Source organism: Pedobacter cryoconitis (assembly GCF_003259615.1).
GTDB lineage: Bacteria > Bacteroidota > Bacteroidia > Sphingobacteriales > Sphingobacteriaceae > Pedobacter > Pedobacter cryoconitis.
Genome location: NZ_QLLR01000005.1, coordinates 42741 through 266417 on the forward strand (window position 1 = coordinate 42741; position 223677 = coordinate 266417).

Genomic DNA, 223677 nt, shown 5'->3' on the forward strand with positions numbered 1-223677 from the left:
AGAAAATAGGAGAAACTTGTTTGGTGGAGAAAATAGGAGAAACTTGTTTGGTGGAGAAAATAGAAGAAACTTTAATAGAAGAAAGACAAAATAGAAGAGACTTAATGGAAGACAGGTAGGAGCTGGGTAAGGAAGGATAGATGAGGAAAACAATCTGACTGATATTTGGTTACGGTATTATGGGATATGATTCTGCTTATAAAAATTCTTCGGTTCCAAATGTTCCTATTTTACGGTGGGTTTCAAGACTTTCTTTTTTGATGGATGAGCAGTTCAGGATTCCGGGGACAAAGTACAGGTTTGGGCTGGATCCGTTGCTGAATTTGATCCCTTTTGCTGGTGATATTGTTGGTTTTGCTGTTTCGGGTGGTTTGGTACTGGCTATGGCCAGTAAGGGGCTCACGAGTAAGATTGTTGTGCTGATGTGTATCAATATTTTATTGGATACGATGATTGGGGCAATTCCAGGGGTTGGACAGGTGTGGGATTTTTTCTTTAAGTCGAATACACGGAATATGCGCTTGATGGAGGAATATTATGAGCAGGGTAAGCATCGGGGGAGTGGAAAGGGTACAATTGTACTGGCGCTGGTTATTTTGTTCTTGATATTTGTTGTTTTGGTTAGTATTTTATGGGTGGTGGCTGCATGGGTCATTAGTAAGTTTTAAGTCTGAATTCGTAGTCTGCGTATTCATAAAATCATTAGTTTTTGTCAACGTATGCTTAGCTATAATCAACAGTTACCGGTTTATTCTTTGAAGCCAGACGGGGTAGGGAATAACAGACATTTTAGGATGTATAATTTTAATGGGACTTTACCTGATCATGAGGATTTTTTAATACCGCACCGAAAGGATCATTATCTGCTGGTGTTCATGAGAAGGGGTGGCAGTAGTTTGTGGGTAGATATGGTTCCTTATGCGCTTAGGGATAATACTATTTATTTTACGGGACCGAATCAAATTATCGTAAAGGATGGTTTTCAGCAGTTGTGGAGCACGGGTATTGCTTTTACGGCTGAGTTTCTGTCTCTTCAGGGAAATATTGCTTTAAGTTTGTTACCGTTGATTCAAAATCCTCAGAATGGACATGAGCTTTTGCTTACGGAAGCTGATATTGTTTTTGTGGAGGATATGCTGGGCAAGATTAATGGGGAGTATCTGATCCCTGGTGAGTGGCAGCAAAGTATGCTGGCTGCTTATATGACAGTATTGATTACTTATTTGAGCCGCTTGTATGTGGAGCAGTTTAAGGATAATGGTGTTTCTTTAGATAAGTTATTATTGAAGAGTTTTCAGCTGAAGATCAATGAGCGCTTCCGGGAGCTGCGCGAGGTGAGTGAGTATGCTTCTTTGCTGAATATTTCTGCGGGGCATTTGAGTGAGGTTGTTAAAAGTCAGAGTGGGAAACCAGCGATTAAACATATACATGAGCGGCAGGCGTTGGAAGCCCGGAGGTTGCTTTTTCATACGAACAGTTCGCTGAAGGAAATTGCCTTTGATCTGGGTTTTTCGGATGCTTCTTATTTCAATCGTTTCTTTAAGAGGGAGTGTAGTGTCACGCCTGCTGAGTATCGGTCTGCTACCCGTAAAATGTACCATGAATACTGATAGATGTGCTACATTCACAGGTCACAGGCGTTATAAATTTGTTATATAATAAAATCGATTATGAAAACAGTATTGATAACGGGAGCAAATAAAAGCATAGGCTTTGAAACGGCAAGACAATTATTAGCGCAAGGGTATTATGTATACCTGGGAAGCAGGGATATTGAAAAGGGTGAGCAGGCAGTTAGCCAGCTGCGTGCTGAGGGCTTAAGTCAGGTAGAGGCTATAGAGATTGATGTAAATCAAATCACGTCAATACAGGCGGCGCGTGAGGCGTTAGGCCAAAAAATCAAAGTTCTGGATGTATTGGTTAATAATGCGGGTATTGGCGGTGCTATGCCGCAAACTCCGCTGGAAACTGATATTACGGTGTTTAGGGAAGTATTTGAAACCAACTTTTTTGGTGTGATAGAAGTGACACAGGCATTTATAGATTTGCTGAAGGAGTCTGAGGAACCAAGAATAGTGAATGTCACCTCAGGTTTAGGTTCAATGGCGCTGCATAATGATCCTGAGTGGAAATATTATAGTGTTAAACCAGCTAGTTATGTAGCTTCTAAAGCTGCCCTCAATGCTTATACAATTGTATTGGCTTATGATCAGCGTTTTACGTCCTTTAAGATCAATGCGGTTGATCCGGGTTATACTGCGACAGATTTTAATCACCATAGTGGCCCAGGAACAGTAGAGGATGCTGCTGCCAGAGTGGTAAAAGCAGCGACGATCGGAGCGGATGGCCCAACAGGCCAGTTCTTCAGTGATGACAATGCGCCTGAAACAGGTGTTAGTCCGTGGTAAAATATTTGTGGTAAAATAAAAAAAAGGGAATAGTACTTTGCTTACCTTGTTCATTCTTCATGAACGCCGGCAGCAAAGTACTATTCCCTTTTTTTTATTTCTTATTTTCTTACTTATCCTTTTTCGAACCACCTCCTCCGAATACCGAGAAGTGTACGTAACGTTTAGGATTAGCTTTCAGATCGATAATCAGATTATCCAGGTTCTTAGAAGCATTATTCAGGTTATCATACATTTTAGTATCATTAACCAATAAACCTAAAGTTCCTTTGCCATCATTAACCTTGCTTACAATCCCCTGAAGGTCTGCTACAGCTTTATTTGCATTGTCAATGGTCTGCTTGAAGTTTGCTGCTGCAACCTGATCAGTGATCTTATTGATATTGTTTAGTATCGCGTTAATCTTTTCGTTGTTATTTTTAAGGTTCCCTGAAATTGACTCTGCATTTGCTAAAATAGCAGCGATTCTTTTACTCTCAGTTCCTACCAATCCATCAACTTTCTTAGAAGTATTCTCTAAAGAAGCCAGTGTACCAGCAATACTGTTGAAACTCTTGTTCACGTTTTTCTGGAAATCAGGATTCAAAATTGAATTTACACTGGTCAGGATAGAATCCATTTTACCGATAATCAATTCTGCTTTCTTCTGTACCGGCTGAACTGTCTCCATCAGGTTCTTCTCTACGTTAGAGTTTAAGGTGTCACCATCCTGAGCGAAATCATTACCTGAACCCAAAGCCATAACAATCGCTTTGCTTCCCAATAAATCTGTACTTTCCAATCTTGCAATGGTTGATTTTGGAATATCATACTTGCCTTTGATCTTTAGCGTAGCCAGAATTGTTCCGTTAGGTTGTAAAACAAGCTTATCTACACGTCCAATCTGGAAACCATTAATTAATACCGGTTTTGATATAGCCAAACCATCAACACGAGAGTACCTGGCATATAATAATGTTTCGCTCGAAAATAATGAGTTACCCTTAAGGAAGTTATATCCGATAATTAATGAGGCGATAGAAAAGGCTGCTAATATGCCTACTTTGGTTTCGTTAGTTATTTTCACTTATAGTATTTTTACTTAATTTACTTCTGTTTCTTGTTTGTAGGTCTTTACAGCTTTGAAGATTGCATTCACAATTTCAGACTGTCCGTTTGCAGAGTTTATATAATCCTCCTCAGCTGGATTCGAAATGAACCCAATCTCCGTTAGTACGGCTGGCATGCCGCATCTTTGTAAGATTAAAATTCCCTGCTCTTTAACACCTCTGTTAAATCTTTTATTGTCGCGGGTATAATTCGTCTGCATTAATCGTGCTAACTTCAGACTTTTATCCCTGTATATGTTTTTAAACAAAGATAGTATAATAAATGTTTCAGGATCCTTTGGATCATAACCATTATAATTTTTTTTATAATCCTTTTCCAGACTAATATCGGCGTTTTCACGCAATGCACCATCTTGCTCATTTAAGCGGTGACTACCAGCTACAAAAGTTTCAGTACCACTGGTAACCTTGTTTTTTACGTACCCGTATTTAGGCGTTCTTTTTCCCCTTCTGGTCGTATATCCTGTCACAACCCGGCGGTCGGGCATCGAATTACAGTGAATAGAAATAAACAAGTCTGCTTTTGCCGCTGTTGCAATTTCTGGTCTGCGGTATAAAGAAATGTCAACATCGGTTTTCCTGGTATAAACGATTTTTACTCCTGGCATATCTTCTTCAAACTTCCGGCCTAATTTCAAGGCAACCTGCAGTGTTACGTTTTTTTCTAATGAATAACTTCCTGCCGCACCTGGTTTATCTCCTCCGTGACCAGCATCAATCACAATGGTCTTTACTTTATATCCCTGAGATAAGGCAGCCTTGGAACCGATCAATAAAAAAATAGCGCATAAGAATATATTCTTTTTCAATCTCATTTAATCTTTTTGTTTAATGGCTTCAGATCTGTTTAATTATAAACTTAAACAGGTATTATTATCCGTTAATTGTAGCTTATTTGCGCACAAAGATAGTATAATATAATTTTTACTACAGAATTGATGCCATGTGTTTGAAATTGTTTTGCAATACCGCTGATGATCTATCTTATTCTTTAACTGTACACCGGGATTTATAGTGCTGATTTTAAATATTTATCGCCTTCAATTTATTGGTAATCCAGCGTTTAGAGGGGTGTTAGGAAATATTTTTAAGCAAAATAGCATTTGCCCCCGGCAATGCTATATTTTTCGCTAATTTTGGACGTTTTGGGTTAAAAGGCTGTTTTAAACATAGCTATTAATTTGTTTAAGCACAATTTTTGGCTGCAAGAGCGTTAAATGTTTCGGGAAGGTAATGGCTTTCTTTGTGACAGTTGAGCTGTTTGTACCAAAAATGGACATTAAACAATTTTAATCTATAAATTTAGACAGACTTTAACTACAGTTGCACTTATTACATTCACACAAGAATTTGAAATTTTTACGAACTATCCTCTTACTGAATTCTATCGCTTTACTGGTATTAGCTGGTCACTCTGCTTTTGCTTTTGAAAGTTTTTCTACGCGGCAGATATTGCAACAGCAGGACACTACCAAAAAAGACATAAATAAAATTAAACCTGCTGCAACTGCCAAACTTCCTTTAGGAATGCAACAGGATACGGCAAAAAAAGATACTTCCAAAGTTAAAATCGGTGGTGCCAAAGGCAATGGTGCCAAAAGTGGCGTTGTCAAAGAAGGGGAATCTAAAATAGAGTATTCGGCGGTAGATTCGACAAAGTATAGCAAGGACAACAGCATCATCTATTTATATGGAAAAGCAAGGGTTATTTATCAATCCTTCGAACTTGATGCAGATTATATCACTTATAATTCTAAGACCAATACTGTTTTTGCAAGCGGAAGAAAAGATTCCAGAGGTAAATATTTAGGTAAACCTATCTTTAAGATGGAAAAACAAGGGTCTTCTATTGCGGATTCACTTTTCTACAATACTAAATCCGGAAAGGGAACTGTTTTTAATACCTTCACTGAACAGGAGGGTGGTTTTTTCTCCGGCGGACAGAGCAAAAGACAGCCTGACAATGAAATTCACGTGAAAGGAATGACCTATAGTACGTGTAATTTGCCGCATCCTCACTTTGGTATCTATATTACAAAGGGTATTGTGACCGATAAACAAATTATTACAGGGCCTGTATATCTTAAAATTGAAGATATACCACTGCCTTTAGGTTTACCGTTTGCCTTTTTTCCAAAACCTAATAAAAGGAGTTCAGGAATTATCATGCCGAACATTGGTGATGATTATACCAGGGGGTTCTTTTTAAGGGACGGGGGATATTATCTGAACCTGAATGATTACTGGGACGCAAAAATGCTGGGAACCATCTATACCAGGGGTTCTTATGGGGTGTCGGTAACTTCAAATTATGTGAAGCGTTATAAATATAATGGAAGTATCAAAGTAGATTATAACAGTAACCGTTATGGTTTGGAAGGTACGCCAGAATATGACCCGAAAAAAGATTATAGTATTCAATGGGTACACTCACAAAATGCAAATGCACATCCGGGAACAAACTTTGGGGCGAGTGTGAATATCAAGACCAGTGGTTATAATTTAAATACTGCCGGCGGAACCAGTTACGATTTCAGACAGATTACTGAAAATGCACTATCTTCCAGTATAAGTTACGGCAGAACATTCGCTGATGGGAAAGTTACTTTCTCTGCAGCAGCAAGACATAACCAGAATACGAGATCTAAAACGGTAGATGTTACTTTACCGGATATTGCATTAGGGGTACAGACTTTTCCGCTTTTTAAGCAAAAGGGCGTAGGGGAACAGAAATGGTATAACAAGATTACTGTGGGTTACTCTATGGTCGCTTCCAACTCTATTTCTACTTCTGATAGTTTGCTTTTCACCAAAAAAGCACTGGACAGATTGAAAAACGGATTCAGTCATACTGTGCCGGTAAGTATTAATTTTACGGCATTTAAATTCTTCAACTTTTCGGCAGGTGGAACTTACTTAGAGAAGTGGCAGTTCCAGTCTATCCGCCAAACTGCAATTCGCGGAACTTTATTAAATGGAGTAGTACAACAGGATCAGATTGTCAGAGATACGGTTCAGGGATTTAATCGTTCGGGTGAATACAGCATCAACATGGGCTTATCTACCAAGATCTATAATACACTGCAATTTAAGAAAATGGGTAATTTAAAGGCTTTGCGTTTAGTGATGACACCGAATGCAAACTTTAGTTACCGCCCGGATTTTTCTGATCCTTCGAAAGGGAATTACAAGACTTTACTATATCAGGATGGTACACCTGTTTATGATACCTTTTATGGAAGAAATAAACGGTATTCTATTCATGAAGGTACATTGTACGGTGGGCCCGGAGAAGGAAGAAATGCCAGTATAAGTTTTGGATTGGATAATACTTTAGAGGCGAAAGTATTATCAAGAAAGGATACCACAGGTACGGGAATGAGAAAAGTTCCGATTATTCAGGGTTTAGGATTTAATGGGTCTTATAACTTCCTGGCACCTGCTTTCAAACTTTCTGAGCTGAGCTTTAGCGGCCGTTCACAGTTCACAGATAAATTCGGGATAACTTATGACGGATCATTTAACCCTTATGCGGTAGGAGATTCAACGCTGAATGGTATAGTCACTAAAAAACTGATTGACAGATATACTGTTCCAAGATTAACAAGATTCAGTGTTTCGTTTGGCTATAGCTTAAATGCAGAGGCTTTCCGCAAGCGTAATGAAAGTCTGGATAAGACTACTAAAAAAGTTCAGCAAAATGGAATGACACCTGAGCAGGCTGCACAACTGGCCGAAGTCAGTAAAGATCCTAATGCTTTTGTCGATTTTAAAATTCCATGGAACTTTACCTTCTCTTATCGCTTTGATTATTCCAGACAAGCTACAGGTTTATTGCCTACAGCAACTAATACGCTAAACTTTAACGGGGATTTTAACGTTACCCCTAAGTGGAAAGTACAGTTTACCTCTGGATATGATTTTAAAAGTGCTGGTTTGTCACCAACATCATTTGCGATATACAGGGATTTACATTGCTGGGATATGAGTATCAACTGGATTCCTATTGGTCCCTACAGAAGTTATAATCTGACAATTAAGGTAAAGGCTTCAATTTTACAGGATTTGAAGCTGAGCAAACAACAAGCTTATTATACACGTTTTTAACGAATTTTTATGTTAGCTGAGATTATTACGATTGGCGATGAAATATTAATCGGCCAGATTGTGGATACGAATTCTGCATGGATGGCCAAACAACTGAATGCTGCGGGCATTAAAGTGAAGCAAATAACCTCGGTGTCTGATGATGCTGAACATATCATAGAAGCCCTGGGTCAGGCAGAGCAAAGAGCCAGGATCATTTTAATTACCGGTGGACTGGGCCCGACCAAGGACGATATTACCAAATATACACTGGCGAAATACTTTAATATGGGGATGCGCCGTGATGCTGGTGTATTGGCGCAGGTGGAAGAGATCTTCAGACGCTTTAACCGTCCGATGATCGAATCGAATATCAAACAAGCGGATGTACCTGATGGTTGTACGGTGATCCCGAATAAAAACGGGACAGCACCGTGTATGTGGTTTGAGCGTGAGGGAACCATCTTTGTTTCTATGCCGGGAGTACCTTTTGAAATGATGTATTTGATGGATGAAGAAATCCTGCCAAGACTTAAAGCAGCTTTTGAACTGCCTTTCATTTATCATAAAACAATCCTGACGGCAAATTTGGGAGAGTCTTTCCTGGCACAGCAGATTGAAGAAATTGAAGATAGTTTGCCTCCATCTATTAAACTTGCTTATTTGCCAAAACTTGGACAGGTGAGATTGAGGTTAAGTACTTCTGGTACTGATGAAGCTCAATTGAAGCAGGAAGTTGAAGTTTATGCGCAGCGGATTATTGCGAAGATCAAGCCTTATATAGTTGCTGAAGATGATATTGCTATTGAGAAAGCTATTCTTGATATAATGGACAAAAAGGGATTGACCCTTTCTACTGCGGAGAGTTGTACAGGCGGATATATTGCGCAGTTAATTACGCAGCATCCGGGTTGTTCATCGGTTTATGCAGGTGGCGCAGTAGTTTATTCTTATGAATTAAAGCAATCTGTGTTAGGGGTAAAGGCAGATACACTGGCAAAATATGGTGCGGTTAGTGAACAAACTGTAAAAGAAATGGCTGCTGGTGCAATTACTCATTTTAATACGGACTATAGTGTAGCAGTAAGTGGTATCGCCGGACCTGATGGCGGAACTGCAGACAAACCAGTTGGAACTGTCTGGATAGCAGTAGCAAACAAGAATGGGGTAGTGGCTAAGTTATTCACTTTTGGAAGCAAAAGAGCACAGAATATTGAGCGTTCAGCTATCGCTGCATTAACAATGATTTTGAATCTGCTGAAAGAAGATAACAATTAACTGCAAAAAAGCCTTACTTTTGCATCCGATAGGAAATACCAAATTTACTGTAAACTAAATGGCACAATACGAATTATTATTACCTAAAATGGGAGAAAGTGTTGCAGAAGCAACCGTCATCAAGTGGTTAAAACAACCTGGTGATATGATCAGTTTGGATGATACCCTGTTAGAAATCGCAACAGATAAAGTGGATTCAGAAGTTCCGTCACCAGTGGCTGGAAAATTAATCCAACAATTATATAAAGAAGATGATGTTGTTCAGGTTGGTGCTGTAATAGCAATAATCGAGACGGATGCTGCTGAAAGTAAAACTGCTGAAAAGGAAGAGAAGCCAGTGGTGGCTGAACAGACCCCTGCAGCTGAGCCAGCGGCTACGATTCCGGGAACAGAACAGTTGAATGATACACCGGTAAGTGCTGCGCAGCATAGCAGCGATACGGATCGTTTTTATTCTCCTTTAGTGAAGAGCATAGCTGCTCAGGAGCAGATCAGTGTGACTGAACTTGATGACATCGCTGGTAGTGGTGCTGATGGCCGTTTAACTAAGGATGATCTGTTAAACTATATTCAGAATGGACGTAAGAGTACAGGAGCTGTATTAGCTAACCGTGCACAAAACCAGCCTGCTGCCGTTAAAGAAACGCCGGTTAATAATACTGCTGCACCAGCACCTGTTGCAAAATCTAATAATGCGCAGCCGGTAGTGAGTATGAGTGGTGCTGATGAAATCATTGAAATGGATCGCATGGGTAAACTCATTGCGGACCACATGGTGATGAGTAAGCAGACTTCTGCACACGTAACTTCATTCGTAGAGGCTGATGTGACGAACATGGTACTGTGGAGAGACAGAGTGAAGAAAAACTTCGAGAAAAGAGAGAACGAAAAGATCACCTTTACACCAATCTTCATTGAAGCGGTAACGAAAGCAATTAAAGATTTCCCAATGATCAATGTTTCTGTTAACGGAACCAAGATCATCAAGAAAAAAGATATAAATATTGGTATGGCAGCTGCTTTACCTAGTGGCAACCTGATTGTTCCTGTGATTAAGAATGCAGATCAGCTGAACCTTGTTGGCCTGACTAAATCAGTAAATGATCTGGCAAACCGTGCAAGGGCTTCTAAACTGAAACCTGATGAAACACAGGGTGGTACTTTTACATTGACTAACGTAGGTTCATTCGGAAATGTAATGGGAACACCTATTATCAATCAACCTCAGGTAGCTATTCTTGCAGTTGGAGCGATTAAAAAGAAACCAGCAGTATTAGAGACTGAATATGGTGATGTAATTGCAATCCGCCATATTATGTTCCTTTCGTTGTCTTATGATCACAGAGTGGTTAATGGTGCGCTTGGTGGTACTTTTGTTCGCCGCGTAGCAGATTACCTGGAGAACTGGGATATTAACAGAGAGATCTAATTCCGGGAAGTGGAAATAATTAAAGGGGTATCCGGTTAACCGGATACCCCTTTGTCGTGAATTACATTTGGTGTTGCGGCGAAAGTGAATATATTTGACTAACCTAAAAAACCATAAAACCATGAGTGATCCGATTAATGCAGCTGTTGTAACTGAAACAGTATCCCATAATGTATATTTTGAAGGCAAAGTTCAGAGCCTTGGTCTGGAAACCGAAAAAGGTAAAGCTACGCTGGGCGTGATGAAGAAAGGAACCTATGTTTTTTCGGCTTCTTCGCCAGAAAAGATGATCGTGATAAAAGGTAGTATGAAAGTAAAGTTAACTGATACTTATCAGGTCTACAGTGCGCAAGAAGAATTCGATGTTGCTGCAGGTACTTCATTTGAGGTGATCTGTGATCAGGATGTAGCTTATTTATGTTATTACGGATAAGTTTGATTACTGTGAACATTTCATTAAGTTTTGCTGAACTCATAAAATTTTAACTTAAATCACTGATCTTTAGTTTATCTATTCATAAATAAACATTAAAAAAAGAACTATGAAAAACTTTAAAATTTTATTCGCGCTGCTAACCTTTGGTTTGCTGTTCTCCTCTTTTACGAAAGACAGCAATTCTTCTTTAGCTTTAGTAAAAACGCTGCAGGCAACAACAGTTAGTGTTGCTGGTGATACTAAAAAAGCTGCAGTAACAGTTCCACAAAAAGCTTATACAGTTGCTGATTATGTGGCGAAAAATGGAAAAGCACCTCAGGGATATGTAGGAGGGACAGTATTCCAGAACCGAGAGGGCTTGTTGCCACAAGGAGTAGCATACAAAGAATATGATGTAAACCCAAAAGTGAACGGACAAAACAGGGGAACAGAAAGAATTATCCTGGGTAACGACGGTAGCCGCTACTATACCAACGATCATTACGCCTCATTTACCTCGTTCTAACAGGTAAACCATCAACAAAAAAGCCTTTCAGAATTAACTGAAAGGCTTTTTTGTTGATTAACACCAGAGAGTTCCCAGGCGGATTTAGTGAACAAGAGCCTCTTCTCCGGCAATCACCTCGATTTGTTTATCTGTGTAGGTAAACCTTCCTGTATGTGCTATAAAAACATCTTTCTGCACCAGTAATTCCTTATTCGCGAGTAGTGATTTCAAGCTTACACTACCAATCACATACTTAAAGTCATTCCTTGAAAACCGTTCTACAATGTTTTCAATCTTCAGTTTTTCAACCGTATATTCATGTGTATATCTCAGGTAAACTTCGATATTCACATTGTCTGTATGGATCAGTCCGTTTTGCTGATGAAACTTTTTGTACTCATATCTGTACCCGTATCTCAACGCTGCGATGTCAGATAAAACTGCCGCGCCAGTTGGATGTCCGCCTGCACCTTTTCCAAAAAAGAATTGCTTGTCTGCAAAAGCAGCCTGTACAGTAACTCCATTGTACTCATTTTCTACGTTAAACAGGAAGTCATCAGATTTGACAAATTTAGGCAGGACATAAGTTACCACTTGTTTAGTACTGATTTTACGGGCGGTAGGCACCAGTTTAATTTTGTAATTCTTTTCTCTTGCATATTGAATATCCTGTTCTGATAAATTCTGGATACCAACATTCAGAATCTTATCCGGATCAATAAATAAGCCATAAGCATGAGCAGTTGCAATCGCCAGCTTAAACTTAGGATCATAGCCGCCAACATCCATAATCGGATCAGTTTCTGCAAAACCAAGATCCTGAGCCTGTTTCAAAGCGACATCATAAGGCATATTCTCATTGAATATTTTAGATAGAATATAGTTCGAAGAGCCATTGAAAATTCCGCTTATGCCATGCAGTAATTCATTGTCATAATATTCTTCCAGATTTCTGATAATTGGGATACTACCACATACTGCGCCTTCATAAAGTAAAGAAGCTCCGTATTTTGCCTGTAGTTCTACTAATTCCTCCAGGTGGTTCGCAATCATTTTTTTATTGGCAGAGACTACATGTTTTCCACTGGTCAATGCTTTTTTTGCAATGGCAAACGCTGCGTCTGCGTCATCTATTAGTTCTACAATCGTGTTAATCTCCGGATTGTTTAAAATCTCATCGTGATCAGTAGTGAATAGTCCGGCATCCAGACTACGTTTCTTATCCGGATTTTTGATGGCTATTTTAATAATTTCCAGGTTTAAATCCTGGCCACGGATGATGTCATGTAGTCCCTGTCCCACAACTCCAAAACCGAATATCCCAATTTTAAGTTTCTTACTCATTTATGCTGTTTTATGCAGTTTAACAATTTTTTTATTGACACTTTCTTTGAGGAAATTGCCGATGATATTAGTTAGTATGTCTGTTTCAATTAAGAAGCCGTCATGTCCATAGGCCGAATTGATGCTATGAAATTCTGCGCCCGGAATATGTTTGGCTAAAAACTCCTGCTCCACTAAAGGAAAGAGGAAGTCATTTTCAATTCCGATCACCAAAGTGTTGGACTTGATAGCTTTTAACGCATCAACAACGCTTTTTCTTCCTCTGCCAACATTGTGGCTATCCATCGCTTTGCTTAAGTACCAATAGCTATAGGCGTTATATCTTTTGCAAAGTTTCTCTCCCTGGTAATTCTGGTAAGAAGAAGCCCGGAAGCCATCTGTTTTGTCATTGACACTTTCCAGTTGTGTCGCATTATAGGCCTCATAAGTCCGGTAAGAAAGCAGGGCGATGCTTCTGGCTGCCTTTAAACCTTTCATTCCGCCGTTAGGCTGTTGTGCATAAAAAGTACGGTCGGTACTGATCGCCAGGCGCTGACTCTCATTGAAAGCGATTCCCCATGGAGAATGATAAGCATTGGTCGCCACAAGAATCAGGTTCTCTATTTTGTTACTCTCCATAATTGCCCATTCACTGGCCTGCTGGCCACCTAAAGAGCCACCGATCAATACGCGTATCTTTTGAATTCCCAAATGTCCGGCAAGCAGCTGATGCCCATGAACCAAATCCCTGATGGTAAACTCAGGAAATGATAAATAATAAGGGTTTCCCGTTACCGGGTTAATGCTCAGTGGGTTTGTACTTCCATAATGTGAACCAATAACAGTTGCACAAATGATAAAATGCTCTTCTGGATTAAATAGGTTCTTCTCTCCAAAAAGGCCTTTCCACCAATCCAGTACATCTGCATTGGCAGTTAACGCGTGACATGCCCAGATCACATTGTCTTTGCTGGCATTTAGCTTTCCAAAAGTCTGATAGCTAATTTGTATCCCGCGCAATTTCTTTCCGTTCTCCAGTTTAAATTGCTTCGGGCAAGTATATAGGTGTGTTGATGACATTTTTATATTCTATCTGGTTTTTAAGCTTAAAGCGATTTTCCCGATGACAACTTTTCAAAAGCTTGTTCGAAGTCGGCTTTGATGTCATCGATATGTTCAATTCCCACAGATACTCTTAGCAATTGAGGTGTAATCCCTGCTGCCGCTTGTTCTGCGTCGCTTAATTGCTGATGTGTAGTTGCTGAAGGTTGAATGATCAGTGTTTTTGCATCACCTACGTTGGCCAGGTGACTAACGAGCTGCAGTTCATTTACAAACTGTACGGCTTGTTCTTTACCGCCATGCAGTTCGAAAGATAATACCGCGCCAAATCCGTTCTTCAGATATTTCTTTGCGTTTTGATGATAAGGGCTGCTCTCTAATCCCGGATAAAAAACTTTATTGACAGCTTCATGGTTTTCCAGCCATGTTGCCAGGGCCAGCGTATTGTCTACATGTCTTTGAACACGTAATGATAAAGTTTCCAGTCCCTGGATTAAAAGGAAAGAGTTGAATGGTGAAATTGCAGGGCCAAAATCTCTTAAGCCTTCTACTCTTGCACGAATGATAAACTGGATATTTCCAAAGTCGCTTCCAATTCCGAATACATCATTAAAGACCAGTCCGTGATAGCCTTCAGAAGGGGAGGTGAATTGCTTGAATTTACCATTTCCCCAGTTATAGGTTCCGCCGTCTATAATTACACCACCAATGCTTGTTCCATGTCCGCCAATCCATTTGGTAGCGGACTGAACTACGATATGTGCACCATGTTCCAGAGGTTTGAATAAATAACCTGCTGCGCCGAATGTATTGTCTACGATTAAAGGAAGGTCATATTTCTGGGCAATCAGGGAAAGCTTTTCAAAATCAGGAATACTGAATGATGGATTGCCAATACTTTCCAGGTAAATTGCTTTGGTGTTGTGATCAATTTTAGCTTCAAAATCTTGTGTGTCGTCAGTTTCAGCAAATCTTACTTCTATACCTAAACGTTTAAAAGCAACTTTAAACTGATTATAGCTGCCTCCATAAAGGTGAGGAGAAGAAACAAAGTTATCGCCGGCTTCCAGGATATTGTTTAAGGCAATAAATTGAGCGGCCTGCCCTGAGGCAACTGCCAGCCCTGCAACACCACCTTCCAGGGCAGCTACACGTTTCTCAAAAACGTCTGTTGTAGGGTTCATTAAGCGGGTATAAATATTACCGAATTCTTTTAGTGCAAATAGATTTGCACCGTGTTCGGCACTTTTAAATCCATAAGAAGTAGTTTGATAAATAGGAACCGCTCTTGAACCTGTTGTTGGGTCAATTTCCTGACCTGCATGAAGTTGTAATGTTTCGAATCTATAATTTGCTGACATGATTTCGCTGATTTAGAATGATAAAATGGATTTTTATAGACAGATACGGGATTTGATAAGATTGCAAAATCCGTATAAGGGATTGCATACCTCTGAAAAGAGGCCTTCCGGTTGAACTAATACTAATTTTACGTGGAAGATTGTTTTTAGCCGATGCAACAACACATACATGCAATAGTTTGCAGATACTGGATTGTGTAAGAAGCAGAGTCGCCTGATTGCGATAGTTGGTGGTTAGTTTTCATTTTGTCTTAATTTATCTTTCCAGAAAGCACTATGCAAACTGGTCAGGAATTGGCACCTTCTCCATTTGGGAGGGTTGCCAGTGGGTCACGGAGCCTGTCTCTCGCCACTTCTTTATAAATCAAACCCAGATTACGGGTTGACTTGAATAGCTTTCACTATATAGTTACAAATGTAGCGTATTTGTGTATACTTCCAAAATAATATTCTGAAAAATAATTAATATGCTGTTTTTAAGTGATTTAAAATGAATTTTCTGAACTGTTTTACAGGCTTTATCAGATCAATGCCTGCTCCAGATCAGCAATCAGATCATCAGCATGTTCCAGGCCGACAGAGATCCGAATTAAATTCTGTGGCGTTTTTGTTTCCGGGCCTTCTACAGAAGCACGGTGCTCAATCAGGCTTTCTACGCCGCCAAGGCTTGTCGCCTGAGCAAATAATTTCACCTTATTAACTACTTTTTTTGCATTTTCAGCGTCGCCCTTAACTAATATAGATAACATGCCTCCAAAACTGCTCATTTGTTTTTTTGCAATTTCATGCTGAGGATGAGAAGGCAGACCTGGATAATATACGGCTTCAATTTTTGGATGTGCAGCAAGGTATTTTGCAAGCGCCATACCATTTTCTGCATGTCCGCGCATTCTATAAGGTAGTGTTTTGATACTTCTTAATAGTAAAAAACAATCAAAAGGAGAGGGTACTGCGCCTCCGATTTGTTGAATATTCCTGATTTTATCCCAGAATTCATTTTTAGCAGCTGTGATCAGGATGCCTCCTAATACATCACTATGGCCTCCGATATATTTAGTAGAAGAGTGCATCACGATGTCTGCGCCTAATAAAATTGGATTCTGGAAACACGGAGAGGCAAATGTACTGTCGCAGGCAAAAATGAGCTGGTGTTTTTTAGCTATTGCTGCAATAGCAGCTAAATCCGTGATTTTTAATAAGGGGTTGGAAGGAGTTTCTACCCATATCATGACAGTGTTGCTTTTAATATAACTTTCCAGGGTAGCTGTGGTTGTCAGGTCAATAAAATCTATGGTCAGAATACCGGCAAAAATAGATTGCAATTGTTTTTTAAATCCCCAGTACATATCATCGGGTGCGATAATATGGCTGCCGGGAGGTAAGGCCTGAAAAAGGGTCATTCCAGCTGTATTCCCAGAAGAAAAGGCACACGCATCTGCACCTTTTTCCAGATCGGTCATTACCTTTTCCAGTGCAGATCGGTTAGGATTGCTGACACGGCTGTACATATGTCCGCCGGGGTATCCGCCTTGCTCGTCTCTGAAAAATGTAGTGGAAAGGCTAATAGGAGGGGTTACATCCCCTGTGGTACTGCGAGTTAAATTTCCGGCGTGTATGGCAATGGTTTCAGTCTGCATAGAATTTAGGTTTTCGGGTTTTTTTGGCAGGATTTATGTAAGCTGTTTTCGAAAATACAAGATATGAAAAGATTATTAGTTATAGCCGCCATTTTATGTAGTTCATTAATGGTTTTACAAGGCTGTTCACCTAAAGGTGCAACTGCTGGCGCTAATTTAAAAAGAGGAAATGTATCTGGAACCTGGGTACTGAATGATGTCACTTTTGATGGTGTTCCTGCAATGAACGTAAAATCTCTTTTTAATGAAGCTTCGTACAAATGTTTCATTGGCAGTACTTGGAAATTAACAAACAGCGGAAACGGAACTTATTTACTTCCTGGAACTGCTGATTGCCCAACAAAAACACAAAGTATTTTCTGGTCAGTAAGTACCGCAGACCAAACTTTCCAGTTTAAGAAATTATATGAAGGTGATAAAGCGAAAAATGTAACAGAAGGTTATAGATTAATCCTTTCGGAAGCAACAGGAGATCGCCTGGTTCTGAAATCACCTGTAGATTATGGAAAAAATCCAGCCTATATCATCCTGAACTTTACAAAAGCAATGAAATAGATTTTCTATCAAACCTCACACCTTTTGAGCTGCCTTTTTTTTAAAAGAGGCAGCTTTTTTTATGCGGTTACTTCTAGCTTTTACATAAAGCTGACAGCTTAAAGGTATTGTTACGCCGTGTTATGTCGATTTTATCTTACTTTTGACCTATAAATCAATCAAAGATGGATACGACTGCAAAGCTTACTTTTATACTGGACAATGCCGATTTATCTCAGGAACTGAGAGGGATAGCATTAAAAGTCCAGCAAAAAGAAAGGATCACTTTCGATGAAGGTGTTTACTTATATGAACATGCTGAACTGGGTTTTTTAGGCGTTTTAGCAAATTATATCAGGGAACAAAAGCATGGGGACAAGACTTACTTCAACCGGAATTTTCATATCGAACCTACTAATGTTTGTATATATACCTGCAATTTCTGTTCTTATTCCCGTTTGATTAAGAATAAAGAAGACGGCTGGGAAATGAGTGTGGACGGGATGATGGATATTCTGAAGAAATATGACAATGAGCCAGTGACTGAAGTACATGTTACAGGCGGGGTAGTGCCAAAGCAGAATCTGGAATTCTATGCGGACTTCTTTAGAAGCGTCAAAGCACACCGTCCTTCACTGCATATTAAAGCATTGACACCAGTTGAGTGTTATTATATATTTAAAAAGGCGAAACTGAGTCATTATGATGGCTTAAAATATTTCAAAGAAGCCGGACTGGATTCAATGCCAGGTGGTGGGGCAGAAATCTTTCATCCTGAAGTCAGGGAAAAGATTGCAAATGATAAATGTACAGCTGAACAATGGCTTGATATTCATGAGCAGGCGCATAAACTGGGTTTAAAAACTAACGCGACTATGTTATATGGTCATATTGAAGAATTTAAGCACCGTGTTGACCATATGGAGCGTTTGCGTCAGTTACAGGATAAAACAGGCGGTTTCCAGGCCTTTATTCCCCTTAAGTTCAGAAATCAGAATAACCAGATGGAACATGTTCCTGAGGTTTCTGTAGTGGAAGATTTAAGAAACTATGCGATCGCACGTATTTACCTTGATAACTTTGATCATATCAAAGCTTATTGGGCAATGATCAGCCGTCAGACTGCCCAGTTATCTTTAAACTTTGGGGTGGACGATATTGATGGTACACTGGATGACACCACAAAGATTTATTCGATGGCAGGTGCTGAAGAGCAGACTCCTGGAATGAGTACACGTGAATTGGCTAACCTGATTAAACAGGTACACCGCCAGCCTATAGAAAGAGATACCTTTTATAATGTAGTGACAGATTATACAGATTTTGTTTTTGAGGAAGATGTTAAGCCTCAGTATTATAAGCTCCCGGTTATTAATTAATGGATAAGGAAATATATATCATCCGTCATGGTGAGACGGATTTGAATAAACAAGGAATTATACAGGGAAGAGGGATAGATAGCAATTTAAATGCTACCGGAAGGGCTCAGGGGGCTGCATTTTATGAGTTATATAAAGACATCCCTTTTGATAAGGTTTATACTTCGGCGCTTAAACGTACTCAGCAAACTGTCCAGCAGTTTATTGATGCGGGTCTTCCCTGGGAAAAACATACGGAACTGGATGAGCTGGCCTGGGGTGAATTCGAGGGACAGCATACCAGTGAACTGGTTATCGGAGCTTTCAAAGACATCACTGAAAAGTGGCAGGCAGGAGATTATGATGCGCATTTTACCGGAGGCGAAAGCCCGGCAGACGTAGCGATAAGATTAAAAGAGATTGTGGAAGTTATCAAATCCAGAACCGATGAAAAGTTAATCCTGGTTTGTATGCACGGGCGTTCTCTGCGCTTGTTAATGTGTTTGTTAACGAACAAACCGCTTTCCGAAATGTACGACTTTCCGCATCAGAACACAGGTCTTTACAGACTTGATTTAACGGGTGATACCTTCACGGTTTTAACCCAGAACAATACCGACCATTTAAACGCATAACATTGAATAAGATCAGAATTTCTGCTGTTGCCTATACCAATACCAAGCCTTTTATTTACGGAATCAATCATTCCGATGTATTAAACCAAATAGATTTAAGTTTAGATATTCCTTCAGATTGTGCCGCCAAATTAATTGATGGTACCGTTGATGTGGGTTTAATTCCTGTGGCAGCAATTCCGCAGGTACCGAATGCAAATATTATCTCTGATTATTGTATCGGGTCTGTAGGTGCTGTAAATTCTGTATTTATATTCAGTAATGTTCCGGTGAATGAAATCCGGACTTTGCGTTTGGATAGTCATTCCAGAACTTCAAATAACCTGGCGAAGGTATTACTGAAATTCCATTTTAAGCAGGAAGTAAGTTATACAACAGATGTTAATGCACAAACTGATGCGATCGTTTTAATTGGTGACCGTACCTTTGGTAAAAAAGACGATTACGCTTTTGCTTATGATATGGGAGAGGAGTGGATGAATTTCACCGGGCTTCCATTTGTATATGCTGCATGGGTAGCAAATAAAGCTATTCCTGAAGACTTTATAAATGAGTTTAATACGGCTTTAAAGCAAGGCCTTGCTGCCAGAAAAGAGTTACTGAAAACACTGCCTGAAAACCCTGTTTTTGATCTGGATGATTACCTGATGAATAAGCTGGATTTTGAACTGACAGACAAGAAAAGAGAAGCATTATCACTGTTTTTATCTTATATAGAACAGTTGTAGGTCATATTAATGGTGATTCTTCCTCCTTATTTTTCAAAAAAAAACCTAAAGCTAATCCTTAGATAGTATATTTACATTTTTGTAACGTAACATATATTTTGGCTAAAGATAAGACGAAAGAAACACCATTAATGCAACAGCACAGTGCGATCAAGGCAAAGTATCCTGGTGCATTATTATTGTTTAGGGTTGGGGATTTTTATGAGACATTTGGCGAGGATGCCATTAAAACTTCCCAGATACTGGGAATTGTTTTAACACGAAGGGCAAACGGAACTGCTGCTTATATAGAGCTTGCTGGTTTTCCTCATCATTCGCTGGATACTTACCTCTCTAAATTGGTCCGCGCAGGTCAGCGGGTGGCGATTTGTGATCAGCTGGAAGATCCTAAAACAACCAAGACTATTGTAAAACGCGGAGTTACTGAACTGGTGACCCCCGGAGTGGCTTATAATGATAATATTCTTAGCCAGAAATCCAATAACTATTTAGGCGCGGTATACTTTGATAAAGCAATGATTGGTGTCTCATTTCTGGATATTTCCACGGGTGAGTTCCATGTTGCGCAAGGTAACGCAGAGTATATAGATAAACTTTTACAAGGCTTTAAGCCGACTGAGGTTATTTTTCAAAAAAGTAAACGTCAGGAATTCTTTGAATTGTTCGGTGATAAGTTTTATACTTTCCCAATGGATGACTGGGCTTTTACCACTGATTATGCCAATGAAACTTTAAACAAACATTTTGAGGTTAGTTCATTAAAGGGGTTTGGTGTAGATAAAATTCAGACTGGTATTATTGCTGCGGGTATTGTATTGCATTACCTGAATGAAACTGAGCACCGGAATTTAAAGCACATTACCGCTATTTCCCGCCTGGAAGAAGATAATTATATGTGGCTGGACCGTTTTACAGTCCGTAATCTTGAACTGGTGAGTTCTGCCAACGAAAATGCAATGACGCTTTTTAATGTGCTGGACCAGACTTCTACGCCAATGGGAGCGAGAATGCTTCACAAATGGATTGTGATGCCGTTAAAGGAAATCAAACCAATTCAGGAGCGTCTGGGTACCGTAGAATTTATGGTGGCACATGAAGGTCTGATTGAAGAATTCTTAACCCATATTAAATTGATTGGTGACCTGGAAAGGCTGATCTCTAAAGTTGGTTTGCAGAAATGCGGCCCAAGAGAGCTGAGCCAGCTTAAAAAGGCTCTGTACCATATTGAAGAAATAAAGGATACGGCTTTAACTTCAGATAATCCATACCTGATTCAGCTTGCTGAGCAGCTGGACCCTTGTGTGAGTATCCGGGAAAAACTACAAAGAGAACTTCAGGAAGATCCTCCCGCTTTGTTAATCAAAGGAAATGTAATTGCTGATGGAATTGATGAAGAGCTGGACAGGCTCCGTCAGATTTCCTCGGGTGGAAAAGACTTCCTGGTAGAAATTCAGAAACGCGAAGCCGCGAAAACTGGTATTCCTTCCCTGAAAATATCATTTAATAACGTTTTTGGTTATTATCTGGAAGTAACACATACGCATAAAGATAAAGTACCTGCAGAATGGAGTCGCAAACAGACGCTCGTGAATGCAGAAAGATATATTACTCCGGAGCTTAAGGAATACGAAGAGCAGATTTTAGGTGCGGAAGATAAAGTACAACAGATCGAAGTAAGGCTTTATGAAGCATTGATGCAGCAGGTTGCTGCTTATATCAGGCCAATTCAGCTGAATGCTTTCCTGGTTGCACAACTTGACGTTTTGTTATGTTTTGCGCAGTTAGCAATCAAAAATCATTACGTTAAGCCGGAAATGAATGTTTCCAAAGTACTCGATATCAAAGGTGGAAGACACCCGGTGATTGAGAAACGCTTACCGGTAGGGGAAGAGTATATTACCAATGATGTTTACCTGGATAATGATACGCAGCAGATTATTATCATTACAGGGCCCAATATGTCGGGTAAGTCTGCGATTTTAAGACAAACTGGTATCATTGTATTAATGGCACAGATGGGCTGTTTTGTTCCTGCTAAAGCTGCTCATATTGGTCTGGTTGATAAAATCTTTACCAGGGTAGGTGCTTCTGATAATCTTTCTTCAGGAGAGAGTACATTCATGGTAGAAATGAATGAAACTGCCAGTATTTTGAATAATATTTCTGACAGAAGTCTAATCTTACTGGATGAAATTGGAAGAGGTACAAGTACTTATGATGGTATTTCTATTGCCTGGGCGATTGCAGAGTTTTTACACACGCATCCTTCGGCAAGGCCTAAAACATTATTTGCTACACATTATCATGAATTGAACGAGCTGGCCGGAACGATGAACCGGATCCGGAATTTCAATGTGTCTATAAAAGAAGTTGGTAACAAGATCATCTTTTTGCGTAAGCTGATTCCTGGCGGAAGTGAGCATAGTTTTGGTATCCATGTGGCTAAAATAGCGGGTATGCCTCCTAAACTGATTAACAGGGCCAATGAGATCCTTAAAAAGCTGGAAATTGACAGGACTGAAGGACAGAGTATCAAAGATAGTTTCAAAAAGGTCCAAAACCAGGCTTACCAGCTGCATATGTTTGCTGTTGATGATCCGGTTCTGGTACAAATAAGAGATATGCTGAACAATCTGGATGTGAATGTACTGACTCCTGTAGAGGCTTTACTGAAACTGGATGAGATTCAGCGATTAATTAAACAATAAAAATAAGGCTTATGACTTTACGCAGTATCCGCGCCTCTCACCTGATCATACTGTTGGCCGCAATGGCTTTTCTTTCTTCCTGTGGAAGCAGAAGATCAACAGTTTATAAAGAAAGCAGAGGTGCCAAAGCTGCTGAAGCCATGGCGAATGTGAAGAGTAAAGACTTGTACCGTTTCATCACGGATTGGACAGGCGTGAGATACAGACTTGGTGGGTTAGATAAAAGAGGAATAGATTGTTCGGGATTTGCCTTACTTTTGAATAAGGAGATTTATGGATTAAACTTACCCAGACGATCTAAAGACCAGGCCGGCGTGATTAAAGAGAAAAATGTTTCACAGCTCAAAGAGGGGGATCTGATCTTTTTCTCTTTCGGGGGCAATGGAATAGACCATGTTGGCGTTTATCTTAATCACGGGTTCTTTGTTCATGCTTCTACTACACGTGGTGTGATTGTAGATGACTTAAGCCTTCCTGCTTACCAGCGTGTGCTGGTCAAAGCGGGACCTGTAAAAGACTAAAAAGACACAATATATAATAGATGGAAGACAAGGGTTACGAAATATCATTTTGGAATAAGTATAAGAAATTCGCTACTACTGAGATATTAATGTATCTTATTATGATAATTGGTATAGGTTTGGGTATTATTTTTCTTATTTAAAAATTATCTTTCCCTGCCAGGAATTTAAACCGTATCATTGACTACACCATCTGACCATTGAAAAATTAAAAAACACTAATGAACCCGACATCACTAAAATAATTATCAGACCCCGAAGGACAATAATTATTTTAATGATCAAAGGCTCCATCTGACAAAAAAAAACATATTAAATAGATGAAATTAAATCTAATCCGTCCTCTTGCTTTTTTTGATTTGGAAACCACAGGAATTAACGTTGGTTCTGATCGTATCGTTGAAATTGCAATTTTAAAAGCTATGCCAGATGGATCTGAGCTGGTAAAAACATTACGTGTCCATCCGGATATGCCAATCCCTTTGCAATCTTCTCTGATTCATGGAATTTACGATAAGGATATTGCTGATGCACCTAAATTTAATGAAGTAGCAGCAGAAATTGCTGAATTTATTGGTGATGCGGATCTTGCAGGTTACAACTCTAACCGTTTTGATATTCCTGTATTACTGGAAGAATTCTTACGTGCAGGTGTAGACTTTGATATGACCGGAAGAAGGTTTGTAGATGTACAAAATGTGTTTCACCAGATGGAACAACGTACTTTGCGTGCGGCTTATAAATTCTATTGTGATCAGGATATTATCAATGCACACTCTGCAGAGGCAGATATTAAAGCTACTTATCATGTTTTGCTTGCACAGCTTGACCGTTATGAGAATGTAGATTTTGAAGATAAACAAGGTAACATCTCTCAGCCGGTCAAAAATGATGTAGACGCGCTTCATGCTTTTACAAACATGAACAAGCCTGTTGATTTTGCAGGCAGAATGGTCTTCAATGAGAATGGAGAAGAGGTGTTTAACTTCGGAAAGCATAAAAACAAAACTGTAGAGCAGGTATTTGATACTGAGCCAAGTTATTATGCCTGGATGAAACAGGGAGATTTTCCTTTATACACTAAAAAGAAACTGGAAGAGATCTGGACACGCTGGAACAAGAAAAAGGAATTGAGCAGAGCAGCAAAAATGCCGGCAACGCCAAGACCAGCAGAATCAGCCGTTCCTGCAAAACCTAAACCTGCGGCGGCACAACCAAGGCCACAACAGGCAGCAGGACAACCAGCGGCTCCACAACCTAAAAAGGAAAAACCAGCGGTAAATGTTACTCCTGACATGCTGGAACAATTAAAAATGAAATTCGGTAAATAAGCCAGCAAAAACCTGCATATGATGAATATGCAGGTTTTTTATAAAAGGGAAAAATAAATATATACTAATGAAACCATGATGATTTTTCAAACCACACAACGAGATGATATAAAATCATGATAGCTTCATAACCGTTAAAAATAAATATATACTAATGAAAAAAATAACAATGCTCAGTCTCTTCAGTATGATAGGTCTGAGCGTTTTTGCGCAACAGGGTTTGCCGGTTCCTGCAGATATTCAGCAAGCTTACAACAAAGGAACAAGGGCTGTGAATGGGAAACCAGGATTAAAATACTGGCAGAATACAGCAGATTACGATTTGAAAGTAGATTTCGATCCTGTGTCAGGATTGCTGAAAGGTACTGTTGATGTAATTTATAAGAATCAAAGTCCTGATACCTTAAAGGAGATCTGGTTTAAATTATATCCAAACTTATACAAAGATGGCAGCCCGCGTGCAAGTAAGGTTGCGGACAGAGATTTGGGTGAAGGTGTGAAAATTGGCTCCTTATCAATTAATGATAAAACAGTTTCGGCTGATGCACTTCAGATCGATGGAACAAATATGCGTACTGCTATTGCTGGATTGGCCCCTGGAAAAAGTATAAAAGTTAAAATTGCTTATCAATATACTTTAAACAGAGGATCTCATAACAGAACTGGTATGGTCGATGAAGGTTCTTATTTTGTAGCTTATTTCTTCCCCCGTATTACTGTTTATGATGATGTAGATGGTTGGAACAAGTATCCTTATCTCGGAGACGCTGAGTTTTACAATGACTTCTGTACGTTTAAAGCCGCAGTAACAGTGCCTAAAAACTACGTCATCTGGGCAACAGGAGATCTGATGAATGCTAAAAGTGTTTTCCAGAAGAAAATTGCTGATAAGCTGGCTTTAGCGGAGCAGGTAGACAGTGTGGTTAATGTAATCAATGAGAATGACCTTGCGACACAGACTATTACTAAAAACCAGGATTTTAATACCTGGAAATTTGAAGCTAAAAATGTAACCGACTTCGTTTTTGCGACCAGTAACCATTATTTGTGGAAGTCAACCAGTTTAGTCGTTGATCCGAAAACCAATAGAAGAACGCGGGTAGATGCGGCATTTAATCCTATTCATAAAGATTATTATGAAGTGATAGATTTTGCACGTAAATCTGTACATGCCATGAGTTATGACTTCCCGAAATGGCCATATCCATATGCACATGAGACTATTTTTGATGGACTTGACCAGATGGAATATCCAATGATGGTAAATGATAATCCTGTTGAAAAACGCGAAAACTCAATTACACTGACTATCCATGAGATTTTTCATACGATGTTCCCTTTTTACATGGGAACAAATGAAACAAAATATGGCTGGATGGACGAAGGTTGGGCAACTATAGGGGAGTGGTTAATTTCGCCGATGATTGACTCTACTATGGTTGATGAGTATGGAATACAGCCAACAGCATTTAATTCTGGTAAAAAAGATGACACGCCAATCATGACCCTTACTCCGGATCTGGTTGGTTCGGGTTCTTTTACCAATTCTTATCCTAAACCTGCTTTAGGTTACCTGTTTGTAAAGGATTATCTGGGTGATGAGTTGTTTACCAAAGCATTGCACAATTATATTGAACAATGGAACGGTAAACATCCAATGCCATTTGATTTCTTTTACAGTATGAACGAAGGATCTGGTAAAAATATGGACTGGTTCTGGAACAGATGGTTCTTTGGAGAAGGAGATATTGATTTGGGTATTACCGGAGCTGACAAAACAGCTGATGGTTATGTTTTCAAGATAGAAAACAAAAGTCTTAAACCACTACCTGTTGATTTGACTTTAACTTATGATGACGGTTCTACGGAAAAAGCACATTGGAATATCGGTGTCTGGGAGAAACCTGAACTGAATATTTCACTTCCTTTCAAAACCAGTAAAAAAATAAAGAAAGCCGTGCTTGGAAGTACTTATGTACCGGATAAGAACGATTACAATAACATACTGTTTGTTAAATAAGCTCTTTTGAGCTCAACAATCCTTAGCTTTCATCAGGAATCTGCCTGATGAAATCAATATTGCGGGTTAAGCCTTTAAACTTAGTCCGCTTTACTGCCGAATTCTTAAAGATCTGTTTAAACACATCTTCGGTAATATCCAGCCAATCTTCTCTTTTCATGTTCAGCAAATTCTCATTAGGTTTGAACTTTGGTTCCGTATGAGGAACTGAAAATCTGTTCCAGGGGCAAACATCCTGACAAATGTCACAGCCAAACATCCAGTTTTCCATTTTATCATCAAAGCTTTTAGGGATTTCTTCTCTGAGTTCAATAGTGAGGTAAGAGATACATTTGGTTGCGTCGATGATAAAAGGGGATAAGATCGCGTCTGTCGGGCAAGCATCTATACATTTGGTACAGGTACCACAGTGATCAGTTGCAAAGGGTTCATCATAAACCAGGTCGAGATCAATAATCAGTTCTGCTAAAAAGAAGAATGAACCACTTTTCTTACTGATAATATTGCTGTTTTTACCAATCCAGCCAATACCCGCACGTTTTGCCCAGGCTCTGTCCAGTACCGGTGCAGAATCCACAAAAGCTCTTCCGCTTACCTCGCCTATGTTTTCTTCAATAAAGCTGAGCAATAAGAATAACTTGTCTTTAATCACCGTATGATAGTCCGCGCCATAGGCATACTTAGAGATCTTCGGCGCATCCGGGTCTGTTTGCCTTTCTTCAGGAAAGTAATTCAGCGTCAGAGAGATTACAGATTTTGCATCATCCACCAGCAGTGTCGGATTCAACCTCTTGTCGAAGTGATTTTCCATATAGCTCATCTGTCCGTGACGATTATCTGTAAGCCATTTTTCCAATCTCGGTGCTTCTTCTTCCAGAAAGCCTGCTTTAGCAATACCGCACTGCATAAAGCCTAGTCTAAGGGCTTCATCCTTGATAAGCTGGCTGTATTTTGCTGGGTTGTTATACATTTCTCTCTGCAAAGGTACACTTCTATAATCTATAAAAAAACCAATCTGCTACGCTATTAAGCATCCGGAAGCTGTTTTTGAGTCATATGACCCTATGAAATGAGCTTTTTTAGCCATAAGTTGGTGCAATAAAAAATATAAAGGAGAAAGCTGAAAATCCTTAAAAGAGTAGGTATTAATTAAAGTTTTTGGTGCTTTTTGATGAATAAAAGTATTATTGATTATGGCTAATTCCTGGTATGCTTATTTAGGGGGGGATGTGACTTTAATATCGAGTTACAGAAAAACAAGTGTAAAACCAAGTTTTAAAAATGGTACTGTGCTGTGTGCTGTTTATTTACCTGTAGGTGGAGATCACCCTGCTTTTATTCCTGGTACTGTACTTGATTATATTGCAGATGCACTGGCTACCGGCCGGGCACAACCTGAGGAGGGTAAAATTCACGTCCGTTTAAGATAAGTTTTACGTTGGAGGGATGCTTTGGAATACAGCATGTCCCTTTGGAGGAAACTTTTGAGTCTTTTCTTTGTTGTACATAGACTAAACTAATTATCTGAAATTAACTTAACACTGTCAATTATGGAAAACACAGAATCTGATTTTAAAGAGAACCCAGAAAACAATCCCAGAGAAATAGAGACTGATTATCCAAAACATCAGGATGACCCTGGACCATCGCCACAGGCCGTAAACGAAGATAATGACAAAGGAGCAGGACCAGTAATTAAATGGGGAGTGCCCATTATTATACTGATCCTGCTCATTTATTGGTTGTTTTTACGGAAATAACAGGCCTGTATCCGAAGCTTGTTTACTATTTAAGTAGTTTAACTTCGTAAAGATCAGTACGGCGGTCTTTTAATATTTTAACAGTACCAAAATGGTGCAATTCATCAAGTAAATGCAGGTCTACGTCTACAACAAGCATCATTTCGGTGTTTGGCGTAGTTTCTGCCTTTACCGCATTGGTAGGAAAGGCAAAATCTGATGGTGTAAATACTGCAGACTGCGCAAACTGTATATCCATATTATTCACTTTCGGAAGATTACCTACGCAACCCGCGATAGCTACATAACATTCATTTTCTATGGCCCTGGCCTGCGCACATCTTCTCACCCTGGTATAACCATTTTGTGTATCAGTCAGGAAAGGAACAAACAGGATTTGCATGCCCTGGTCAGCATAAATTCTGCTTAACTCCGGGAATTCGACATCATAACAGATCAGGATACCGATTTTACCACAATCTGTATCGAATACCTGTATTTTATCGCCCCCAACCATACCATAATATTTTAGTTCGTTTGGCGTGATGTGAATCTTTCTATATTCCTCGGTTTTACCGCTTCTGTGGCACAGATAAGTGGCATTGTACAATTTATTGTTCTCTAAAATCGGCATACTGCCCGAAATAACATTCACATTGTAAGAAACCGCATAACTCTGGATTTTCTCTACGATTTCCGGAGTAAGCTCTGCCAGCTTGCGCATAGCTTCCATTTCCGGTAAATGATTATAAGGTTGTAGTAATGGTGTGTTAAAAAGTTCAGGGAACATGATAAAATCAGACTTGTAACCACTAACAGCGTCTACAAAAAACTCCACCTGTTCGTAAAAGGCATCCATATCCGGGAAAAGCCTCATTTGCCACTGTACTAACCCGATTCTGATTGTTTTAGCGGAACGTGCTGAAGCATCCACACCTTGATAATAGATATTATTCCATTCAATCAATGTGGCGAATTCTTTGGACTCATGGTCACCCGGAAGATAATTCTTTAATACTTTTCTGACGTGAAAATCATTGGAGATCTGGAAAGTAAGCGTAGGATCATAGATTTCTTTGGCCTTAACCTTATCTATATACTGTCTCGGACTTAAAGTATCGGCATGCTCATGGTAACCTGGTATACGGCCACCAGCAATGATACTTTTTAAATTAAGACTTTCACAAAGCTCTTTTCTTGCCTCATACAGCCTGCGGCCTAATCTCAGGCCTCTGTATTCAGGAGAAACAAAGATTTCGATACCATATAATGTATCTCCATTAGGATCATGTGTAGAAAAAGTATAACCACCAGTAATCATCTCATATGTATGTTTATCACCATACTCATCGTAATTTACAATCAATGCCAGTGAACAGGCAACCACTTTATCATCTACAGCGATACAAAGCTGACCTTCAGGAAATAGTTTAAGTAATTTGGCGATGGTTTGTTTACTCCAGATTTGGCCACCAAGGGTATCATATGCCTGTAACATTGACTCCTTAAGGTCGTCATAGTCCTCCAGGGTCAGTTTTCTTGTTTCAATATTCATGTGCGTTATTTTATTATAGCCAGTTATTGCTTATAAATAGTCATCAAAACTTTTGTAAACAATAACTGGCATGAAAGGTATTTAATATGTCTGTTGCTACACATAAATGATGCCTCAAAAATATATTTCTTAAAATAACTTGCCAGACTGTGCCTGATATTGTCTTTTAAGGTGTTTGTAAGCCGCTTCTGTAACTTCTCTTCCGCGGGAAGTACGCATCATATAACCTTCCTGAATCAGGAAAGGTTCATATACTTCTTCTATTGTTCCTTCATCTTCACCAACAGCAGTTGCAATGGTTTTTAAACCAACCGGGCCACCTTTAAATTTATCGATGATGGTGAGCAGAATCTTGTTGTCCATTTCATCCAGGCCATGTTCATCCACATTTAAAGCTGTTAGTGCATATTTGGCTATAGTTGTATCAATTGTGCCGTTTCCTTTGATCTGTGCAAAGTCCCTTGTTCTTCTTAACAAAGCATTTGCAATCCTTGGTGTACCACGGCTGCGTCGTGCAATTTCATAAGCACCTTCTTCTGTAATTGGTGTTTTAAGGATTTCTGAAGAACGCAGTACAATGGTGGTCAGTAATTTAGCGTCATAATAAGCCAGTCTGGAATTAATACCGAACCTGGCCCTTAATGGAGCTGTTAACAAACCCGAACGGGTAGTTGCGCCAACCAGTGTAAATGGATTCAGTGTAATCTGAACAGAACGGGCATTAGGCCCGCTTTCCAGCATAATATCAATTTTAAAGTCTTCCATAGCAGAATACAGATATTCTTCTACCAGTGGGCTTAAACGGTGTATTTCGTCAATAAAAAGGATGTCTCCGGTTTCCAGGTTTGTTAAAAGTCCTGCCAGGTCACCGGGCTTGTCCAGCACCGGGCCAGAAGTCACCTTAATACCAACGCCCATTTCATTGGCGATGATATAAGAAAGCGTGGTTTTTCCCAATCCCGGAGGGCCGTGAAGTAATACATGGTCTAAAGGTTCGCCCCGCAGTTTGGCTGCTTTAACGAAGATCTTCAGGTTCTCCATGATTTTTTCCTGACCGGTAAAATCTTCAAAAGCCTGGGGACGCAAGACTTTCTCTATGTCCCTTTCAATGGGAGACAAGCTTTCTGAAGAGGGATCAAGGTTTTCGTTCATGTGGTAAAGTTAAGATAAAAACTTAGCTGCCGGTTTCGCCTCTTTGACGCCTGCGCTGTAATCATAAAATCCTTCTCCGGATTTTACTCCTTTTTTGCCTGCCATTACCATATTCACTAAAAGCGGACATGGCGCATATTTAGCATTGCCAAATCCTTTATGCAGTACATTCATAATTGCCAGGCAAACATCAAGTCCGATGAAGTCTGCAAGTTGTAGCGGGCCCATTGGATGTGCCATACCTAATTTCATGACGGTATCGATCTCTGAAACACCTGCAACACCTTCAAACAAAGTGTAAATTGCTTCATTGATCATCGGCATTAAAATACGGTTTGCTACAAATCCAGGATAGTCATTTACCTCAACAGGGACTTTACCTAATTTCTCTGATAAATTCATTACCAGGGAAGTAGTTTCATCAGAAGTTGCATAACCTCGAATTACTTCTACCAATTTCATCACAGGTACAGGATTCATAAAGTGCATTCCAATAACCTTTTCACCCCTGGTTGTTACTGAGGCAATGTGGGTAATTGAAATAGAAGAGGTATTGCTGGCTAATATAGCCGCTGGTTTGGCATAAGCATCCAGATCTCTGAAGATCTTTAGCTTAAGATCCAGGTTTTCAGTAGCGGCCTCAACAATAAGATCAGCCTCGGCAACACCCGTTTTTAAATCTGTAAAAGTGTTTATATTGGCTAATGTTTTCGCTTTATCTTCTTCAGTTATTGTTCCTTTAGTAACTTGTCTGTCAAGGTTTTTGCTAACTGTATCTAATCCTTTGTTTAATGCTTCCTGGTTAATGTCAACCAGGTTTACCTGGTAGCCAAATTGTGCAAAAGTATGCGCGATACCATTTCCCATAGTACCAGATCCGATCACTGCTATTTTAGTCATTTTTTATAGTTAAGGTGCTAGTCTGTTAATTGTCCATACGCCATTGACGCTGGTATAAGTAATCCTGTCATGCAAACGGCTTGGACGGCCTTGCCAGAACTCCAGGTGCGCAGGTTTTAATACATAACCTCCCCAGTGTTCGGGACGCGGAACTTCTGTTTCCTGATATGCAGCTGTCAATTCTTTGACGCGTTCTTCCAGAATTTCCCTGTCTGTAATCACTGTGCTCTGTGGTGAAGCACTTGCTCCGATCTGGCTGCCCTTTGGACGGGAGTGAAAATAAGCTGTAGAAACCTCTGCTGCTACCCTGGTTACAGTTCCTTCAATTCTGACTTGTCTTTCCAGTTCCGGCCAGAAAAACTGCAAGGCAGCCTGTGGATTTTCCTGAAGATCTTTACCTTTTTTACTGTTATAATTCGTAAAAAAGACAAAACCATCCTCATCAAATCCCTTTAAAAGGAGAATTCTGGAAGAAGGTTTGCCTGATAAGTCGGCTGTAGCCAAAGTCATTACATTAGGCTCATACAATTTAGCGTCTAACGCGTCTTTGAACCATTTTGCGAATTGCGCAATCGGATTTTTCTCTATATCGGCCTCTGAAAGTTCAGCAGCGCGATAATCTTGTCTTAGGTTTTGAATATTTTCTTTGGTCAACTCCATTTGACAAAAATAGTCTTTAGTTTTTTTAAAATTATAAGTAATTTTCCGAAATGATAAGTCGATTAACACCCTCAGCCGGTAAACTGCTTGTTTCCGAACCGTTTTTAAATGATCCTAATTTCACCCGGTCAGTGGTCTTTCTCACTGAACACAGTGAACTGGGAACACTTGGTTTTGTAATTAACCAGCCAAGTCTGTTGCTGTTAGGTGATTTAATTGAGGACATCGGCGGCCCTGCCTTTCCGGTGTGCTATGGTGGCCCGGTAGCTACAGATACGATTCATTTTATCCACCGTTGTCCTGAAAAGATCTCAGGTGGCGAAGAAATAGCCAAAGGGATCTTCTGGGGAGGGAATTTTGAAAGCTTCAGAGCGCTGATGCGTAAAGGAGAACTCACTAAAGATGATGTGAAAGTTTTTGTCGGCTATTCAGGCTGGGAGGGGCCTCAGCTCAAAGCAGAAATGGAAGAAAATACCTGGATTGTTTCTGATCAGTACGACGCTGATATGATATTCTCTGCCGACGAAGAACAGCTTTGGAAAGAGGTGATCATTCATTTAGGGCCTAAATATGCACATATCAGCAATTTCCCTAAAAACCCTAACCTGAACTAAATACAAAAATAAAGACATAAAAAAATGCCCTGCTAATTACAGCAGGGCATTTTTTGTATAACTTAAGCCTCTAACTCTGCAGCAGATTCTTCAACTTTTTTTCTCAGTTCATCCTTGTATCCCTGCATTTTCACAGCCAGTGAATTATCTGCAGTAGATAAGATCTGTACCGCAAGCAAACCTGCATTTTTTGCCGCATTCAATGCTACTGTGGCTACAGGAATCCCATTTGGCATTTGTAAAATAGATAAAATCGAATCCCAGCCATCAATACTATTAGAGCTCTTTACAGGAACCCCAATCACAGGCAATACCGTGATAGAAGCTACCATGCCCGGTAAATGCGCAGCACCACCAGCACCAGCAATAATAACTTTAATCCCTCTTGAAGCAGCTTCCTTAGCATAGCTGAACATTCTGTCTGGTGTACGGTGTGCCGAAACAACCGTCATTTCAAACTCTACTCCAAATTCCTTTAAAATATCAGCAGCATCGTTCATGATGTTTAAATCAGACTTGCTGCCCATAATTATGCCTACTTGTGCGCTCATTAAGATATTACTTTTAGTGTTTCTTTGATTAAATTTGCCTTTTCAATAGCAGCTTCCCGGTTTTGATCCACAATAGTGATGTGGCCCATTTTGCGGAAAGGCTTTGTATATTTTTTACCGTAAAGGTGTACATAAACACCATCGATAGCCATTATCTTTTCCAGACCCTGGTATTTTGCAACACCATCGTGCCCTTTTTCACCCAATACATTTAACATAACCGCATTGTTGATCGCACGTGTATCGCCTAAAGGCAAATTAAATACCGAACGTAAATGCTGGTCAAACTGCGAGACGTAATTACCCTCTATCGTATGGTGACCACTATTATGGGGTCTTGGTGCTAATTCGTTAACTAAGATCTGCCCATCCCTGGTAATAAACATTTCTACAGCCAGTAAACCTGTGATATTTAAAGCAGCAGCAATATTTTTAGCGATTGTTTCTGCTCTTTCCTGCACATGCTCAGGATAAGTAGAAGGCGAGATCAAAAACTCTACAAGGTTTGCTTCCGCATTGAATTCCATTTCTACCATTGGGAAGGTCTTCACCTCACCATTAGAATTTCTGGATACAATCACTGCGATTTCTTTTTCAAAATCAACAAGCTCCTCAATTAAGCAAGGGCTGTCAAACGCATTGTCCAGATCTGCTATGTTATTAATCCGCATTACACCTTTTCCATCATAACCATCTTTACGCTGTTTAAGCATATATGGGAATGGAAAACTTGAATTCAGCAAATCCTCTTTAGTATTCGCCAGCTGAAAAGGAGCTGTAGGAATATCATTTTCTTTGAAAAACTGCTTCTGAATACCTTTATCCTGAATTAAGCGGATAACCCTGGCTTGTGGAAATACCATTTTGCCTTCTTTTTCCAGCTGCTCTAAAGCCTCGATATTTACTTTTTCAATTTCAATAGTAATTACATCTGCTTTTTTGCCGAATTTGTATACTGTATCAAAATCAGTAATCGATCCACACTCAAAGTAATTTGCCAGATGCTTGCAGGGAGCTTCATGATCAGGGTCTAAAACCAGCGTAGTCAGATTGTAATTAATAGCCTCCTGAATTAACATTCGGCCTAATTGTCCACCACCCAGAATCCCTAATTTTAACTCACTTATTTGTTTTGCCATGTCTATATGAAAATATATGCTTTTACGTCTGTTTAAAATTTATTGGTCAAATTCTATTCAGGTAGAAAAGCCACCAGAATTGTATTTAACTTTGTTTCACTAAAAAATAAGCTGTGAACAATTTCAGGATATAAATTTACACAGACTTTATTTTGCACAAAAATAACAATATAAACGGATTTGATGGAGGCTGATGCTATAATAATTGGGGCGGGCGCATGCGGATTGATGTGTGCTGTCCAAGCCGGATACCTGGGTAAGAAGGTAATTATACTGGAAAAAGGAAGTAAGGCAGGAGCCAAAATATTGATCTCCGGAGGTGGTAGATGCAACTATACCAATATGTTCGCTACCGATGAACAATTCATTTCGGGGAATAAACACTTCAGTAAATCGGCCTTCACACAATGGACGGTTGCGGATACGATTAGTTTTTTTGAAACCTATGGAGTTAATGGTAAGGAAAAAACATTAGGACAATTATTTCCCGACGATAAGAACGCAAAAGATATTGTAGACGTATTTACAATGCTATGTTCAGACTTCGGACAAGAGATAAAATGCAATACAGAGGTAACTGATATTATACAAAATGACGGTTCTTATACGGTCACTTATCAGCAAGCTGGCAAAACATATACTTTAAATACGCCGAAACTGGTCATTGCTACAGGCGGATTACCAATTCCAAAGATGGGGGCAACAGATTTTGCATTGCGTTTTGCCCGTAAAAATGGATTAAAAATTGTTGATACTGCGCCAGCCTTAGTTCCGCTAACCATTACCGGAAAAGAAGAAGACTGGTATGCACAGCTTTCAGGAAATTCAGTTTTCTGTGAAGTCAGCAATGATAAAATCTCTTTTGAGGAGAATATTTTGTTTACCCACTGGGGATTGAGCGGTCCGGCAGTGCTGCAGATCTCCTCTTACTGGCAACCAGGTGAAAGTATCAATATCAATCTGTTACCTCACGAGGATATTACCGCACTGCTTGAAGAAGAAAGGAAATACAATGGAAAGACATTATTGTCTACCTTACTGAACAGGTATTATGCGAAGAAATTTACCGATGCCCTGCATAAATATCTGCCAGTTGATAAACAAGTGGCCGCTTTGACGAAAACTGAACTAGAGTTAATCCACCAAACGATCCACCTGTTTAAAGTGAAGCCAGCGGGCGATAAAGGCTATGACAAAGCAGAAGTAATGCGCGGTGGAATTGATACCGGCGAGTTGTCTTCTAAAACGCTGGAATGTAAAAAAATGCCGGGACTATATTTTGGCGGGGAATGTGTAGATGTTACAGGCTGGCTTGGCGGATATAATTTTCAATGGGCATGGGCTTGTGGCTTTGTGATTGCACAAGGGATATAGTGCATTTTTTATGAACGAAACAGAAGTATTAAAACAATATTGGGGATTTAATTCATTCAGGCCCTTACAGCAGGATATTATCCAGGCTGTATTGGAAGGGAAGGATGTAATGGCGCTGTTACCTACAGGAGGCGGGAAGTCTTTATGTTTCCAGGTCCCTGCACTGGTCAAAGAGGGGATTTGTATTGTCGTTTCCCCGCTCATCGCGCTGATGAAAGATCAGGTAGAAAACCTGAAGGCAAAAGGGATTAACGCAGTAGCCATTTATGCAGGAATGGGCAAAAGAGAAATAGACATTTTGCTGGATAACTGTATCTATGGCCCTATTAAGTTCCTTTACTTGTCACCAGAGCGTTTGTTATCCGATCTGGTAAGAACCAGGATCTCTTATATGAATGTTAACCTGATTGCGATAGATGAAGCCCATTGTATATCGCAGTGGGGCTATGATTTCAGGCCATCTTATATGCAGATCACCGCCTTAAGAGAAATTCATCCGGAAGTCCCTTTTATCGCATTAACAGCAACTGCAACAGCTTTTGTAAGGGGAGATATTGTAGAAAAACTGGCGCTCAGGGAACCACAGGTTTTTGTACAGAGCTTTGCGCGTAAAAACCTGAGTTATGTAGTCTTTGGGCTGGAAGATAAACACAAAAAGCTGATTGACATTGTGACGAATGTGAAGGGCAGCGGCCTGGTTTATGTACGGAACAGGCGCGAAACCTCAGAGATCGCACTATTTTTAAAGAGAAACCATATTGCTGCTGATTTTTATCATGCAGGAATAGAAAAAGACGAGCGTTCCAAAAAGCAAGAAGCCTGGAAACAAAATAAGATCAGGGTCATGGTGGCAACCAATGCCTTTGGAATGGGAATAGACAAGCCTGATGTTCGTTTTGTAGTCCATCTTGATCTCCCTGAAAGCCTGGAAGCTTATTACCAGGAAGCAGGGCGTGGCGGCAGAGACGGTCAAAGAGCTTTTGCAGTCTTATTGGCTAACACTTCAGATCAGCTGGCCTTAAAAGCAAAATACACTGATAATTTCCCGTCCGTAGAAGAAATCAAGAAAACCTATCATTACCTGGGAACCTATTTTCAACTCGCTTATGGAGCAGGAGCGGGGATCAACTTCAGTTTCGACCTGGCAGATTTCTGCAAGCGCTTTAAACTGGGCGTAATTAAGACTATGGGGGCTTTAAAGTTTTTGGAACATGACGGATATATCACGCTGTCGGAAAATATATTTTTGCCTTCCCGTGTGTTATTTACCGCAGGTAACGAAGATGTGTACCGTTTTCAAATTGAGAATTCCGGCTATGATCCCTTGATTAAAACGATATTGAGATCTTATGGCGGAATGTTTGACCATTATGCTAATATTAGTGAAAGTGATATTGCAACGAAACTGAAAGTTTCTTTTAACAGTGTGGTGCGGCAGCTCAATAATCTGCAGGATCAGGGCTTAATCTCCTATCTTCCGCAAACAGATCAGCCTCAAATGCAGTTTATTTTAGCAAGAGTAGACTTATTGCATCTGGATACTGATGTGAAGTATATAGAATTGAGAAAAAAGATACAAGCTGAACAAATTAGTGCAGTATTGGCTTATGCAGATACATTTATTTGCAGAAGTATCCAGTTATTATCTTATTTTGATGAACCAAATGCCGACCAGTGCGGCGTATGTGATGTTTGTTTAGCGCAGAAAAGGAACGAAGACCTTGCAGAACTGGAAGATAAGATCGATTTTGAAATTGCAACGCTGGTTCAGACTGAAGCTCAGACCCTCGATACACTGATTAATCAGACTAAGACGGGTACCGATCAGGACAAGCTAAACCGCATTCGCGAGCTATTGGATGCAGGTAAAATTAAAACAGACGGCAAAAACTATTACCTTTGACAAACCTTGAAAAATTATGATGAAGAAATTATTCCTATTTAGCTTAGCGCTACCGTTGCTTTTTACAGCTTGTAAAACTAAATGCGTAGAAGATTCAGGTCTGCATTCCAGTAAAGAATTTACAGTGAAACCTTACAATGAAATTGTAGTCAGCGGACCTGTTAAATTACTGATGCGTCAGGACAGTAGTTTTAAAGTTAATATACAGGCAGATTCTAATGTCATCGGGCTGATTAAAGCTGAGGTTAACAAAAATGGATTGGTTATTGAACTTGATCCGAAGAAATACTGCGGAAAGGATTCTATTATTGTAAGCGCCGGAATAGGAGAGCTTAAAACACTTGAAGTAAAAGGTGCCAGTCATGTTTATACTTCTTCCCGGATCAATGTAGATGATCTGGATGTTAAATCATCGGGTGCCACAACAATCAACCTGGAATTGAATGCAGGTAAGCTGACTACGACTTCAGATGGTGAAGCACATATCAACCTGATCGGTCAGGCAGGCGTACACCAGGTAAAGAGTAAAGGTGTCATACAAATGAACGCATTTGATTTTATTACAGGTATTTACAACCTTGATGTTGAAGGAGTAGGTAAGCTGAATATCAATGTGCTGAATGAGCTTAAAGCGAAAACCTCGGGCGCTACGACGATCTATTATAAAGGAAATCCTAAAAAAGTAGATGAAAATAAATCTGGCGTTGCCAAGCTGGAAAAAGTAAATTAGTACACCGTACGATCCTAATATTTGTTAATGAAAGTAGAATTATTTATCCCCTGTTTTGTCGATCAGTTATATCCTGAAACAGCTTTTAGTACTGTTAAACTTTTAGAAAAAGCAGGTTGTGAGGTGAGTTACAATCCCGGACAAACCTGCTGCGGACAACCAGCTTATAATGCTGGTTATTGGGAAGAGGCAAAAGAAACCGGTACAAAGTTTTTGAACGACTTTTCAGGTGCTAATTATATTGTAGCGCCTTCTGCTTCTTGTGTAGGGATGGTGAAAAATGGATTTAATGATCTTTTTACCAATTCTAATGTCCATAATAAATGCAGGACACTGCAGGGAAATATTTTTGAACTTTCAGATTTCCTGATTAATGTGCTTAAAAAAGACTATTTCGGTGCAGAGCTGGAAGGTAAAGCTGTTTATCATGATTCATGCAGCGGTTTGAGAGAATGTAAAATCAAAGAAGAGCCTCGTTTACTGCTTGAAAAAGTTCACGGACTGGAAATGATGGAAATGAAAGATACCGACATGTGCTGTGGCTTTGGTGGCACTTTTGCGGTTAAATTTGATGCTATTTCTTCTGCTATGGCAGAACAGAAAGTGAATAACGCCCTTGATCAGGATGCAGATTATATTATTTCTACTGATTTATCATGCCTGATGCACTTGCAGGGTTATATCGATAAAAACAAACTAGCTATCAAAACGATGCATCTTGCAGACGTTCTGGCGAATGGATGGCTTGAATACTAGTTTATTTTAAGCTGCAAACCGCCAGATTTGCAGCTTAAAATAAACTTTACAGCAATTTAGTACATCGTTTCAGCTTTAACTTTTTTTAACATTTAAAATTTATAATTAGCACTGTTTTTGCAGAAGCAGGCTAGATATGAAACAACTATTTATTGTGATCTTCAGCCTGATTGCGTTTTCAATCCGGGTGGATGCACAGCCTGAAAAATCAGGAACAATACTATTTGAAAGTACTTTCGACCCCGCAATACTGACAGCTGCCAACGGTATAAAACTCAGTAGTGAGGCGGCTGCGCGAATGCCCAAAAGCTCAGTGAACAATTTTGAATTGAAATTTGATCAGCTGCACGCCAGTTATAAACAGAAAGATGGCTCACAAAAAGGAGGACGTTATAATGGTCTGGGCGTTTTCGGAGGCGGTTTCAGCAGAGATTATTATTACAATTTCCAGGACCATAAATTGATTCAGGCATTTGCTTTGAATGATACGCTGTTTTTGATGGAAGATAAAATGGGCTTACTGCCGGAAATGAAGTTTGGGACCGGCCAGGTAGTGCCTGTAATTGAATATATTAAAACCGATGAAGTCAAACAGATCCTGGGGTTTACCTGTCACCAGGTGATTGCCAAAACAACCGTTAAACATCAGATAATAGGGGTTGAAAAAGAAATCACTGAAGAAGTTACCCTGTGGTACACAGATGAGTTAGGCTTTAGTTTTTCTCCAAATCCGGTATTGTGGACACAAGGAGCGGTGCTGGCAATTGAAAGTAAAGGGACACACATAGAAGCTAAAAATATTCACTATAAAGACATCAAAGCTGAAGACGTTGATTTACCTGAGAACGGTATACTGATTAGCCAGGAACAGCTGCATATCAAATTAGATTTACGCAGGAAACTAACACGTCTTTCCAGAAATGGTTCATGGAATTGATAACTTTCAACACCTGCTTTTGATTCATCAGAATGAATTATTTTTCGTCAAATAAATCGCAATACTCTTCCTGCTAGTGCATTGCGAAAAATGTTTACAAAGTTTAACTAATTTAATTGGTTTTTCAGTAAATAATCAGTCATAATTATTGCTCTCTTTTCCACCAGTGTTGATAACATTTAGAATCTGTCCAAGCAGAATTTTGCATTTTTGAGCTCCGCTAAAATAGGTCGGCAAGAGGGCTGATTTACATAAAAACCTTCAAAATGAGCACAAAAAGAATAATCAAATTCGAAAAAGAAGATTGCAGTCCATGCAATATGGTTTCAGAATATCTTGATAGAAAAGGTGTTATCTATGAAACTATCAATCCTTTTAACGATCCAGAACTGGCAATGCAGTTCCGTGTACGTTCAGTACCAACAGTAATTTTATTAGAACAGGAACAGGAACTGTCCCGCGTTATAGGTTTTAAGCCAGATGAATTGTCTGTGCTGGTAGCAGTTTAAACTTCAATCAAACACGCAGCTGATGACCTGGATTTATTATGACAGTAAAACCGGTAATGTGGAGCGATTTGTGAACCGTTTGAAGTTACACCGTGACTGGACCATTCAAAAGATAGATGAGGCCTTGCGGCCACTACATGAAGGACACCTGATTACGTATACTACAGGATTCGGAGAAGTTCCGGTTTCTACGTTACGTTTTCTGGATGAAAACAGCAGTATGATAAAATCTGTCTCTTCCAGCGGAAACAAAAACTGGGGACCAAATTACGCGATGGCAGCTACCAGGATCTCGGATCAGTTTAAATTACCCATCCTGATGCAATTTGAGCTTTCAGGAACAATGGCAGATATCCAAAAATTTATAGAAAAAATAGAGGGCTAATGATATGGTAACGAAAAAGTGGATCTTATTAAATAATGAGATCATGATTAAAAATGATGACGAGTTCAGCCTTCATAAAGATAAAGAAGCAGTTCGTTCCTATTTTTTGGATTATGTAAACAAGAACACAGTCTTTTTTTACACTTTAAAAGAGAAAATAGATTACCTGATAGAGCAGGAATATTACGTTGATTTTTATCAATGGTATACTTTTGAACAAATGGAAGAGGTTTATGACCTTGTCTATGCCAAGAAATTCAGGTTCCAGTCTTTCATGAGTGCATTTAAATTCTTTCAGAGTTATGCCTTAAGGGACGACAGCGGGGAGAAATTCCTGGAACGCTATGAAGACCGCGTTGTTGCGGTATCCTTGTTTTTAGCAAGGGGAGACGTTGCTGAAGCTAAATCCTATGCAGAAATGCTGATTAATCAGGAATATCAGCCAGCAACACCAACATTCCTGAACTCAGGCAAAAAACGCTCCGGTGAACTGGTTTCCTGTTTTCTGGATGAAATAGGTGATAACCTGAATGGTATCGGTTATGCGATAGATTCTGCCATGAAATTATCTTCAATTGGTGGCGGTGTATCTTTCAATTTGTCGAAGATCCGTGCCAGAGGTGAGTCTATTAAAGATGTTGAAGGCCGTGCAGGCGGAGTGCTTCCGATTATGAAAATATTGGAAGATACTTTCTCTTATGCCAACCAATTAGGGCAGCGTCCGGGAGCAGGAGCGGTATATCTGAATGTTTTTCATACTGATATTGAAGAATTCCTGGATTGTAAAAAGATCAATGTAGATGAGAAAGTAAGGATTAAATCACTATCTATCGGTGTGGTTGTTCCTGATAAATTCATGGAACTGGCTGAAAAAGATGAAGCCTGTTACCTGTTCCATCCGCATACTGTATTAAAACAATACGGTAAATACCTGGATGAAATGGATATGGATGAAATGTACGAAGAACTCGTAACCAATCCCCTGGTTAAAAAGAAAAAAATCAATGCACGTCACCTGATGGTGAAAATTGCGCAAACTCAAAAAGAAAGTGGTTATCCTTACCTGTTCTTTAAAGGGAATGCAAACAGGGGACATGCCCTGAAAGAGCTTGGAAACGTTAAATTCTCTAACCTGTGTACTGAAATTATGCAGATCTCTGAAGTTTCAGATATTGAGATTTACGGTAAAGAAGATAAAATCCGCTACGGTATTTCCTGTAACCTGGGTTCTTTGAATATTGCAACGGTCATGGACAACAAAAGGATCAAAGAAGCTGTTAAAACGGCTATGAGATCATTGACAGTAGTTTCAGACCTGACCAATATCGCTATGGTGCCTTCTGTACAGAAAGCGAATAAAGAATTACATAGTGTTGGTTTAGGCGCAATGAACTTACATGGGTTCCTGGCTAAAAATTTCATTATGTATGAAAGTAAAGAAGCACTTGATTTCTGTAATGTCTTCTTTATGATGGTTAATTTTTACTCTATTCAGAGCTCAATGGAGATCGCGAAAGAGAAAAATGAGACTTTTGTAGGGTTTGAAGCTTCAGAATATGCAAACGGGAACTACTTCGCTTCTTATGTTGCTCAGGATATTGTTCCTTTAAATGCTAAAATTGCAACTTTATTCCAGGGGATGACTATTCCTTCGGCTGCAGACTGGACTGATTTAATGAACCAGGTGAAGCAGCATGGCCTGTATCACGCTTACAGGCTTGCTATAGCCCCTAATCAATCTACTTCATACATTATGAATGCTACCGCATCAGTAATGCCTGTAGTGGACGTAATTGAGGTTAGAGAGTATGGTGACAGTACTACTTATTATCCTATGCCTTATCTTGATAATGATAACTATTTCTTCTACAAATCAGCTTATGATATGGATCAGAAGAATGTACTGCGGTTAATTTCGGTTATTCAAAAGCATGTGGACCAGGGGATTTCAACTATTCTGCATACCAATACCAAAGATAGTACACGTGATATTGCAAAGTATTATATCTATGCACATAAAATGGGCTTGAAATCCTTGTATTATACCCGTACCCGTAAGGCTTCGATTGACGAATGTGTTTCTTGTTCCGTATAATCAGGTTTTTAATTAATTTATAAGATTTAAATCAGACATCAATGAGTCAATATAAAGCAGTAAACTGGAATACACCGGAAAATGATTATGCCGGCATGTTCTGGGAGCAGAACCTGCGCCAGTTCTGGATAGATACAGAGTATATCCCTTCCAAAGATATAGATAGCTGGAAATCTTTAAGTCCTGAAATCCAGGAAGCTTATAAAAAGGCATTAGGCGGATTAACCCTGCTCGACACTATTCAGAGTCATACCGGGATGCCGAAACTACTTGATCATATCGATGGTTTACAGAATAAAGCGGTGTTATCTTTCATGTGTATGATGGAAGCTATTCATGCGAAATCATACTCTACCATTTTTACTACCGTTAACAGCACCGCAGAAATTAACGAATTGTTTGATTGGGTTGAGAATAATAAGCTCCTTCAATTTAAAGCAGCTACGATTGATAAATATTACCGGAACCTGGACGCAGCAAAAGTGAGCAATGAAGTATTGTTTATGGGACTTGCAGCATCGGTATTATTAGAATCATTCTTGTTCTACAGCGGGTTTTTTATGCCGCTATGGCTTGCCGGACAAGGACAGATGGTAGCAAGTGCCGATATTATCAAAAAGATTGTTGCTGATGAATCCATCCATGGTGTGTTTGTCGGTTTGCTTGCTCAGGATGTATATAAGAAATTACCAAATCCTGAGAAAAGTAAGGCAGAGCTGGTTGACCTCTTAATGGAATTGTATGAAAATGAGTTGAAATATACCGATGAATTATACACTGAAGTTGGCTTGACTGCAGACGTAAAAGAATACGTGCGTTACAATGCAAATAAAGCAATGATGAATCTTGGATTTGAAGAGTTGTTTGAGATAAAAGCAGTTAACTCTATAGTTTTAAATGGATTAAATGGTGAAACTACGCAGCATGACTTCTTCTCAAAGAAATCCACTAACTACGAAAAAAGTACAGAAATTCTTTATCTGAGAGACGAAGATTTTCAAATGGATACAGATCCGGTTTTCTAAAAAAACAGGATAAGCCCAACTCTGCTTCAATGCCCGCTATTTCTATACACGATAGTTGGTTCCTGATGGCAGAGTCGGGCTTTTTTTTGCTTTATATTTTTATAGTTGTATATTTTATTGATTTTCAATGATTTGTATAGTTCTTTATTTAAGCCAGCTTTAATCGGTTAACTACTGATTGTTGCTTATGCAGTGCTAAAATTCTATTCCTGTTTAAATCTATTTACCTTATATTTGCAGGATAGAATAATTAATGCGCTCTTCACTCTTTTTATTTCTTTTTTTTATATCCGCTGCTGCTTATAGCCAGGTAATTACTATTAACAGGAATTTGCCTTATTTAAGCCTTGGTAAGTCTATAAGTTATTTTATTGACACTGATGGCCGTTTAACTATAGATCAGGTTGCAGAGAAGGGTAAAAGAGGTGAGTTCTTAAGATCAAGCGCTGATATTCTTAATTTCGGAAATTCTTCAGCTACCTTCTGGATAAAAGTTTCTTACAGGAACCAAACCCGGCATAAAGCATATCTTGTACTTGATGTATCCAGTATAGAATCTATAGATTTTTATAGCCATAATAATTCAGGTTCATTTACCAGGGTTCACACGGGTAGTCTTGCTCCTGAGAATCCGGAGTTAATAGCTGCTAATAATTATATTTTTACTTTACCTGATTACGATCATGACGCTGTACCACAGGATGTTTATCTGAAATTAAAAACTGACAACATTCTTCTGGTCCCATTGAAAATGTCTGTCTCAGAACGACTGGTAGAGGGGCTGAATTCAACTGAGCGTGTAGAGTCCATCTATATCGGAATTCTCACTGCGCTGTTCTTTTTTAACCTGTTTGTATTTATCCGTTCCAAGGACAAAGCCTATTTTTATTATAGCGTTTATATTCTTTCGCTGTTCATTTATATGGTTTGTTACTTCAGAGGTTACAGTTATTATTTAGGATATGACTTCAGGATATTCGTGAACACCTATCCATATTTGTTTCTTGGGCTTGGGAGTGTTGCCGGCATTGCATTTTCCCGGAGTTTTTTGAATTTAAAGATTTTATTGCCACAGTCCAAACAATTGATCCGGCTGCTGATAGGTTGTTGGATTTTTACGATGATTCTGTGTTTGCTCGGTTATAAGTCCTATTGTTCGATATTGGTGCAGATGCTGACAGCAACTTCTTCTCTGGTGATCTGGTTGTTGGGTGTAGTCGTTTATTACAGGGGATATAAACCGGCTTTGTATTATGTAATTGCCTGGGCGTTCGTTTGTTTAACTTCAGTATGGGTTGTACTGAGCTTGTCTAATGTCTTTACTTATAGTGAAGTATCATTTAGGTTTGCTCCATTGGGATTTATCTTTGAATTGCTTTTATTGTCTCTTGCAATGGGTGACCGGCTGAAAGATCTCACGACTGCGAAACTAGTCATCCAATCTGAAAAGATGAGGATTCAGGAAGAAAATCTATACCTGATCAGTACACAGAACGAGCGATTAGAAAAAATAGTAGAATCAAGGACAAAATCATTACGGAAGATGGTTAAGTCCCTCGAAGAAGCCAATGCAGATAAAAGCAGGCTTTTTTCAATTATAGCACACGATCTTCGAAGCCCTTTTAATAGTTTGATTAGTTTATATGCGCTGAATGATCTGGATCTGTTGTCGTTGGAAGAAGTAAAGATGCTGCTGAATGACAGCCGTAAAAGCTTTGATCATATTCACAATACCCTGAATAACCTTCTGTATTGGGCACAAAGCCAGTTAAAGGGTATCAGTACGGCTCCATCACGTTTTAGTATGCGGGTTTTAACGAATGACCTGATGCTGGTTTATCAACCGCTTATTAAAAAGAAGAATATGACTACGGCGCTTGTTATTACCGATGAAGAAGATGTTTATGCTGATTTAAATCAGATCAGCCTGGTGATGCGTAACCTCATTGACAATGCAATTAAATTCACGCCGCTGAGCGGGCATATCCGTTTGAAAATCTGGGGTAATCAAAACTTCATTTACATTGATGTCAGCAACCCGGTAGCTGGTGTGCTTGATATAACTCAATTGGCTGAAGGTTCAGATTCAGAGCCTTCTTACGGTACGTCTAATGAACGTGGAGTCGGACTCGGGCTGCAATTGTGCCGTGACTTTGTAGAGAAGAATAATGGTCTGCTTAAGGCAAGTAAAGAGGAGGGCTGTGTGGTGCTTCGTTTCAGTTTGCCTAAGTTCAGTGCGGGTATTATCCCGGCTGTAAATCAATAATATCCCCGTTAATTTATTGCCTCTTTTAAAGCTTTTTTCTTAGCTTGGTCTATTCATGAAATCAAGCATTTTTGGTGGGAACAATATTATATTTTGTGGTTTTTAGGTACAGAATATAATATTGTTGATTATTTTAGTGTATTGATATTCTTATATTTAAGATTAATATGATAAAGCTATTGTTTTCTAAACTGAGTTGACTTGAGTAAAAAGAGTCCTAAAAACGTTTAAAAAACAGAATAATATTCTGAATACTATTTGTGTGTTCTGTAGTACAGGTAGTTATGGGTGTAATGTTAACTAATACTCCTGTCTTTTGTAAGCGGCTGAAAAATCAGAGCGCATGGTCTTAAAACGTGCTACTACTGTGGCAATAAATGTCTCATCAAGCAGTTGAAATATTTCATTTGCTCCACCTCCGGTCAGGTCAAGCTCAGATAATTTATAGCTCTGTTCAAAGGTTCCCTGTTCAAATTTTACAATATACTTTTGGTTCATATTGAACAAGGTGATCTTACATTCAGGATGGGGCAGTTCGGCAATTACTCTCATAAGAAGAATTAAATTAGTGTATTAAATCTGACGAAGTTGCAGCTAAAAAGAAACACTAACAAATAATTCAGGTAAATTTTAAAGCAGCGCTGAGAATATTACCAATCCCTTACATCGGTATGCAGGTGATTGTTTAATTTTAGTGCTTGATAAAACACAGTTAAACAATAAAAGAAATTATAAACATACCTGAATAATGGCAGAAGATCTCCTGATTATAAAAACAGAAAGTAAAGAAGAACAATACCAATCATTGATTCCGCAAATTCAAGCCCTGATCACCGGGGAAGATGATCTGATTGCTAACCTTGCGAACATCAGCGCGGCATTAAAAGAACAGTTTGGGTGGCTATGGATTGGATTTTACCTGGTTAAAGGAGAGGAGCTGGTTTTAGGCCCGTTTCAAGGACCTGTAGCTTGTACAAGAATTAAACCTGGTAAGGGTGTGTGTGGCAGATCATGGCAGGAAGCGAAAACATTCATTGTGGAAGATGTAGATAAATTTCCGGGGCATATTGCCTGCAGCTCAGCTTCGAGGTCCGAAATTGTATTACCTATCCTTAAAGACGGTGTTGTATTTGGTGTATTGGACGTTGATAGTGCTGAATTAGCTCAATTTGACGAGGTGGATGAAAAGTACCTGAGCCAGGTAATCAGCTTAATTAACGCCTGAAAGATTGTCATTGAAATGTAACAAAGATTTAATTAGCATAGAATCATTCTAAATAGTATATCTTTGTCCTACCAAAGCAGCAAAATTCATACTGTTCAGTAATATTTATTAAACCCTGGTTACCCGTACAAAAGAGTACGGGTAATACAGGTACAACCCTCCGCATTTAGTAACAGAAAACAGCAAATCTCTATTTATGTCCGATCATCTTAATAAACCCGATTTTAAAGAAATAGCTGGTCAATTAGGATGTCCGAGTGGGGAGAAGGGCATAAAGACCGCTGAAATGATGGCTGTCAATAATGGGCATATGATTGCGCTTACCGTTGAAGCGCTTGCTCCGAAATCTAATGATGTATTGATGGAAATAGGGCCGGGAAATGGATCACATGTTGTTTCGCTCTTAGCAGCTACCAAACATTTACTCTATTATGGAGTTGATATTTCCACATTAATGATCAGTGAAGCTATGAAACTCAATGCAGCTGCTGTATCATCAGGCAGAGCTGATTTTTCATTGTCAGATGGAATGCAGCTAAACTTTGCAGCAGGCTTTTTTACGAAAGTATTTACAATAAATACACTGTATTTCTGGAAAGATCCAAAAGCTTATGCCACTGAAATACGAAGAGTACTTAAGCCAGGCGGACTGTTTAGCTTGACTTTTGCTCCGCGGGAATTTATGGAGAAACTGCCCTTTACAATATATGACTTTCGCTTATACAGCAGAGAAGAGGCTGAAGAACTATTGATCAGTAGTGGTTTTGAGATCAAAGAAGTACATCTTCACAAAGAAATGGTCAGGAGCAATGCTGCCGGTATGGAGGTGGAGCGCGACATCATCATCATCAATGCAGTTAAATCTCTGGATTAATCTATTTTAAAGCAGAGGAGGCTTTTGCGGCCTCCTGCTGAATTTACCTGGTTAATATAGCGCTTCTGTGCTATTGAGAAAAAAAATGTCTCTGGTGCCTTGATGGTGCGTTTTTAGCTAAGTGTTTTCTATATGATCTGGTGAAGTTTTACATATTGCAGCAACATAATCGTTTTGCCATCCTTAATCTCTCCATCAGCCACCATTGCCATTGCCTGATCAATGGAAAGTTCTAAAACTTCTATGTTTTCCTGCTCATGCGCTAATCCGCCGCCTTCATGTATTTTCATATCTTTGGTATAAGCTGCAATAAAGAAATATAAAATTTCTGTCACTGAACCTGGCGACATATACGCTTCAAATATTTTACGGACTTCGGTAATCTTATAACCCGTTTCTTCCTCTGTTTCTCTTTTGATACAATCCTCAGCATTATCTTTATCCAATAGTCCGGCACAAGCTTCAATCAGCAAGCCCGACTCATTTCCATTGATATAAGTCGGCAGCCTGAATTGCCTGGTCAGGATAACAGTTTGCTGTTCTTTATTATACAAAAGAATCGCTGCGCCATTTCCACGATCATAAGCTTCTCTGTCCTGAGTTTGTACCGTACCATCTTTCAATGAATATTGATAAGTTATCTTTTTAAGCGTATACCAGTTATCAGAAAGAACTTCTGTGTTTATTATTTTTACGTTGTCAATCATTATATAGGTCAAATTATAAGCGCAAATTAACCAGAAATAGGCATATTGTATTAATTTTCGGGAAATAATGTTGACAAATTTTACAATTTTTACCGCTACCGGGAAGCTACCATTTTTTTAAACCCAATAACTTTTCACCTAAAGGGGTAAGTTCTGCAACCGGATTTTTCTTTTCGCGTTCCAATGGATCTCCCGGAAAAGCATAACCTTGCATTGCTTCCCTGTTTTTCCAGCTGCCAATTCTCCACTGCTTAAGTTGTTCATTCTCTTCCTGGGCCGGCATCATTGAAATGTATTGAGCAACCCGTACTTGATCTGTACTTGTATTAGCTCTGATTCCATGAGGTTGTGAACTGTTGAAAATGAGTAAGTCTCCTGCTTCCAGTTTAATCTTTTCTAATTTAAATCCTGTCGTATCAGGTTTATAATGATCACGGTCTGCTGGCTGCGTTAATTTCCATGTATCATAAGTGCGGAATAATTCAGGAACACATTGAAAACCGCCCATATTTTCATCTGTCTGATCGGCTAAAGCTAATACACCCTGTACATTTTGAGGTTTTGTTTCCGGGTCATAATCCCAATGAATAAACCCTTTGTACTCAAAACCAGGACGCAATGGGAAATTCAGATTTGCCCTGTCAATAGTCACCCATAATTTCTCCGTTCCCCAGATGTCTGCAAAAGCCTGGTGAACCTTTGGGTACATCCTGTTATCCCATAAAAGCTGGTGGTTATAAATTTCTACCATCCCCGTATTGTTTAATTCTGACATCTGCATTTGTGCATTAGGTTTTTTATACCAGCTGTCCATCGCATTGGGATCTTTTCCTTCATATTCCCACAGATAATCGGCAGTCTTTTTCACCTGATCTTTAGGGACCGCATTTTTAATCACTACATATCCATTTGTGATCCAGAAAGCCCAGTCTTGTTCAGTAAGCAGGCGTAATGTTTTATCCTGACTGCGATCGTTCAAGCGGATTCCACTCGATTTTGCAGTAGAAGGGTTGCCCGGTATATCTTTATGCGCCATTGTATTCTTAGTTTGATTTTCCATTTGATCTCTGATTTGTTACCTCAAAAGTAACCGGACCGGAACAGTTAGTTCTTCTTTGTAATGATCACTATTTGCTCTGTATTGATTTAATTGCTATGTTTAATCATCAAAAGATAGTAGTAGAGCGTTTTTTAAGTAAAATGAATAATATCCGATGAATAAAATACAGCTGGAGAAAATAAACTTTGAGCTGGGGAAGTCTTTCAAATACTTTTCTCCCAGACTAAGAAATACATTTTTCTGGCATTTCCACGCTGAATATGAACTCGTTTATGTAGAAGCTGATGCTGGTATCCGTCATGTCGGATCTCATATCTCAGGCTATACACAAAGTGATCTGGTTTTTATTGGAAAAAACCTTCCGCACCTTAACTTTGATTACAGGCTGAGAAACGATTACCATCAAATTGTCGTGCAGCTCAGAACTGATTTTCTGGGATCGGCTATTGGTATTTCGCCAGAATTTTCGGCAATTGATCTGTTATTTAAGAAAGCAGCCCTGGGTATTGCCTTTCATGGGGAAACTAAAACCATTGCAGTCCAAAAATTAAAAGAACTGTCCGCACTGAATCCCTTTCAGCAATTGATCGGCTTAGTTGAAATCTTTCAGCTCTTAGCGCATGCTAAAGAAATAGAAATATTAAATGATGAACAGATGAGTCTATCTTTCTTTTTAAAAGATAAGATCCGGATGGGGGCCATTTATGAATACATTGATACGAATTATAATCAAAAGCCCGATGTTAACGTCGTTGCTTCAAAAGTGAACCTGACCACTGCTGCATTTTGCAGGTACTTTAAAAAGCAAACCAACATGACTTTTACGGACTTTGTCAATCAATACCGGGTTGATCTGGCCAAGAATCTGCTAATGCAAGATAAAAATGTAACCGAAACCTGTTATGCAGTAGGTTTTGAAAGCTTATCCTATTTTAATAAGCTATTTAATAAAATCGTGGGACAAAACCCATCTGCCTTTAAAAAGAACTGGTTTCAGTCTTTTTCCTCCTGAGCGATCAGCTGTCTCCTGCTAAAGCTACCTTTTGTCAAAACGGTAGCGCAGGTCGTCAATTAGTTTCCCTTAAAAGTTTATAGCATACGTTCTTCGTGAAGATTTATAAATCAAATCACAGCTAAAAAAGAAATATGAAAATTTTACAGTATTGCCTGGTCATTGTTGGATTGGGCCTAAACTTGAAGGCCGGTGCCCAAACCGGGATCTCCGGTACAATTAAGGCAGATTATGTTCCTTTCTCAAATTACATAAGACCAGACAGTGTTAAAACTGGTTCAACCAGTAATTTTAAACGAATGCAGTTAGGGTTCAGCATTCCTCTTTCCGTTAAAATAGATTCCTCAGGCAGGCCAAAAATGTGGGCCGTAAACGTAGCAGGGTCTTATGCACAGCTGGAAAACCGGGACTACGAAACAAAACTGTTTCCTGCAGAACTACTAAACGCACAGGCCGGATTAGTTCATATGAGCCCGATCAGCATTAAAGCAAGTGCAACCATAGGAATAAGCAATAGACTTCTTTTGTTGAATTGAGTTTTCATATTTATATATTTTCAACAAAAAAAGGGAATGCCATTAGCCTTTAAGAAACAATTTGACCAATTGCAACCACGTAATGACAGATGGTTGTTCCTGAAGGGTGTTCAGTAAATGAAAATTACCATTTATTTAGTTCCCCTGTAATGAATCGTTTTACAGAAACCGAGATTTTGGGCCCGTTAATTCATGAAGGTTTTCCGTAATTCTTTCGATTTTCCAGTCCCACCATTTAAGCTCTAAAAGCTCTTCAATCTTTTCATCAGAAAAACGCTTTCTGATTTCTTTGCCAGGATTGCCGCCTACAACAGTATAAGGAGGTACATCTTTGGTAACTGTGGTATTGGTAGCTATAATTGCGCCATCCCCAATATTTACCCCGGGCATAATGGTCGCATTTGAGCCGATCCAAACATCATTTCCAACAATAGTATCTCCCTTAAAAGGCAGCTCCTCCATTTTAGGGGTGACTTTTTCCCAGCCATTGCCAAAAATATTAAATGGATAAGCGGTAATCCCGTCCATTTTATGGTTAGCCCCATTCATGATAAAAGTCACACCCGAAGCGATCATGCAGAATTTACCAATGATCAATTTATCACCGATGAAATCAAAATGATACTTTACATTCCTTTCGAAATTATAAACATCCTTAAAATCATCATAATAAGTGTAATCGCCGACGATAATATTAGGACTGGTGATGATGTTTTTCAAAAAACAGAGTCTGTTATAGTGGCTTATCGGGTATTTCTCGTCTTTATCAGGTCCTTTCATCATGGTGTTTTTTTCTTGCAGCCAAGTTTAACCTGAGCTGCGGAGCGTTTGAAATCATGCTAAATTAATAGAAAAACTAATTAAATAAAAATCCTGACCTTTATCATTTCATAACCCTCTATATAAATCAGATGTTTCCAGATGAAATGTATCAGCATTTGCTAGATAATGCAGCTACCCATGTCAAATTAACTGCTGCAGATACTGCAATGTGCAAGAAGTATTTTGAACCTGTACAATTTGCAAAGAATACTATTATTGAGGAAGAAAACGAGGTCCCAAAGTATATTTATTATGTCGTTTCAGGTTTTGTCAGGCTGTTTCATTACAACGAAGAAGGAGATCAGCTCACTACACATTTAAATTGCCCTCCCGGTTTTATTACTTCTTACACACATTTCAATAAGGGTACCAGGTCTGCTGAGAATGCTGAATGTATTACTGATTGTGAATTATTAAGGATTACTAAAGCTGACCTGGATATTATTTGTGCTCAAAGTTTGGCTTTTAAAGATTACAGCATCCTGGTTTTCCAGATGGCACTGGCTTATAATGAAACCCGCGCCCGTGAATTAGCCAGTTTAACAGCAGAGCAGCGGTATCAAAAATTGATAACTAATTATCCTGCAATTATTCATCATGTCCCTTTGCGCTATATTGCCTCTTTTTTGGGAATGAAACCCGAAAGCCTGAGCCGTATTCGTAAAAAAATCTCTAATAATTGATTAACTAACAAAAGTCAAGTGTAAGCCGCCCGGTCAATGCACAGATTTGTATTCTTAACAGATAAGAATATGATACATCAAAATTTAGCATTAGTTACCGGGGCAAACGGACATCTTGGGAATAACCTGGTGAGATTACTCCTTAATAAAGGAATTCCAGTAAGAGGGTCGGTCAGAAACCTTAAAAATAACAGTGCTTTTGCCGAGCTGGATTGTGAAATGGTACAAGCAGATATTGTAGATAAATCTTCATTAGTCTTGGCTATGCAGGGCGTAAAAGTTGTTTATGCTGTTGGAGCAGCCTTTAAACTATGGGCAAAAGACCCCATTAAAGAAATTTATGAAGTTAACCTTCAGGGAACCAGAAATCTGATTGAAGCAGCAGCTGAAGCAGGAGTGAAGAGAATAGTTTATGTAAGTTCTATCGCAGCCCTGAACTATAAGCAGTTACCGGCAAAAGAAGATAACGGGCAAAATCCAGATCGCAGAGATTGGTATTATAACTCTAAAAATGACGGAGAGAAACTGGCTTTTGAATTGGCAAAGCAGTATGACATAGAGCTGGTTGCAGTATTACCTTCTGCCATGATCGGGAGTACCGCATTTGGGGACCTGAGCGTTTCTTATCAAATCATCAAGCTGATTTTGACTAAAGAAATCCCAATAGAAACCAAAATTTCCCTGAACTGGGTCGATGTAAAAGATGTTGCTGAAGGCTGTTACCTGGCGGCTATTAAAGGCAGGAGCGGGGAACGATATATTCTGGCCAATGAAAAATGTGTTTCCATCAAGCAAACCACTGAGATTGCACAAGAACTTTTTCCGGAATTGCAAATCAAACTCCCTGTTCAGGTACCTAAGCTTGTTTTGTATCTGGCTGCCTGGTTGATGGAAATCGGGAGTAAAATAACCGGGAAAGCTCCTTTGTTAACCACAAAAGATATTGCTATGTTCTCCGGCTTACAACAGGATTTTGACATTTCAAAAGCAAAATCGGAACTCGGCTTTAACCCTAAAAGTCCGGTTCAGGCTGTTAAAGAAGCTATGCTATATCTAAGAGCAAATCATGACAGCCTGATAAAAGTTTAAAATATCAGGTTGGTGAAAATATAGTGCTAGTTTAGATCACCATATTCCAGGTATAAAACCTGGTGTTTTGAAAATTTAAAAGGCTCCTTTGTCTGCTTTCTGGTTCCAATAGGCGTTAACCAGGAAAATGGTTTGCGTAAATCCTTTTCTGGAAATTCTATGGTAATATAAAGATTATCAGTTATAGCCCTTAAACTCTTTTTATCATGAACTTTTACGGCTATATTCTCGTCAAAATCTGGTTTGGCGCTAATTCTGTGAACTAAAAACTGTTCTTGTGCATTGCCAAAAAGCAAATACTGGAGATTTGCAGGTCTGACACATTTTTTATCAAACTGTTTATAATAAATAAGCTGGCCGATGTTGACGGTGATATTTTCCAGGAACTTTTTTCCACCTCTTTCAAAATGACCGCGATAGATATTGGCTTTGAATGTTTTGGTATGGTTAATCATTTCCGGAAGCACGAAAGTTTCAGGTTCAATAGTATAGATCAGCTCCTCAGGATGATTCCTTTTGTCCTGAATATACTTTGCATGATCATCTTTTGATAACTCAAGGATCAATATGATTTGATAATCATGCGGATTATGAAACATAGGAAGGTGAGAGGCATAGATCACTTCACTCCCCATCAGCATCATGCCATGCGTTGATGGCTTATCCGGATAGTGTGCAGATTGCGCAACTGCAAGCGTAGACAGGTAAAGAAACAGCACGGTAAAAATCAACTTCATAAAAGATCAATTTGGTAGCAGGCCGTAAAATTAGCTAAAAATACAATGGGATATTAAACTTAACATCCCATTGTATTTTATTAAAGCTTTTTTTCTGCAGGTATAAAATCCGTTAATACGGCCTCTCTGATCAATGCAGGAGGAAGTAAACCTTGTGACAAAATGAAATCATGAAAACGAAGTGCATTGAACTTTGTTCCCAAAGCATCTTCCGTATCTTTTCTTAAAGCAATCATTTTTGTGAAACCATAAAAATAACTGTTTGCCTGCCCGGGAGCTTTAATGGTATAACGCTCTACCTCTTGTTGCGCCATTGCAGATGATTGTACAACATCTTCCATCAATACCTTTTTAACGTCTTGCGGAGTGATTTTCCCCGATTGCACTTCCGGGTCCAGGAAAGCGCGGGCAGCTCTCAATAATCTATAGTCCAAAGAAACCAGCTGACCTTCAAGAGGCATATAAGGTCTGATCATATATTCCGCATATAAGCCCCATCCTTCAGCATTGGTAGAATTAAAAGCGTATAAACTACGCGCCTGAGAAACTCCTTCTTCTACCATTTTGTCAAATTGTAACTCATGACCCGGGCGCGCTTCATGTGCAATCAATGTCCAGGAAGCGGCTTCAAAGGTGAAATCATCATATTTATCACTCACTTTTTCGCCTGGTGCAGGGGGCATATTCAATGGCAACACAAATACACCACGCTGACCCGTATTATTCAAAAATGGCGGAGGAACCATATGAGGGGCAGGTGAACGTGCTGTTTCAGCAGTGCTTGCCAGGCGAATAATAGCAGGGCGTGAAGGTAAAGTTATCAACTGATGTTCACGGATGATAGTTTCTATATCTTTCAGATGCCTTTCATAAACAGGAATGATAGAATCACCTAATATTTGTTCTTTTTTAAGATTACGGATTACATCGCGATAGTCTGAAGAAGGCCAGTTTCTTTGTTTAGCTACCTGCGCGGCAATAGGTTTCATTTCCTGCTGAATTTCCAGAAAAGCCTGATGTGCAATTTTTGCCAATTGATCAGGCGCAATATCAACGCCGTACTCTTCGAGTTGTAAAGCATATTCCTGACCGGTCAGCCTGAAATCTTTCCTGGCTTTAGGCAGTATTTGCTGACGTGTCCACAGATCGTATTCCGCAACTTGTTTTTTAAGTACAGCATATGGTTTTTCCCATCCTGTAAGCTTGTATTTCTTAAATAATTCTGCGATACCCTCTATAATACTGGCATTGCGTGACAGGGTAATTTCCATTTGCTGCCTTGCAGGATAAATCATGTCCTTACCCTTCATCTGGTGTAAAACACGTTCTTTCAGGATGGAAGTTAATGGCTGATAGCCGGGTGCAAGACCCGCATATTTCTGTAAACGGATAATTGCAGCTGCACGTCTTGGCTCAGGTGTCTGGTCATCCAGTAGAATTTGCAAGCCTTCATAAATAGTGCTGGCAGCATTTAAAAAAGGTATCTTTCTTTGAGTTTCAAAATCCTGATTCTTGAATCCCATTGTTAAGTGTGAGATCAGTATATTCAAATCCTGTTTAACCGGAAGGTTGTTTTCTGTCTTTAAAGCGGCTTTATATTTTGCAGCCAGTAGTTCTCCCTCTTTTCTTTCTGCCAGTTCATTGGCAAGGGTAGGCACAACGATCAGTGTATCATATGCCGATAAACCCTGGGAAGAGCCATATTCAGGTGTATATTTTTTGTCCAGGTTGATGAGTTCTTCTGTGTATTTATTCGATTGAAGCACCCATGTTTTGTCGGGGGATATTTTTGTCTGTGAATTTGCTGCAAAGGGGATTGCAGCAAATAAACATACGCTTAATCCATAAATTAGTGTCTGTGGTTTATTCATATGATAGTGGTAAAAAGAATTTCAACCCATTATCGGAAGAAAATATCACATATAATACAACCAGGCAAAAATTAATTGTTCACCATTTTCATTGCCCCTTCATTATAGCGGTCACCACTCACCGGAAAACGTGTGATAAGCTCGTCGATAGTCTTTAAATCAGTTGCTGATAATTCAATATCAACGGAGCCTGCATTTTCCTCTAAATACTTTCTTTTTTTAGTGCCAGGAATAGGAATAATATCTTCGCCCTGTGCCAGTACCCACGCAAGTGCAAGTTGTGCCGGAGTACAGTTTTTATCCTGTGCTATTGCAGCGAACCCGCTAATCAGTTTGGCATTGTTATCCAGGTTAGCTTGCTGATAACGTGGTAATGATTTCCTGAAGTCATTGTCTGATAGCGAATTTATATCTAATGTGTTAGTCACCAGGCCTCTCGCCAGTGGCGAATAAGGGATCAGCGAGATACCCAATTCTCTGACCGTACTTAGTATTTCACTTTCCACATCCCTGGTCAGTAAGGAATATTCACTTTGTAAAGCTGCTATAGGATGCACTGCATGTGCTTTACGGATAGAAGCCGGAGAAGCCTCACTCAGGCCCAGGTAACGTACCTTTCCTTCTTTTACGAGTTCGGCCATTGCGCCCACAGTTTCTTCAATCGGGATATTAGGATCAACACGGTGTACATAGTATAAATCTATAGTATCTATTTTTAATCTTTTCAGACTTTTTTCTACCGCAATTTTCATCCATGCTGGTGAACCATCAAAATAAGTTCCATTGGTATTGCTGGGACCAGCAATATCATCCTGAAAGCGAAATCCGAATTTGGTGGCAATAAATATCTTATCTCTGTTTGTGGTTAATACTTTGGAAATCAGTTCCTCATTTATTCCATTGCCATATACATCTGCAGTATCCCAGAAGTTTACCCCAAGATCAAGGGCTTTATGTAAAGTAGCAATACTTTCAGTATCATCACCCGGACCGTATGCAAAACTCATTCCCATACAGCCAAGTCCTACGGCCGATAGCTTTTCTTTAGTTGTTCCTAAATTTCTATATTTCATAATGATCAGATTTGATAGTACAAAGTTAACCTGCAGCGCAGGTGCTGAGTTATAGTATTCAAACAGATGGTTATAATAATCAAACTATAAGCTTATGTCGGGGAGAATGTAGTTTGCCGGACCTCGATCGGAGAAATACCAGTATTCTTTTTAAAGAAATTAGTAAAGTAAGCTGGGTATTCAAATCCAAGACCATAGGCAATTTCTGAAATATTCCAGTCTGTATGCTGAAGCAAGGCCCTCGCTTCCCTGGTTATTCTTGCCGCAATATGATCCGTTGTTGTTTTTCCTGTATGCTCTTTTACGGAACGGTTCAGGTGATTCACATGAATAGAAAGGCTCCTTGCATAATCATTTGCAGTTTTTAATTTCAGAGACAGATGGTGGGTGTCAATGGGGAATTGTCTTTCCAGAAGCTCCATAAACAGTGATGTAATCCTTGAAGATGCATTAATGTGTTTCTCGAAACTCTCTGTTGGATTCATTTTCATGGCCTCATGGATAATCAGATGCAGGTAATTTCGCAGTAAACCATATCTGTGTAAATAATCTGAGGTGATTTCTTTGGTCATCTTGATAAACAGCTCTGATATTTCCTTTTGCTGGATTTCATCAATGAAAAATACAGGATTGCTGCCAATACTAAACAAAGGCGAATCTTGTAAAGACTCTTTATATTCTCCTGTTTGTATAAAAGCTTCCGTAAAAAGGCAGAACCAGCCTTCTTGTAAGGTTGATTCTGCTTCCCACGAATATGGAATGATCGGATTGGAAAAGAGCAGGGCTGGCCTGTCTATATAGATCCACTTATCAGCATAATGTATTTTACCTGTACCAATAATTAAAGATACTTTATAAAAATCCCTTCTGCTGTAGGGAGTTATTGGCGAACAATTTGCTCTGGAAAACACGTTAAAATGACCGGCTCCTGCATTATCCAGAGTTAAACCTAATGGATTTGCTGAAGGTACACGGGTATAGAACTCCTGAACACTTTCAATTGACTTCATGATGTAATTTATAAAAATCAAACGGAAATATTCAAAATATCAAATAATATTTATTCCTGACTGGTCAGTAAGCTAAACTTATTGATCTTTTGTTTTTGCAGGATGTCTATAATTTTCTTAATGGCCGGGTATTCTTCTTCAGCGTCTCCTTTGATGCTAATCCGGATTGTGATGCCCTATAATTCTGACTGCTTTTCTGGAATGAAGTGTCCAATTAAAATAACGTTTTAATAATTCAAAAAAAGGTGATTATTTATGTTTTTCACCTAATTGATAGGCTTTAGCGATCCATTCTGCTCTTTGTTTTTCTGCTGCGGTTTTTACGATTCCAATATAAGTGACCTTCACTGGTTGGATCCCACAAAATTCCAGCGTGCTTTTCTTTAATTGATTTACGCTTGAATTTCCATAAAACATCCGGTAATACCAGGCTGGCTGGTCTATGGTCGTAATAATCCGGGCAGTTTTTCCGATGAGTAATTTATCCCACCAAACGGAGTTTTCCCTATATTGATAAGCGATACCGGGCAAAAATAAACGGTCGATAAAGCCTTTCATTATTGCAGGCAGACCTCCCCACCAAACCGGATGGACCCAGACCAGGTGATCTGCTTTTTTTATCTTTTCCAGGCTGTCCAGCAGGTCTGGTTCTAATTCCATCCTTTTCATATAGCCATATTGCAGGTTAGGATTGAAATTCAATTCACCGATATGGATCACTTCTACCTGTGCACCAGATTTTACTGCCCCTTGTTGATAGGCATTTGATAAAGCGTAATTGAGACTTTTTTTATTGGGATGTCCGTTGATGATCAGAATGTTCTTCTTCATTTTGTCCTGTGTTTTTATAATCAGGGCAAAGGTATCGGGCTGTTTATCCTAACTACCGGACATTTGTCTAAAAAACAATCTCTTTTCTTAAGCGGCTCAAATGTCTCGGTGTAATCCCAAGATAGGAGGCGAGGTATTGTAAGGGGATTTGCTGAATATAGGCTGGCTGATTTTCCAGCAGATCCATATACCTCTTTTTTGCTTTCTCTTTTTGGAAGAGGAATAAGCGTTTTTCCAACTCTATATATTGCTGTTCTGCAATTATTTTGAAGAATGTGACCCAGTTTAAACTGGAACCCGATAGTTGATCAATATCGGCCTTTTGTATAATTAATAATTCACAGGGGGCTACAGCTTGTATGTTTTCCAGTGTAGGAAGTGCTGTGATAAATGACGAATAGGCGGTCATTAAGGTGTTGGGGAAAGTGATGCAGTAAGTGATTTCTTCTCCCGATTCAGGGGTGAAAAAGGAGCGTAATATTCCGCTTTTAATAAAGGCGACTTCTTTGCATGACTTGCCTTCAGTAATAAAGAAATCCCCTTTCTGGAGGTTCCTGATTGTACCGAGCTGTTGAAGATCATTGATCTCAGCAGTTGTCAATACTCCGAAATTCTTTAAAAAGTCATTAATCATACGCTATGCGTCTGTTATCCCTGTTGATGAAGGCCGAAAGTAGTAATATTTTGTGTGTTAAGGATAGCGCTAAGATGAAAATCTGAATAATGATTTAAAAAAAATAAAATAGTGTTCGTGAAATAATTACATGATGTTCGTGAAATTACAGGATAGACATCATGACCATTAACCTTTCTAAGAATTGTTTTAGGCTGGCATGACTTGTTAAAACCTGATTTTGTACAGTTTTCTGGCTGATGCCAAGCTTTTCACTGATTTCCCTTGTGGTCATTTCTTCCATGAATTTCATTCTGAATATTTCTCCGCGCTTTTCAGGCTGCATAGCTAACCAAACAGCTATATAGTTTCTGATTTCTTTTTCATTGAGTAAAGAGTCTGCTTCGGAGCCGGAGAGGGCCATATGCTCTAAGGGTTCTTCAAACTGTGGGAGCGTCTGACCTTTTTTATACAGCATATAAACCTGGTAGCGAACGGCCGTGATCAGGTAGGCATAAATATTTATAATACTTTTCCTTTCTTTCTTCGACCATAGGTCTACGAAAACTGATTGAACGAGCTCTTCAACCTGTTCCATATTTCTTAATCTTTTGAAGCTCTCATTGTAGAGTTTCTTCCAATACCTCTCATAAATTTCATCGAAAGCAGCCTTATCGCCTGCAGTCATTGATGCGACTAATTGTGCATCATTCCAAGAGCTGTAAGTGACATGTTTTAGTAACATTAATTTAGCCTTTTTTAGTTGTAAGTGTATGAATCAAAGTTAAATACTTCACTTAATTATGTAAAATAATTTGGGTATTAATTGTGTTTCTTTTTTGCTAAAAGCATTTAAATTTTTCAGGTGGTAACTTGCAGGAGGCTATTTTTTTTATAAAAAATGGGGAGTACTCCTATGGACTCTAAAGATATTCCTTATAGCTCTAAAAGTATTCCGGAGAGCTATAGTAAAGAGCAGTTCAGGGCGTGATTTCGACAGGTAGGAGATAGGGATTTATGACCCTAAAAAAGAGGGGAATATCTTCGTAAATTAGTATATGATTTAAATGTGAAGGACAGTTAAGGGAAAACCGAAAACCTTAAAGAGAGTAGGTGGGGGATTAAAGTTTTTTGATTTCTTTTTGATGGATAAAAGAATCGTTTGTTATGGCAAGAGCATGGTATGCTTATAATGGTGTTGGTGATCCATTTTTAGTTTCCAGTTATAATTTAGCAATTGTTAAACCAGCTTGTATAAATGGTAGTAAAATATGTGCTATTTATGAATTCAATGGAGGGTCAAATCCACAATTACTTTCTACTAATATACGGAAGTATATTGCTAGTCTTCAATTGTCACCGGTAGCGCAACCAGAATCGCCTATAGGGGCTAAGAAATATGTTTATGGTAAAGACTAATTCATAAATTTAACTTTATGAGGATAGATAATTATAAAGTTAAATTTATTTCTTTTGCTAAAAGCATTTAATAATATCAGAAGATTAACCTTTGAAAAATCAGTTATACTCTTTGTAATCAACTACACCTATCCTGGCATTAAAAGACACGTTCGTTCATAATTATTTTATGCCTGTAAGTTTTAAAATTAAAAATAGAACTGATTGAGTCTTCCCAATAAAAAATATAAAAATCACTCTTAATAAACTCTTAAAGCATAAATTTTGCTGTTCTACAAAAACAATGCTTTATCCTCCTGTATTACAATGCTAAAAAAGTGGTAACATGGCCGTAGCACCTTGCTAATCATTGCTTTCTGAATATTGCCTATAATGTCAAATCCAATCAGAAAATCAGCCATTCCTGCATTAAGAAAGAAATTTACCCTTCAAATTTTAAAAATGGCCATTTAATGTGTTTTTGAGCCTGTTAGCTACCTGCTAAAAATATATTTTAAATTTAATTCTATTTTAAAGAGATAAATTTCTTTGATCCAAATAGTTTTTGCTTAAATTAGATTTATACAAGACAAAAGACAATTAGATTTTGAGTAAGTCATAAGGACAAATGCCTTACATCAAAAATATAATCATGCAAGAAACTGAATCATTAATACGAGTAGCCAATAGACAAGCAAGTATACGCAGTCTCTATGATAAGCACGCAAGTACGCTGCTAGGCTATATTTTTGAAATTGTAAAGAACCAAAAACTAGCGGAGGATTACCTGGTGAAAGTATTTTGTGACATTGCACAACATTTTAATGAGATAGACTGGGACGATACCAATAATTGGTGCCAGCTGAAAAGGCTTGCGCAAAATAAATTGAACCAGTTGACCGATTCCGGCAGGATAGCCAGCGATCTTAAAGATCTGGAGCTCCAGGGCCTGGTCAATCCTGAATCTCAGCATCAATATACTGATCACTTCACAGAAGAGCAGCACCATATATTCTATAACGTTTATTATTACGGAAAATCGGTTGAAGCGATTTCAAAAGAGTTAAATAAAACAGAGGAATCAATCAGGAAGACTTTAAAAGAGGCTTTCGCTATAATGAGGAAAAGTTGTGAAAATTAACGAATACATCGAGAGCGGAATACTTGAAGCTTATGTATTAGGTTCCACTTCAGAAGCGGAAACCCAGGAACTGCTACTCCTGAAGGCAAAGCATCCGGAAGTTCAGGAAGCCTTACAATATCTGGAAATGGATATGGAACATATGGCTCAGCAAATGTCTATTCCTCCTCCTCCGGATCTCTGGTTGAAAATTGAGAAGCACCTTGATGAACTGGCAGAATTGCCTGATTATGATGCAATACCAATAAAAAGACCGCCAAACCGTAAAGGAGGGGAACATCGTAAAAGCGGTCAGTTTATTGAGGTAGACGCTTCATCAAGTCATATGCGTGTGCATAAGATATGGAGGTGGCTATTCGTTGGCGTTTTTATCCTTGGAAAAATATTCCTTGGCTTCGCAATTTATTTTTATCTGGAAAACCGTCAGCTAAAGCAAGAAGTCATCAAGTTGAAAAAACAATTGGAAAAGTATGAAAATGCAAAATATAATCAACAGCCCTAATTGTTTAGGCTAAACCCAAAAGACGGCCTGCTAATTTAATATTAGCAGGCCGTTTAATATTTTAACAGGCTGCTGTTGTTAATTACCAGATTTCACTCTGTTTTGCTCACCTTCAGAGCTGTTTGATCTTTCCCTCACCGCCTTCACACCGCTGCTTCCAAAATTATAAGAAAACGTTAACCTGAATATTCTGCTCTCCTGTTTTTGAGAAAGGTTATAATCCTGCAAAGGAATAGCACTTTTAACTACTATCTTTCTTGTATTAAACAGATCACTTGCTGCTAATTTTATAGTCGCTTTTTTGTCGGCAAATGATTTACTGATCCCCAGATCCACACCATAAACAGGCCTGGCTATATAAGTCCCAAAAACCTGTGCAGATTGATAATTTGCTGATAACTCAGCATTCATTGTCGGATTCAGCGTAAAAGTCTGGGTCGTATTCATCATGAACGTTAGCTTTCCATTCTTAAAAGGAGCACCTGACAAATCAGGAGAACTAAAGCGGCTGTAATAAAGCGTAGCGTCATTGTTTGTATTCCACCAGCCTGTAATCGCTACAGGTCTGTTAATATTCATACTCACTGTACTTCTGGCGGCAAGATTTTGCTCGTAAATGAGCAATGTTTTTTTTACCGTATCTGTTAAAAGCGTAGTCGTCATTACATCCTTCGTATGGATGTACCCGAAAGTAACGTTAGTCGTTTTTTTATACCCATAAGAAAGCTCAAATGAATTTGCATATTCCGGCTTCAGCTGAGGATTGCCCTTGGAAAAAGTATACAAATCAGAAAAATATATAAATGGATTTAAGGATTGATAATCAGGTCTGTTGATTCTGCTGCTGTAAGAAAAACCAATTTCATGATCTTTTGATAAACTCTGCTGAATAGATAAGTTTGGGAACAAATCAAGGTAATTCCTTTTAACTACATTTTGAAGCGTAACCGAGTTTCCTTCCGAGTACGTTAGTTCGGCACGTAAACCGAGCTGAATTGTGGTCGACTTAAACTCCCGGTGAAAATTCGCATAAGCGGCGCTGACCTGCTCTTTATAAGTAAACCTGTTGCTTTGTGCAGGGTCGTTAACCCAATTATTACCTGTAAAATCCTCAGACTGGAAATCATTGTCAGTAGTCACGTAACTGCCTTTTACACCTGTCTCCAATTTCATTTTAGGGTTAAAAGGATACACATAATCTACTTTAGCTGCCAGTATTTTTACCCGGGTAGGGGTTATATTTCTAAAAATAAGCGGGGCTTTGGCAATTACACCAGCTGCGTTATAAAAATTATTAGTGTAGGTAACACTATTATCGTTATTAAAACGTGAATAATCCAGATCGGCGTTTAATTCCTGCCCGGAAGTATCCAGTACAGCTTTATAATTAAGATTATAAGTTTGACTGGTGTATTTAATTTTCCCAAGATTTGCGGCGGTCACCGTAGAATCAATTACGCCGGGACGGCTGCCAATTAAAGTATTGATATTATTGTCGGCATTCATATGATTGCTATAACCGCTCATCGCAAATCCGATTATATTTTTATCCCCCAGGTAATAATCAATACCAGCTTTATAACTGTTATTTTTCCGGAGATAGAGATCGCGGCCCTGCTGGTCAAAATAGGTCTTTTCATCAAAAGCAGAAGTGCTGCGGTTAATATTCATGTCTTCATACTCCTTATTGCCAGTAAAATTATAATTACCAAACAGGTTTATATTTTTACTCCGGTGATTTAAAGTAACACCAGCATTAGACTTATAGTAACTACCGTAACCACCACCTGCAGTCAGCGTACCATTTGTACCATAGTTCGTATTCTTTTTCAATTTGATATTAATCATCCCGCCAGTACCTGCAGCATCATATTTTGCCGAAGGATTAGTCATTAACTCAATAGTCTGAATAGCATTTCCATCAGTGGTGCGGAGTAAATTGGTAAGCTGCGTCGTGGATAAATAGGTAAGCTTGCCATCAATCATCACATTGACACCCGGTTTGCCTCTCAAGCTAATATTTCCCTCATTATCTATAGAAAGCCCCGGTGCTTTGGAAAGTATTTCGAGCGCGGTACTGCCAGCAGCTAAAGTACTGTTCGCTACGTTCATGATTAAAACATTACTTTTCCGCTCTATTAAAGGCTTCTGACCAATAATGTTAACTGTATGAAGTTGTTTTGTATCCGGTAAAATTACAATCTGCGGGACATTTAACAATTGCTGTTCAGCACTAATCGTAAAAGGCCCATTGAGCTTTTTCTCATAACCCACCCATTCCACAGTAATAAAATAAGTACCTGGCAGCAGATTCAGAAACTTAAACTCTCCCTTTTCCGTTGTGATTGCTGATTTAACTTGTATGGAGTCTGCTGCACTGAGCAAACTGACTGCGCCGTACATTACTGGCAGGTGCTTTTCGTCAGCTACATGACCAGCGATCTGACCCTTTTCTCCTGTTGTTTGTCCATTAACCAGGGTGATTCTTAAAAAACAAAGGAACATCAGGGTAATTATTTTCTTCATGATACGCGTTAATTGTGATTTTTATCAATTATTTGTATTTCTAAACTATGTGTTTTTGTTTGAAAGAAAACTTATTTAACACTGTTTAACAAAGGTTAACAGAATTTAACGACCTGAAAAGATCATATTTGAAGTAACAGTATAACTTATCCCCCCAATGAATAAAGTAATTCTAACTATAGCACTTGTTTTTTTTAGTATAGAAACGATTTTTGCGCAAAATCTGCGGGAAGCCGGAGGTATTGTAGTTGATGAGCATAAGACAAGTTTACCCTATGTTAGTCTGAAGATCGGCACACAGATAGCGACGATGACAAATGCAGACGGTGAATTTTTATTGAAGTACCCTGCTGGAGCGATGAAAAAGGATTCATTGACGATCTCTTATATGGGATATAAAAATCTTAAACTTCCCTTATCAGGATTACATCAAAGTATGAAAATACAATTAATGCCTTCGGTCGTCAGTTTAAAAGAAATAGTGATCAGGCCAGTTAGTGCCGAATCCATCATTCGTCAGGCTATCAAAAACATTCCTGAAAATTATGATACCCGTCCATTTGAAATGAAAGGGTTTTACAGGGAAGTCGGAAAAGTTGATACAAACTATCTTTCTTTTGCAGAAGCCTCTTTAAATATTCTCAACGGAGGTTATAACCAGAATAACACAAAAGATAAGATTGTAATCAATAAAGAGCGGAACCTTAAAAAATTAGGGGAGAAGGAAATTAATAACCCATTTAATATGGCAATAGATGGAGCTCCCTATGACATCATTTCGAATGATATTGCAAAAAATCCAGCACGTATTTTAGGCAAAAACTATTTTAAGAAATATAAATTTGAACTGGCAGGTTCTATAGCTGTAAACGGTGAAGAAGCCTATTTAATTAACTTTGACCAGCAAGATGACCTTAAAGAGGCCTTATATAAAGGTAAGCTGACGATTTTGAAGAGCAGTTATGCGATCGTCGCTATTGATGTCGCTTTAAGCCCCAAAGGGATCGCTTATGCAAAGGCTGATATTTCATTCATCGCAAAACCTATATTTAGCTTATTAGGCTATAGTTTCCGAAAGCTTAACGAAGAATTCAGTGAGCAGTATGTTAAAATTAATAACTATTGGTATCCTTACTTCTATAAAATTTCTTCTGTACATCATTTAAAAGCGAAATACAAACACTTGGAAGGTAAACTAGCTGTACGTGCAGAATTGTTTATTTCAAAAATTAATTTATCGCCACAAGGTAATTATGAGCACGTGATGTCCAAGGGGTATGTTTTTAAAAATTACGTTACGAGCTATAACGATGACTATTGGGGGGATTATAATTTTATTAAACCAACGAATTCGCTTAAAGAACTTGCAGAAAAACTCAAAGCCAATTGAGTTATTTCATCTTTATTTAAATAGTATACTAGTTTAGTAGATTATGTTTTTATATTTGGTAACGGGATGTATCTATTCATCCTGCTAACGCTCTTTTCCTTTCTGGAATCTGTTTTTGCTGATTGTCTGTTTCTACTTCAAAAACAAACAATAGCCCTTTGAAATGAAAAATCTAAAACCGTTAATTATATAAAACATGGCAGGACAAGTTAAAAACACACAACAAACCGCATTAAATGATGTTGCAGCGCGGCCACTAGCGATCGCAACACGTACTGTACCCCAGGCACCCTGGATTACACCAAGATGGTTACCACACCTGTTAAGCTGGAATCCTGTAGAATCAGGTATTTACAGAGTCAATAAAGTGAAAGAAGGAGAATCTGTAGATGTGGACTGCTCTAACAGAGACGAACGTGTATTACCCAATACCTTTGTTGATTATGTAGAACAACCGCGTGAATATCTTTTAAGTGCTGTAAATACAGTCCTTGATGTACATACAAGGGTTTCCGATTTGTACAGCAAACCTTATAATCAGATCAGCGAGCAGCTAAGACTGACCATTGAAGCCATCAAAGAAAGACAGGAAAGTGAGCTGATCAATAACAAAGAATACGGTCTGTTGCATAGCATTGTTCCTTCGCAGCGAATAGTTACCCGTAGTGGCGCACCAACTCCTGATGATCTGGATGAGCTGATTACCAAAGTTTGGAAAGAACCAGGCTTTTTTCTGCTTCATCCGCTTGCTATTGCTGCATTTGGCCGTGAATGTACCCGCAGAGGCGTTCCACCACCGACGGTGTCTTTATTTGGCTCCCAATTTATTACCTGGAGAGGGATTCCGCTAATTCCTTCCGATAAAGTACCCATTGAAAACAATAAGACTAAGATTCTGCTGATCCGTACAGGGGAGAGCCGTCAGGGAGTCGTTGGACTTTACCAGCCAGACCTTCCGGGTGAACAATCACCAGGGTTATCCGTTCGTTTTATGGGAATCAATGAAAAAGCGATTGCCTCTTACCTGGTTTCTTTATATTGCTCATTAGCTGTTTTAGTAGATGATGCGATCGCGGTACTGGAAGAAGTGGAAATCAATAAATATCACGAATACAAATATTAAGCTATGAGTAATGCAATTAATGATCCGCAAGGATTACCAGATGTGCATGCTTTAGAAAAGCTGGCGAATGCGTATTTTTCTGCATTACCGGGAAACTACAATGCAGGAGATGTACCTTCAGCAGAGCTTCTTCCGCATAGCAATAATCAGATTCAGGAAAACACATTTACCCATTCGCCCTCGGCTATTTACCAGGGCAATGCAATTGACCTTACTGATCCGCAAACAAGTCTGCCGGATTCCAATGGATTAGGACTTGGACATGTTCCAAGATCTACCGCCGGGAGCGGAGGGCCCTCTGGCAACTTTAATACGGCTCAACAGACTAATAATCCGTTCCAGCATAGCTCTCTTTTACCATTTGAAGCAGATCAGCCTTATGAAAAAGAATTGCAGAAGGCATTGTCATCGGTGAGTTCCTACAGTCCTTCGGCTCAGTTACCCTTTAATCCTTCGGGAATTTTAAGCGAGAGCTCTTATTATTTTTCTTCGGGAATTCAATTTGTCACCTCAGCAGATACCCAGAATAGCGGACGTTATGGAAATGGCGTAGTCACCGGGAAATCTCAGCCCGCATTTAATGTAAATCTTGTCAGGAATGATTTTCCTATTCTTTCTGAACAGGTTAATGGTAAACCGTTAATCTGGCTCGATAACGCGGCTACGACTCAAAAACCACGGCAGGTTATTGACCGGCTGAACTATTTCTATGCTCATGAGAACTCTAATATACACCGTGCTGCACATGAACTCGCTGCCCGTTCTACGGATGCTTATGAAGGAGCCAGGCAAAAAGTACAGCGTTTTATCAATGCACGTTCTCCAAATGAGATTGTATTTGTACGCGGAACCACCGAAGCAATTAACCTGGTTGCCAATAGCTGGGGGGACGAATATTTGCAGCAAGGTGATGAAATTATTCTGACACATCTGGAACACCATGCGAATATTGTTCCTTGGCAATTACTCGCTAAAAAGAAAGGATTGAAAATACGGGTTATCCCGGTGGATGATGACGGGCAGGTATTGCTGGATGAATATGCAAAACTCCTTAATCCAAGGACGAAATTGGTTTCCTTTACTTTAGTTTCCAATGCTTTAGGGACGATAACTCCTGCGAAACAGATTGTTGCTATGGCACATGCAGCCGGAGCAAAAGTACTGGCAGACGGAGCGCAGTCAGTTTCTCATATCCGTACAGATGTTCAGGCACTGGATGCAGACTGGTTCGTATTCTCCGGACATAAAGTTTTTGGCCCTACAGGTATTGGAATTTTATATGGTAAAGAAGACTTATTGAATAGCACTCAGCCCTATCAGGGTGGAGGTAATATGATTCAGGATGTCACTTTTGAACATACTCAATTTCACCAGGCTCCTGCACGTTTTGAAGCAGGAACAGGAAATATAGCTGATGCTGTAGGCTTAGGCGCAGCTATTGATTATGTACAGAAAATTGGTATTGATAATATTTACCAATATGAACATTACCTGCTGGAATATGCCAGTCATAAACTGGCACAAATACCAGGACTGAGGCCGGTTGGAACTGCGCCGGATAAAACCAGCGTACTGTCGTTTGTACTCGATGGCTTTACCACTGCCGAAGTTGGTGAAGCATTAAGCCGTGAAGGTATTGCTGTTCGTTCTGGTCACCACTGTGCACAGCCTATTTTAAGAAGATTTGGACTGGAAGCTACAGTCAGGCCTTCCTTAGCATTTTACAATACTTGTGCTGAGGTCGATACGTTAGTTGCCGTAGTTGGCGGATTAAAATCGGCTAAACAGGTTTATTTTCATTAGATTTAATATTTAATTCAAAAAACCGTCTCTAATTATGATTTGAGACGGTTTTTTATGAATACCCTTTGATCATTAATAATTAACTATGAGGAAGAATAATTGGAAAACAACTTTAACAGATGCAGGAAGATGAGCGCTAACTATAGTTTTTTTCCTTTAGCTGCACTTTTATGTTTACTCTCCTGTAAAAATAAAAGTGATCCTAAAGCAACACAAGAACAAGGTATGCAGGTGAAAAAAGTAGCCTTGGTTCAAATGAAATCTTTCCCTGAAAACGGAGCAGCAATGTGCAGGCCAACAGGATTTAAGCGATCGGATAGTTTACTGTTTATGCAAGGTGGTGGAAAGGAATTTCGAAAAACGGTTTTCCATAAAGCAGTTTCAGGAATCAGTGTGCAACCCGGAATGAAGTTTATTAATGGTGGAGAATTCAGTATGGGAGGGGTAAACCCTGTTGGAATGGAAGCAGGAGGTCATGAAGTGATGAATGATGCAAGGCCAGTGCACCGCGTGGTTGTCAATGCTTTTTATATGGATACTGCACCAGTCACTAACCAGCAATTTGCAGAATTTGTGAAAGCAACAGGTTATATTACTGTAGCTGAGAAAAAACCGGAGAAAGAAGAATTTCCTGATGTGGCACCTGAAAATCTGGTAGCTGGCTCACTGGTATTTACACCACCAAAAGAGGCCGTTTCATTAAACAACTATTTGCAATGGTGGTCCTATCTGAAAGGAGCAGACTGGAAACATCCCGAAGGTAGAAACAGTAATCTAAAAGGGAAAGCCAATTATCCGGTTGTACAAGTATGTTGGGAAGATGCTGCTGCTTATGCTAAATGGGCAGGTAAAAGACTCCCTACAGAGGCTGAATGGGAATTTGCTGCAAGAGGAGGTCTTTCCGGTGAACTTTATGCCTGGGGAAACGAGCTGAAACCCGGAGGTAAATGGATGGCTAATATATTTGAAGGAGAGTTCCCCAATAAAGATACCGCTGCAGATGGCTATGCGGGTATAGCGCCTGTAAAAAGTTTTCCATCCAATGGTTATGGTTTATATGATATGGCAGGAAATGTATGGGAGTGGTGTAATGATTGGTACCGTCCTGATTATTATGCTTCTCTGTCTGATCAAATAGCGACAGAAAATCCTTCAGGCCCCGCTGTTTCTTATGATCCCGACGAACCTCAGGCTAAAAAGAAAGTACAGCGTGGAGGCTCATTCTTATGTACAGAACAATATTGTACGCGGTATATGGTAGGAACGAGGGGAAAAGGAGATTACCGGTCTGCTTCTAACCACATCGGTTTTCGCTGTGTAAAGGATGTCAAAACCTTATAAGCTGGCGTTAAATAAAAAATGCTGCTTGTTTATTCAACAAGCAGCATTTTTTATCAATTGGAAATGGTTACCCTTAAGGATTACCAACATTAGTGCCGGCAGGAAGTTTTAAGCCGTCTATACCAGTAACTACTTCCTCTTCTTCATGTTTTCCTTTTTTCTTTTTCTTATTACCACCACGCAGCATTTCCTCCATATACTGATCATATTGAGTCTGCTGTTCACCTTTTAAAATGTTTCTTACATTTTTAGTGGTTTCATTCTGCGTTCTGTAGAATTTAGAAATATCATCTTCAGTATACATGCCTGTTTGTTGTTTTTTGGTCAGGTCAGCCTGTGCTTTGAACAAATCAAGCATATAATTGTAGATTATATTTTTTTGAGTTGGGTTCATTTTAATCTTTTTGTCCATGGCCTCTATACTTTTAGCGGTCATTTCTGATGGAGTAGGTGGTGCCTTCTGCGCTTTAGCGAAAAAAACCATTCCCATAACCATACCCAGAGTCAAAATATATGTTTTCATTGATGTTGTTGTTTTTATTAATCGATGCAATTTATAAAATATTTAGGAAGGAATGCAATGAGATCTTAGAAGCTGTTAATTTTTAGCTGTCAATCATATAAACTTAAGCAGAGTATTAGTTTATTAGCAATAAAATAATAAATTTATAAAGAAATAATTAAATGTTTCACAAATAACCTCTTTCGAAGATGACAATGGCACACGGTAAAGGATTTTGCGTGCTGTTGTTCGTTTTTAGTTCCCCAAATTAAATATCAAATGAGATTAAAAAAATGTTTACTAATTGCTTTCCTCCTTCCTTTCGTAGCTATGGCACAAAAAGGGGGCACAACTACTTACCCTGTAAAAGATCTTCACGTCAAGTGGACCTTTAAAGAACATCAGAACGGTAACAAACAATCACTTTCCCTGCTGACCTTTATCAACAAATCAGGACAGCCCTTTCCCGCTACTAACTGGAACCTTTACTTTAACTCTATGAAGGAAATAGAGGTAAAAACTTCTGATCAGCTGATCATTGAGCAGGTTAATGGTGATCTCTTTCGCATCAGGCCGGGTAAAGGTTTTAAAGCCATCAATAAAGGTGACTCTGTAGTCCTTGATATTGTTGCTCTTGATGAAATTGTCAATTTTGCTGATGCACCGGGAGGTTTGTACATCGTATGGGACAATCAGCCGGATAAAGGTATTAAGATTGATCATTATGACGTAGAACCCGTTGAAAAGTATATCAAAAATGTCGTTTCTCCCTTAGACACCTATAACAGAAACAGCAAATTTACACCAAAAGATAAAAGTACTTTAATTAAACTTCTTCCTACGCCTGTATTTTATGAAGCACATTCCGGGAACTTTTCTGTAAATGCAGCAACTGCAATCAGCAGTGATCCAGCCTTTAAAAAAGAAGCTGATTACCTGTCAAACGAGTTGTTTAACCTGTTTAAGCTCAGACCTGCAGTGACTACCGGCAATGCAAAAGAGAAAAACATTCAACTTGTTAAAACCAATTTACCTGATGATGAGTATCAGCTGGAAATTACCACACAGGCGATCACCGTGTCAGCAGGTAATGCAACTGGTATCTTTTATGGTTTACAATCCTTAAAATCTTTGCTTTTGGCTAACAGTCCGGCTAAAGGTGCAAAAAATGTGCTGGTCAGCAATGTGTCCATTAAAGATGCGCCCCGTTTCAAATACAGAGGGCTAATGCTGGATGTGGCACGTAACTTCCATCCAAAGGAAGAAGTATTGCGTATCCTTGATTTAATGGCGCTTTATAAACTGAATGTGTTTCATTTTCACATCACTGATGATGAAGCATGGAGAATTGCTATTCCAGGGCTTCCGGAATTAACAGAAATAGGGGCTAAAAGAGGTCACTCACTCACGAATGAAAAGTCCCTTCAACCTACTTATAGCTCTGGTCCGGATACTAGTGAAACTTTAAATAAAGCATTTTACAGTACTGCTGATTTCGTAGAGATCTTAAAATATGCTGCAAAAAGACATATAGAAGTAATTCCTGAAATAGAAACGCCGGGTCATGCCAGGGCAGCGATCAAAGCAATGGATGCACGCTACAGCAGATTTATGGCTAAAGGAATGCGCGCTGAAGCTGAGCAATACTTGCTGCGTGATATAAATGATAAATCTGTTTACAGTTCTGCTCAATATTGGAATGATAACATTGTCTGTGTTGCCTTACCTTCTTTATATACATTTCTGAATAAGGTTACTGAATCCTTACAAGATATGTACCGTGAAGCAAATGTTCCTTTAAAAACAATCCATTTTGGTGGCGATGAGGTTCCTCAGGGTGTCTGGGAAAAATCACCATTGTGTCTTGAATTAGTGAAACAGGCAAAAATGAAATCTACAGACGATTTATGGAGCTATTATGTTTCAAAACTTCAGGATATGCTTAAGCCTAAAGGGATTGTACTTTCTGGCTGGGAAGAATTTGGCATGATGAAGACCTATCTGGATGGAAAAAAACTGATGGTTCCAAATCCTTTATTTGCCAATGACCCTGTACAGCTTGATGTCTGGAACAATGTGATTGGTGGCGGGACAGAAGATTTACCTTACCGCTTAGCCAATGGCGGTTATAAAGTCGTGCTTACCTGTTCCAGCAATTTCTACCTGGATATGGCTTATAACCGTTCACTAACTGAGCCAGGTCATTACTGGGCTGGTTTTGTGAATATGGAAAAACTATTTTCTTTTATCCCTTATGACTATTACAAAAATGCAAAAGAGAATAATAAAGGTGAACCGGTTTCCAAATCTGTATTTGTTGGAAAGGACCGTTTAACTGATTATGGTAAATCTAATATCCTGGGTTTAAAAGCTGCCTTATGGACAGAAAAAATCAGAAACACAGAATTACTTGAATTCATGCTGTTACCAAGATTAGTTGGTTTTGCAGAAAGAGCCTGGGCAGCAGATCCGGCATGGGCTTTAGAAAAGGATGCTGTCAAATCTGAGGCTGCTTATGAGGATAGTTATACTGACTTCAAAACCAGGGTAGGTTTGATTGAATTTCCGAAATTAGATGAGGGCGGCTGGAACTACCGTATCCCGCCAGTAGGTGTAAAAGTCACTGATGGAGAGATCGCTGGTAATACAGAGTTCCCTGGTTTTAATATTTACTATACCACCAATGGGAAAGAACCCTCAGCTAAAGATAAATTATACAGTGGGCCAATCAAGGAAAAAGGAACGGTAAAACTCCGGGCTTTCAATGCTAAAGGAAGAGGCGGTAATACAACAACTGTCCAAAACTAATCACGTTTTATTCGAAATGGCCGTACTTTTTAAAGAGGGTACGGCCATTTTTTTATACAATTATTGTAAATTTCTACTAATTCCAGAACAGGATGGCATAAAAATACGTTTGTCTATAAAATAAATGCCCAATGGAAAAATTAGTAAAGAAACAATTAGCGTACTTTAATACCAATACTACAAAAGCTGTAAGCTTCAGAATCGAACAATTAAACAAATTATATCAATTGCTGGTGGGCAATGAAGCCTTACTGGAAGAGGCTATTTATAAAGACTATGGTAAATCTACTTTTGAAACTTTTCAAACGGAATTTGCTACAGTCTATGAAGAAATCAAAATTGCTATCCGGGATCTTGAACAATGGTCGTCCATTAAACCTGTGGCTACCGATGCCAGGAATGCACCTGCTAAAAGTTACCAGATTCCAGAACCATTAGGAGTGAGCCTGGTGATTGGCCCATGGAATTATCCTTATCAGCTTTCCCTGGCACCGGCTGTAGCTGCGATTGCTGCGGGGTGTACCGTGATCCTGAAGCCTAGTGAATTAACTGCGAATTGCAGTGCCATTATGGCTAAACTGATCAATGAGAATTTTGAGGAGCAATATTTCCATGTAGTAGAAGGGGGGATTGCTGAAACAACTGCCTTACTTGATCAGAAATTCGACATTATATTTTTCACCGGAAGTGTGCCTGTAGGTAAGATTGTTTACCAGGCTGCGGCTAAAAACCTGACTCCTGTTGTTCTTGAACTGGGTGGTAAAAGCCCGGTGATTATCATGCCAGACAGCGATCTTGAGGTTACCGTTAAAAGATTGGTTTGGGCAAAATATTTGAATTCCGGCCAGACTTGTATTGCACCTGACTACGTTTATGTGCATGAAAGTATTGAAGAGGAGTTCTTGCAAAAAGTCGCTAAGGAGATTGAAAAGTCCGATTACAAAGTGGAGAATGGCAATTTCGTGAAAATCATTAATACGCGTAATGCAGAGCGGGTATCGGGATTGATTAACGCAGACAAGGTTTATGCTGGTGGTAATTTTAACGTAGATGAACGCTTTATTGAACCTACCGTTTTACGTGGGGTAACCTGGGAAGACAAGGTGATGAAAGACGAGATCTTCGGTCCAATCATGGCTGTTTTAACCTTTAATGAGCTGGATACTGTGATCAAAGAGATCAAAGACAGACCGAAACCTTTGGCGCTTTATGTATTTACGAAGGATGAAAATATTCAGAAAAAGGTGATGGGTGAAATCTCTTTTGGCGGAGGCTGTATCAATGAAGCTATTATGCACATTTCTAATGGAAATCTTCCATTTGGAGGTGTAGGCTCCAGTGGTCTGGGTAATTATCATGGAGAAGCTGGTTTCAGGGCCTTTTCACATTATAAAGGTATACTTGAAAAAGAATTTACACAAGATTCAGATATTAAATATTCTCCGCATACTGAAGAGAAACTGCAAAAAATGAAAGCAGCGGCTAAATAAAAAGAGAATTTATATCGTATATTTAAAAGCCATCAGGAATGTAATTACATTCCTGATGGCTTTTGTCGTAAAGCTCAAAAACTAATTTATCTAATGAACAATCCCAGTCTTAAAATAGCCCTCCTTTTCTTTTCATCCGTAGTATATGGTCAGCTAACCAAAGCACAGGTCCCAGCCGCAAAGGTGGATTCTCTGGTAGAAACTTCCATGAAAAAGTTCAATATCACAGGTGTCTCGATCGGAATTGTAAAGGATGGTCAGGTTATATATACTAAAGGTTATGGCGTTAAATCTATCCTCACCAAAGATAAAGTAGACGAAAATACCCAATTTGCTATCGCCTCTAATACCAAAGCATTTACTACAGCAGCACTTTCGATTTTAGTAGAAGAAAGGAAGCTGTACTGGCATACAAAAGTTAAAGAGCTGTTGCCTGACTTTAAAATGTACAATGATTACGTGACAGAAAATTTTACTATTGAAGATTTACTGACGCACCGGAGTGGTTTAGGTCTGGGGGCAGGCGATCTGATGTTTATCCCTAATGGATCTGACTTCACCATCAAAGATGTACTGTCAGGCTTTCAATATTTCAAACCTAATTCTGCCTTCAGAACGAAATTTGATTACGATAACCTTTTATATTATGTAGCGGGAGAGGTCATTGCCAAAGTTAGCGGAATGAGCTGGGAAAAATTTGTTCAGAGCCGTATCATTAAGCCTTTGGGTATGGAGCATAGTTACGCTTCGCTAGCATTGATGAAGGATAAAAGTAATCTGGCTATGCCACATGCAGCTAATTTTGGAAAGCTCAAACAAATAGAGAATTTCGGGGATCAGATTAATGGAGCTCCGGGTGGTATTTATGCAAATGCAGCTGATCTTTGTAAATGGATGTTAGTACAGCTGAATAAGGGAAAGTATGGTGCGCAATTGGATCAGCAGCTTTTTTCGGAAACCAGCCAGAAGCAAATGTGGACTATTCATACGGCAACGGGATTTTATGAAGATAAGCGTTACAATACCCATTTTGGAGGTTATGGTCTGGGCTGGTTCTTGAATGACATCAAGGGTAATTTTAATGTCTCTCATACCGGAGGGTTGCCTGGTATGCTTTCATCGGTAAGTTTATACCCGGACCTGAACCTTGGGATCGTAGTATTAACTAATACAGATGGCGGAAATTCGTTATTCGCTGCAGTCAGTAAAACCATAGAAGACAGTTATATGGGATTGGATGATAACCATTGGATAGATAAAATTTACGATGAGGTAGAAAGTAATCAAATGCACGAGGATGGAGTCACAGCTGATGTGTGGAAGAAGGTTGCTTCTTCCAGTCAAAAAAAGATTGATCCAGCAAGTTATGTTGGAATTTATAATGATAAGTGGTTCGGTAAGGCAGAAGTTTTTCTCAAAGGCAAACAACTTTGGTTTAAATCTTATCGTTCTCCAAAGTTATCTGGTCCGATGTCCTTTTATAACGCTAGTTCTTTTGCAATCAAATGGGAATACCCGGATCTGAATGCAGATGCTTTCGCAATCTTCAGTCTTGATGAAGAAGGGAAAGCACAAAGCATTAAAATGAGAGGGATTTCTCCAAGTATTGATTTTAGTTATGATTTTCAGGATCTAGACTTTCAAAGACTGTAGATTTACAGTTTCTATCAAACGTAATGCTCTTTTGGCTTGCAGATATAATTCATGGTAGTTTCTGTTGAGTACAATCTCCTTTGTAATCAGTTTAGAGCCCATACCTACTGCACATACACCGGCCTGGAACCATTCTTCCAGGTTTTCTTCTGCTATTTCCACGCCTCCGGTAGGGATGAATAGCTGACCTCTGAATAGCTCCCTGATAGAGGAAATAAAAGCCGGGCCGAGAATATTTGCCGGGAATAATTTAATCACTGCTGCGTTACACTGTTGCGCGGTATAAATTTCTGTTGGGGTCATACAGCCCGGTATCCATAATATATTGTGCTCATCACATAGCCCTGCAACTGCTGGATTCACAATCGGAGAAACAATGAAATCTGCTCCTATAGTAATGAAATCAGCAGCCTCTTTGGCAGATTTGATTGTGCCTATCCCTAAATATAAACCGGGCATTTCTGTAACCTGCAAAGCTTTTAATTGTTTGAAATTGTGAAGCGCATGTTCACCACGGTTCGTATATTCTACAATTCTAATCCCTGCTCTGTATAGCGTCCTAAGGATGTCAATACTTGTTTCGGCACTATCTTCGTAAAATAAAGGAAGTAATTTACCCGCTAAAAGGGTATCAATAATAAGTTGTTTCATAGGAATTTAATAAGTTGTTTCAGAGGAGCTGATTTAAACGTGTGGTGATCTGATCCACATTCATAGCAGTTGAATCACCGGGGGTAAATAATTTATAATAAGCGGCAGCGGTTGCAAATTCGACAATTTCCTGCGCAGCATAGTTTTGATGAAAACCATAAATCAAACCTGCCATATAACAGTCACCACTGCCTACTTTATTGATAACTTTTTTCGCATTATATTCTTGCGAGGTATATAAGTTGTTTGCGGTATACAGCGTGGTGTAGTACTGAATCCCTTCGCCTTTGTCAAATCTGAAAGTATTGGCGACGGCTTCACATGCAGGGAACTGCTGTTGTATAGCCAAAGAGGTTTTCTCTGCCTGCTGCAAACAGAATTCTTTATGTCTGAGTACAAAATCGTCCGCTTTTGGTATGCCAAGCATTAATTCTGCTGCCCAGATATTGCCCATAATCAAGCGGCAATGGATAGCAAGGTCTTTCATTATTGCGACAGGAGGTTTTCCGTATTTCCAGAGTTTTTCGCGGTAATTCAGGTCAAGGGAAATACTGATACCAATCTTTTCAGCCATGTGTAATGCCTCTTTACAGACCCCGGCAATTTCTTCATTGATAGCCGGACAGATTGCAGAGAAATGGAACCAGCCAATTCCCTCAAAAACCTGTTCCCAGTCGATAGTGTTTTTCTTTAGCCCGGCAAAAGAAGAATGTTTGCGGTCATAAATAACCTTTGCATTTTTCATATCAGTACCCATGGCGAGATAATAAAGCCCGATCCTTTCACCTTCATAACGAAAGCGACTTGTGTCTATTCGTTTTTCTTCCAGGTAAGACCTGATCTGATCACTCATTTCATTTTCGGGTAGTGCTGTCAGATAGGCTGAAGGAATATTCCATAAGGCGAGTGCAGTGGCTACATTAAGTTCTGCACCACCTATAAAAGCAGGTACATCATTTGAGTTTAGCCAATTGCCTGAAGGGTCAGGACAAATTCTTAACAATAACTCTCCAAAACACAGGACTTTTTTTAACATGAGTGGCTTTTTTTATTGTTATTTTAGACTATTTTGAATAAACGCCGATCTTCAGTCGGTCTGCCGAAGCAGGGGCGTTGCCAGTCCAGGCAAGATTTAGTTTTCCCAGATCGGTATATTCAGGTTTCAAATGATAGATATGACTTCCTAATACCCGTTGATAAAAAGATTCAACTTTTCCTGATTCGTAGAAATTGCAGTGGTCTACAATAATATTATCCCACCTGTACTCCTGAAAGAAGATTGCTCTGCCTCCCTGTCCGGAATAAGAGAAGTTACTATTGAGGATGGAAACCTGCTGTGCGCCAATAAGTTTTACTGCTGATCCTTGTTCTCTGTTCTCCACCTCATTAAATGTGCAATGGTCAATGTTTACGAACGGGCCTAAAGTACTTTCATCATTCCCGCCCCGATAAATATTAATTGCCGTACCCATAACATTTGTGAAGACACAATTAGTGATCAATGTATATTCTGCATTATAGATTCCTTTATCATCTTTTTCGGCCGAAAGGTCAATTCCGGTACCTGAAAGGTGGTGAAAGATAGAGTTTTTGACGATCAGGCTATCCGCCAGCGTGCTCTTTGAACCTGAAAAGCCACTGTTTGAGCTTTCGTTGAATGCGTAAAACTCACAGTCATCTATGATCAATTTATAGGGTTTGTTCATCGGCTTATCCGTAGACCTTATTCCTGCATCCGCATTGGCAAAACTTTCATAATTACCTTTAAAAGCGATGCCTTTTACGGTCAGCTTACTGCCATTCTCTAAAGTGATAAAGGCTGGCAGTGATTTAAAGGACGCGTTTACAAAAACGGGTCTGTTCTTTAAACCTTTTGTGGCCATTAAAACCAGTGTTTTATCGATGATCAATTCTTCTTTCAAAGGATATAAACCAGCTTCCGTCAATACAATAGTATCGCCTGCCAATGCTTCCTTAAGGGTTGTGGCCAGTAGCGAACTCTGGGAAGCTTTCAATAAAGTGCTTTTTGGTTTTCTCCATGCTTTTTTTGTTTCAGGATGGTACCAGGCAGCACCAGTTTTGTCTGGCGTGATCACCTTTAAGTTTTTTAAGTCAGCACCGTATAACTTGCTATAGGGTAGGGTTATGTCGTTAATTTTATAGGTGTCTGCTTTTATCTTAAGGAAACCATCAGGTAATTTCCCCGGATTTACATCAGCGGAGACACTTTTAGCATAATTAACAACCCCATTCTCAGAAAAGATAATTCCCTGATCATTATTTGCGTCTGTATAGATCTCTTGTCTTGATGAAGCAATCAGGTTCTTTTTAAATTGTACATTTTCCGGTGCTAACGTTCTTTCTGCATCTTTACCAGCACCAAACAGAATATTTGAACAATCCACAAAAGTATTTTGTTCAATCCATGCGTCTTTTACCTGGTAGTATCGGTTGATCTGAGAATTCGGAACGCCATTCAGCACAGAAAGGGGAGCCCTGAAATTGGTTCCCTGTAACTGGTAGAAGACATTATTAAATACCTTCTGACGCGGATTAATTACTCTTACTCCGCCAGTAAACGGTTTGTTATTCCCCATAAAGAAATTGCCTTCTACTACATTATCCGATCCGTGTCTCAATACCAATCCACCTTCACACTCAAAAAAAGTATTAAAACATACCCGGTTCTCACCAGATTTGATGGATACGATTTCTACCTCTCCATTACAACGCTCAAAGAAATTGTGCGCTATCGTAGTTCTTGAAGCCTTTAAGGAATAGCGTGATACCCCAATTCTGATAGTTTCACCTCCATTCGAACCTAATGGCGACCTGCCTTTGAAGTAATTACTGTCAATTAAATGATCATTTTGCTGACTGCGTTCATCATTAAGCTCTGCAATGATCACCGGACCAAGGTTTAACTTATTAACAAAAGTAGAATGATCTACCCGGTTATTCTTTCCATAAAATGTAACCCAGGTATCAGATCTGAACTTTTCCGGCTGACTATAATTTTCAATCACGATACCCGTCACTCTGCAATGATTGCCCAGCAGCGCTTCGCTGGTTCTGAAAGCGACAACTTCTCTTTTAGGTGTATACCCATTTTTGAAATGTAAATCTTTAACCACCAAATATTCACCACTTAATTGCAAATAAGATTGTCCGGTTAAAATGACTCCTCCGGGTGTTTCTGGCCTGATTATTACTGGCTGTGCGGCTGTACCTTTCCCGCTGAGTTGCAAAGCTGCATTTGACCATTCTTTATCTTTTAATAAGATAACATCGCCCGGTCTGGCTTTTGAAACAGCCGCCTTTAATTCCTGAGGGTTGTTAACCAGGATAGTATTGTTAACTAAAATAGAACTTGTGTAACCCTTTAAACTGCAAACAATTAATAAAGATAAGATTAGATTTTTCATAAGCTATTTAGATACGAATATGTCAAACTTAAGTGTTGAAACAGCAACCGGGTTCCCAATAACCACAGCCTTTGCACTTAACAACTGGTTGGTAAAAGTTCCATCAGGTTTCGGTACACGAATCCAAATCAGATAAGCAGTCGTTACATTGAAAACATTCGCCGACTGGTTAGCACTGGCTGCATCAAACTTAGCGGTACTGCTTCCCGGAGCTGTAATTCCTGCAAAGAACTGATCATCCAGTGCAGTAATAGTATTTGCATGATAAGCTGCATAAACTCTGTCAGCGTCTGCAGCTCCCGGAATAAGTACCCTGAACTTCGTCGCTTTAAGACTAGCAGGATCAGGCTCCCAAACCTGTGTATTACACTTGTAATTCTTGGTAATTGTTGTTGCACTCGCCGGACTATATAAACTAAATACCATTGCAGTAGTACAGTAAGTGACAAAATCTACCTTTTGTTCCTGACCGCTAACGTTACAGCTACCCAGTAAACTACCTGCTTCTCCGTTAAAAAAGCTGCTAACTGACGGTGCTGATGCCGTTCCGTGTGCCATCATTGTCAAATCTTTATACAGAACATATGATTTGATAGGAATGTTAATCAAACTCTCAGCTTTTAATCCGAAATTATCCGTAATTATTATTTTGATTTTACCTGCATTCTTGCGGTAGGTATATTGATAACTCAATTCATAAGTTTTTTCATTTTTAGTCAGTTCGATCTGATCTATTTTTTCAAAAACGCCTCTGTAATCATCATAGAACTCAATCAGCTTTAATCCATTTTCAGAACTTGCTTTTCCTTTAATTAAAGTTTTACCTGTTTCATCAGGAAGTACACTTGCCGGAATATCCGAAAGTGCAGGCATAGTTGGGGTGAAAGCAGTCATTTTAATCAATCCCTCAAAAGAAGAATTGTCAATATGTTTAACCATAACCCTGACTCCTGTAACCTTCGTCAGTTTCGCAGCAGAGAAGCTTTTTGTAGGGATAGAGAAATGATAAAGGTTCCTGTTCTCCTGTGCAGGGGTATCACGGTAAATCAAAGAATCTGTTTTGTCGCTTCGCATCAGGTAAAAATAAATCAGCCTGATACCAATTGTAGAATTCAATTTTCCGTTCAGCGCCGTATCGGGGCCAGTCTGTCCGGTTGCCGTATTAAAAGTGAAATCTTTTGCGGTCAGTACATCTGGTGTATTGGCAGCAGTTTTATCCTTTTTGCAGCTGTTCAGCAAGATAAAACCTGCTACTATGATCGCTATTAAATAAAAGTTCTTCATCATTAATATATATTAATAACCAGGGTTTTGAGTGATTTTAAGCTGATCGTTCGCATCCAGCTCGCGCTGTGGGATCGGAAGCAATAACTTTTCCGGTGTCAGGTTAGCTTGCAATTCAGCTAACGTAAATGCTGGTCTGTAACTCTTATAATGCGAATCAAACTCTATAGCAAAGTGATTTTTAATTACTGCAATTGCCTGATCAGTCCTTACCAGATCAAAGAAACGCTGGTTCTCAAAAGCAAATTCTAACCTTCTTTCATTTAATAAAGCAGCCAGAAATTGAGCTTCATTGGTAATTGCATTCGGATTTGCCGAATCAGCAGGATATTTATAGAAACCAGTTTTAAAATCTCCGGAAGTATAATCCGTTGCGCCAGCTCTTGACCTGACTTGATTAATTAACTCCAGGCTCGTGTTTCCAAAACCTAAAGCTTCCGCTTTCATCAATAACACATCAGTATATCGGAGTACCGGAAAATCGTTTTCTGCATCAAACTTTACTAAAACAGGCGAGGTGAACTTTTTCACATAAAGCTTAGCTGAATATTTAGCCATAGTTACTGCCTTACGGCTGTCAATGGCTCCCGAAACAGGGGTTTTATAAGTTACATCCAGATCATTTGTCGGAAAATTATAACCGCTTCCATCACCATTGACCACTGCACTACCACTTGAAGTCGGGGCGAAATTATTGGCCATCAGGTTACCCAGTCCCAATCCGCCAGCTTTAAATCTAACTGCAAACAGGATCTCTTTATTCATTTCATTATTAATAGAGAATACATCTGCAAAAGAAGGCAGCAGTCCGTACCCGCTGGTATTGATTACTTCGTCCAGTAAAGGCAGTGCTTCAGCCCCCCGGTGTAAGGTCAGATAAACTTTCGCTAATAATGCTCTGGCAGCCCAGGTATTCGCTCGGCCTGCGTCCGCGCTGGTAGAAGGAGTAAAGGCCGTTTGAGATAATAAGTTTTTTGCCGCTACAAGATCTGCTTCTATCATTTGATAGCATTCTGCAAGCGGGACTCTGTTGATTTGTTTTGATTGCTCAGGGTCTACCGGATCAGTCACCAGAAATACACCTCCATACAACCTCACCAGGTTAAAATAATGGTAAGCACGTAAAAATAAAGCTTCACCTGCCAGCTGATTCCGCTGTTCCGGAGTCATTTTTGCCGTTCCTTCACCGACAGTAGTTTTTCCTGCCGTATAAACAACCCCTAAGCTTTTCAATACATAATTGATCGACCTGATGTTTTTATAAGTTACCAGCCAGTATTGATAAACTTTATCATGAGAAGAATTCAAAGTGAACATATCCAGGTCATTGAATTCAAAATTGATAGCTGCTGAACTGTTTGCTACCCCTTGCTTAGAATTGTCCGTTCGTAAATCTGTCAGCATCCACTCAAATTCCAATGGTTTTTGCATCCCATTATAACTTCCTGTTAAAGCTGTTTTTGTTTGATCATATGTTTTATAAAAACTATCAACGCCGACATTGGAAATAGGGTCGATGTCGATGACTTTTTTGCAGGATACGATGCTTAAACACAGTACCAGACCTGCGGTTATATAGTGGAGATTTCTCATCTTATGTCTTTTTAAATTAAAAATTAACATCTATACCAAAAGTGAAAGTGCGTGAAATTGGAAAAGCACCACGCTGATAGCCATCTACTAAAGGAGAAGAATATTGCGAGGAAGTCGTCCTTGCTTCCGGGTTTATACCCCGGTAAGAACTTCCCGTCAAGTAGAATAAATTATCAGCAGAGCTATATACCCTGACACTCCTTACGCCCAGTTTCTTAATAATTTTACCAGGGATTGTATACCCCAGAATTACGTTCCTTAAAGCCGCATAAGAGCCGCTTTCAATCACATAATCTGTGAGGAGCCAGTTTTCACCATTGGTATAATATGGCGTTTTTCCATCACCAGGGTGTGCTGCACTAATCCACCTGTTCTGATTGAACTTCTCATTGTATCTTCTGGATTCATTGTAGTTGGCATCCCCGTTGATGATCTTGCCGCCCTGTACTCCCTGGATCATGATATTCAAATCAAAACCCTTATACTTAAATGAATTGTTGATTCCCCAGGTAAAATCCGGGAAGGGACTTCCAATAGTTGTCCGGTCATTCACATCAATTTTACCGTCACCATTCACATCGACAAACTTTAAACCGCCCGGTGCATAATATTTGGATAGGGTAGAAGTCTGTCCTGCGGCTTTAGCTTCATCAATTTGCGCCTGAGAAGTCCAGATGCCATCGGTTTTATAACCAAAGAACTGAATAGCCGGCTGTCCGACAATAGCTGCATAGACTTCGTTCCGTTCACCGTAATTATATTGAAATGGCTCTCCGCCCAATTCCAGTAAACGATTTCTGTTAGCTGAAAAGTTTAGCGCAGTAGACCACTGAAAATGATCAGTTTTGATATTTACTGAATTGAATTCAACTTCAATACCCTGGTTTTTAACCTTACCAGAGTTATCAAAGTATTCAAAAGAGCCGCTGAATGATTGCGTAGATCTTTTGTACAACAACTTATCAGTATTAGAGTTATAATATTCAATGGTCAGACCAAAACGGTCTTTCATAAAGCCAAGGTCTAAACCTGAATTGAATTCAAAAGTACGTTCCCAGGTAATGTTAGGGTTAGCCAGTACATCTGAATTTGGCGATAAACCAAGATTTACAGAACCTGTACCGCTTCCGAAAGAATAATTCCCCGGATATAACAGATTCTGAAAAGCAAAACTCTGGATCTTGTTATTTCCGGTTGCCCCATAACTTGCCCGGAGTTTCATGTTGCTGATCCAGCTAAGATTTTTCATGAAATCTTCTTTTCCAATTCCCCAGCCTGCAGAAATAGCAGGAAACGTACCTTGTTTTTGTCCTCTTGCAAAATAAGAACTACCATCCACCCTGAAACTGGCGGCTAGTAAATATTTGTTTTTATAATCATAAGTTATACGTCCCAGGTAGGAAACCAGTCCGATCTGGTCTTTCAGGGTATTCGTTAAAGCCTGATCAATCTGACCAGCCTGATTTAAAGTTTCGAAAGTCTCTGTAGGGAAATTTCTTCCCACCATATTGGTTTCTTTGATCTTGGTTTGCTGAGTGGTAAAACCTAATAAACCTGTAAAGCTGTGGTTGCCCTTTGTCACATTATAATTCAGGGTATTTTCCAGCAACAGGTCCATATAACTTTTAGTGTAAAGCGTAGCTTCATTTACATCCCCGTCTTTTCTGGCGTTTGATCGGGTGAGGGTTGTATTTTCCTGCTGCGAATAATAACCGCCGACAGAACTTTTGAAGATCAGGTTCGGCAGGAATTTAATGCTGATGTCACCACCGCCCAGCATCCGGTAAGTCTGCTGATCGCGCGTTTCCCGCGCTGCAATTGATAGCGGCGTATTATTACTTGTAGCGAAAGGTTCTACAGGGCCCGCGCTGGTCCAGTTACTGCCATCAGGCATTGTTCCGGAATATTGTAAGCCATTGAAGTGTCTGGCTTGTACAAAATCGCCGGGTAACACACTCGCCCAGGCTGCATTCTGATGAACATAAGCTGCGGTAAAATCATTATGAGTAACTGGCAGGAAAGAACCGAAACGGAAATAATCCGTGAAATTTACGGAAGGCCGCTGGGTCTTCACATAAGAAGGGTTAAAGTTAATACTGAAACTAACTTTTTTACTCAGTGTACCATCCAGTTTAGTTTTCAGATTGAACTTGCTGTTGTCACTATACTTTAATACCGCTTCATCTTTCTGACCGCTCGCTGATACATAATATTTCAAATCTTTTTTACCACCGGAAATGCTCATTTGAATATTGGAAATAGCTGCATTTTGCAAAGCTTCCTGCTGCCAGTCGGTAGGGCCACCACTGATCTCATTCTCAATTACATAAGCTGCTCTTTCCGGGTCTGTGATCAGGTTTTTCATATTGGCCGGAACTGTTGGGTCATCTGCACGCAAAGCCGCCTCAGCATAAAGCATCTTGGTGTAATCTGTAATACTCATGATCGGATTAAGTTTATATGGCTTTTTAAAACCATAATAACTCTTGAAAGTATATCTCGGCTTATCAGAACCTCCGCTTTTTGTTGTGATTAAGATCACCCCGTTAGCCGCTCTGGAACCATAAATAGCACCAGAAGCCGCATCTTTCAGCACTTCAATACTTTCTACATCCTGAGGATCAACAAATGATAACCCATCTGGTACAGGGTAACCGTCTACCACGACCAGTGGCTGTGAACCTGCACTAATGGAACTAAACCCACGCACGCGTACCGTAGGGGCAGCACCCGCTTCAGAGCTGACGTTTTGTATAGTGACCCCTGCAATTTTTCCAATCAGCGCATTGTCTAAACGTGCAGTTGGGATCTCATCCAGATTTTCATTTTTCAACTTGCTGACTGCACCAGTAACGGAAGATTTCTTTTGTGTACCGTAACCGATCACTACTACTTCATTCATCGTATTGGGAATTTCCCTTAAAGTGATCGTAATTGTTTCAGCTTGTTTAACCGCAAAGGCTTGTGGTTCATAGCCCAGGTAATTGATCAATAATAATTTGCCCGGTTCGGCTTTGATTTTAAACTCTCCCTTAGTATCGGTGACCACACCTTTTTTAGTGTCTTTCAGGATAACCGAGGCGCCTGGCAGAGCTTCCCCTTTCTGATCCTTCACAGTACCCTGAATGGATACTTTTGTCTGAGAATAGGCCGGTTTTAAGAATAAAAAACACAACAATATCATGACTAGTAAACTGTTAAAGTAAACTTTTGACTTCATAATAATTTATATTTGGTTATAGGTTGTACCTGCTCCGTAAAATCTCCTTTACCGCAGGAAACAGCTTGTTTTGCTCAGGTCAGCTGCCAGGTTTTTTTAAATACAGGAGGCCGTAGCCTCCTGCAGATTGGTGAATCAGGAGAAATTCAGACCACCATTAATATCAATATTGGTACCCGTTACATAACTGGATTGATCAGACGCTAAATAAACGACCAGATCTGCCACTTCAGTTGCCTTTCCCTCTCTTTTCAATAAAGTAGAGTTAGCTACATTAGTCCGTACTTCGGGTTTAGTGAAAGTATCGTGAAAGGCAGTCGCTATCATTCCTGGTAAAACTGCATTTACCCGGATGTTTTTCGGGCCCAGTTCTTTAGCCAGGGAACGGGTATAGGTCATTACCCCACCTTTAGCCGTCGCATAAGCACTCGCGCCAGGACCACCGCCATCCCGGCCTGCCAAAGAAGACAGGTTGATAATCGATGCGCCTGATCCCATAAAAGGAATAGTCGCTTTACTGACCAGGTAAACACTTTTTAAATTTAAGTCCATTACTGCATCCCAAAAATCCTCGTCCAGCTCCAGCGTAGGTTTTCTCGCTACCATTCCGCCAGCTACGTTAACCAGGATATGGATTTCTTCTCCAAAAGCTTTTCTGGTTTCCTCAATTAACGCGGTAACCTCCGCAGATTTAGTTACATCACCTTTCACAATAATTCCTTCTCCACCTTCCGATTGAATCAGTTTTAATGTTTCTTCTGCATTAGCCAGGTTATCGAAATAATTGATGACTACTTTCGCACCTTCACGGGCAAGCTGGCAGGAAACTGCTCTGCCAATGTCTCTTGAACCACCGGTAACTACGGCTACTTTGTTTTTTAATCTCATATGATTTGTTTATGAATGAATGATTCTTTTTGAGGTAATATATTTAATACAGACCCAGGTTATCGGAACCAGCACTGCGGCCAGTACGAAAAAAGATACATAACTTGTTTTTGTCATTACAGGAACTAACCAGGTGGTTAAAAGTGTGCCTAATACTGCGGCTGTACCACCCATTCCTGCTACCGTCCCTACATTTTTACCATTGAAATAATCACTTGGCAAAGTTTGCAGGTTGCCGATCAGGAACTGAAAACCGAACAGGGTTAAACCTATCAGTACCATCGCTAAACCCGGCTCTGCTTTCAGGTCATCCAGCTTATAGACAATGGCTACTAAAGACAGCAGCATGAACAGACAGCCCACAGCCACCGAATTCTTTCTTGCTTTTACTGCATTTACACCCTTTTTCACTTGCCAGGAAGAATGGTACCCGCCAAGCAGACTGCCGATTGCCGCAAATAAATAGGGGAGCCAGGTGAAAGCGCCAATCTGTTTAATGTCAAAGAGGAATTGCTCTTTCAAAAATGTTGGCAGCCAGGTTACAAACAACCACCATACCGGGTCTATAAAGAACCTGGCCATAATAATACCCCACGTATTTCTAAACTTTAACAACTCCTTCCAGCTGAGTACCGGAGCTTCATCTGCTTGTGTTTGGGCTTCAGTATCTACGTCCAGAATGTAGTTTCTTTCCTTTTCAGTAAGCCATGGGTGTTTATCCGGAGTAGCCTTATTGATAATCAACCATGGAATTACCCAGATCAATCCCAATCCGGCAATGAATACAAAAGTCATTTTCCAGCCGAATACGATATACAAAAAAGCAATCGCCGGAGCCGATATAACCGAGCCTAATGAAGCGCCCGCACCAAAAATGCCCTGTGCAATAGCCCTTTCTTTGACCGGAAACCATTCTGCATTACTTTTTGTGGCACCCGGCCAGTTTCCCGCTTCTGAAAACCCAAGCATAAAACGAAAGATATTGAAGGAAAATAACGACCTGGCGAATGAATGTAAAGCGATCGAAACACTCCAGCCAATAATGGAAATGGTCATACCAAGTCTGGTGCCTACCGCATCCATTAATTTCCCGGTAAAAGTCTGCCCCAGCGCATAGGCAATCATGAAGAATGTGGTGATCAGGGCAAGTGCATTTTTATTGTCTGCTGCTGCAATGCCGAATTCTTTGTAAATATAAGGCCACATAATATTGATGGCACTTCTGTCGATGTAATTGATCACTGTTGCCAGGGAAATCAATGCGATAATGTACCACCTTAGTCCTTTTATCTTCATGAGGTTATATTTGGTTTTCGTTGATTAATCTGCCCAAAGGCAGGGATTATTATAAGCCGAGGCCTTTCAGAAATTCCATGATCTTTGCATTGACCATTGAATTGTCTGCAGGTTGGAACTTACCGTGCAAGCCACCCTTTACAGTGATGAATTCATTCTTCACGCCCAGTTCATCCAGTTTCGCTTTTAAAGCTACCGACTGTTCATAAGGGACAATCGGGTCGGCATCACCATGCACGATAAATACCGGCGGACTTGTCTTTTTAACCTGGAACAGGGGAGAAACAGATTTGGCAAATTCCTGATCCAATGCTTTAGCTCCTAACCAGCTGGTCGCAGATTTACTGGTCTTTAACTTTCCATAACCCCAGTCCCACACATCAGTAATTCCATATTTATCGATGATCGCCGCGACCTTGATATTTTCAGTGCCTTTACAATTGCCATCAAACAAATGCTCATTTTCAAGCAGCCCGCTCATCAATGCAAGATGACCACCAGAGGAAGCACCCATAATGACGATTTTATTCACATCAATATGCAGTTGCTTCGCATGGCTGATTAAATAAATCAGCGCACACCTGGTGTCTTCTACGGCTGCCGGAGCAGTCGCTTTAGCAGTGAGACGGTATTCAATATTGGCCACTGCATATCCCTTTTTGAAAAAGGCACTAAAACCACTTTGAGATTCTTTCGTCCCTTTATTCCAGCCCCCGCCATGAATATTAATGACCAGCGGGGAAGGCGATCCCTGGGCAGGCGGCAGGTATAAATCCAGTTTCCCGTCCCAGTCACCTACGCGGGTATAAACCACATTCAGCTGTTCGCTGAACCCGGCAGGATAACTCACCTTTTTAATTTGTGTTGTGTCTTGTGCCACTGCAGAATGAGTTGTCCATAACAGCCCGGCAATCAGTATAATTCTTTTCATGTTACACCTTATTAAAGCCTATAAAAAATCTTCGCGGTGCGGAGAGAATACATCTATCAATACACCTTCTTCCAGGCAAACGCAGCCGTGCATTTTATGTGGAGGGGCATAAAATCCGTCACCTTTTTTAAGGATCTTTTTCTCTTCGCCAATACTCATTTCAAAGATCCCGCTATCCACATAAGTTACCTGTGAATGGTGATGCTGATGTAATTGCCCGACTGCTTCTGCCTCAAATTTTGCCTTAACCAGCATGATTTGATCATTGTAACCAAAAACCTGTCTTTTAACTCCGTTTCCCAGGTCCTGCCAAGGCGTTTCTTCTTCTATTTGAAATAAATTGCTCTGTAACATATTGATTAGTTTAGTTTGATAAAGTTTTCTTTGTTTTTAAAGTTGATCTGGTATTGATATAATTTCCCTTTCACTTTAAAGGAAACTGAAATCTGTTCCGGTCCGGCAGTGATGATTTTCAAATCACTTACATTACCCGAAGCGCCAGACGTGGTTTCATCTACCGTATTTGTGCTGCCATGTGTTTCAATCACTGTAAAAAACGTTTGTGTTTTACTGCCTTTTGAAGAAAGCATAAAAGCTTTACTCTCCAATAAATTCTGATCCGGATCATTCGCGCCAAGCGTTAGCAATTTCAGGTTTACAGGTGATTGTGCGGCGAAACTAACCGTATAAAAACGTTTATTGTTGAGCACTGTCAGGTAACCTGTCTGTCCAGCAACAGGTTGCTCCGCATTTAACCAAATGTGCTGATAACCATATTGCGTGCCCAAAGCTTTAAGCTGATCCGTGAAAGACTTAATCTGTACAGAAGAATCTGTCAGGTGTCCTTTGTACCAAAAGGGGAGGTCATACTGATGAACCTTATCGGCATCAACTCTGAAAATATCAATGATCAAAGACTTTTGAAGTTCTTCTACTTTAAGCAAAGCAGTGGTTCTGGTCATCTTAACACCCGGATACGCGTTGTTTTCTGCCGCACTGATTACCTTCAGCTGCTGGCCGTCTTTGAAATAAAGAATTTCAGCAGCAGTTTGCTGTGCGCGGTCTGCATTCGCTTTAAAATTGGAAGTTTCATCTACTGTCAGCGTATTGTGTGCAACCGTTTGTTTAGCCCACGATTTATTCTCAGGCAGATAATCACCACCTTTTTTAGATTCTATATTGATGAAACGCGCTGAACCATAATCAGGAAATACCTCGGCATTGTTATCATCGTACAATAAATTCAGCCTGTCAAAATGCCCGTGGCCCATTCCCTGCGAAGTGGCTTTGATCAATACAGCCTGCTGATCCTCATTTGTTCCCGCTCTTAAGATTCCAATGCCGCCATCTTTACCAGTTGCACCATCTGTAATTAACATCGTCTTGTAAACAAAGGGTTTAGTTTTTCCTGCGGCAACATCAGCAGCAATTTTTAACCCGGCATCAGAAATAATCACCTGTCCTTGTTTATTGACCACATCCAGTAATTCTGGCTGCGGCTTAATATCTGCATAAGCAATATCAACACCATAAACAAGCTCGGCAGATTCATAAGTTTTCCCTTTTACCGCATCGTTAAAAGGAAAGAATGTACCGTCCGTATAAGTGAGCTGTAAGGAGGTTTCAATGGCTTTAGCCAGGAGCTGATTGCGGTATTGAAAGATTTTAAGCGCCGGCTGATAGTTGTTAATCGTTTTTGCAAATATCAAAAAAGGAAGCAGCGCATAACGTTGATAATAAGGGCCCTCCGTATAATAACCATCAGGCGAAAACAACTGGTCAATTTGTGCAAGATAACCTGCCTTACCATCCTTAGCTGTCCCTTTCAGAGCCATTTCTACATACTCAGGTTTATGAATCACATAACCAGTCATTCCTACAGCTGCTACAGCCCAGGTGGCATGGTTATGAATTTTATTAAAGGTTTCCGCACAATCTTCGGTGAAAAACTTAAGTTCAGGAATAAACAAACCTTTTTCTATCTCCTCACGTTTTGCAGGTGCAATCGCGTCATAAACCAAATCATAACCTTGTATAGTGTAAACTTGCCAGACAAAATCATTCAGGCTTTGCCAGAAGATCCTACCGCCCTGATGACCTTCTTTCCTCTTCGGGTGAAGCGGCCATTTCTGATATTCAGCAGCATATTTTAATAATATTTCCTCTACATAAGATGCGTATTTTTTGTCTCCGGACATTTGATAAGCAATTCCGCAATTCAGGATATTGAGGTAATTCTTTTTATGCTGTTCATGGGTCGCCCCGCCACCAGCATCTTTAGGTACAGGTACGTTAACAGGCTCTTTAATAGCTTTATCGGCATCTGATTTTATCTTCTTGTAAGACTTTTTAAGCAAGGGATAAGTTAAAGTTCCTTTCCTCAGCGCCTCTATATTCCCTTTGGTCAGCATGATGGAAGGATGCTGCTGCGCATGAGCAGAGAGTCCGAAAATCAGGCAAATCAATCCCATTACCAACTTTTTCAAGTAGTTCGTCATATCATTATGAATAATAAATTTTAAGGCTTATGCCATTTTTCTGAGCGTAGTTTTAAACTTTGTCTTGTATGATTTTTTGTGCGGCAAAGCCAGCTTTACTTAGCTGGAACATATCATTTAAATGTGCTGCGACTGCGTTTTCTGCGGCATCAATATCTTGATCTTCAATTGCTTTTAAGATGGTCCGGTGTTCTTCAATGGCTAGTTTCCCCCTGTTGTCTCCGCAGATTTTATTCTCTACAATACTTTTGATCAGATCGGGAATTAAAATCAGGATCATAGACTCAATAACAGAATTTTTAGAGGCTTTTGCGATCCCGATATGGAAAATCATGTCTTCCTCTACCGCATTCAGATTCGCATTAACTTTAGCTTCATAATCCAGGAGTGCTTCCTTTAAACTTGCCAGGTCTTTTGCTGTTCTTCTTTCCGCAGCCAATTTGACCGCATCCAGTTCCAGGTAATACCTGGCTTCCAGCAGCGCATTAAAATCTTCTTTATTGAATTTGATAATATCGGTGATGATACTGTCCAGTACCTTAATACTCAGGCCTGCTACATAAGTTCCGCTTTGTGGATTTGTCTTTAACAACCCATAGAATTCTAACTTCAGAATGGCTTCACGTACATAACTGCGCCCTACACCGAACTTCTCAGCAAGTATTCTTTCGGCAGGTAAACGGTCACCAGGTTGCAGTTGACCAGAGGTAATCAGCTGTTTAAGCTGTCCGATTATTTTATCTACAGGAGTTTCAAGTTCGATAGACCTGATGGTTTCTATAAATGATTTCATAAGGATATATTTGGTTTACCAATTATTGGTTCACCAAATCTATAAAATATAATCAGTAATCAAAAATTATTTAGGAGTATGTGCTATAGTGTTGATAATCAATGCAAATAATATATTGTTTACGCTAATTTGATTTTTTGAATTTGGTAACTGTCAGGAAAAATGCTGATATTCCATACTATAAATTGATAGTCCACCTAATTAAATATAATGCCTCTTTTATATCATTCATTTTTTCACCTGCTTTTTATTGGTATCATTGCTTTGTTCCCGGTCGTTAATCCAATCGGCTCATCTTTCATTATCAGCCCTTTTTTTACCGGACTCAGCAAAGCCGAAAAAAGAAAGGCAGTCGGAAAAATTACCTTTTATGCCTTTTCAATTTGTACGGTGTCTTTATTTGCAGGGCAGTGGATACTGGAAATATTTGGTATTTCTATTCCTGTTGTGCAATTGGCAGGAGGGATTATGATTTGTAAAATGGGATGGGAGAACCTTTCTTCCGATAAAAAACAAGCAAACCCAACAGCGGGGACAGAAGCTGACTTATCAGGATATAGTAATATTGAAGGTCAGCTGTTTTACCCGATTACTTTTCCGGTAACTACCGGGGCGGGCACTATTTCTGTATTATTTACATTGAGCGCGCACAGCGAATCATCAAACCGGCTTAATTATTTTATGAACACAGCAGCTATTTTATCAGCTATTGTGATCATGTGTATCCTGATTTATATTTTCTATTTGAATACAAAAAATATTATCCGGTATCTGGGCTCCAATGCAGAAGCTATCTTTAACCGTATTTCTGCATTCCTGATCTTCTGTGTGGGTTTGCAAATAGCGATTACAGGAATAAAAAGTTTAATGAAGTAAATTCATGGCTCATGGGGGTATTGTAAAATATTGCGTTTAAGTCATATCGTCTTCAACACAACATAGCAACATGAATTTTTTCATCCTGAATAAATACACCTTTAAAATCACTTTATTCTTTTGCCTGCCCATTTTTATGTTTTCCTGTAAGAAAGAAACGGTAAGGCAGCCAGTTTATGCGCAAAAAGAAGTAACCATCGAATACCGGATAAGCCCTTATAAAAATATCATTACAAACGGAGATATTATTTTTACCGATGAAGCTGGTGTAGTCACTGTTTCAGACAAAAGGACCTTGCCCTTTTCCAGAAAATTCAAAAGAAATATCAAAAGATCAGCAGTATTATCTTTAGGTATTATTGCTCAATATGCCGGATCAGTGAAGATGGAAATCAGGGTAGATGATCAGGTCGTGGCTACACTGATTTCCAGCAGTGTACTGAGTAAAAAAGAAATGATCAGATATACTCTTACACTACCGCAGGAATAATAATTTAAAAAAACTATCCGCCAAGCCTTTTCTGTTCCTCATCTACTCCCGTTGATCTTGTTCTTTCAGATTTAACCGTCATCTTTCCAAATCGATAGGTAAAGGTCAGCCTTACACTGGTTGAGTTTAAAGATTGATAATAATCATAAGTATTTCCTGTTAAATTACTGTATATCCGGCTTTGTTGTGTATGGAAAATATCATTTACACCTAACTTCAGGTTACCTAGCTTATTTGGAAAATTGTAACGTAATCCGGCATCTGCTTTGAACATTGATCTGCGCTTAAAGGAAGCCTCAGATTCAGGTGTATTATACAGTACTGCAGCATCAGCACTAAAGAGCCTGCTCAACGTAAAGTTATTTTGCGCATAAATTTTTGCACTGACTTGTTTGGTATTCATATTTGCCCCTTTTAATTCAGGTGCATTGATAGTATAGTAATACGCCGAAACATTATTATTCATATTCCACCAGGAACTGATAGTGAGCGGGAAATTAAATACCAGGGAAAACAGGTTATTGGAAGATAAATTTAAAAATGTCTGATACACTGATTTTTTATCCTCATTCTGCAAAATCGCGTTGGTAATTACATCCGTTGTATGGCTATAAGCTAAAGCAAGACTGTATTTCTTTTTATAAAGATAACTGGCTTCTAAATTAGTTGAATACTCAGGCTTCAGGTTTGGGTTTCCCTGGTTATAAGTATACTGGTCAATATAAAATATAAAAGGATTTAAGTTCTGATAACCTGGCCTGTTTATTTTTCTGGTATAGGAGAGGTTTAAGCTGTTATCTGCATCAAAATTCTGAGTCAGTAAAAGCGAAGGGAACAGGTTGGTATATTCTTTTTCTGCTATTTGATTTGTAGTGACCGAATTACCTGAAGATGCGGTATGCTCCACACGCAATCCGCCCTGTATGGAAGTTTTGCCAAGCGTAATATTCAGTGTTGTATAGGCCGCACTTATTTTCTCCTCATAAATAAACTGGTTACTCTTGGTTTTATCAAATATCCAGTCTCCTTTAATGTTATTCTCATAAATGTAATTGTTATCACTCTTTACGCCAGAGAATTTAGCACCGGCATTAAATTTGAATATTTTGTTAACCGGAAGCACATAATCTGCTTTGATTGCCTTAATACCAATAGCAGATGGCGCATTATTCCTGTAAACCTGGCCGTTCTTGAGAAAAGTACCATCAGGTAAATAAAATAAATTCGTGGAATTGAACTGCGTCCTCGCATCTAAAGTGGAATAATCTGCATCTATGCTGATTTCCTGTCCTTTGGTATCCAGTACTCCCTTATAATTCAGGTTGTAGGAAAAATTTTTACGTTTCACCAATGCGTCACTCGGAGTTATTAAAACAGAGTCTGTTTGCTGATAAGAGCGGCCTATATCGACATGGCTTAAGCTGTTTTGTACGATATGGACAATAGCTCCTTTAACCAAAAAACCAATCGTATGATTCTTTGCCAGAAAATAATCTGTTCCAATCTTAAAATTCTGAACATTGACCACCGGGTGATCCATGTTTTTTTGATCAAATGATAACGGATTTGCACCTGGGGTTATTCGTTTGATATTAGTGTTCCTCTCTTGTTCAACCCTGTTATAACTATAGGTGCCAAATACATTGTATTTTTTCTTCCGGTAATTCAGGTTAACTGAATTTGTAGTAAGCAGGTATTTATTAAATCCTGCACTGAGTGCTGTATTTCCATTAAATCCTTCTGCTAAACCTTTCTTTGTTTTGATATTAATAATACCCCCGGCACTGTTCGCGTCGTAGGCTGAACCAGGATTATTTATCATTTCCAGGCTTTCTATTTCATTACTCTGCATTGATTTAAGCAGGTCAGCAACATCAGAAGCAGCTAAATAGGTTTGTTTGCCGTCAATAGTAATTAGCACATTGCTCTTGCCTGCAAGGGAGATATTTTCATTCTGGTCTACACTTACTCCAGGGGCTTTAATTAATAATTCCAAAGCATTTAAACCTGCCGCGGATGGGATCGCGTCTACATTTAAAATGATTTTGTCTGCCTTACGTTCCAATATTGGTTTAGAAGCTGTAATTTTAACTTCACCGAGTTTTTTAGCATTCTCTTTTAAAGTTATAGTGGGCACCTGAAATGCAGCGTTACCGGTCAATTGAAAAGCTGCAGTTTTTACCTGGTGATAGCCCACCGTAGAACAGGTAATATAATATTTGTCTGGCGCGGCCTGAAAACTAAAATTACCATCCTGATCAGTCATTGCCGTAGTGACCAGCAAAGAATCTGCGAAAGTATACAAAAGTACGGTTGCAGCTGGAAGCGTTTGCTGGTTATCTCTTACTTTTCCACTAATTTTAGCTGTATACTGCGCGTAGGAACTATTTGAAAAGAGGCAGAGTAAAAAAAGGCAGATAAAAGGTGAGAATGATTTCATGGTTAGCATAGGTTGTCAATCAGGGTAGATTTGAGTTGTAAATATTTATACTTAATTGAAAGTATAAATGGTTCTATAACAAATTTAATATTATAAGTGAATAAACAACTATCACGCAGATTAAATATAGGCCAATAAAAAATGGTTTGCCCTTTAGGGGCAAACCATCGTGATTTTTATATTTCTGAAGATTCTATTTATTTTCCGCCAAGTCTTTTTTGTTCCTCATCAAGACCAGTTGATCTGCTTCTTGCAGATTTTACAGTCATCTTTCCGAAGCGATAAGTAAATGTTAACCTGACACTCGTCGTATTACCATATTGCTCCAGGTTATATATGTTTCCTGGTAATGTACTGAATATCCTTGCTTTTTGTGAATGGAAGATGTCACTGACCCCTAATTTCAGGTTCCCTGTTTTATTGGGAAAGCTATAACGTATTCCCGCATCTGCATTGTACATACTTTTAACTTTAAAAGCACCTTCAATTTGCGGTGTACTGAATCTTAATGCAGCATCTGCACTGATGAGTTTGGTCAGGGTGAAATTGTTTTGTGCATAGAAATTACCACTGAATTGTTTAGAGTTTAAGTCTGCTCCGTTTAAGTCAGGTGCTTTAATCTGCTTGAAGTACCCCAGTACATTGTTATTCATATTCCACCATTTGTTAATTTTTACCGGGAAGGCGAAGGTTAAAGAAACTACTTCTTCTGAAGCAAGGTTCAGGATAGTCTGGTACATCGATTTCTTCACCTCATTTTGCAATAATACTTGTGTAATTACATCCGAAGTGCGGCTGTAATTTAAAGCAAGGCTATATTTCTGTTTGAAAAGGTAGCTGGCTTCCAGGTTATTAGAGTACTCGGGCTTTAAATTCGGATTTCCCTGGTTATAAGTATACTGATCCAGGAAGAATACAAAAGGGTTTAAGTTCTGGTAATTCGGCCTGTTTATTTTTCTGGAATAAGAGAAATTTAAAGTATTATCTGCATCAATATTCCGGCTTAAAGACAGCGAAGGAAATAAATCTGTATATTTTCTTTTAGTAACCAGGTTTGTGGTGATTGAGTTCCCTGTAGAATTGGTATTCTCTGCACGTAACCCTCCTGACAAAGATGTTTTTCCCAGGTTAACATATAACGTTGCATAAGCCGCGCTCACCTTTTCATCATATAAGAATCTGTTACTTTTTGTGTTATCAAAAATCCAGTTTCCCTGAATGTCATTCTCATAAACATAGTTGTTATCACTTTTTACACTGGCCATTTTAGCACCAGCTTCCAACTTGAATATTTTATTGATGGGTAGGGTATAATCTGCTTTTATAGCCTTGATGTCAATGTTAGAAGGGGCAAAGTTTCTGTAAATCTGACCATCTTTAAAGAAACTGCCATTTGGCTGGTAAAAACGGTTAGTGTAGTTTGCATCATTAGTTCCATCAAAGGTAGAATAATCTGCATCTACCGTTATTTCCTGACCTGCAGTATCCAATACGCCTTTATAGTTGATATTATAAGAAAAGTTTTTACGGTTTGATGAATTATAACTTGGCGTTTTCAGGATCGAATCTGTTGCAGCAAATGATTTTCCAATATTTACAATACTTAAACTCTGCTGATTATAATCACTGATATTTCCTTTAACCAAAAATCCAATGGTATGTTTTGGAGATAAAAAGAAGTCGGTCCCTATTTTAAAGTTTTGTGAAGAATAAGCAGAGGTATCTTTGTTTCTCTGGGTAAAAGACAGTGGATCTGTACCCGGGGTTATCCGGTCAATATTAAGTCTTTGAAGAGATTTATTCTTGTAATAACCGTAAGAACCGAATACATTAAAGTATTTTTTGCGATAATTGAGGTTTAATGAACCATTAGGAAGCAGGTATTTATTAAATCCAGCACCTAATGCCAGGTTTCCATTAAAGCCTTCGGTCTGGCTTTTTTTGGTTTTGATGTTAATAATTCCGCCAGTACTGTTTGCATCATATTTGGAACCCGGGTTATTAATAATTTCAATAGTCTCTATTTGGTTGCTCTGCATTGATTTCAGCAGGTTTACAACTTCAGTGGAACTCAGGTAAGTTTGTTTACCATCGATAGTAACCAGCACATTACTTTTTCCGGAAAGCGAAATGTTTTCATTATGATCTACGCTAATTCCCGGAGCTTTTTTCAATACTTCGAGCGCTGTTAAGCCAGCGGCGGACGGTGTGGCATCTACATTAAAAATCAGTTTGTCTGCTCTGCGTTCCAAAACCGGTTTTGCTGCTACAATGCTGACTTCGCTCAGGTTCTTTGTATTCTCTTTCAGTGTAATGGCCGGGATTTGTAAAGCAGCAGGCCCGCTTAACTGAAAAGGGGCTGACTTAACCTTGTTATAACCTATAGAAGAGGAAACGATATAATATTTGCTTGGCGCTGCTGTGAAATTGAATTTTCCATCCTGGTCAGTCATGGCAGTGGTCACCAAAGATGAATCTTTCGCGGTATACAATAAGACAGTTGCAGCAGGTAATGTTTGTTTACCATCCATTACTGTACCATTGATTTTAACAGTTTGCTGGGCAAGTAAGGTAGTAGGAAAGAGGTAAGATAAGAGAAGGAAAGAGGTTAGTAAAATTGATTTCATGTTTCGTTGATTTGTAAATAAGATGCGATAAGGGAGAATAAGTTACATCTACATGAAATTTTTTATGATTTAAAAGGATTTACATGTTTTTACCAAGAATTGAAATAATCTTTTTTGCGTCTTCATTGTCAGGATTTAAGGCGAATGATTTTTTATAATTCAATAATGCCTTCACTTTGTCTCCTTGTTTATAGTACGCTTCTGCTAAACTGTCGAATACATTACCTGATTCAGGAAAAAGTTGTGTATTATGTTCAAAGACAAGGATGGCATCGGTAAATTTGTTTTGGCGTAAAAAGTTGTAACCTATCTCATTCAGTGTGGCTTCTGCATCAAAACTATATTCATCATTGTGCTCTTTTTTCATTTTTTCATAAAATGTAATGACCTCCGGACCATTCATCTTTTCTAGCTGGGCAGCAAATCCGACGGATACAGACTTTTTGATCCTGGTATACGGAGTTCCGTCTAAAATTGCTTGAATAGAGGCGTTAAACGCATATAAATTGTTCTGCTGGTTGTTTGTCATCAGGATAACCGTTCTGCCTTTTGCCACGGTGCTGACTAGTAAGGCCTGGTAATTTCTGGCAGTGCCATCGTGTTGATGGCTGATTATCCGGTTACCGTCCATCATACCGCCGCCTAAACCAGCTTGTTGATTAGGGCCTGCTGCTTCCAGGATCTGTTTAGTGGAGGCCGGGCTGATGAGTTTAAAGTTTGTAATGGCATTGGCCCATTTGTAAAAGTCATCAAGCGTTACTGCTACCCAGCCATTAATGGGGTACGTCAGCTCATCTTCTGCATGGTCATTGTTATAAGCTCTGGCTATGAGTTTATCGGCAGCTAAAGGATCTACAATAGCAGTGCTCATTCCAGCCGGTTTTAATAAATATTCCGCCGTAAATGCTGTAAATGATAAACCTGTAATCTTTTCAATGATCCTTCTTTGCAGAAATATATTGTTGTTGTTATAAGCATACTGGCTGCCGGGTTCGAAATCAAGCTGTGTTGTTTTCCTCAGCTCTTCCATATTATCTGCATTACTTTTCACCAGTTTCCATTTTACATCGGGGATACCGCTCGTATATTGCAATAAATTGAGGATATGGATCTTGGAAGCCCATGCAGGCAGCTCAGGGAGATATTTAGAAACAGGGTCTTCCAGCGCCAATTTTCCCTGTTCTTTCAGGATCATGATACCAACCGCATTAAATTCTTTAGCAATAGAGCCAATATGAAAACGATAGTGTTCGGTTAAACTGGTTTTTCCGGCAGCATCTGTAAAACCAATAGCGTCTTTATAAATTACCTGGTAATTTTCTGCAATCAGTACATTGCCATTAAATAACCCCAGATGGTTTGCCTGATGTAACAGCGAGTCCAGTTGCGCGGTTTTACTGGTTTGTGCATTAGATTTTTGGGTCAACAGGATCAGCAGGCTGATGACAAGGATGTTGATTGCAGATTTTTTGAAAGTATTCATGTGTGGCTGTTTTCTGTAAGACTCCCGGATAGCTGAATTGTTTCAGCAATTGTTGCTATATCTTCAGCTTGATTTGTTGGGTCAGCTAATTTTTGTACAACACAGTTTGTTGGGCAGTTGTGATATAGTACTATACCAGTATCCCTACAGTACATAGCTGAAATACAGGTCATTTTCCTGTTTTCAATAAGAATTACAGTTAAGCTGCTTTAGAAAAAAAGCGGCGGCTAAGCAGGTGCTTATAAAGTAGCAGATTTACCAAGATCAGTGCCATTCCATAAAAGACATCTTCTACAGGGATGGTTAATATTCTGAAACCAATAATCTGGTTACTATCATACCAGACTATAGGTGCATCAAGGCCGGTTCCGGTCAGTAAACCATTGACGATTAAAAAAGGAAACAGCAGTATCGTGTAAATGATATAAAATTTGGGCAGCCAGCCAATCTTCAGCACGTATCTGCTCCAGACAAGTACGGCAGCCAGTAATAAAAATGTTGCTGCCGGATAAATATGACTGCGGTAGCTAATCGACAACAGTATACAAATCAGGATAAGTACCGGGGTCAGGATCTTTTCAACGCGGAGCGGGATCGGTTTTTTAATAAAAAGATCCAGACAATGAAAGGTAAATACGCAGGCATAAGGGATACAAAAGAAGAATAGAATTTCTTCTAAAGGCATATTAGCTACTTTTAAACCAATAAGGTAATCGGGATTAAAACCCCAGACACCAAGACTGGTGAAATATACATCCCAAAGCAGGAAAATAATTCCGGTGAGCACTACCGCAGGAAAAAAAGCTTTCCAGGTTTTGTAGAAATTTAATTTTGGATGGAAAGAATAAATGAAAGGAACACTAATCGTGAAAAAATCAATCAGGAGATACGTGTACTTCATACTTCTGTTTTTTTATTGTTTTCGAAGAAATATTTAAAGGGAACCCATAACATTCCGAAACACTCTCCATGTTCTTTATTGATATGTTTATGGTGCATTTTGTGCGCCCTTCTAATAGCTTTAAAATACCAGTGTTCTGATTTCCTGAATATTTTAAACCGCTGGTGTATGAAAATATCATGGATAAAAAAGTAGGCCGCACCATACAAGGTAATTCCTATACCTATATAAAGGGCAATAGTATTCCCGTAAAAAGAGCCTAAACCCAGGCAGATAATTCCTGGAATGGCAAAAATCAAAAAGAAAAAGTCATTTCTTTCTAAAAAGCCTTCATGATCTTTGTGATGATGATCACTGTGTAAATTCCAGAACAATCCGTGCATGATATATTTGTGCGTAAACCACGCAACGCCTTCCATCCCAATGAAAGTTGCTGCTACAATCAGGGTATTAATTAGCCAGTTACTCATAAATTGAATAGTTGATGATGATACTTTTTAACACGTTCAAAGCAAATTTTTAACCAGATAGTATATTCCTCCGGATTCGTTTTTAGCGCTGTTTCCAAGGCTTCAAGAGTCACATATTTGAAAGCCGCAACTTCCTCAGGATTGAGGACCGGAGTTTGGTCACTACTGCCAAAATAGACATGATCAAATTCGTTTTCTGAAAGACCATCTTCTAAATCGGCCTGATAGATAAAACTAAATCCAAAATCCAATACACAATCCATACCCATTTCTTCCTGCAATCTTCTTTTGGCCCCAATAGCGGTTTCCTCGCCAGGATAGGGATGACTACAGCAAGTATTACTCCATAGACCACCAGAATGGTATTTATCTAATGCCCGTTGCTGTAACAGGAATTCGCCTTTTTGATTGAAAATAAATATCGAAAATGCACGGTGAAGTTCTCCGCGTTCATGGGCTTCCATTTTCTCCATTGCTCCTGTCATTACATCGGCCTGATCTACAAGTATTACGTGATCTTTCATTTTGTTAAGCTGTTACGTTCTTTTTCAGTCAGGTTTTTGGAAGCAAACAAATAGTTAATTACCAACTGTTTGAGTGGCTTGTCCTGTAACTGATCCAGATTCTTTATTAATATCTTTTTGTCTGCTGTAATGTGGTCATTGTAACCAAGAAAAGCAGGAAGGTTAGTTTGAATGGTAAATCTTAAAAACCGGATTTCCATATTTCCGGAGTCAATGGCAACTGCACTTTCAATGAATTCTTTACCCTTTTTAAATCTCCTGTATTTTGAAATAGGGCTGATCGTATATTTAGCCTGCATCATTTCGGCAACCCCTTTATAACAGATCAAAAGCTCACTGGACTGCGCATCTACTTTAGAGAGCAGTTCCAGCAGTTTACCTGCTGCTGCTTTATCTGTTGCTGACTGATAATATAATGCCCGCAATTCTGTAATATCCGGATAGGGTGGGTTTATAGACATCAGCAGAATCAAAAGGGTTAAGGTTTTCATAGCGCATTCATTTTATAGCGAATGATGGAATCACACATTAACCCAAATTTATGGCTGTTCGAAATCCGGATTCTTTCGGACATTACTTTTTCAGCTGTTGCGCCCTTAATCTTATTAAACAATTCTTTATAATAGATATAAGCCAGGTAAACTCCATTTTTGGAAGAAGCTGGAAGTTGTTTAATCCCAGCAAGTGCCTGCTTGAATTCTTCTTCTATTTCCTTTTCAATAATTTGTTTTTCGTGGTTTGAGAAAACAGAAAGATCGATATTTGGGAAATAGGTACGGCTCAGGTTAAAATAATCTGCATTAATATCTCTTAGAAAGTTCACCTTCTGAAATGCTGATCCTAATTTCATTGCTGAACCTTTAAGCTTTTCATATTGTACTTTATCACCTTCTGTAAAAACATTCAGACACATTAAACCCACAACTTCTGCTGAACCCAGGATGTACTGATCATAAAGCTCTGGCGTGTATTTTGTTTTGTCAAGGTCCATAGCCATGCTTTTTAAAAACAATTCAATCAGTTCTTTATCAATGGCATATTCATTAACGACCTGCTGAAAAGAGTTTAATATCGGATTCAGACTGATCTTATGTTCGATAGCCTCATAGCAGTCCTGTCTGAATTTTGCAAGCAGAAAGGGTTTGTCAAAATCATGAAAGCTATCTACAATTTCGTCTGCAAGGCGTACGAATCCATAAATTGAATAAATTGGGTTCCGCAATTTCTTTCCTAAGAAATAGATGCCCAAGGAAAAGCTGGTACTGTAACGTTTGGTTGTGATCTTACTGCACTCTGCAGATAACCGATCAAATATCTCTTTCATAGTTTTTATTAAAGTATTTTATCAGTTGACTGGCAGCTACATGGCCTGAAATAATGGATGGAGGAACGCCTGGGCCTGGTACAGTAAGCTGGCCTGCATAGAACAGGTTTTCCAGCTTTTTGTTTTTTAAAGAAGGCTTTAAGTTGGCGGTTTGCATCAGCGTATTGGCCAGACCATAAGCATTACCTTTATATGCGTTATAATCCAGCTTAAAATCTGCTACACAATAACTGGTTTTATAATCCAGGTGCTTACGGATTTCAACGCCGGTATAGGTTTCCAGGCGGTTCATGATCAGCTCAAAATATTGTTCCCTCAGAGTTGCTGTATCTTCCATATTCGTTGCCAGAGGCATCAGTACAAACAGGTTTTCATGTCCTTCAGGTGCCACTGTATGGTCGGTTCTGGATGGACAGCAGACATAAAATAAGGGTTTAGAAGGCCATTGCGGTTCTTTGTAAATTTCAATGGCATGTTGTTTCAGGTCTTCATCAAAGAATAAGGTATGATGGCCTAAACGTTCTGTTTTCCGAGTTACGCCCAGGTAAAAAATCAGGCAGGAGGGAGCAAGCACACGTTGGTCCCAATATTTCTCCTGATAATTCCTGTAATTTTCGCCAAGCAGCTTTTCTTCTACGTGATGATAATCAGCGGCAGCAATATAGCCGTCATATGCTTTTATTTGTTTGGGAGTACTCAGGTTCAGAATGTGTTTCCCCTCGATTTTTAAGGCAGAAACAGGTTCATCTAAATGAAATTTTACGCCATTCTTTTCTGCGACAGTTTTCATCGCCTCTATTACTTTTCCAAATCCGCCTTTAGGATACCATGTTCCCAGTTTCAGGCCTGCATAGTTCATCAAACTGTATAATGCAGGGGTATCTTCTGGTGTTGCACCCAAAAATAAAACCGGAAATTCCATCAGAGCAATGAGCTTCGGGTGCTTAAAATATTTTTTAACGTGATTGCTGAAAGAGGTGAATACTTGTAATTTAAAGACCCCTTTAATCAGATCCATATCTGCGAATTCCAATAAGGACAGCCCCGGTTTATAAACCAGCTTTTCAATGCCTGTTTTATATTTATAAGCTGCTTCTTCCAAAAATTGCTGAAGCTTTAAAGCACTTCCTGGTTCAATAGTTTCAAAGGTGTCACACAAGGCGCTGAAGTTTGCCGGAATATCCAGAACATCATTTTGTCCGTATACGACTGAAAATCCGGGATCTAAAAGCTCCAGTTCGTAAAAATCTTTGGCTTGGTACCCAAAATCGTTAAAGAATTTTTCAAAGACATCTGGCATCCAGTACCAGCTTGGCCCCATGTCAAAAACATAACCATTTTCGGTTTCCATTTGTCTCGCCCGGCCGCCAACGGTACTGTTTTTCTCATATACATCAACTTCATAGCCATTTTTGGCGAGATAGGCTGCTGCACTGATGCCTGCAAATCCGGCACCTATCACTGCTATTTTTGGTATTGGGCTCGCTGTTTTAATTGGCATTAGAGGCGCTTTTGATAGTTTGTTCAAATTCATTGATAGACTGAAACCAATTTACGTTTTTATCCAGTTTTAGCTCACTGATCAGTTTGCCATTGCCTGCCAGATGGATTCTGGCCTCAGGATAAGTGGTGCTTAATTCACTAATATAATCATTTGCTGTTTCTGGTGGCTGACTGCGTACCATAAATAATAGCAGATGTTTGATTTGCTTGTTTTGCATCGCATCTTTCACAGATTCTAATGGAACTCTGCTACCGAGGTAGATAACTTTTTGCCCGGCTTGTTTAAGAATGTAATTGGCAAACAACAGACCAATATCGTGACCATCAGTTTCCGGCAAAAAAAGGAGCCAGGATGATTTTACCTGGGTAACCGCAGGGAGATCATTAATGGCAGCATAGAGTTTTTGCCTGATGATATTGGATAAAAAATGTTCTTGTGCCGGGCAGATGTCGTCTTTTCTCCACATCAATCCTAATCTCACCAAAAGAGGATAAATTACCTGCTTATAGGTCGTGATCATCCCATTTTCCAGGATACATTGATTGATCAGCTGATCAAATTCTGATTCGTTATAAACCAGGCCGTATTTTAAAAGCTGAGCGGTATAGTATTCAAAATGTGCATCATTTGAAATCGTCTGATCTATTTCTTTTTTGAGGAAATCATTCATCTCCTTTTCAGAGAGGGCGCACACTTGCGATATTTTCAGACCGGTCTGACTGATGCTGACAATATTCAGCAGTCTTTTGAGGTGATCATCATTGTACATGCGCGTATTTCCTGCTGAACGCATAGGGTCCAGCGCATTATACCTCCGTTCCCAGATCCTGATGGTATGGACTTGTACGCCCGATAATTGTTCAAGGTCAGAAATAGAGTAGTTCATTATGTTTGTCTAGATTTATTTTGTTAAATCTAGACAAACATAATGAACTTTCCTTTAATTTTAGCTGAATAAGTAGCAGTTTATAGCCAGGAGTGCTAAAATATATTTAAAGTTAAATGAGTTGATAGGGGTTTGATGTAGTCGCTGCGTCTACAGTGCATGATATGGAAAGCTTTAAAATACTGCCCTTTATTTTTTGCCCTGCTACTTTCTATATTGGTCATCGGTTTGACTTCATGTGTTTTAACTTCTAAATTAACCAGTTTCAACTTTCTTAATTTCTATCATTGCCAGTTTCTGGATGCGTTTTTTTCTTATTATACTTTTATGGGTAATGGGGCAATGTGCATATTCACGATTGTCCTGTTGTTTTTTCTAAAGAGAAAGAAGTTCGCATTGGCATTATTACTGGCATTTTTAAGTTCTGGAATTATTGTTCAGCTTTTAAAGAAGTTGATCAACGAGCCCAGACCACCTCTTTATTTTGAGCAGATCGGTTTCAAATATTCTTATTTCATTACCGGAGTACAGCAAATGCACTCTGGCTCATTTCCTTCCGGTCATTCTGCTTCTGCATTTGCCATGTCTATAGTGATTGCCTTATATTTTAAAAATAAACGAGTTAGTATTTTATGTTTGTTACTGGCTTTATTTGCAGGCTATTCGAGAATTTATCTGGCACATCACTTTTTGCCCGATGTAATGGTTGGCGCATTAATCGGGTCTGTATCCGGGTTACTAACTTATTATTTTATCTGGCAGCCTGCAGGACTGTATACCAAGGTAATTACTGAGTTTAATGGGGTCTTGAAATCATTCTAATATTTAAAAACTTTCCCATCTACCATCACTTCCTGTGTAGCTTCATCGAAAACAGCTTTCTTGCCGGTTCTAACAGCTGCATTGGTCATAATATTAGCAATAGAGTGGTAATAACCCACTTCTACAGGAGCATGAGTCTGTTTACGGGATCTGATACATTCCATCCAGTTCCGCATATGGGCAGAAGTTAACTTATCACCCCCTGTATTTGCGGAAGCTGCTACTTTTTCAGTCACATTGGTTAGTTTCAGTTCAGGCAGCAGGTTTGGCTGCATGTGCATCGCACTTGCGGCATCAGCTTTAAGGCCGCCTTTAGCAGAAACCATATTTGTATTCAGATTCAATTCGCCACCGTTGGAGTAATAGATTTCTGCCGGGTTTTCATCACCGTTGTGCATCCTGGAGGTAAAGACCACCTGAAAGCCATTCTCCGGATTATTTTGTTGGCCGTAATCAAATACTGCTGTGGTGGTATCCCAGTTCCGCCGTCCGTCTTTCCATTGATATATCCCTCCATTGGCCACAACGCTACGCGGATGTTTTAAACCTGTAAACCAGTGTACCGTGTCAATCTGATGTGACATCCATTGTCCGGGCATCCCTGAAGAATAGGGCCAGAACAAACGATATTCCAGGTAGATACGCGGGTCCCATTCTTCAAATGGACGGTTGATTAAAAAGCGTTTCCAGTCTGTATCCTCCTGTTTTAATTTAGCCACTAAATCTGGTCTGCGCCAGCGTCCGGGCTGGTTTACATTCCAGCTCAGTTCTACCATCGTAATATCGCCGAACTTACCGGATTTAATAAATTGTTCGGCAGCTATATAATTATCACCACTTCTGCGCTGCGAACCGATTTGAAGAATCTGCTGAGAACCTTTAACTGCTTTTAAAGCTGCGCGGGCATCGGACATGGTTTCTGCAAAAGGCTTTTCACAATAAACATCACATTTGGCATTGATCGCTTCTATGGCATGAACAGCGTGTTGAAAATCTGCTGTACTTACAATCACAGCATCCAGATCTTTCAATTGATACAATTCATCGTTATTGCGACAGGCTGTAATTTCATGTCCCAATTTGGTTTTTAAAAAGTTTTCGCCCAATCCTCTGCGGTAATTCCAGAGATCAGATACGGCAACAATATCAAAATTCAATTCTTTGTAATGGTTGAGGAAGCTGGGGAAAAGTGAAGTGGCAAAGCGGTCTGAAAAACCGACCACACCAACTCTCACCCGGTCATTCGCACCTATAATATTTCCGTAACTTTTAGCAGATAAGCCCATAGTTCCCATATAGGTTCCCGCGGCAGCAATTGCAGTTTGCTTGATAAATTTTCTTCTTGATGCTAACATAGCTGGCGGGATTTAAAGTTGTTTTAATTTAATACTTCTAAAAAATACCTGATCACCGTGATCCTGTAACAGGATATGACCTTTTGGAGCCATCCCAAAATTTTTCCAGTCTTTATACTTGCTATCGGCTACCAAAGCAAGGAACTCTGCCGATCCTCTCACATATTCCAGGATCTTATAACCATTTAACCAATATTGTATTTTATTATCTGGATAAACTCTGATGAGCCCGCTGTTCCATTCTCCGATTTTCCGCTGTGCATTAGGAATTTTTTTACTGGTGATCAGATCATATAAAGAACCCAGTGTCCTGTTTCCGTTTTTTCCGAGTTTAGCATCCGGATGTCTTTCATCATCCAGTATTTGATATTCTGGGCCGATTGCAGAGCCTTTATTTCCTTCGGTAAGGGTTACAAAATATTTAACACCGCTATTTGCACCTTCAGTTAACTTAAAATCGAATTTCAGTTCAAAGGCACCGTATTCTTTTTCGGTTACAATATCACCGCCATTGGTAGCTTCTGCTCCGTTGGATTTCTGAACGCTTAATTCTCCGTCTTTAATGAGCCAGCCACTTTCAGGGAAAGTCTTTTTATAAGCGCCCCGCCAGCCTTTGGTCGTTTTTCCATCCCACAGCAAACTATAGCCTGCTGCTTTTTCCTGTGAAGAAACGGTATTGGGAACCAGGTTAACCACATAAATATCATCGGCTTTGGATGGTTTCAGCTGCCCGGTCTGTATGCGGATATTACGCCAGTGGATTTGTTTGCCTGGCTGGTCATCTTTATTAATCGCATGTACTTGCAGTGCGATAAAGCCGGCAGGAGTAAGCGCGTCTACTACATTGGCAGTGGGAACGCCGTTAATCCAGGTACGGATAGAGTTTCCAATACATTCGATGCGGTATTTGTTCCACTGGTCATTTTTAAAGGCTTGTTGTCCTTTAGGGTTAATGTCCAGTGGATATAACCAGCCTCTTCTTGCTTCATCGTAAATACCTCCTGAAAACTTACGGTCGGATGGGTCAACTTCTACCTGGTAACCGTGGACTCTTCCATTTTGATAATCAGCAGTGCTTTCGCTCCTGATTTGTACACCAGAATTCATAGAATTATCTACTTTCAGTTCCAGTTCGAGAATAAAGTCACTATAATTTTTTGTGGTGGCCAGAAAGGAATTTGGGGTGTTGGAGACTGTCGTTCCTACGATCTCGCCATTCACTACTTCATATTTGGCCTTTCCGTTAAGTTGTTTCCAGCCTTTGAGATCTTTTCCATTAAAGAGGTTCTGCCATTGCTGATTTTGTGCCTGCAGGGTTGAAGGCAAGCTGACTAATAATAAACCCGCGAGGGTTAACAGGTGCTTTGTTTTCATATTTGGTTAGTAGGTTGATCTTTGGTTTGTCGATTTAGCTAATCTAATATAGTGTAATGATAAGTAAGAGTGAAACTATAAACTACTGTCAACTTATTGATATTTAATTAGGTAAAGGGCAAGTAGTGTATTAAATACACTTTTTTCATCGTTTAGCTTTCTTTTGTAAAAACTTGGTTACGATAAAAGAAAAAGCTGTATTCGAATAGATACACTTGCGTATTTGATTATATACAACTTGTCTATAAAAGGGAACGTTTGCTAAAACAGACGTTTATGGTGACATTGAGGTTGTTTTATAGTACTGATAATGAGGTCGGTAAGAATTTATAATGTTTTTTCTTTTGAGTTTAAGCCTTAATAGCCTCAAAAACACATTTTTTAATTGCTCACAGTTGTATGCGCTTGATTAGTAGTTGTTAATGGCAGAATTTTTGACGTGATCCGGATAGTTAATATTTACAACCCTAAAACAAAAAGTTATGGCTTTCAAAGCAAGATTAAACTTTTCGGGCAAGGAGTACGATGTGCTTCACTGTGCCTATTCTCTAAACCGTGATGTAGATGCAAAAGGAAGACCCTCTTCCGGAGTGTATGGTGGTACAATCGACATTGAGCTCGAATCTACCGAAGACACCTCTGTTATCGAAGCAATGGTAAACAACCAGTACAAACCTTTAGCCGGCACGCTGCTGATCAAAAAATCAGAGGAAGATGCCAAGATGAAGGAAGTTCATTTTGAAGACGGGTATATTGTGAAATATACCGAAGGAATCAACATCACCGGAGATAATCCGATGACCTTGAAGTTCCAGATCTCTGCACGTAAACTAAAAGCAGGGAATGCCGAGCATGTTAATGATTGGCCAAAAGCGTAATTCAAATTCAGGAAGTTTAACATTTAAAAAAAAATTATCATGGCATTTAAAACCAGGTTGACTCTAGGGTCTAAAGAATTCGATGTGCTGCAATGCAGCTATTCATTAAACAGAGATGTGGACGCAAAGGGACGTCCGTCATCAGGAGTTTATGGTGGTACTATCCATTTAGAAATTGAATCTACTGAAGATACTTCAGTGATTGAATCTATGGTGAATAACCAGTATAAGCCTCAGGCAGGAACAATTGTATTTAAAAAGGGTGAAGAAGATGCAAAAATGAAAGAATTGCATTTCGAAGATGGTTACATCATCCAGTACAATGAAGGGATTGCTGTAAATGACAATACTCCAATGACTTTGAGCTTTGTAGTATCTGCACGCAAACTTAAAATTGGTAATGCTGAGCATACCAACGACTGGCCTAAGGCTTAGTCAGTAAATTCTACTGCTTTAGCTGCAGGAAGCCGGGACGGTTTCCTGCAGCTTTTTTTTTGCAATAAATTGTTAACTATTGATTATCATGGTATTAACATTTTAATGTGGCTAAAACCTTAAAATCTCACTTTCTGACTCAGTTTCGGACATATGACACGGTTTAGTCATATTTTGTCGATTAGATACTAAATCGTTATTTCTTAACATTAATTTAATCTTGGAATTGGCAGGATAATCTATTTTTGCGCCTCGAAATATCTAAACAAAACAATAAATTTTACTTCTAACAAAAAACAACAAGTATGAGAAAATCTTTACTCATTTTTTTATTCTCCCTTTTGACTACAGTGGCTGCCTTTGCACAGGTAACTTCAAGTAGTGTATCGGGAAGCGTTAAAGATGCCAAACAAGGGCCGCTTCCAGGTGCATCGATTAAAGCAGTTCACTTACCATCGGGAACATCTTATACAGCAGTCTCTAATAAAGACGGTTTGTTTAATATTCCAGGTATGCGTACTGGTGGACCTTACACTATTGAGGTGAGCTACATTGGCTTCAATAAAAGCACAACTACTGATATTATGCTTCAATTAGGTCAGCCATTTACACTTAAAGCCGTTTTATCTGACGGTGGTGTTCAGTTAGAAGCTGTATCTATCAGAGGTTCAAAACGTATTAGCACTGCAAAATCAGGCGCAAGTACAAACATTAATTCCAAACAACTTTCAACTTTACCATCTTTTTCAAGAAGTATTACTGATTTCACACGTTTAACACCTCAATCAAGCGGAAATAGCTTTGCAGGTCGCGATAGCCGTACAAACAGTATCACTGTAGATGGTGCAAACTTAAATAACACTTTCGGTACTTCTCAGGATTTACTGCCAGGTGGGGGAGCTCAGCCAATCTCTATTGAAGCTTATGATGAGCTTTCGATTAACATTGCACCTTTTGACGTAAAACAGTCTGGTTTTACAGGAGCAGGTGTATATGCAACCACGAAAAGCGGAACAAACACTTTCCACGGTTCCGGATATACTTACTATAAAGATCAATCTTTTAACGGAACAAAAATAGGTGACAACGATATTAGTGCTGCGGTTGCAAAATCAAGTACTAAAACTTACGGATTTACTTTAGGTGGTCCGATTATCAAAAACAAATTATTCTTCTTCACTAACTTTGAAAGAGAAGTATCCAGTAATCCAGGGGTGAGTTTCTCTCCAACAGGTACAGCAGGTAATAAATCGGCTACACCAGTTGCAGATTTAGAAGCTGTTTCGAAATACCTGAAAGAAAACTACGGTTATGAAACCGGAGCTTATGATAACTTCCCTGCCTTCCAGAATAAGAACACTAAGGTCTTATTGAAATTAGACTGGAATATCAACGATAAAAACAAATTAAGCGTTAAATACAGTTATTTACACGCTACTGCTGATCAGATTATCAACTCTACTGGTACACCTAACAGTGGTGCTTATACTTTCACAGGTGCTAATGGCCTGCCTCAGACCCGTGGTAACGGTGGTTTGCCAAATGGTCGTTTCAGTCTGAAGTCTATGGGCTTTGAGAACTCTAACTACGGTTTCCTGAACAAAGTAAGTACAGGTACTGCAGAGTTAAACAGTACAATCAGCCCGAAATTATCTAATCAATTGTTACTTACTTTCAAGAAATATGATAATCCCCGTACTTCTAAAGGTGGTACTTTCCCAACTATTGATATTTTTAATGGTGCTGGTGATAACTATATTTCAGCAGGTTCAGATCCGAACACTAAATACAATGAGATTATTGACAATACAGTTAGTGTATATGATAACATCACTTATTACGCAGGTAAACATACTTTAACTGCTGGTGTAAACTATGAATTCCAAAAAATTGGTAACTCATTCATGCCTGGTGCTGCTGGTTCTTATATCTACAATTCATTAGGTGACTTCTTAAATAACAGAGCTCCAATTCAATTTACCTACAATCAATCTTTGATTCCTGGTGTTGACCAGGTATTCTCTGCGGATCTTAAAGTAGGTACTATCAGTTTATATGCTCAGGATGAGTATAATGTAAATGATAACTTCAAAGTAACTTTCGGCTTACGTGCTGATAAAGGTATGTATATGCAGGACCCAGTGGAAAATCCTCAGATTACAGCTTTACAATTACCTGATGCAAATGGAAAGATGACTAATTACAACACTGGTAAATTTCCAAAATCAAGTATCTTACTTTCTCCAAGAGTTGGTTTCAGAGCAAGTTTACTGGAAGACAAATCGTTGGTGATTCGTGGAGGTATGGGTATCTTTACAGGCCGTATCCCTTATGTATTCTTAACCAATAGCCCAAGTAACAGTGCCATGTATAATTTTGGTGGTGTTGCAACAGCAGATCAGTTAAAGAACATTACTTTAAAAGCTGATCCTTCTGAGTACGCAAGCTTATTCCCGCAAACTGCTGGAACATCAATACAAAACTCTACTGTAGTTATTGATAAAAACTATAAATTCCCTCAGGTATTCAGAGCTGATTTAGCGATTGAAAAAAATCTGGGTAATGGTTTCGCAGCTACTTTTGAAGCTATTTATACCAAAGATATTAATGCAACCAGAATGAGAAATGCGAACCTTAAAACACCAACTGGTGTATTTAATGACGGTGATTTTTCAAGAGTACGTTATGTAGGGACAGGTGCTAATAATGCTGTTGTGGCAGCTGACAGATCTATTTATCCTAACATTGGAACGGTTGTCGTTCTGGAAAACACCAATGAAGGTTACTCTTCTGCTTTAAGTGCACAGTTAACTAAAAACTTCTTCAATGGGTTTAACGCATCGATAGCGTATACTTATACGAAGTCAAAAGAAGCGTTTTCTACGGCAGGTTCTACGGCAGCACAGGTTTGGGCTGCGACTTCTAACGTAGGAACAAGTAATGATATTGAATTGAGAAACTCAGGTAACTATGTTCCTCACCGTATCGTTGCCAGTGCCTCTTATAAATTTAACTACCTGAAACATGGTGCAACTACAATTGGTCTTTTCTACGAAGGTCAGGCGGGAAGCAGCCCATTCAGTTATGTGGTTAACGGAGATTTAAATGGTGATGGTAACGGATCTTCAGATTTGATGTACATTCCAAAAAGAGGTTCAGATGTAAACTTTACTTCTTATACTCAAACTGTTAATGGTATAGGTTATACTTACACTCCTCAGCAACAAGCTGCTGCTTTAGAGCAGTTCATTAATAACTCTCCTTATTTAAGTAAACACAGAGGTGAATATGCAGATAGAAATGCAGCTTTCTCTCCTTGGTATAACCGTATTGATGCAAACATCCTTCAGGATTTCTATATCAATACCGGAAATACAAAACATACTTTACAGTTAAGTGCGGTAGTGATCAACTTGCCTAACTTATTAAATAGAAACTGGGGTATCAAAAAATTCAATACTACGAATAGTCCACTTACTTATACTGGTGTTGATGCTAGTGGAGCGCCGACTTATAACCTTCGTCAGTTTGATGGAAAATTAGTAAATCAGCCTTATCAAAATGCAACTTCAAGTACAACATGGAGTTTGCTGCTAGGTGCTAAATACATTTTTTAATCAGACTTCAATTATTTGATCATAACCCATAAAAATAAATATATACTAATGAAAAAATATATAAGTATCGCTTTAACTTCACTATTGGCACTGACTATGTTTTCCTGCACTAAAAAGGCAGACATAGCAGGTATTGAGCCAAAGTTACCTAATCTGCAATTGAGTAGCTTAGGATACCAGCAAAGCAGTCCTTTTACCCTAACTACAGTTCTGCAATTGAACTTTGGTGCAACGGCAAAAGTTCCTGTAGGGAAATTTATACTAGAAGTATTGGATGGAACTACCGTTGTGAATACGGTAACGTTTCCTTCCTGGTCTGGTAATGATGCGAGTTCAACAGCTAAGGTTGTAAATCATTCGATAAGTTACAGCTTGCAAGATAGCAACTATCCGAATGTTCAGGTTTACAGCGGTTCTATATTGCTTAGCTTAAGCAAACTGAACCTTGCATTTGACAAGACATATTCCGTAAGGGCATCTGCTTATTCAGCAACTGGTGACCTGGTTTCTAAAATAACTCAGTCTGCATTTTTTAAAACTATCCCTGCACCTGTAGTTCCTAAATAATTACAAGCTGTTCACTACAAAAGGCCTGGTAAAACTCAAAAGAGAGTTTGCCAGGCCTTTTTGCATTTATCTATTGTATTTTAGACTAATGACGCACCGCCATCCACAATGATTGTCTGGCCTGTCGCATACTCCTGTTCTATTAAATAGAGATAAGTTTTAGCAAGATCATCAGGATTACCTACTCTTTTAACAGGTAATGAACTTCCAATCTGGTTGAACATTTCCTGCTGCTCCACTAAAGACATACCAGCCCATAGTTCTGTTTTTACCACACCTGGGGAAACAATGTTCACCCTGACTGGCGCGAGTTCTACGGCCATCGCTCTTGCAAAACCTTCCATTGCCGAACAGATACTTGCACCGAGTGACCAGCCTTTACCCGGACGATTACTGGCGATGCCGCTTGTCAATACTATCGATCCTTTAACATAAGGTGAAGCATATTTTACTGCTGAAAATGCTCCCCAATACCTGACCTCGAAGAATTGATGTGCACCAGCTAATGAAGTGTCCTTCAAATCGCCAAGCTGCAGATTTTCACCAGCGGTATAGATGAGGTGGTCGAAAGCACCTATTTGTTCAAAGATATTTTTTACCTGCGTTTCATTGGTAACATCAATTGCATAACCAGTTGCTGTTTCAGGCAATTCTTCCAATGCTTTATTGATCCTTTGCTGATTACTGGAGATAATGATCACTGCCGCATTTTTTGCAGCAGCCGATTTTGCAGTGGCCAGACCAATTCCTGCACTTCCACCTATAATAACAATTTTTTGTCCCTGTAAAGCTTCTTTGCTTGTTGCTATTTGTTCCATTTTTTTAAGGCTATATTTTAATGGTAGCAAAGGTAGCCCTGGTGTTGCTGAGGGGATTTACCAAATGGTAAAAAGCAGTACCTTACCGGATATTCTTCCGGATTCTGCTCAAAGATTGTTGTGTAATGCCTAAATAAGAGGCCACATCACTTAGCGGAACCCTTAAGGCAATATCCGGCTGCTGTAAAATAAATTTCTGATACCTGGTTGTCGCGTCTTCACCCATATAAGAATTACGGACTTTTATTTTTTCCAGCAGGCTTTGCTGGAAAATAGTAGTGGTTAAATCTTTAAAATAGGGGATAGCATCGTATAGATGTAGTAATTTGTCTTTAGACAATACAATTAGTTCTGCATCACAGGCTGCTATAATACTTTCGTTAGCGGGAACACTATCATTGAGGCTATTCAGGATCGTGCAGAACCGGTGCTCTTTCAGAAAAAACTGGGTCACTGGATTTCCCTTGTCACTGAAAGAAACGATTTTAAGGATGCCTTTACAAACAAAGAATAATTCTCTGGCCAGTTTACCTTGCTGTAATAAAACTTCCCCTTCTTTAACTTTACGAAATTGCAGCTGCAGATTAATAAGAGTTTGATCGGACTCACTAATAGCTCTGTATAACCGGAGGAAGTCAAAAATAGGCTGGAAGTTATCATTTTGCATTTACAAATCTATTCAATTGATTCGTTCTATTTTTATTGCTGATAAAGGATATTATCAATTCTTTGTTCCATATCCGGATCATCAGGAAATCTCTGTAAATAGAACTCTTCATAATAAGCTTTAATAATCGCTGCCATTGGCGCAGCAAGTAATGCACCCATCAATCCAAAAGCCGTGGTCATCGCCAGCAGGAGAAAAAGTAAGGATACCGGGTGTATATTCATCGTGGAAGACCTTAGTTTAGGCATCACAAAGTCAGAAATCAGTTCATTCAATAATAAGAAAAATATCAGGCACCAAAATGCCGTGGCAGGGCTTATGGATAACGCAACAAGGGTAGGAGGAATGGCCATGATATAAAAGCCGATTTTGGGAATCAATTCTGAGAAGAAAGCTAACGCAGCCCATACCAGTGCACCAGGAACATTCATGATCGTTAGAAATATATAAACCAGTATGGCCTGAACTACACCGCCGATAAGATTGGATTTCATCCATCCGCCCAGCATTATTGAAGTATGCTGCAGTGCTCTTTCCGCTTTACCACGTTTTTCCGGTTCGAAAACCGACAGGTACATATTGATAATTGGTCTTGGATTCCCGACAAAAAAGATAATCATTGACAAAAAGACAATGAACATAAATATACCGCCAAGTACACTAAATGATATACTGCTGAGGCCGATCACTGTTTTTCCTAACGAAGGTACAGCCTCAGAAATTGACATTCCATCACCCTGAAGCTCTTTATTCAACTCAGGATACTTTCTAAGGATATGTGTAACATGATTAGAAATACTATTAAAATACCCGGGCAGATCACCTACCAGGGTGTCAATCTGTTCGCTGATATGCGGCACGACTAAGAAGCCTAATAGTGTAGAGACTATGAAAATAATCCCAAGCACGATGAGTGATGCCAGCCATCGTTTCATTCCTTTCTTTTCCAGTTTGCTAACAGGCTGATTAATGATCAATCCCAGAACAATTGCAAATATAAAGATTATAAATATGCTCATGATCTGGTATAGAAACCATAACAGCACAACTAAGCCGAATGTATATAAGATAACTGAAGTGATAATTTTGTAAAGATCTTTTGGGTATTGATTAGTCATGAGCGAATAATAGCGTGTTTTTTATAGCGTACACTCTAATTTTAACACCTTAAAAAAAATAATGTTTTGATTAATGTGGAATCTGTTAAACTTATCTGATAAGGAGACATTCAATACATGGCAGGGTTTTTCAGCTTCAGCAAATGAAGAATAATCCTAACTTAGACATTTGATCATGAATCGCAAATCACCTGATCTTAAATCGCAAATAACATAGTATATGAGTTCCAGAGAAGTTTTTTTAGCCGCATGTAACCAGATTAACGAGGGTTTGACAGAATTCGGATTTAAAGCCAGCCAGAAAGGGGCTACGCTAAAAAAGATCAGTAGCAACAAAGAATTTACTTTTGAAATTAGTTTCCAGTCCAGTGCTTTAAACAGCAGCGGTCATGTTAACCTGTTGCCGCATGTGCTGATCACCGCTAAACGCTTAAAAAAATGGCTGAAAGCACAAACCAATGACGTTTACAGCAATGATATTATCTATAGTAATCAATTAGGTTATATTTCACATTTTCAGGATTGGAAATCATGGAATGTTTCAGGACCTGCTCAGGGAAAAACAGTTCCAGAGGTAATCAATACTATAAAAAATTATGTCATTCCTATTTTTAACCACTTTGAAGATATAAATGGAGTGATCCGTTTTTTGATCAATAATGGAACGAAGTTTAACCGCTACATGGATAAAACATTAACTCCATTGGCTTTTATGTTGTGTTTTGCAGAAAAAGAATAGGCTCAGCAGTTTTTTGATCACTATCTTATTGATGCACCCGGTAAACATTTATTATTGAATCTTTACCAGCAACTGGCAACAGGGAAGGCTGTCGATCTGATGCACTCAGAATTTGCAGACGCGTTTGCGCTTAAACTGGCTTTTTTACAAGGATTAAAAATATAATCAAAAAGCAAGCGTTTAAGTGCCCTGTTTTTTTATTTTCTTCTTTTTCTTTCCCCTTTTCAACCAAATGATGAAACCCGTAATCGGTAAACTCGCTGCAATCAGGCTCACTATTGTGGCTGCAACCTTACCGAACAGACCAAAAATCCGGCCGGTATGCAGGTCGTAATTACCTGCTTCAATCCAATCAGCCCGGTTAAAATCCTGGTAGAGTTTGGAGCTGATCAATCGTCCATTCTTTATATCATAGAAAAAGGTATTTCGTTTTCTTGCCCAGTCTGATGGGTAGTTTAACCTTAACCTGAGCTTGCCATCTTTACGGATAGATAAATTGGTCAGTTTAGCGCCTGGATATTGAACGATTGCGTGTCTGTATATCCGCTCATAACGCTCAGGAATAGTTTCAGAAATTACAGGCTGGACAGGTGAGGCTTTTATTCCTTCGGCCAATTTTGACCCGCTTAAAAAACTTACTGCTGTCTTTACTTCCTTAAAACCAAAATAAAGTCCGGACAGCGCACTTACGAGCAAAATTCCAGAAGCATAGAAGCCCAGTACGTTGTGTAAATCGTAATTGACCCTTTTAAAAGAGGCTCCCCATTTAATAGTTACGGCCTGTTTAATCAACCTGATCTGGCCGGGAAACCATAAAATAAGACCAGAAATCAGCATGAGCACAAAAATCACTACAGACCAGCGGATGATAAATTTACCGGTATCTCCTAAAAGTAAAGAGGTATGAATATCTTGAACAGTAACGAGAAAATCAAGCTTGGTTTTCTTCACCAGGCTTCCATTGTAGGGGTTCAGGTAATAAACCTGATGTTTACCAGTTGTCAAACTAATCGTTGCATTAGGCGCGGTATTGTTGATCTCAATGCCAGTAATTTTCTGACCCGGAGCAATCTTTTCAAATTCCTTTAAAAGATGAGCTAAACTGGCCTGTGGTTGCTGGACAACAGGAACAAAAGCATAATCTTTTTCCAGGTAATCTCTGATCTCCTGCTCAAAAACATACAGACAACCGGTTATACCGATAATTACCACGACAATTCCTGTAAAAAGCCCCAACCATAAATGGATCAGCCCAGCTGCCTTCTTTAATTTTTTATTGATCTTCATTAGAATTATTAATCTTCATTAGAAAGAGTAACCTGCTGCAAGATTAAAACGACGGCCATTTCCCCTGGTATAAACAGAATTGTTTCCGTAAAACTGAGAAATACTTGGATAATAAGCTTTATTGAATAAGTTTTCCAATCCCAGGCTCAGCTTTAAAGCTTTTGAAGCTTGGTAAACTGTGGCTAAATTAAACAGGTTGTAAGCTTTTACAGGGCCTTCTCCAATTAGGTATTTACCTGTAGCTGCATTCGGCTTAAAGCGATCTCTGTTTCCGACCCTCATCCAGTTTACATCAATTGATAGATTTTTAATACCAGAATATTTCAGGTAAAGTGTAGATTTAGAAGGAGGGATGCGGGTGGTATTTAAATATACATCCTGTGCACCATCAAACTTTCCGTCATCATCTACATCACCTTTTCCTTCTACATACGCATAGTTTCCGCCTACAGATAGTTTATCAGTTACTGCATAGTCGGCCTGAAATTCATAACCCCAAACACGCTCAGGAATTCTTTGAGAAATATAAACGCCGTTAACTTCTAATAAATTTGCTCCCAGTTTGGAAGTACTGATATAGTATGCTGCACTAATATTTACTGGTCCGAGCGCACTGCTGAAACCGGCCTCATAGTTATTTACAATAATAGGTTTGGTCTGTAATTGTGAAAGGGTATTACTTTGAGCTGCACGTAATACTCTGCCCAGTTCGAATACTGAGAAAGATTGCGCATAACTTATAAAAGGGTTGAACAATCTGCTTGCTGAATACCTTGCACCTATATTAAATACCAGCGCATTATAATTAAGTGTACCACCTTTAACAGCAATACTTCCGGCATTGTTCGCGCCCGTAGCAAGTGTATTGAAATCGTCTACTTTAATGTTAATGTTCTCCACTCTCAAACCACCTTTAATAGTTAAATCTTTAAAAATATTGGCGGTAGTTTGCAGGTAGGGGGCAATATTGACCATATTCATATCTGGTACCCAAACACGGCCATCAGTCAGATTTTGTGAAGTTTTATCATTCATCAGGTCAACCCCGTAATTCAGCTGCATCAATAAATTTTCCGAAACCGGAAGCGGTGTATTTAAGTTTACCCGAGCGCCTTTTTTAACAGATTTTATAGCCGACTGGCCACCTTCATAAAAAGAAGCTACATTGGAATAAATGGTGTAAAAGTCCTGTAAATATACATTGGCCTGCAAATCGGTCTGACCAAATACTTGTTTGTTGCTGTATTGAAGATTTGCGTTGTGGTTATAGCGGGTTCCTTCATCTTCTCCCTGACGGGTGCCGTGAACCCCGATTGCTGGTGTTTGCCCGTAAATTCCATTTTTCAAAACATAGTCCGAGTGTTGTCTGGAACTGAAATAGTTGTACATTAATTCTAACCTTTGTTTCGCAGAGAAATCATAACCTACTTTAACAAATCCATTATAAGTCTTCGTTTCTCCTAAACCATAATCCGGAGAAATTACCTGATTTTTAGCATCCCTGAATACCCCGGTTTTTTCATAAGTACCACTTACTATATAGTCCAGTTTACCACTTTTACCATAAAATTGCTGTACCACCCGGTAGCCCAATGTACTGTCTCCTTTGGTATTTCCTGTTAAGCCAATCTGCGAATAACCACCTAATACTTTGCCTGAAGCAGGTTTTTTGGTAATATAATTGATTAAGCCACCCTCAGCGCCATTTCCATAAATAGCAGTTGCGCCTTTGATCACCTCAACTCTTTCAATTACCGATGGATCTATACTGCGGATGTCACGTCCGCCTGCACGTAAAGGAGTAGATTGCGGCACACCGTCAATTAATACCAATACACCTCTTCCACGCAGGGTCTGACCAGAATTCCCGGTCTGATTCGTGGATGCGCCCAGTCCGGGTACACTGTAAGCGAGTATATTTGCCAGGTTCGGGCTGATTACTGATTGTGTATTGATGTCTTTGGCGGTTAATATCGTTACAGACGAAGGTGTTTGCGCCAGGGATTCTGCTTTCCGGCTTGCGGAAACAATCACCTCATTTAAGTCCGAATTTTTATCCTTCAGTATATATGCTATTTTCAGTGTATCACTGGCCTTCACTACAAGCCGTGTTTCGCTGGTTTCAAACCCTGTCATTGAAATGCGAAGCGTATAATTGCCGGCAGGAATTCCTTTAAGCTGAAACCGGCCTGTTTTATCAGATGATGTTTTTATATTGAGTTTTTTGATTTGTATAGTCGCATAACTTATCTTTTGATACAAGCTATCGGTTACGCTTCCGGTCAATGTAGCTGATCCGCTTTGCGCCAGGGTTAGTAAGGGAAAAAGGAAGAGTAAAAGCGTATAGAAAACAGGTAAAAGTTTAAACTTCATGTAGGTTGGTTTCCGGCAAATATACTTTTATCTGGATTTAATACAAATAAGATTCAGATGTATTGTTCTCTGGCAGACAGTCTTTAAAAATGATTTAGCAAAATGAAATCGTACAGAATTAAATAGTTCAACAGATATTTCATACTGCTAATAATTTATTTCAGTTTTTTGAGATTCAACGGGAGAAAAGCCACTAGTTTTTCAGAATAGATTAAAATTGGAATTGATGTTTGTTTGAAAAATACGCAAGGAAAAAAAGCAGGAATAACTTCAATTCAAGGGTGATTTGCGGATTTTTATTTCATATTACCATGTTCTTGCGGCTAAAATGCTGTTGACAAAAGTAAAATAGTTCTATAGAATTAGCATCTTTGGGTTAGATATGAACATAGAAGAATTAAGGGATTATTGTCTGTCAAAACCAGGATCAACGGAAGGGCTTCCTTTTGGAGAAGAGACGCTGGTCTTTAAAGTCGGTGAGAAAATATTTTTGCTTGTTGGTCTTAGCGAAGGAAATCGTTTCAATGCTAAATGCGACCCTGAGCGTGCAGTTACGCTGCGTGAACAATATGAAGAAATCATACCAGGCTATCACATGAACAAAAAGCACTGGAATACCGTTTATATGAATGGCCGTCTCACTTTAAAGCAATTGCATGAGATCATAGATCATTCTTATGAATTGATATTTAACAACCTGCCAAAAAAACAGCAGGATGAAATTGACGGTTAATCAGATTATGCAGGAAAATATATTACCTAAGCTAGAAGCCTCGAGAAAAGAATTACTTGATCTTGGTATGCGAAATACGCTTTTGAATTATAAGACACCAAAAGCAAGAGGACTTCGCATTATCCAGGAAAAGTCAACATCGATTTATAATATTCTGGTGAAACAGGGCAAAGCCATGACCTTTTTAGGCAGGCCAGGGAAAGAAGATAGTGATGAAGATGGTGAGGAAGATGAATTGCCAGAACTCCCGGCGCTTAGTGAAGAAGAGTTACAGGATGCACAGCATGATACCCGTTTGCAGACTAATGAAAATGAGCAAAAGCTGCAGACAAAAATTCTGAACACTTATTATTTCTCCAGAACCAGTATAGAAGAACAAGGTATAAACATCCTGTACCTGGCTTTGGGAATGTTAAACTGGTACGAAAAGGGTAATACTTCAGATATCCGGTTAGCTCCTTTAGTGTTAATTCCCGTATCTCTGGAGCGGTCCAGCGCAAATGAAAGATTCAGATTGCGTTTTACGGGTGGTGAGGTTGGTGCTAATCTTTCGCTTCAGGCTAAAATGATGGCTGATTTTAATATAACTATTCCAGAACTGCCTGATTTGGATGACCTTGATATTAATGCTTATTTTGAAGATATACAAAAAAGAATAAGTCATCAGGAATTTTGGAAACTGGATGCTAACACGATTGAGCTAGGTTTCTTTTCCTTTGGAAAATTTATGATTTATCATGATCTGGATAGTAGTAAATGGCCGGATGATAATAAACCATTTGATCATCCGATCCTGATGTCTTTATTTGGCGGAGGATTCAACGAACCAAAACCAACAGCTACTGAAGCACATCATTTAGACAACGAAACCAAAGCGCATGAATTATTTCATGTAGTAGATGCAGACAGTTCCCAGGTTCTGGCCATGCTTGCTGTACATGAAGGTCGAAATATGGTGATACAAGGGCCTCCCGGTACGGGTAAGTCTCAAACAATTACCAATATTATTGCCAATGCAATTGGCCATGGTAAAAAGGTTCTTTTTGTGGCTGAGAAAATGGCTGCTCTTGAAGTCGTGAAACGCAGATTGGATTCGATTAATCTGGGGGAAGCCTGTTTAGAACTGCATAGTCATAAAGCAAACAAAAGAGATTTACATGAAGAATTAAAGCGGGTACTGGATTTAGGTAAACCAACATTGACCCATTTGCAGGATGAAATTTTGCAACTGGATACTTACCAGGATATATTGAATAACTATTGCAACTCTGTCAATGATTTAATTGCGCAAAGCGGCCTTTCTGCACACAAGGTAATAGGTTATCTGTTAGAAATATCAGCTAAGTTCGGTACGCTCAAACTTCCTGCAATACCGATCTTAAATATTGAATCGTGGGACGCAGACAGGATGCGCCGGGCAGCTGTCGATGCAGATTTAATAGAAGCCCGGTTAAAGGACATTGGGGAACCTTCGAAATTACTTTTCTATGGAACCAGGTTAACATTATTCCTGCCGCATGAAAACGAGGTGGCTGCTGAAATTATTGCGCAGGTGATTGTGAGCACTGAAAGTTTACAGGCAGAGCTCCTGGGCGCTTCATCTTTTATCGGAACAGCATTGCCGCCGTCTGTTGCGGACGCAGAAAAATTAGTAGCGCTGCTGACTTTTTTAAGTAATAGTCCGGATCTGAGAGACATTGCGGTGAAGGATCAGGCATGGTTACTGAATCAGGAAGATATTGAAGAACTTTTTCAAACGGGCGCTGATCTTTCTGCTTTACATGGGGCTTATGAAAACATATTTTATCCGGAAGCCTGGGATCAGCAAGTATTGGAGCTGCGCCAGAATCTGATTGCTCATGGCCATAAATGGTATAAGTTTCTTTTAGGTGATTATAAAAGAAGTATCAAACAGCTGGCATCTTTTACAAAAATTGCTTTACCTGATGCGCTGAATGATCGAATAAAATACATTGATGATATTATTACTGCTAAACGCTTAAGTAATGCACTGGATGAAAGTTCAGAACTTGCCGCTCGTTTATTTGGAAGCAGGTGGCGGAAGCTGAAAACAAATTGGGAATCTTTAAAAGGCGTATCGGTCTTTATGGCCGGGCTGCATCGTCAGATCTCAACTGGCAATTATCCAATATTGATTTTGGATTTTCTGAGCAGAAATGAAAATCCTGTTGTAGTTAAGGAACATCTGGCTAAACTGAAAGGACTTCTGATTAACTATCAGGGGGGTATTGCTGCGGTTTTCAAAAAACTGGATCTGGATGAAAAACTGATTGATTCAGCAGAATCATTCAGTGAATTGTTATTTAAAGATCAGCTTTCAAAACTAAATGAATGGAAGCTGAGGATTGGCGAAATTCAGCAAGCTGTGCAGTGGAATAATCTTTCCGGGGCAGTACAAAATAATGGGTTTGATAACTTAATTCAGGCTTCACTAAATTGGGATGGCGCTGCGGATTACTTGAAAATTGCTTTGCAGAAAACCTGGTATGAATATCTGATCAGAACGATAATGACTGAAAAGCCAGCATTACGTGGATTTGAACGTACTTCTCATGAGGAAATTATCAATAAATTCAATAGAACAGATTTGCTGAACCTTCAGTATAACCGGGCGAGAGTGGCATTGAAACATTTTGAAGCAGTACCTCAGCAAGAGGGCGGAGGGCAATGGAATGTGCTGCGCGGTGAGTTTAATAAACGTGCACGCCATATGCCGATCAGAAAACTGATGTTAGAGGCCGGACTGGCCATACAGACTATTAAGCCTGTTTTTATGATGAGTCCGATGTCTATTGCTAATTTCTTATCTCCGGGAAGTATTGATTTTGATCTGGTGATTTTTGATGAGGCAAGCCAGGTCAGACCTGTTGAGGCGTTGGGTGCTTTACTCAGGGGCAAACAATTGGTTGTTGTTGGGGATACCAAACAGCTGCCACCAACGAGTTTCTTCGATAAAATGAATATGGAAACTGAGGATGAAGAAAATGTTACTGCAGATATACAAAGCATCCTGGGAATGTGTGATGGACAGGGAGCTCCACAACGGATGCTGCGCTGGCATTACCGGAGCAGGCATGAATCATTAATCAGTCTCTCTAATCATGAATTTTATGAGAACAAATTAGTGATTTTTCCAAGTCCGGGATCTAAACATAGCATGGGACTGGCTTTTCATCATTTGCCAGATGCAGTATATGACCGGGGAAAAACCCGCACCAACCCAATAGAATCTGAGGCTGTCGCTAACGCAGTGATGCAGCATGCGTTGAAAAATCCCAAACAAAGCCTTGGTGTTATTGCTTTCAGTACGTCCCAGATGCAATCTATTCAAAATGCAATAGAGATTAAAAGGCGACAGAATCCAGAAACTGAAAGCTTTTTCAGGAGCCATAGTCATGAACCATTTTTCGTCAAAAACCTGGAAAATGTGCAGGGAGACGAGCGGGATGTTATTTTTATCAGTATCGGATATGGCCGCACTGAGGATGGCAAAGTTCCGATGAGTTTTGGCCCGCTCAATAATGAAGGCGGAGAAAGAAGATTAAATGTATTGATTACCCGTGCAAAGTACAGGTGTGAGATATTTACTAATATTACAGCCGACGACATCAATCCAACTGCAACGACTAAGTTTGGAATCAGAGCTTTAAAGAGCTTTTTGTATTTCGCACAGCATGGTATTTTTGATAGGCCACAAGATTTGCTGATCCCTGTAGTCCGCCCTTTTGAAGATCATATTTATGATCATTTGATAAAGCTGGGTTATACCGTGCGTAAAAAGATAGGTTCTGAAGGCTTTTTCATTGATCTTGCTGTGGTAGATACAGCTAATCCAGGCCGTTATTTAATGGGTATTGAATGTGATGGAGAATCTTACAGCCGGGCAAAGTCTGCCAGGGATCGTGATAGACTTCGTAAACAAGTGCTGGAAAATATAGGCTGGAAGATTTTTAAGGTCTGGAGTACAGAGTGGTATAGAAATCCTGAAAGAGAATTAGAGCGACTTGTTGCTGCCATTGAAAAAGCTAAGGAGCAACTTTCTTTAGATGATTTGGTGGAGCAGGAGCTGGAAGAGGAAATTAAAACACTGGTTCGTGAAGCCAAAGTAGACACTACAGTCGAAATCCCTCTATATACTTTAGCTGTATTGCCGGGAGAAATTAAGTTTGAAGAGCTGCATTTGATTCCGTTTGGCAAATTGGCAGGATGGATTAATGAAGTAGTGAGCACCGAAGGACCTGTACATTTTGAAGAGGTAGCCAGAAGACTTGCAGATGCAGCTGGTGCAACCAAAATTGGCTCCCGTATGAGATATACAATTAATGCTGCTGTAAATTATGCGGTTACTTCTGCTATTATTTCGAGAAAAGAAGATTTCTTGTGGCCTGTTGGTCTGGTTACGCCAGTTATACGCGATAGGAGCAAACTTCCTTCAGGGTCTAGAAAAATTGCGCTGATCTCACCAGAAGAAATGGATCTGGCTATTCTAAAAGTAGTGGAAGATTCAATAGCTATACAGCCTGATGTGGCTGTACCATTGATTGCCAGGTTATTTGGGTTTAACAGGGTTACTGAAGATCTGCGTAAGGAATTATTAAATAGCATTGATGCTGGCGTAGAGAAGGGGCTGGTAGCTAAGGACGGAGCGTATTTGAAAATTAATCCACTATAGAATTATGACTGGCATCCTTCATTTTGAAACTTTTTTACTGACTGCAATATTGTTGAATATCACTCCGGGAAATGATACTATATTTATTCTTTCGCGGAGTATTGCCCAGGGAAGAAAAGCGGGTATTGTATCTGCGCTGGGAATTGGGACTGGTACTTTAATCCATACACTTTTAGCCGCATTCGGACTTTCCATTATTATTTCTGAGTCGATATTGCTTTTTAATTTGATTAAATATGCGGGTGCTGCTTATATAATTTATATTGGGTTGCAAATGCTGTTTGGCAAATCTCAGCTGAACACAGCTATCAATACCTCCAGTTCATCAGCTAATTATGTGAAAATTTACAGGGATGGAATTATTACCAATGTCCTGAATCCTAAAGTAGCCTTATTTTTTATCGCTTTTTTACCTCAATTTATTGATCCGGGGTTGAAAAATACAGTATGGCCTTTTCTCACTCTTGGCTTAACTTTCATCACTACTGGTACAACCTGGTGCCTGATATTGGCATTTTTCGCTTCTGCTTTTTTTGCCAGGCTCAAACACAATCATACGATTTCCGGTTATATTAATAAATTTTGTGGCCTCACATTGGTTGCACTTGGTATCAAAGTTGCACTAACAAACAGGAGGGGTTAACAAGAGGGTATCATCAAACCGTATCTAATGAAAAAAGCATTGTCCATATTACTCTTACTTTTATATACTACTGCCAGTTTTGGGCTTGGTGTAAAACAGTTTTATTGCTGTGGACAGCTAAGGTCTATATCCTTCACTATTCAACAGGATGTCAATGAAAAGTGCAGTAAGGATATGGACAAGGAGCAATGCTGTGAAATCCAATTGAGCAGCTTAGAGGTAAAGGATATTCATCTGCTTTCAAGTCAGTCTGACAACCAGGTGAAGCACTTTAATAACCTGTTTCTATCAGCTTTTAGAAATTATCATCCTGCACCTTCCTTTGATGGTGTTGAACGTATACCGATCGCCAGTTCAACAAATGCACCTCTTTTACATGGTGGTGTTCCCATTTATATGTTTAACTGTACTTATAGGATTTGAGCCGACCAGCTATATGCTATTTAAACAACTGCTTTGTTGTTTAAACCCTGATTATTTATCCTGTAAATAATCAGTTTATCCTGGTTTTTCAATTCATATAAAGACTCAAAAAATGAAATACTTAAAATTATCAATGCTCGTCCCTGCCTTATTTTTCTCAAATACATTTGCACAGGCAACAAACTTAAATACGGTGAAGACTGATCCTGAAAGTGGAATTTATCTTACTGCTGCTGATTATAAAGAGAAACAATTGCATCTTGCTGGCGACCAGTCAACCAATAACAAACTTCGTGTAAATGATTTTTTCGGTGGTAAAACACTTACGTTAAATCATAATGGGCAGCGTCATGAATTCTCAAAAGATAGTATTTATGGCTACAGAGCTCAGGATGGTAATGATTACAGGTTTTATAAGAGCTATAGTTCTCCCTATAAAATACTGGAAAGCGGCAGCCTGGTTATTTATGAAATCAAGCAGCCGGGTAATAAACAAAATGGCTTCAAACCAATAATTCGCTATTATTTTAGTGATGGAGCAGATGGTGAGGTTAATTTGCTATCCTTAGCTAACCTTAAAAACACCTTCAAAGACCAGCCTGCGTTTGATATTATAGCTAATAATTTTCAAACTGACCACGATTTAATAACATATGATGATTATCATCATATGTTCAGGATCAATCGGCTTTTAGCTAAATTATAGGGTGTAAAACAGGGGTACTACCTTGATAGTACCCCTGTTTTGTTTATTTCATGCTGTCATGAATCTTATTGATCATGTCGAGGTGGGTCTGAACAATTGGTGCAGTTTTAGCAGCAAATGCCTTAATGTCGGCATCTTTACCGTCTTTTGCTTCGTCCTGCATCAATTTAAGTGTTGATTTATGTCCGTCTACCATGGCTTCAGCATAAGCTTTATCGAAGTCTTTCCCAGATTTTTTATCCAGATCAGCCATTTTTTTCTGGTGATCTTCATCTACAGCAGCGGGTAATGTGATGTTTTTCTGTTTAGCGATCATCATCAATTCTTCATTGGCCTTGCCATGATCGCTGACCATCATTTTAGCAAATTCTTTAAGTTGGGCATTTGTCGCTTTAGTCAAAGCCATTTTACCCAATTCTACTTCTGCCATTCCGCCAACGGCAGCTTTTGTGGCAAATTCAGCATCCGATGGTTCTACGGCTATACCGCCTGTAGCCATCACATTTGAGGTTGTATCCTTTGTTTTATTCAGGCTGTCAGCAGTTTGCTTGGCATCTTTAGTGCCATTATTACAACTCTGAAATGCCAACGCAGCCGCAGCTATTGAAAGAGAATAAATTATTTTTTTCATGATATTGGTTTTTTTGTTTTTTCTATAACACACAAATTTGTTTATGGTTTAGCAAAATTTAAAATCTCTAAACAATCGTCGCTGCAACGTGTTGCCTTCCTATTCGAAAACTAAAATTATTCTTATGAAAGCAGCAGTATTTCACAAACCAGGTGATATCAGTTATACAACTGTAGCCGATCCGCGGATTGAACTTGCCACGGATATTATTTTAAAAGTTACTTCTACGGCAATTTGCGGATCTGATCTTCATATCCTGAGCGGGGCTGTTCCTCAAACTACCGATATGGTCATGGGACATGAGTTTATGGGTATTGTTGAGGAAGTAGGGGCTGAAGTAAAGAATTTGAAAAAGGGTGACCGGGTAATTGTTCCCTTTCCGATTGCCTGCGGACATTGTTTTTTCTGTAATCATGGTGCATCGCCAAGTTGTGAAAATTCCAATTACAAGCATTATGGGCCTAACGGGGATATGATGGACCAAAAAGGAGCGGCATTATTTGGTTATACAGATTTGTATGGTGGTTACTCTGGTGGCCAGGCGGAATATGTTCGTGTCCCTTATGGTGATGTGAGCCCAAGAGTTATCCCGGATAATATTACAGATGAACAAGCTCTTTTTCTGACTGACATTTTTCCCACCGGATGGTCAGGAGTAGATTGGGCACAGCTTAAAGGTGGAGAGGTAGTTGCCATTTTCGGATCTGGCCCTGTTGGTTTAATGGCACAGAAAGCGGCGTGGCTACATGGTGCCAGCCGGGTAATTGCTATCGATCCTTTAGATTATCGCCTGGAGAAAGCAAAAGCGGTTAATAACGTAGACATTTTAAATCCGCATAAGGTTGATGTTGTAGCAGCTATCCGCGAAATGACCCAGGGCAGAGGTGCCGATGTCTGTATAGATGCAGTGGGTTTTGAACCTGAACGTACTTTTATGGATAAGGTAAAAGCAACTGTAAATTTTGAAAAAGGAAGTATAAAAGTTCTCGAAATGTGTTTTGAAGCAGTGCGCAGAAGCGGAACTGTGTCTATTCTTGGAGTGTATGGAAGTCCATATGATAATTTTCCGTTATTCCGGATTTTTGATAAAGGCTTGACTATTAAACAGGGGCAAGCACCTGTCCTTAACCATATCGATAAACTTATAGAACTGGTGAAAGAGGAGAAGGTCGTATTGGATGACATTATCACACATACATTGCCGCTTAGTGAAGTGGCTCATGGTTACAAAATCTTCGACGAGAAGAAGGAGGACTGTGTGAAAGTGGTTTTAAAACCATAGCTATACTATTAAAAGCTATTCATATTACTAATGTATTGATTAAGAGAGCTGCCTGAAGGGGGTGGCTCTTTAATTCCAGCGGACTAAATTAGTGTGCAGGTTAATCCCGGTAAACGTATTTTTTGAGTATATAAGTTGTAATTGGTCTTAATTTCAGATCATTATATAACGGATGATAACCGTCTGAGGTATAAAATTCTACGCCACCGTCGATTTTCGCATACCAAACTCTGCCTAAAGATTTTTGCGTAAGCGTATCCGGATTGGTGATTTTTTTTAAATGTGCCACTTTTATAGTGTCTAAAGCGAATACAGGTGATCCGTCAAGCTTTTGATTACAGGAAATAGATTCATAATGGTCACCTGTCCAATACATACATTCCTGACTTCTAATATTTAAAAAAAGATAAATAGCACTGGTTACCGCTATAATGATAAGATAAGGAATAGCTTTCTTGAATTTGAGCAACAAGAATAATATTTTTAGCCCATTAATTTTTCCAAAGAAAGTTTGTATCTGATAAGGCGGTGGTGGTTCAGGATAATTATCTGTTATCTCTTCCTCTGATTCTTGCTGTGTGTCTGGTTCTTTCTGACTAGTATTCTCACTGTCCGAGCTATCCTTGTCCGTATTCTCCTTACTTTGACTCTCCTTAACCGGATTCTCCTTATCCGGGCTCTTCGTGTCAGGCAAAACGTCTGTAAACTCAATATCCTTTGCTTTCTCAACCTCCTTAAAACCTCCTGCTGCAGGAACTTCCTCAATAGCATCTTTATAATTATGCTCAAATCTAAAAGGCCTTGGCTCAAAGTCTATCAACCAGGCCAAAAGATCGATATTCTTGATGTCTGTGTGGTTAGTCTTTCTATTTAAGAAGTTTATTAAAGGTTTGAATTTATCAATTTCAAAGTTCTTAATGATTTTAGCAAAATCAGCTGCATCATCTTTCAGCTCAAAAAACTCCTTTAAAATCTTTTCATCCTTTGATAAACGTCTTTCCCTGTAAACATTAAAACATTCGTCTCTCAGTTTTGCAGGGGACAGTTGTAATAATCTAATTGAAATGGAATCCTCATTCCTTTTCTTTTGATAGGCAAGAATTACTTTCTCTTTATAGTCGTCAAACATTTTCCAAAAATATTAAATAAAATTAACCGGAATTTCCGGAATCCCATAAGCATTTCCGGAATTCCATCAGAATGACCGGAATCATCGGAATTACCTGATAATTAGGTGATTGGCCTCCTGTACATTTGTCTCAGAAATTAATTAAAGCTTCGGTAGCTAACGAAGTAAATGTAAAAAATTGATTTCGCAACGAGATGAAAGAGCGGGAGTTAATATCCGGTTTGGGAAGCAGTTATGAGCTCCCGCAATTAATTCTCACACTTCCCAAAAATTTAAGAAGCGCTTCTTATTTCAGTTGTAGCTCTCCCTGCGATCGGTTTCGCAGGGAACTACAGAGTATTTCACTTTTAAATTTTTAAATCAGATGTTAGAATTAATATTTGCCTTTTTATTGGGATTGGCATGCCCTGGAAATACAACGACTCAGAATACAACTACTAATAACGACCATAATATAACGATGGCATCAAGTCCGGGAGATGTGGATACCGGCGGGGAAGGTTCACACATTCCTCCGGGGCATCCATAGCTCACAAATTAAGGCAGTTTTTACTGCCTTAATTTTTTTATATTTGAGAAAAAACCTCTCATCATTGAAAAAAATACTTCTTTTCCCATTTTTTATTTTTAGCATTCTCGCTTGTAATAAAAAACAACATTCCAGGAAATTTGTCACGGATGCCAGTTATGATAAAGCTAATTCCTTTCTGAATAAAGACAGTGATTCGGCTTATTATTATTTTAATAAGGTGACTGGGAATTCTAAGGATAGTTTAGAAATAGCCATATCCTATAATCAAATGGCAACTATACAGGCTAATGCTGGTGATTATTTTGGTGCTCAGGAAGCTTTAATGATCTCTTTAAAGTTTTTAAATGATAAAAAAGAGAAAAATTTCAAGTGCTTATCTTCAGATTATAACGAATTGGGTTTAAACAGTTTGAATTTAAAAAGGTATGATCTTGCGATAAGCTATTATGATAAAGTACGAAAATACGATGTTAAAAAAGCGTATAACCTGAGAATTCTAAACAATAAGGGCTTGATCTATCAGAAAGGAAAGAAATATATACAGAGCCTTAATATGTATAATAAGATTATTCTTGAAAATACGGCTGACAATCAAATGGAATACGCAAAAGTTATGTCCAATATTGCCAGAACAAAATGGCTCCAAAATCCTGAGTATAATGCCGCTCCTTATCTTTTAAAATCCTTGCATATTCGGGAAAAGGAAAATGATGTGTGGGGCCAAAATGCAAGTTATTCTCACCTTGCAGATTATTATACGCACAAAAATCCAGATTCTGCCTTGATTTATGCCAGAAAAATGTACCAGGTGGCAAAAAAGATCAGAAGTCCTGATGATCAGATCGAAGCTTTGCAAAAATTGATTGTACTGAGTCCTTCTCAGCAGACAAAACAGTATTTTGAAACTTATCGGAAATTGGATGATAGTTTACAAACGGCGCGTAATGCCGCTAAAAATCAATTTGCGCTTGTCCGCTATGAAGCAGAAAAAAACAAATCAGATAATCTGAACCTTCAGAAAGACAATACGGAGAAAAAATATCAGATTATTAAACAGAAAATCTGGCTTTTCAGTACTTTTCTATTAGTGCTTGCAGCAGCTGTAATCAGTGTAATCTGGTATAAAAAAAGGGAACAGCGTTTAGAATTAGAGGCTCAAAATACGATTAAAGAAAATCAATTGAAAACATCAAAGAAGGTACATGATGTAGTGGCGAATGGATTATACCGGGTCATGGCAGAGATAGAAAATCATACGAGCCTGGACCGGGAGTCTATATTGGACAAATTAGAAAATATGTATGAAAAATCCCGTGATATATCTTATGATGAGCTGCCGTTTACGGATCAGGATTTTCATGAAAAAATAGCTGAGTTACTTAAATCATTTGCTACACAAACGACCAAGGTACTTTATATGGGAAACACGCCGGAATTATGGGGTAATATAAGTACTCTGGTGAAATGCGAGATTGAGCAAGTTCTTCAGGAGCTGATGGTCAACATGGACAAACATAGCCAGGCAAGCCAGGTTGTCGTGCGGTTCATACAAAAGAATCATTATATAAATATTAATTATACAGATAATGGTATTGGTATTTCGGAAGGAAAAAAATTCAACAATGGGTTGACAAATACGGGAAACCGTATAAAAAGTATTCATGGAGAAATTACCTTTGAATCAAATGGCGAAAAAGGATTAAAAGTTCAGATTTCTTTCCCTGTTTCTTAAAATTGATAAATGATGTTCAAAAAAGTATTAATAGCCGAAGACCACGAAAGCACCAATATTTCTGTACAAAAAACATTGGGGGACCTGAAAATATTGAATACCGATTACGTATTTTATTGTGATGATGCGTTAAACAGGATACAAAAGGCACTTAAGAACGATGATCCTTATGATTTGCTGATTACCGATCTGTCCTTTGAAAAAGACCATAATCAGCAAAAGATCTCTGACGGTACGGAACTCATTAAAGCTGTTAAAAAAGAACAACCTGATTTAAAAGTTATTGTCTTTTCTGCAGAAAATAAACAAGCAATCATTAAGGCTCTTTTTAAAGATTTAGCTATTAATGGATATGTTCGCAAAGCACGAAATGATGCCAAAGATCTTAAACTGGCCATAGATAGTATTTACAAAGGCAAAGCTTATATGTCTGTCGATTTAAAGCAAGCTATCAAAGAGAAAAACTCCTACGAATTGACAGAATATGATATTACCATTATCTCCCTGCTTTCGGAAGGTGTAAAACAGAAAGAAATCCCACTTTATTTGCAGAAAAAAGATATAAGGCCAGCTGGTTTAAGTAGTGTTGAGAAACGTCTTAGCCTGATCAAAGAGGTCTTGGAATTTTCTAACAATGAACAGCTGATTGCTTATGGTAAGGATATGGGGCTCATCTAGTTCCTCAGCAGGAAATTTAAGGTAGACTGCGCGAAATAATCAATTTCTTCAATAATATTTTCCTTTTTCTGAAATAATCAGAAGGGGATTTCTATGCTTCAGATTATCTCCTTTAATCTTAAATAAACAGCATTAAATCAACTGGTTAAGCGTTTGAAATAATTCGTCAGCTTACGGTTTCCCGTAAGAAAAACACTTCCCGTCTCTATACTTTTGAAATGTTGATCAGATCGTTCAACTCATCACATTTTAAACAATCAACTATGAAGATAATTTTACTATTAGGGTCTTTATTTTTTAGCGGCATTATACCCAAAACGCCCTCCACAGTTTACATCTGTGACAGGAGCAACGGAACAAAATATCATTATACATCAACTTGCCGTGGCCTGAAGAATTGCCAGCATAGAATATTAAAAACCACACTGGCAATAGCTAAAAGCAAAGGGAAAACTTTATGCGCCTGGGAAAATTAATTCCCGCTTATCAGGCTCATTTTTTATAAAATTATTAAATAAAATATCAGATGGATTTTAAAGATCAGATTGCTCAGTTGGCATCTCGTGTAGAGAAGATGTTACCTCAGATACAAACGGAAGAAGCTACAAAAAATGCGCTGGTTATGCCATTTATCCAGATTATGGGATATGATGTTTTTAACCCGTTTGAAGTGAATCCTGAATTCATTGCTGACCTGGGCATCAAAAAAGGAGAGAAGGTTGATTATGCAATTATAAAAGATGGTGAGCCAACTATATTAATCGAATGTAAACATCATCTGGAAAATTTAGATCCTCATAATTCTCAACTGTTCAGATATTTTCATACCACAAAAGCTAAGTTTGGTTTGCTGACCAATGGGTTGGTATATCGCTTTTATACAGATCTGGTTGAAAAAAATAAGATGGATAGCACTCCATTCTTTGAATTCAAATTAACAGAAATTAAAGATGCAGAAATCGCAGAATTAAAAAAGTTCCACAAGTCATATTTTGATGTGGATAATATTACCAATACTGCAAGTGAATTGAAATATTTAAACGAACTGAAAAGCTTGCTGCATCAGGAGATTGCTGATCCTTCGGATGGTTTTATCACTTTCTTTACCAAACAGGTATACCCCAAGGTGATCACAGCTAAGGTTAAAGAACAATTCTCGCCTATTATTAAACGCTCCTTTAATCAGTTAATCAGTGATGCAATCAGTGAACGTTTAAAATCTGCCCTTAAACAGGAAAAGGACAAAGATGCTGCAGAGGCAATTAAAGCCGAAGAGATTATTGTAGCTGAGCCGGAGTCTGGAATTGTAACAACAGCAGAAGAAATTGAAGGTTTTTTCATTGTTAAATCAATGCTCAGAGAAACTATCGATCCAAGAAGGATTACTTACAGAGACGCACTTTCCTACTTTGCCATTCTGCTGGATGACAATAACCGCAAAACAATTTGCAGGTTATATCTGAATGCTAAAAAATACCTGGCAGTGCTGGACGAGAATAAAAAGGAAATCAAACACGAAATACATTCACTGGATGATTTATATAAGCATGCAGGGATTTTGAATGAGATTGTTTTGCGCCTTGAAGGACCTAAGGTTATTGAATCATCTAAATAATAGCGATTAAAATTACAAATTATGAAAATAGGTAAGACCTTGAGTTTTGTCAGGATCACAGGAGTGTTCGGGCTCTTAATAATAGCGGCTGGTTGCAATAAAAAGCCTGGAGGATTTATAGATCCATTTGAGGATGGAAAATTCAATCTTTATGATCAGGAATTGGGTAACCGTATTGAAGCGTATAATAATGCCGTTGCCCCGAACAATGCAAATTCAAAAAGCGGTAGTCCAGCCTTATATATAGATTTTTCTTCTGGTATCAATAAGGCATTTGCAGTTCCTGGTATTAAAGATCTGATGACTAACTGTTTCAATACAGTTTTAGCTCAAAAATTTGAGGTATATAAGTTAGGCTCCAATAAAGTCAGCCCTTTAAATATTACAAATACTACGGAATTAGGCCAGCGTGTAAGCGACCCGGCCCAATATGCTGATATTTGGGCCCCAATCCAGTCTGCAGTAGAAAAAATAGTGGAGGGAAACAACGATGCACTGCTGATTACTGATTTTGAAGAATGGCAAAAGAATAGTGAAGTCACTAATACTGCTTTTCTAAAAATACCTTTCTCTAAATGGCTTGAAAGGGGAAATACTATACATTTTTTTATTGCTGATTACAAAGAAGGAACTGTTGCTAAACATCTTTACTTCACCATCTTCAATTGCGGTAATCCAAATGAATCCAGTATGATTTCCAAACTTGAAGCTAAACTGGGCTCATTAACTACAAGATTTGATTTAGCTAATAATTCCTATAAGTTACGCACAGCTTATGCTGGTGAAAAATCTGGCGGCGTGTTTTACGATGTAAGCGGTAAATCTGATAATGCTAAAAATGTATTGGATTTAAAAGGAAATTATATCAATGGGCTTAACAAGGGGAATCATTTTGAATTTTATCCTTTAGGTGTAGACTGGAAAACAATAGCTCAGCTTCATACTACTTATTCAGCCCAAAATCAGTTTAATGACTTCTTCAGGAAATTATACATTGATTTAAGCAATGAGGACAGTTATACTTTTGGAGACTTTGATGTTAAAGTTTCGGCCATCAAAGCAGATTTTGAGAACTTCTCTAAAGCTGCCGAAGTTAAAAAGCATAAGCCGAAACTAACGAAAGGAAATAATGGCGAGTCTGAGTTCGCTGCCGATGAAAAAGATGTTTTTGCACTGGCATGTTACAACCCTGACGGAAGCCTGAAGGAACAATGGGCGTATAAACCAGAACCTGTAACTGCGATTAGCGAAGTTTTTATATTCAATAAATCACTGTTTACCAATACTAAAAATCAGGATCATAAAAACGTAGAATTTGGGGTTTCCTTCGATCCGAAGTTCAATCTGAAAAGTATTAATGATCCAACTGGAATAGTTAAAGTTGATATTATCTTAAATATCGCGGCTCCTAATCTCTCCAATCCTAAACTGTCAAAATTTCAATGGATCAATGCCAAACATGTTCCTAATATAGCCTTGTACGAGTCTATAAAAAACACCTTGCAAGAGCTTAAGCCTGCAAATAAAGCCATCTATTCTTATTATATCAAAACTCAACAATAATTAGTACAAAATCTAATCAATATCAAATGGAATCTACATCAGCTTACATAATCTCACTCATTACTGCGTTAATCTTTCTGCTGCTGGCAGCTATCATTGCAAATGCGATAAAATTTGAGGGCGGGAGCAATCCCAAAGACCCGCAGTCCCGGAAAATCTGGTTCTGGATACTGGCTATTTTAAATCCGGCATTAGGCTTTCTGCTTGGCTATTTTGTATTCAAGCCAGATGCAAACATCATGGTCTTAAACAATTATGTAAATGCCTTAAGTATAGGGACTGCTATTGGATTTATTTTATACATCCTTTTAGGCTTCTTATTGAGTAAAGTATTTGCCAACGGCAAAATTGGTCACTGGTTTTAATTCCCAAAAAATATTTTAATGGATAAATTATTTGTAATCGCCATAGGCGGTACTGGAATGCGCTGCTTGGAATCTTTCACTCACTTATGTGGTATTGGAATGTTCGATAACCAGGAAATAGAAGTATTAACTTTAGATACAGATCAAAATAACGGAAATAAAGACAGGGTTGAAGAGCTTATTAACCTTTATAATCGTATTAAAACATCTGATACAAACTCAGGAGGGACACCGAATGCGAATACCTTCTTTTCCGCGAAACTTAACCTTCATAGGTTCTGGACAAATTATTCAAGCCCTGGCAGAGAGAATTATAAAAACATCACCAAGCTTTCAACAGGAACAGCGGAACAGCAAAAAACTAATAAACTGATCTCTGATCTATTTCTTGATACAAGTTCTGTACAAGAATTTGATTTGGCTCATGGTTATCGCGCGCAGACACATTTAGGCTCTATGTTAATGTATCATGGAATTGTGGAGGCAGCAAGGAACATTCTGAAGGGGTCCACGGTACAGTCTCAGGAACGGGAACTGGATTCTTTTATGGGTAAACTTGAAAAAGCCGGTGCTTCTGCCAGGGTCTTTATTTTCGGATCTGTATTTGGCGGAACCGGAGCATCTTCTATTCCTGTGATCCCTAAGGCCCTTCAGGATTTTGTAAAGATTCGTTCCAATGGAAGTTCAAGCATAGATTTTTCTAAAGCAAAATTTGGTTCTACTTTATTAACCGAATATTTTACCTTCAATAAACCAGATGATAAACAGAAATCTACTAAAGCTAATAGTGTAATTGCAGATTCTTCTTTTTTCCCATTAAATAGCCAGGCTGCATTACAGTTTTACCAAAGTGATCCTACGGTGCAGAAATGCTACAAATTATTATACCACATTGGCTGGCCAATAGAAAGTAAAAAGATAGACGGCAACAATACCCCAAACCAGACTACAACCGGAGGAAGCGAGCAAAGAAACCCATGTCATATCACAGAATTACTTTGTGCCTGCGCAGCTTATGATTTCTTTACCCGTACTAGTGGTTTTGACAGTGCAAAGGCAGATTACTTATATAAAGCTGTAGAATTTAAAGACAACTCATTCAACTTCTCCTTTGATGATTTTGTGGGCAAGGAAAATAAAGCAGGTGAAATCTTTGTCAATAAATTAGGCGCATTCTTTTCTCTGGCACATATATCCTTAAGTAAAAACGGTGCTGCCTTTGATGATTTGGGAATTAAAGGGTTTATTAAACAATGTGAGAGCATGAGGTTAAACCAGTACAGTACGATTACTGATACAGAATGTAAAGATATTAATGAATATTTCAAACTGTTCGCTTATACTTTTAAAGATGCAAGGTTTATACCTGGCTGGCTTTACCAGATCAGAAACTCTGTCGCTCCAGGCAGGTTCTTATTTGACAGCAAGGCCTTTCCGGATAATCAAACGGAACTCAAAAGATTAGATGTCGGAGCAATGTTTCTGGACGAAAAACACCATTGGTCAAAAGGGGGTGTCTTCGGAAACAGGTATGATACTTTTGTTGGTAAACTCATCAATACCAGCCCAAAAGAGGAGCAAAAAGTAAACACGACCAAAGAGAAATTCCTCGCCCATATTTTCAATGCACTTACTATTTCACAAAACTTCGATATAAACTAAAGGAACATGTCAGACAAAAGAATAAAAGCACTGGCGATTAAAGTTCATGCTAAAACTGAACCGAATGGCGTTGAGTTTGCCTGGGATAAAATCCGTCAATTAGAAGTTTTTACCAAGAATATTTTAATACCGGAAATAGCTGTCGATAAAGATGGGAATTCATCCGTTAACATTGGAACTATTGTTTCTGGTATACCCTCCGTATTTGCGAGAGCTAACTTGTTTAAAAGTGCGCTGGATAATATCCAGGATAAAGAGGCGGAAGCTTCCGGATTAATGCTGTTTTACAAATCCTTGCTTAGTGAGTGGAAAGGTTTTATCAGCTGTATTGCATTAAACTATAAGGATATTGAGGTCAATAGAATTCACTTAGCATATTCTGATGGGCAGCAGCTCATGAATACCGCGAATATTTATGAGCCTGCAGGTGCATTTGGAAATATGCTATTTGAACGGCAACCGCTCTGGTGCGATCAATCTTTAGCTAACAATGCAGATAAAATACCATTTATCGATGTGATCTCCTTTAAAGGAAATGTGGTTGGCGGTACTTCACCCGATAGCTTTTTATTTACTGCTGTAGCTTACCATCTTAAGGACAAATTACCCTTTGTCAATGTACAGAATGATCAGTTTATTGATCCTTTAAAATCAGAATTAAATCCGCAGGAGCTATTTACGATTTATGGTTACGCTAAACATATCCTCAATAATATAGAGAACTTCAGCTTAAATTATGCAGGCTTAGCAGAATCAATCAGACCAGAATACGGTAATATGTCATCCTGTCTTCAGGCATGGATTGATGAAATGGTTATTTATCAGGAAAAGAAAGGGTATCCAAAATTAGCACATCATACACCACCAGAAGTCGGTTCTCTTTTTAATTATCCTTTCAGTATTCTGTTTAATTATTCTACAGAGTTATTTGGTTCAGAGGGTATTATATATAATGAATCGGGAGAAGGCAGAATAATCTTTGATCCTAAAGACTTGCTATTGCCAGACACGACAGAAATTGCCCAAATAGATTTTGGTAAAGAAGGGGTAGAAACCAGGAACTATCTGAAAGCTAAGCCTATACTTTTATTAGCTGCAGAAACTAAAGGACAGCCAAATAATTATGCCTATTTCACCTTACCCTTAACACCATTGGCATTGAATGTCTTTGGAGCGACATTAGATGCACTGGTAGGTATAGCAGACGCTTCAAATGTAAAATCCAGGATCTCTGCTGTTTATGATCCGAATGATAAAAATGGCGAACGTTTAATAGTTAATCTAAAACTTTATACAGAAACCGGGAATGAAATTATTAAAGAGGTAATCTATAAAATAACGGCAGAATCTATCAGAGGAAAGGATATTTTAATGTGGCCTAATTTTATTTCTAAACAATGGAACCGATACTTTCTTTATTCAGAAATTCCACATAATGATGCGCAGTTTCAGGCAACCCCATTTATTGGTAATGTAGATGATGACTTTTTCAGAATAGTACTTGACGAAAAAGGAATTCCCCTTTACCTGGCCAAAAATGGCAGAGCTGCTATCATTTCTGAAAAATATGGGGCGATTAAAGCTCAACTGCATGTAACCTCAAATAATGCTGTAGCAGATAATAAATACAAGTATGAAATTTATGAGAGTAACAAGCCTTTCAAAGGGGTGAAATTTGCACATGCAGGTGTTGATTGTGGTTTTGGCATTATCCGTTATGACGGATCAGGCAATACGCAATCTTTACCGGTCAATATGCTCAATTCTCCCAGAACATTGTCCGCTGCATTTTTAGGTGTTGACTTTGGAAGTACAAATTCTTCGATTGCTTATTTCTCTGACCATAAAAATGAAGTTTGTGAAAGCTTAAAGCTAACTAACAAAAGGGTTTCACTGTTAGCTACTGACGTGAAAAATAATGATAAGCGCCATGCTCTGGAAGATGAGATTTTCTTTTTCCAGAATGATGAAATTCTCACCAATTCTATTAAATCAGTACTTACTATTCATGATTCCAGAAGAATTATAAATGAGAATAATATGCTGAATGATTCATTAATGGCACAAGCTGTTAAAGGTGGTTTTCCTTGTTTTGAAAAGAATCTGCCGATTGAGAACGCAGAAGATAACCGGTATATTCTAAGTTATAACAGGGTAGGGAGAGCAGAGTTGGTTTACAATATGAAATGGTCTACTCAGCCTATAGATAAAAGTTATAAAACTGCTTATTTAAGCTCTTTACTATTACATGTTTACGCGCAATTGTTCATTGAAGGCCATGAACCGCATACTTTAAAATGGTCCTACCCATCTTCAATGGGAAAAGAATTGTTAAGTGAATACAGAGGAATCTGGGACTCACTTAAAGAGATCTCGCCAATTGTAGGTACTGTTAAATTAAAAACTTACCCCCCTTCAGATCTCTCAGACCTTGGTGATACCAGCAGTGAAAGTGTGTGGGGAAGTCCGGCTGCTGATTCAGGTTGGGATATTGCAGGTGCGGGTAATAGTGGTTGGGGGAATGATTCTGCAGTTCCGGCATCGGGAGGCGGTTGGGCTGACAATTCTTCCACTAAAGTCAGCCCGGTAAATATAGCAACTGAAACAAAATCTGTAAGGTTTGATTTCAGGAAATTAAGCAATGAAGAATCACTTTCTGAAGCCTGCGCCGTAGCAAATTATTTAGTCCGGCCAAACGGTGGATATTCTATTACTCCTGGAGAGCTGGTGCTTTGTTTTGATATTGGTGGCAGTACCACTGATATTACAGCATTATGCCAGATGGATGGGGGAGGCAAGGCGATGATTAAACAAAATTCTATCCGTTTTGCGGCAGAAAGAGTTGCACAAGCGACTAAGTTTTCTCCAAACTTCAAAAACGTGCTGTTAAAAATGTGTGAAAGGAAGAATATTTCTATTCAGGGATTAAATAATGGTGTCAATAAATTTTCTGAAAATACTGCCCCTTATTATTTTGAACAAGTTGTCGACCGGCTGGAAGCATCCGATTTTGATACCTTTTATCTTTTAATAGCTGCGGAGTGTAAAGAAATGATGAGCATTAATCTTTATGTTACTGGTTTAATTATGTTTTATGCTGGTCAGCTGGCTTATAAATTAAGAAATGAACTGATTAAATCGGAAGATGCCCCGCCAGCTGTTAAAGCTATCCCTCCTAAAATTAAGATTGCTTTTGCAGGAAAAGGATCAAGGATTTTTGACTGGTTTACGGCAGTAAATCCTGCTGCTGCAGATGATTATTATACACAAATGTTTATCAGGGGTATGGGTGGAGAAGCAGTAGCCAGGCAAACAATTACACCAATTAGTACTAATCCCTTAAAGATAATTGATATTAATTCACAGCGTGGAGCCAACAATTCTGATGTCAAGTATGAGGTGTCAAAAGGTTTGGCTATTCCTACCAATATTACAAGTATTCTGGTGCCAACTAATAAACAAGCTATTGAGATATTGGGTGAAGATAATTTCTGTGTAGTTACGCCTGCTGGTGAATTCAAATATCTGGAATCAACTAATTCAATTACTCCGGAAATGTTAGAACACATAGGAAATCATTTTATCTGTCTGCCGCAAGAGGGAAAATTACCATGTCCAAGATTTATGGATTTCGCTGATTTATTTTACAGGGTTTCCTCTTCCATGTTTGGTTTGAAAATGAATTCCGCAGATTTTATGACAGGCTTTCAGGACATGAATATTGAAAATTATATCAAAGGAGAACCTGGTTTTATCAAAGCACAAAAGCGAAAACATGAAGACCACAAAGAATTTGACTATGTAGCTCCGATTATCATTTTAGAGGGCATGAAATTCTTTGAAAAACACCTGCTTAAAGGCATTCAAAAACAATAGAATCAATGAAATTCTGTGTAGTAGCAAAAGTATCTAAACGCGCTGTTTCTTTCTGGTATCAATCGGACGGGAATGCCTATGCTCCATTGAGTATAAAGGAATCAAATGAAATTCCTTTATACTTTTATGTAAATGGCAATGATTTTATTTTTGGAAGTGTTGCAAGAGAAAGGTTTAACAGGCTTGATCCTGATGCGTACGGGAACTACTTTGAAATTATAAAAGATCCAAGTAAGCATTTCGTTATTTATAACAATAAAAAGCCTGTTAAACAACTGTTTTATTACGGCGTTGAGCAATACCTGTCTCATTTTCTGAATACAGTTTTATATAAAGTTGACTCGATTGAGTCTTACAGACAGCATTTTCCACTTCGCTTTTTATTTGATACAGATATTGAAGATCAAGAGAAGTCACTGATAGAGAACTTATTTCGGGAAGCGGGATATTTTAACCTGGACCGCGTTTCTTTCCATAGGATATTATTCAATGTATTAGTTCAAAAAGAAGTTTTATCTAATGAAAAAGCAATTCTATTATTAAGTGCTATTGATGATGTACTGTATGTGAAGCTTTATAAGAATGCACATGCTGAAGAAGTCGATTCTTGTAAACTAGCGGGACAGGGAGCAGATCCCAGGGTGAAGATTCTGGCAGATATGATTGTTGAATACATAAGCAGTCAATATCCTTATTTATCTATTGATAAGGATGCCGAGATTGCCATCTTACTTCCTTTTTGTGTAAGTCTGCTGGAAAATTCAGGCGTTATTATTCAAGGCGAAGCAGAACTAACTGATGGCAATAAATATTGGTTCAAGGTCAATGAGAGAAATCTTACGGAGAGACTCCAGTATTATTCCAATGACAGTATAATTTATACGGCGATAGATGACCTTTTAAAATCAAGTAATTTAATTGTACAAGACGTTATTATTTTATTGGGTACGGAAGAAATCAGTACGTCCTATTTCTCTGATAAACTGCTCCAGAAATATCCTTATGTAAAAGAGGTTATCCCTGCTGACATCAAGGATACGATGAAATCTATTTTTGCTGAAGTTTCTATTTCAAATTATACGGTTAAATCAAAAATCCCGGACACGCCGCCTGTACCGATTAAACCGCGGATGCCAGCACCGGCTGGTGCAGGGATACCAACACCAAAATTGCCACCTCCTTTACCACCAAAAAAAGAAAAGAATGTTTCACAACCCCAGCTGAATATTCCCAGGTTACCTGAGGTAAAACCTGTAATTCCATTAAAAATTAACCCAGTAAAGCTTCCACCGCTGCCACCTAAAAAAAGTGTGTAAGAGGGAATTAAACAATAATAAATAATAACATGGCTATACAACTAGAAAAGAAAAAACCAATATCTATTATCAAAGAAAAACCAGGGCTGAATAATATTGTAGCCGGTTTAGGCTGGGACCCTGCAACTGTAAACGGGCATAGCGTAGATCTCGATTTGTCCTTATTTATGCTGGGTGAAAATGGTAAACTCGTAGCAGATGAATACTTCATCTTTTATAACAATGCGTCAAGTCCTGATGGTTCTACTCATTATCCTGGAGATAGCAGGGGTGGTGAGGGGGATGGAGACGACGAGGTTATCCATATTGATTTGTCTAAGATAAACCCGAAAGTTGAGTTTTTATATTTTGCTGTGACCATTGATCAATGCGCGGTAAGAGGACATAATTTCGGCCATGTGCAAAACTCTTATATCAATATTAGAAATGCAGCTGATAATTCAATTTTATGTCAGTATCTGCTAAAGGATAATTTCAGTAATGAAGATTCCCTGATTATTGCCACTATTTCCAGGAACGGCGGGAATTGGAATATAGAAGCTCTTGGACAAGCCTTTTCCGGAGGCTTAAATACACTAATCGATTTATATCAATAAAAAATATACTATGAGCAGTTTTAATTTAAGTAAAGGGGACAGATTTTCCCTTTCCAAGGCAGCGCCTGGACTATCAATTGTGAAAATTGGAATGGGATGGGATCCTAATGATGAACCCGGCGGCCCCGAATTTGATCTTGACGTGTCTGCATTTTCAATTGGCAGTGATTTTAAGATCCCTTCCGATTCTTATTTTACCTTTTATGGCCAGATCCGTATGGGCAATAAAATTGAGGACAAAATAGAAAAAGGTCTTTTCAGGCCGCTTACCGAGGATGGAGCTATTGTTGGAGCCATCGATGATCCGGATGGAACCAGAAGTAATGGCGATGATGATGAAGATATGTTCATTGATTTAACGAAAGTGAGCCATAAAATTGAACAAATTATTATTTGCTGTACGATTTGCAAATATCCTCATGACAACAAAAAAGACCGAAGAACATCAGACCTGAACTTTGGACAAGTAAATGATTGCTATATCCGTATTGTCGATGAGAGTAATGGAAATGAGATTCTTCGCTATGATTTAAAAGATAAGTATATCAGCGAAGATGCAGTAGAATTCGGCAGAATATTCCGTGTTGGTGATACCTGGGAGTTCGAAGCTATGGGCAGAGCCCATACAGGCAGCTTACAAACATTAGTAGACATGTATACCTAATTATAAAAATTATGGCATTTGATTTAAATAAAAATGATGGTTCTGCTTCTGGCGGGCCATCTGTTAAACCTAAAGGTTCATCTAAATTTGACCTTTCAAAAAACGAGACAGCACCATTAACAGTGGCTACTTCAAAGTCGAAAACGTGGATAATCGGATTGATCAGCGTTTTAATAATTGGCGGCGGTATCTGGTATTATTCATCAAATACAACAAACGCTGTCCATAAAGTATCAACAGCAGCGGTTCCATCAGATCCGGGCTCAACAATTGTAGCTGAAACTCAATCCAAGGCGCAAGCAGGTAAGGTAGTTACGGATACTGCTGTTGCAATTTCAACAATTGGTCAAGACAAACAAATTGCTGAAAATGTGTCTGACGATAAGAGTGCAGCCAGTTTAAATCATAAAATTCCCGTTTCCTTTTCTCAGGGATCTTCCAAATTCAGCAGTGTAGATCAGGCATTAATCAAACGGATTATTTCATATTTGTCTGAAAATCCTGCTGCATTAATACATGTAAATGGATATGCAAGTAGTGAAGGCCCATTAGCCGTTAATCAAACCATATCTCAGGCAAGGGCAGATGAATTCAAGAAGTACCTGGTTTCAAATCATATTACCGAAAGCAGGATCATTGCAGTAGGGAAAGGAATTGAAAATCCAATCGCTTCAAACGCTGGGCATGCTGGAAGAAAAAAGAATAGAAGAGTGGAAATTATGCTTCCGTAAATTAACGATTAAATAATATACAATGGATTTTTTACATACTATTTTAGGCGATGATATTCAAGCCGGACTGCTTATTATCTTAAATTTGATTGTTATAGAAAGCTTACTTTCAGTAGATAACGCAGCAGTATTGGCGACCATGGTCATGGATCTTCCAAAAAACCAAAGAGATAAAGCCTTGAAATATGGTATTATCGGTGCATATGTGTTTCGTGGTATTTGTTTACTGCTTGCAGCATGGCTGGTTACGATTTGGTGGTTAAAACCACTAGGTGGGCTATATCTTTTATATCTTGCTTTTGATTACTTCAGAAAAAAGAATGCTAAGAAAGAAGAAGGGGAGGAAGAAATAGACAAAAGCAAAAGCTGGATCTATAAATCTACCGTTGGTTTAGTCGGTACATTCTGGGCTACTGTGGCACTGGTCGAAGTAATGGATCTGGCATTTTCTATAGATAATGTTTTTGCAGCTGTTGCATTTACTGATCACATCTGGCTTATTTACATTGGCGTTTTCATTGGAATTCTAGCCATGCGATTTGTAGCACAGGCATTTGTAAAGTTAATGGAGAAGTTCACCTTTCTGGAAACTGTCGCATTTGTTGTAATTGGAGTACTGGGGGTTAAATTGACTTCTTCTTTATTTACTCATTTTTATCCGGCATCGCCTGTTTCTCACCTGATAGAAGGAGAGAAGACAGATTTATTCGTCTCGATTTTTACAGTAGCAGTATTTATTATTCCTGTAATTACTTCGATCCTGTTTAATTATCCGAAGAAAAATATCATGGAAGCAACTCTTACTGCGCAAGCTGAAGAGGTATTAGACAAAGCGTAAGTAATTCTTGGATTTATATTCCCAGACAAGCATTTTACTACTCCAGCCTTCTTTTAAAGCCCTTAGTTTATGATTTTGTACAATAGTTATTGTATAAAATCATAAACTAAGGGCTTTTTATATAATTTTGTTTTGTTCCTAAACAAAAAACAAGGTATTGGGTTATATGAACTGTTAAATTCATTTTCTATATATGAGCGATGTCCAACTATTAAATAAAAGCCAATTAATTGAAGTTTTGAGTCAGACCAAAACTGCAACTGCCATTCATATAGGAGAAAACGCATTGATTCAAATGGCTAATCAAGCTATGCTGGCTATTTGGGATAAAGACCAGTCTGTAATAGGAAAGACACTAGAAGATGCACTTCCGGAACTTAAAGGCCAGCCTTTTGCGGAAATGTTTAAAAGAGTCTGGCTGGAGGGAATTACACTTTCGGGTGTAGAAACTGCTGCCGAACTTAAAGTAGCAGGGCAATTGAGTACCTTTTATTTTGACTTTGAATATAAGGCGATAAAAAATGAAATAGGCCAGACCATTTGTATCCTGCATACCGCAATAGATGTTACAGACAGGGTGAACAACCGTAAGCTTATGGAGGAGTTCTATAACAAAGAACAGGCCCTGGAACGTGAACAAGCCCTCAATGAAGAATTAGCAGCATCTAACGAAGAACTTAATGCCGTAAATGAAGAACTCGCTCAAAGCCAGGAAGAGCTGATGAGCTTGAATGAAGATTTGGAGATCAGGGTAGAAGCCAGGGTAAAAGAACTCTCTGCCAGTGAAACCCGGTACCGTATAATTTCTGACGAACTTGCTGCTATTAATGAAGAAATGACTGCCTCCAATGAAGAACTGGCTTTAGCGCACGAGCATCTGAAAGAAACTTTTGATGAATTGGAGGATAAAGAAATCGCATTGAGACTAGCTATTGAGGCTGCTAATTTTGGAACCTGGCATATACACTCAGAAAGCAGAGCTTTCATAACCTCAGTGCGCCTTAGGGAGTTGTTTGGGTATGACCCCACTCATGTAATTACTATTGAAGAGGCACTCGGACAGATTACAGAAGAATATAGGGCGTATGTTGCAGAAAAGCTGGAAAATGCGATTAACGGTAATGGGGATTATGATGTTTCCTATCCGGTTATTGGATTCAATGACCAGCAAATCCGCTGGCTTAGAGCGGTAGGCAATCTGAAAAAAGATAAATCCGGAGAGTTTTCTTCTTTTACAGGGGTGGTTATGGATATTTCCATGCTTAAAAAAGATGAGCAGCGCAAAAGTGATTTTATTGCGATGGTGAGCCATGAATTAAAAACACCGCTCACTTCTCTTAATGGATATATTCAGGTCCTTCAGCGTAAGGCAATTGTATTTCAAGACAATTTTGTAAATAGCTCACTGGAAATGGCTTCTAAGCAAGTTAAAAAGATGACCAGCATGATTAATGGATTTCTAAACGTTTCCAGATTAGAATCAGGAAAGATTGTCCTTAATCCGACTTATTTTTCTTTAACAGATTTGATTGAGAATGTGGTAGAAGAAAGCAGGTTGATGGAAACCAGCCATACGATCAATTTTCAGCATTGCGAGCACACGCCAGTCTATGCAGATTATGATAAAATTAGCAATGTGATTGTTAATCTTTTGAGTAATGCCGTTAAATATGCACCCATAGCTAAAAATATAGAAGTTACCTGTACCATCAATAACCAAATGGTACAAGTCAGCGTGAAAGATCACGGTATAGGAATTGGGGCAAGGGATATTGATAAGCTTTTTGACCGTTATTACCGGGTAGAAAGTGACAGCCAGGTTTCCGGCTTTGGAATAGGGCTTTACCTGAGTGCTGAAATTATTGCCAGGCACAATGGCAGAATCTGGGTAGAGAGTGAATTGGGATATGGTGCTACATTTTATTTCAATTTACCCTTATATCAGGCATCTGCTGAAAAAACGGCTCCAATGCTTATCTAAGATTAATCATGACTTGATTCTGTTTGTCATTTACGCAGCAGTGCTGTACCTTTATTCCATTAAAAAGAGAACCATATGAATACTGAAAAAGCCATTCTTGCTGGCGGTTGTTTCTGGGGAGTGGAAGAACTTATCCATCATTACCCAGGTGTTATTTCAACAGTCGTAGGCTATACCGGGGGGGATGTACCCAACGCAACTTACCGAAATCATGGAACACATGCCGAAGGCATAGAGATCGTATTTGATCCGTCAAAATTATCATATCGTGGATTACTTGAATATTTTTTCCAGATTCATGATCCAACAACACGGAACAGACAAGGCAATGATATTGGTACTTCCTATCGTTCCGCTATCTTTTATACAGCTGAAACCCAACGTGAAACGGCAAATGCTTTAATCGCAGAAATGGATGCCTCAGGAGTATGGCCAGGGAAAGTTATCACCGAAGTTGTTCCGGCAACTGATTTCTGGAATGCCGAAGAAGAACACCAGGATTATTTACAGAAACAGCCTTACGGTTATACCTGCCATTTTGAAAGACCAGATTGGAAGTTAAGTTAATTCTTAATGCGCTTGCTAAAATATTAATTTAGTCCGGCCGGTGGGCCAGGATAATCAGCAGCAATCTCCCGGTAGGAAAAAACTATCAGGAGATTGCTCGTTTCTTCGGCGTTTGAATAAAGATTAATGCCATTAATGCTGCCAGAAAGCCAAGTCCGGCAGAAATCTTCATGATTTTTCCATAAGCATTAATAAAACCGGAATGATAAGCTGCTGCTACTTGCTTTTGCTGAATTGCAGTTAATCCGGCTGGAACCTTTGCATTTCCAAGATTCGCAGTTTGCGCAATGATTGTCTCTTTTTGTTGTGGATTAAAAGGCAATGCTTTGATTTCCTTTTGTAAGGCCCCGGAAAATAACAGTACTGCCATTGATCCCAAAACCGCATTAGCGAAAACACCTGCAATTCTTGATACTGCATTGTTAATACCCGAAGCGGTACCCGTAAAATGATCACTTACTGAACCCATTACTGCTGCGGTCAGCGGGGCAACAGTGAGCGACATTCCAAAACCGAAAACGAGGATTCCGGGTAAAAAAGTAGTCCAGTAAGCTGAAGGGCCATTCGTCTGTTTGATAAAAGATAATAAAAGTAAACCCACCCCAGCTAAAAACGGGCCAGCAATCAGAAATAATCTCGGTCCATATTTATCCGCCAGGCTGCCCGCAAAACGTGCATTAACGACCATGAAAATAGTAAATGGAAGAAAAGTAAGACCGGATTCAAGTTGCGTATAACCCTGTACCTGCACCATATTTAATGAAATGAACAACATTCCAGCACCAAGCCCGGCATAAAGGAAAAAAGTAAGCAAATTTGTCCCGCTGAAAATGATATTGCTGAATAAACTTAACGGCATCATTGGATGGCTGCTTTTACGTTCAATCAGCACAAAAGCAAACAACAATAAGATCCCCGCACTAATAGAACCATAACCTTGTATATGGCTAAAACCAACAGCTGGCAGGCGCAGAAACCCGAAGGTAAGCAAGGCCAGGCCAAGCGCTATAGCAATTGCACCATAAATGTCAAGCCCCTGGTTGTTCTGCTCATCTTTAATTTCTTTTACTTTAGCCGCTAAAAAGAAAAGAACAATAATTCCGATAGGCACATTAATAAAAAAGATATAGCGCCATAAACCCGCGTCAGCCAATGCGCCGCCAAGGGCCGGCCCACCCATAGTTACTAAAGTGGTAGCCGCAGACCACGTCCCAATGGCTTTACCCCGTTCTTTTTCATCAATAGCAGAAGAAATCAGCGATAAACTTCCCGGAATCATTAATGCGCCGCCAATACCTTGTACCACTCTGAAAATGATCAGCATAGTGGCTGTAGAAGAAAACCCGCAGGCAGTTGACCCCAGGATGAAGATAAAGATCCCGATCATAAAGACCTTTTTGCGGCCTAGTCTGTCACCCAGTGTACCACCGATTAAAATAAGCGAGGCCAGCATCAGCAAATAAGCATTTAATACCCAAAAAAGATCCGGCCCTGAAGCCTTAAGATGCTGTTGTAAGGAGGGTAAAATCACATTAAGCGCTGTGGCATCAATAAAAGCCATGGCTGAAGCCATTATCGTACAAGCCATAACCCATTTGCCCTGGATACTTCGCAGTGGTACTGTTGCCATAATTTATAATCAATTAAACCAATCTCTTCCATAAAATTAAACAAAATCATTCGTATACACACGAATAAGAAAGGACGGATTTTAGCGTTCCCGGCATCGTTTGCGCAGATTTAAATCGCCCGCGTTATTAATTCCTGAAAAATTAAAATTAGCATTGTCTATGAAAGGAAAAATATTACAGCTGATCATTTGCTGTTTATCGCTGTCTTTTTTTGCAAAGGCCCAAGGTAAAGATATAACTGTTGCCAAAGACGGAACCGGAGATTATCTGACCGTACAGGAAGCAATTAATGCAGTTCCTGATTTCAGAAAAGTCATTACTACTATATGGATCAGGAATGGAATATATCAGGAAAAATTAAACCTCTCTCCATCAAAAAAACTTGTTAAACTAGTGGGAGAGGATGTCTCTAAAATAATTCTGACCTATAATGATTATGCGGCAAAGAAAAACCGCTTCGGTGAAGAAATGGGAACCTCTGGATCTTCGGGTTTTTACATTTGCGGTGATGGGTTTACCGCCTATAATATTACGTTTCAGAATTCTTCGGGCCCGGTCGGTCAGGCTGTCGCCATTTGGCTGTCAGGAGATCAGACTTCCTTTTTCAATTGCCGGATATTAGGTTTTCAAGATACATTATATACCTATGGTGCAGGAAACAGACAATATTTCCAAAACTGCTACATTGAAGGTACAGTAGACTTTATTTTTGGTGCTGCTACTGCTTTATTTGAAGAGTGTACCATTTTTTGTAAACAAGGAGCCCGCTATATCACCGCATCTTCCGCTCCGGATACCATTAAATATGGTTACGTGTTTTTAGATTGCCGGATTACTGGTGATGCTTTGGAGCGTAGCGTTTATCTGGGCAGACCGTGGCGGCCCTACAGTAAAGTTGCTTATATCAACTGTGAGTTGTCAAAATTGATCAAAGCAGAGGGCTGGGATAATTGGCGCAAGGAAAGTAACGAAAAAACTGCATACTATGCAGAATATAAGAATAAAGGAGAAGGTTTTAACCCCCGGGAGCGCGTTGCATGGTCACATCAGCTCACTACAGAAGAAGTTAAAGGCTATACAATTGATTTAATTTTCAAAGGATGGAATCCAAAAAAAGTCGCAGCAGAAACCGGGAAACATATCAATTATGAGCACTAAAATTTTAAAAGTCCACCCGGATGACAATGTGATTGTCGCATTAACTGATCTTAAAGCAGGGGAGAATATCCAGTATCAGGATAACTATTATTTGCTGACTGCAGATATTCCTGCAAAGCATAAATTTTATACCTCAGACATGGAGGCGGGCGAAGAAGTGATTATGTATGGAACTTTAGTAGGGAAAATACAGTTTCCGGTTAAGGCCGGCTGGTTAATGACTACTGATAACCTGAAACATGCGGCCGCCCCATACTTTTTCCGGCCTTATAATTACCACTGGCAAGCTCCGGATATTAGTAAATTTGAAGGCCTTACTTTTAATGGTTATCATCGCACTGACGGGAATGTAGGTACCGCAAACTATTGGTTGTTTATTCCTACAGTATTCTGCGAAAACAGGAATCTTGATGTAATCAGGGAAGCATTGCACAATGAATTGGGTTATGCTGTAACAGAAAAATACAAATCTTATACCCGCCAATTGTTAGAAGCCTATAAAAATGGGGCGGATATTAAAACCCTTGCCGCTATTCCAATTGCACTGGGACCAGCAACCCTGAGTACCAAAAGACCATTCCAAAATATTGATGGTATCAAATTCCTGAATCATCAGGGCGGTTGTGGGGGGATCCGTCAGGATGCTGCTGTATTAAGTAAATTACTGGCCGCTTATGCAGACCATCCGAATGTTGCAGGTGTTACCCTATTGAGCCTTGGCTGTCAGAATTTACAGATTCAGGATTTTTTGAATGATTTAAAAGAACGTAACCCTTCATTCGATAAAAAGCTCTATATTTTTGAGCAGCAGCAATCACAAAGTGAAGAACAGCTGATTACCGCGGCAATCCGTCAAACCTTTGAAGGTTTGATTGAAGCCAATAAAATAGAACGTCAGCCAGCTCCTTTAAGTAAATTGTGTATTGGGGTAAAATGTGGCGGGAGTGATGGCTTTAGTGGTATTTCTGCAAATCCGGCGGTTGGTTATTGCGCTGACTTATTGGTTGGGCTGGGTGCGAAAGTTTTATTGGCAGAGTTTCCTGAGTTATGCGGCGCAGAACAGGATATTATAGACAGGACAAAAGATGAAAGTGCGGCAAGGAAATTTATGAAGCTGATGTCTGCCTATAGTCAGGCCGCTGAAGATGCAGGCTCTGGTTTTCATATGAATCCATCACCGGGTAACATTAAAGATGGACTGATCACCGATGCGATCAAGAGTAATGGTGCTGCGAAAAAAGGAGGGACTTCTCCTATAGAAGACGTATTGGATTATACCGAACCAGCGCAAAAAGCCGGTTTAAATTTAGTTTGTACGCCGGGTAATGATGTCGAAGCTACCACTGGTAAAGCTGCAAGCGGAGCCACACTGATCTTATTTACTACAGGTTTAGGCACGCCAACAGGAAATCCGGTTTGCCCGGTTATTAAAATATCCACGAACAATGCCTTAACAGCAAAAATGAATGATATTATTGATATTAATGCAGGACCAGTGATCGCAGGTGAAAAAACTATTGAACAAATGGGAGAAGACATTTTAACCTACTGCATTCAAGCTGCTAGTGGTGAGGTAATCCCCAAATCTGTTCTGTTAAACCAGGATGACTTTATTCCCTGGAAAAGAGGAATTTCTCTATAAATTACCGTACATATAAGCTCGTATCCAGTACTTTTTTCTCGAAATCGTAAACCGGATACTTGCTTTCTATGACTTTAAGCAGCATCTGAGTCGCGATCTGTCCCATTTCAAAGGCAGGCTGGCGGATAGAGGTCAGCGAAGGGTTCATCAAATCAAGTACATCAGAATTACTGAATCCTGTAATGGCAATATCCTGTGGAGTTTTGATATTTAAATTCTTAAATACCATCAGACAATCGATACTTAACCTGTCACCTGCTACAAAAATCGCATCAGGTTTTTCCTTCAGGTTCATCAATTCTTTGACTGCATTTTCTGTTTCCTGATAAAACATTCCTCCATGCGGGCAGTACTTTACGTAGTCTTGTTCAAAAGGAATATCATGTTTGGCCAATGCCTTTTTGTAACCATCCAGACGTTCTATGCTAATTGATAAATGCGCAGAGCTTGTTAAATGCGCAATTCTCCTGTACCCCTGATGAATGAGGTGTTCTGTTGCTTCAAAAGCTCCTTTTTCATTGTTGGCTATAACCTTATGAGTCACTATATCTTCTGTAATCCGGTCAAAAAACACCATTGGTAATCCTTTTTGATGTAAATCCTGAAGATGTGCAGTATCACTTGTTTCGGCAGATAAAGAAACCAATAATCCATCTACTGATCTGGATGCTAAATGCTGAATGTTAATCTTTTCCCGTTCATAAGACTCATGTGTCTGCGTAATGATTACATGATAACCACGATCATATGCAATAGATTCAATCCCGTTAATTGCCTGAGAAAAGTAATGATTAGCAACCTCAGCAACTACAACACCAATAGATTTGCTTCGGCGTTCTTTCAGACTCAGCGCAATAGGATTAGGGCGGTAATTTATTTTTTGTGCATACTCCCGGATAATCTTTTTGGTTTCAGGGCTGATCTCATAAGTATCACGTAAAGCTCTGGATATGGTGGAAGTTGAATAGCCCAGTGCGCTGGCTATATCTTTTAAAGTAGAGGGTACAAACATAACGCCTATTTCTATTTGGTTAGAATTAACTGAACACAAGTTTACATATAAATTCTGATTGTAAAATGATAGAAAACACCTACGGCAACGATTGCGTATTTATTTTAAGTGTAATTGTTTTATGCTGTCCTAAAACTATGTAGACTTGTTACCTATTGAAGACAAACAGCTAACCAGATTTTCATGAATAATTTCCGTCTAACCCTTACAGGCTTGATCATTGGCCTGACATTGAATGTAAGTGCACAGGATAAAAAAGCAGATCCTTTTGATCATCTGCCAGTAGTCAAAGAACCTGTATTCAAAAATGATACACTTAGTATTGTTAAATATGGGGCGGTAAATGATGGCGTGACACTGAATACCATTCAAATTAATAAGGCTATAGCAGCCAGCAGTAAAATGGGTGGTGGTGTAGTGGTAATTCCCGAAGGAATGTGGCTGACCGGACCGATCGAACTCAAAAGTAATGTAAACCTGCATTTGAAAAAAAATGCCTTACTTCAATTTACCAAAGACCTGACGCAGTACAAACTCGTAGAAGGAAATTGGGAGGGGGTAGCGCAGATGAGGAATCAATCACCAATCTGGGCGAACGATCAGGAGAATATTGCGATAACCGGTTATGGAATTATTGATGGGGCGGGCGATGTATGGAGAATGGTAAAGAAAGATAAATTGACAGAGAGCCAGTGGAAAGCAAGAATAGCTTCCGGTGGTTTGGTGAATGAAGAGAAAAAGATCTGGTATCCTTCAGAAAAAACTTTTAAAGGAGCTTCAATGAAAGACCCTGGATTGATTACTCCAGCTAAAACTGCTGAATTTTACGACTCCATTAAAGACTTTCTCCGTCCAAACTTACTCGTACTCAATAACTGCAGGCAAATTTTACTGGAAGGTGTTACTTTTCAAAATTCTCCGGCATGGAATTTACACCCCCTGATGTGCAATGACCTTACTATACGTAATGTGTATGTTAAAAATCCATGGTATGCCCAAAACGGCGATGGAATAGACGTAGAATCCTGTAAAAATGTCCTCATCGAAGGCAGTACGTTTGATGTAGGTGATGATGGAATCTGTATCAAATCTGGCAGGGATGCTGCAGGACGCAAACGCGGAATTCCGACTGAGAATGTGGTTATCCGTAACAGTACTGTTTATCATGCGCACGGAGGTTTTGTAATTGGCAGTGAAATGTCCGGAGGAGCCAAAAACATTTATATTACCGATTGTACTTTTATCGGTACAGACATTGGATTGCGGTTTAAAACTACCAGAGGAAGAGGTGGTGTTGTGGAAGGCATTTATGCAAGAAATATCAATATGAAAGATATTGTTGGGGAAGCTATTCTATTTGATATGTATTATGCAGCAGTAGATCCGATAGTTTTATCGGGAGAAAAAAGAGAAGCACCAAAAATCAAGCTCCTGCCTGTAACTGAAGAGACACCAGTATTCAGAGATTTTCACATCAGCAATATTGTTTGTGACGGGGCTTCCAAAGCTATATTTATTCGCGGCCTGCCAGAGTTAAGTATCAGCGATATATATTTTGATCACCTGACGATCAAATCTAAAGAAGGAATTGATTTACAAGAAGCTAAAAACATACAGCTGAATGATATAAAGCTCATTACTGGACAATCAAAACCATCCATCAGAGTCCAAAATGGAAACAATGTATCTTTTAAAAACCTTGATCCGGCTACCAGATCATTTCTCCTAAAATAAGTAACAATGAAAAGATCATTTTTTGTAAAAGCAGGTTTGGTTTATCTATTGATCATTAATTTTGGTGCACAGGCAATTGCGCAAACTAAACCGCTCAGTGAAGCTATGGCTGCTACGGTATTGGATATTTGGCAGGATTCTTTAAACCTTGACCCTGCTAATCCTAAACCTGTTAAGTGGGCTTATGACCAAGGCGTTATCCTGGAAGGAATAGAAGCGATCTGGAAAAGAACGAATTCTGATGTCTATTTTAAATACATGCAAAAATCTATGGATTTTTTCGTTACAGCAGATGGAGGGATTAACCGCTATAAACAAGCAGATTATAACATTGATAATATCAAAAACGGACGCACGCTGCTGTCTTTATATAAAGTAACCGGGCAGAAGAAATATTTTAAAGCCGCTACGCTTTTGTGGGATCAGCTTAAAAAGCAACCCCGTACGCAAGAAGGAGGGTTCTGGCATAAAAAAATATACCCGCATCAGATGTGGCTGGATGGGCTGTATATGGGAGAACCTTTTTACGCAGAATACGCAGCCCTGATTAAGGATGATAAAGCCTTTGACGACATCGCGAACCAGTTTATCTATATGGAGAAAAATGCGCGTGACGCGCAAACAGGCTTACTCTATCATGGCTGGGATGAATCCAGACAAGAACGCTGGGCTAATCCGAAAAATGGTGTTTCCCCAAATTTCTGGGGCAGGGCAATGGGTTGGTACGGGATGGCTTTAGTAGATGTGCTGGAGTATTTCCCGCAACGTCATCCTAAAAGGAAAGCACTGCTCGATATTTTGAACCGTTTATCAATCGCTATCGGCAAATATCAGGATGAAAATTCTGGCCTGTGGTACGACATTCTTGATCAGCCAGCCAGAAAAGGTAACTACAAGGAAGCTTCTGCCTCCTGCATGTTTGTTTACACAATCAGTAAAGGTGTTCGCAAAGGATATTTAGACCATAAATACTTCCATATTGCCAAAAAAGGCTTTCAGGGAATACAAAAAGAATTTATTGAAGAAGGAGCAAAACCCGGACAAATCAACTTAAAAGGTACAGTAAGTGTTTCTGGCTTAGGAGGGAAACCCTATCGCGATGGCAGTTATAATTATTATATCAGCGAAAAGGTAATTACTAATGACCCTAAGGGTGTAGGTGCATTCCTGTTGGCTGCTTCAGCAATGGAAATTGCCTCAAAAGACCTTTAAACTCAACTAATTTCTTATACTAATCCATCACTGTGAAAAAGTTTATTGATGAAAATTTCTTATTAAATAATGAAACGGCCGTATTGCTCTACCATCAATACGCAAAAGACATGGCGGTGATAGATTATCACTGCCATTTACCACCAGATCAAATTGCTGAAGACAAGAATTTTGAAAACCTGACACAGGTTTGGCTTTATGGAGATCATTATAAATGGCGTGCAATGCGTGCTAACGGCGTTCCGGAAGAATATATTACCGGAAATAAAAGTGACTGGGAAAAATTCGAAAAGTGGGCAGAAACAGTACCTTATACCTTGCGTAACCCTTTATACCACTGGACACATTTAGAGCTACAGCGCTATTTTGATATCTATGATATTTTATCTCCGGCAACAGCCAGGAAAATTTATGAGGAATGTACAGCAAAACTTCAGACACCAGCTTACTCGGTAAGGAACCTGCTGCGGAAAATGAATGTTAGTGTATTGGCTACGACCGATGACCCAACCGATGACCTCGCGCATCATCAAAAGATTAAAGCGGATGGTTTTGAAGTGAAGGTCCTGCCAGCATTCAGGCCTGACAAGGCAATGAACGCAGATGATCTGCCAGCGCTTATTGCTTATATCAGCAAACTCCAAAGCATTTCTTCTGATCAGATAGTCGATTTTGAAAGTTATTTAAAGGCTTTAAAAGATCGTCATGATTACTTTGCGATAAATGGCTGCTCCGTCTCTGATCATGGCTTAGAACAGCTATATGCGGAAGTTTACACCAATCAGGAGGTAGCTTTGATATTTGATAAGATTATTAATCAGCAAATATTAAATGAACAGGAGATTTTACAGTTTAAATCTGCTATGCTTTATCATTTTGCAACCTGGGATCATGAGAAAGGCTGGGTACAACAGTACCATCTTGGTGCATTAAGAAATAATAATTCACGTTTATTAGCGCGTCTCGGACCCGATACCGGGTGGGACTCCATAGGTGATTTTCAGCAAGGCCCTCAGTTATCGAAATTTCTAAACAGACTGGATGCCAGTAACCAGCTCGCCAAGACCATTCTTTATAACCTGAACCCATCAGATAATGAACTGATGGCAACGATGATCGGTAATTTTAATGACGGCACCATTGCCGGAAAGATTCAATTCGGCTCGGGATGGTGGTTTCTTGATCAGAAAGAAGGAATGACCAGGCAGCTCAACGCGCTGTCTAATATGGGATTGTTGAGCCGTTTTATAGGAATGCTCACCGATTCAAGAAGTTTTCTCTCTTATCCGCGTCATGAATATTTCAGAAGATTACTTTGTAATTTGTTAGGAGAGGACATCGAAAATGGCGAATTACCCGATGATATAGATTGGGTAGGCCAGATTGTCAGAAACATCTGTTATCATAACGCTAAAGATTACTTTAATTTCTAAATGATCAATATGATTATATAGTTTAAACGTTTTAAGTATAAACTATTTCCTATTTTGTACCTGATAACTTTTTAATAAACATAAATTTTAACGGATGAATTTTCAAGACCAGCTCAATTCCATTTTTGTTGAAGAGCATGAAATACCCGGAGCATTCAGACTGGATAAGGAGCTGCACCAGCGTGCGTATTTAAGTAACGGTGTTATGCACCACTGGGATGGAGAAGTCCATACTGTAGTTTCCCCTGTTTGCATCAAAACGCCACAAGGTTTACAGCGTAAAGTAATAGGTACTTATCCTTTATGTAGTGAAAAAGAAGCTATGGAGGCGCTTGACGCAGCTGTCGCAGCCTATGATAATGGCCGTGGTGAATGGCCGACCATGAGTGTTGCCGACAGAATTACCCATGTAGAGAAATTTACAGGCAGGATTATTGAGAAGAAACAAGAGGTCGTTAAGCTGCTGATGTGGGAAATAGGTAAATCTTATGCAGATTCTGTGAAAGAATTTGATAGGACAGTGGAATACATACACGCCACCATTGATGCCTTGAAAGATCTGGATCGTCAGTCCTCACGGTTCACCATTGAGCAGGGGATCGTTGCACAAGTAAGGCGTTCTCCACTTGGTGTAGTACTTTGTATGGACCCATTTAACTACCCTTTGAATGAGACTTTTACTACTTTGATCCCTGCCCTGATTATGGGGAATACGTTATTATTTAAACCACCTAAACACGGTACGCTTTTACACTATCCTTTATTGGAAGCTTTTAGAGATTCTTTCCCAAAAGGGGTTGTTAATACTATTTATGGCAGAGGAAATGTGATTATTCCCGGCCTGATGAAATCAGGAAAGATTAATGTTTTAACTTTAATCGGTTCCAGTAAAGTTGCTAATGAGCTGAAGAAGCTGCATCCGAAAGTTAACAGGCTGCGGGCTATTCTCGGATTAGATGCGAAAAATGCTGCGATAATCACCGCTAAGGCAGATTTGGCTCTGGCAGTTCAGGAAACAGTTTTGGGGGCGCTGTCTTTTAATGGACAACGATGTACCGCTTTAAAAATAATCTTTATTCACCGTTCTCTGGCTGATGAATTCCTGGAGTTACTGGCAGTAGCAGTGGCCAAACTGAAATTTGGCATGCCCTGGGTAGAAGGTGTATCCTTAACTCCTTTACCTGAACCGCATAAGCCTGGTTATCTTAAAGAATGTATTGAGGATGCCATCGCACATGGAGCTACAGTTATCAATGAACATGGCGGGGCTACCAATGAATCTTTTGTATACCCTGCAATTGTTTATCCGGTAAATAAAGACATGAAACTCTATACCGAAGAGCAATTCGGACCTGTCATTCCTGTTGTTCCATTTGATGATCTGGAAGAAACGATCGAATACCTGATCGAATCTACTCACGGTCAGCAGGTCAGTATTTTCAGTAATGACCATGTAGAAGTAGCCGCATTAATTGATCCGCTGATCAACCAGGTGAGCCGTGTAAATATCAATTGCCAGTGTCAGCGCGGGCCTGATGCTTTCCCGTTTACTGGCAGAAAAGATAGCGCAGAAGGCACATTGTCTGTAGTAGATGCACTCCGGTCTTTCTCTATCAGATCTCTGGTAGCAACTAAACTCAATGAAACTAATAAGCTATTAATCAATGAAATAATTGATGGTAATGACTCTAATTTTTTAAGCACTAAATATCTGTTTTAAGAAAAACACCAAACCTGTCATCACAATAAAAGGGAGCCCTGAAACAAATTCGGAGCTCCCTTTTTTTATGCGGATTATTCAATCCGTATTTCGGCAACGATTGCGTAGTTATTTTCCCGGATTTAAATTCATTTCGCTGGAAAACTATGTAGACTTGTTATAAAACTTAAGTGATTTAATTTTTTGATTTCTCCCGGGAATAAAGAATTATACCCTTAAGCGATTATCCTAACCAAATATTTATGAGCAAATTTTATCTTCTAACTGTAGGGTTCTGCTTTTTCTGCAGTATTCTATCCGCACAAATCCGTAAAATCTCGGGGCAGGTGACCGATGCAAAAAGCGGAGAAACACTAATAGGCGTGAGTGTCCTGGTTAAAGGGACCAGTCAGGGAACCAGTACCGATACTAACGGGAAATTCAGTTTAAACATTTCAGGAAATGATGCAGTACTGGTGATCAACTATGTAGGTTACCTCAAAGAAGAAGTTCACGCAGCTGGTCAAACACAGTTGCAAATTAAACTGGCACCAAATGAAACAGCCTTAAGTGAGGTCGTAGTGATCGGTTATGGAACAGTAAAGAAAAGGGATCTTACTGGTTCAGTAGTTTCTGTTAAAGGCGAAGACATCGCTAAAGTTCCATCTTCTAATCCATTAGAATCTATCCAAGGTAAAGTACCAGGCGTTGATGTAACCAGAAGCAGTGGTGCGGCCTCTTCAGGCGTAAATATCAATATCAGGGGTACGAGATCAATTTCAGCAGGTAATGGGCCCCTGATCATCGTAGATGGTGTACAATATTCGAGTCTGCAGGATTTAAACCCAAATGATATTGCCTCCATGGAGATTTTAAAGGATGCCTCTTCCACAGCAATATATGGTTCCAGAGGTGCAAATGGTGTTATTCTGATCACGACTAAAAAAGGAATTTCAGGACTGGCCACCGTTTCTTTAAACAGCTATTACGGAGTGTCAAAAGTATCCAGATACCCTTCTGTAATGAATGCAGAGCAATACATCGAACAGCGCAGGCAAGCTAACCGTACTACAGGTAACTGGTCAGGCCCGGCCGACGATGTCAAAATCTTTAATTCCGCAGAATATGCAGCTATACAAAATAAAGAATTTCTGGATTATCAGGATTTGATTTTTCATGATGGCAGTCAGCAAGATTACCAGTTAGGCGTAAGGGCCGGGACGGAGAAAACTAAAGTATACTTCTCACTCGATTATCTGGATGAAAAAGGTGTGCTGAAGATGGATCAATCCAGTCGTTATACCGCCCGTTTAAATCTTGACCAGTCTATCGGTAAATATTTTACAACCGGGATGCAGGGACAGTTTACACATTATGAGCAAGATAATCGCCGTGATCCATTAAATCAGGTGAATAAAATCTCTCCGCTTGGTACATTGTACGATAACGACGGTAAGTTCATTGTTTATCCGCTGGCAGGTACTTTTGTGAGCCCGCTCGCTGATGAACAACCAGATGTATATTCAAATAAAACAGTAATTAACCGCACATTGCTGTCTGCTTATATGGAATTTAAGCCCTTCAAAGGGTTAGTTGCCCGTTCTAATCTTGGTGTCAACCTGAACAACGACAGAACAGGGACTTATGCGGACCGTTATTCGCTGGACCGGAATGGTTCCGTTCCAAAAGCAACCTATTCAGCCTCGAATGGACATTTGATTAATATAGAAAACTATATTACCTATAACAAAGAACTCAAAGATCATGCTTTTACAGTTACAGGTATTAACAGTTTACTCTATAACCGATCGGATAATATTGCCGCTTCGGGTGAAAACCAGTTGTTAAAATCACAACTGTTCTATGGCCTTGGAAATACACAGAACCAGGCGGTAAACACAGCTTATACGATGAATAACCTGATTTCATTTGCAGGCAGGTTAAATTATGCTTACAAAGGAAAATATCTGTTAACAGCAACAGGCCGTACGGATGGTTCTTCGAAACTGGCAGAAGGCAATAAATGGGCATTTTTCCCCTCTGCCGCTGTAGCCTGGAGAGTAAGTGATGAACGATTTTTAAAAGACAATAAAATCATCAGTGACTTAAAATTAAAGTATAGTTACGGTATTGCCGGCAGTGATAATATCAATTCCTATTCCACTCAGAGTAGTTTGTCCAGAATTGCATTTGCTTATGATGATGCACCAGCTCTGGCTTATGGTTACTCTCCAAGAATTGGTAACCTGGCACTGACCTGGGAAAAAACGAAAACAAGTGATTTCGGATTAGAGATTGCACTGTTTAAAAACAGAATAACTGCGACTGTAGATTATTATGATTCCAAGACCTATGACTTGCTGTTAAACAGAAGTTTGCCACCAACAGATGGCGTAATCAGTGTGATTCAAAATATAGCAAAAACCCGTAATAAAGGTATTGAAGTTTATATTTCTTCAAAAAACATCATCAATAAAGATTTTCAGTGGACTACTAATATCAGTTTTAGCAGAAACAGAGAAAAAATTGTTGAGCTCGCAGGAGGCGCACAATCAGATGTACTTAATTCCTGGTTTGTAGGCTCACCAATCCAATCTTTTTATGACTACGAAAAGATAGGTATCTGGCAGACAGCCGACGCAACGGAAGCGGCAAAATACGGACAAAAACCAGGAGATATACGCGTTCGCGATCTGAATAACGATGGTAAAATTGATGCCACCAACGACCGTAAGATTATAGGTACTAACCGTCCTGACTGGAGCGGCGGACTGGAAAATACATTTACTTATAAAGCCTGGGATCTGAACATTTATCTTTTCGCCAGAATGGGACAGACAGTGTATGCCGAATTTTTACGCAGATACGATCCGCAGGGAATTAACAACAGCTCTACCATTATTAACTATTGGACTCCAGAAAATGCTTCCAATGATTTTCCGCGCCCAAATAAAAATATATCGTTTAATTCTACGCTGTATTCCACTGCCCTTGGGTATACTGACGGATCTTTTATCAGACTAAGAAATATTACATTGGGTTATACTGTGCCTAAAAATATATTGGAAAAGAGTTTTATAAAAAGCGTTCGTGTTTATGCTACTGCAAGAAATCCGTTTACCTATACAAAATCGTCTCTGCTCAAAGAATATGATCCTGAGCGGGGAGGATCTGAAGGTGCTCCTATGACTAAGCTTTATACCGTTGGCTTAAACGTTACTTTTTAAACTCAAATAAATCGAAATGAAACACTATATATATAAAGGTCTGATCATGATTGCGGGATTGGCAGTAACTACCTCCTGTAAAAAATCACTTGTAGAAAATAATCCTTCAGGAATTACTGCTGAAAGTGTCTATACCACGCCGGCAGGATTTGAAACTCTGGTTAATGCAGCTTATTCCTATCAGCGCTGGTGGTATGGCAAAGAAGAAGGACATAGTATGTCTGAAATGGGAACAGACCTGTGGATGAGCGGTGCCGGAGATATTAGCACTGATTTAACCCAGTATATTAATCTTCAGGGAACCAATGCCGCTATTACCACCGAATGGCAACAATTGTATGCGGCTATTAATTTATGCAATGCAGGAATCAATAAGATTGCAGGAGCAGGGTTATCCTCAGCTACCAGGCCTGTAAGGGAAGCTGAGCTCAGATTTCTGCGTGCATTTTATTACTGGCATATCGTTGAAAGCTGGGGAGGAGTTCATTTTTCCTTAAATGAAACGCAGGGTGTAATTACTACAGCGAATAAAACACCTGTAGAAACCTTTAACAAACAAATCATTGATGATCTTTTATTTGCTGTTGCCAATCTGCCTGCAACCACACCAGATTATGGAAGAGTAACCAAACCTGCTGCTCAGGCTTTTCTGTCAAGAATGTATCTCACGCAAAAGAAAAATACGGAAGCAAGGGACATGGCGCTTGCTGTAATTAATGGCGGTTATGGTTTCACTTTATTACCTGCTTACGCTGACCTTTGGAAAATGTCGAATCTCAAAAACAAGGAGGTTGTTTATACCGTTAATTATTCGACAAACCTATCATTGAATGATCTTATAGATCCTATTCTCAATCCATTAGGGCATAGCAGAGGAAGTAATAATGGACATATGTTATATGCCATGAAATACGATGATCAGCCTGGTATGTTGCGGGACCTCGCCAATGGAAGACCATTTGACCGTTATATGCCCACACGTTTTCTATTGGATCTTTATGATGATAATGATTCCCGGTATGAAGGTTCATTTCAAACGGTCTGGTATGCAAATGGTACGACCAGGCCTGCAGGTATGAAATTAGGCGATACTGCTATTCTGACGACTAAAAAAGTATTTCCTTCTGCAGGTAAATTATATAAAGTATTTGATAGAAATGCTGTTTACAATGCTAACGGAACTGTTAAGGATCAATTACACTATGTGACACTCAGCAAATTTGCAGATCCTGTCAGGACAAGTATAAATGAAGCACAGAGTGCGAGGGATGTCTTTGTAATCCGTTTCGCTGAATTATACCTGATTGCTGCTGAAGCTGAATTTAACCTCGGAAATCCCGGAGCTGCTGCGACTTATTTAAATGTGATCCGAACCAGAGCTGCAAAATCTGGTAAAGTAGCTGCCATGCAGATTACACCGGCACAGGTTACACTGGATTTTATATTAGACGAACGGGCAAGGGAGTTTGCGGGTGAACAAATCCGTTGGTTTGATCTGAAAAGAGCTGGTAAACTGCAGGAAAGGGTCAAAGCATTTAACCCTGATGCTAAAGGTATAGCCGATTTTAACCTGGTCAGGCCTATCCCAAGAACACAGATTGATGCGGTTACCAATAAGAGTGAATTCACGCAGAACCCTGGTTATCAATAAGAGTTAATTTTAGAGCAATTGCTCAAAGCTTAAAGCCAGCCAGGAGTGAATTATAAAATGTGAGCTAAGGCTGTTGGCCATAAAGAACGTCTCCAAATTGTGGAGGCGGTCTTTATTTTAATAGGAGAAATTGCCTGAGTAATCATTATTTGCAAAGCATTTCACTGGTGAACAGGAGGCCGGGTTTACTGCGCTCTAAACCAGAAATCAGGAGCAGCCATTACCGGTTAAAGTAGCTCCTGCACCACCTGTCGAAGTAACAACTGCTTTAACACCGGATGAATTTAGTATTGTAATATTATAAGAAGGCGTAAATGCCGTACTACCATTACCTGCTATATTTCCTGATACATTGGTAAACGTGTTATCCTTAAGCTGTACAGCTGTAGCATTATTATCCATTAAATCAACCGGATTCTTAACATTCTCGAAAACATTGGCTTCTGCTAAAATGTTGGCCTCAAAACCAGCCTGAATACAACTTTTACTTACTGTACTGTTAAAGTAATTGTTAACCAGGTGCACTTTACCAAACCTTACCCTGGGCATTCTTGCTACGCAGCCTTCAGCCCACCAGCAACGTACAAATGTAACACGGAGCCGATTCCTGTCGGCAGTAGCGCTATCACTGGAACCAATCAGACCTGAAAAACGGTGATCATCTGAACCACCCGAACCACCAGCTCTTGGCGGTTTTAAATAGGCAAATTTGCAATTAGAAACCGTAATATAATCAGAGATATTTTTGATGTCAAAGTTACCATCAACACCATCCCTGAACTCACAATGGTCAACCCATACATTTGTGCTCGCGTCTATTACTGCATTATCCCAGCCGTCAACATCATATGCCCCCGGGCCTTCAAAAATCAGGTTACGGATAATAATATTTGTACATCTTTTAACATTGATAATTCCGGAATTTGCCTTGGTCTGATCTGCGGATACTAATTTAGCGCCCGCCGAGCCAAAAATGGTCTTTCCCGTCTGATCCTGAAAAGAGAGTCTTCCACCAGAGGGTATTGTAATTGTCCCATTGACCTGGACAACCTTAACATTAACATTTTGTATTGCAGCTTTTAAAGCTGTGTAATTAGTCACTACTATTGGCGTAGCTGTACCGCCACCTGTAGTTCCTCCATTTTGTGAGGCCCATCCCTGCACAGTACAAGCCGCCTCAGTTACTGCACTCATTTTAGCACCTGCATTTTCTGTACTGGCACCTGGATCTTTACTTTTCTGGCATCCAAAGGAAATAAAAGCTATGCACAAAGCCATAGCAGAAGAGGTCAGGTAGTTTACTCTCGTTTTCATGTTTTTCATATTAGATTTATAATTGGTTAATTATTAAAATAATCATTGAAAAAATGGAAAGAAATTAAACAGTGAAATAAAAATCCGCAATCGTTGCCGGTAACGATTGCGGAAAATATTAAGACGCTGACCGGAATAATTAAGTTAATTCATCTTCACAACCTTGTCCAGTTCAATTGCTGAAACCTCAAAGTTCAATTGCTGAAACCTCAATAAGCTCAGGTCCGGATTCCAGTGGGTAACCATCAACTCTTTTACCAGTTATAATGACTTTTTTACCAGCAAATTTATTCAGGTTTATCTTTTTACCAGCCTTTAGTGCAAAATTGGTTTCCGGCTGATCAGGCTTCCCGGATAAAGATTTTCCGTTTAGTATATGGGTGCCATATTGATAAGTACTCACTCCCTGTTTCTGCAGTACACCAGCCCAGTAAAACTTAGTTTGTTTAGTCTGGCCGGTTTTGGACTTTTGCGTAGCAGCCTTCTTTTGAGCGAAAGAATTAGCGGAAGAAAGACAGATTAATGCGGCTGCTGATAATAAAAATAGATACTTCATAGTGATGAAATTGATTGATAATTTAAAGAATGTTTATTCTCCTTAAACGGTACAAATGATTATTATGCTACAAAATATAAAGAATAAGAGTAACATTTCCTTAAGCACACAGTCTATAATACAATGATGACAAATAAAACTCACTTCTTTTTTGCGCTGATCCTGATAATTTGCGGTCTGTTTAACCTGGCTAAGGCACAGGATACTGTAATTACAAAAATAGATCATGGAATTCTTGACTCCTTAAATTCAACCCTATTGAAGGAAAAAAGGCTGGTTGAGGTATTTCTTCCCAAAGATTACAAACCAGGCAGTGATCGTAAATATGATGTCCTCTATGTATTGGACGGTGGCAATTGGAATACGGGTTTAATTAAAGATACCCAACACTTTTTAGAAGGGACATCCTTTATGCCCTCCACAATAATTGTCAGTGTTTTAGGTATTGACCGGAATAAAGACCTGACTCCAACTCATCTTGATGGTTGGCAAACCTCAGGTGGAGCAGTTAAGTTTTTGGGGTTTCTAAAAGATGAACTCATCCCTTATATTGATAAAAAATACCCCTCAAATGGTGAAAATACACTTTGGGGACATTCATTAGGCGGCTTGTTTGTTACTTATGCGCTATTGAATGAGCCAACAACCTTTAAATCCTACATTGCAGTTGATCCAAGCCTTTGGTGGGACAAATGTTATATACAAAAAATTGCACCCGCTAAATTACCTGGATTAGCTGGCCTGGATATTACACTTTTTATAGGCGGCAGAGAAGGTGAAGACGGCAAAGGAATGAAGATTGATACGATGAACACGATCCTTCAAAAATATGCCCCTGCAGGACTAACCTGGAAAAGTTTAACTTACCCGAATGAAACGCACAATTCTATCAGGCTGAAAAACACCTATGACGGTTTGAAATTTTCCTATACCGGTTTTAATAATAAAGCAAAATTTCACCCCATGAATGGAATTATAGTAAAAGATAAGTCTGTCAAAATATGGTATTTTAATGATACGACAGCTGTACATTATACCCTTGACGGTACATCACCAACTATTTCGTCTCCCCAAATGCAGCGCGAACTTACCCTAACCACTGCAACCAGGCTCACTACTAGAAACTTCACAGGCAGAACCCGTTATAATCAAACTGTGACAGGTGATTTTATAGCCGGAAAAAGCTTGCCAACTGTTTCAAAAAAGAAAAATGTAAAGGCAGGTGGTTTTAATTATGCTTATTACGAAGGTAAATGGGAAAAGTGGCCAGACTTTAAAGCCTTAAAGAATCCAGTGAAAACAGGAATAACAAATGGTAATTTTAACTTAGATAAACTACCCAAAAAGGACAATATTGCTGTAGTTATTGATGGACAACTGGAAAGTAAGGAAGAAGGATATTATATGTTTATACTCGAAAACGGTGAAGAGGCAAACTTATATCTTGGCAATCATTTATTAATGCGGATGACCGATTCTACTAACCAGTTATGTACTTACCTGGTACCCTTAAATAAAGGTTTTTATTCACTGAGATTGGAGTCTTTCCAAAAAAAAGAAGGTTATAAATTAAAACTCAGTTATTTGACCCCCAGTATCATGCAAACCAAAAATGGGGTTGCTATACCATTGGAACTTCAATATGGCCGCAACTAAAAATATTCACTATACCTAACCTTTCAGACTCTTTGCCAGGGTTCCCAGTTGTTTGAGTTTAGCCTTTATTTCCGCTGACCAGGGTAAACCGATGCAAAGTCTCATACAGTTCTCAAATTGATTTTGCAGTGTAAATATTCTGCCAGGCGTAATGCTGATCTGTTGTTTAATAGCCAGATAATACAGTTTCTTTGTATCAATTTCAGGGCTAAACTCAACCCAGATTGCAAGCCCTCCCTGGGGTCTGCTTGTCTTTGTGCCCTCCGGAAAATATTCCGCTATAGCCTGGACATAATTTTGGTAATTGAGCTGTAACGTCCGGCGAAGCTGACGCAAATGATTTTCGTACTTACCCGTTTTCAGGAAATTGGCAACTGATTCCTGAATAATAGAAGCAGAAGATATAGAATGGATCAGCTTTAACTGGAGTATCTTTTCTTTGTATTTACCCGGAGCAACCCACCCCACACGATAGCCCGGTGCCAGCGTTTTGGAGACAGAGCTGCACCATAAAACGTTTCCTCCCTGATCAAATGACTTGCAGCATTTTGGACGTTGCGTACCAAAATATAAATCACCGTAAATATCATCTTCAATCAATGGAATCTGGTGCTGAGCTAACAGTGCAACAATTTCCTTTTTATGTTCATCAGGCATACAGCTCCCCAAAGGCGTGTTAAAATTGGGTACCAGCAGGCAAAGATTAATTTTTGGAATAGCCTCTTTTAACGCAGCTATATCTAAACCAGTAGTCGGATGTGTTGGAAGTTCCAGTACTTTAAATCCCAGGCTAATGGCCAGTTGCAGTGTTCCTGGATAACAAGGGCTCTCCATTGCGATTGTATCTCCTGGCTTTCCCAGCGCCATTAAACAAAGAGAAACTGCATTCATTGCACCGTTAGTAGTGATTAATTCATTTTCATTTAAATTTCCACCCCAGGATAAAGAGCGGATAGCGATCATTCTTCTCAACTTGATATTGCCCTGCAAAGGCTCATAACCCGTGCCACCCTCTTTAAGCTCTCTTGTGGCCATGATGATCTCCTTTTTTAATTTAGCTAACGGAAGTAAATCTCCAGACGGGGCACTAATAGAAAAAAGGGTAAGATTCTCATTCCCCATATTCGCATAAACCTGGCTGATCAGTTCGTCTGGCTCATTGCTGTTTGCCATTGCCGACGGCTGGCTAATCTCAGGAAGCGGAAGTTTCAAATAAGGTAACCGGCTCACAAAATATCCTGACTGCGGTTTGGAATCAATTAATGATTGCGCCTCGAGTTCCAGAAATACTCTTTTTGCTGTATTCATGCTGATGGAATGTTCCTTACATAACATTCTTACAGAAGGCAATTTGTCTCCGGATTTTAAAACCCCACTGGTAATCTGACGGGCAATTCCGCTTGCGATGTCACTATACAGGAAATCTTTACTCATGTCACAAAGGTAACTGTGTCCATTGAAATATGCAAAACTGAGACTGTGTTTGCAGTGAAGCCTTGTCTATTTTTGCAGGATTACATAAACAATAGTATGGAAAGCAGTAAATTAACCGAAAACAACAGGCACGGATGGATAAATGGAGCAATTGGCGTATTGATCTTCAGCGGCTCAATGCCAGCAACAAGAGTGGCCGTTCTGGATTTCGGGCCAATCTTTGTAACCGTTGCCCGGGCAACTATCGCAGGGTTGCTTGCACTTTGCATCCTGCTGATTTTTAAAGAAAAGCGGCCAGAAAAGAGACATCTTTTTTCCTTGACGATTGTATCAATAGGTGTTGTTATCGGATTTCCATTACTTTCTGCAATGGCCTTACAGTATGTGACTTCAGCACATTCACTGGTATTTCTCGGTATGCTGCCATTAACTACGGCAATATTTGGTATGATAAGAGGGGGAGAGCGCCCTCATCCATTATTTTGGTTATTCTCCGGTTCAGGCAGTTTACTGGTTATCGGTTTTGCAGTGGCTCAGGGGCTTTCGGCATCACCCATAGGTGACATCCTCATGCTAATGGCAGTTATCCTTTGCGGACTTGGCTATGCCGAAGGAGCGAAACTTTCAAAAACACTGGGCGGATGGCAGGTAATCTGCTGGGCACTGATTTTATCACTCCCTTTAATGGGGCCTATCCTTTTTTTTCAGCTTCCGTCCTCATTCGCAGGAGTTGGTACAGCAGCCTGGGCCGGTCTTGCTTATATCTCTGTATTCAGTATGCTGATTGGTTTTATATTCTGGTATCGCGGATTAGCCCAGGGAGGTATAGCGGCCGTAGGTCAATTACAGCTATTACAACCTTTTTTCGGATTAATCCTTGCAGCAACTTTACTCCATGAACAGGTGAGCATCGGTATGCTGGGGGTTACAGTTGGCGTAATCCTTTGCGTTGCGGGCTCAAAGAAATTCGCAAAATAATAGGATGAAGGGAACAAACAATTGGCAGGTATATCAAGTTGTTGGATAAAAGGGAATATTCATTCTGAAAATAACAAAGTAAAAATATAACACCATGGAAGAATCCATTCATTCAGGAAAGACAGAAGTTGTGCTCATCGGGACAGGAATCATGAGTGCAACCCTTGCTGTCATGTTAAATCAACTTGATCCCAATCTCCAGATCAAAATTTACGAAGTTTTGGATCAACCTGCACAAGAAAGTTCCAACGCCTGGAATAATGCAGGTACAGGTCATGCTGCACTTTGTGAGCTTAACTATACGCCTGAAAAAGAGGATGGGTGTATTGACATCGCCAAAGCACTTGAAGTCAATACGGAATTCGATTTATCCCGTCAGTTCTGGTCATATCTGGTTGGGAAAAAGGTAATTGAAAATCCACAGTCATTTATACCTTGATTTATTCAGTTCGATTGATCCGCATAAGATCCTTCCGCTGCTTGCAGTAGGCAGAGATAATATGGCACTGACCAAATATCTGATAGGACAGGTGCTTGAATCCAAAGAGGAACGTTTCACTGCATTACACGAATTTTTTCCTGAAGCCAATGAAGAAGACTGGTCTTTGGAAACTGCCGGGCAGCGGGTCCAGATTATCAAAAAAGATCCCGTTCATGGAGGGATTCTCGAATTTGGTACAGAGCTGGTTGGCTCAGCCGATCAAAGTATCATTGCAATGCTTGGCGCATCACCCGGCGCATCTACTGCCGTATAGATTATGGTCGATGTTTTAGAGCGCTGCTTTACCGAAAAGATGAAAAATGGTGGGTGGGCTGCAAAGCTGAAGGAAATGATCCCTTCCTACGGGCAATCACTAAAAGAAAATCCAGCGCTCTGTCAGGACTTAAGAAAGCAAACAGCAGCAACACTTCACCTTCAAAATATACCATCATGATCAAAGCATATTTAATGTATACCGGTAACGACGGTGATTCTCATTTTAAAACTGGCAGTATAGCTGAAGGAGCTTTGGTTAAAGCCGACCACGTTCTTTTTAAGGAAACTCCTGCACATTCTTCCTTTGACTGGCATAATGATCCAATACCACAATATGTGATTACTTTATCTGGTATACTTGAATTTACCATGAAAAACGGGAAAACCTTTGTTATTCATCCCGGAGATATTCTTTTAGCTACCGATCACACTGGAACAGGACATAAATGGAGGCTGCTGAATGATGAGCCCTGGAAACGCATTTATGCTGTTTTTCAAGAAGATGCAGAGACACATTTTATCCCGGACAACAGCTGAGAATGGCCTGGAGTTAAGCATTCCTTAGCATCATTTCTTCCAGATTATACTGCTAGAAAATACCAGCACTGCTCATATCAAAGCTTTTTAATCGTTTAATTGCTATTTGGTATTCTTTAAATTTATTACTGAATTCTTCGCTGAACTCGTAGTTACTAAATTCATATTCCTCATTTAGCCCGGTATGCGTCGAAAATCTAATTTCACCATACCGGACTATCGGAATTTGGTAGTTGCCATTAAATCTTTTGTCAGGAGTGCCATTTTTATTGACTTTGGCCCAGGTTTTATCAATTATTTTTGAATCTGCAGGAACAGTTCCGGTTTCTGTAAAGCGTACAGCACTTTGATGTAAATTGACCTCATCAATACCGATAATTGCAAAATCTGATTCATTGGAATACATTACAATAAAACCAGGATAGCAATATAAATCTGCGCCATTTGCATTTTTTAAATAAAGAGCCTCATAATTTGATCTCATATCTGGAATTGAACTGAATGAGAATCTGACCTCTTGTTTACTTACGATGGTACTTGCGGAGGAACGTGCGATTACCCGGTCCTGAAAATGGGCACTGGTGACATCCCAGATTTTATTGCTGGTTATTAATTTTTTAAATGCGCCGACCAGCGCATCATATTTTTCCTGAATATCGGAGTCAAAGTCAATTTCCAGCTTTACATAACAATTCATTATTGCTACCCTGATTTGCTCGATCGCTTCTGTTTGTATAGCTATATCTGCTGTTAGATTTTTAGGGATACGCTTAATAATCAGTCCATAAAGAAATAGGTAACTCAGGGCCCGTTTCAATTGCGAATTCCGTAAAGTTGTCTGAATACTTAATAAATCATCCTCTAGTTCTTTTCTTTGCTGGCGGGCCAGCATAATTGTTTCTTTTACACCCTGCATATTCTGACTGGTGATTTTATGAACAGCTGCACTAAAAATATTGCCGGCAGTTACAACGGGATTAATTACCTCTTTTACAACAATGGAAGTCGATAAGCCACTTTTTCTTAAGTTCAAATGAACTCCTGGAATAATTTTTATTTGTTTGTGGAAACTCCATGCCATTGTCTTTTTTTTATTTATGATGAATTGATACCTCAAAAATATAGGGACTCGTTGTACTTATTTTACGGGAAACCATAAAATATTGAACTATTTTCCAAATACTTTTGTCGCTGTTTAAATGTGTGTTTTGTTTTGAAATACAGGGTATTGTGTAGCATGTTTACAGCATTGAATTAAAGCAGCATGTCTTTTTGGATTTCTGAAAACAATAAAAGAGGCTTACACGATACCTATGTATTTTGATCAGAATGACACCTTGTTTAAAAAACAAAGCATCTAAAACCTTAGCTTTACCCCATGCAAGCCACTGAATTAAGGATAGGGAATTACGTTAAAAGCTCATTAAGCAATAACCCATTGAAAGTAGAATCCATTTCTGCTGACCAGATTAACAATGACACTAAGATTGAAGACATTGTGCCAGTTCTGATCACTGAAGACTGGCTGATCAACAACTTTGGTTTTAACAACAACGGACAAGGATACTACCAGCACCCAGAATTCAATTTCTTTTTATACCATATCGTAGAAGACGAATATTTCGACTGTTATAAACAAGTACCCGCAAATGATGAAACTGGTGATTTTAAAACAATGCAGCACGTTCATAAATTGCAGAACCTGTTTTTCGAACTGTTTGAGGAAGAATTGACTGCTAATATCAATGAAAAATAAACAAACCTCCGCCATTGTATGGTTGGTTTTTGTCATGCTCGTATGGGGGAGTACTTATGCAGTCATCAAATCTGTCGTTAATGTATTGCCGCCGGGTTGCTTTGCGTTTGTACGTTTTGTAATTGCACTGCTATGCCTTTTACCAGTTTATCTGGCGAACCATAAGACTATAGCTGCTCAGCAATTTAAAAAAGGTGACTACTGGTGGCTGTTCCTTATGGGAATAACAGGTGTTTCGGGTTATTATGTTTTCTTCAATTATTCATTAATGTATACCTCTGCCTCCAGTGGAGCATTAATTCAAGGTTTTATTCCAATCTGTATTGCCTTATCCGGAGTTTTTTTTCTTAAAGAACGCTTATCCGGAGTGCAGATCACTGGAATTTGTTTATCCTTTATTGGTGTGGTCCTGGTTGGTTTAATTGGCGCAGATGATCAAGGAGAGAAAAGCAGCCTGACAGGTAACCTGTTGATGATGGCCGCTGCCCTGTGCTGGACAGCTTACACCTTGGTTTCCCGTAAACTTAAACACTTAAATCCGATTATAATTACTTTTTGGAGTGGTTGTATAGGTACTGCTATACTACTTCCATTGGCCATATACGAATTTAGTCAGTGGAATGAGCCTGTTCAAATTGGTCTTAAAGGATGGCTCGCCTTAATCTATCTGGGGGCAATTTCTTCTGCCTTATGTTATCTCATGTATAATAAAGCACTCGAAAAATTACCCGCTGCGCTGGTAGGGAATTTTCTTAACCTCGATATTTTGATTGGCGTATTGATCGCAGTCTTGTTTTTACAGGAACAAGTTAGTATTGTTCAGGTTGCCGGCGGAGTGTTCATCCTTTCAGGTTTAATATTGAGTTCACGTAAAAAAACTGTCTAATTATAAAAACGGCTTAATTTTGTTTATCTTTCTTATAAAAATACTGTAACAATAACTAGCTTTGCACTATTGATTAAATATGGAAGATTTTAAAGTACTTCAGGCGAAAATTGCTCAATATGAGAAAGAAAATAAAGAGCTGAAACTGCGCCTGGACGAATTAAATGACTTTGTTGAAAATGCCGCATTGCCGCTCCACTGGGTTAATGCAGAAGGCATAATCATATGGGCTAATCAAGCTGAATTTATTTCACTCGGTTACACAAAAGAAGAATATGTTGGCTTTCCCATCAGTAATTTTCATGCAGATCAGGAAGTGATACAGGATATTCTATATCGGCTCACCAATAATCAAACTCTGCTTAATTATCCGGCCAGACTACTTTGTAAGAATGGGGACATCAAACATGTACTAATCAATTCAAGCGTGTTATGGAGAGACGATAAATTTATTCATACCCGTTGTTTTACCCGGGATATTACGCCCCTGATCAAAGAACAAGAACGCAAAGCACAGCTGATTGATGACCTGGAACAAAATGAAACCAAGCTTAAAATAGCTATAGAGTCCACTAGCCTGGGTACATGGGAATGGAATCCGAAAAACAATAGTTTATTCTGGTCAAATGAATGCAAGCATGTTTTTGGCTATCCTGTTGCTGAACAAATAACTTTTGATGCGTTCAGCGATCTCATCCATCCGGAAGATAAATCCCGCGTAATCAAAGCTATGTATGACTCTGTTGAACCAGCTAGTGATGAAACGCACAACCTTACTTACAGGATTCACCGTTTTGATGATCAAGGATTACGCTGGATTAAAGTGCAATGGAAAAAGAGCTATAAAACAGATCGTTATGCCAGCCTGCTTATTGGAACTACCTTAGATATTACAGACGTTAAACATGCAGAAGAGAAAAGTGCAAAATTAGCTGCTATTATTGATTCCAGTAATGACGCTGTGATCAGCAAGACCTTAAATGGGATTATTACCAGCTGGAATGACTCCGCAGAACGTACTTTCGGATATACTGCTGCTGAAATAATAGGGCAGCCCATACTTAAATTAATACCACCCGACCTTCTGCAGGAAGAGGTGCAAATTCTATCCCGGCTAAGTAAAGGAGAAAGGGTAAATCATTTTGAAACCAGAAGAATCACCAAAACAGGACAGCTGATTGACGTGTCCCTCACTATATCACCTGTTAAAGACAGGGATGGCAAAATTATTGGTTTATCGAAGATTGCCAGAGATATTACCGAGAAAAAACAAGCAGAGCAACGGAAAAATGATTTTGTGGCTATGGTGAGTCACGAATTAAAAACCCCTTTAACGGCACTTACAGGCTATCTTCAGCTATTACTGATACGTTCAAAAAAAGGAGGTGATGAGTTCAGTGTTAAATCATTGATCAGAGCAGAAGCCCAGACTAAAAAAATGGTGTCTTTGATTCATGACTTTTTGAGCCTCGCAAGAATGGAAGAAGGGAAATTGCAAATAGAAAGACGGGAAGTTGAATTACATCCTTTAATGGTTGAAATTGCAGAAGATGCAAAATTCTTAACTTCACAGCATACTATAAAATTAATAGACTGTGAGGAAATTATAATCAATGCCGATAGAGATAAAATCGGGCAGGTATTGATGAATCTGGTCAGCAACGCTATTAAATATTCCCCTGAAGGAGGCCTGATTACGCTGGGTTGCGAAAAACAAGATGGAAAAGTAAAAATATATGTCAGTGACCAGGGGATAGGCATAAGCCCTGCAGATCAAAAAAGACTATTTGAACGTTTTTACCGTGTAAATAATAACGGTATAAAAACAGTACCTGGATTTGGCATAGGCTTATATCTTGTCTCAGAGATTTTACGCTATCACGGTAGTGAAATTGTCGTTGAAAGTGAAGAAAAAGTAGGGTCAGTATTTTATTTCTATTTACGAACCCTCAACTAACCAATAATTTAAACCAAAAAGTACTTCCTTTACCGGCTTCGCTGTCTACACCTATTTCTCCACCATGTTTCCTGATAATCTCCGAACAAATATAGAGTCCAAGACCAAGACCTGAATATTGACTTCCTGTATTATCTACCTGATAATAGCGGTCAAAAATATGCGGAATCTTTTCCTGTGATATTCCAGGCCCCTGATCTTTAACAGAAAGTTTTACATAATCACCAGCACGTTCAACATGAATATTTATTTCTTTTGAGTCCGGAGCATATTTGGTCGCATTAGTAATAAAGTTAGTAATGATCTGGCCAATCCTTTCTGTATCAGCAAAAATCTGTAAATCAGGATCTCCGGTTATTTTAAAGGTATATTTGCCCTCGTAGTTGATATGCTCACAACATTCGTTTATTACTTCAGACAACCCGAATATAGTTTTAGTCAAATGAAGTTGACCATGATTATATTTACTGGTGTTGAGCAGATCCTCAATTAATACACCAACTTTATCCATATTTTTATTAGCCTTTTCAATCAAATTACTCATCATCGCAACGGAAGGATTTTCGACCATTCTTTTCATCAGTTGTAAGGAAACCTTTAAAGCGGTAATCGGGGTTTTCAGTTCATGGCTCGCAATACTGATGAAATCATCCTTTTGCTCTTGCAATAACTTCTGTTCATGAATATCAGTGCATGTCCCGAACCATTTAATGATTTTTCCTTCCGAATTATAAAATGGAGCAGCTCTGCCCAGTACCCAGACATATTCATCAGTATGTTTTTTCAACCGGTATTCAATCTCATAAGGATCACCCGTTTCTAAAGAATGTTGCCATTTTTCACGTGCTCTTTCCCGGTCATCGGGGTGAAACATCTGATTCCAGCCTGCACCTTTAGTATGTTCAAAGTTTGATCCTGTAAAATCGTACCACCTCTGGTTATAATACTCGTGCATTCCTTTGTCATCAGTTACCCAGACCATTTGTATAATCGAATCTGCCAGTTGCCGGAATTGTAAGAAATTTTCCTCTATAACCTTTCTCGCTTCTACTTGTTCTGTTAAATCTGTAGCCACCACAAGTATGCTGTCAGTTTCGCCCGATTGGTTCAGAATAGGCTGATAAAGAACATCAAAATAGTATTTTTTTAAAACACCTTCATTTTCCAGCATGGCTGGAATCTCATATTTTGAGTAGGCAAGACCAGAAATATAAACATCATCCAGTATTTTTAAAAAAGGTTGTCCGTCCAGTTCTGGCAAAGCAGTAGCTAAAGGTTTCCCGATAACAGCGGCAGATTTCCCCCAATACTGTAGAAGTTTATTGTTGGCAGTTTCTATAAGCAGCGCCCTTGATTTAAGTACACCAATTGCTACAGGTGTCTGTGTGATCAGGTTAGCTGACCTGTATTCACTTTCAGCAAGCTTAATTAAATTCTGCTCAATTTGCTGTGTTGTTTTTACCCTGTTCGTGGTTTCATTACAAGTGACCAGTACGCCGCCAATTTCCCCATTCACATCAATTATCCGGCTATAACAGAAAGTCCAGTAAACATCTTCCATTCTGTTATTTCTGTAAATCGGGATCAGCTTATCCTCATTCCAGATTGCTTCACCACCAGCCATCACCTGATCAATTAAGGGTTTGATAACCGGCCATATTTCAGGCCAGCATTCTTCTCCTTTCTGACCCAGTGCTTTCGGATGTTTACCTGGATTCCCTAAGCTAGGCTTATAGGCATCATTATAAAACTGTATCAGGTCAGGACCCCACCAGAGAAACATAGGATATTTTGAATGCAGGATGATACTTAAAGTCGTCAGTAAATTTTGCGACCATTTATCCGGAGTGCCCAGCAACGTTTCAGACCAGTTAAATGAACGGGTTAGCGCACCCATTTCACCACCGCCCTTTAAATATAAAGGGTAGGATAGTAGCGGCCTTTCTTGTAAGGACATAATAATTTAATTCAGCAGATTGTTAAGGCAGATGGTATAGGTTATTAAAATCAAGCAAATTTTAATAAGAAGCAAATAACATGTTATACAATTATAACCATAACACTTATATGTGTATAAAGCACGTATTTATTAAATTCAACCAAGGCACAATGCTTAAATTTCTTGAAGTACTAAAAATATTAGTATAACTTTGTGCCCGCTAATATCTTTATTTTTTAGATTTTCATTTAAGATACCTTATGGAACAATTGAGTTTTTTTGCTGACGCAGGGCAGAGCCCAGGGCTTCCTGCCGAACTTTTAACCTATTATCCCGGTATATTTACCGGGCAGGAATGTAACCATTTGCTGCATAAGTTTATAACCGAAACCCCCTGGAAGCAAAAAGTGGTAAAGATGTATGACAAACAGGTGGTTACTCCAAGGCTTACCGCCTGGTATGCCGATCAGGAAACTTACGATTATACTTCTTTGCGCAGGTCCGAACCTTTAATATGGACACCAGAGCTTTTGTGCATTAAACAACGTGCAGAGGAAATTGCTGGTGTAACTTTTAACAGTGTACTGTTGAATTATTACCGGGACGGAAATGATTCCGTGGCCTGGCACAGTGATAATGAAAAAGCCCTAGGTACCCATCCAGTGATAGCGTCCGTGAGTTTCGGGCAGGTCAGGTCTTTTGACATCAGGAGCAAACAGGACCATTCCAATAAATATGCTATCAAACTGGAAAGTGGTGCTCTTCTGATTATGAAAGGTAATTTACAAGCTGAGTGGGAGCACCGGATTCCAAAATCTGTAAAGCCCATGTGCGCAAGAGTAAACTTAACATTCAGAGTGGTGATTTAACAATTCAACCTGTTGAAAAATAAAATTAACGGTGAAGATTGAGGATTTTTAGCGTGATGTGGTCTTTCAGGCCGCTAAAGAACTTCTTTAATACTTTCTCAAATACGGGATTACTGTTTGGGATTTCAGCAAATAAGGTCATACATGATTTCAGCTTCAGGTCATCCGGACTGCTGAATACCAGGTGTGCATCATTCGTTTCAAGAGCAAGTAGTGTATTACACATTAAAATCAGCCTGGGTCCAAGTACACGGTGATCTAAAAATTCAGCAGCTTCCTGCAGATCTTTTATGCCATAATATTTGGAGTTTTCAGTAAAACCCAGTCCCTGGATCTGCGGAAAAATATACCACATCCAGTGTGTAATTTTTTTACCATTTTGAATTTCCCCAAGCGCAGTTTGGAATACTCCTTTTTGAGCAGTTATAAATCTTTCCAGATCGTGTGATTTCATGTTAATTAATGGTTTTTGAACGCTTTAGCTCTGTTTTCCATAGATTCATGGAGGTATTAAGGTAAACATTTTTTTTTGAAAACTTTTGTTAATTTACAGTGTTCACGCCTTAGTAAACATTAAATCATATCCTATGAAAACAGAAAGTAAAAACGCAAGCCCGAATGAAACCAGCAGATCACCACTTGAAGATCCGACAACTAAATATTTCAAACCACCATTTAAAGAACAAACTCAACCCTGGCCGGGACTGGCATCAAAGATGTCTCCTGTACCAGACCACGGTGAAAAAAGCTATGTTGGTTCTGGCAGGCTCGCCGGCCGCAAAGCACTGATTACTGGCGGTGACTCTGGCATAGGAAGAGCCGCTGCTATTGCATATGCCAGAGAAGGAGCTGATGTAGCTATTAATTACCTGCCTGATGAAGAAGCAGATGCTAAGGAAGTTATTGAGCTGATTAAAAAAGCAGGCCGTAAAGCGATAGCTGTTCCCGGTGATATAAGAACAGAAGAATTTTGCGAAAAGCTCGTTAAGGATGCCGTGAAGGGACTTGGGGGATTAGATATTTTAGTTAATAATGCTGGCAGACAGCAAAGCCATCAGTCTATTCTGGAGCTCAGTACGGAGCAATTTGACTGGACTATGAAAACGAATATATATGCACCTTTTTGGATCACAAAAGCTGCGCTGCCTCATCTTAAACCTGGATCTGTGATTATTGCAACTACTTCAGTCCAAGCTACAGATCCTTCAGCAGATCTCTTTGATTATGCACAGAGTAAAGCCGCAAATACAAGTTTCGTGAGATCACTCGCCAAACAACTTGGGCCTAAAGGTATCCGTGTGAACGGTGTCTCACCCGGCCCGATCTGGACTGTGCTGCAAGTTACCGGAGGATCAACCCAGGAGAAAGTAAAGCAGTTTGGTAAAGAAACTCCATTGGGCAGACCAGGTCAGCCAGCTGAACTGGCTTCTATCTATGTACAGCTGGCCGTCAATGACGCGAGTTATTCTACTGGCCAGATTTATGGCGCAGCAGGGGGAAGCGGACAACCCTAAAATAAATTGGGCAATCCTAAATTGGGTTGCCCAATTTATCGCCTTGGTCTACAAAAGGTATTTCTGTTTTTTTAAGTTAAAACTTCAGATTCAGATGATGAAACGATTTGTCATTCTTAGTAGATTGCTTATTCAATAGCATAAGCAGAACAGATGATGACAAACGAAACCGGCAATACTGAATTCTGGGAATCCAATTTTATCGAAAAGCAGGAAATGTGGGGCTTTGAACCCTCAAACTCTGCGGTCGTGACCAAAGATTTTTTTGTCGGAAAATCAGTTAAAAATATTCTTATTCCCGGAATTGGCTACGGACGGAATGCAAAGGTTTTTACAGACCAGGGAATCGTTGTAACAGGTATTGAAATCTTTCCCCTGTTTTTAATTAAGTGTGAAAAAAGGAAAATTTAACTCTTCAGTTATTCCAGAAAATCCCTGATGTAATTCACAATTTCTTCGGGTTTTTCAGCAAGTATAAAATGCCCGCTATCTTCAATCTTAACTAACTTTAAATCGGTTATATAACCAGGCAGGGAATTTTGCAGCATCTCATACCCGCTGGCACCTATTCCCAGTACAGGTAAAGTGAGTTTACTATAGGATTTACTATCTGCTATATCTTGTGGAAAAGCCTGATACCAACCATTTGATGCCCTTATTCCATCATTGCTATCATAAGCAAAAGCATATACAGCTTTATCAAACTCATTTATACTAACTGGGTTTTTTAGCAGGGTTTTGAAAATCCAATCTATAACTATATACATCCGGCCTTCAAGTAATTGCTCCGGAAGTTCTTTTATTTGATTAAAAGCAAGCCACCATGGATAAACGAAAGTTGCTCCTAATATTGGAACCATGGGAAGCTGATACATTTGTGGATCTGGATGTGGAGTGTCCAGCAGAATCAATTTCGCAGTTTGCGCTGGAAAATTGGCGGCAAAACTAAAAGCAACATGGGCCCCAATATCATGGCCGCCAATATTAATTTTTTCATACCCTAATTTTTTCACAAGCTCAAGAATGTCTCCGGCCATACTCTTTTTATCATAGCCGTCTGCTGGTTTATCAGAACTGCCCATCCCTCGAATGTCTACTACAATAACCCGGTAATTTTCTGCTAGTGCTGGCATTATTTTGTGGTAAGCCCACCATGTCTCCGGCCAGCCAGGAAGCAGAACTAAAGGCTGTCCCTTTCCACCTTCCACATAGTGCAGTTTTATTCCGTTTACTTCCACATAATTGTTTTGAAATCCCGGAAGTGATTTCAAAAGCTCATCGTCTGAATATTGCATTTTAATAAATTTATATTTTTAGTTTTGATTATTCTTTTCAATTGTAAATGCAATAGTAAACACTATTTTTGTAACCGTCAACTGTGTAGTATACTACATGGTTTGCTTTTATTTTACAGCAAAGAATATGAAATTAATCAATCAGCTTTCTAAAGAGACAGGGATTCCCATTGGGACTATCAGATTTTACGAAAAATCAGGGTTGTTCAGCGGTGAAAAGAAGCAGGAAGTGACAACCAATAACTATGTCTATTATGGAGACGATGTTGTTGAAAAATTAAGATTTATACAGATGGCAAAAGCTGTAGGCTTTACGCTGGCCGAAATTAAAGAAGTTGTTGATGCCTGGTATCAAAAGAAGATCAGCCGAAATGCAAAAATTGAAGTCCTTGATAGAAAACTAATCCAGATAGACGCGAAAATAAGTGAGTTAAAGGCCGTCAAAAAGCAAATTGCTATTTGTAAGTTTAATATTGAAAACGGGGTTGGGCCAAATAATAACTGAGGTGTGCTTATGTAATTCAGAACATTGAAATTAATGTTTTAAATTGCGCAATGAATCGAATAGACCGTCTTTCTGCTATCCTTATTCAACTACAGTCGCGCAGAACGGTGAGAGCCAGGGATATTGCCGATCGTTACCGCATCAGTTTAAGAACTGTCTACAGAGATATAAGCGCTCTGGAAGAAGCCGGAATTCCCATTATTGGAGAATCAGGTATCGGTTACTCCTTAGAAGAAGGCTATAGATTACCCCCGGTGATGTTTACGCGCGAAGAAGCAACCGCTCTGATTACCGCAGAAAAACTAGTAGCCCGGCTCACAGAGGCTACGCATGCCAGTTTGTTCTCTAATGCATTAGATAAAATACGCGCTGTGCTTGAACCCGGTGATAAAGATTACCTGAATCATATGGAAGGCAAAATAGAGATTATGCAGCATATCTTTCCTCAGCAAGGCATGAAGCAGGATGATATTCTGAAAATTATATTGGCAGGACTTGGAGATCACCTGGTCATGAAGATGAATTACTTTACACATTATAAACAAGAAGAAACAAAGCGGACTATTGAGCCTGTAGGCATATTTTATGTGAATCGTTACTGGCATCTGTTCGCTTTTTGCCGGGATAAAAATGATTACAGGGATTTTAGATTCGATCGGATAAAACAGATCTCCTCAACTGACATTAAATTTAAAACGCAGCATCCAACCTTGAAGAGCCTTTTAAATGCGCAGTACGAAGCTACCAAACTGGAAGAAGTGACTTTACTGCTCTCACACCAGGGAGCCCTTCAAATCAGCGATTCAAAATATTACTTTGGCTATATCTCAGAACGCAATACAACTGCCGGAATAGAAATGGAGTTTCTAACGATGTCTGTCGAAGGTTTCGCGCGCTGGTATATTTCGATCGCCGATTATGCAACGATCCTTTATTCAGATAGCTTAAAAACAAGCGTAAAATCATTGTTTGCTTCCTTCGCCGAGACGGTGAAAACTATTTAAAAACTTGCTGACACAAGGCTGTCACAACCTGAATGTTTCTTTGCAGTATTAAAATTAAAAGAAACACAAGATGAAAACAGCATTAAATGCTAATTACAATCAAGACGCACTCCAGGATGAAGCGCTGGTCAAATTAATCCCAACTGGTGGAAACCTTAGTGTTGCCGCAGATTAAGGCGGATATTTAATGGCTGCTTATGCACTGGCCCAATTTGTTTTTTCGCCCGTTCTTGGCGGCTTAAGTGACCAATTTGGAAGGCGGCCCATCTTATTGATTTCCTTATTCGGCTTAGGCATAGACTATGTTTTTCTTTCTTTTGCACCTTCCGTATTTTGGTTATTTGTTGGACGGATTATCGCCGGTCTGGCAGGGGCGAGTGTGAGTACTGCACTGGCTTATATTGCAGATATTTCTGAACCTGCACAGAAATCCAGAAATTTCGGATTGGTCGGGGCCGTTTTCGGCATTGGTTTTATATTAGGCCCAGTTATCGGAGGGCTGTTCAGTACGTATGGTTTGAGAGTCCCTTTTATGATTTCTGCCGGACTGGCTTTGGCCAACTGGTTATATGGCTATTTTTTATTGCCAGAATCATTGTCAGCAGAGAACAGGCGGAGATTTTCATGGAAAAGGGCAAATCCTGCCGGTGCATTTGTAAATATTGCCAAGTACCCTGCAATAATGGGTTTACTGGTCACCTTGTTTTTACTTTATATCGCTAATCACTCAGTCAATTCCAATTGGTCTTACTATGTGATTGAAAAATTCAGGTGGGATTCAACGATGATAGGTTATTCATTAGGACTGGTAGGATTGGTTCTGGCACTTGTTCAAGGCGTGCTAATCCGGTACATTGTTTCCGAAAGACAGCAAAAACTGGCCATTTACTACGGACTTATTTTATATAGTATAGTGTTCATCTGTTTTGCATTTGTGGCTGGTGGTCTGTGGGTTATGCTTTTCATTTTGCCTTATGGACTGGCAGGAATTGGTGGTCCGGCAATGCAAAGTTTAATCTCAAATCAAGCTGCTCCAAATTCACAAGGAGAGTTGCAGGGGATGATCACCGGTTTGCAAAGTCTGGCTGCAATTATTGGTCCCTGGATTATAAGTCACATTTTTGTTTATTTCATTAGCTCAGCTGCGCCTGTATATTTTCCTGGTGCACCATTTCTTTTTAGTGCTGTTTTAACCCTGATCGGTTTAGTCATTGCTTTAAAAACCATCAGGAAATATCACTAGTGTTTTTTCGGTTACAGGATTGATTGAAATGGATACATACCCTGCAGCGCAGAAGCCTATATTTGTTGCAGATCTTGTGGAATAGGTATCGTGTTCATCATCAGATCCGAAACGCTCAATAATTTATTAACTTCGCATGGAGCAGATGATTTCTTTCCATGCGCTAATTTTTAATCATGACCAGGGAAAATTCAAAACCAGTTATCTTTGATAGTATATCGGCACTTCTTAAGGCGTTAGGTTTACCCAAACCATTACATCCTTTAATTGCGCTTGTCAACTACAAGGATATTAAGGTTGATACTACAGAAGTTGGTAAGGGGTATCTGCTTAGCTTTTTTAAGATCTCTTTTAAAGAACACTTTGCCGGACAGATCAGGTATGGACAAGGACATTATGACTTTGAAGAGGGGGGCTTGTCCTTCACAGCGCCAAATCAGTTAATCGCTGCTGCCATTGAGGAGAAGGATTATAGCGGATACACGCTGTTGTTTCATCCAGACTTTATAAGAAATTATCCTTTGGGAAGGCAGCTCGCTAAATATGGTTTTTTTTCTTATTCAGTTGCTGAGGCTTTATATCTTTCTGATAAAGAGAAGAAGGTAATCTTTTCAGTTTTTGATAATATTGGACTAGAACTTGATACTAATATTGATCATTTTAGCCAGGATGTATTAATCTCGCAAATCGAGACATTGCTGAATTACAGCAACCGTTTTTACGGCCGGCAATTTATCACCAGGAAATTGGTACACCATGATTTAATCGCTGAAATGGAAGCCTATTTACTGGATATTTTCAAAACAGATCAATCGCTTGTGGATGGCTTACCCACAGTGACAACTATTGCAGGTCATCTGAAAGTTTCCCCCCGGTATTTAAATGATATGCTGCGCTCTTTAACAGGGCAGACCACACAGCAACATATTCATAATAAGCTGATCGATAAGGCAAAAGATATACTCAGTACAAGTAACCTTACAGTTGCTGAAATTGCTTATAGCCTGGGTTTTGAACATCCTCAGTCATTCAACAGACTGTTCAAGACCAAGGTGAAAGTTTCACCGCTTGAATTCAGACAATCCTTTAGTTAATCTCCTTTAATTTATTATTGCAAATAAACGGATGAGAAAAAATAATTAGGGGTTGTAAACCCATAACTCGTCAAAAATGAAATTTGGAGATAAGAAATCGGTAAGCTGTTCAAAATCATCATGTTCTTCTGGCAGAGACAGGCCAATTCCTTCAATACCATCAATTTGAACAAAACCTGACCAGGCAATTTGCCTGGAAGAATTCCTGATGACATCATTAATATTCATTCCCGGCCAGAGTTTGTGATCATAAATTCCCGGAAACAACTTATTGCAGGAGATAGCAGTAATCAATTCTGTACGTGGTGTATAATAAATAGTTATAAGACCTTTATTAAGGATAGCTATAGTATCATTTTCCATTATTATTTTATCATTTGATTCTAACCGATCAAGAAAAGAACCGGCAGTTGCCCCTAAACAAATACCTCCAATAGAATGACCCGGAATGATTAAATTATTTAACTTCATAAGGTGATTTTCAGGAGATATTTTTTTGTTGTTTTAAATCTGCTTTTGCAATCCAGCTTAAAAAAGAAGTGTCTGCGCCACCGATCTCAATGATTCTGTTTTGGAACATCATGAATCCAAGTCCATGCTCAGTATCCCACGAACAAGAAAATTCATATCCGATATAGGGAAATTTATCTTGATAAACTGAAAAAATATGTATTCCAACCGGAGATAATAAGTCAGCAAAATCTTTGATAGCCATCACATCTGGCATGAAATCCTGTTTGTCAGAGCAACTATAACCGTATTCATTTTGCAGGGTAGGGTACTGTTCTAATAGTCCGGTTAAAATAACTTCTAATATTTTTGATTGGTTATCAGCAATATATGCTAAGCCTCTTTTGTGGTTTGCGGATGCTTTTTTAATAGGTTTATCACCAATCAAGTCATATTGAAATTCGCTTGTATCTTCCTGAAAGAAAGCTTGCCATCCTTTCAATTCAATAAAATCTGTAAAATCCTCTTCTTCTTCAGTATTATCCTTTGATAACATGACGGGATGTTCTAAATGTTTATTGAAAAATCCGATACAACCGGCACCTCCGGTAAAGATATATTCCGGATTTTCCTCATAACATAAACGCAGGTATTTTAATGCCTCTTCTTCCTGCCCGCATTCCAGGCAACAATCACCATTGTAATAATTGTTGATATAGGCAGGATTTTTTTTGCTTAAAGAATGACGGTCGCTCATTTCAAGCCAGCGTTTCATGTTTTCAAAGTCTTTAACAGCAATATACTCATTGATCATTCTACCAATAATAATGCTCCCCATATGTATTTCATACTTCCCATCATCTGCTTGTGCCCATTTTTCCTCGATGAAGCTGATCAGGTCTTTATCTTCAAGTTTATTTTTTTTGAGTGAGAACTTATCGAGAAAAGTATCAATTGCTGTTATTATTTCTGCTGCGTTTGACATGAATAATTTTTTGGATGTTGTATGCTATAATTGGATATTGTATGTTATAATTGGTTGTTGTATGCTATAAATAGTCGTTCATAAAAATGACTTTCTACAGTTGCAGATCGCGCTGATCGGTTTCTATATGGACAATTTCAATAAGTTTTCCGGATGCAGATAATCGTAATGCGGTCAGTCCGTAACCATAAGCAGCACCTGTGTCAATATTCCACGATTGTGAATCTTCATTAAACTCTGGCTTTCTTGCTTTCAATGGTGTATGCCCATGTATTTGTATTTTATCTATGTTTTTTAAAGGTAGCCTGTTCCACAATACACCATCAAAATTACTTTCTTCAAAAGGGGCTTCTGTAGCTGAAATCCCAGCATGAGTGACCATAATCGATTTGTTGCCAAACGTTAAAGGCATGTCTTGCAACCAGCCCACTGCTTTATTCAAATCACTTTGATTAGACTTGAAATTTTCCAATGTTTGGTATCCTCCCTGATCAGTCCAGTATTTATTGTGCCCGGAAAGCATATATGTTATCATTTCTGCTTCATGATTTCCTTTAAGAAATATCGTATTCTCATACATAGCCGATAATTTCATACATTCCTCTACCACCAGGGCGCTATAATTTCCACGGTCAATTAAATCTCCAACAGAAACCAGGTATTCTTTACCGGTATTCCAATGCTTTAATATTGCAGAGAACGTAAAAAAACAGCCGTGAATATCTCCGATAATAAAGTAGTCAATTTATAGTTTAGCTTTTGGTGTACGCAATAACTCTTCTTTAAATTCTTGAGTTAAAATTGGATGTAAGTCTTCGAATTCCCAAAGTCGCATCGGGGTAATCTGAATATGCTCAACAGGATACCAGACTTTAACATAATTCCTGATCGCTGTTTTTGCTTTCTCAATTTCACCTGTTAACACGAATAGCCGTGCAGCCAGCAGGTGATCATCTTCGTTGGTCAGTTCTTCAGCGAATTTTTCATAATAAGCCAGGCTTTCTGCCGTATTGCCCTCCTCAAACATAAAACCCAATAGATATTCAGCTCCTTTAACGGTATCATGTGTCAATTTAGGCTTGTATTTTTTTAATTGTGCAATAAAGTCATTCATTCCTTTTCCGTTTTCAATGATTTGAAGAGGTGTTGCATCAATTGTTAAGGTTTTCTTACCCTTTAACTTTGCCAGATGCTGTTTCACCTGGTGTTTATAGGTATCAAAACGATGGTCTTCTAAACCTGCTTTTTCCTTTTCAGCTAAATAGGTTTTATAGAAATTTTCGGCTCTTTTCTTCTGATCACTCCGGATCGCTGCACTTGTATAAGCAAAAAAGTGCTCAAATAAAACATTTCCTGCGTACCACTGCCCATCAAATGGCAAAGCCTGCTCATCATTTGTCATCGCCAGTTCGTCATTGCTGCTGAAATAGTTTATTTCTGCCAGAACAATTGCTTTCTGCGGTTCAAAATCTTTAATTTCTGTCAGCTTTGCTAATCCCAATTCTATTTGCCCATTTCTTAAAATGTCAAATATGTCCCGCAATTTCTTTGGTATTTTAACGATGTCCATATAAATCTCCCTCTGTTTCGTCTTTAGATAAATAATTCACGCAATATATCAACAAATATGGATTGAATAAAAGATAATATACACTTAAGATAGCACCTTATGATCGGAAACTTTTATCAAATCAGTAGGTTTCTCTGCCAAAAGCCTTCCTGAACCGGTAGCCCCAAAATTAAGATAACCGGAGGCAGCCGATTCCGGGAAGCTTTTTATTTTACCGGTTATCCAGCCAGTTTAAGAACAAGGTCGCTTTATCTTTTCCAATAATCAGCGGTTCAGGTGTAGAAATATTCAGTTTAACGCTGAGTTTGCGGGCAAAGTAATGTTCCACTTCCTTTACAGCACTGTAATTAATCAGATACTGACGATTGATCCGAAAGAATAAATGCGGGTTCAGTACTTTATGAAGTTCTTCTAACGATTGTGAAATTCCATATTCTTCCCCGGTAATGGTTACTATAATCGTCATTTCATCCCGGATATAAAAGCAGGCAATGTGATCAGTTTGTATCGTGATATATTTATTGTTTTTAAAGACCAGAAAACCCGTTTTCCCTGCTGGATTATTCAGCAGATTATTGATTTTAAGTGAGGCTTGCTCATTAACCTGAAAGAAGTTTTTAAGCATAAAAACCTTTTCAAATGCAGTTTTGAGGCTATCCGCTGAAAAAGGTTTTAAAATATAATCAATACCATTTGTCTTAAAAGCATCCATCGCATACTCATCGAAAGCTGTACAAAAAATAACAGGCGAACTTACCTGTACTTGCTTGAAAATCTCAAAACAATTACCATCTGCGAGCTGAACATCCATGAAGATCAGATCGGGGTAAGCATGCCCGGAAAGATAAGTTACCGCTGTTTTGACACTTTGGATTGTCGCTGCAATCTGCGCAGAAGGCTGGAGTGACAAAATCATTTTTGCCAGTGCTTTGGCTGTTTTGATCTCATCCTCTATGATTACAATACTTATCATATCAATGGCAGTTTAACGGTAAATGAATCGGCACTTTCCTCTATTACTATGCTGCGCTGGATTAAATGCTGATAGCGCAGGTTTATATTTTCCAATCCCATTTTTAAAGAAGGACCGGCTGTCATTTTTAACTGCAAATTATTTTGAACGTGCAGCATATTTTGTTTGATAAACAGCGAAATCGTTAAAGGCTGTTCGAGTGAGACTATATTATGTTTAATACAATTCTCTACCAATAATTGCAAGGTGAATGGTGGTATCAACGACGTTGCGCAATTCGGAGGTAATTGATCCTGAAAATTAATCCCTTCTTCGAATCTGGCACTTAACAGGAATATATAGGAGCGTAAGATCGTTAATTCGTCCGCTAACGGGATAATATCCTGTTTGCGCTGCTCAAGCGTGAATCTATAAAAATCTGAAAGGTTTAAAATAAATTCTGATACATGTTTATCATTTATTTCTACCATTGATTTCAGGGTATTCAGGCTGTTAAAAAGGAAATGCGGATTAACCTGCTGTTTCAGTGACTCATATTGTGCACTCAGGTGATCAGCTTTTACCTGTTCCAGTTCCAGTTCAATGTTATGACTTCTGTAAGTTTGATAGAGAAAATATAAAAACATATATATGGTCAGGTTGATCAGTATTCCCCTAAACTGGTACATCAAAATCATAGTATAAAAATAATACTTTGGGAATAACACCTGGTGGATACTAACCAGCATCACCATCAGCGCTATTCCAAAGCAGATACTGTAGAGCAGCCTGAGGTTAAAAAACCTGTTGGTTACCTGGATACTGGAAAACTTCGGAAGTCTGTAAATGTTAAAGTACCAAATAGCGATGGAGAATAAAAAAGCAATCGAAGCGTCTGCTGCCAGTTCTATCAGGGTTACATGCAGCTGCAGAATTTTTGGTATAGAGGCGAGTATGCCCATAAACAAGGAGCTGAACCAAATGATTTTTGCAGAGACAAAAAAGATTGATTTATGGGCCGGATGGTTGATTTTGTTAAATAGCATGAACTGATTTAAGGCATTATTGCAGCTTTTTGCGCTAAGATATATTTTATTCGTGCCTGTTCGGTCAAAGGATTGGTCTGCCATTTTCCTGTATACGTTTTATAGGAGGTCCGGATAGTATTTCCATTGGCTTTTGTAGTCACCATTTCGACCCTTTGAAAGGGGCCTGGAATTTTTGCACCGAACCATCTTTCATCGTCCTGTTGTTTCCAGCTCACTAATGCAAACACCATACCGCTGGTGGTACTATCTTCTTTGGATTTTGTATATTTCAGGGCGGCCTCATTGCCATATAGCGTTGACATGGTCGCTTCTTTTTTATTGATCATGGAGGTAATTACTTTCAGGCCCAATTGGTTGAAATGCAATTCCACCGGCAGGTTTGCGGCCTCATTTAATTCACCAGCATGGTTATTGTTTTGTTTACAGCCGATTGCGATCAGCAATAGTAAAATAAGGGCTGAATATTGAATTTTAAATCGCATAACTTAATGTTTAACTGGAAGGGTGAATACAAAATCATTATTAGAAACAGGGCGGTGACAATTGACACATTCTGTTGCGTATCCTATATTTTTACCATAAGGCAGCAGTTTCATGGTCTTAAATCTTGCCCAGCCCCAACCTTTGGTACTTTTATATTTATCACTGTCTTTAATCATATATTCCACTTGCTTAAATGCTCCGGCTTTCGTATTTCCGTCGGAATCCTGCAGTTTATCCCAGGCAACTTTAGCGAAAATAGTGCCTTCAGGCCACGGGTTAATCTGGTGTTCTGCTATGGCTTTAATGGCAATGGGATTTCCAAAAATTACACGCATCGTGTTATTATCTATCCGGTCAGTTGTACTTACCACCTGCCAATTTTTATAATCAGGCTGATAAGGTACGCCAGAGATCGTTTTCGGTAATTCTTCTGCTTTAAGATGCTGTTCATTCCAATTGTTGAACTGTTTGTCTGCGGCATTCATCAGCGCAGTATCTGCGGGATGCTCTTTAATCATGCCTGCAATATAATTCTTGACTATGGCTATTTCGGCTGGTTTCAGGTTAGCTGAAGGGTGCAGCAGCTGGTAACTTTTCAGCGGCATGGTTCCGGTAGTCATCTGATTAAGAATTTCAAAAAGCTTAGCCTTTTGATCACCCGCAGCCATGTTGCCCCATTCAGAAAAGTTAAGACCCGCTTTTCCTTCTTTAATATCCGCGAGCGCAATACTGTAGGCGGGCTGAAGATGGTCAAACCATTTGAGATCCGGCTCATTGGAATGACAATCATAACAGGCAGCTTTTAAAATGGCTTTTACATTTTCCGGGCCGTTAAAATCTGCGGTTACGGGTTCCTTTTTTAATTCGGGTTTATAAGCTTGAAGAATGCCAAAGCAGATTAGCAGAATGGCTAATACTTGTATTGTTCTCCGTTTATAGAAGGGTTGATTCATGGTTTCAATTGTTTGACTACATAAATCTACCTAAATGGAAGTTTGCATGAAAGGGGAAAATGGGCAGGCTGGCGCAATCGTCCGGGAACTGGACAGAAACCGGCTCCATTTATCAGCGCTATTATTAAATGTGTAAATTGTGCTGGTTATTAAAATAATGTACCGGTCCATGGAATTAAGAAAGCAAATAGAACCACAAATGGATATTGCTGAAAAACGTTATCCTCAGATTTTGAAACTCGTGCTGGATTACGCTGATTTTTGTAATGAAAATGGCGATGAGAACAATAGCGAATATAAAAATCTGGAAGCAAGCTTACACCAGCTCACAGCAAAGGATATTTCGCAATTTAATCTTAGTGAATGGTGGGAAGAAGAAGGAGCAGAGGTTTTATCATTCAGAATTGGTTTGCCAGACCCCTTAAGGATTGAAGACCTTAAAAGGGAAGAATTGGAAGAAGTCATTTACCGGATCGGAAATTTCAAACCTCCTGAACCGGGAGACATAACCTTTAAAGCACAATTCAGCGCTTACCTGGATAACTATTATCATCAGTTTTTAGCGCTGAATTTTAAAACTTACAGCTATAATAAAATATTTGCCAGGCAAAAGGACAAGGATAAAAAAGAATTTTGGTATACTGAAAATGAGAAAGCTGCCTTGCTGTGGAACGAAGGAAAATATTAGAACGGTTATTTGAAATTCTCAAACATTGGATTGATTTTGTTAAATTAATACACTGATAAACAGCATACTTTTGTATCAACAGATATTAAAATAAATAAGATGGCAACAACAGAAAATAAAATCGCAATAATAACAGGTGGTAGTCGTGGACTGGGCCGCAATACAGTACTTAGCCTTGCTAATAGAGGCGTGGATTCTATCTTCACTTACAATTCTGCTCAGGATGAGGCCGCCCAGGTTGCAGAACTTGCCAGAAAGGCCGGGGTTAAAGCTATTGCTTTGAAACTGGATACTGGCAATACCAGATCATTTGATAGTTTCGTTGAACAGGTACAAGCAGCATTAAAAGAGATGGGAGCAGAACGCTTTGATTATTTGGTGAACAATGCAGGAGTATCTCATCACAATTCTATTGTCAAAACTACAGAAGAAGAACTGGATCTGCTTTACAACGTTAACTTTAAAGGTGTTTTCTTTTTAACCCAGAAACTTTTGCCACTGATTAATGATGGAGGAAGTATTGTCAATCTATCCACTGGCCTGACGCGTTTTTGTGTCCCGGACAGCGGCCCATATGCTGCACTTAAAGGAGCGATCGAGGTTCATACACGTTATCTGGCCAAAGAGTTAGGCCCACGTGGAATCAACGTGAATGCAGTAGCTCCCGGTGCAATTCAAACTGATTTTAGCGGCGGTATGGTTCGGGATAATCCAGAGGTCAATAAGTTCGTTGCCAGTATAACGGCGCTTGGCCGTGCAGGAGTGCCTGATGACATAGGGCCTATGATTGCTTCCTTATTGACTGAGGATAACCGCTGGGTAACCGGACAACGGATTGAGGTTTCGGGTGGTACGCTTTTATAGAATTCATTATATTTAAAATTGTAAAATGCGATGCCCATGAATACCTCACTGGATGATTTTTATAAAAGGAACGGAGTACCTCTTCCTGAGGACATCAACCGTGAAATCGGACATTTCAATGTTTTTGAAATTGAGAAGCTTTTTAATAAAAATGATGGTACCCGCATTATGCCCTATAGCAGGAGAGCTTATTACAAAATAAGCTGGCTCCGGGGTAAAAGCAGGGCAGAATATGCCGATAAGGTAATTGATATTCAAGAGAGTGGGTTATTATTTGCTACGCCAAAGATTCCTTATCATTGGGTTCCTGAAAATGATGACCAAACCGGCATGTTCTGTATTTTTACACCGGATTTCTTTTTACCGGGAAAAACCGGGGTAATACTGGATGAGCTGCCGATCTTTCAACCCGGACATACACCTGTTTTTCAACTTTCAGCAGCGGAAATGACGGAGATAGAATATATTTTCCGAAAGATGCTCCGGGAAATGGAAACTGATTATAAATATAAGTATGATTTATTGCGAAACCTGGTCCTCGAGCTCATCCATTATGGCCAGAAATTACAGCCGATGTCAGCACTCAGTAGCTCACAAAATGCCTCAGAACGCATTTTCTCTTTATTTATCGAACTGCTGGAAAGACAATTTCCGCTTGAATTTACACATCAAAGATTAACTTTGCGTACAGCAAAAGATTATGCCGATCGCTTATCGTTGCATGTTAATCACCTTAATAAGGTATTAAAGGAGATTACCGGGAACACTACGACAAAGCTGATCAGCAACAGAGTGATTCAGGAGGCAAAGATTTTACTGAAACAGACGAATTGGAATATTGCAGAGATTTCTTATGTTTTAGGATTTGATGACCTTGGGCAGTTTTCCAACTACTTTAAAAAGCAAACCACTTTTTCACCCACGTCCTTCAGAGCTGAACCCATTCCGGTGGAGCGGCCTTAAGTGAAATGGCTTTAAGTGAAATGTTGTTAAAGTTAAACTGCTGCCAGGTTGATCGTTTCCAGGTGATCAAGAATAGTTACCAATGGAGTCTCTTTTTGATCTTTATACTTTTGGAATATTTCACTCAATATATCAAGGTGATCAGTTAGGTTTTGATAGATTAGCGTAAGGGGTAAAGGTAAAATATCAGGCGGTGGCATCAGGCTGTTATCAATCTGATGCAGCAGCGTAAGTACTTCTTTTAAAGCCCGGTCAAAGCTTCCAAAATTTGACGAAGTATTTAAAGTATCAGCAGCTATAGACATACCGCCTTGTTTTAATTCCTTTAAAATATCAAGATATGGAATACGGGATCTCAGCCCAAGGGATGTTTGTATATTATTTAATAATCTATTCGCGAAATCGGTTCCTGTCATCTAATTGGTCATTTGCTTTTTAAAGATATTTGGACTTACGCCAACTTCTTTTTTAAATAATCGTGAAAAGTAAGATAAATTTTCAAAACCCAGGGCATAAGCAATTTCAGATACGTTTTGATCTTTAGCAATGAGCCGGTTTTTTGCTTCAGAAATCAGGTAAATATGGATATGTTCCAAGGCCGTTTTCCCGCTTTCGACTTTTAATACATTACTTAAATAACCTGGAGATATATTTAGTTTTTCGGCCATATAATTCACAGACGGCAGCCCTTTACTATCCAGGAAATACAATTCCCATAATGTTTTTTCCTCCCTGGGAGAGAGGTGCAGTGCTTCATTGATTTCGTAATCGAAGTGATGATATTTCTTAATATCCTGATGAAGAGAATGGCCATTTAAAAAATCTTCATGAATAAATATCAGGAATGCTTCTTCTTCGAGTTCAAGATCTCTCATTTCTATGACTTGAAGTGGTTTAAAAAACAACATAGATCAATAAAGCACAATCTACAAAATCAGGAGTGTAGATTGTGCGTATATAAAGAATAAGCTGATTAGTGCCCGTGAGCTGCCACCGCCACCTCTTTCCACTGTTCAAATTCGGCAAGACGTTGTGCGTAGACTTGTTGAACTGCCGGATAAGCGATTTTGCCAAGCAGAAAGTGTAGCGGTGGGTTTTCACTATCGATTAATTGAAGAAATGCTGGTATAGTAGTTTCCGGATTACCCCAGCTTTCAGGTGTTGCCCCTTCTGAAAATGCCTTTTTTAGCGGACTGTAAACTTCGTTCGCTTCAGTCTGAATAGCTGATGCACCTGACCAGTCTGTAGAAAAGCCATTAGGTTCAATCAGGCTAACATTGATCCCAAAGCTTTTACTTCTGTTGCAAGCGTTTCACTCAGGCCGTTAACAGCATATTTCGAGGCATTGTAAAGACCTAAAACGGGTAGGGTAATTAAGCCTAAAAAGCTTGAAACCTGGATAATATGGCCACTGTTTTGTGCTCTCATTACTGGAACAATAGCCTGATTAAGCCAAAGCACACCGAAAAAGTTAGTTTCCATTTGTGCACGTGCTTGCTGTTCTGTAGTTTCTTCAATTGCGCCGAATAAACCGAAACCGGCATTGTTAACCAATACATCAATTCTTCCGAAATGAGCTTTAACTTGTTGTACAGCTTCAAAACAAGCTTCTCTATCATCCACATTCAGTTTAACAGGGAAAACTGAGTTTCCGAATTCTGAAACGAGGTCGTTTAAGTCTTCTATATTTCTTGCAGTTGCAGCAACTTTATCGCCACGTTTCAAAAGAGCTTTAGCCCATAATTTACCAAAGCCGCGTGAGGCACCGGTGATTAAGATTATTTTTGACATCACTTTATTTGTTTAATTAGCAGACCACAAATTTAGCGGGGGATGCCGGGCAGAGTTTATACAAAACATTGAATTATTAGCACAGATCAACGATATGGGGCAAATTCCTGCTTTACCACCCGAAACCTATTCCAGCATTCAACATTTTATAATTGTTGGCTACCCCATAAGAGGCAAATAAGGTCAGTACAGGAAATTTAAGCTGAAAACCCATATCAGCGCGGAAACCCTTAATATAAGTCGCATTGATATTAACCGGGTCGGCGAAAGTGGTATAGGATATTTGAGAGTCTTTTACACCATTTATAATCGGATAGTTCCCTTTCAAACCCAGCTCTGTTTTGGAGATATTATAGCCAGCAGAGATATATGGGGTGAAAAATGAAAACTCTTTGGAAAAAATAGCCTGGAAGAGGTAGTTATCCAGATTTCCATAAATTTCCTGCGTACTAAAGTCTGAAGACTCTTGTGGATCTGAAGGAACTAAAAAGTCTTCGGGCTGCAGGTTTAGTTTTTTGGAATAATGAAGTCTGCTGTAATTAAATGCCAGTGCAAAATCAAAAGGCATGGAATTTCCCCCTGCAGAAAAATCCTGAATCAGGTTATGTTTGATACCGAAACCAATCATACTCACTGAACCTATGCCTTTATTAAGTTTTACCTTTGGAAATGCCCGGACTGTCACATCAGTATTCTGAAAAAGACCCAAAGTAAACTGTAATTGCGGAGTGGGGACTACATCTTCGAACAAACCTCCCGGCATATTAAATGAAGTAAGTTTATTGCCATTGGTATCATAAATATCCATAGCAGGTCCATTCACATGCTTATCTCCACTAAAGGTCGGTGTAATAACCTGGTTGAGATTGGCAGGACGAATATTACTGGAAAGCCCAATTTGGGTAACATTGAAAGATCTTTCTGAGACTGGCACTACAACTGCCGTAGCAGTAGCCCTCAGCTCGAAATGAAATAAGCCAAGCGTTTTGGCAGTATTTGTCCAGCCGCTGTTCATACCCGCTCCAAGACCTTTTAACAGCGGCCGGCCGTAAGCGTCAACGAGTTTGGTGGCATCATTGGGGCCCGCTTTGATCAATTGTTCAAAACCAGTTTGTGCTTTAATACTATTTACTGCTAACAGCAGTGAGGTAAAAATTAGTATAAGTTCTTTTTTCATCAATATAAAATTGTATTAAATAATATCAGGTGCGACGTTTTTTATCCTGATTGATTTGATGTACTGCTGAGGCTTCTTTAGCCAGGAATTTCTTAATTGATAATATTATTCTTAAAATTTTAATCTTCATAAGCTGATTTGAAGGATAGCGTATACCAACAGTTACAAAGTTAGAGGGAATCAGAATTAAATCATCAGTGAACAAAGTGAAACGCTCAAAAGGTGAGTTGAAGTGTACAATTAATCAAGTGAAGCAAATACAAATCGTATTTTTCGGCCTTCGTACACCGTGAAATTTCCTGGATGTACAATTCAACCCCGACTTTGGCCGTTCCATGGCAGAATATTATCTTAGTTTAGTTTTTTGAAATACATTTGCAGATGTTCAAATCCTATCAGCTTAAATGGTTTTTTATCTTATCAGGCATTTTAGCAATAAGTACCCAGCTGTTGCGTAAAGAAAACTCCAGAGAAATAGCGTATTGGGAATATTTTAATTATGCACTTCAAAATTATGGGGTGATCCTGATTGCATGGCTGCCTTATGGATATTTTTTTAACCGCAAATTCTCCTGGCTTAAAAATTACACAAAGAATCTCCTGAGTATAGTAGTATCTATCTTCTTAGCTCTTGGATTATCTTATGTTTTTTTTCTTGTATTACCTCCCGATACTATAAATGAGAAGGCAATAGGTTTTAACAATTTATCAGACTTTAAGATCCACTTTGTGGCCTCCTTTTTTCTGGGGCTGATTTGTTATGTAGTTTTTTATAGTATTTATACCAATACTGCATTACAGCAAACAAAGCTGGAGAATGAAATTCTTGAACAGGCCCATCTTCGTGCACAGTTAATATCTTTACAGCAACAGATCAGTCCACATTTTTTATTCAATTCCCTAAGTACGCTTAAAACTATTGCACCCGACTGGGCCACCAAAAATTACATTATCCAGCTGGCCAGTGTATACCGGTATGTATTAAACTTCAACGAGCATCACCTTACCCCACTAAGTGATGAGATTAATTTTATCAGATCATATCTGTACATTATGAATGAACGTTTTGAGGATAGTTTGAAGATAGTCATCAATATAAAGGAAGAATACCTGAAATTACTGATCCCGTCACTTTCCTTACAATTATTAGTAGAAAACGCAATTAAGCACAACACGATTTCGGCCGAAAAACCATTAGAACTGACAATTATTACCGATGATGCACAAGTACTTACGGTAGTGAACAATTTTCAGCCAAAAAAAGTGCCTGCCGAAGGAACAGGGACAGGGTTGAAAAATATTCGGGAACGCTATAAATTGCTCGCTAATCAATCTATACAAGTTTTAAATGAGAACGGGAAATTTTCTGTCACTATACCTTTACTTACAAAATGAGAGTAGTCATAATCGAAGATGAGTTAAAAACGGCAAACGAGCTTAGGGATATGCTCGAGGGCATTGATGATGAAATTATAGTGGAGGCGGTGTTAAATTCAGTAGCCACTGCAACAGATTGGTTGAAGAGAAATCCTGCGCCCGATCTTATCTTTTCTGATATTCAGCTGGGGGATGGGCTAAGTTTTGAGATTTTCAGAGAAGTGCAAACTAACGCTCCAATTGTTTTCTGCACCGCATTTGACGAATATGCAATCCGGGCTTTTGAGTCCAATAGTATCGACTACCTGCTGAAACCTGTCGAGGAAAATATGGTAAAAAAGAGCCTTGACAAATATTATCGGCTCAATGTACATTTGACAAATAATAATCAGCATGTCCAGAATCTGAACAAAATCCTGGTCCAGATGGATTCAGCTTATCAGCAGAATATACTCGTTCATTACCGGGAAAAAATAATCCCCGTCCGGGTAATGGATATTCAGTTTATCTACGCTTCTAATGGTTCAGTATATTTGTATACTGCCAATGATAAAAGTTATGTCGTACAGTATACAATCGAACAATTGGAGACGCTGTTAAATCCGCAACTATTTTTCCGTGCCAACCGGAAGTTTATCATCAACCATGGATTTATTACCAATATCGAGCATTATTTCAACCGTAAACTTTTTGTGATGACCAAAAGTGAAGCCCCTGAAAAGATCATTATTGGCCGGGTTAAAGCTCCGGCTTTCTTAAAGTGGGTGGAGCAATAACCCACATTTTACTTCCTATTTTCCATTTTGTTCATTTCATGGTTCAATTTGTCCGTTTCATAGTCAAATTCAAAATCTGAAAGCCAATTCCGCATAGTTTTGCACAAAAGATAGCATCGCATAACCCTTTTAAGTTATGTACAGACGCTTTTAAGCAGAATATGAAGAAAAAGATAATATTGTCATTGATGTGTTTACTGCATTTCCATGTATACGCACAACAGAAATGGAATCTGAAGGAATGTATTGACTATGGACTCCAGAATAACCGCAATACTGCCGTTTATGAGAATGAAAAGAAAGCAGCTGATGCAAAGGCTAAAGAAGCGCTTTCAGACTATTTACCCAAAGTAAGTGTCTCGGCAACTGTAGAGGATAACTTAAAGGTTCAGGAATCAGTAATTCCGGCGGGGGTTTTCGGACCAACAGATATTCGTGTAGCTTTCAGTCAGAAATTTAACAGCAATGGGCTGGCACAACTCGATCAGACTATTTATGATCAGTCACTGCTAAATGGTTTGAAAGTCAACAAGTACAATAGCCAGCAGGCAGGACTGAATATCGTCAAGAACCAGGAAACTATCATTTATAATATTGGTAACGCTTATTACCAGATCATTGTATATAGAGAACAATTGCGGCTTTTGCGCGAAAACCTGGAGACTTACCAAAAGCAAATAGATATTTCTGCGTTACAGGTAAAAAAAGGGGTGACCCTTAAAAAAGACCTCGACAAGGTTACTGTAGATTATAATAACGCAGTCTCTCAGATCCGCGTAGCAGAAAGTAACCTGACACTTGCTGAAAACCAGCTTAAGTATGAAATGGGTTATCCGATGACCGGTCAGTTACAAGTTGAAAACCCTTCTGTAGAAGGCTTGAGTGCTGTAGTTCGTCCCGATCTGGATGATAACGGCTTTTTAGCAGACAAACGGACAGATTACCAGCTTTCCCAGGTCAATGCTAAACTTCTTGAAATAGATCAGAAAAGGATTAAGGCAGGGGCGCTTCCTAAACTTAGCGGATATGCCAGGTATGGTGCTGTAGGTTTTGGTAACACGCTTGGCCCGGCTTTTAAGAATTTAAGTCCATATTCTGTGATCGGGATCAAACTGAGTATTCCACTGTTTGACTTTTTTAAACGCAATGCGCAATACAATCAGGCGAAGTATAAAAGCCTCAATGCTGCTGAAAACTTAAAGCTGGACGAAGGCAAATATGAAATGGAATATCAAAATGCCAAAACCAAAATGATTAAGGCGAAGAGCAGCCTGGAAAGTGACCGGAGAAATATCGATCTGGCACAATCTGTCTTCAAGATAACTGACTTGCAATATAAAAAAGGTGTTGAAAATTTAACAGAGTGGCTCAATACCCAAAACTCGATTAAAGAAGCACAAAATAACTATCTCAACTCACTTTATAGTTTTCTGCAAGCCAGGTTAGACCTGGAAAAAGCGGCAGGCAGTCTTAAAACATTTTATACCTCACTTTAAATAGGAATCACCAAAGGCTCCATCTTACAAAAAAAACAATAGATGAAACGTAAACACATCATAATCCTGATCGTCGTAGTCAGTATCGGACTTATTATTTTTAAACTCGCTTCAAATAAAAGCAAGCTCAATGAAAAGGAAAACCCAAAGGTGGATACTTCTTCAGTACGCATACCTGTAAAAGTTGCGACAGTTAAAGAACAGCTGCAGGAAATCAATTTGGTAAAAACAGGAAGCCTTGCGCCATTTAAGGAAGCCAAAGTATTGTCAACAGTTGGCGGAACTATCGTGCAACTAAAATTCAACCTTGGAGATTATGTAACAGAAGGGCAGATCCTTGCAGTTATGGACACTAAATTGATACAGCTTGACCTGCAGAAAGCACAGACTAATGCAACTAAACTACGCCACGACCTTCAAACGTATACAGAATTACTGGAAGGGCAGGCAGCGACCCGGGAGAAAGTAAACGAAATCCGCCAAAACTATACAGATGCCGAAAACCAGGTGAGTCAGCTTAAAAAGCAGATTGCTGATGCGTCTGTCAAAGCACCTACAAGCGGGACAGTTTCTGCAAAGCTATTAGAGCAAGGTGTCTATGCCAATGCAGGGGCAGAGCTTGGAACAATTGTCAACCTTTCGCAGGTTAAAGTTCAGCTCAAACTTACTGAAAATGAAGTTTACCAGGCAAAACCGGGGCAGCAGATCAAAATCACAACAGATGTTTACCAGGGACAGGTTTTTAATGGTAAAATCACTTTTATCAGTCCTCAGGCCGATGAAACGCATAATTACCTGGTAGAGATCATTGCTGACAATAAAGATGGGTCTTTACTGCGTTCCGGTACATTCGTTTATGCTGACTTCTCCCGGAAAACCAAGCAAAACATTCTGTTGATCCCAAGGGAAGCCTTGACAGAAAGTGTCAAAGATGCGAGTGTTTATATTGTCCAGAACAATGTAGTTCACCAAAAGTCAATTAAAACAGGTGTGGAAATGAATAACCTGATCCAGGTGACCAGTGGCCTGAGTGCCGGTGAGGTTGTAGTGACTTCCGGACAAATCAATTTAAAAGAAGGCTCACCAGTTAGTGTCTCTAAATAAAACATCATCATGTCAATAATCGAAATTGCCGTTAAGCGGCCCTTATTAATTATTGTAGTGTTTACCGTGCTGTTTATTTTTGGTACCAAATCCTATTTTAGTTTAAACTATAACCTGCTTCCAAAAATCGAGATACCTACAGTTTCTGTGAGTACTGTTTATCCGGGAGCAGCAGCCGCTGAAGTAGAAACTTCAGTAACCAAGAAACTGGAAGATGCTTTCTCTTCAGTAGAAGGGCTTGATAAAATTACATCCACTTCGCAGGAAGGAGTGTCCAGCGTTATTATACAGCTGAAAAGTGGAACTGACATTGACCAGGCGGAGCGGAATATTCAGCGAAAAGCAGATCAGGTTCAGAATGATTTCCCCGATGATGCAGATAAACCTGTGGTGAATAAGATCAATCTGGAAGAAGTACCGGTTATTAAAGCCGGGGTAACTTCTACCAAATCTCCGCGTGAACTCTATGATTTTGTCGATAAACAACTGCTTCCCATCCTGCAGAACGTAAAAGGTGTAGGACGGGTAACGATAGTTGGCGGTGATGAACGCCAGATACAGGTCAATATAGATCAGAACAAACTAAAATCATATGGCTTAGGCATTGGTCAGATCTCCGATGTATTAAGTAAAGCGAACCAGTCATTTCCTGCCGGGAGTATAGAAACACGCGATCAGCAATTGTCTATACATTTTGATGCCAGCGTTGTTTCCCTTGCACAAATCAGGGGGTTGATTGTTCAGCAAAGACCAGGGGCGGGCAGTATTTATCTTAAAGATATAGCTGAAGTAGTAGATGCGACTGCCAAAACAACAGCGATCAATCACATCAATGGTATTCCATCGATTGGGATACAGATTATCAACAAAGTGATGCTAATGCGTTCGATGTCAGTGAACAGGTTAAAAAGAAATTTGAAGAAATACAGGCCACGAATAAAGATCAGGCTTTAAAATTCAGTATTTCCTCAGATCAGAGTATTTATACGCTGCGTTCTGCCGATGGGGTTATGGAAGATCTGGGACTTGCAGTTATCATCGTAGGTATAATTATGCTTGCATTTTTACACAGTTTCCGCAGTTCTATGTTTGTGCTCGTAGCGCTTCCGTCTTCTATCATTCCTACGTTTATTGCGATGTACTTTTTTGGTTTTTCGCTCAACCTGATGACATTGATGGCCATGTCATTAGTGGTCGGTATTCTGGTGGATGACTCTATTGTTGTACTTGAAAATATATACCGTCACCTGGAAATGGGCTCAGATAAAAAGACAGCTGCACTGGAAGGAAGAAGCGAGATTGGTTTTACAGCCCTGGCAATTACCGCAGTGGATGTCGTTGTATTTCTACCAATTGCGTTTGCAGGTGGTATCATTGGTGCATTACTTCAGGAATTTTCATTAGTCGTTGTATTTTCCACACTGATGAGTTTATTCGTATCCTTTACCGTTACCCCAATGCTCGCCAGCAGATTCGGTAAGATTGAAAAATTAAATGAGAAGACCCTGTGGGGCAAACTCAATCTCGGTTTTGAGCGCTTCCTGGATGGGCTTAAGGAAGATTATGGAAAGTTACTAACCATTGTAATCCATAAAAAAAGATGGCTGTTATCCGGAGTCATCTTACTGATCTTCGGAAGTATTTCTTTAGTTCCATTTGGTTTTATAGGTGCTGCGTTTATCCCGTCTGCAGATCAGGGAGAGCTGATGATTAATCTTGAATTAGCACCCTCTACTACGCTATATCAGACGAACATGATCACGCAACAGGCAGAAAAATTGATTATGAAGGAAAAGATCGTAACCAATGTCTTTTCCAGTATCGGTTTTACCAGCGGAAGTGTGGCAGGGACTACTAATAATAGTAACCTCGCAGAGATCACGGTTTCGATAGTAGATAAAAATGACAGGAGCATGTCTGCCGAAGATTTCGGTATTCAGCTTCAGCAAAAGTTAAGCGCGGCGATTCCTGGTGCAAAAATTACATCAGTCCCTACTTCTATTGGAGGAGGAGGTAATCAAGCACCTATTCAGATCGGAATTAAAGGTCTTGACCTTAAAGCGATCCGCAAAGTTGCGGAGGAATATAAAAAGCTTATTGCCACCGTACCCGGTACTAAGTTCGTTGAACTGTCTGTTAAAAATCAAAAGCAACAGGTTGAAGTTAACCTGAACCGTGAAAAGATGACCCTGCTGGGAATTGATGCCAGCCAGGTGGGGGCAGCTTTACAAAACTCATTCAGCGGTAATAAGAAAAGTAAATTTAAACAAGGCGGGAACGAATATGATATTCTGGTTAGTTTGGATCGCTATGACCGTTCTAATATCGATAACGTTAGAAACCTCTCTTTTACCAATAGTGACGGTCAATCTTTTGTGCTGAGCCAGTTTGCACAGGTAAGTGAAGGATTGGGCGAAAGTGTCTTGTCAAGAAGCGACCGCTTAGGCTCTATTAGTGTAAACTCAAACGTGGCCGGCAGACCTACGGGTTCGGTGAATGCGGATATTAAAAAGAAGATCAGCCAGGTGAAATTACCAGAAGGAGTTTCAGTCGAATTTCTGGGTGATGCTAAAAGTCAGGGTGACGCGTTTGGCAGTTTATTCTTTGCACTAGGGGTGGCTATTGTCCTGGTTTACCTGATCATGGTGGCTTTATATGAAAATGCAATCTATCCTTTTGTGGTTCTTTTCTCTATTCCTGTCGCACTGGTTGGCGCTTTACTCGCGTTGGCGCTGACTATGGAAACATTAAACATCTTCTCTCTGATTGGAATGATTATGCTGCTCGGCCTGGTTTCCAAAAATGCGATCCTGATTGTAGATTTTACGAATCAGCTGAAAGCCGAAGGGTACACCGTAGAGAAGGCTTTAATTGAAGCTGGAAAGGAAAGATTAAGGCCAATCCTGATGACTACACTCGCTATGGTATTCGGGATGCTGCCTATTGCGCTGGCCAGTGGTGCTGGTGCGGAAATCAAAAATGGGATGGCCTGGGTAATTATCGGCGGATTGACCAGTTCGATGATCCTGACCTTATTTGTTGTTCCGGCTATGTATCTCATCATTGAAAACCTGATGCTCAAATTTAAAAAGAAAAAAAACCGGGAAGACCAGTTATTGCTGGAAACTCACTAATAAATAGCTAATCACACATGAAGTACAAAACTCTATTTTATTTCCATATTTTAATCGCAGCCTGCTCTACAGCCAATGCACAAACTGCCCGCAAAGCTGCCGCAATCAAACGGATGACCGACTCTTTAACAATGGAAGGGCTGTCAGCCTTTGCCATGCGATACCCGCAATTAAGGCAGGCTTATTTTGCAACCGACTTTATTGGTAAAGCAGACGTTAAAGCCGAATTGAATGGAAAGGATCTCTATGAGGGTAAAATGAATATGACCAGGATCAGGTCTAATTTTAATGTCCCTATTTCAAACTGGGGTAAAAATGTAGTGACCGGGACAATAGGGTACCAGCAGCAGCATTTCAAAACGACCGAAATTAAAAGTTATGACCCTCGTTTTTCAACTGCTGATCTTAGTGAAACAAAGTCTACTGTTAGTTTATCGGCTAGTTTTGGGCGTTCGGATTCAATTTTTAATAAACTGATATTTTATGGGCTGGGTATTTCAGGTGTTACCGATGAGCTTTCCTCTATTAAAAGGCTTAATTATATAGGCTCTATATCAGTGCCCATTAAAAGAAATGAGACTTCTGCCTTAACAATAGGATTGGTCGTTATTATTGATCCATCTGCAATTATTCCCGCAGTACCAATAGTGAGTTACTGGCATAAATACAAGGCTTCGAATGTGGAATTATTCATTGACTTTCCTTCCAGAGTGGTTTTGAGAAAACAATTCACCAAAAAGACATGGGCTACTGTTGGATCTGAATTAGGGGGTAGTTTATTATTTTTCAACCTGGATCAGCCCTCATTACCGAGAAACAGTATCTATACCAATGCGGAAGTGCGTACAGGATTAACTTTTGAATACCTGGTGACTAAAAAACTAATCCTGGGTATGAGCGGCGGGCTTTTTACCACCACGCCATCAAGGATGTTTGACCGGAACGATAAACCTGATGACTACTTCTTTAAAGCGAAGAATGGTTCTGCTCCGTATCTTACTTTTTCAGTTTCTTTCCTGCCATTCCTGAAAAAGTTGTAAGAACCTGCTGGATAGTCCTTTAGTTATTAGGCTCAATATGAATCAGAATATTTGCTAACTCCGGAAGCTCAGCATGAAGTTTATCCTGCAGACGATGTGAAATGTCATGTCCTTCTTTAACAGAGATACTTCCATTAACCACGGCATGCAAGTCAATATGATATTGCATGCCAGCTTTACGCACGTAACATTTTTCAGTATCAATTACACCATTAACTGTTAAGGAAACCCTTCTGATGTTCACCACAAGGTCATCATATAAGTGTTCATCCATAATTTCACCTAATGCCGGCCTGAAAATTTTATAACTGTTATACAAGATGAAAGCAGCAGCGAAAAGGGCTGCAATATCGTCTGCTGACTCGTAACCTTTACCTAAAATCAATGCAACTGAGATCCCTATGAATGCGGCAATTGAAGTAATCGCATCACTGCGATGGTGCCAGGCATCTGCTTTTAAAGAGGAGCTGTTTGTCTCTATCGCCTTTTTCATCACCTTGCGGAAAGACATTTCTTTCCAGATAATAAGAGCCACCAATAAAATTAGTGTCCACGGTTTTGGCAAAGCATGCGGAGTGCCTATATTCTGAATACTTTCATAAGCAATAATTGTAGCAGAGGTGATCAAAAAGCCGACCACCAGGAAGGTTACCAACGGCTCAGCTCTTCCATGACCATAGGGGTGGTTTTCATCTGCTGGCCTGCTGGCATATTTAAGTCCGAAAAGAACAAGCAGTGAGGAAAATATATCAGCGGTTGATTCTATCGCATCAGCTATTAAAGCATAAGAGTTCCCGAAAACCCCGGCAATTCCTTTTAGGATGGCAAGGACGGTATTGCTTACTATACTAAAATATGTTGCGCGTACTGCTGTTTGATGATTAGTTATTTGACTACTATTAGGGCTTTTCACGGTGCAAAGTTAAAATAAATAGTACTTTTAATTTTAGAAAAATTATATAAATGAGATCTACAATATTCCTGCTCTTATTCGTGGCAACTTCTGCATTCGGGCAGCACATTAAAGACGAAGAAAAACAATTGAATGCAGCCTTTGACAAAACAAATTACTGGGCTTCTTATCAAGGCACGGATGGGAAAATCAATGCTGCAGATTCAGTATTGAGCTATGAGGTGGTATTTAGTAAACTGCTATTAAAAGTCACTGCTGCAGATCCTGAAACGATTCGTTATAATTTCGATGCACTGGTTAAAAACGGAATGGAAATAGTGACTTCTGAGGATGGGAATTTCAGGATATACTCCTGGGATGATCAAAGTGGCGGAACAATGAGAAGGTACCATAAAATCTTCCAGTTCAGGGATAAAAAAAGGGTTCTTTCCAAATCACTTCCTGGCATTGACATTGCTCTTTATAAGCAGATCAATGTGGTTGTTTCTCAGGGAAAGACTTTTTATGTCACACAAAATATCTCTATTTTAAGTTCGGCCCTGACTTATCATCAGCTAAAAGTATTCTCTATTGAGAATGGAAAATTAAATGATAAGGCAATCTTAATCAAAACCAAGTCAGGTATCATGAATAAATTAGGTTATGAAGTTGATCTGAGCAGTACAGCTAACAGCGGTCAGGAAGTTCCGGATTATTCAACTCAATATGATAAGAAAGATAAGATATTCACGATCCCATTAATACTTGCCAATGGTAAAGTAACCAATAAGAAAATCAGCTATCAGTTTAAGGGTAAGTATTTTGAGAAATTGTAATACGAAGAAATAAGTTCTAAACTTTTTTTAAAAGATTTGTTCTGGCCGATCTTGTTCCTGCTAAGATTAGCAATGCCGGGGTCAATGGGGAAGTAACGTTTTTCAATCAGCAGTGGCTGGACTTTTCAGGAATGAGTTTTGAAGATCTCAGGGATTTTGGTTATCACCATATGATGCACCCTGAGGAGATCCCTGAATTTCTGGAGGGTTTGAAAATATCAGCAGCAACAGGTATTCCTTTTGAAATGGAAATGAGATTCAGGAATATTCATGGGAAATATATCTGGCACCTGAACATTGCTTCTCCAATATTGGATGAGCAGGGACAGATCAGGATGTGGGTTGGCTCGACTACGGATATTCAAAAGTTAAAAGAAGAGGAGCAGCGTAAGGGAGACTTCGTGAGTATGCTGAGTCATGAACTTAAAACTCCGGTTACTTCTATTAAAGGATATGTTCAGTTATTATTGAAACTAGCGGATAAAGAAGAGGAAGAGCTGCCCCCCGGAAAACTTAAATCTTCACTCTTCCGCATTGATAAATTAGTGTTGCAATTAACTAACCTTATTTATGATATGCTGGATCTGACCAGGATAGAAGCAGATCAGGTGAAAATTAAATTGGAGCCTTTGGATTTGAATGAATTGATAACTGAGGTTACGGATGACCTCCGGTTTATTAATCCCAAACACCAGATTAATATTGACTATCAGTTTCATGGAGTGGTTAATGCGGATAGCAATAAGATTTCACAGGTTTTAATCAATTTTATCAGTAATGCGATCAAGTATGCGCCAAAGAGTGATGTGGTAGACATTCGTGTATTTGAAGCCGAAGCTGGTATGGCAGCGGTAAGTGTAAGGGATTATGGAATTGGAATAGACGAGAAAGAACATCATAAGGTATTTGAACGTTTCTATCGTGTGGAGGAGCAGTCAAATAAGATTTTCTCAGGTTTCGGTATTGGGCTTTTCTTAGCACAGTCTATTATCAGCAGGCATCATGGCAAGATTACAATTGATAGTGAGATCGGTAAAGGATCTGTGTTTACGTTTACGCTTCCTATTGTAAACTCATCTGTCTCAAAAGAAGAAGGAAATTAAATTTACAGGTTTCTAAAAATAAATCTATTTTAGCGCTTCTTTTTTAATACTGATGGATAAAACAACCCTGTTGAGCTGTGATCAACTCCTTAATATATTCTCTGCGTCACCTATTGCTACTGCAATATATACCACCGACAATTTAATTATTGAAGCAGCCACTGATGCTATGATTCGTTTCTGGGGGAAAGACAGGTCCATTATTGGTCTGCCGTTGATACAAGCAGTTCCGGAATTAAAGGGGCAGCCTTATATTGAGCTGTTAAAAACAGTCTTAAGAACTGGTGTCACTAATACTGGAAAAGGTGTGCCAGCAATATTGGAATCTGACGGTGTTTTAAAAACAACTTATTATGACTACGAATATAAAGCTGTAAAAAACGATAAGGGGGAAAGCTATTGCATTTTACACCACGCAACAGATGTAACTGAGCGTATTCTGGGGGTAAAAGCAATCGAGAATGAAAAGCAGCTGATTGTTAATTTAGAAAGTGAACAAGCTTTAAATGAAGAACTGACTGCCGCAAATGAAAAAATATCGGCGGCGTACGAAGAGTTATATACAATCAATGAAGAATTAAATAATAGTCAGCAGGCTCTTTATAAACTGAATGCAGTGTTAGAAGACCGTGTGACTGAAAGGACAAAAAGTCTGATCAGCAGTGAAAATAATCTGCGCTATTTAATCAATGATGCGCCTGTTGCTATTGGGGTTTTAAATGGACCAGACCTTAGCATTGAATCTGCTAATAAATATTTGCTGAATATTTGGGGAAAATCAAATGAAATTATAGGTAAACCTCTTCATACTGCTATCCATGAGCTTTATGGGCAATCTTTTTTAGCTTCCTTAGCAGAGATTCTGGCAAACGGTAAGTCTTTTGCAGGGGAGGAAGTTAAAGGAGTACTGGACAATGATGGCAAAAAAGAAGAATTTTATACTAATCTTATTTTTAAGTCCTTAATTGATGAAGCTGGTGAAACTGAAAAATTCATTGTCATCGCAAAAGACGTTACTGAAAAGGTTAAATCAAGGATTCTCCTGGAGGAAAGTAAACACAGGCTGAGTGAAATGATCATGACTACGCCTGTAGCAATGGCTCTTTTTAATGGTAAAGATTTGATTATTGAAAAGGCAAATCATGCGATGCTTACCGATACATGGCATCGTCAGCAAGAAGAAGTGGTAGGCAAGAAGCTGATCGAAGCTTTCCCAGAATTAGAAGGGCAGCAGTTTCCACAGTTGCTAATGGATGTGTTTGATTCCGGAGTTCGCATTGCTATGCCTGAGGTACCGGTAAAAATAGTGCTATCAGATGAATCTGTTAAGGAGATTTATGTTAATTTTTCGTATGATCCTTTGAAGAATAAGGCTGGCCAGGTGGAATCCATTTTAGCCACAGTAATTGACATTACTGATACGGTAACCGCAAGGCAATTACTGGAAAGAAGTGAGGTTAAGCTTCAGGCTTCTTTAGAAGAGATTGCTGCAACAAATGAAGAACTTCAAGCTTCTTCCGAAGAACTGGCCGCAACAAATGAGGAGCTTCAGGCTTCTTCGGAAGAATTGGCTGCAACCAATGAAGAACTCCAGGCATCGATGGAAGAATTGGCCGCAACCAATGAAGAAATAGCCGCTTCGCATGAAGAGGTGCTGAGTACCAATGAGGAACTGATGTCTACTCAGGACCAGTTGGAACAAATGGTTTTCAAGATCAGAGAGAGTGAGAACCGCTTTAAATTTTTATTGAATTCTATTCCACAGCAGGTTTGGACAGCTTCGGATGCTGGGGAACTTAATTATTTGAACGAGCGGGTATGTACCGATTTTGGGTATGAAAATGAAGAAATTATTGGTCATGGATGGCAAAAGTTTATTCACCCTGATGATCTGCCCCAGGCTTTAGTTAATTGGGCAGCGGCGCTAAAAAATGGTAACGAGTATTTAGTCGAATTCCGTTTATTATTTAGTGATGAAACTTATAGATGGCATCTGGCAAGAGCCCTTCCTTTGATAGAAAATGACAAGGTAACTTTATGGATTGGTACCAATACAGATATTCATCTGCAGAAGACCAATGAACAGTTAAAGGATGAATTTATATCAATTGCCAGTCATGAATTAAAAACCCCGTTAACGAGTATAAAAGCATTTAACCAGTTGATTGTAAGAACTAAGGATCAGAGCAGGTTAAATGGATTTGTGCTTAAGTGTTCAGATAACATTACCAGGCTGGAGAAACTGATTGCAGATTTGCTGGATGTAACGAAGTTAAATGCGGGTAAGATTGAGTATAATATGGCTCCGTTTAGTTTTAAAAAACTATTAACTGATACTATAGAAAGTGCACAGCATATATTTCCTTCTCATCAGATTATACTGGAAACTTGTTGTGATTTTGAATTTACCGGAGATCAGTTTAGATTAGAACAGGTCATCAATAATTTTCTGACCAATGCGGTGAAATACTCTCCTCAGGGGAAGTTCGTATTGGTTAACAGTCATTTTGATCAGGAACATGTCTCTGTTTCTATCAAAGATTTTGGTATTGGTATAGCGCCTTCACATATCAATAAGTTATTTGACCGCTATTTCCGGGTTGATAGTACAGCTATGCGATTTGAGGGTTTAGGACTTGGCTTGTTTATCTCCTCCGAAATACTAAAACGACATAACGGTGAGGTCGGGATAGAGAGCGAGCCCGGAAAAGGATCAACTTTTCACTTCAGACTTCCGCTAATTCCTAAAAAGTCAGAACTAGAGAATATACTATCCAGAAGTGAAAATTAACTTCCGTAAATGTGCAGAAGATTAAGTAAATATAAAGCTTAATCGTGTATCAAAAAAGATAACTTTTATGTGTAGGAATGTGTTTGCAGTTATTGCTTGCACCGCATACATTTGCGTTCGTTTTTCTACACCACACACATGAAAATTAACCAAAAAAAACATTTATGGACTGTAGCTGGTATCCTTCTTTTTATCGGGATAGCGGCTACAGATCAGGCAAATGCAGAAAAAGTTTCCAAATTACTTTCCTTAAGCTGCACTTTTTCATTCTGGGAAAAGCCACTTAAAGATAATAACAAGCCAGAAGCCAATAATAATGTTTTTTTATATTGATAATTTATATTTTCGGCAATAGTATGATTTTTTTTCTGAATATTACTTGCTATATCTATCTTTCACTAATAAGATAAATTCTCGGTGGATTTTCATACTTTATTATTGACGAGAAGCGCATATTTGCAATTCATTTTATCTTTGTTGAATTATAAATAAGTGTAATGATGGTGAATATTCAGGTGCCCGAAATTTTAACAAGTCATCAGCAGCTGACCACAAAGGATATTTCTTTCGTGTATTACAATGAACTTACACCTGCCGGAAGAAACCTCATCACTTTTAATAAATGTGCTATAAGTTTTATCCTAAGCGGGCAAAAAGAACTTTACCGTGGTGCTGAATGTACCCTTGTTAGTGAGCAGGAGGCAATATTAATACCAAATGGAAATGCGCTTATAGCCGAAAGAAAACTGAATACTAAAAAATACAGTAGTTTTGTTGTATTCTTTCCTGCACAACTGGCACAAGCATTTATAGAAAAATATCTAATCAAAAAGCCAAATCTTCAGCAGCTGGACGAAACAGCCGAAAAAGATACTTTTTTTAAGTTTCAGCAAACAGCCTATATTACGGAATATCTCAATGGATTAATTCAATTGATTAAGAGGGGGGAGTCTGTGCCTTTAGCTTTGTTATCACATAAGCTGGAAGAGCTTTTTCTCGTCCTTATGGAAAGTTTTCCTGCGCATCTTTACAAGATATTTATGCCAGTTGTATCAGATAATGCGAACAGACTCAGAGAAATCGTAGAGGCCAGCATCCTGAAAAATCTGACGCTGACTGAGCTGGCATTTCTTACCAATCGAAGCCTTGCTACGTTTAAACGTGATTTTGAAAAGGAGTACCATGTTTCACCTGGAAAGTATCTCAGGGAAAGGAAGCTGGATGCCGCACAACATCAATTGAAAGAAGGAGCTTCTATTCATGAAATCTACCTTCAGTTGGGATATGATAATGTGTCAAATTTTGCAGCGGCTTTTAAAAATAGATTTGGTTTGTCTCCCGTTATTTATCAGTCCAAAACTCAAAATTGAGCTGAAAACACTAAGCTTTGAGCTGAATTCATTATTGTATATCCTTAGCATAGCAGATTTTTGTATCAGGATAAACAAGAAAATAATCATTTACAGCAAAAGATAATTTATATGGACACTATCAAAGAACAATTCAACAGTATATCTAAACAATATGACGCGCAGAGAAAACACCTGATTCCGTGTTTTTATGATTTTTATACCAGCTGCTTACCCATCATCGATACCTTGACAACCGCAAAAAAAGTTTTGGATATAGGAGCGGGGACAGGCCTTTTCTCCCAGTTTGTCTATGAGCAAAGAAATGATCTGCATTTTACCTTAATTGATATTTCTACAGAAATGCTGTCTGTTGCTAAAAAGCGTTTTAATGGACTGAATAATTTTGAGTTTCTCGAACAGGATTTTTCAATCGGGCCGATTGCTGAAAAGTATGACCTTATCATTTCAGCGCTGGCTATTCACCATCTGGAGGATGAACAAAAAGCGACACTTTATCGATCTGTTTTTAATGCACTTCATCCAGGTGGGGTATTCATCAATGCGGATCAGGTTGAAGGACGCACACCTTGGTATGACAGCTATTATAAATCAAAATGGAAAGAGACTGTGCTGAATTCTGATCTTGATCAGCAGGCTGCAGAGCAGGCTTTTGAGCGGATCAAACTGGATAAGTTTGCTAAGCTTGAAATACAGCTGCAAATGTTGGAAAATGCAGGGTTCTCACAAACAGACTGTATTTACAAGTACAATAATTTTGTGGTTATGTCTGCGATGAAAACAGCATGATCATAAAACAGAAGTCTCTTGATCCAGGAAGCAATATTAAATCTGGTGGGAGTCAGGAGTCCCTTATAGTGCATTTGTCTAATCGATGTTTTAGATAGAATTAAGCTAATTTTGAAAAGAAATTAATAATATCTTCTGAAAGTAATTCAGGTTGTTCCACTGCGGCAAAGTGCCCGCCGGCAGGCATGGTTGTCCAGTGGCAAATGTTAAAACCTTTCTCTATATAAGAACGTGGTGGTGTAGGCAGTTCTTTTGGGAATTTTGCAAAACCAACTGGAACATTTACATAATCACCTTTCTTAAAGATGAGGGGCTTTTTACTGTTTTCGTTATAAATCCTCATCGAGGAATGTATGGTTTGCGTTATCCAGTACAGGGTGATATTGGCAAGCAGTTCATCCTTCGTAAAGTTATTTTCGATATTTCCGTTATGATCACTCCAGCCATTGAATTTTTCAATGATCCATGCGCATAATCCAACAGGAGAATCATTTAGTCCATAGGCAGCTGTCAGAGGTTTCGTAGCATGGATATAAGCGTATGCGCCTTCCCTTGCCGACCATTCAGCTGCGGTTTTCTGAAAGGCTACCACTTCCTCAGAAAGCTGTTCTCCATCTTCTAAATAAGGTTTATAAGATCCAGAGATATAGTTAAGATGCAGGCCGATCACGTTAGATGGATGTTTTAAAGCTAACCATGTACTAATCCCAGAACCTATATCACCACCTTGTGCGCCATAACGTTTATACCCCAGTTCCAGCATAAGCTGATGCCAGAGGTCAGCGACAAATTCGCTATTGCAGCCAGAATGAACCATTTTATCCGAAAATCCAAATCCTGGAATTGATGGGATAACCAGGTCAAAAGAAAAGTTGGCACCTTCAGTTAGCAGGGGTATTAACTTCATCATTTCCAAAAACGAGCCTGGCCAGCCATGGGTGATAATCAAGGGTACTGATCGCTTACCTTTGTCTTTTATATGGAGAAAGTGGATCTGATGTCCATCAATTTCAGCGGTGAAATTTGGGTAGGCATTGATTTCAGTTTCAACTTTTCTCCAATCAAATACATGTTGCCAGTAATTTGCTAATTCTTTCATGTAGGAAAGATCAGCACCATAATTCCATCCAGATCCGGTTAGTTCATCGGGCCATCGGGTTAACGCTAATCTTAATTTCAGATCATCGAGGGTTTGTTGCGGAACGTTAATTGAAAAAGGTTTTATCATAGGGATAGGGGTAGGCTGGTCTTTAGTAAATGTATTACAAATAGTAGCAGGTTTATGTGGAATTACGAATTAAAAAAAAATAATTATAGGGGATTAGGGATTAAATTTCAAGTTTTGGGTTTGATATTTTCTTAGTTCAAAGCACATGATTACGATTCTTTAATAAGCTGATTACTTCCTGATTTTTTCAGGCTTGCTACTTTTACGAAAGCTCTCTAATGCCTTTCGGTTTCCATTGATTGTTTCATTATGCCCAGTACAGAACTTTTGAAACAACCAGTACTCCAAACTGCTGCTTTAAAAATGAAATCGCCCAGGATTCCCTTTAAAAATTTACCCGTTAAATTTCCCATAATAAATAAATGCTTTCCACCAATGTAAGGTATTAGCGTTAAAGATTATCCTGATAAGTAAAAAATGTCCGTAATTGTCCGCAGCTGTCTGCAATTGTCCGTAGTTGTCCATTTTCTGGTCAAAGGAAAAATTATAATTTCATTAATCTTCATCCGGTTATGATTGAGTTGTGCCTGAATAGAGGTCGGGGTGACACCAGGTTGTAAACGGGTTGTAGGCATGGCAACTCTAAGTCTTTTCAACTAGTTGTTTTGACTCGGACTTGCCATGCTCTCGCGTTACTTTAGCATTGCTCTTACCCTAACGAGTACTCAGGCAGTACCCGGGCAGTACCCGGCCGATATAGATTTATTATTAAGCTATTTTGAATTTATTTACTAACAGCCCGGCATTGTTTCGGCTGAGTCATTCCCATGCAAATTGAAAGCTTTCAGCGCAACTTCCACAGGCATAAGAGCATCCGTGATAGCAAAGACTTTCTGTTTAGCGTGTCAAAAATTTATGCTTAAAAAAGAGCCTGCTCCACAAGTTTATGACTTGATCCAAAATGCTTTCGCTGCGCTCAATGACCTTTTTTGTTTTAACCTGGGCTTTGAGCTGAAAGGCTCAGACCGGTTTAAAACAAAAAATGCCACCCGAAGGGTAGCATTTTTGTTTGGCGGAGAGTGGGGGATCGACCGAAACCGATTTTAAGTACTCTTTAGCCCGTATTTTATATCTTTTTTGTTCTTAGGGCACCTAATTGGGGCACCATCAAAACAGCACAAAATCGCTATTCCTTGTATATTCTAATTTACACAAATAATTGGAATTAAGCAAATAAAGTTTCTTTAAATTTTTGTTTGGAGAACAAAATGAATTTAGAGTGAAAAGAGATTTAAGCCTATAACTCCTTGTTGTTTCTGTCCATTTGAAAGAGATTCTCTGGGAATAAATAATCTCTCAACTAAGCTAAATAATACATGACCAATTTTCTAAAAATTATAAATCTACTGGCATGCTTATTGTAATTGTTTAATAAACAACAAATTATGTCCTCGTTAATGCCACCTTGAAATTCACAGATAATCCTGTTAAAGTTTATCGTATTCTTCAATGTAATTATTCATTTCATCAAAAACTGATGATAAAATAAGACCCAGCTCTCCATCTTTAGGAGGTAGCATATATACTCAAATTACAACACCTAATTATAAATCTATGTATTTATATGACAAATATTAAATATGATCATTCCCCAAAAAGACCTACAAGGTGCTGTATATCCGACACTTAGGGTTATTATCTTTATATTTTGTACGCTTTTAATGTGTTTATTCATTACCCCGTTTTTGGGGATAGCTAGTTCCTATCATGCTTTACTCGAAGATGGGGTGGCTGTCTTTGTGTTTTTTAGATTTTTGATACTGATAACAATAACCCTTTTTTCTTTTGCATTATTGTTTTTTTTGGGGAGGATATGCAAAAGAAAGACAACCAAATTGACTTATTTAATCATGTTTATCATACTTCTAACAATTGGTATCTGGGCTACGCTTTCATTTTTAGATGGTAACCTCTGGAACTATCGAAAACCAGAAAAAATAATCTTTAAATAGTAATCTAACACCTCGTTTTCTACGCTACATTTTTTGTTCAAGTTCCTATTTAATTTATTTTAGATTTTCATTTCTTGACGGAAATCTTTGGAGCTAATTCTATAAGCTATATTCATTTTATCATGTTTGATGCAATAAAAAAGACATATCGTTATTATTTCTACAGAATGTATTTGTTTTACTTGAAAAAGTGGAACAATAATAAAAACATAGCACTAGTTGTTGCGGATATTTCTATGGCAACTAGCTTTATGTTCAATTTTGGTACTATTGTGATACTTTTAAATGTTTTTTTTAATATTTGGATACTGCCCGATTATAGTACTCACAAATTTGCAATGATCTTCGCTGTCTTAGTAATTGATCTAATTTATATCACCTTTAATAGCATTTTTCTTATAAATAAACACTATTGTCCGGTAAAACTTAGAACTATCGATTTAATATTTATAGATAGCTATTAGTCAATTATTTATGTTTGTTTTTTTGGGGTTTTCAAA

The 223677-nt window shown here is 39.1% G+C and carries 192 protein-coding genes, 2 pseudogenes and 1 riboswitch; of the genes and pseudogenes, 113 read left to right on the forward strand and 81 right to left on the reverse strand.

Annotation, left to right across the window (positions count from 1 at the left end; all coding sequences use genetic code 11):
• Positions 1 to 179 precede the first annotated feature (179 nt).
• The 3 genes from LY11_RS07815 (at position 180) to LY11_RS07825 (ending at position 2408) form a co-directional block, all read left to right on the forward strand.
• The gene (locus LY11_RS07815; RefSeq protein WP_111633158.1) at positions 180 to 668 is read left to right on the forward strand and encodes a DUF4112 domain-containing protein; all 489 of its coding nucleotides are present in this window, start codon (positions 180 to 182) and stop codon (positions 666 to 668) included.
• Positions 669 to 794: 126 nt separating this feature from the next.
• Positions 795 to 1610 carry a helix-turn-helix domain-containing protein gene (locus LY11_RS07820; protein ID WP_245952648.1) on the forward strand — a complete coding sequence of 272 codons (816 nt, stop codon included), beginning with the start codon at positions 795 to 797 and terminating at the stop codon, positions 1608 to 1610.
• 60 nt (positions 1611 to 1670) lie between these two features.
• On the forward strand, positions 1671 to 2408 hold the full coding sequence (locus LY11_RS07825) for an SDR family oxidoreductase (RefSeq protein WP_111633160.1): 738 nt from the start codon (positions 1671 to 1673) through the stop codon (positions 2406 to 2408).
• Positions 2409 to 2517: 109 nt separating this feature from the next.
• On the opposite strand, the gene LY11_RS07830 is transcribed toward LY11_RS07825, so the two are convergent.
• Both LY11_RS07830 and LY11_RS07835 read right to left on the reverse strand, forming a co-directional pair.
• Positions 2518 to 3474, reverse strand: a complete 957-nt coding sequence (locus LY11_RS07830) for an MlaD family protein (RefSeq protein WP_111633161.1) — start codon at positions 3472 to 3474, stop codon at positions 2518 to 2520.
• Positions 3475 to 3489: 15 nt separating this feature from the next.
• Entirely contained in the window at positions 3490 to 4332 is an 843-nt protein-coding gene (locus LY11_RS07835) for an N-acetylmuramoyl-L-alanine amidase family protein (protein WP_111633162.1), read from the reverse strand.
• Positions 4333 to 4867: 535 nt separating this feature from the next.
• On the opposite strand from LY11_RS07835, the gene LY11_RS07840 reads away from it, so the two are divergent.
• The 5 genes from LY11_RS07840 (at position 4868) to LY11_RS07860 (ending at position 11251) form a co-directional block, all read left to right on the forward strand.
• A complete protein-coding gene (locus LY11_RS07840) occupies positions 4868 to 7624 on the forward strand; it encodes a putative LPS assembly protein LptD (RefSeq protein ID WP_245952649.1) in 2757 nt (918 codons plus the stop codon).
• 9 nt (positions 7625 to 7633) lie between these two features.
• Positions 7634 to 8881, forward strand: coding sequence for a competence/damage-inducible protein A (locus LY11_RS07845; protein ID WP_111633163.1), 1248 nt, complete (start codon positions 7634 to 7636; stop codon positions 8879 to 8881).
• A gap of 58 nt (positions 8882 to 8939) precedes the next feature.
• The gene (locus LY11_RS07850; protein WP_111633164.1) at positions 8940 to 10310 is read left to right on the forward strand and encodes a dihydrolipoamide acetyltransferase family protein; all 1371 of its coding nucleotides are present in this window, start codon (positions 8940 to 8942) and stop codon (positions 10308 to 10310) included.
• 121 nt (positions 10311 to 10431) lie between these two features.
• A complete protein-coding gene (ppnP, locus tag LY11_RS07855; protein ID WP_111633165.1) occupies positions 10432 to 10743 on the forward strand; it encodes a pyrimidine/purine nucleoside phosphorylase in 312 nt (103 codons plus the stop codon).
• A gap of 109 nt (positions 10744 to 10852) precedes the next feature.
• A complete protein-coding gene (locus LY11_RS07860; RefSeq protein WP_111633166.1) occupies positions 10853 to 11251 on the forward strand; it encodes a ribonuclease domain-containing protein in 399 nt (132 codons plus the stop codon).
• Between the two features lie 84 nt (positions 11252 to 11335).
• Here the strand turns inward: LY11_RS07860 and LY11_RS07865 are convergent, their stop codons facing one another.
• The 4 genes from LY11_RS07865 to LY11_RS07880 all read right to left on the reverse strand — a co-directional run bounded on the left by LY11_RS07865 (position 11336) and on the right by LY11_RS07880 (position 16616).
• Positions 11336 to 12577, reverse strand: a complete 1242-nt coding sequence (locus LY11_RS07865) for a homoserine dehydrogenase (protein WP_111633167.1) — start codon at positions 12575 to 12577, stop codon at positions 11336 to 11338.
• Positions 12578 to 13636, reverse strand: coding sequence for a homoserine O-acetyltransferase family protein (locus LY11_RS07870; protein ID WP_111633168.1), 1059 nt, complete (start codon positions 13634 to 13636; stop codon positions 12578 to 12580).
• 26 nt (positions 13637 to 13662) lie between these two features.
• Entirely contained in the window at positions 13663 to 14979 is a 1317-nt protein-coding gene (locus LY11_RS07875) for an O-acetylhomoserine aminocarboxypropyltransferase/cysteine synthase family protein (protein WP_211321508.1), read from the reverse strand.
• A gap of 253 nt (positions 14980 to 15232) precedes the next feature.
• Positions 15233 to 15345, reverse strand: a riboswitch (SAM riboswitch).
• A gap of 155 nt (positions 15346 to 15500) precedes the next feature.
• Positions 15501 to 16616, reverse strand: coding sequence for a trans-sulfuration enzyme family protein (locus LY11_RS07880; RefSeq protein ID WP_111633170.1), 1116 nt, complete (start codon positions 16614 to 16616; stop codon positions 15501 to 15503).
• A 63-nt stretch (positions 16617 to 16679) separates the two neighbouring features.
• On the opposite strand from LY11_RS07880, the gene LY11_RS07885 reads away from it, so the two are divergent.
• From LY11_RS07885 to LY11_RS07920, 8 genes are all read left to right on the forward strand, one after another.
• A complete protein-coding gene (locus tag LY11_RS07885) occupies positions 16680 to 17171 on the forward strand; it encodes a lipocalin family protein (RefSeq protein WP_111633171.1) in 492 nt (163 codons plus the stop codon).
• A 164-nt stretch (positions 17172 to 17335) separates the two neighbouring features.
• The gene (gene mqnE / locus LY11_RS07890) at positions 17336 to 18529 is read left to right on the forward strand and encodes an aminofutalosine synthase MqnE (RefSeq protein ID WP_111633172.1); all 1194 of its coding nucleotides are present in this window, start codon (positions 17336 to 17338) and stop codon (positions 18527 to 18529) included.
• On the forward strand, positions 18529 to 19143 hold the full coding sequence (locus LY11_RS07895) for a histidine phosphatase family protein (protein ID WP_111633173.1): 615 nt from the start codon (positions 18529 to 18531) through the stop codon (positions 19141 to 19143). Before mqnE ends, LY11_RS07895 begins: the two co-directional genes overlap by 1 nt.
• A 2-nt stretch (positions 19144 to 19145) precedes the next feature.
• The gene (locus tag LY11_RS07900) at positions 19146 to 19871 is read left to right on the forward strand and encodes a menaquinone biosynthetic enzyme MqnA/MqnD family protein (protein ID WP_111633174.1); all 726 of its coding nucleotides are present in this window, start codon (positions 19146 to 19148) and stop codon (positions 19869 to 19871) included.
• A gap of 98 nt (positions 19872 to 19969) precedes the next feature.
• A complete protein-coding gene (gene mutS / locus LY11_RS07905; protein WP_111633175.1) occupies positions 19970 to 22579 on the forward strand; it encodes a DNA mismatch repair protein MutS in 2610 nt (869 codons plus the stop codon).
• 11 nt (positions 22580 to 22590) lie between these two features.
• Positions 22591 to 23100 (forward strand): C40 family peptidase, encoded by a 510-nt coding sequence (locus tag LY11_RS07910; protein ID WP_111633176.1) that lies wholly within the window; start codon positions 22591 to 22593, stop codon positions 23098 to 23100.
• Positions 23101 to 23420: 320 nt separating this feature from the next.
• Entirely contained in the window at positions 23421 to 24431 is a 1011-nt protein-coding gene (locus tag LY11_RS07915) for a 3'-5' exonuclease (RefSeq protein ID WP_111633177.1), read from the forward strand.
• 154 nt (positions 24432 to 24585) lie between these two features.
• Positions 24586 to 26451: a M1 family metallopeptidase gene (locus tag LY11_RS07920; protein ID WP_245952650.1), complete on the forward strand. Its 1866-nt coding sequence runs from the start codon at positions 24586 to 24588 to the stop codon at positions 26449 to 26451.
• Between the two features lie 22 nt (positions 26452 to 26473).
• On the opposite strand, the gene queG is transcribed toward LY11_RS07920, so the two are convergent.
• Positions 26474 to 27421: a tRNA epoxyqueuosine(34) reductase QueG gene (gene queG, locus LY11_RS07925; protein WP_111633178.1), complete on the reverse strand. Its 948-nt coding sequence runs from the start codon at positions 27419 to 27421 to the stop codon at positions 26474 to 26476.
• 223 nt (positions 27422 to 27644) lie between these two features.
• Between queG and LY11_RS07930 the strand changes: the two genes are divergently transcribed.
• Positions 27645 to 27881, forward strand: coding sequence for a hypothetical protein (locus LY11_RS07930; protein ID WP_111633179.1), 237 nt, complete (start codon positions 27645 to 27647; stop codon positions 27879 to 27881).
• Between the two features lie 120 nt (positions 27882 to 28001).
• A complete protein-coding gene (locus tag LY11_RS07935; RefSeq protein WP_111633180.1) occupies positions 28002 to 28211 on the forward strand; it encodes a hypothetical protein in 210 nt (69 codons plus the stop codon).
• A 25-nt stretch (positions 28212 to 28236) separates the two neighbouring features.
• Here the strand turns inward: LY11_RS07935 and LY11_RS07940 are convergent, their stop codons facing one another.
• The 4 genes from LY11_RS07940 to pdxH form a co-directional block, all read right to left on the reverse strand.
• The gene (locus LY11_RS07940; protein WP_111633181.1) at positions 28237 to 29745 is read right to left on the reverse strand and encodes a carbon-nitrogen hydrolase family protein; all 1509 of its coding nucleotides are present in this window, start codon (positions 29743 to 29745) and stop codon (positions 28237 to 28239) included.
• 129 nt (positions 29746 to 29874) lie between these two features.
• Entirely contained in the window at positions 29875 to 30897 is a 1023-nt protein-coding gene (gene ruvB / locus LY11_RS07945) for a Holliday junction branch migration DNA helicase RuvB (RefSeq protein ID WP_068399147.1), read from the reverse strand.
• A gap of 9 nt (positions 30898 to 30906) precedes the next feature.
• Positions 30907 to 31797, reverse strand: a complete 891-nt coding sequence (locus tag LY11_RS07950; protein WP_111633182.1) for a 3-hydroxybutyryl-CoA dehydrogenase — start codon at positions 31795 to 31797, stop codon at positions 30907 to 30909.
• A 9-nt stretch (positions 31798 to 31806) separates the two neighbouring features.
• Positions 31807 to 32457, reverse strand: a complete 651-nt coding sequence (gene pdxH / locus LY11_RS07955) for a pyridoxamine 5'-phosphate oxidase (protein WP_111633183.1) — start codon at positions 32455 to 32457, stop codon at positions 31807 to 31809.
• Positions 32458 to 32507: 50 nt separating this feature from the next.
• Here pdxH and LY11_RS07960 point away from each other — a divergent pair, with 50 nt between their 5' ends.
• On the forward strand, positions 32508 to 33071 hold the full coding sequence (locus tag LY11_RS07960) for a YqgE/AlgH family protein (RefSeq protein WP_111633184.1): 564 nt from the start codon (positions 32508 to 32510) through the stop codon (positions 33069 to 33071).
• 62 nt (positions 33072 to 33133) lie between these two features.
• Here LY11_RS07960 and purE read toward each other — a convergent pair whose 3' ends face one another.
• Complete coding sequence (gene purE / locus LY11_RS07965; protein ID WP_111633185.1) at positions 33134 to 33622, reverse strand: 5-(carboxyamino)imidazole ribonucleotide mutase; 489 nt, start codon at positions 33620 to 33622, stop codon at positions 33134 to 33136.
• On the reverse strand, positions 33622 to 34761 hold the full coding sequence (locus LY11_RS07970) for a 5-(carboxyamino)imidazole ribonucleotide synthase (protein ID WP_111633186.1): 1140 nt from the start codon (positions 34759 to 34761) through the stop codon (positions 33622 to 33624). The genes purE and LY11_RS07970 overlap by 1 nt, the downstream gene beginning before the upstream one ends.
• A 183-nt stretch (positions 34762 to 34944) precedes the next feature.
• Here LY11_RS07970 and LY11_RS07975 point away from each other — a divergent pair, with 183 nt between their 5' ends.
• From LY11_RS07975 to LY11_RS08020, 10 genes are all read left to right on the forward strand, one after another.
• Entirely contained in the window at positions 34945 to 36135 is a 1191-nt protein-coding gene (locus tag LY11_RS07975; RefSeq protein ID WP_111633187.1) for a BaiN/RdsA family NAD(P)/FAD-dependent oxidoreductase, read from the forward strand.
• 10 nt (positions 36136 to 36145) lie between these two features.
• Entirely contained in the window at positions 36146 to 38038 is a 1893-nt protein-coding gene (locus tag LY11_RS07980; protein ID WP_111633188.1) for a RecQ family ATP-dependent DNA helicase, read from the forward strand.
• Between the two features lie 16 nt (positions 38039 to 38054).
• Complete coding sequence (locus tag LY11_RS07985; RefSeq protein WP_111633189.1) at positions 38055 to 38768, forward strand: head GIN domain-containing protein; 714 nt, start codon at positions 38055 to 38057, stop codon at positions 38766 to 38768.
• Between the two features lie 27 nt (positions 38769 to 38795).
• Positions 38796 to 39524, forward strand: a complete 729-nt coding sequence (locus LY11_RS07990) for a (Fe-S)-binding protein (protein ID WP_111633190.1) — start codon at positions 38796 to 38798, stop codon at positions 39522 to 39524.
• Between the two features lie 136 nt (positions 39525 to 39660).
• A complete protein-coding gene (locus tag LY11_RS07995; RefSeq protein ID WP_111633191.1) occupies positions 39661 to 40461 on the forward strand; it encodes a hypothetical protein in 801 nt (266 codons plus the stop codon).
• 266 nt (positions 40462 to 40727) lie between these two features.
• Positions 40728 to 40970, forward strand: a complete 243-nt coding sequence (locus LY11_RS08000) for a thioredoxin family protein (RefSeq protein WP_111633192.1) — start codon at positions 40728 to 40730, stop codon at positions 40968 to 40970.
• Between the two features lie 22 nt (positions 40971 to 40992).
• Positions 40993 to 41355: a class Ib ribonucleoside-diphosphate reductase assembly flavoprotein NrdI gene (gene nrdI, locus LY11_RS08005; RefSeq protein ID WP_111633193.1), complete on the forward strand. Its 363-nt coding sequence runs from the start codon at positions 40993 to 40995 to the stop codon at positions 41353 to 41355.
• A gap of 4 nt (positions 41356 to 41359) precedes the next feature.
• Positions 41360 to 43450, forward strand: a complete 2091-nt coding sequence (gene nrdE, locus LY11_RS08010) for a class 1b ribonucleoside-diphosphate reductase subunit alpha (RefSeq protein WP_111633194.1) — start codon at positions 41360 to 41362, stop codon at positions 43448 to 43450.
• A gap of 41 nt (positions 43451 to 43491) precedes the next feature.
• Positions 43492 to 44475: a class 1b ribonucleoside-diphosphate reductase subunit beta gene (gene nrdF / locus LY11_RS08015; protein WP_111633195.1), complete on the forward strand. Its 984-nt coding sequence runs from the start codon at positions 43492 to 43494 to the stop codon at positions 44473 to 44475.
• 253 nt (positions 44476 to 44728) lie between these two features.
• The gene (locus tag LY11_RS08020; protein WP_111633196.1) at positions 44729 to 46741 is read left to right on the forward strand and encodes a sensor histidine kinase; all 2013 of its coding nucleotides are present in this window, start codon (positions 44729 to 44731) and stop codon (positions 46739 to 46741) included.
• A 300-nt stretch (positions 46742 to 47041) separates the two neighbouring features.
• On the opposite strand, the gene LY11_RS08025 is transcribed toward LY11_RS08020, so the two are convergent.
• Positions 47042 to 47293, reverse strand: coding sequence for a hypothetical protein (locus tag LY11_RS08025; RefSeq protein ID WP_111633197.1), 252 nt, complete (start codon positions 47291 to 47293; stop codon positions 47042 to 47044).
• 196 nt (positions 47294 to 47489) lie between these two features.
• Between LY11_RS08025 and LY11_RS08030 the strand changes: the two genes are divergently transcribed.
• Together LY11_RS08030 and LY11_RS08035 are read left to right on the forward strand one after the other, a co-directional pair.
• Positions 47490 to 47966, forward strand: a complete 477-nt coding sequence (locus LY11_RS08030) for a GAF domain-containing protein (protein ID WP_111633198.1) — start codon at positions 47490 to 47492, stop codon at positions 47964 to 47966.
• Between the two features lie 196 nt (positions 47967 to 48162).
• On the forward strand, positions 48163 to 48840 hold the full coding sequence (locus LY11_RS08035; RefSeq protein WP_111633199.1) for a class I SAM-dependent methyltransferase: 678 nt from the start codon (positions 48163 to 48165) through the stop codon (positions 48838 to 48840).
• Between the two features lie 128 nt (positions 48841 to 48968).
• Here LY11_RS08035 and nudK read toward each other — a convergent pair whose 3' ends face one another.
• Positions 48969 to 49547 (reverse strand): GDP-mannose pyrophosphatase NudK, encoded by a 579-nt coding sequence (gene nudK / locus LY11_RS08040; protein WP_111633200.1) that lies wholly within the window; start codon positions 49545 to 49547, stop codon positions 48969 to 48971.
• A 106-nt stretch (positions 49548 to 49653) separates the two neighbouring features.
• Positions 49654 to 50607 carry a phytanoyl-CoA dioxygenase family protein gene (locus LY11_RS08045; protein ID WP_111633201.1) on the reverse strand — a complete coding sequence of 318 codons (954 nt, stop codon included), beginning with the start codon at positions 50605 to 50607 and terminating at the stop codon, positions 49654 to 49656.
• A 154-nt stretch (positions 50608 to 50761) separates the two neighbouring features.
• On the opposite strand from LY11_RS08045, the gene LY11_RS08050 reads away from it, so the two are divergent.
• Both LY11_RS08050 and LY11_RS08055 read left to right on the forward strand, forming a co-directional pair.
• Complete coding sequence (locus LY11_RS08050) at positions 50762 to 51619, forward strand: helix-turn-helix domain-containing protein (protein WP_111633202.1); 858 nt, start codon at positions 50762 to 50764, stop codon at positions 51617 to 51619.
• A gap of 134 nt (positions 51620 to 51753) precedes the next feature.
• Positions 51754 to 52155 carry a DUF6268 family outer membrane beta-barrel protein gene (locus tag LY11_RS08055; protein ID WP_111633203.1) on the forward strand — a complete coding sequence of 134 codons (402 nt, stop codon included), beginning with the start codon at positions 51754 to 51756 and terminating at the stop codon, positions 52153 to 52155.
• A 159-nt stretch (positions 52156 to 52314) separates the two neighbouring features.
• Here the strand turns inward: LY11_RS08055 and LY11_RS08060 are convergent, their stop codons facing one another.
• Positions 52315 to 52938, reverse strand: coding sequence for a Vat family streptogramin A O-acetyltransferase (locus LY11_RS08060; protein ID WP_211321509.1), 624 nt, complete (start codon positions 52936 to 52938; stop codon positions 52315 to 52317).
• Between the two features lie 128 nt (positions 52939 to 53066).
• On the opposite strand from LY11_RS08060, the gene LY11_RS08065 reads away from it, so the two are divergent.
• Together LY11_RS08065 and LY11_RS08070 are read left to right on the forward strand one after the other, a co-directional pair.
• Positions 53067 to 53660 carry a Crp/Fnr family transcriptional regulator gene (locus tag LY11_RS08065; protein ID WP_245952652.1) on the forward strand — a complete coding sequence of 198 codons (594 nt, stop codon included), beginning with the start codon at positions 53067 to 53069 and terminating at the stop codon, positions 53658 to 53660.
• 69 nt (positions 53661 to 53729) lie between these two features.
• Positions 53730 to 54749 (forward strand): NAD-dependent epimerase/dehydratase family protein, encoded by a 1020-nt coding sequence (locus LY11_RS08070; protein ID WP_111633204.1) that lies wholly within the window; start codon positions 53730 to 53732, stop codon positions 54747 to 54749.
• Positions 54750 to 54775: 26 nt separating this feature from the next.
• On the opposite strand, the gene LY11_RS08075 is transcribed toward LY11_RS08070, so the two are convergent.
• The 7 genes from LY11_RS08075 to LY11_RS08110 all read right to left on the reverse strand — a co-directional run bounded on the left by LY11_RS08075 (position 54776) and on the right by LY11_RS08110 (position 61629).
• On the reverse strand, positions 54776 to 55486 hold the full coding sequence (locus LY11_RS08075; protein WP_111633205.1) for a hypothetical protein: 711 nt from the start codon (positions 55484 to 55486) through the stop codon (positions 54776 to 54778).
• Positions 55487 to 55566: 80 nt separating this feature from the next.
• Entirely contained in the window at positions 55567 to 57357 is a 1791-nt protein-coding gene (locus LY11_RS08080; protein ID WP_111633206.1) for a DUF885 domain-containing protein, read from the reverse strand.
• Positions 57358 to 57428: 71 nt separating this feature from the next.
• Positions 57429 to 58430, reverse strand: coding sequence for an aldo/keto reductase (locus tag LY11_RS08085; RefSeq protein ID WP_111633207.1), 1002 nt, complete (start codon positions 58428 to 58430; stop codon positions 57429 to 57431).
• A gap of 92 nt (positions 58431 to 58522) precedes the next feature.
• A complete protein-coding gene (locus tag LY11_RS08090; RefSeq protein ID WP_111633208.1) occupies positions 58523 to 59440 on the reverse strand; it encodes a helix-turn-helix domain-containing protein in 918 nt (305 codons plus the stop codon).
• Between the two features lie 249 nt (positions 59441 to 59689).
• Complete coding sequence (locus tag LY11_RS08100; protein WP_111633209.1) at positions 59690 to 60271, reverse strand: NAD(P)H-dependent oxidoreductase; 582 nt, start codon at positions 60269 to 60271, stop codon at positions 59690 to 59692.
• Between the two features lie 67 nt (positions 60272 to 60338).
• A complete protein-coding gene (locus tag LY11_RS08105; protein ID WP_111633210.1) occupies positions 60339 to 60905 on the reverse strand; it encodes a Crp/Fnr family transcriptional regulator in 567 nt (188 codons plus the stop codon).
• A gap of 145 nt (positions 60906 to 61050) precedes the next feature.
• Positions 61051 to 61629, reverse strand: coding sequence for an RNA polymerase sigma factor (locus LY11_RS08110; protein WP_111633211.1), 579 nt, complete (start codon positions 61627 to 61629; stop codon positions 61051 to 61053).
• A 422-nt stretch (positions 61630 to 62051) separates the two neighbouring features.
• Between LY11_RS08110 and LY11_RS08115 the strand changes: the two genes are divergently transcribed.
• From LY11_RS08115 to LY11_RS08125, 3 genes are all read left to right on the forward strand, one after another.
• Positions 62052 to 62303 (forward strand): hypothetical protein, encoded by a 252-nt coding sequence (locus tag LY11_RS08115; RefSeq protein WP_111633212.1) that lies wholly within the window; start codon positions 62052 to 62054, stop codon positions 62301 to 62303.
• A 631-nt stretch (positions 62304 to 62934) separates the two neighbouring features.
• Complete coding sequence (locus LY11_RS08120) at positions 62935 to 63423, forward strand: RNA polymerase sigma factor (RefSeq protein ID WP_146610815.1); 489 nt, start codon at positions 62935 to 62937, stop codon at positions 63421 to 63423.
• Positions 63413 to 63925 carry a hypothetical protein gene (locus LY11_RS08125; protein ID WP_111633214.1) on the forward strand — a complete coding sequence of 171 codons (513 nt, stop codon included), beginning with the start codon at positions 63413 to 63415 and terminating at the stop codon, positions 63923 to 63925. The genes LY11_RS08120 and LY11_RS08125 overlap by 11 nt, the downstream gene beginning before the upstream one ends.
• Before the next feature lie 78 nt (positions 63926 to 64003).
• Here the strand turns inward: LY11_RS08125 and LY11_RS08130 are convergent, their stop codons facing one another.
• Entirely contained in the window at positions 64004 to 66451 is a 2448-nt protein-coding gene (locus LY11_RS08130) for an outer membrane beta-barrel protein (protein WP_111633215.1), read from the reverse strand.
• A 157-nt stretch (positions 66452 to 66608) separates the two neighbouring features.
• On the opposite strand from LY11_RS08130, the gene LY11_RS08135 reads away from it, so the two are divergent.
• The 4 genes from LY11_RS08135 (at position 66609) to LY11_RS08150 (ending at position 72108) form a co-directional block, all read left to right on the forward strand.
• A complete protein-coding gene (locus LY11_RS08135) occupies positions 66609 to 67841 on the forward strand; it encodes a carboxypeptidase-like regulatory domain-containing protein (RefSeq protein ID WP_111633216.1) in 1233 nt (410 codons plus the stop codon).
• Between the two features lie 196 nt (positions 67842 to 68037).
• Positions 68038 to 68964, forward strand: coding sequence for a family 2A encapsulin nanocompartment shell protein (locus tag LY11_RS08140; protein ID WP_111633217.1), 927 nt, complete (start codon positions 68038 to 68040; stop codon positions 68962 to 68964).
• 3 nt (positions 68965 to 68967) lie between these two features.
• Positions 68968 to 70767 carry a family 2A encapsulin nanocompartment cargo protein cysteine desulfurase gene (locus LY11_RS08145; protein WP_111633218.1) on the forward strand — a complete coding sequence of 600 codons (1800 nt, stop codon included), beginning with the start codon at positions 68968 to 68970 and terminating at the stop codon, positions 70765 to 70767.
• Between the two features lie 129 nt (positions 70768 to 70896).
• Positions 70897 to 72108 carry a formylglycine-generating enzyme family protein gene (locus tag LY11_RS08150; RefSeq protein WP_245952654.1) on the forward strand — a complete coding sequence of 404 codons (1212 nt, stop codon included), beginning with the start codon at positions 70897 to 70899 and terminating at the stop codon, positions 72106 to 72108.
• A 73-nt stretch (positions 72109 to 72181) separates the two neighbouring features.
• Here LY11_RS08150 and LY11_RS08155 read toward each other — a convergent pair whose 3' ends face one another.
• Positions 72182 to 72631, reverse strand: coding sequence for a hypothetical protein (locus LY11_RS08155; RefSeq protein WP_111633219.1), 450 nt, complete (start codon positions 72629 to 72631; stop codon positions 72182 to 72184).
• A gap of 258 nt (positions 72632 to 72889) precedes the next feature.
• Here LY11_RS08155 and LY11_RS08160 point away from each other — a divergent pair, with 258 nt between their 5' ends.
• The 3 genes from LY11_RS08160 to LY11_RS08170 all read left to right on the forward strand — a co-directional run bounded on the left by LY11_RS08160 (position 72890) and on the right by LY11_RS08170 (position 78561).
• Positions 72890 to 75418, forward strand: coding sequence for a family 20 glycosylhydrolase (locus tag LY11_RS08160; RefSeq protein ID WP_111633220.1), 2529 nt, complete (start codon positions 72890 to 72892; stop codon positions 75416 to 75418).
• 131 nt (positions 75419 to 75549) lie between these two features.
• On the forward strand, positions 75550 to 76908 hold the full coding sequence (locus LY11_RS08165) for an aldehyde dehydrogenase family protein (RefSeq protein ID WP_111633221.1): 1359 nt from the start codon (positions 75550 to 75552) through the stop codon (positions 76906 to 76908).
• A 93-nt stretch (positions 76909 to 77001) separates the two neighbouring features.
• Positions 77002 to 78561 carry a serine hydrolase gene (locus LY11_RS08170; protein ID WP_111633222.1) on the forward strand — a complete coding sequence of 520 codons (1560 nt, stop codon included), beginning with the start codon at positions 77002 to 77004 and terminating at the stop codon, positions 78559 to 78561.
• Here LY11_RS08170 and LY11_RS08175 read toward each other — a convergent pair.
• The 12 genes from LY11_RS08175 to LY11_RS08230 form a co-directional block, all read right to left on the reverse strand.
• Complete coding sequence (locus tag LY11_RS08175; RefSeq protein ID WP_111633223.1) at positions 78541 to 79212, reverse strand: beta/alpha barrel domain-containing protein; 672 nt, start codon at positions 79210 to 79212, stop codon at positions 78541 to 78543. The genes LY11_RS08170 and LY11_RS08175 overlap by 21 nt on opposite strands.
• 19 nt (positions 79213 to 79231) lie before the next feature.
• Entirely contained in the window at positions 79232 to 80248 is a 1017-nt protein-coding gene (locus LY11_RS08180; RefSeq protein WP_111633224.1) for a sugar kinase, read from the reverse strand.
• A 28-nt stretch (positions 80249 to 80276) separates the two neighbouring features.
• Positions 80277 to 82637, reverse strand: a complete 2361-nt coding sequence (locus tag LY11_RS08185; protein WP_111633225.1) for a chondroitinase-B domain-containing protein — start codon at positions 82635 to 82637, stop codon at positions 80277 to 80279.
• 3 nt (positions 82638 to 82640) lie between these two features.
• Positions 82641 to 83924 (reverse strand): hypothetical protein, encoded by a 1284-nt coding sequence (locus LY11_RS08190; protein ID WP_111633226.1) that lies wholly within the window; start codon positions 83922 to 83924, stop codon positions 82641 to 82643.
• A 9-nt stretch (positions 83925 to 83933) separates the two neighbouring features.
• Complete coding sequence (locus LY11_RS08195; protein WP_245952656.1) at positions 83934 to 85514, reverse strand: RagB/SusD family nutrient uptake outer membrane protein; 1581 nt, start codon at positions 85512 to 85514, stop codon at positions 83934 to 83936.
• A gap of 16 nt (positions 85515 to 85530) precedes the next feature.
• Positions 85531 to 88734 carry a SusC/RagA family TonB-linked outer membrane protein gene (locus LY11_RS08200; RefSeq protein ID WP_111633228.1) on the reverse strand — a complete coding sequence of 1068 codons (3204 nt, stop codon included), beginning with the start codon at positions 88732 to 88734 and terminating at the stop codon, positions 85531 to 85533.
• A gap of 135 nt (positions 88735 to 88869) precedes the next feature.
• A complete protein-coding gene (locus LY11_RS08205; RefSeq protein WP_111633229.1) occupies positions 88870 to 89622 on the reverse strand; it encodes an SDR family NAD(P)-dependent oxidoreductase in 753 nt (250 codons plus the stop codon).
• 9 nt (positions 89623 to 89631) lie between these two features.
• Positions 89632 to 90918 (reverse strand): MFS transporter, encoded by a 1287-nt coding sequence (locus LY11_RS08210; RefSeq protein WP_111633230.1) that lies wholly within the window; start codon positions 90916 to 90918, stop codon positions 89632 to 89634.
• 49 nt (positions 90919 to 90967) lie between these two features.
• The gene (locus LY11_RS08215; RefSeq protein ID WP_111633231.1) at positions 90968 to 91849 is read right to left on the reverse strand and encodes an alpha/beta hydrolase; all 882 of its coding nucleotides are present in this window, start codon (positions 91847 to 91849) and stop codon (positions 90968 to 90970) included.
• Positions 91850 to 91867: 18 nt separating this feature from the next.
• Entirely contained in the window at positions 91868 to 92203 is a 336-nt protein-coding gene (locus LY11_RS08220) for a cupin domain-containing protein (RefSeq protein WP_111633232.1), read from the reverse strand.
• 5 nt (positions 92204 to 92208) lie between these two features.
• A complete protein-coding gene (locus LY11_RS08225; RefSeq protein ID WP_111633233.1) occupies positions 92209 to 94347 on the reverse strand; it encodes a heparinase II/III domain-containing protein in 2139 nt (712 codons plus the stop codon).
• Positions 94348 to 94399: 52 nt separating this feature from the next.
• Positions 94400 to 95140, reverse strand: coding sequence for a FadR/GntR family transcriptional regulator (locus tag LY11_RS08230; protein WP_111633234.1), 741 nt, complete (start codon positions 95138 to 95140; stop codon positions 94400 to 94402).
• A gap of 210 nt (positions 95141 to 95350) precedes the next feature.
• Here LY11_RS08230 and LY11_RS08235 point away from each other — a divergent pair, with 210 nt between their 5' ends.
• A complete protein-coding gene (locus LY11_RS08235; protein ID WP_111633235.1) occupies positions 95351 to 96016 on the forward strand; it encodes a MarC family protein in 666 nt (221 codons plus the stop codon).
• A 70-nt stretch (positions 96017 to 96086) separates the two neighbouring features.
• Entirely contained in the window at positions 96087 to 96506 is a 420-nt protein-coding gene (locus LY11_RS08240; protein WP_111633236.1) for a hypothetical protein, read from the forward strand.
• A 13-nt stretch (positions 96507 to 96519) separates the two neighbouring features.
• Here LY11_RS08240 and LY11_RS08245 read toward each other — a convergent pair whose 3' ends face one another.
• From LY11_RS08245 to LY11_RS08290, 10 genes are all read right to left on the reverse strand, one after another.
• Positions 96520 to 98946, reverse strand: a complete 2427-nt coding sequence (locus tag LY11_RS08245) for a TonB-dependent receptor (protein WP_170132654.1) — start codon at positions 98944 to 98946, stop codon at positions 96520 to 96522.
• Between the two features lie 197 nt (positions 98947 to 99143).
• Positions 99144 to 101573: a TonB-dependent receptor domain-containing protein gene (locus LY11_RS08250; RefSeq protein ID WP_111633238.1), complete on the reverse strand. Its 2430-nt coding sequence runs from the start codon at positions 101571 to 101573 to the stop codon at positions 99144 to 99146.
• A gap of 79 nt (positions 101574 to 101652) precedes the next feature.
• Positions 101653 to 103056 carry a serine hydrolase domain-containing protein gene (locus LY11_RS08255; RefSeq protein ID WP_111633239.1) on the reverse strand — a complete coding sequence of 468 codons (1404 nt, stop codon included), beginning with the start codon at positions 103054 to 103056 and terminating at the stop codon, positions 101653 to 101655.
• Between the two features lie 199 nt (positions 103057 to 103255).
• Entirely contained in the window at positions 103256 to 103957 is a 702-nt protein-coding gene (locus LY11_RS08260; protein ID WP_111633240.1) for a lycopene cyclase domain-containing protein, read from the reverse strand.
• On the reverse strand, positions 103954 to 104427 hold the full coding sequence (locus LY11_RS08265) for a sterol desaturase family protein (protein ID WP_111633241.1): 474 nt from the start codon (positions 104425 to 104427) through the stop codon (positions 103954 to 103956). Before LY11_RS08265 ends, LY11_RS08260 begins: the two co-directional genes overlap by 4 nt.
• Entirely contained in the window at positions 104424 to 104951 is a 528-nt protein-coding gene (gene idi, locus LY11_RS08270) for an isopentenyl-diphosphate Delta-isomerase (protein WP_111633242.1), read from the reverse strand. Before idi ends, LY11_RS08265 begins: the two co-directional genes overlap by 4 nt.
• Complete coding sequence (locus LY11_RS08275) at positions 104948 to 105442, reverse strand: hypothetical protein (RefSeq protein ID WP_111633243.1); 495 nt, start codon at positions 105440 to 105442, stop codon at positions 104948 to 104950. Before LY11_RS08275 ends, idi begins: the two co-directional genes overlap by 4 nt.
• Positions 105439 to 106275, reverse strand: a complete 837-nt coding sequence (locus tag LY11_RS08280) for a phytoene/squalene synthase family protein (protein ID WP_111633244.1) — start codon at positions 106273 to 106275, stop codon at positions 105439 to 105441. The genes LY11_RS08275 and LY11_RS08280 overlap by 4 nt, the downstream gene beginning before the upstream one ends.
• On the reverse strand, positions 106259 to 107776 hold the full coding sequence (locus LY11_RS08285; protein ID WP_111633245.1) for a phytoene desaturase family protein: 1518 nt from the start codon (positions 107774 to 107776) through the stop codon (positions 106259 to 106261). The genes LY11_RS08280 and LY11_RS08285 overlap by 17 nt, the downstream gene beginning before the upstream one ends.
• Positions 107766 to 108665 carry a MerR family transcriptional regulator gene (locus tag LY11_RS08290; protein ID WP_111633246.1) on the reverse strand — a complete coding sequence of 300 codons (900 nt, stop codon included), beginning with the start codon at positions 108663 to 108665 and terminating at the stop codon, positions 107766 to 107768. Before LY11_RS08290 ends, LY11_RS08285 begins: the two co-directional genes overlap by 11 nt.
• 159 nt (positions 108666 to 108824) lie before the next feature.
• Between LY11_RS08290 and LY11_RS08295 the strand changes: the two genes are divergently transcribed.
• Positions 108825 to 109487, forward strand: a complete 663-nt coding sequence (locus LY11_RS08295) for a phosphatase PAP2 family protein (protein ID WP_111633247.1) — start codon at positions 108825 to 108827, stop codon at positions 109485 to 109487.
• On the opposite strand, the gene LY11_RS08300 is transcribed toward LY11_RS08295, so the two are convergent.
• Positions 109484 to 110842, reverse strand: a complete 1359-nt coding sequence (locus LY11_RS08300) for a Gfo/Idh/MocA family protein (RefSeq protein WP_111633248.1) — start codon at positions 110840 to 110842, stop codon at positions 109484 to 109486. The two genes, LY11_RS08295 and LY11_RS08300, sit on opposite strands and share 4 nt — an antisense overlap.
• A gap of 12 nt (positions 110843 to 110854) precedes the next feature.
• Positions 110855 to 112216, reverse strand: a complete 1362-nt coding sequence (locus LY11_RS08305) for a 3-keto-disaccharide hydrolase (RefSeq protein ID WP_111633249.1) — start codon at positions 112214 to 112216, stop codon at positions 110855 to 110857.
• Between the two features lie 482 nt (positions 112217 to 112698).
• On the opposite strand from LY11_RS08305, the gene tssD (LY11_RS08310) reads away from it, so the two are divergent.
• The 4 genes from tssD (LY11_RS08310) to LY11_RS08325 all read left to right on the forward strand — a co-directional run bounded on the left by tssD (LY11_RS08310) (position 112699) and on the right by LY11_RS08325 (position 117713).
• Complete coding sequence (gene tssD / locus LY11_RS08310; protein WP_068398956.1) at positions 112699 to 113094, forward strand: type VI secretion system tube protein TssD; 396 nt, start codon at positions 112699 to 112701, stop codon at positions 113092 to 113094.
• 39 nt (positions 113095 to 113133) lie between these two features.
• Positions 113134 to 113529 carry a type VI secretion system tube protein TssD gene (gene tssD, locus LY11_RS08315; RefSeq protein WP_041878824.1) on the forward strand — a complete coding sequence of 132 codons (396 nt, stop codon included), beginning with the start codon at positions 113134 to 113136 and terminating at the stop codon, positions 113527 to 113529.
• 305 nt (positions 113530 to 113834) lie between these two features.
• On the forward strand, positions 113835 to 117146 hold the full coding sequence (locus LY11_RS08320) for a TonB-dependent receptor (protein ID WP_111633250.1): 3312 nt from the start codon (positions 113835 to 113837) through the stop codon (positions 117144 to 117146).
• A 48-nt stretch (positions 117147 to 117194) separates the two neighbouring features.
• The gene (locus LY11_RS08325) at positions 117195 to 117713 is read left to right on the forward strand and encodes a hypothetical protein (RefSeq protein ID WP_111633251.1); all 519 of its coding nucleotides are present in this window, start codon (positions 117195 to 117197) and stop codon (positions 117711 to 117713) included.
• An 80-nt stretch (positions 117714 to 117793) separates the two neighbouring features.
• Here the strand turns inward: LY11_RS08325 and LY11_RS08330 are convergent, their stop codons facing one another.
• From LY11_RS08330 to LY11_RS08340, 3 genes are all read right to left on the reverse strand, one after another.
• Positions 117794 to 118531, reverse strand: a complete 738-nt coding sequence (locus LY11_RS08330) for an SDR family oxidoreductase (RefSeq protein ID WP_111633252.1) — start codon at positions 118529 to 118531, stop codon at positions 117794 to 117796.
• 82 nt (positions 118532 to 118613) lie between these two features.
• A complete protein-coding gene (locus LY11_RS08335; protein WP_111633253.1) occupies positions 118614 to 119198 on the reverse strand; it encodes a Crp/Fnr family transcriptional regulator in 585 nt (194 codons plus the stop codon).
• A 32-nt stretch (positions 119199 to 119230) separates the two neighbouring features.
• Positions 119231 to 120316 (reverse strand): AI-2E family transporter, encoded by a 1086-nt coding sequence (locus tag LY11_RS08340; RefSeq protein WP_111633254.1) that lies wholly within the window; start codon positions 120314 to 120316, stop codon positions 119231 to 119233.
• 220 nt (positions 120317 to 120536) lie between these two features.
• Between LY11_RS08340 and LY11_RS08345 the strand changes: the two genes are divergently transcribed.
• Positions 120537 to 121055, forward strand: coding sequence for a DUF4304 domain-containing protein (locus LY11_RS08345; protein ID WP_111633255.1), 519 nt, complete (start codon positions 120537 to 120539; stop codon positions 121053 to 121055).
• 180 nt (positions 121056 to 121235) lie between these two features.
• On the opposite strand, the gene LY11_RS08350 is transcribed toward LY11_RS08345, so the two are convergent.
• Both LY11_RS08350 and LY11_RS08355 read right to left on the reverse strand, forming a co-directional pair.
• The gene (locus tag LY11_RS08350) at positions 121236 to 122342 is read right to left on the reverse strand and encodes a PepSY-associated TM helix domain-containing protein (protein WP_111633256.1); all 1107 of its coding nucleotides are present in this window, start codon (positions 122340 to 122342) and stop codon (positions 121236 to 121238) included.
• An 18-nt stretch (positions 122343 to 122360) separates the two neighbouring features.
• Entirely contained in the window at positions 122361 to 124715 is a 2355-nt protein-coding gene (locus LY11_RS08355; RefSeq protein WP_111633257.1) for a TonB-dependent receptor, read from the reverse strand.
• Positions 124716 to 125097: 382 nt separating this feature from the next.
• On the opposite strand from LY11_RS08355, the gene LY11_RS08360 reads away from it, so the two are divergent.
• The 5 genes from LY11_RS08360 to LY11_RS08380 all read left to right on the forward strand — a co-directional run bounded on the left by LY11_RS08360 (position 125098) and on the right by LY11_RS08380 (position 131913).
• The gene (locus tag LY11_RS08360; protein ID WP_111633258.1) at positions 125098 to 125448 is read left to right on the forward strand and encodes an MmcQ/YjbR family DNA-binding protein; all 351 of its coding nucleotides are present in this window, start codon (positions 125098 to 125100) and stop codon (positions 125446 to 125448) included.
• Positions 125432 to 130141, forward strand: a complete 4710-nt coding sequence (locus LY11_RS08365; RefSeq protein WP_245952658.1) for a DUF3320 domain-containing protein — start codon at positions 125432 to 125434, stop codon at positions 130139 to 130141. The genes LY11_RS08360 and LY11_RS08365 overlap by 17 nt, the downstream gene beginning before the upstream one ends.
• 4 nt (positions 130142 to 130145) lie before the next feature.
• Complete coding sequence (locus LY11_RS08370) at positions 130146 to 130784, forward strand: LysE family translocator (protein WP_111633259.1); 639 nt, start codon at positions 130146 to 130148, stop codon at positions 130782 to 130784.
• Between the two features lie 27 nt (positions 130785 to 130811).
• Complete coding sequence (locus LY11_RS08375; protein ID WP_111633260.1) at positions 130812 to 131207, forward strand: HYC_CC_PP family protein; 396 nt, start codon at positions 130812 to 130814, stop codon at positions 131205 to 131207.
• 112 nt (positions 131208 to 131319) lie between these two features.
• Positions 131320 to 131913 (forward strand): hypothetical protein, encoded by a 594-nt coding sequence (locus tag LY11_RS08380; protein WP_111633261.1) that lies wholly within the window; start codon positions 131320 to 131322, stop codon positions 131911 to 131913.
• 43 nt (positions 131914 to 131956) lie between these two features.
• On the opposite strand, the gene LY11_RS08385 is transcribed toward LY11_RS08380, so the two are convergent.
• Positions 131957 to 132544, reverse strand: a complete 588-nt coding sequence (locus LY11_RS08385; RefSeq protein WP_111633262.1) for a DUF4142 domain-containing protein — start codon at positions 132542 to 132544, stop codon at positions 131957 to 131959.
• A 124-nt stretch (positions 132545 to 132668) separates the two neighbouring features.
• Between LY11_RS08385 and LY11_RS08390 the strand changes: the two genes are divergently transcribed.
• Positions 132669 to 133826, forward strand: coding sequence for a zinc-dependent alcohol dehydrogenase (locus tag LY11_RS08390; protein ID WP_111633263.1), 1158 nt, complete (start codon positions 132669 to 132671; stop codon positions 133824 to 133826).
• Positions 133827 to 133926: 100 nt separating this feature from the next.
• On the opposite strand, the gene LY11_RS08395 is transcribed toward LY11_RS08390, so the two are convergent.
• Complete coding sequence (locus LY11_RS08395) at positions 133927 to 134955, reverse strand: hypothetical protein (RefSeq protein ID WP_111633264.1); 1029 nt, start codon at positions 134953 to 134955, stop codon at positions 133927 to 133929.
• 364 nt (positions 134956 to 135319) lie between these two features.
• Between LY11_RS08395 and LY11_RS26675 the strand changes: the two genes are divergently transcribed.
• The 15 genes from LY11_RS26675 (at position 135320) to msrA (ending at position 153671) form a co-directional block, all read left to right on the forward strand.
• Entirely contained in the window at positions 135320 to 135484 is a 165-nt protein-coding gene (locus tag LY11_RS26675; protein WP_170132655.1) for a hypothetical protein, read from the forward strand.
• Positions 135485 to 135548: 64 nt separating this feature from the next.
• Positions 135549 to 137219, forward strand: a complete 1671-nt coding sequence (locus LY11_RS08400) for a tetratricopeptide repeat-containing sensor histidine kinase (protein ID WP_245952660.1) — start codon at positions 135549 to 135551, stop codon at positions 137217 to 137219.
• A 9-nt stretch (positions 137220 to 137228) separates the two neighbouring features.
• Positions 137229 to 137897 (forward strand): response regulator, encoded by a 669-nt coding sequence (locus LY11_RS08405; RefSeq protein ID WP_245952661.1) that lies wholly within the window; start codon positions 137229 to 137231, stop codon positions 137895 to 137897.
• A gap of 526 nt (positions 137898 to 138423) precedes the next feature.
• Positions 138424 to 139512: a type I restriction endonuclease gene (locus LY11_RS08415; protein ID WP_111633267.1), complete on the forward strand. Its 1089-nt coding sequence runs from the start codon at positions 138424 to 138426 to the stop codon at positions 139510 to 139512.
• Between the two features lie 21 nt (positions 139513 to 139533).
• Positions 139534 to 141075, forward strand: coding sequence for a hypothetical protein (locus LY11_RS08420; protein ID WP_111633268.1), 1542 nt, complete (start codon positions 139534 to 139536; stop codon positions 141073 to 141075).
• Positions 141076 to 141101: 26 nt separating this feature from the next.
• Positions 141102 to 141440, forward strand: a complete 339-nt coding sequence (locus tag LY11_RS08425; RefSeq protein WP_111633269.1) for a hypothetical protein — start codon at positions 141102 to 141104, stop codon at positions 141438 to 141440.
• Between the two features lie 18 nt (positions 141441 to 141458).
• Entirely contained in the window at positions 141459 to 143102 is a 1644-nt protein-coding gene (locus tag LY11_RS08430) for a hypothetical protein (RefSeq protein WP_111633270.1), read from the forward strand.
• 6 nt (positions 143103 to 143108) lie between these two features.
• Complete coding sequence (locus tag LY11_RS08435) at positions 143109 to 146978, forward strand: hypothetical protein (protein ID WP_111633271.1); 3870 nt, start codon at positions 143109 to 143111, stop codon at positions 146976 to 146978.
• A gap of 5 nt (positions 146979 to 146983) precedes the next feature.
• On the forward strand, positions 146984 to 148294 hold the full coding sequence (locus LY11_RS08440; protein WP_111633272.1) for a hypothetical protein: 1311 nt from the start codon (positions 146984 to 146986) through the stop codon (positions 148292 to 148294).
• Between the two features lie 29 nt (positions 148295 to 148323).
• Positions 148324 to 148890: a TerD family protein gene (locus tag LY11_RS08445; protein WP_111633273.1), complete on the forward strand. Its 567-nt coding sequence runs from the start codon at positions 148324 to 148326 to the stop codon at positions 148888 to 148890.
• Between the two features lie 10 nt (positions 148891 to 148900).
• The gene (locus LY11_RS08450) at positions 148901 to 149554 is read left to right on the forward strand and encodes a TerD family protein (RefSeq protein ID WP_111633274.1); all 654 of its coding nucleotides are present in this window, start codon (positions 148901 to 148903) and stop codon (positions 149552 to 149554) included.
• Positions 149555 to 149565: 11 nt separating this feature from the next.
• Entirely contained in the window at positions 149566 to 150285 is a 720-nt protein-coding gene (locus LY11_RS08455) for an OmpA family protein (protein WP_111633275.1), read from the forward strand.
• A gap of 22 nt (positions 150286 to 150307) precedes the next feature.
• A complete protein-coding gene (locus LY11_RS08460; RefSeq protein WP_111633276.1) occupies positions 150308 to 151123 on the forward strand; it encodes a TerC family protein in 816 nt (271 codons plus the stop codon).
• A gap of 238 nt (positions 151124 to 151361) precedes the next feature.
• Positions 151362 to 153104 (forward strand): PAS domain-containing sensor histidine kinase, encoded by a 1743-nt coding sequence (locus tag LY11_RS08465; RefSeq protein WP_170132656.1) that lies wholly within the window; start codon positions 151362 to 151364, stop codon positions 153102 to 153104.
• A gap of 75 nt (positions 153105 to 153179) precedes the next feature.
• Entirely contained in the window at positions 153180 to 153671 is a 492-nt protein-coding gene (gene msrA / locus LY11_RS08470; protein WP_111633278.1) for a peptide-methionine (S)-S-oxide reductase MsrA, read from the forward strand.
• An 85-nt stretch (positions 153672 to 153756) separates the two neighbouring features.
• On the opposite strand, the gene LY11_RS08475 is transcribed toward msrA, so the two are convergent.
• A complete protein-coding gene (locus tag LY11_RS08475; protein ID WP_111633279.1) occupies positions 153757 to 155301 on the reverse strand; it encodes an MFS transporter in 1545 nt (514 codons plus the stop codon).
• 160 nt (positions 155302 to 155461) lie between these two features.
• On the opposite strand from LY11_RS08475, the gene LY11_RS08480 reads away from it, so the two are divergent.
• Both LY11_RS08480 and LY11_RS08485 read left to right on the forward strand, forming a co-directional pair.
• Positions 155462 to 156460: a pectinesterase family protein gene (locus LY11_RS08480; RefSeq protein WP_111633280.1), complete on the forward strand. Its 999-nt coding sequence runs from the start codon at positions 155462 to 155464 to the stop codon at positions 156458 to 156460.
• On the forward strand, positions 156450 to 158102 hold the full coding sequence (locus tag LY11_RS08485) for a UxaA family hydrolase (protein WP_111633281.1): 1653 nt from the start codon (positions 156450 to 156452) through the stop codon (positions 158100 to 158102). The genes LY11_RS08480 and LY11_RS08485 overlap by 11 nt, the downstream gene beginning before the upstream one ends.
• Before the next feature lies 1 nt (position 158103).
• Here the strand turns inward: LY11_RS08485 and LY11_RS08490 are convergent, their stop codons facing one another.
• On the reverse strand, positions 158104 to 159114 hold the full coding sequence (locus LY11_RS08490) for a LacI family DNA-binding transcriptional regulator (protein WP_111633282.1): 1011 nt from the start codon (positions 159112 to 159114) through the stop codon (positions 158104 to 158106).
• Positions 159115 to 159297: 183 nt separating this feature from the next.
• On the opposite strand from LY11_RS08490, the gene LY11_RS08495 reads away from it, so the two are divergent.
• The 6 genes from LY11_RS08495 to LY11_RS08520 all read left to right on the forward strand — a co-directional run bounded on the left by LY11_RS08495 (position 159298) and on the right by LY11_RS08520 (position 170070).
• A complete protein-coding gene (locus LY11_RS08495; protein WP_111633283.1) occupies positions 159298 to 160848 on the forward strand; it encodes a glycoside hydrolase family 28 protein in 1551 nt (516 codons plus the stop codon).
• A 6-nt stretch (positions 160849 to 160854) separates the two neighbouring features.
• Positions 160855 to 162060: a glycoside hydrolase family 88/105 protein gene (locus LY11_RS08500; protein ID WP_111633284.1), complete on the forward strand. Its 1206-nt coding sequence runs from the start codon at positions 160855 to 160857 to the stop codon at positions 162058 to 162060.
• Between the two features lie 32 nt (positions 162061 to 162092).
• Complete coding sequence (uxaC, locus tag LY11_RS08505) at positions 162093 to 163493, forward strand: glucuronate isomerase (RefSeq protein WP_111633285.1); 1401 nt, start codon at positions 162093 to 162095, stop codon at positions 163491 to 163493.
• A gap of 94 nt (positions 163494 to 163587) precedes the next feature.
• On the forward strand, positions 163588 to 165213 hold the full coding sequence (locus LY11_RS08510) for an NADP-dependent glyceraldehyde-3-phosphate dehydrogenase (protein ID WP_111633286.1): 1626 nt from the start codon (positions 163588 to 163590) through the stop codon (positions 165211 to 165213).
• Positions 165214 to 165455: 242 nt separating this feature from the next.
• Positions 165456 to 168419 carry a SusC/RagA family TonB-linked outer membrane protein gene (locus tag LY11_RS08515; protein ID WP_111633287.1) on the forward strand — a complete coding sequence of 988 codons (2964 nt, stop codon included), beginning with the start codon at positions 165456 to 165458 and terminating at the stop codon, positions 168417 to 168419.
• Positions 168420 to 168435: 16 nt separating this feature from the next.
• Positions 168436 to 170070, forward strand: coding sequence for a RagB/SusD family nutrient uptake outer membrane protein (locus LY11_RS08520; RefSeq protein ID WP_111633288.1), 1635 nt, complete (start codon positions 168436 to 168438; stop codon positions 170068 to 170070).
• A 207-nt stretch (positions 170071 to 170277) separates the two neighbouring features.
• Here LY11_RS08520 and LY11_RS08525 read toward each other — a convergent pair whose 3' ends face one another.
• Positions 170278 to 171384 carry a pectate lyase family protein gene (locus LY11_RS08525; RefSeq protein ID WP_111633343.1) on the reverse strand — a complete coding sequence of 369 codons (1107 nt, stop codon included), beginning with the start codon at positions 171382 to 171384 and terminating at the stop codon, positions 170278 to 170280.
• A 187-nt stretch (positions 171385 to 171571) separates the two neighbouring features.
• The gene (locus tag LY11_RS08530) at positions 171572 to 171940 is read right to left on the reverse strand and encodes a hypothetical protein (protein WP_111633289.1); all 369 of its coding nucleotides are present in this window, start codon (positions 171938 to 171940) and stop codon (positions 171572 to 171574) included.
• Between the two features lie 123 nt (positions 171941 to 172063).
• On the opposite strand from LY11_RS08530, the gene LY11_RS08535 reads away from it, so the two are divergent.
• Entirely contained in the window at positions 172064 to 173596 is a 1533-nt protein-coding gene (locus LY11_RS08535) for an alpha/beta hydrolase-fold protein (protein WP_111633290.1), read from the forward strand.
• Between the two features lie 15 nt (positions 173597 to 173611).
• Here the strand turns inward: LY11_RS08535 and LY11_RS08540 are convergent, their stop codons facing one another.
• Entirely contained in the window at positions 173612 to 175030 is a 1419-nt protein-coding gene (locus tag LY11_RS08540) for an aminotransferase-like domain-containing protein (protein ID WP_111633291.1), read from the reverse strand.
• Between the two features lie 96 nt (positions 175031 to 175126).
• On the opposite strand from LY11_RS08540, the gene LY11_RS08545 reads away from it, so the two are divergent.
• The 4 genes and pseudogenes from LY11_RS08545 (at position 175127) to LY11_RS08555 (ending at position 177302) form a co-directional block, all read left to right on the forward strand.
• Complete coding sequence (locus LY11_RS08545) at positions 175127 to 176008, forward strand: DMT family transporter (RefSeq protein ID WP_111633292.1); 882 nt, start codon at positions 175127 to 175129, stop codon at positions 176006 to 176008.
• 94 nt (positions 176009 to 176102) lie between these two features.
• Complete coding sequence (locus LY11_RS27230; protein WP_317047985.1) at positions 176103 to 176447, forward strand: malate:quinone oxidoreductase; 345 nt, start codon at positions 176103 to 176105, stop codon at positions 176445 to 176447.
• Positions 176419 to 176943 (forward strand): annotated as a pseudogene (locus LY11_RS27235) (malate:quinone oxidoreductase). The gene LY11_RS27230 and the pseudogene LY11_RS27235 overlap by 29 nt, the downstream one beginning before the upstream one ends.
• Positions 176940 to 177302, forward strand: a complete 363-nt coding sequence (locus LY11_RS08555; RefSeq protein WP_211321510.1) for a cupin domain-containing protein — start codon at positions 176940 to 176942, stop codon at positions 177300 to 177302. The pseudogene LY11_RS27235 and the gene LY11_RS08555 overlap by 4 nt, the downstream one beginning before the upstream one ends.
• A 52-nt stretch (positions 177303 to 177354) precedes the next feature.
• On the opposite strand, the gene LY11_RS08560 is transcribed toward LY11_RS08555, so the two are convergent.
• Positions 177355 to 178383, reverse strand: coding sequence for a DUF4236 domain-containing protein (locus LY11_RS08560; protein WP_111633293.1), 1029 nt, complete (start codon positions 178381 to 178383; stop codon positions 177355 to 177357).
• Positions 178384 to 178680: 297 nt separating this feature from the next.
• Between LY11_RS08560 and LY11_RS08565 the strand changes: the two genes are divergently transcribed.
• The 3 genes from LY11_RS08565 to LY11_RS08575 all read left to right on the forward strand — a co-directional run bounded on the left by LY11_RS08565 (position 178681) and on the right by LY11_RS08575 (position 181901).
• Positions 178681 to 179058 carry a hypothetical protein gene (locus tag LY11_RS08565; protein ID WP_111633294.1) on the forward strand — a complete coding sequence of 126 codons (378 nt, stop codon included), beginning with the start codon at positions 178681 to 178683 and terminating at the stop codon, positions 179056 to 179058.
• Positions 179048 to 179944, forward strand: coding sequence for a DMT family transporter (locus LY11_RS08570; RefSeq protein WP_111633295.1), 897 nt, complete (start codon positions 179048 to 179050; stop codon positions 179942 to 179944). The genes LY11_RS08565 and LY11_RS08570 overlap by 11 nt, the downstream gene beginning before the upstream one ends.
• A 79-nt stretch (positions 179945 to 180023) precedes the next feature.
• Positions 180024 to 181901, forward strand: a complete 1878-nt coding sequence (locus LY11_RS08575; RefSeq protein ID WP_111633296.1) for a PAS domain S-box protein — start codon at positions 180024 to 180026, stop codon at positions 181899 to 181901.
• On the opposite strand, the gene LY11_RS08580 is transcribed toward LY11_RS08575, so the two are convergent.
• A complete protein-coding gene (locus LY11_RS08580; RefSeq protein ID WP_111633297.1) occupies positions 181894 to 183858 on the reverse strand; it encodes an ATP-binding protein in 1965 nt (654 codons plus the stop codon). The genes LY11_RS08575 and LY11_RS08580 overlap by 8 nt on opposite strands.
• Positions 183859 to 184100: 242 nt before the next feature.
• On the opposite strand from LY11_RS08580, the gene LY11_RS08585 reads away from it, so the two are divergent.
• A complete protein-coding gene (locus LY11_RS08585) occupies positions 184101 to 184709 on the forward strand; it encodes an alpha-ketoglutarate-dependent dioxygenase AlkB family protein (RefSeq protein ID WP_111633298.1) in 609 nt (202 codons plus the stop codon).
• Positions 184710 to 184734: 25 nt separating this feature from the next.
• On the opposite strand, the gene LY11_RS08590 is transcribed toward LY11_RS08585, so the two are convergent.
• Positions 184735 to 185163 (reverse strand): DUF1810 domain-containing protein, encoded by a 429-nt coding sequence (locus tag LY11_RS08590; protein WP_111633299.1) that lies wholly within the window; start codon positions 185161 to 185163, stop codon positions 184735 to 184737.
• Between the two features lie 133 nt (positions 185164 to 185296).
• Here LY11_RS08590 and LY11_RS08595 point away from each other — a divergent pair, with 133 nt between their 5' ends.
• Positions 185297 to 186223 (forward strand): SDR family oxidoreductase, encoded by a 927-nt coding sequence (locus LY11_RS08595; protein WP_111633300.1) that lies wholly within the window; start codon positions 185297 to 185299, stop codon positions 186221 to 186223.
• Positions 186224 to 186376: 153 nt separating this feature from the next.
• On the forward strand, positions 186377 to 186634 hold the full coding sequence (locus tag LY11_RS08600; protein WP_245952662.1) for a methyltransferase domain-containing protein: 258 nt from the start codon (positions 186377 to 186379) through the stop codon (positions 186632 to 186634).
• 8 nt (positions 186635 to 186642) lie between these two features.
• Here LY11_RS08600 and LY11_RS08605 read toward each other — a convergent pair whose 3' ends face one another.
• Positions 186643 to 187518 carry an alpha/beta fold hydrolase gene (locus LY11_RS08605; protein WP_111633301.1) on the reverse strand — a complete coding sequence of 292 codons (876 nt, stop codon included), beginning with the start codon at positions 187516 to 187518 and terminating at the stop codon, positions 186643 to 186645.
• A gap of 127 nt (positions 187519 to 187645) precedes the next feature.
• On the opposite strand from LY11_RS08605, the gene LY11_RS08610 reads away from it, so the two are divergent.
• The 4 genes from LY11_RS08610 to LY11_RS08625 all read left to right on the forward strand — a co-directional run bounded on the left by LY11_RS08610 (position 187646) and on the right by LY11_RS08625 (position 191364).
• Positions 187646 to 188023: a MerR family transcriptional regulator gene (locus tag LY11_RS08610; protein ID WP_111633345.1), complete on the forward strand. Its 378-nt coding sequence runs from the start codon at positions 187646 to 187648 to the stop codon at positions 188021 to 188023.
• Positions 188024 to 188073: 50 nt separating this feature from the next.
• Positions 188074 to 189027: a helix-turn-helix transcriptional regulator gene (locus tag LY11_RS08615; protein WP_111633302.1), complete on the forward strand. Its 954-nt coding sequence runs from the start codon at positions 188074 to 188076 to the stop codon at positions 189025 to 189027.
• A 187-nt stretch (positions 189028 to 189214) separates the two neighbouring features.
• A complete protein-coding gene (locus tag LY11_RS08620) occupies positions 189215 to 190270 on the forward strand; it encodes a TCR/Tet family MFS transporter (protein WP_111633303.1) in 1056 nt (351 codons plus the stop codon).
• Between the two features lie 176 nt (positions 190271 to 190446).
• On the forward strand, positions 190447 to 191364 hold the full coding sequence (locus LY11_RS08625) for a helix-turn-helix domain-containing protein (RefSeq protein WP_111633304.1): 918 nt from the start codon (positions 190447 to 190449) through the stop codon (positions 191362 to 191364).
• Positions 191365 to 191409: 45 nt separating this feature from the next.
• Here the strand turns inward: LY11_RS08625 and LY11_RS08630 are convergent, their stop codons facing one another.
• The 8 genes from LY11_RS08630 to LY11_RS08665 all read right to left on the reverse strand — a co-directional run bounded on the left by LY11_RS08630 (position 191410) and on the right by LY11_RS08665 (position 197806).
• A complete protein-coding gene (locus LY11_RS08630) occupies positions 191410 to 191835 on the reverse strand; it encodes a hypothetical protein (protein WP_111633305.1) in 426 nt (141 codons plus the stop codon).
• 10 nt (positions 191836 to 191845) lie between these two features.
• Positions 191846 to 192799, reverse strand: a complete 954-nt coding sequence (locus tag LY11_RS26875; protein ID WP_211321511.1) for a DUF6985 domain-containing protein — start codon at positions 192797 to 192799, stop codon at positions 191846 to 191848.
• 94 nt (positions 192800 to 192893) lie between these two features.
• Positions 192894 to 193544, reverse strand: a complete 651-nt coding sequence (locus LY11_RS08640; RefSeq protein WP_111633306.1) for a metallophosphoesterase — start codon at positions 193542 to 193544, stop codon at positions 192894 to 192896.
• Positions 193545 to 194369 carry a hypothetical protein gene (locus LY11_RS08645; RefSeq protein WP_111633307.1) on the reverse strand — a complete coding sequence of 275 codons (825 nt, stop codon included), beginning with the start codon at positions 194367 to 194369 and terminating at the stop codon, positions 193545 to 193547. It abuts the gene before it with no gap.
• Between the two features lie 211 nt (positions 194370 to 194580).
• Positions 194581 to 195342, reverse strand: a complete 762-nt coding sequence (locus LY11_RS08650; protein ID WP_211321512.1) for a LytR/AlgR family response regulator transcription factor — start codon at positions 195340 to 195342, stop codon at positions 194581 to 194583.
• Positions 195339 to 196367, reverse strand: a complete 1029-nt coding sequence (locus LY11_RS08655) for a sensor histidine kinase (RefSeq protein ID WP_111633308.1) — start codon at positions 196365 to 196367, stop codon at positions 195339 to 195341. The genes LY11_RS08650 and LY11_RS08655 overlap by 4 nt, the downstream gene beginning before the upstream one ends.
• An 8-nt stretch (positions 196368 to 196375) precedes the next feature.
• Positions 196376 to 196852, reverse strand: coding sequence for a cytochrome P460 family protein (locus LY11_RS08660; protein WP_111633309.1), 477 nt, complete (start codon positions 196850 to 196852; stop codon positions 196376 to 196378).
• A gap of 3 nt (positions 196853 to 196855) precedes the next feature.
• A complete protein-coding gene (locus LY11_RS08665; protein ID WP_111633310.1) occupies positions 196856 to 197806 on the reverse strand; it encodes a heme-binding domain-containing protein in 951 nt (316 codons plus the stop codon).
• A gap of 169 nt (positions 197807 to 197975) precedes the next feature.
• On the opposite strand from LY11_RS08665, the gene LY11_RS08670 reads away from it, so the two are divergent.
• The 3 genes from LY11_RS08670 to LY11_RS08680 all read left to right on the forward strand — a co-directional run bounded on the left by LY11_RS08670 (position 197976) and on the right by LY11_RS08680 (position 200321).
• Positions 197976 to 198494 carry a hypothetical protein gene (locus tag LY11_RS08670; protein ID WP_111633311.1) on the forward strand — a complete coding sequence of 173 codons (519 nt, stop codon included), beginning with the start codon at positions 197976 to 197978 and terminating at the stop codon, positions 198492 to 198494.
• A 99-nt stretch (positions 198495 to 198593) separates the two neighbouring features.
• Positions 198594 to 199358, forward strand: coding sequence for an SDR family NAD(P)-dependent oxidoreductase (locus LY11_RS08675; RefSeq protein ID WP_111633312.1), 765 nt, complete (start codon positions 198594 to 198596; stop codon positions 199356 to 199358).
• Positions 199359 to 199394: 36 nt separating this feature from the next.
• Positions 199395 to 200321, forward strand: coding sequence for a helix-turn-helix domain-containing protein (locus tag LY11_RS08680; RefSeq protein ID WP_111633313.1), 927 nt, complete (start codon positions 199395 to 199397; stop codon positions 200319 to 200321).
• Positions 200322 to 200353: 32 nt separating this feature from the next.
• Here LY11_RS08680 and LY11_RS08685 read toward each other — a convergent pair whose 3' ends face one another.
• The 4 genes from LY11_RS08685 to LY11_RS08700 all read right to left on the reverse strand — a co-directional run bounded on the left by LY11_RS08685 (position 200354) and on the right by LY11_RS08700 (position 203289).
• Positions 200354 to 200737, reverse strand: a complete 384-nt coding sequence (locus LY11_RS08685; RefSeq protein ID WP_111633314.1) for a hypothetical protein — start codon at positions 200735 to 200737, stop codon at positions 200354 to 200356.
• Positions 200738 to 201196, reverse strand: coding sequence for a helix-turn-helix domain-containing protein (locus LY11_RS08690; RefSeq protein ID WP_245952663.1), 459 nt, complete (start codon positions 201194 to 201196; stop codon positions 200738 to 200740).
• A gap of 391 nt (positions 201197 to 201587) precedes the next feature.
• A complete protein-coding gene (locus tag LY11_RS27045) occupies positions 201588 to 202112 on the reverse strand; it encodes an SDR family NAD(P)-dependent oxidoreductase (RefSeq protein WP_245952664.1) in 525 nt (174 codons plus the stop codon).
• A gap of 112 nt (positions 202113 to 202224) precedes the next feature.
• Positions 202225 to 203289, reverse strand: a complete 1065-nt coding sequence (locus tag LY11_RS08700; protein ID WP_111633316.1) for a DUF6588 family protein — start codon at positions 203287 to 203289, stop codon at positions 202225 to 202227.
• A 381-nt stretch (positions 203290 to 203670) separates the two neighbouring features.
• Between LY11_RS08700 and LY11_RS08710 the strand changes: the two genes are divergently transcribed.
• The 6 genes and pseudogenes from LY11_RS08710 to LY11_RS08735 all read left to right on the forward strand — a co-directional run bounded on the left by LY11_RS08710 (position 203671) and on the right by LY11_RS08735 (position 212216).
• On the forward strand, positions 203671 to 204684 hold the full coding sequence (locus tag LY11_RS08710) for a sensor histidine kinase (RefSeq protein ID WP_111633318.1): 1014 nt from the start codon (positions 203671 to 203673) through the stop codon (positions 204682 to 204684).
• Positions 204681 to 205442, forward strand: coding sequence for a LytR/AlgR family response regulator transcription factor (locus tag LY11_RS08715; protein WP_111633319.1), 762 nt, complete (start codon positions 204681 to 204683; stop codon positions 205440 to 205442). Before LY11_RS08710 ends, LY11_RS08715 begins: the two co-directional genes overlap by 4 nt.
• 161 nt (positions 205443 to 205603) lie before the next feature.
• Positions 205604 to 206938 (forward strand): TolC family protein, encoded by a 1335-nt coding sequence (locus LY11_RS08720; protein WP_111633320.1) that lies wholly within the window; start codon positions 205604 to 205606, stop codon positions 206936 to 206938.
• Between the two features lie 42 nt (positions 206939 to 206980).
• Positions 206981 to 208042 carry an efflux RND transporter periplasmic adaptor subunit gene (locus tag LY11_RS08725; protein WP_111633321.1) on the forward strand — a complete coding sequence of 354 codons (1062 nt, stop codon included), beginning with the start codon at positions 206981 to 206983 and terminating at the stop codon, positions 208040 to 208042.
• A 9-nt stretch (positions 208043 to 208051) separates the two neighbouring features.
• Positions 208052 to 211176 (forward strand): annotated as a pseudogene (locus tag LY11_RS08730) (efflux RND transporter permease subunit).
• Between the two features lie 17 nt (positions 211177 to 211193).
• The gene (locus LY11_RS08735) at positions 211194 to 212216 is read left to right on the forward strand and encodes a DUF6268 family outer membrane beta-barrel protein (RefSeq protein WP_111633322.1); all 1023 of its coding nucleotides are present in this window, start codon (positions 211194 to 211196) and stop codon (positions 212214 to 212216) included.
• Positions 212217 to 212235: 19 nt separating this feature from the next.
• Here the strand turns inward: LY11_RS08735 and LY11_RS08740 are convergent, their stop codons facing one another.
• Entirely contained in the window at positions 212236 to 213129 is an 894-nt protein-coding gene (locus tag LY11_RS08740) for a cation diffusion facilitator family transporter (RefSeq protein ID WP_245952665.1), read from the reverse strand.
• A 50-nt stretch (positions 213130 to 213179) separates the two neighbouring features.
• On the opposite strand from LY11_RS08740, the gene LY11_RS08745 reads away from it, so the two are divergent.
• From LY11_RS08745 to LY11_RS08770, 6 genes are all read left to right on the forward strand, one after another.
• The gene (locus tag LY11_RS08745) at positions 213180 to 213944 is read left to right on the forward strand and encodes a hypothetical protein (protein ID WP_111633323.1); all 765 of its coding nucleotides are present in this window, start codon (positions 213180 to 213182) and stop codon (positions 213942 to 213944) included.
• A gap of 65 nt (positions 213945 to 214009) precedes the next feature.
• A complete protein-coding gene (locus LY11_RS08750) occupies positions 214010 to 215047 on the forward strand; it encodes a PAS domain-containing sensor histidine kinase (RefSeq protein WP_262510913.1) in 1038 nt (345 codons plus the stop codon).
• A 52-nt stretch (positions 215048 to 215099) separates the two neighbouring features.
• Positions 215100 to 217838, forward strand: a complete 2739-nt coding sequence (locus tag LY11_RS08755; protein ID WP_111633325.1) for a PAS domain S-box protein — start codon at positions 215100 to 215102, stop codon at positions 217836 to 217838.
• Between the two features lie 138 nt (positions 217839 to 217976).
• Complete coding sequence (locus LY11_RS08760) at positions 217977 to 218171, forward strand: hypothetical protein (protein ID WP_111633326.1); 195 nt, start codon at positions 217977 to 217979, stop codon at positions 218169 to 218171.
• Positions 218172 to 218335: 164 nt separating this feature from the next.
• On the forward strand, positions 218336 to 219208 hold the full coding sequence (locus LY11_RS08765; protein ID WP_111633327.1) for a helix-turn-helix domain-containing protein: 873 nt from the start codon (positions 218336 to 218338) through the stop codon (positions 219206 to 219208).
• 111 nt (positions 219209 to 219319) lie between these two features.
• Positions 219320 to 219997, forward strand: a complete 678-nt coding sequence (locus LY11_RS08770) for a class I SAM-dependent methyltransferase (RefSeq protein ID WP_111633349.1) — start codon at positions 219320 to 219322, stop codon at positions 219995 to 219997.
• 100 nt (positions 219998 to 220097) lie between these two features.
• Here LY11_RS08770 and LY11_RS08775 read toward each other — a convergent pair whose 3' ends face one another.
• Together LY11_RS08775 and LY11_RS26505 are read right to left on the reverse strand one after the other, a co-directional pair.
• Positions 220098 to 221225 carry an epoxide hydrolase family protein gene (locus LY11_RS08775; RefSeq protein ID WP_111633328.1) on the reverse strand — a complete coding sequence of 376 codons (1128 nt, stop codon included), beginning with the start codon at positions 221223 to 221225 and terminating at the stop codon, positions 220098 to 220100.
• 398 nt (positions 221226 to 221623) lie between these two features.
• On the reverse strand, positions 221624 to 221821 hold the full coding sequence (locus LY11_RS26505; protein WP_146610816.1) for a hypothetical protein: 198 nt from the start codon (positions 221819 to 221821) through the stop codon (positions 221624 to 221626).
• 259 nt (positions 221822 to 222080) lie between these two features.
• Between LY11_RS26505 and LY11_RS08780 the strand changes: the two genes are divergently transcribed.
• Positions 222081 to 222272: a hypothetical protein gene (locus LY11_RS08780; RefSeq protein WP_111633329.1), complete on the forward strand. Its 192-nt coding sequence runs from the start codon at positions 222081 to 222083 to the stop codon at positions 222270 to 222272.
• The last annotated feature ends 1405 nt before the right edge of the window (positions 222273 to 223677 follow it).

Coding starts and splice junctions, on each gene's coding strand:
- LY11_RS08490 (WP_111633282.1), bottom strand. CDS start 159,114: ATGTTTGTACCCTCTACTTTAAAAGATATAGCCAGCGCACTGGGCTAT.
- LY11_RS08735 (WP_111633322.1), top strand. CDS start 211,194: ATGAAGTACAAAACTCTATTTTATTTCCATATTTTAATCGCAGCCTGC.
- LY11_RS08240 (WP_111633236.1), top strand. CDS start 96,087: ATGAATTTTTTCATCCTGAATAAATACACCTTTAAAATCACTTTATTC.
- LY11_RS08385 (WP_111633262.1), bottom strand. CDS start 132,544: ATGAAAAAAATAATTTATTCTCTTTCAATAGCTGCGGCTGCGTTGGCA.
- LY11_RS07865 (WP_111633167.1), bottom strand. CDS start 12,577: ATGAGTAAGAAACTTAAAATTGGGATATTCGGTTTTGGAGTTGTGGGA.
- LY11_RS07880 (WP_111633170.1), bottom strand. CDS start 16,616: ATGCAGACTGAAACCATTGCCATACACGCCGGAAATTTAACTCGCAGT.
- LY11_RS08655 (WP_111633308.1), bottom strand. CDS start 196,367: ATGCTATTTAACAAAATCAACCATCCGGCCCATAAATCAATCTTTTTT.
- LY11_RS08610 (WP_111633345.1), top strand. CDS start 187,646: ATGAAATTAATCAATCAGCTTTCTAAAGAGACAGGGATTCCCATTGGG.
- LY11_RS07835 (WP_111633162.1), bottom strand. CDS start 4,332: ATGAGATTGAAAAAGAATATATTCTTATGCGCTATTTTTTTATTGATC.
- LY11_RS08770 (WP_111633349.1), top strand. CDS start 219,320: ATGGACACTATCAAAGAACAATTCAACAGTATATCTAAACAATATGAC.
- LY11_RS07980 (WP_111633188.1), top strand. CDS start 36,146: ATGAACGAAACAGAAGTATTAAAACAATATTGGGGATTTAATTCATTC.
- LY11_RS08360 (WP_111633258.1), top strand. CDS start 125,098: ATGAACATAGAAGAATTAAGGGATTATTGTCTGTCAAAACCAGGATCA.
- LY11_RS08555 (WP_211321510.1), top strand. CDS start 176,940: ATGATCAAAGCATATTTAATGTATACCGGTAACGACGGTGATTCTCAT.
- LY11_RS08135 (WP_111633216.1), top strand. CDS start 66,609: ATGAATAAAGTAATTCTAACTATAGCACTTGTTTTTTTTAGTATAGAA.
- LY11_RS08350 (WP_111633256.1), bottom strand. CDS start 122,342: ATGAAGATCAATAAAAAATTAAAGAAGGCAGCTGGGCTGATCCATTTA.
- LY11_RS08700 (WP_111633316.1), bottom strand. CDS start 203,289: ATGAAAAAAGAACTTATACTAATTTTTACCTCACTGCTGTTAGCAGTA.
- LY11_RS08035 (WP_111633199.1), top strand. CDS start 48,163: ATGTCCGATCATCTTAATAAACCCGATTTTAAAGAAATAGCTGGTCAA.
- LY11_RS08480 (WP_111633280.1), top strand. CDS start 155,462: ATGAAAGGAAAAATATTACAGCTGATCATTTGCTGTTTATCGCTGTCT.
- LY11_RS08545 (WP_111633292.1), top strand. CDS start 175,127: ATGGAAAGCAGTAAATTAACCGAAAACAACAGGCACGGATGGATAAAT.
- LY11_RS08430 (WP_111633270.1), top strand. CDS start 141,459: ATGGATAAATTATTTGTAATCGCCATAGGCGGTACTGGAATGCGCTGC.
- LY11_RS08525 (WP_111633343.1), bottom strand. CDS start 171,384: ATGAAAACGAGAGTAAACTACCTGACCTCTTCTGCTATGGCTTTGTGC.
- LY11_RS08120 (WP_146610815.1), top strand. CDS start 62,935: ATGCAAGAAACTGAATCATTAATACGAGTAGCCAATAGACAAGCAAGT.
- LY11_RS07935 (WP_111633180.1), top strand. CDS start 28,002: ATGGAAAACACAGAATCTGATTTTAAAGAGAACCCAGAAAACAATCCC.
- LY11_RS08230 (WP_111633234.1), bottom strand. CDS start 95,140: ATGAAATCATTTATAGAAACCATCAGGTCTATCGAACTTGAAACTCCT.
- LY11_RS08205 (WP_111633229.1), bottom strand. CDS start 89,622: ATGAGATTAAAAAACAAAGTAGCCGTAGTTACCGGTGGTTCAAGAGAC.
- LY11_RS08685 (WP_111633314.1), bottom strand. CDS start 200,737: ATGACAGGAACCGATTTCGCGAATAGATTATTAAATAATATACAAACA.
- msrA (WP_111633278.1), top strand. CDS start 153,180: ATGAATACTGAAAAAGCCATTCTTGCTGGCGGTTGTTTCTGGGGAGTG.
- LY11_RS08105 (WP_111633210.1), bottom strand. CDS start 60,905: ATGATTAATGACTTTTTAAAGAATTTCGGAGTATTGACAACTGCTGAG.
- LY11_RS08250 (WP_111633238.1), bottom strand. CDS start 101,573: ATGAAATCAATTTTACTAACCTCTTTCCTTCTCTTATCTTACCTCTTT.
- idi (WP_111633242.1), bottom strand. CDS start 104,951: ATGAAAGATCACGTAATACTTGTAGATCAGGCCGATGTAATGACAGGA.
- tssD (WP_068398956.1), top strand. CDS start 112,699: ATGGCTTTCAAAGCAAGATTAAACTTTTCGGGCAAGGAGTACGATGTG.
- LY11_RS08615 (WP_111633302.1), top strand. CDS start 188,074: ATGAATCGAATAGACCGTCTTTCTGCTATCCTTATTCAACTACAGTCG.
- LY11_RS08680 (WP_111633313.1), top strand. CDS start 199,395: ATGAATACCTCACTGGATGATTTTTATAAAAGGAACGGAGTACCTCTT.
- LY11_RS07895 (WP_111633173.1), top strand. CDS start 18,529: ATGGATAAGGAAATATATATCATCCGTCATGGTGAGACGGATTTGAAT.
- LY11_RS08320 (WP_111633250.1), top strand. CDS start 113,835: ATGAGAAAATCTTTACTCATTTTTTTATTCTCCCTTTTGACTACAGTG.
- pdxH (WP_111633183.1), bottom strand. CDS start 32,457: ATGGAGTTGACCAAAGAAAATATTCAAAACCTAAGACAAGATTATCGC.
- LY11_RS07990 (WP_111633190.1), top strand. CDS start 38,796: ATGAAAGTAGAATTATTTATCCCCTGTTTTGTCGATCAGTTATATCCT.
- LY11_RS08460 (WP_111633276.1), top strand. CDS start 150,308: ATGGATTTTTTACATACTATTTTAGGCGATGATATTCAAGCCGGACTG.
- LY11_RS08305 (WP_111633249.1), bottom strand. CDS start 112,216: ATGAAAACAAAGCACCTGTTAACCCTCGCGGGTTTATTATTAGTCAGC.
- LY11_RS08275 (WP_111633243.1), bottom strand. CDS start 105,442: ATGAAAACCTTAACCCTTTTGATTCTGCTGATGTCTATAAACCCACCC.
- LY11_RS07860 (WP_111633166.1), top strand. CDS start 10,853: ATGAAAAACTTTAAAATTTTATTCGCGCTGCTAACCTTTGGTTTGCTG.
- LY11_RS08065 (WP_245952652.1), top strand. CDS start 53,067: ATGTTTCCAGATGAAATGTATCAGCATTTGCTAGATAATGCAGCTACC.
- LY11_RS08060 (WP_211321509.1), bottom strand. CDS start 52,938: ATGATGAAAGGACCTGATAAAGACGAGAAATACCCGATAAGCCACTAT.
- LY11_RS08625 (WP_111633304.1), top strand. CDS start 190,447: ATGACCAGGGAAAATTCAAAACCAGTTATCTTTGATAGTATATCGGCA.
- LY11_RS08595 (WP_111633300.1), top strand. CDS start 185,297: ATGAAAACAGAAAGTAAAAACGCAAGCCCGAATGAAACCAGCAGATCA.
- LY11_RS07960 (WP_111633184.1), top strand. CDS start 32,508: ATGATAAGTCGATTAACACCCTCAGCCGGTAAACTGCTTGTTTCCGAA.
- LY11_RS08025 (WP_111633197.1), bottom strand. CDS start 47,293: ATGAGAGTAATTGCCGAACTGCCCCATCCTGAATGTAAGATCACCTTG.
- LY11_RS08170 (WP_111633222.1), top strand. CDS start 77,002: ATGAACAATCCCAGTCTTAAAATAGCCCTCCTTTTCTTTTCATCCGTA.
- LY11_RS08145 (WP_111633218.1), top strand. CDS start 68,968: ATGAGTAATGCAATTAATGATCCGCAAGGATTACCAGATGTGCATGCT.
- LY11_RS08540 (WP_111633291.1), bottom strand. CDS start 175,030: ATGAGTAAAGATTTCCTGTATAGTGACATCGCAAGCGGAATTGCCCGT.
- nrdI (WP_111633193.1), top strand. CDS start 40,993: ATGACCTGGATTTATTATGACAGTAAAACCGGTAATGTGGAGCGATTT.
- LY11_RS07820 (WP_245952648.1), top strand. CDS start 795: ATGTATAATTTTAATGGGACTTTACCTGATCATGAGGATTTTTTAATA.
- LY11_RS07815 (WP_111633158.1), top strand. CDS start 180: ATGGGATATGATTCTGCTTATAAAAATTCTTCGGTTCCAAATGTTCCT.
- LY11_RS08045 (WP_111633201.1), bottom strand. CDS start 50,607: ATGGAAAATCAAACTAAGAATACAATGGCGCATAAAGATATACCGGGC.
- LY11_RS08180 (WP_111633224.1), bottom strand. CDS start 80,248: ATGTTAAAAAAAGTCCTGTGTTTTGGAGAGTTATTGTTAAGAATTTGT.
- LY11_RS08445 (WP_111633273.1), top strand. CDS start 148,324: ATGGCTATACAACTAGAAAAGAAAAAACCAATATCTATTATCAAAGAA.
- LY11_RS08080 (WP_111633206.1), bottom strand. CDS start 57,357: ATGAATAAACCACAGACACTAATTTATGGATTAAGCGTATGTTTATTT.
- LY11_RS08500 (WP_111633284.1), top strand. CDS start 160,855: ATGAAAAGATCATTTTTTGTAAAAGCAGGTTTGGTTTATCTATTGATC.
- LY11_RS08290 (WP_111633246.1), bottom strand. CDS start 108,665: ATGAACTACTCTATTTCTGACCTTGAACAATTATCGGGCGTACAAGTC.
- LY11_RS08725 (WP_111633321.1), top strand. CDS start 206,981: ATGAAACGTAAACACATCATAATCCTGATCGTCGTAGTCAGTATCGGA.
- LY11_RS08380 (WP_111633261.1), top strand. CDS start 131,320: ATGAAATACTTAAAATTATCAATGCTCGTCCCTGCCTTATTTTTCTCA.
- LY11_RS08075 (WP_111633205.1), bottom strand. CDS start 55,486: ATGAAGTTGATTTTTACCGTGCTGTTTCTTTACCTGTCTACGCTTGCA.
- LY11_RS08645 (WP_111633307.1), bottom strand. CDS start 194,369: ATGGACATCGTTAAAATACCAAAGAAATTGCGGGACATATTTGACATT.
- LY11_RS07875 (WP_211321508.1), bottom strand. CDS start 14,979: ATGTCAGCAAATTATAGATTCGAAACATTACAACTTCATGCAGGTCAG.
- LY11_RS08605 (WP_111633301.1), bottom strand. CDS start 187,518: ATGCAATATTCAGACGATGAGCTTTTGAAATCACTTCCGGGATTTCAA.
- LY11_RS08420 (WP_111633268.1), top strand. CDS start 139,534: ATGAAAATAGGTAAGACCTTGAGTTTTGTCAGGATCACAGGAGTGTTC.
- LY11_RS07915 (WP_111633177.1), top strand. CDS start 23,421: ATGAAATTAAATCTAATCCGTCCTCTTGCTTTTTTTGATTTGGAAACC.
- LY11_RS07845 (WP_111633163.1), top strand. CDS start 7,634: ATGTTAGCTGAGATTATTACGATTGGCGATGAAATATTAATCGGCCAG.
- LY11_RS07995 (WP_111633191.1), top strand. CDS start 39,661: ATGAAACAACTATTTATTGTGATCTTCAGCCTGATTGCGTTTTCAATC.
- LY11_RS08345 (WP_111633255.1), top strand. CDS start 120,537: ATGAGTTCCAGAGAAGTTTTTTTAGCCGCATGTAACCAGATTAACGAG.
- LY11_RS07920 (WP_245952650.1), top strand. CDS start 24,586: ATGAAAAAAATAACAATGCTCAGTCTCTTCAGTATGATAGGTCTGAGC.
- LY11_RS07910 (WP_111633176.1), top strand. CDS start 22,591: ATGACTTTACGCAGTATCCGCGCCTCTCACCTGATCATACTGTTGGCC.
- LY11_RS08665 (WP_111633310.1), bottom strand. CDS start 197,806: ATGAATCAACCCTTCTATAAACGGAGAACAATACAAGTATTAGCCATT.
- tssD (WP_041878824.1), top strand. CDS start 113,134: ATGGCATTTAAAACCAGGTTGACTCTAGGGTCTAAAGAATTCGATGTG.
- LY11_RS08370 (WP_111633259.1), top strand. CDS start 130,146: ATGACTGGCATCCTTCATTTTGAAACTTTTTTACTGACTGCAATATTG.
- LY11_RS07825 (WP_111633160.1), top strand. CDS start 1,671: ATGAAAACAGTATTGATAACGGGAGCAAATAAAAGCATAGGCTTTGAA.
- LY11_RS26675 (WP_170132655.1), top strand. CDS start 135,320: ATGTTAGAATTAATATTTGCCTTTTTATTGGGATTGGCATGCCCTGGA.
- LY11_RS08245 (WP_170132654.1), bottom strand. CDS start 98,946: ATGAAATCATTCTCACCTTTTATCTGCCTTTTTTTACTCTGCCTCTTT.
- LY11_RS08140 (WP_111633217.1), top strand. CDS start 68,038: ATGGCAGGACAAGTTAAAAACACACAACAAACCGCATTAAATGATGTT.
- nrdF (WP_111633195.1), top strand. CDS start 43,492: ATGAGTCAATATAAAGCAGTAAACTGGAATACACCGGAAAATGATTAT.
- LY11_RS08195 (WP_245952656.1), bottom strand. CDS start 85,514: ATGAGAAATCTCCACTATATAACCGCAGGTCTGGTACTGTGTTTAAGC.
- LY11_RS08670 (WP_111633311.1), top strand. CDS start 197,976: ATGGAATTAAGAAAGCAAATAGAACCACAAATGGATATTGCTGAAAAA.
- LY11_RS08495 (WP_111633283.1), top strand. CDS start 159,298: ATGAATAATTTCCGTCTAACCCTTACAGGCTTGATCATTGGCCTGACA.
- LY11_RS08215 (WP_111633231.1), bottom strand. CDS start 91,849: ATGAAAAGAATTATACTGATTGCCGGGCTGTTATGGACAACTCATTCT.
- LY11_RS07985 (WP_111633189.1), top strand. CDS start 38,055: ATGATGAAGAAATTATTCCTATTTAGCTTAGCGCTACCGTTGCTTTTT.
- LY11_RS08020 (WP_111633196.1), top strand. CDS start 44,729: ATGCGCTCTTCACTCTTTTTATTTCTTTTTTTTATATCCGCTGCTGCT.
- LY11_RS07970 (WP_111633186.1), bottom strand. CDS start 34,761: ATGGCAAAACAAATAAGTGAGTTAAAATTAGGGATTCTGGGTGGTGGA.
- LY11_RS08570 (WP_111633295.1), top strand. CDS start 179,048: ATGAAAAATAAACAAACCTCCGCCATTGTATGGTTGGTTTTTGTCATG.
- LY11_RS08600 (WP_245952662.1), top strand. CDS start 186,377: ATGATGACAAACGAAACCGGCAATACTGAATTCTGGGAATCCAATTTT.
- LY11_RS08485 (WP_111633281.1), top strand. CDS start 156,450: ATGAGCACTAAAATTTTAAAAGTCCACCCGGATGACAATGTGATTGTC.
- LY11_RS08620 (WP_111633303.1), top strand. CDS start 189,215: ATGGCTGCTTATGCACTGGCCCAATTTGTTTTTTCGCCCGTTCTTGGC.
- LY11_RS08285 (WP_111633245.1), bottom strand. CDS start 107,776: ATGCCAATTAAAACAGCGAGCCCAATACCAAAAATAGCAGTGATAGGT.
- LY11_RS08405 (WP_245952661.1), top strand. CDS start 137,229: ATGATGTTCAAAAAAGTATTAATAGCCGAAGACCACGAAAGCACCAAT.
- LY11_RS08070 (WP_111633204.1), top strand. CDS start 53,730: ATGATACATCAAAATTTAGCATTAGTTACCGGGGCAAACGGACATCTT.
- LY11_RS08720 (WP_111633320.1), top strand. CDS start 205,604: ATGAAGAAAAAGATAATATTGTCATTGATGTGTTTACTGCATTTCCAT.
- LY11_RS08160 (WP_111633220.1), top strand. CDS start 72,890: ATGAGATTAAAAAAATGTTTACTAATTGCTTTCCTCCTTCCTTTCGTA.
- LY11_RS08755 (WP_111633325.1), top strand. CDS start 215,100: ATGGATAAAACAACCCTGTTGAGCTGTGATCAACTCCTTAATATATTC.
- LY11_RS08150 (WP_245952654.1), top strand. CDS start 70,897: ATGAGCGCTAACTATAGTTTTTTTCCTTTAGCTGCACTTTTATGTTTA.
- LY11_RS08585 (WP_111633298.1), top strand. CDS start 184,101: ATGGAACAATTGAGTTTTTTTGCTGACGCAGGGCAGAGCCCAGGGCTT.
- LY11_RS08130 (WP_111633215.1), bottom strand. CDS start 66,451: ATGAAGAAAATAATTACCCTGATGTTCCTTTGTTTTTTAAGAATCACC.
- LY11_RS08510 (WP_111633286.1), top strand. CDS start 163,588: ATGAATTTTCAAGACCAGCTCAATTCCATTTTTGTTGAAGAGCATGAA.
- LY11_RS08390 (WP_111633263.1), top strand. CDS start 132,669: ATGAAAGCAGCAGTATTTCACAAACCAGGTGATATCAGTTATACAACT.
- LY11_RS08030 (WP_111633198.1), top strand. CDS start 47,490: ATGGCAGAAGATCTCCTGATTATAAAAACAGAAAGTAAAGAAGAACAA.
- LY11_RS08560 (WP_111633293.1), bottom strand. CDS start 178,383: ATGGCATGGAGTTTCCACAAACAAATAAAAATTATTCCAGGAGTTCAT.
- LY11_RS08475 (WP_111633279.1), bottom strand. CDS start 155,301: ATGGCAACAGTACCACTGCGAAGTATCCAGGGCAAATGGGTTATGGCT.
- ppnP (WP_111633165.1), top strand. CDS start 10,432: ATGAGTGATCCGATTAATGCAGCTGTTGTAACTGAAACAGTATCCCAT.
- LY11_RS07950 (WP_111633182.1), bottom strand. CDS start 31,797: ATGACTAAAATAGCAGTGATCGGATCTGGTACTATGGGAAATGGTATC.
- LY11_RS07975 (WP_111633187.1), top strand. CDS start 34,945: ATGGAGGCTGATGCTATAATAATTGGGGCGGGCGCATGCGGATTGATG.
- LY11_RS08715 (WP_111633319.1), top strand. CDS start 204,681: ATGAGAGTAGTCATAATCGAAGATGAGTTAAAAACGGCAAACGAGCTT.
- LY11_RS08660 (WP_111633309.1), bottom strand. CDS start 196,852: ATGCGATTTAAAATTCAATATTCAGCCCTTATTTTACTATTGCTGATC.
- LY11_RS08115 (WP_111633212.1), top strand. CDS start 62,052: ATGGCAAGAGCATGGTATGCTTATAATGGTGTTGGTGATCCATTTTTA.
- LY11_RS08650 (WP_211321512.1), bottom strand. CDS start 195,342: ATGATAAGTATTGTAATCATAGAGGATGAGATCAAAACAGCCAAAGCA.
- LY11_RS07870 (WP_111633168.1), bottom strand. CDS start 13,636: ATGTCATCAACACACCTATATACTTGCCCGAAGCAATTTAAACTGGAG.
- LY11_RS08165 (WP_111633221.1), top strand. CDS start 75,550: ATGGAAAAATTAGTAAAGAAACAATTAGCGTACTTTAATACCAATACT.
- LY11_RS08225 (WP_111633233.1), bottom strand. CDS start 94,347: ATGACGAACTACTTGAAAAAGTTGGTAATGGGATTGATTTGCCTGATT.
- LY11_RS08530 (WP_111633289.1), bottom strand. CDS start 171,940: ATGAAGTATCTATTTTTATTATCAGCAGCCGCATTAATCTGTCTTTCT.
- LY11_RS08085 (WP_111633207.1), bottom strand. CDS start 58,430: ATGAAATATAGAAATTTAGGAACAACTAAAGAAAAGCTATCGGCCGTA.
- purE (WP_111633185.1), bottom strand. CDS start 33,622: ATGAGCGCACAAGTAGGCATAATTATGGGCAGCAAGTCTGATTTAAAC.
- nrdE (WP_111633194.1), top strand. CDS start 41,360: ATGGTAACGAAAAAGTGGATCTTATTAAATAATGAGATCATGATTAAA.
- LY11_RS07850 (WP_111633164.1), top strand. CDS start 8,940: ATGGCACAATACGAATTATTATTACCTAAAATGGGAGAAAGTGTTGCA.
- LY11_RS08235 (WP_111633235.1), top strand. CDS start 95,351: ATGCCTCTTTTATATCATTCATTTTTTCACCTGCTTTTTATTGGTATC.
- LY11_RS08300 (WP_111633248.1), bottom strand. CDS start 110,842: ATGTTAGCATCAAGAAGAAAATTTATCAAGCAAACTGCAATTGCTGCC.
- LY11_RS08155 (WP_111633219.1), bottom strand. CDS start 72,631: ATGAAAACATATATTTTGACTCTGGGTATGGTTATGGGAATGGTTTTT.
- LY11_RS08765 (WP_111633327.1), top strand. CDS start 218,336: ATGATGGTGAATATTCAGGTGCCCGAAATTTTAACAAGTCATCAGCAG.
- LY11_RS08340 (WP_111633254.1), bottom strand. CDS start 120,316: ATGACTAATCAATACCCAAAAGATCTTTACAAAATTATCACTTCAGTT.
- LY11_RS08580 (WP_111633297.1), bottom strand. CDS start 183,858: ATGTCCTTACAAGAAAGGCCGCTACTATCCTACCCTTTATATTTAAAG.
- LY11_RS08590 (WP_111633299.1), bottom strand. CDS start 185,163: ATGAAATCACACGATCTGGAAAGATTTATAACTGCTCAAAAAGGAGTA.
- LY11_RS08200 (WP_111633228.1), bottom strand. CDS start 88,734: ATGAAGTCAAAAGTTTACTTTAACAGTTTACTAGTCATGATATTGTTG.
- mqnE (WP_111633172.1), top strand. CDS start 17,336: ATGGATACGACTGCAAAGCTTACTTTTATACTGGACAATGCCGATTTA.
- LY11_RS08630 (WP_111633305.1), bottom strand. CDS start 191,835: ATGAAGTTAAATAATTTAATCATTCCGGGTCATTCTATTGGAGGTATT.
- LY11_RS08775 (WP_111633328.1), bottom strand. CDS start 221,225: ATGATAAAACCTTTTTCAATTAACGTTCCGCAACAAACCCTCGATGAT.
- LY11_RS08575 (WP_111633296.1), top strand. CDS start 180,024: ATGGAAGATTTTAAAGTACTTCAGGCGAAAATTGCTCAATATGAGAAA.
- LY11_RS08455 (WP_111633275.1), top strand. CDS start 149,566: ATGGCATTTGATTTAAATAAAAATGATGGTTCTGCTTCTGGCGGGCCA.
- LY11_RS27045 (WP_245952664.1), bottom strand. CDS start 202,112: ATGTCAAAAATAATCTTAATCACCGGTGCCTCACGCGGCTTTGGTAAA.
- LY11_RS08745 (WP_111633323.1), top strand. CDS start 213,180: ATGAGATCTACAATATTCCTGCTCTTATTCGTGGCAACTTCTGCATTC.
- LY11_RS08210 (WP_111633230.1), bottom strand. CDS start 90,918: ATGAAGATAAAAGGACTAAGGTGGTACATTATCGCATTGATTTCCCTG.
- LY11_RS08565 (WP_111633294.1), top strand. CDS start 178,681: ATGCAAGCCACTGAATTAAGGATAGGGAATTACGTTAAAAGCTCATTA.
- LY11_RS08780 (WP_111633329.1), top strand. CDS start 222,081: ATGCTTAAAAAAGAGCCTGCTCCACAAGTTTATGACTTGATCCAAAAT.
- nudK (WP_111633200.1), bottom strand. CDS start 49,547: ATGATTGACAACGTAAAAATAATAAACACAGAAGTTCTTTCTGATAAC.
- queG (WP_111633178.1), bottom strand. CDS start 27,421: ATGTATAACAACCCAGCAAAATACAGCCAGCTTATCAAGGATGAAGCC.
- LY11_RS08175 (WP_111633223.1), bottom strand. CDS start 79,212: ATGAAACAACTTATTATTGATACCCTTTTAGCGGGTAAATTACTTCCT.
- LY11_RS08355 (WP_111633257.1), bottom strand. CDS start 124,715: ATGAAGTTTAAACTTTTACCTGTTTTCTATACGCTTTTACTCTTCCTT.
- LY11_RS08265 (WP_111633241.1), bottom strand. CDS start 104,427: ATGAGTAACTGGCTAATTAATACCCTGATTGTAGCAGCAACTTTCATT.
- LY11_RS08090 (WP_111633208.1), bottom strand. CDS start 59,440: ATGAAGTCAATTGAAAGTGTTCAGGAGTTCTATACCCGTGTACCTTCA.
- LY11_RS08190 (WP_111633226.1), bottom strand. CDS start 83,924: ATGATGAAGAACTTTTATTTAATAGCGATCATAGTAGCAGGTTTTATC.
- LY11_RS08395 (WP_111633264.1), bottom strand. CDS start 134,955: ATGTTTGACGACTATAAAGAGAAAGTAATTCTTGCCTATCAAAAGAAA.
- LY11_RS08255 (WP_111633239.1), bottom strand. CDS start 103,056: ATGAATACTTTCAAAAAATCTGCAATCAACATCCTTGTCATCAGCCTG.
- LY11_RS08440 (WP_111633272.1), top strand. CDS start 146,984: ATGAAATTCTGTGTAGTAGCAAAAGTATCTAAACGCGCTGTTTCTTTC.
- LY11_RS08000 (WP_111633192.1), top strand. CDS start 40,728: ATGAGCACAAAAAGAATAATCAAATTCGAAAAAGAAGATTGCAGTCCA.
- LY11_RS08260 (WP_111633240.1), bottom strand. CDS start 103,957: ATGAAGTACACGTATCTCCTGATTGATTTTTTCACGATTAGTGTTCCT.
- LY11_RS08675 (WP_111633312.1), top strand. CDS start 198,594: ATGGCAACAACAGAAAATAAAATCGCAATAATAACAGGTGGTAGTCGT.
- LY11_RS08710 (WP_111633318.1), top strand. CDS start 203,671: ATGTTCAAATCCTATCAGCTTAAATGGTTTTTTATCTTATCAGGCATT.
- LY11_RS08375 (WP_111633260.1), top strand. CDS start 130,812: ATGAAAAAAGCATTGTCCATATTACTCTTACTTTTATATACTACTGCC.
- LY11_RS26875 (WP_211321511.1), bottom strand. CDS start 192,799: ATGTCAAACGCAGCAGAAATAATAACAGCAATTGATACTTTTCTCGAT.
- LY11_RS08520 (WP_111633288.1), top strand. CDS start 168,436: ATGAAACACTATATATATAAAGGTCTGATCATGATTGCGGGATTGGCA.
- LY11_RS07930 (WP_111633179.1), top strand. CDS start 27,645: ATGGCTAATTCCTGGTATGCTTATTTAGGGGGGGATGTGACTTTAATA.
- LY11_RS07885 (WP_111633171.1), top strand. CDS start 16,680: ATGAAAAGATTATTAGTTATAGCCGCCATTTTATGTAGTTCATTAATG.
- LY11_RS08220 (WP_111633232.1), bottom strand. CDS start 92,203: ATGTTACAGAGCAATTTATTTCAAATAGAAGAAGAAACGCCTTGGCAG.
- LY11_RS08295 (WP_111633247.1), top strand. CDS start 108,825: ATGATATGGAAAGCTTTAAAATACTGCCCTTTATTTTTTGCCCTGCTA.
- LY11_RS27230 (WP_317047985.1), top strand. CDS start 176,103: ATGGAAGAATCCATTCATTCAGGAAAGACAGAAGTTGTGCTCATCGGG.
- LY11_RS08690 (WP_245952663.1), bottom strand. CDS start 201,196: ATGAGAGATCTTGAACTCGAAGAAGAAGCATTCCTGATATTTATTCAT.
- LY11_RS08435 (WP_111633271.1), top strand. CDS start 143,109: ATGTCAGACAAAAGAATAAAAGCACTGGCGATTAAAGTTCATGCTAAA.
- LY11_RS08325 (WP_111633251.1), top strand. CDS start 117,195: ATGAAAAAATATATAAGTATCGCTTTAACTTCACTATTGGCACTGACT.
- LY11_RS08415 (WP_111633267.1), top strand. CDS start 138,424: ATGGATTTTAAAGATCAGATTGCTCAGTTGGCATCTCGTGTAGAGAAG.
- LY11_RS08185 (WP_111633225.1), bottom strand. CDS start 82,637: ATGAAAAATCTAATCTTATCTTTATTAATTGTTTGCAGTTTAAAGGGT.
- LY11_RS08760 (WP_111633326.1), top strand. CDS start 217,977: ATGAAAATTAACCAAAAAAAACATTTATGGACTGTAGCTGGTATCCTT.
- LY11_RS08425 (WP_111633269.1), top strand. CDS start 141,102: ATGGAATCTACATCAGCTTACATAATCTCACTCATTACTGCGTTAATC.
- LY11_RS07940 (WP_111633181.1), bottom strand. CDS start 29,745: ATGAATATTGAAACAAGAAAACTGACCCTGGAGGACTATGACGACCTT.
- LY11_RS08280 (WP_111633244.1), bottom strand. CDS start 106,275: ATGAAAGAGATATTTGATCGGTTATCTGCAGAGTGCAGTAAGATCACA.
- LY11_RS08365 (WP_245952658.1), top strand. CDS start 125,432: ATGAAATTGACGGTTAATCAGATTATGCAGGAAAATATATTACCTAAG.
- LY11_RS08100 (WP_111633209.1), bottom strand. CDS start 60,271: ATGAAGAAGAACATTCTGATCATCAACGGACATCCCAATAAAAAAAGT.
- LY11_RS08450 (WP_111633274.1), top strand. CDS start 148,901: ATGAGCAGTTTTAATTTAAGTAAAGGGGACAGATTTTCCCTTTCCAAG.
- LY11_RS08055 (WP_111633203.1), top strand. CDS start 51,754: ATGAAAATTTTACAGTATTGCCTGGTCATTGTTGGATTGGGCCTAAAC.
- LY11_RS08050 (WP_111633202.1), top strand. CDS start 50,762: ATGAATAAAATACAGCTGGAGAAAATAAACTTTGAGCTGGGGAAGTCT.
- ruvB (WP_068399147.1), bottom strand. CDS start 30,897: ATGAACGAAAACCTTGATCCCTCTTCAGAAAGCTTGTCTCCCATTGAA.
- LY11_RS08330 (WP_111633252.1), bottom strand. CDS start 118,531: ATGGAACAAATAGCAACAAGCAAAGAAGCTTTACAGGGACAAAAAATT.
- LY11_RS08335 (WP_111633253.1), bottom strand. CDS start 119,198: ATGCAAAATGATAACTTCCAGCCTATTTTTGACTTCCTCCGGTTATAC.
- LY11_RS08535 (WP_111633290.1), top strand. CDS start 172,064: ATGATGACAAATAAAACTCACTTCTTTTTTGCGCTGATCCTGATAATT.
- LY11_RS08515 (WP_111633287.1), top strand. CDS start 165,456: ATGAGCAAATTTTATCTTCTAACTGTAGGGTTCTGCTTTTTCTGCAGT.
- LY11_RS08110 (WP_111633211.1), bottom strand. CDS start 61,629: ATGTTACTAAAACATGTCACTTACAGCTCTTGGAATGATGCACAATTA.